Genomic DNA, 230,686 nt, shown 5'->3' with positions numbered 1-230,686 from the left:
GCCTTCATGGAATCCAAGGATTCTTCCCGTCAGTTCTTCTCGCTTCCATTGGATGGCCGCGGGCAGTTTAAAGAGGAAGGCCTGATATTTTTTGATACAGTAAAAGTGTATTACCAGTTTAACAAGGACAAGCGGATGACCGAAAGGGCCGTGGTGAACTTTAACAATGGCACCTGGCGGGGATTGAGTACCCTGCCGCTGGATTCAGCCTGGCGTATACCGGTGCCGCTGGATACACAGGCTTTGAACAGGAGCCGTTATATGGCTGCCGAAGCAGAGCGGGTGAGGCCTGAGTTGGATAAACGGATCAAAACACTGGAGGCCGTTACAGTAAAGGCCAGGCAGCGTTCTACCAAAGACCTCATGGATGAAAAATATGCCCGCGGGTTATTTGCCGGTGGCGATGCCATCTCTTTTGATATGGTCAATGATCCCTTTGCCCAGTCGGCCCAGAACATCTTCACATTCCTGCAGGGCAGGGTGGCGGGGTTACAGGTCAATATGAACGGGGCCAATGGACCTACCTTAACCTGGCGTCAATCCAATACCTCTTTGTTCCTGGATGAAATGCCGGTAGATGCCAGCATGATCCAGAACCTACCGGTATCAGATATTGCTTATGTAAAAGCATTCCGTCCGCCCTTCTTTGGTGCTTCAGGAGGCGGCTCCGGCGGCGCTATTGCCATCTATACCCGGAAAGGCAACGATGCCAAACCCAATACCAGTGTGCCGGGTGGCATGGAAAAGAACCAACTGGCAGGTTATGCTTCCCTGAAGCAGTTTTATGCACCGGATTATACTAAAGAGTCAGACCTCTTTGAGGTATCCGATGTGCGTACCACGCTTTACTGGTTGCCCTATATACTCACCGATAAATCATCCCGCAGACATACCATTACCTTCTACAACAACGATGTTACCAAGCGCATCAAGATCATCATGGAAGGCATGAATGAAGAGGGAAGGCTGGTAAGGATAGAGCGGCTGATTGAGCAGTAAGAAATATAGGTAGTATAAAATACTGATCCGCTACCGTTGTTCCGGTAGCGGATTTTTTTGTTAGTTCCTGATCACAGTAATTGTTTTAGAGGCAGGGGTGGCGGAAGGTGCTGCAGTTGCGGAGTCGGCGGTAGAGTCGGCGGTGGCGGTGGAATCAACTGCCGGGGGCAACTTATTATTATAAGTAAGCAAAAATGCCTGGTACATCTTCATCATGGGCCCGCTCAGCCGTAACTGGTCGTTTTGCAGGTCATCAATAATACCACTGGCATGCAGGGTATCATTCACCTTGCTGATCGCAAACCGGAGCGTATAGGCAAGGTCCTGTTTAGGCTTGTTCACTTCTATATCATAAAACCAGGCATGGTCATAATCCAGGTAAAAAGTGGCCGATTGATAGTGTTTATCAAACGCATTGGTGGCGCTGTCCAGGGATACCTGCTTCAAGGGTATGGAATCCCGCTCATACCAGGTGCTGTCTTTATAGGTAATTTCAGTGGGATTGTAAGCGACAAATAACCGGATCTTACTACGTATGGAGTCGGGAGTGCCCTGCAGGATGATCGTATCATGGGGGGCAATCGGCTTCTTTTTTGTGGCAAAATAGTACATGCCCCCTCCGGCCAGCATCATCACTATGAGAATCAGCCAGGTTGTGCGCATTTTGTTTATTTTCTTGGTTGTTGTACAAATCTATACAATTTATGTGCCCGACCTTTTTAAACCTCCCGGGTTTAATTTATCCATGATACGGTTAGGTTGGTCCGTTTGCTTCAGTCAACTTTATGCCATCAAAATTATTGTTCACTTTAAAGCATTATGGTTATGAAAAACACACAATTCACTCCGCTTACGGAGAAAGAAATGATGCAGGTAAACGGTGGTGGCATATTGGATAGCATTCCACTCGTAGGCCCATTGCTGTCTCCTGTCCTGGGTATTGCTCAGCAATTGCTGGCTTCCCTTGGCCTGCCCAATCTACCTGTATAAGGGTATCGGGAATATATCGTAAGGGAAAAGCCGGGCGCACAAACCGGCTTTTTTTTATTACAACCTGTGGCTATAATTTAACCATGTGGTGGTTAGGTAAATAGGTGGATAAAAAGCAATTTTATCAGGTAAAATATTCCTTCATTTTTAAAAGCGTTTTATGAAAAACTTCGATCAATTCACAGCATTATCTGCAACAGAGCTGGCAGACATTAATGGCGGCGGTCCATTCGATGGTATGTGGACCGGTGTTAATAACCTGTTTACTGGTATGGGCAATACCTTTACTGGTTTAGGCGGTGTAACTACCGGCGCTGGTAATGCGCTCACACTTACTGGTGCAGGTACAGGTAGTGCATTGAATAGCGCAGGTCTTTCCCTGCTCCAATTAAGCGCTGGCGGTAGTGGTGGCCTGAACACCCTGATCGGCAACCTGGGTGGCATCACCCTGCCTATTTAATCATTATTCCTGTCCTGACTTCACTCAATCCAGGAAACGTCCTATTTCCCTACATCGGTTTATACTCCCAGGCATATCCTGGTTAGGAACTGGTGCAGTACAACGTATTCACTTGGACGGTGGCAGGCATACAGAAATGCTTACCTTTTCTGAAGCCTTAAAGGCCGGTTTTATACCGGCCTTTTTTCATGCACCATACTACATACTAGGGCATCTCTACCATATCCAATAATTCAGCAGGTTTGATCTGCAGTATCTGGCATACTTCATAAAACCGGTCAAGTGTAAGCGGTGTTTTACCATTTTCAAGCCGGCTATAGGCATTTTGCGAAATGTGCAACATAATCGCCATATACTCCTGTGAGTACTCCCTGCTCCTTCGTAAGATCCTGATCTTTGTTGCAATCAATTCTGTAGGTGATATGGTTTGTGGTAACATAATTTCATCAGGTTTTTGGATTGCCCCCTTGCCATGCTTGCGGGCCTTGTTTTTCATGTAAAGAATATATAAGGATAACAATAACGGCAGCTACATGGACATAACTGCCCGTTTTCACCAACTATGTCTCAATAATTCGTAACCATTCCCTGGTGTTGCTCCCATAACTGGGCATACATCGCCTTATTGGCCAACAACTGTTCATGTGATCCTTCCTCATATAATTGTCCGTTCTTTAATACCACGATCTTGTCGGCCCGTATAATCGTACTAAGCCGGTGGGCGATGATAATAATGGTTTTGCCGGCTTTGCGCCATCGCTGTAAGGTGCTTTGTACCAGTTGGTCGGCGATAGGGTCCAGGGAAGAAGTGGCTTCATCCATGATCAGGATATCAGGCTGCCGGTACAGCGCGCGCGCAATGGCCAGCCGCTGCCGCTGTCCGCCGGAAAGGGTGGCGCCATGCTCGCCCAGCCAGGTATGGAAACCTGAAGGCAACTGCTCAATAAATTCGAGCATGCCCAGCTCCGTAGCAATCGTGATTACGCTTTGCATATCCGGCTCCAGGTCGCCGATAGCGATATTTTCCAATACCGTACCGGCAAACAGGTCCACGTGTTGCGGCACCACGCTTACCCGCTGCCGCAGGCTTTCTATGTCCAGGTACTTAATATCCTTGCCGCCGATGCTGATATGCCCGCTCCTGAGCGGATAGATATTTTGCAATAAAGACATCAGGGTAGACTTACCACTACCGCTTTCCCCTACAATGGCGGTGATACAACCGGCAGGTATGGTAAGGTTGAATCCACGGAATACTTCTGTACGGGAACCATAACGGAAACCTACATCCTGAAAAACAATTTCACCGGTAGTGCCGGGTGCCAGCTTCATCTTGTGCGTACTGTCTTCCTGCTCCAGGTCCATGATCTCAAAAAGACGATCAGCCGCAATCAGGGCGTCCTGCATACTCTTATTGGCGCCTATAATACTCATGGCCGGCCCGGTGAAATAACCTACCAGGGCATAAAAAGAAAGCAGCTCACCTGCGCTCAGGCTACGGTTCACCACCATGGTGGCCCCTGTCCATAACAGCACCACTACCAGCAGACTGGTGGCGAAGCCTGCCACGCCGCCGGAATAAATATTGAACAGGGCCGATTTATAAATGGTTTGCAGCAGCCGGATGAACCTGGATTCTGTTTTCATATTGGCATGTTCTTCCAGCCCAAATCTTTTAATCGTACTAATGGTGTTCAGGGACTCTACCAGTTGCCCGCCCAGCTCCGCATTGTTTTCCATCAGTGTGCGTTGCCATTTTTTATTGAACCGGTTGCTGGCCATATACAACAGGATGTATACCGGAATGATGGTAAGTACCAGCAGGGCCAGCTTCCACTGATAGAGGAACATGACCAGGAAAGAAAAAACGACTATGAAGATATTCACCACCAGGCCGGTGGCGGTTTCATTAATGAAGGAACGGATCTTAACGGCATCTGTCACCCGGGAAGTGATCTCACCCACCCGCATGGTGTCAAAGAATTGCTGGGGTAGTTTCAACAGGTGTTTGTAATAGCCGAGTATGAGACGGGCATCTATCTGCTGGCCCGTCTTCATGGCAAAGACACTCTTGAAGCTGCCAATGAATAACTGTAGTACCAGTATCAGCAGCATGATCACGCCCATCATATTCAGTAACCGGGTATTGCCGCCGATCAATACATGGTCTACTATATTCTGTACATACAGGGAGGTGGCCAGGCCAAGAATGGTATATACGGCGGCGCCAACAATCACCTGGAGGGTCACTTCTTTGTGTGGCCGCAATAACAACCAGAAACGGCGCAGGTGGGAGATCTTTTCATTGCCTTCCCGGAAGGTCGTTGCCGGCAGCAGTAATACGATCACGCCTGTCCAGATATCCTGAAAAGCGGTAGGGGGATATTGATGCAGTTCTCCGTCTGCCGGGTCCATCACCTGTATGAACGCTGTTGTAACCTTATAGATCACTACATAATGGCTCAGCCGTTTGTTGAGCACTACATGGGCGATGGCCGGTACAGGCATATTGAGCAAGGCTTCGAAAGGCCCTTTCACGCCTTTGGCCTCGAAACCTATTTTCTGGGCTGCTTCAATCAATCCCAGCACATTGGTGCCCTTTGTGTCGGTACCCGCATATTGGCGGATGTTGGCGATGGGTAGCTGAAGGTTATAATAAGCGGCTATGGATTGCAGGCAGGCTGCTCCGCAATCGGTAACATCGTGTTGTTTTACTTTGATGGTTTTTTTCATGGTATTGGTACAGATAAAACGGGTCCAGGTATAACAATTATTTTATTGGGCGGCTTTGGCTGTTGAGTGAGGGTTCAGCCAGCTATCGGCCCTTTCATATACTAATTGCAACAAACTGCGGCGGGCCAGGATAAACCGGCATTGCATCGTCATGCCTTTTTTCAGGTATCCCTTTACCCCATTGGATAATTGCAAGGCGCTTTTATCAAGGTTGCACTTTACCTTGAATACCGGTAAGTTGTTGATCATCGTAAAATCATTGTCTACCGATTGCACCTTGCCGGGCAGGATGCCCCAGGAATTATAATTAAAGGCATCTATCTGGCATTTCACCGGCATGCCGGGCCGGATATAACCAATATCCTGGGGAGATACATATACTTCGGCCATCATGCCCGAGTCGGGCGATATATAGCCCAGCAATTCGCCTGTTTGCACAGGGCCGCCTGCATAGCGGCCGCTGAATTGTTGCAGGGTTCCGCTTACCGGTGCCCTGATCTCCAGCAGGTCTTTCTCTTTTTGTACCTGCTTTTTGCTGGCCTGCCATTGCCGGCTTTCGAGGCGCAGGCGTTCCAGTTCCTGCTGCCACTGACTTTGCTGGGCGGCTATGGCTGCCTGGTATACAGCCCTGGCCTGCTCATAGGCATATTTCTTTTCGAAGTATTCTTTTTTGGCGATCACCTTTTCATCGTACAGCTTACTGTACATCTGGAAGTCTGATTTCAGCTTATCCAGTACTGATCGCTTTTCGGCCAGGTTGGCCTGGAAGCCAAGGTATTGTTGTTTATAGAGGTTGGAATAGAGGCGTGCGGTACCGGCTCCTTTAGCCAGCAGGGCCAGGTCATGTATATGGGTTTCCCGCTGGGAAAGCTCAAAGCCTGCCTGGTCCAGCTTACTATTGGTAATATCCTGTTGCAGGCGCATGAGCAACTGTCCCTGCTGTACGGGTGAACCTTCCTGCACCAGCACTTCGGCAATATTGGCGCTGGCAAGACTGCGCAATTCCGATTTTTCTGTGAAAGGCCGTATAATGCCGGGAACATTTACGGAAACATCTACTTTGATGAAGATGGAAGCCAACAGGGTAGCCACTACTGCACCCAATACAATGATATAAATGAGCTGACTTTTAGGCTGCACTTTAGGCAGCCAGGCATACGCGGAATCCTGCATCATCTCGGCCGGGAAAATCCTGGGCATGAGTTCTCGGTTTGGTTATACAAACAAATTTTTAAAGGGGCAATAAAGGCATATCACACACAGGAGTAAAAAGGAGACCGGTTTTGTACTAATAATCAGAGAGAGTATTGGGTATCCAGGGCATCATCCATTTCATCCGGACAAATCTGATCCGGATTTGATATTAGCCAAAAATAATATAACAAAATGACATGGCATAGTCTTAAACATTATACGCATATTTTAACCACGTAGGTTTTAAATTAGTCAGCGACCGTCTATTTTAAAACTGCGGTCGCTATTTTAATCCCTTCATGTGTAGCTGTTTTCGGTCGGGCAAAGGTCCTTTCTTCCTGGCTTCCTCTACCTGCCATCCTGAGGTCATCCTGGGGTCATCTTAGGGTCATCCTAGGGTTTTCTTAGGGTTTTAACCCTAAGATGATCTTAGGATGACCCTAAGAAAACCCTAAAAAAACCTGGAGATAGAGCCAGGAGCATAGGTTGATGACTAAAGGATAACAGGCAGCAAGAACTTATTTTGACGGGTAGCGACCGTATTGCTATTATCTTTGAAAGCAAATGAGTGCCATGCACATAGCTGCCATCATAGCCCATCTCGAAGCCATAGCGCCGCCTTCCTTGCAGGAAGGGTACGACAATGCGGGCCTGCTCACCGGCGATGCCGGCTGGGAGTGTACCGGGGCGCTTTGTACCCTCGATGCCACGGAAGAAGTGGTGCAGGAGGCCATCGCCCGTAAATGCAACCTTATAGTGGCCCACCATCCCATTGTTTTTGGCGGATTGAAGAAGATCAACGGGAAGAACTATGTGGAGAAAGCAGTGATAGCGGCCATTAAGAACGATATCGCCATTTATGCTATCCATACCAACCTGGACCATGTAATGGCCGGGGTGAATGGTAAAATGGCCGACAGGCTGGGGCTGGTAAAAAGAAGCATCCTTGCTCCCAAAGCATCTACCCTGAAAAAGCTGTTCACCTTTGTGCCGTTGGCCCAGGCCGAACAGGTGCGGGCAGCCATTTTTGCTGCCGGGGCCGGTCATATCGGCCAGTACAACGAATGCAGCTTTGGCGTGGAGGGTACAGGCACCTTTAAAGGGGGAGAAGGCACCAATCCCTTTGTGGGGCAGCCCGGGGAGCGACATGAGGAGAAGGAATTGAAGCTGGAGGTCATCTTCCCGGCCCACTTGCAGGCCGCCGTAGTAAGGGCCCTGATAGCCGCCCATCCTTATGAGGAAGTGGCCTATGATGTGGTAGACCTGGCCAATACCCACCCGGGCATCGGGGCCGGGCTCCTGGGCGAACTGCCCGACCTGATGGAAGAAAACGCCCTCCTGGCCCTGATTAAGAAGCAGTTCGGACTGACGGTCATACGGCATACTCCCTTGCTCGACAAGCCGGTAAGGAAGGTGGCACTCTGTGGAGGAGCTGGCAGTTTCCTGGTTCCCAGGGCTTTAGCTGCCGGGGCCGACATGTATATCACCGCCGATATGAAATACCACGAGTTTTTTGACGCCAACGGCCGGATGGTAATTGCCGATATCGGCCATTTTGAAAGCGAGCAGTTTACCGCCGACCTGCTGGTGACGGTTTTGCAGGAAAAATTCACTACCTTTGCCGTCCTTAAAAGCGAAGTGAAAACCAATCCGGTACATTACTTCGTCTGATCTGCAAATAAAAAAACCATAAAAGCATATATGGCTAACGTAAAAGAGTATTCTGTTGAGGAAAAATTATCCTCACTGGTCTCCCTCCAAAAGATCGAATCTAAAATTGATGAGATCCAGGTATTGAAGGGTGAGTTGCCAATGGAAGTGAGCGACCTGGAAGACGAGATACAGGGTTTACATGCCCGCCAAACGCGTATTGAAGAAGAGATCAACGGTATCCAGGAATTCATCAATACCAAGAAGAACCTGATCAAAGAAGCTGAAGCACTGATCAAGAAATACGAAAAACAGAGTGAGAACGTAAAGAACAGCCGTGAGTTTGAAGCGATCAACAAAGAGATCGAAATGCAGCAACTGGAAATGAAGCTGGCCGAAAAGCATATCCGCGATGCCAATGAAGAGATCGCTGAGAAAGTGGTGATCCTGGACAAGGCAAAAAAGAACATCGCTTCCAAAGAAGGCGTGCTCAATACAAAGAAAGGTGAACTGGAAAAGATCATCGCTTCTACAGAAAAAGAAGAAACACATTTCAACAAACTGTCTTCTGATGCCCGTGAAAAGGTAGAAGAGCGTTTGTTAAATTCCTATGACCGCATCCGTAAGAACTACCGCAATGGTCTTTCCGTAGTACCGGTAGAGCGTGATGCCTGCGGTGGTTGCTTCAATGCCATCCCGCCCCAACGCCAAAGCGAGATCCGTCAGCGTAAGAAGATCATTGTTTGCGAAAACTGTGGTCGTATCCTGGTTGACCGTGACCTGTTTGACAGCGTGGAAGTGAAGTAGATGTAAACACTCCCTGGAGTGGTATAAATATTGAAAAGGTATTCAGCCATGAATACCTTTTTTTATTATGCCTATATTGCAGCCGCTATGAACTACCGGCCATATTGCTATATCCTGTTGTTTTTACTGGTACCGGCCTTGTCTGTAACTGCACAGAAGACTTTCGACTTCAATGCCACCTGCCGGCAGGCATACAAAGAGATCATTCAATTAAAACTGGAAAATGGCCAGCGCTTGTTGAATGCCGAGAAGGAACAGCATCCGGATAACCTCATTCCTTATTTCCTCGAAAATTATATTGATCTCTTTACCCTCTTCTTTAATGAAGACCCGGCCGAATATAAAAAGCGTATCAACAACCTCGATGAACGCCTGAAGCTGATGAATACAGGCCCGGAAAACTCCCCCTTCTATCTCTATACAAAATCTGTTCTGCACTTTCAATGGGCGGCTATCCGTATCAAGTTTGGCGATCGCTGGGATGCGGGCTGGGACTTCCGGCGTTCCTTCCTGCAGGCAAAAGACAATGGGAAGGAATGGCCTTCGTTTTCACCCAACGGGCTGTATTATGGCGCTATGCAGATGGTAACAGCTACTATACCAGACGGCTATAAATGGCTCAGCAACCTGCTGGGCATGAAAGGCAATATGAAAGCAGGCATGCAGCGGGTAAAGCAGTTTTTGCAGGGTACGGATGAATGGGCGCAATTGTTTCATGAAGAAGCCATATTCTACTATTGCTACCTGCAGTTTTATATTAACAACGATAAAAAAGGAGTAGCGGACTTCATTGCGCAGCAACAACTGGATGTGGTGAACAATAACCTGTTTGCCTACCTCGCTGCCAACCTCAGCATCAATAACCAGCAGGCGGAAAAAGCCAAACAGGTACTGGAGGCGAGGAACCGGTCAGCCGGTTATCTCGTAACGCCTATATGGGACCTTGAAATGGGATATGCCAAACTGAATCACCTGGAGCCTGATGCGGCCATTTATTTTGAGAACTTCCTGCGCGATTTCAAAGGGAAGTTCTATGTAAAGGATGTGCTGCTCAAGTTAAGCTGGCATTATTACCTGCAGGGTGATCAGGCAAAAGCCGATTGGTACCGCAAAGAGATCGCTAAAAGAGGTAATACAGATACGGATGCAGATAAGCTGGCGCAAAAAGAAAGCAAGTCTACCCGCTGGCCCAACCGCTTATTGCTGCAGGCGCGGCTACTGAATGATGGCGGATATCATCGGGAAGCCCTGCGTTTGTTGCATGGCAAAACGACGGCCGGTTTTGCCCTGGTGGAAGACCGCCTGGAGTTTGCCTACCGTGTGGGGCGGCTGTATGACGACCTGGGCGTTGACGATGACGCCATTGTCTTTTACAAAGACGCCATCGCCATTGGCGAAAACCGGAAAGAATATTTTGCGGCCCGGGCAGCCCTGCATATTGGTTTCATTTATGAAGAGCGGAAAGATAAACAGGCGGCCATTTCCTGGTTTGAAAAATGCATCAGCATGAAAGACCATGACTTTAAAAATTCACTGGACCAACGGGCGAAATCCGGCATCGGGAGGTGTAAGGAATGAGGATAATATCTTTGCAGAAATATTCCCGGATTAGCTAATTTGCTCCATCGTTCATGTCTTATGTTAAAGAAACTCTTTATTCAGAACTACGCCATTATTGACGAGATAGAAATAGACTTCTCGCCAAAGCTGAATATTATTACCGGTGAAACAGGCGCCGGTAAATCCATTTTGATGGGCGCTTTGTCGCTGATCCTGGGCGACCGGGCCGATTCCTCCGTTTTGCTCGACCGTACCAAGAAAAGTGTGGCGGAAGGGACTTTTGAAACAAACGGGCGAAAGGAAATAAAGGCCTTCCTGAAAGAGTATGACCTGGATGCCGAGGACGAGTTGGTCATCCGTCGTGAAATCGCTGCCAATGGCAAATCAAGGGCCTTCGTGAATGATACGCCGGTAAACCTGGAACAGTTGCGCTCCCTGAGCTCCCTGCTGGTAGACCTGCACCGGCAGTTTGATACCCTCGACCTGGGCGCTTCCGATTTTCAACGGGATGTATTGGATGCGCTGGCCGGCCATGCGACAGGGTTGCAACAGTACCGCACCTTGTATGGTCAGTGGCAGCAGGTACGCAAAGAACTGGAAGAACTGCAACAACAGAAAAACCAGTTTACGAAAGAATACGACTATAATAAATTCCAATATGACGAGCTGGAAGAAGCAGCGCTGAAAGAAAATGAGCTGGAAGAAGCAGACGCTACCCTGAAGCTGCTGAGTAATTCGGAAGGGATCAAAAATGCGCTTACCAAAGTAGCCTATGAACTGAATGAAGGCGAACAGCCCATGGTGCAACAGCTTAAATCATTGTTCAACCAGTTACAGTCTTTTGCAGGATACCATACCGATCTGCCCGCCCTGGTACAGCGGTTGCAATCGGCACAGATAGAGTTGCAGGACATCGCCGATGAAGTAGAGCGTATTAATGACCATGTCCAATATGACCCCCAACGTATAGAGCAGTTGAACGAGCGCGTGGCTGTTGGCTACAAACTGCTGAAGAAGCATGGCGTAAAAACGACTGCTGAATTGCTGGCTATTAAAGCTTCACTGGAAGAGAAACTGCAGGCCGTACTGAATATTGATGAAGCGATACAGGAGAAAGAAAAAAACGTGCAGCAATTGTACCAGGAGGCGCTGGTACAGGCCAAAAATATTACTGCCAACCGGGTTAAACAAATAAAGCCCTTACAGGATAAAGTGAATAAGCTGCTGGCGCAGGTGGGTATGCCCAATGCACGCCTGCAGGTGGAAGTACAACCAGTGGATACGTTGCAGGCGCATGGCCTTGATGTGATAGAGTTCCTGTTTGATGCCAATAAAAGCAACCGCTTTGAACCGGTACGAAAGGTGGCATCCGGTGGTGAATTGAGCCGGCTCATGTTGTGCATCAAATCACTGGTAGCCCAATCCCTTGACCTGGGTACCCTGATCTTCGATGAAATTGATACCGGTATTTCCGGTGAGGCGGCCAAGCAGGTAGGGGTGATCATGAAAGACCTGGCTAAAAAAAGACAGGTCATCAGCATTACACACCAGCCGCAGATAGCCGGCAAGGCCGATTCCCATTTCTTTGTGTACAAGCAGATCAGGGGAGAAACGATCAAGACCAATATTAAGCTGCTTACACAGGAAGAACGGATCACCGCCATTGCCAAAATGCTCAGCGGAGAGAAGCCTACGGCAGCAGCATTGGAAAATGCCCGTGAAATGGTGATGAACTAATACTAATTCATGCCGCCTATCCTTACCAATATTTTTGGATTGCTCCTGTTCCTGCTATTTGCAGTACTGCCGGCTTATTATACCAATAAATACCTGCTGAAGCTCATACGGCCTCAGGAATCAGTGGCCCGGTTTTTCGCGCATATCATCATCATCCTGGCTGTAGCTGTGGTGTATACAAGCGTCGTGATCTTTGTATTGGTGAAATTTGTATTTGAGCAATAACCCTTACTATGTTACCTATCCTGAAACTGTTACTGTTCTTTGTGCTTACAGGGGCTGTGTTTATAGCAGGCTTTTTGGCCTATCGTTATTTTAAAGAAAAGATCAATGGCAGCCGTTCTTTCCTTCAATTATTGTTCTATATACTGTCGCTCATCGTTATTAATCTCGGTATCATCGTGCTGGGTTTGCTGGTGCTGGTGAAGGTCTACAAACTGGTCTCCGATGTTTAGTAATCAATTATTCCTATTTTTACGCCTTGACCGATAGCCGGCAACCATCAACAAAAAACAATAAACTATAAACCTCTTATGTCGTACAACCTGCTCAAAGGAAAAAAAGGGATCATATTTGGTGCCCTGGATGAAAAGTCTATTGCCTGGAGAACAGCCCTGCGTTGCCATGAAGAAGGCGCTCAACTGGTATTAACCAATGCGCCTGTTGCCATGCGTATGGGAGAGATCAATAAACTGGCCGAAACAACAAAGGCGCCGGTAATACCTGCCGATGTGACCAATATGGACGATCTGAAGAAGCTGTTTGAAGAAGCCATGAAGCACTTTGGCGGCGGTATTGACTTCGTGCTGCATTCTGTGGCCATGGGTATGAACGTGCGTAAAGGAAAACATTATACAGAGATTGATTACAACTGGAATCAAAAAACACTGGATATATCTTCCATGTCCTTACACCGTGTATTGCGTACTGCCTGGGACCTGGATGCGCTCAATGAAGGCGCCAGCGTGGTAGGGCTTACCTATATTGCCGCACAGCGTGTATTCCCAGATTACAATGAAATGGCCGATGCCAAAGCCTTGCTGGAAGCCGTAGCGCGCAACTTTGGTTACCATTATGGCGTACGTAAAAAAGTAAGGGTTAATACCGTATCACAGTCGCCGGTAAAAACAACGGCGGGCAGTGGTGTAAAAGGCTTTGATGGCTTTTTAACCTATGCCGAAAAAATGAGCCCGCTGGGTAATGCCAGTGCGGATGACTGCGCCAATTACTGTGTCAGCCTGTTCAGCGACCTCACGAAGATGGTGACGATGCAGAACCTTTTCCATGATGGCGGATTCTCTTTCACCGGTGTTACACAATCCGTGATTGACCAGATGGAGAAATAATGAATAATGACTGCAAAAAAACTGCAGTAGTAAAATAAAAAAAAGCGGACTGTTGAGGTCCGCTTTTTAAATAATATCCGGATAGCATTAATATTCATCTTCATTAAAGAAGAAATCGTCCTGACTTGGGTAATCGGGCCATATATCCTCGATTCCCTCATAGATCTCTCCTTCATCTTCCAGCTCCTGGAGGTTTTCTACTACTTCAATGGGTGCGCCACTACGGATAGCGTAGTCAATCAACTCGTCCTTGGTAGCAGGCCAGGGTGCGTCTTCAAGATATGATGCTAATTCAAGTGTCCAAAACATGAGATGGCCGTTTTAATTTTTTATCAGGAAATCACCTGCCAGTGGTTAAAACAGGTAAGTAAAACCTAACAATTTTTATCGGGGGAGTGTTGCACAGACCGGATTTCTTTTTCCGGCAGGCAAAACAGTACCCGGTAATTTTTCGCAAAAGTAACCTTCTTGGCGAAAAAACCAAATCAATCTTTGAAAAGCGGGAACAAGATTTTCTTAAAAAATCAGCCTTTCCTGCCTGCCCGGCCGGAAGCCGATGGTTTGTAGTATCTTGACGCTTTGTTTCACAACCTGTCATTCATGTTAACGGCCACCAACATACATAAATATTACGATCAGCTTTGGGTGTTGAAAGGGGTAGACCTGACGATCAATAAGGGGGAAATAGCCAGTATTGTGGGCCCTTCCGGCTCGGGTAAGAGCACTTTGCTGCATATTCTTGGCACGCTGGACCACCCCAGCAGGGGGGAGGTATTGGTCAATAACCAGAAGATCAATTTCCTTAATGACAAGCAGGTGGCTGCTTTCCGCAACCGTCATATTGGTTTCGTATTCCAGTTCCATCATTTGCTGCCGGAATTCACCGCACTGGAGAATGTATGTATTCCCGGCTGGATGGCAGGCCGCCGGAAAAAAGAGGTAGCAGAACGGGGGGTACACCTGCTGGAAACCCTGGGGCTGGGCAGCCGGGTGGAGAATAAACCCAGCGCCCTTTCGGGCGGTGAACAGCAGCGGGTGGCTGTAGCACGCGCCCTGATCAATAATCCTGATATTATTTTTGCTGATGAGCCTACCGGCAACCTCGATTCGGCCAATGCGCGGGAATTGCACCAGCTCTTTTTCGACCTGCGCAAGCAATTCAACCAAACATTCCTGATCGTTACCCACAATGAGGAACTGGCGCAGATGAGCGACAGGATCTTACACATGAAAGACGGGAAGATTGTAATCTAAACCCGCGGCTTCCAGGGTATTTCCGGGGCCTGTAATTGCTGGCCGGTATAGCGTGCCAGTACAAACAGGTAATCGCTCAGGCGGTTTATATATTGTAGAATAATGGCCTCAACTTCCTGCCCTTCCCCTTCCAGCCTTACACAACAGCGTTCGGCCCGGCGGCATACGCAACGGGCTATGTGTAGGTGTGATACGATGGCATGGCCGCCCGGCAGAATAAAATGCTTCATGGGGGGTAGGGCCTCTGTCATGCGGTCTATCTCCTGTTCCAGGAAATGAATATCGGTATCCCTGAGATCGGGAATGCGCATTTTGGGTTCTTTCACCGGGTCGCAGGCCAGCGCCGCCCCAATGGTAAACAGGCGGTCCTGCACTTCCTGCAAAACAGTCCTGCCTGCATCATCCGTGAGCAGGTCGCGGCACAAACCGATATAGGAATTCAATTCATCTACCGTACCATAAGCTTCTATGCGCAGGTGTGATTTGGGAACTTTCGTTCCACCGATGAGGGAAGTATTTCCCTTATCACCGGTCTTAGTATATATCTTGAAAGCCATGTTTAAGCATTTACCAGTTGGTCGGTGCGGCGCTTGTCGCTTTCAATAACGCCGTCCCGTAAACGTACGATGCGGTGGGCATGGTTGGCAATATCTTCTTCGTGGGTTACCAGTACCACGGTATTACCGCTGGCCTGGATCTGGCCAAAGATATCCATGATCTCAATGGAAGTTTTGCTATCGAGGTTACCGGTGGGCTCATCGGCCAGTATCAGGGAGGGGCTGTTTACCAGCGCCCGGGCAATCGCTACCCGCTGGTTCTGTCCCCCGGAGAGTTCATTGGGTTTGTGGTGGCTTCTGTCTCCCAGCCCTACTTTTTTGATCACGTCCATCGCCATCTCGGTACGTTGCTTTTTAGGTATGCCTGCATATACCAGTGGCAGGGCTACATTTTCCAGGGCGGTAAGGCGCGGCAGCAGGTTGAACTGCTGGAATACAAAGCCGATCTCATTATTCCGTACTTCGGCCAGGGAGTCATCGGGCATTCTGCTCACATCCTGCCCGTTCAGCACATACTTGCCGCCGGTGGGGGTATCCAGGCAGCCCAGTATGTTCATTAATGTACTCTTCCCCGAACCGGAGGGCCCCATCAGCGCCACATATTCATTTTTAAGGATATCCAGGTTGATGCCTTTCAATACGCGTATTTCCTGCCTTCCCATGAAATAGCTCTTGCGGATCGCTTCCAGGTGGATGATAGAGTTCATAATGCTGTAATTGCTTTTATTGCTAATCCAAGGTCAGACTTCCGACTTCAGACTTCTGTCTTCCGGATCACTTTGGGTACCTTAAAGAAAACACCATCCGTATCGGGGGCGTTCCTGACGGCTTCCTCCCGGGATATAGACCCCTGTACCCTATCCTCGCGTAACACATTCTCATTATCCGACATGTGCAGGAGGGGGGCTACGCCCGTAGTATCCAGCTCATTCAGTTTGTCGACAAAATGGATCATTCGTTGCAGGTCGTTCTTAATTATTTCTTTCTCCCCCTCATTGAACTGCAAACGTGCCAGATTGGCGAGGTTTTCCACTAATGCGTCATTGACTTCCATACCGGACAAAAATAGCTGTTTATGGGCTACTTTGGGAGTTCAAAGGCTAAAAGGTTCATAAAAGTGGGTAGTTAGCAACTGCAAACTATCCTTATCTTCGCGCCCTATGGAAAAGGTTGTTCAGCAACAGATTGTTATGAGTGGCATCAGGCCCACCGGCTTTTTACACCTGGGTAATTACTTTGGGGCCCTGCGCAATTTTGTGCGCATGCAGGAGGAATACCCCTGCTATTTTATGGTGGCAGACCTGCACGCCCTTACCACCCATCCGGATACAAAAGAGCTGAAGACGAATATACACCGGGTACTGGCCGAACATATTGCCTGTGGCCTGGACCCCGATAAAGCGGCTTTATATTGCCAGAGCCATGTATATGAAACATCTGAGCTGTACCTCTACCTCAATATGCTGGCCTACAAGGGGGAACTGGAAAAAACCACCACCTTTAAAGATAAAGCCCGCCTGCAGCCGGATAACATCAATGCCGGCCTGCTGACTTATCCTGTATTACAGGCGGCGGATATCCTGCTGCACCGCGCCTCCCTGGTGCCGGTAGGCAAAGACCAGGAGCAACACCTGGAAATGGCACGCACCTATGTAAACCGGTTCAACCACCGGTATGGCGATGTATTCCCCGAGCCTGTTGCCTTCAATTATGGCGCACAACTGGTAAAAGTACCCAGCCTGGACGGCGCTGGTAAGATGAGCAAGAGCGAAAACCAGAACGCTACCCTCTACCTGTCGGATACCGACCAGCAGATCCTGGATAAAGTAAAGAAGGCCAAAACAGACAGCGGCCCTACAGTGCCCAACTCTCCCAAGCCTGATTATATCGAAAACATCTTCCTGCTGATGAAGCTCGTAAGTAAAGAAGAGGTGATCCGGAAGTTTGAAGAGGATTACAACAATTGCATCATCCGCTATGGCGATATGAAAAAGCAATTGGGCGAAGATATGGTCAGCTTCATTGCTCCCATCCGGGAGAAAGCAGAAGCCATCCGTAATGATGAGCAATACCTGAAAGTCATTATGGAGAAAGGAGCTGATAAGGCCCGTACCAGCGCCCGGGCCACGATGGGGCTGGTGCGTGAAGCGATGGGGTTGAATTATTATTAAAAACGGTCATTTCTTACAGCAAAAACCAAAAAGAATTAATACCTTAAATTTTTGGTCTCATCTTTCCGGGGCGATACCCAGGAAACCGGGATCTGATTCTATGAACTAATAACGATGGCAAAAAGCAAAAAACCCAAACATATAGCAGTAGCAGGAAATATTGGCGCCGGAAAGACTACCCTTACAGAACTGCTGAGCAAGCATTACCGCTGGATACCTCAGTTTGAAGATGTAGACCACAATCCTTACCTGTTCGACTTTTATGAGGATATGCCCCGCTGGAGCTTTAACCTTCAGATATACTTTTTGAACAGCCGCCTGAACCAGTTACTGGATATTCACCGTGGCACGGAAACCGTGGTGCAGGACAGAACGATCTATGAAGATGCGCATATTTTTGCGCCCAACCTGCATGAGATGGGCCTGATGAGTAAACGGGATTTTGATAATTACTTCCTGTTCTTTGAAACGCTCAAGTCCATGGTGCAGCCTCCCGACCTGTTGATCTACCTGAAAGCATCGGTACCTACACTGGTGGCGCAGATCCAGAAAAGAGGCCGGGAATACGAAGAGAATATCCGCCTTGATTACCTCAAACGCCTCAACGACTTTTACAATAAATGGATTGATGGCTACAAAGAAGGCCCCCTGCTGGTAATAGATATTGACAAAAACAAATTCCCCGAGAACGAAGAACACCTGGGAGAGATCATCCGAAAGATTGACTCGCAATTATACGGCTTGTTTTAATGATTCCTATGTTACAGGCACGCCTGAAAAAAGGGTTGACTACCAACTGGCATTTTATAGGTGTGATCCTGTTCTTTATTATTCATGGGTATAGTGAACACCAGGGATTGATACCCCTGCGTGAGTTATTGCTGTTATTGGCTGCATTGCTGGCAGCAGGCTTTTTATTGTTTGGCATCAGCAGGAAGTTATTTAAAATGCAGGCAGAAAAGGCCGGCCTCTTTACTTCTTTCGTATTGGCGCTGGTACTTTTCTTTAGTGTGTTCCAGGATTTCTTTACTTCTATCCGCTTCCTTTCCTTTATAGGACGCCTGGTGATCTTTTTCCCGTTGTGTATAGCAGCCATGATCGCAGCACTGGTTTGGTTGAAAAAGACCGGCCGGCCCTTTAAAAAGGGGGTGTTCTTTATAAACACTGTACTGGTAGTTTACATTGTAGTAGACCTGTGTATAATAGTCACTCACTGCTTGTTTCCCGTTGCTCAGCAAAAAGATAAAAGCCTGGAAAAATGGGCCCTTAGGGTTTGTGATACCTGCGCCAGGCCACCGGTTTATTTCGTTTTATTAGATTCCTATTTCGGTTCAGCGGGGTTACGGGAGTTTTATCAGTATGATAACTCCCGGTTTGATAATTTTTTACGGCAGCAGGGTTTTCATGTTACAGACGGCACGCACAGCAACTACCTGCATACCTTATTTTCTATGGCTTCCCTGTTGAACATGAGCTACCTGGAAGAAAAAGGCCCTATCACCATAGAAAATCATTATGCCTATAAAGCAGGAGTAGCTGCTGTCCGCAATAACATCGTGTGCCGCTTCTTTAAAGAGCAGGGTTACCAGATCAGGAACTATTCCATTTTTGATATAGACAATATACCGGCAGGGCATCAGTCGGGGCTAATGCCGGATAAGATCCAACTGATCACACAGCAGACCATGTATTACCGGGTGAAAAAATATGGGCCGCCATTTTTGGCAAGGATGAAATGGGCGCCCGGATTGGAAAAAAGTATAGCCAATGATTTTGTCGGGAATAATGAGCGTATGTTAAACCTCACGTTATCAGCAAGTCGTCAAAAACAGGAGAAGCCCGTATTTACCTACCTGCATTTGATGATGCCGCATATGCCTTTTTCGTATGATAGTGTGGGAAACAGGACTGTTCCTGCCCCGGCCGGATCAGTGAGCATTGAAAAGATGGATGATCAGTTCCTGCAATACGAGGTGTACGCCAATAAGTGGATGATTACCTTTATTGAACAATTAAAGGCGGCCACACGCGGCGAGGCTGTTATCGTACTGATGAGTGACCATGGCTACCGGCCTGCAGGGCGCAGGGAACGGTCATTAGCCTGCCAAACGCTGAATGCTGTATACCTGCCCAGTCAAAATTATGCAGGCTGGTACAATGGCATGACGAATGTAAACCAGTTCCGGGGACTCTTCAATACGCTTTTTGATCAGCACCTGCCTATGTTGAAGGATTCTATCGTGTATCACTAAAGATCATAGTAGGGGATTGAATATGTTTAAGAAGTAATTGTATAATTTAATTTAAAATAGCCCTATGTTGACTGCGCCGCTGAAGAAACTGTTTACTACCAACTGGCATTTTATGGGCGTTATCTTGTTCTTTGCATTGCACGGTTATGCAGAGTACGGGCTTTTTATATCTCCCGGAGCGGTATTGTGGTTGCTGGCAAAACTTATTGGAGGGGGGCTTATACTGTTTGGATTGGGCAATTGGTTATTCAGGAGTAAACGGAAGGCAGGCTTATTCACTTCCCTGTTTTTTATCATATTGCTTTTCTTTGGCGCCTTCCAGGATACCTTTGAAGGATTGCCGCTGCTTCATAAACTATCACCCCGGAAAATCCTGGCCCCGGTTTGCCTGCTAGTGCTGATCGTTGTTTTCTTCCTGATCAGGCGCACCAAATGGCCGCTGAACAGGCCTGTGCTTTTCATCAACGTATTGCTGGTGGTGTACATGCTGATAGATGTAGGCACCCTTGTCGGGCACACAGTGGCTCCTCCAAACTGGTATCCCCAGCCTTTACCAGCTCAATTGACTGTCTGCGATACCTGTGCAAAGCCGCCTGTTTATTTTATCATACTGGATGAGTATATGGGCAGTTACGGACTGCAACAATATTACGGCTATAACAACCAACTGTTTGAAGATTCCCTGCAGCAACAGGGCTTCCGGGTACTGCAGCATACACGCAGTAATTATCCGTATACCGTGTATTCCATGTTTTCAACGCTGAACATGAAATACCTGGCTATTGGCAACGTACACAAACGGGAGCACGATACCTACCGCATGTCGGTGACAGGTATTAAATTTAATCCGGTATGTGATTATTTGAATAGCCTGGGATATACCATTTTTAACCATTCCCCTTTTGAATTAAAGCAGCAACAATCGGCCTATCGTTCCATTCTGCTGGCTGATAACATCAATCTGCTCACCAGTCAAACGATTTGGAGCCGTCTGGCCCCCGATGTCCCCAACCGCCTGGCCAAAGCCGGTATTATGCCCTCGCTGGTACACCGTATTGATGATGATTTTATGCGCAACAATGAAAGGATGCTGCAGGAGACGCTGAATAAAGCTGCTCAGCCTGGCCATGCGCCGGCATTTCATTATGTACACGTAATGATGCCGCACAATCCTTATTTAGCCGATAGTACCGGCAGGCGTACCATACCTTATGCTTTCCGTAAATCAGTTACACAACAGGAAGGAGATAATGACTACTTACAATACCTGGTGTATACCAATCGCAGGATACTGCGCTTTATCCGGGAACTGCAACAGCTTGAAAAAGGCAAAGCGGTGATCCTGCTCATGAGTGATCATGGCAGCCGTTCGACACTGCATAAAGACAAGAAGCTAATGTACTATAACCTGAATGCGGTGTACCTGCCCAATGGTAATTATACCGGCTGGTATGATGGGATGACCAATGTAAACCAGTTTCGCGTACTCTTCAATACCCTCTTTCACCAGCGCTTGCCGGTGCTGAAGGATTCGATCGTTTACTAATGTTACTACACTTGTGGAAATCACCTTCCGGCGCATCATACTCTTGTATCAATACCCCGTTGCCTATGCCTGCCCCTAAAATAGGGCTGGTGCTGCTGCTTTGTTGCACAGCACTGAATGTTGCTGCCCAGAAGAAGAAAGCTGTCTTCAGCGATACCTCCGACTATGAGTTTGTATTTACAAAAGTGGAAACAGAAGCAGGTACCAATGTAAAGGATTGGCATACCTATATGCGTAGCAGTACTGCATTGCCGCCGGCCGTGGCTAAGTCTATTCCGCCCGGCACGTACAATGTGCTGGTTAAATTTGTCATTAGTGCAGAAGGAAAGATAGGTGATATAAAAGCCGACAATGACCCGGGTTATGGCCTGGCTGCACGGGCCGTAGAAGTCTTTAAAGGCTATAAAGGGAAATGGCAACCGGCCAACCAGTGCGGGCGCTTTGTAAAGAGCTATAAAACAATGCCTGTCACCTTCGTAATCCCCCAATAAAGTCACTGTTTGCTGTAAGCGGCATACGTTTTCAGTCCCTGCAGGTCATCGGCTATTTTCTTCAGCCATAACGTCTGCTTTTCTTTGTTGCGGGAGAAATCGGTTTCCTTGTCATACTCGTTCTGGGCAGCATGGTGGAGGGTCATGACGCTGTCGTAGATCCTGTTCACATCATTGCTGACCGTCTTTGCATTGAAATGATAGGCTTTCAGCGCCTGGTTCAGCTTGCGGGCATGCAGTTCGGCAATATCAAAATGGCCTTGTTCATGCAACAGGATGGTATTGTTGCGGATACGCACCCACGACTTGTTTTTGTCAAAACTGCATTTAATATTGAACTGTAGTTCTTCCTCATCATAGCCAAATTCCACATTGATAGAACTGCTGGTCAGGGCTGCATTGGTGGAGGCAACATCAGGCGGGGCCTTAAAATCATCCCAGGTCAGTTTCCGGGAGGGGCTCCATTCTATAAAATTGGCTTGTCCGACGCCCGTAAGGGCTGTGAGCAGGAAAGCGATAAAATGTGTGATCATACTACGCTATGCGATATACAAACGGCAAAGTTTAATGAAATTGTTCAAATCATGTCACAAAAATCCGGTAAAACCCCTGTTTTTACCGGTCCCTGACCCAATTACTGTGCAAAATCCGGCATCATTCTCTTAATCAGACGAAAATAAAGCCCGGCCCGTTTTATGGGCATAAAAAAAACTCTATCCGGTTGATGGGATAGAGTTCCATATAGCAGTAATCGTTTGAGGCCAGTGCTAAACCAAACCCCCGCAGGGCGGGGTAAGTGCTGACAGGTTTGGTTCAGCAAGCATAGGTATAGTAAGACACCTGTTAAATCTTAGGTGCTGCTTCCAGGATTTCTTCGGGTACCCCGGCGGTATATTTTTCAAAGTTCTTAATGAACTGCTGCGCCAGGTTACGGGTTGCCGTATCATAAGCGGTCTTATCGGCCCAGGTATTCCGGGGATTCAGTATTTCCGCCGGTACATCCGGACAGCTTTGGGGTACGGCCATGCCAAACACAGGATGATTTTCATAGGCCACCTCGTCCAGCCTGCCTTCCAGGGCTGCTGTGATCATGGCCCGGGTATAAGCCAGCTTGATACGGTTGCCGGTTCCATAGGCGCCGCCTGTCCAGCCGGTATTGATCATCCATACTTTTACATCCTGTTTGCGCAACTTCTCGCCCAGCATGGCGGCATACCGGCCGGGATGCAGCGGGAGGAAGGGCGCGCCAAAGCAGGCGCTGAAAGTAGATTTGGGTTCTGTTACCCCTGCTTCAGTACCGGCTACCTTGGCCGTATAGCCGGAAATGAACTGGTACATGGCCTGTGCAGGAGTAAGCCTGGATACCGGCGGCAATACGCCATAGGCATCACAGGTAAGGAAGAATATATTGGCCGGAATATTTCCTACAGAAGGTTCCTGTGCATTACTGATAAAATCCAGCGGGTAGCTCACCCGGGTATTCTCCGTAATGGACTTGTCGGCAAAATTGATCGTACTGGTTCCGGCATGAAAAACAGCATTCTCTACCAGGGCGCCGGGACGGATAGCATGGAATATTTCAGGTTCTTTTTCTTCGCTCAGGTCAATACACTTGGCATAACAGCCGCCTTCAAAATTGAAAACGCCATTATGGGTCCAGCCATGTTCATCATCCCCGATCAGCCTGCGCTGCGGGTCGGCGCTCAGGGTGGTTTTACCGGTGCCGCTAAGGCCAAAGAACAGGGCGGTATCGCCTTTTTCACCAATATTGGCCGAGCAGTGCATGCTCAATACACCTTTCTCCTGGGGCAGGATATAATTCAGTACAGTGAAAATGCCTTTCTTGGTTTCACCGGTATAGCCGGTGCCGGCAATGAGGATCGTCTTATGTTTAAAACTGATCACGGCGGCATTGTGCTGGCGGATACCGCACTCTGCCGGATCGAGTCTTAGCTCAGGCGCTGACAGGATATGCCAGTCGGGCGTGAAGTTTTCCAATTGTTCCTCTGTAGGGCGCAGGAACATATTATGGGCAAAGAGATTGATGGCGGGCTTTTCATTCACCACCCGGATATTAATGCGGTACCGGGGATCGGCGCAGGCATAGGCATCGCGCACCCACAATTCATTTTTACTGTTCAGGTGCTCCACAATCCTTTTCTGGATGATGTGGAAATACTTTTCTTCCAACGGCAGGTTAAACTCGTTCCAGTGTACCGTGTTGGCAGTGATCTCATCTTTCACGGTGAACTTGTCTTTGGGGCTGCGGCCGGTGAATTCTCCGGTACGGATGACCAATGCGCCGGTATCATTCAATACGCCTTCCTGTAGCCGCAGAACGTCCTGGATCAGCTCTTCCGGGCTGAGCTGGTAATGAAGCGTGTGATCCTGTCGTAACCCGAGACGGGTTACCTGATGTAGGGGAATTGTGATGGTTGATAGTGACATAACAAGCAACTTTAAGAGATTAGTCAACAAAGGTAGAATTTAATAATTTCTAATACAAAGGGCCAAAAGCTCAAAAAATTGAATACTATCTAATCTGAAACCTGATTTATTGATAATTACACCGCTAACAATTGTTAGTTTTCGTGGGCGTTCAACAATAAGCTGCTTTCACTGAACCGTTCCTAAAAACAGGAATTTTTGGTAAAAATTGATTGCAGGCAAAAATGCAATGAGGCAACAAGGCACAGAGGCAACCAGACAACGAGGGTTTTATTGCCGGCAGCCTGCTGCTTTCTTACTCGTTGCCTTGATGCCTTGTTGCCTATATGCCTTAAAAAATAACTGAAATTCACGGTCTTATCTATTCATTGGTTATTTTTATGCGGCTTAATAGCAATATTTTATGAGACGCCAGTCCCATCCCGACAAGTCGGGACAAGTGCTGGCCAAAAAGAAATAAAAACTATCAGATGAAGTATCTGCCGCTGGACCCGGCCATTTTTGTACAGAACCGGAAGCGCTTTATAAGCCGGATGGAGAAAAACAGCATTGCCATTTTCAACAGCAATGACGAGCTGCCCTCCAATGGCGACGCTACCCATACTTTTAAACAGAACTCAGACCTCTATTGGCTCTGTGGTATTGACCAGGAAGACACGATGGTGATCCTTTTCCCGGACAACCCCGATCCCCGGTTCAGGGAAGTGCTGGTACTGGTGCGTCCCAATGAGCTGAAGGAAAAATGGGACGGCAGGCGGTTAAGGGCCGAGGAAGGCAAGCGGATCTCCGGCATGAAAACCGTGATGTGGCTGGATACCCTGGAGTCTGTATTACAAACCTGGATCCACCTGGCCGATAATATTTACCTCAACACCAATGAAAATGACCGCAAGGCCAGCCAGGTGCCGGTACGCGATTACCGGTATATAGAGACTATGCGTCAGCGGTACCCGCTCCACCCCTATAAACGCAGCGCCCGCATCATGAAAGAACTGCGGGCCGTGAAAACGTCCCAGGAAGTGGTGGTCATGCAACAGGCCATTGACATAACACATAACACTTTTCTGCGTTTATTAAAGTTTATAAAGCCGGGAGTGATGGAATATGAGATCGAGGCGGAGATTTACCATAGTTTTCTGTCGCAAAGAGCTACCCGCCCTGCCTATAATAGTATTGTAGCCAGCGGCGACCGTGCCCGTACGCTGCATTATATTGAGAATAACCAGGCGTGTAAGGACGGCGAGCTGATCCTGATGGATTTTGGCGCTGAATACGGCGGTTATTGTGCCGATCTTACCCGCACCATACCGGTGAATGGTAAGTTCACCAAACGGCAGAAGGAAGTGTATAACGGGTGCCTGCACCTGCACAATTATGCCAAAAGCATCCTGAAGCCGGGTATCACGATTGCCGCCTATACAGATAAGGTAGGGGCAGAAGCGACCAGGGTATTTGTGAAACTGGGATTGCTCACTAAGCAGGACCTGAAGAATGAGGACAAGGATAACCTGGCTTACCGTAAATATTTGTACCATGGTATCTCACATCACCTCGGTATTGATGTGCACGACCTGGGGAGCCGTACAGAGCCGGTAACAGCCGGCATGGTATTTACCATTGAGCCCGGTATTTACATTGAAGAAGAGCAGATGGGCATCCGGATAGAGAACAATGTATGGCTTACCAAAACCGGTAACAAAGACCTGATGGCCAACATTCCCATCACGGTAGAAGAGATAGAATCAATCATGAAGAAGAAATAATTAATGTGCTAATATTACTATGAAGCAGATCCCTAACTTATTTACGTTACTCAATTTACTCTTTGGCTGCTGTGCCATCGTATTCATTTTGCAGAATGGTATTGACCATGCTTTTGATGACCAGGGAGAATACTTTGTCCGGTTTCCGGAACAACTGGCCCTGGCTTCTTTGTTCATTGGGTTGAGCGCTGTGGTGGATTTCCTGGATGGCTTTGTGGCCCGCCTGTTCAAAGCCACTTCTGCAATGGGTAAACAACTGGATTCCCTGGCCGATGTGGTCAGTTTTGGCGTGGCGCCTGGTATGATATTGTACCAGTTCCTGCGGCTGGGTTACGCACAGCAGGAAGATGGCATGGATATGAATATAGGCTGGCTGCTGCCTGCTTTTATTGTTCCCTGTGCTGCTGCGTGGCGACTGGCCAGGTTCAATATTGACGACAGCCAGCAATACGGTTTTAAAGGAATGCCTACCCCTGCAGCGGGCCTGCTGATCGCTTCCCTGCCACTTATTTACTTCTATGGAAATGAGACGGCTGTTAAGAATGTACTGGCCAATCCCTGGGCGATATATGCTATTATTGCTATAGTTAGTTACCTGATGGTGAGCAATATCCCGCTGCTGGCCCTGAAATTCAAAGACTTCACGCTGAAAAATAACCTGCCGAAAATTATTTTGCTGCTGGCGGCCATACTGGGCGCGGTTTTATTGAAGTGGCTGGCCGTTCCGGTCGTGTTTATTCTCTATATCATTGTATCTTTGGCCTTCAAAAATAAAACCACATGACGTATAATGTTCAGGTTACCGTAATGCCGCTGAAAGAATTACTGGATCCACAAGGCAAAGCCGTGATGGGCGGATTACAAAACCTGGGATTGAACACTGTGCAGGATGTGCGCATCGGAAAGAACATCACTTTACAGGTAGAAGCCAACAACCCCGAAGAGGCTAAAAAGATAGCGGAAGAAGCATCTAAAAAATTACTGGCCAACCCGGTAATGGAATACTTTGAAGTAGCTGTTAATTAGGTAAGGTGCTATATATCGTTCCCACACCCATCGGTAACCTGCAGGATATTACCCTGCGTGCGCTGGAAGTGCTAAAAAAGGTTGACCTGATACTGGCCGAGGACACACGTACTACCATCAAATTACTGAATCATTACCAGGTGATACGGCCCCTGTCGCCCTATCACCAGCATAATGAGCACCTGGTATTGCAGCATCTCATCAATCAATTGATGGAAGGCAAGACCATGGCCCTGGTATCGGATGCCGGCACACCCGGTATTTCAGACCCGGCCTTCCTGCTGGTGCGGGAATGTATCAAGGTAGGCGTGAAGGTAGAATGCCTGCCCGGTTCCACCGCCTTTGTGCCTGCACTGGTGAATAGCGGGCTGCCTGCCAACCGTTTTGCATTCGAAGGCTTTTTACCCCAGAAAAAAGGGCGGCAAACGATGTTTAAAAAGCTGGCCGAAGAAGAGCGTACCATGATCTTTTATGAATCGCCTCACCGCCTGGTGAAAACGCTGGAAGAAATGGCCCAGTATTTCGGCGCCGGCCGCCTGTGCAGCGTAAGCCGCGAACTGACCAAGGTATATGAAGAGAATGCACGTGGCACTTTACAGGAAGTAAGTGAACATTTTAAGAAGAAAGAGGTTAAAGGAGAGATCGTAATTGTAGTAGCGGGAAAAGAGATTTAAGTTTTCCTTACAACAGCCAGGTTTGATATTTGCATATTCCTTCTAAAAATAGTCTTGTATGAAAAGAGTAATCCCCTTCTTGTCCTTTGTATTGTGTTTGGCATTGACCAATAACGTGTTGGCCCAGGTACGCAGCGTTCCAGCTACGGTGACCGAAGCTTTCAAGACCAAATATCCCAGCGCTTCCAATGTAGAATGGAAAGATAAATTATCCGGATTCGTAGCTGAATTTGATGACAATGGCGGCCATTATGAAGCCCGTTTCAACAATAAGGCCGTATGGCAATATACAGAGCAGGTCATTGGAGAAAGTGCCTTACCCGATGCGGTAAAGGATGGTTTCAATAAAAGTAAATGGGCCGAATGGAAGATAGATAATGTAACAAAGATCGAATTACCCGGCGATAAGGTCCAGTATCGCCTGCATGTGGTAAAGAGCGACCTGCAGAAAAAGAACCTGCTGTTTAACAGTGAGGGCCGTCTGTTGAAAGATAACATTACCTTATAGTCCGGAAGTCCGGAAATTGGAAAGTCCGTAAGAAATGCAGGTTTGAAGCTGCTTTCTTCCGGACTTTTCTTATTATAAACGGTCTTCCACACTTTCCGACTTTTCCCTACCTTCCGGCTTCAGAAACAAAAACCCTGAGAATAAATGAGAAACTACACGCTTTTAATGGCTGGCCTTTTTGCTGTAACAGCAGCCATGGCACAGCCGGACCGCTGGCAGCAGCGGGTAAAGTATGTTATGGACATCAATATGGATGTCAATACCAACCGGTTTACCGGAAAGCAAAAACTGGAATACACCAATAACTCTCCCGATACATTAACGAAGGTGTTCTATCATCTGTACTGGAATGCTTTTCAGCCCAACAGTATGATGGATGCCCGCAGTGAAGAGCTGGGGAAGATGAGAATTAATGGCCGGTCCGACTGGGATGGTCGTGTACGTGACCGTATTGCCAACCTGAAACCCGATGAGATCGGTTACCAGAAGATCATCTCCCTCAAAATGAATGGGGTGGCGCAACAGTACAAAGTGCAGGAAACGATCCTCGAAGTAATACTGAGCAAGCCCATCCTGCCTAAGTCGAAAGTAGTGTTTGACATGGATTTTGAAACCCAGGTGCCTGTGCAGATCCGGCGCAGCGGCAGGGATAATCCCACTACAGGTGTGCGCTATTCCATGAGCCAGTGGTATCCCAAATTATGCGAGTATGATTATGAAGGCTGGCATCCTACACCCTATATAGCCCGTGAGTTTTATGGCGTATGGGGCGACTTTGAGGTAAAGATCACCATCGATAAAAGCTACCTGATCGGTGGTACCGGCTACCTGCAAAACCCTAACCAGATAGGTTATGGTTATGAAGCGCCCGGTACTAAGGTGACCAGGCCCGCAGGTGATAAACTGACCTGGCATTTTGTGGCGCCCAATGTGCATGACTTCATGTGGGCGGCTGATCCCGAGTATGCACACATCACCCGCACCATTGCCAATGGCCCGGTGATCCATGTGATCTATAACAAAGATGAAAAACAGATCAGGAAACAATATGATGCGCTTACGGAAGCCAGCAAAGCCCGTTATGGCAGCGATTTTCAAAAATACCTGAGCAGTTATGATGATCAATGGACACGCATTGCCGATGCTGCTGTAACAGTATTGCCCTTTATAGAAAAGAAGTTTGGCGCCTATCCCTATAAGCAATACACCTTTATACATGGCGGTGACGGGGGCATGGAATACCCTATGGGTACGCTGATCGTGAGCGCCAGCCTGGGCACGGCCTTTCATGAATGGATGCATACCTGGTACCAGATGCTACTGGGCACCAATGAATCGGAGTATGCCTGGATGGATGAAGGCTTTACCAGCTATGCAGAATCGCTGGTGACTGAATATTACCAGGCGGTAACTAAAAACCAGGTGACGCAATCGGAGGTAGGCACCGGCCCCCGTAAAACACAGGTAGTAGACTCCCTTACTAAAAGCAGCAGCTTCCTGGGCAGGGAGAATCCGCACCACAGCGCTTACCAAGGATATTTTGCCCTGGCAAAGAGCGGACTGGAAGAACCGCTTACCACCCATGCCGATCATTTTGAGACCAACTTTGCCTACAGCATTGCTTCTTATGCAAAAGGAGAAGTGTTTATGGAGCAGTTGGGTTATATAGTAGGCGCCGCAGTACGTGATAAGATATTACTGGAATATTACAACCAATGGCGGTTTAAACACCCTAATGCAAATGACCTGATACGCATAGCAGAAAAGGTGAGTGGCCTGCAACTGGACTGGTACCGGGAATATTTTGTGAATACTACCAAGACCATTGATTATGGTATTGACTCTGTGTGGGAAGAGGGTGGTAAAACAAAGGTCCGCCTGGAGCGGGTGGGCAAAATGCCCATGCCGGTAGACCTGTATATTGCGTATAAGGATGGCAGCCGGTCCATCGCTTACATTCCCCAGTACCTTATGTTTGGTGAAAAGAAACCGGAAGTTGCTGCTATTCCCACCAAAACTTATGAAGCCTGGAAATGGACACATCCTGCCTATGTGGTAGAAGTTGATCGCAAACTGGCAGATGTGAAATCCATTGAGATTGATCCTACCCAACGTATGGCCGATACAGACCGCAGGAACAATAAAAAGGAGCTGCAGTAATAGTTTTCAACTTACTGAAATAGGATGAAAGGTTACTCGCCTAAAAGCGGGTAACCTTTCTTGTTAATGTGCAAAAAATCCTGTAGCTTTTACTTCCTATTATTACCGCATGCCGTTTAAAGTATATATTCCCCGGGGCATATTGAAAGACTTTGTGGGTTCTATCGTTTTCATGGATACCCATGGAACAGGCGTGGCTTTTCAGCGTGCCTGGCAGGTGATCATTATTAATGTAGGTTCCAACTTCAGTACGTCGGATGTATATACTTCCTCACCGCGCAAACAGGAGCTAACTGATACGGTATGGATCAACGGAAAGCAGGATAACACGTTCATGCTGGAAAACACTGGTGTGATGGCCATGTACGCGATCGGTCTGAAGCCGGGCATGTTGCCTTACCTGGCCAACCTGCCTGCCATGGAGACCAATGACCTGGCAGTAAGCGCCGAACACTGGACCTCCAGGGAAATATTTAACCTGCGGGAACAATTGCTGGCATGCAGGGATGTTCATCAGGGATTTTTACTCATTGAAAAATACCTGACAGCCCTGCTGCTTAAGCGTGATCTTCCCAACCTGCCAAAAGTGAAATGGCTGGATACAGCGATCCATACTTCTTCGGTCAATGAAATTTGCCGGGCGCTGGGCGTTACCCGCAAGAAATTACGGAGCGATACCCAACATTATTTTGGTGATTCAGTGAAGAATATACAGGGCATTCTACGGTTTAATAATACCTTATCTGCCATAGCCCATAACAGTCACCAATCGCTTTCTGCGGTGCACGATTATTATGACCAGGCGCACTTTATCAATGATTTTATAGCCCGTGCCGGTATTACACCGTTGCAATACAAAAAGCTCTGTCTCCAATACCCCGATATAAAGTACACCCCCAACTTTATCCCTGTAGCGCGGGAAACATTTTTACAATTTATTTCCGGGTAACAGGTCTATTTTAGCCGCCACAAATCAATAAATCATATAGTATGACGCAATCAACCCTGCATCCGGTAGTACACTTTGAGATCGGCTGTAAAGACCTGGCCAAAACCACTGCTTTCTATACGGAGCTATTTGGATGGACACCCACCGGCATACCCATGGCCTCCCTGTTAAATACCAATGCTACAGAAGGCATACAGGGGCATATCACTTCATTGGGGCATGAGCCGCATCATTATACCACCTTCTATATCCAGGTAGAAGATATCAACCACCATTTGCAAAAGATAGCAGCAGCCGGTGGTACAAAGCTGGTAGGCCCGGTTACCCTGCCGGATGGGAAGCAGTTTGCCTGGTTTAAAGATCCTGAAGGGAATATGGTAGGATTAGTGACAAAGTGATACATTTGAATAACAGCCTATGCCATTTCCCGCACTAAATGTATAACCCATCATGGCAAAAACGAAAACAACACAAACCGACCGCCCTGTAAAAGACTTTATCAGTGAAGTGGACAACGAAACCAAACGGGATGACAGTTATCAGTTGATTGAGATATTCAAAGAGCTCACCGGTTTTGAGCCGAAGATGTGGGGACCTTCCATTGTTGGTTTCGGAAGCTATCATTATAAATATGCAAGTGGTCATGAAGGGGATGCGCCTTTAGCAGGCTTTTCGCCCAGGAAGGATGCGTTGGCTATCTACCTGGCCACAGACTTTAATAAGAAAGAAGAACTGCTGAAGGAATTGGGAAAACACAAGATGAGTGTGGCATGCCTCTACGTCAAAAAGCTGGAAGATATAAAGCTGCCTGTATTGAAAAAGCTCATCACGAATTCAGTGGCGCATATAAAGAAGCTATATCCTGACAAATAATAAAAAGAAAAAGCCGTCTCAACAAGAGTCGGCTTTTTACTTGCAATGATAAGGTGCTTAGGTTAATGTCTGTTGATCAGCCGTAGCGGGAAAGACAGAAAAAAAATTGGATAAGGTATAATGGCTAACGTATCAGACTAGTGCGGCCCGGTTGCAAAGGTAGATGGTGTGCTAAGGGAAATCAATACCACTTTGTGGTAGTTTTCCATCCACTAATCCGGTGATTGTTGAAATGGTAAGGAGTACCTCCTATGTGACTGGTAAAGTTGAGCAAATGGAATGCCAAACGTCAGCGGGAAAAGAAAACAGCCCTGGTAATCATGGCTATATATGACTACCAAAGCCGTTTTAGGTATATATGGTTAACGTCCAAAGAATTTGTTGATCGCTTCCACCCGGTTGTTCACGTGTAACTTCTCATAGATGTGGTACACATGTTTCCGTACGGTTTCCTGGCTGATGAACAGGCTGGCTGCTATCTCTTTGTACAACATGCCCCTGGCCAGTAATTCCAGTATTTCCTTTTCACGGTTGGAAAGTACGCTGAGGGAGGAGGCTTCCGGAGCCTCTTTTTCCACCGGTTTATTATGCATGAAAGCACCGACCACTTTACGGGCGATCTGGCTGCTCATAGGAGCGCCGCCTTCCTGCAATTCCCTGATGGCTTCCAACAGTTTATGGGGAGCTGTTTTCTTTAGAATGTATCCGCTGGCGCCGGCAGTCAGGGCTTCAAATATCTTCTCATCATCTTCGTACACAGTACACATCATGAAAAGAATGTCCGGATGCTCGGCTTTCAGGTGCCGCACACAATCAATACCACTTTCTCCTTCCCCCAGGTTAATGTCCATTAAAACAATATCGGGGCTCAACAAAGGGATCTGTTGCATGGCTTCTTCCGCAGAACCAACACTTCCCAATAACTGGTACCCGTCAGACATGAGGATGATTTGTTCCAATGCTGAGCGGATATCCTTATTATCGTCAACTATGCAAATGCTAATATCCATAACACAAAGTTCAGGGTTTTGGTGAAACAGGGAATACCACTTTGTGGTAGTTTTTAATGCCCACATTAAAGAGAATACGTATACCGCTGATGTGCATAAATATACTTAAATGGGTAGTAGTTTGCACAACCATTTACTAAACACCTGGATACGTTAACTAAGTGAAGGGAACGAATAAAAGGTATTTCTCTTTGAAATATTCTTCCGGAAATATCTCATACATCTCTAAAACAGTTGGTTTGCAACCGCTTTCAGCTATTTCAGCAGCAAGATCACCACCTTTCAGGCATATCAGGCCAGGATTACGGTGTTGAGTGGTGGAAGGCTTCTTCAGCAAAGGCCTGGACCATTGCCAGAGATGCTGCAACGGGGCCACCGCCCGTGATACCACGAAATCAAATTTCCGGTTCTTAATATCTTCAATGCGGCTATGTTGGGCAGTTACATTCTTCAGTCCCAGTGCTTCACTGACAGCCTGCACTACTTTGATCTTTTTTCCAATACTATCCACCAGGTGGAAACGCACTTCCGGATAAAAGATGGCCAGGGGGATGCCCGGGAAACCACCACCGGTACCTAAGTCTACCACTTCTGTACCCGGCGCCCATTCAAAGGCGGCTGCTATACTGAGGGAGTGTAATACATGTTTTTCATACAGGCTGTCCATGTCCTTGCGGGATACGACATTGATCTTGCTGTTCCAGTCTGTATACAATGCTTCCAGTGCCCCTAACTGCTCCAGTTGGGCGGGAGTAAAATCACCAAAATACTTAGTGATCAGTGCCAGTTTTTCCTGGGTTTTTTCCATAATGCCGGCGCAAAGATGCAATAATAAATGAACATCCAGATATCCAGCAGCCACCACCAGGCAAAAAGATCCTTCTCATGGAGCTTATTCATTGCCTTATAGTAGATAATGGCCTGGCTCAAACAACGTACCAGGAAGATACCCAGGCTGATGCGCCAGTCATAAAACAGGGCGCTGACAATCAGCAGCGGGTAAAAGAGGAAATGCGTTAAAGAATACAGGCCCAGCAGGAAACGATGGGTAGGTTTATAAAACTTGCCGGTAGTAAAATGCCGGTTCTTTTGCCGCCACCAATCGCCAAAGGTTTTCTTGGGCGCGGAAAGCGTAATGGCTTCCTGGTCAATCGCAATGGCCGTATTATCCTTTTTGGCCACGCGGTTAATAAACAGGTCATCATCACCGCTTAAAACGTGGTTAATAGACGAGAAACCTTTATTGGCAAAGAACAAGCCCTTTTTATAAGAGAGGTTGCGGCCTACGCCCATATAGGGCATACCGGCCAGCGCAAAGGAAAGGTATTGCAGGGCTGAGTGGAAAGTCTCAAAGCGGATAAGCTTATTGAGTACCCCGGGCTGCTTATGATAGGCGCCATAACCCAATACGATCTCAGTTCCTTCTCCATACGCATCCTGCATCTTCTGCATCCAGCTTTCAGAGGCCGGCACACAGTCGGCATCTGTCAGCAGCAGTATTTCATGATGGGCTTCCTTAATACCGATGGAGAGGGGATATTTTTTACCCGGAATGCCCTTGGCTTCCTGTTCCAGGTTTACAATATGGAGATTCTTAAAAGTCTTTTTGAACTCTTCCAGCAGGTAACGGGTTTCATCCTGGCTATTGTGGTTTACCACGATCACCTCATGCGTGGTAGGATAGGTTTGCACCAATACCCCCGGCAGGTTCTTGGCGAGGTTGGCTGCTTCATCCCGGGCGCAGACAATAACGCTTACAGGATGCTGCTGTGATTTTATCTTTTCAGAAGGTTTGAAATAAGCCAGCCGCTGAAAGATGATCCAGTAATAAAGTAATTGAATAAAGGCTACAAGGCAAAACACATAAAAGATTACTTGCCACCAGTCAATTAATGACAAAAAGGCCATACGTACAATTTAGGGTCAATAGCGAACAAAGTACAAAAATATATGACAGAGAGGTAGAAAGCGGAAGAATCATTTCACAGGATGTGAATTTCGGGTTCCGGGTTTAAGGTTTCGGGTTCTTTATGTTCAGCAGGCCAATGAATTACGGTCTTGCCTTGGTGCATGCCAATACCGCATATATGACAGTTAAATATCGTCAGTTGCTTCAAAGCGCGGTAGCAACCCGAAACACTGAACACAAAACCCGAAACCTGCCTTATCTTGCGTCCCATTATGGCTGTTTTGCAATTTGAACTGGAGGCGACCGATCAGCGGTCCAAAGCCCGGGCAGGGAAAATAGTAACGGATCACGGAGAGATACTAACCCCCATCTTTATGCCGGTGGGTACGGCCGGCAGTGTAAAAGCGGTAAGCCAGCAGCAGTTGAAAGAAGATGTCCAGGCGCAGATCATCCTGGGCAATACCTATCACCTGTACCTGCGGCCGGGATTGGAGGTACTGGAACAGGCAGGAGGATTACACCACTTCAATGCCTGGGACAGGCCGATACTGACAGATAGCGGTGGCTACCAGGTTTTTTCACTGGCTGCCAGCCGTAAGATCACCGAAGAAGGCGTACTGTTCCAATCACACATTGATGGTTCACGGCATTTATTCACCCCTGAGAATGTGATGGACATACAACGGACCATCGGGGCCGATATCATCATGGCCTTTGACGAATGCCCGCCATACCCCAGTGAATACGCCTATGCAAAAAAGTCCATGGAACTGACGCACCGCTGGCTCGACCGGTGTTTCACCCATTTCAACAATACCCCCGATAAATATGGCTATACGCAAAACCTGTTTCCCATCATACAGGGCAGTACGTTTGCTGATCTGCGCAGGGCTTCCAGTGAATACATCGCTTCCAAAAATGCAGCGGGCAATGCCATTGGCGGACTGAGTGTGGGTGAACCGGATAATATGATGTATGAGTTCTGCGAATTGTGTTGCGACCTGTTGCCGGTGCACAAGCCCCGCTACCTCATGGGTGTGGGCACTCCCTGGAATATACTGGAGTGTATAGCGCTGGGCGTGGATATGTTTGATTGTGTAATGCCTACGCGCAATGGGCGCAATGCCATGCTGTTCACCTCTAAAGGGGTGATCAATATCGACAATAAGAAATGGGAAAAAGATTATTCACCATTGGATGATGGTATTGATTGCGCCGTAAGCCATCATTACTCCAAAGCCTACCTGCGGCATTTGATGAAAGCCAAAGAGATACTGGGACTTACCATTGCCAGTGTGCACAACCTGGCTTTTTACCTGTGGCTGGTAAAAGAAGCGCGCAAGCATATACAGGCAGGTGACTTTATAAGCTGGAAGAATGAGCAGGTACATATCCTGCAGCAACGGTTATAAGCTTACTATTTCTTCTTCTGCTTAAACAACCACTTCAACAGGTCAGGCTCTGCAAAAGCATTGTCCCAACTGTTATGTCCTACACCGGGATACTCGGAATATTTTACTTTAGCCCCTGCTGCTTTTAAGGCGCCTACCATCACGCGGGAATGGGAGGGCAGCACCACATTGTCTTTATCTCCATGGAATACCCAAATGGGAAACTTTCTGCCATACATGGACACTTTGGCTGGGTCGCCACCACCACAAATGGGAAAGGCGGCAGCAAAGAAGCCGGCTTTACGCCATAATATTTCAAAAGTACCCATGCCGCCCATCGAGAGGCCGCCTACATAGATCTTTTTAGTATTTACTTTTTGGGCGGCTACCAGGGAGTCCAGTAACTGGCTCACCAGGCCCAGGGCCGTGCCAATGGGCCGGTCGGAAGGATAGTATAAACCATTGAGGGAATCTTTCCGGTTGGGGTCACGTTCAATCCTTGCCCAGAAATCATTGCGTGGGCATTGGGGGAAAATAACGATGGCCGGATAGCGCTGCCGGTTGGCCGGATCAGCAAACAGCTTTGATCCATGCACCAACTGCGCTTCATTATCACTACCCCTTTCTCCGGCTCCGTGGAGCAATAAGATCAGCGGGTACTTCCTGGCCGCATCATAATTCAGCGGGTATAATATCCTGTATCGTAAAGTATCGTTCTGGCGTATAAATGCTGCTTTTACCCAGTCGGTATTAGATTGAGCGATAGCGTTGGTTGTTCCATATAGCAGGAGCAGCGCGAAAAATATCTTTTGCATGAAATTAAGGTACAACAAATCGCTGCAATAAAAAAGCCGGTTGCGGATAGCAACCGGCCCATATAATAAGTAAAGATCAAGCGTTACAATTTCCGCGCTACTACCATCATTTCCTTGATGCCTGCCAATACCGACAAGGTATTGGTAGCCCAGCGGTAAAGACCAAAGTTGATCTTGGCCAGCGGTAACAATCTATTGTAGCCGGCGCCGCGCAGGTAGCGGTTTTCCAGTATTTCAAAACCATTGGTGAGCAACAGGTTGTTGATCGCCTGGAAGTTCCACGCAAAGAGGTGTTGATTCAGGTCCAACTGGAACTGGCCCTTACCATGACGTTCAAACGGGATCACCAGGATCAATGTTTTTCCCTTCTTCAGCTTTGACCGCATGTCTTCGATCATCGTTTTGGGGTGGGGGTGATGCTCCAGTACGTGCGCGGTAAATACCACATCGAAAGCTTCATTGGGCACTGCATCCATATTGGTAGTGGCCTTGATGCCTTTGCGCTGGCAAAACTCAATACCAAAGTTGGAGATATCATAACCCTCGGCATTGGGCATGCGGTAAATATTTTGTCCCAATCCGCAGCCAAAGTCCAGCAGGCGGTCTTCCGGTTTAACAATGCCCGCAAAGAACTTCTTCACGGCTATGTCGGCCCGGGCATTATAATAATCATCATTAAAGTGCGTATTATGCCGCTCTTTATGATACCACTCTTCGTAGTTTACTTCACTTTTGATTGCAGTTGTTGACCCGCTCATAAACGTTACTTGAATTATTTTGCAAATATTGCTTTAAATTCTGAGACTTACAAGCCGTATAAGTCACATAAAAATGTAGAATCCTATGAAAACGAAGGTTTGGCAGGGGGGAAAAGGGGACTTTTTGATTCTTTTAAAACACCGTTAACCCCCTCTTCGTGCTTTTTAAGCTACATTTGCCGCGTTCAGGCAAAAACCTGTTCCCTTTGCCTGGGTGTGTATGGAGAAATCCCTGGCAGGTTTGCATTATGAAGATACTCGACTGGTACATATTAAGGAAATTTCTAACAACTACCCTGTTCATTGCATTGATCTTTACCCTGATCTCAGTAGTGATTGATACCAGTGAAAAGGCGGATGATTTTGTGAAGACCGGGCTTTCCACCTGGCAGATCATCATGAAATATTATATCGGGTTCGTTCCCTTTATTTTATCCATGATCTTCCCCCTCATGGTATTCATTGCGGTCATCTTCTTTACCTCCAAAATGGCCGGGCGTTCGGAAATTGTGGCCATCCTGGCCGGCGGGGTCCGCTTCAACCGTATGCTGCGCCCCTACATGATCGGCGCCTTATTGCTGGGCGGCTTTTTCTGGTATGCCTCCCAATACCTGATCCCCAAGGCCAATATCATATATGGTAACTTCCAATCCACCTATATTGACAGCAAAAGCTCTTATGAACAGGGCGAGTACGGCAAAAAGTCCCGGAACTATTATATCCGGGTAGACACCAACACCTTTGCCGGCCTGCGCAATTACGATACTACCAGTAAGACTGCTACCAATGGCTTTTTCCTGGAGCGGATGAAAGGAACCCAGGTAGTGTACAACCTGCGGGCCGAAACACTGCGGTGGGATACTGCCAAAAAAGGCTGGAAACTGGAAAACGTGGTGGAAAGGACGATTGACGGGCTGAAAGAAACCGTCACCACGAGGCCTTCTATGGATATTAAGCTGAACGTGAGGCCCAATGAGATCAAACCTGATAAGTACCTGAAAGATAAATTGACCACTCCCGAACTGGAACGGTTCATTAGGGCCGAAGAGATCCGGGGTACGGAAGGGTTGAATGATTTTAAAGTGGCCCGCTACCGGCGCGATGCCACACCGGTCTCTGTGGTGATCCTTACTTTAATAGGCGTTGCTGTGGCGTCGCGTAAAACGCGTGGTGGCAGCGGGCTTCACCTGGCTACCGGTATCATCACAGCGGCCATTTTCGTGGTCATGGATAAGTTTTCCCTTACCTTCTCTACCAAAGGCAATTTCCCCCCTTTACTGGCCGCCTGGATGCCCAATATTATTTTTGGGGCCATCGCCATATGGTTATACCGCACAGCACCTAAATAAGTATACGTCAGGTTAAGTTAAGCAATACCGGGGTGACCCCGGTTGCAATACTGTTGATGTACTTAAATAACCAAACAATAAGCACGAAATAAGAAAAAAATAAATTTCGCCGGTTTTATTAAAAGCCTATTAATTTGGTGGCATTAATAGCAGGAAGGCCAACTACGTTGAATTTATTTTGTTCTATTGAACGAGTTTGGTTTAACTTTAGCGGCCAAGAATCAATATCTGTAAATACTTCGTTTATTTATATATAATCTTGTTCCATCATGGGCATTCTCAAAGAAAGGTTTAAAGCAAAGGCAGACGTAGCGGCAGTTGAGATCAAAGAACTGCTGAAAGAGCATGGTACTAAAAAGATAGGAGAAGTGCAATTATCACAGGTTTACCAGGGTATGCGTGGTATTACCGGCCTGGTAAGTGAAACTTCTTTGCTGGATTCACAGGAAGGTATCCGGTTCCGTGGTTATTCCATTCCCGAATTACAGACAAAGTTGCCTAAAGCCAAAAGTGGTAGTGAGCCTTTACCTGAAGGGTTGTTTTACCTCATGCTCATTGGCGAATTGCCCAATGAAGAAGATGTAGCCTACATCAGCTCTATCTGGCAGCGTCGTTCCCACGTGCCCAATCACGTATTTGATGCTATTGACGCCCTGCCTGTAACAGCACACCCCATGACCATGTTTGTAACAGGTATCATGGCCCTGCAAACAGAAAGTAATTTTGCCAAACGCTATGCGGAAGGCATTAATAAAAAAGATTACTGGGAGCCGGTTTTTGATGACGCGATGGACCTTATAGCCCGCCTGCCAAGAGTAGCGGCCTATATCTATCGCAGGAAATATAAAAACAACCAGCACATCCATCCCAATGGACTGCTGGACTGGGCAGGCAACCTGGCCCATATGCTGGGTTTTGAAGACGAGAGCTTTAAAGAACTGATGCGCCTGTACATGACCATCCATGCCGACCATGAAGGTGGAAACGTATCGGCCCATACTACCCACCTGGTAGGCTCCGCCCTGAGCGACCCTTACCTCAGCCTCGCCGCAGGGATGAATGGCCTGGCCGGCCCGCTGCATGGCCTGGCTAATCAGGAAGTGATCAAGTGGATCTTTGAAATGCGCGAGCAACTGAACACAGACAATCCCTCCCGCGCGCAGATCGGTGAATATGTGAAGAAAACATTGGGTGATGGAAAGGTAGTGCCGGGTTATGGACACGCTGTATTGCGTAAAACAGACCCCCGCTTTACCGCGCAAATGGAGTTTGGTAAAAAGCATATGCCCGATGATCCGCTGGTACAAACAGTATGGAACATCTATGAAGAAGTGCCGCCCATTTTACAATCATTGGGTAAGATCAAAAATCCCTGGCCCAATGTGGATGCGCACAGCGGTGCCCTTCTGGTGCACTATGGCCTGGTGGAATATGAATTCTATACCGTGCTCTTCGGCGTAAGCCGTGCATTGGGTGTACTGGCCAGCCTCATTTGGGACCGCGCCCTCGCATTCCCGATCGAAAGGCCCAAGTCTGTTACAACAGCCCTTGTAAAGAAATGGCTGAAAGGAGAAGACGAGATCTGGGGCGATTAAGCAAAAAAGTACAATATTTTTAAAAGCTACTTCTTATGAAGTAGCTTTTTTTATATCCGTCTGAATGGCAATAAGCCCACAAATGATATATGTCAAACTGCTTTGACTAGATAAACTAAAAATGGTATCTTTCTTGTAATGAACAGTAAGAACTATATGAAACCTGGTATATTATTCCTTTTGAGTATTTGTTGGTGTGCGGGCGCATTGGCTCAGCAGAAAAAAGAGCCTGCCTTGAAGAAAATGCAACAGGAACGTTCAAAGCTGACTGTATACCTTGATTCATTAAAAGACCAGGCGGTGACCTATTCTATAGAGTTGGACAGTCTGAATGCTATTATAGAGCTGGTTTCAAAGCAGGCAGAAGCCCTGCAAAAAAATAATGGCAACGATAGTACAAAAGGCACGCTGGACAGTCTTAACCGGCAGGTTGCGCTTCTCAAGAATCAACTGGCTATTCCTGCCAAAAGGTTCGACCGGATCTTATTCCGGTTAGACAGTTGTGTGAGTGCCATGAATAACCTTGATAATAAGATTAAAGGTTTACAAAGAACAGACTAAGCTACACAGCGCTTGCTTTCCCGATAATCCTTTCCAGTGCAGTGATCTTCTCCAGCGGAGGTTTATGGGTGAAAATGCCGTATTCGCTGTTCGCTCTTACTCCTCTTACAAAAACATAGATGACGCCACCAAACTGTGTGTGGTAGTCAAAATGCGTTAAGCGGCTCTCCAGGTACTTCTTAGCTGCCAGGGTATAAATGAGGTATTGTAAATGATAATTATTATCGTTCATCGTTTGGGCAAGTGCGGCCGGTGCATAATCGCTCAATGCATTGCCGAGATAATTGGATTTCCAGTCAAGTACGTAATAACGCCCTCCGTGTTCAAAGAACAGGTCAATCTTTCCGTTCATAATGCCTTCCAGTTCATGACCCGCCAGGCCATGCAGGTGGCGGACCAGTATGCTGGCCTGGTCATCGGAAAGGGAATGGAGCTGATCGGGTGGAAATAACGGCACCGGGAAATCAAACTCAAATTCGGGCATGCGTTTATGCCAGGCAACAGTGGAGAGCGTAAAGGGCGCTCCTTCTATACCAATAATAGCATGCAATACATGCTGCAACATTTCCTGCAGCATGGGCAGGTATACCTCCTGCTGGCCTGGCGCAAAACGGCGGATAGCTTCTTCCAGCCATTTGTTCCAGCGGCTGTCTTCTGTGAAATTAATATGCTCAAAAATAAAGTGCAGGAAATTACCGGTCTTGGCCCCCCGCCTGAGCGTATAAAAAATGAAATGATCATACGCTTCGGGTAAGGGTAATGACCGGGCCGGCACCTGGTGATCGGGCCTGGCGGCCAGCATCGTATAACTCATCTTGCGCCAGTTCTCTTCGCGCAGGGAAAAGCGGACCGGTGCAGTGGTTGTTGATACTTTATTGACAGAAGCCTGCCTGTACGGCGTGGCCGGTGCTTCAGGCGCTTCATTTACAAAGGCTATCAGTGAAGGATCAACCCCTGTAAGGGCATTCACAAAAGTGGCCAGGGTAGAAGTCCTATAATACTCATTCCTGAAAAGATAGCAGGCATATACAGCGCGGGTGATGGCCACATACAGCAGGCGGCGGTTTTCCTGTTCAGCCTGTTGTTGCTGCCACTTGAGCTGCTCTGGTGATAAGCGGTCTCTTTCAGCACCTATATAATCTCCTGTTGCCGGATCACGGAAGCTGACAAAATTATACGTCTTGTTCTCCACGAAATCAAGAAAAGGCGCCAATACAATATTATACTCCAGTCCTTTACTTTTATGGATCGTTACGATCTTGACAGCTTCCTCATCACTCTCCATGCGCTGGGTAAATTCATCGCCTTCTGTATGCATGCCATCAAGGCCACGCCTGAGCCAAGAGATCAATTCCGGTATAGAAAGATTTTTACGGCTTTCGGCCTGGTGTACCAGCTCTGTCAGTTGATACAGGTTGGTAATAATGCGTTCTCCATTGGCTGTTGGCGATGCCAGCAATACCTGTTGTACCGTAAAGTCGGCTACAAAATCCATCAGGGCTGTATAAATGCCATCCTGCTGCCAGCGGTTCTTGTATTTGGTAAACAGTTCCAGTACAGCACCATCATCCAGTTGCAGTATCTGTGCAGTGCCAAATCCTGTAAAGGGAGAGAGTAGAGCCCTGTTAATAGAGGAACGATCGGGTGCAGCAATGGCTTCCATCAGGTAAAGCAGGTGCCTTGCTTCTGCTGATTGCAGTACTTTGGCATCATCTATCGTCACGGCTGGAATACCCAGCCGCGCCAGCCTGGCTTTTACTTCACTACCCTGTGTACCCGTGCGCACCAGGATGCCGATATCAGAAGGGATAACAGAGCGTCGTATCCCTTTCTTATCAATCAGGTAACCGGTGTCCTGCAGCAACAGGGCTACCTGTGCCGCCACAGCATCCAGCAGGGGTTCTTTTTTCGGAAAGGAAAAAATGGAAAAAGCAGGCGCTGCCGCGCCATCTTGCAGGAATTCACCTTTGGTATTGGGCGCCGGACTTTCCACCGGTATATAATCAATGGCATTTTCCTGCTGCTCAAAATAGAAAGTGTCAAAGCCGGGCGCAGGCAGGAAGAACGCATTCATCGCGTGTATCATCAGGGCCGATGAGCGGTAATTATGGTTCATGCTGTAGAGGTGCTTCACCGCATCCCTCGCCTTGAAATAAGTAAAAATGTCCGCCTTACGCCAGGCATAAATACTTTGTTTGGGATCGCCGATATAAAAGAGGACCGTACCCTGTCCGAAGGCTTTATCAAAGATATCAAACTGTTGCCGGTCTGTATCCTGGAACTCATCAATAAAAACAGCCTTGTATTTCTTCTGCAAGGCTTCCACCAGTTTGTTGTTATCCCGTACCGTAAGCGCATAATGCAGGTTGCCGATCAGGTCATCATAGCTCAGTACATTATTGCGTTCTTTATACAACCGTATGCCTTTCCCTGCTTCCTGTATGGCCAGGCTGGATAATTGTTGCAGGATAGATTGAACGATAGCCTTCATCTTTACCTCAACAGCTTCTAGTTCATCAATCAATGTAGTGATTGCCGGAAAGAGCTTAGTCACATAAGCAACCTTGCTTTTTTTCTCCTTAACGATGGCTATAAAATTGTTGGGTGAAGAGAGGCTGGGCAGGAAAGTTTTCCGGGCATTGGCATTCCCTTCACAAATGGCTTGCAGTTCGCCAACATTATCTGATACGTAAGCGAACAATGACTGGTCAAGCGCCTGCTGTTCTTCATGCAACCTGGCCAGTTCCTTACGCCAGGTTTCCTGTTTGGCTTTGGTGATCGTATAATTGGTATGCTCTTCAAAGCCGGGGTACCTTTTGCCACTTAAATGGTTCTGTAATATCTCCCGGATAGCGGTGCGCATACCCTCATTCCAGATAAATTGCAGCAGTTCTGCTGGCAGGGTAGTTACCTGCCTGCGCCAGAACTTATTCAGCTCATCTTCTATCACAGGGGCAAAGTCGGGCAGCATCTCGGCGCCAAACAACTGAAACGTTTCGAAGGCAAACTCATTCAGCGCCTGCTGGCAGAAACTATGAATAGTAAGCACAGCCGTTTCGTCCAGGAACAATACAGCATCCCTGAGTTGCTGTGTTACCACTTCCTGGCCACGGCTGTCAATGGCCTGCTGCACCAATGCTTTAATATTATCGTCTGCAATCTCCTTTCCGGCTGCATACTTATGGGCGCTACGGATAAACAGGCGCACCCTTTCTTCCAGCTCTGCCACGGCTGCCTTGGTAAAGGTTACCATCAGGATCTCTTTAACAGACAATTGCTGCTCCAGTACCAGCCGCAATACAAGGATAGCGATAGAATAAGTTTTACCCGTACCGGCGCTTGCTTCAATCAGGTTGCTATCCTGCAGCGGTACCGTGGAAGCATTAAAGTCTATATATTGTTTGTGCGCACTCATGTCATACTATTAATCATAATAACCGGGAAATACATCCGCCAAAGGTACCAGCACCTGTTCGGCAATGGTCTTATACTGCTCCAGCACTTCCTCCCGGTCATAAAATCCTTTATTGTATTCAGGCACGATATAAGGATCGTCAGACCTTTCCAGTTTCTTGTCTACAAGCTTATTGAATTGTTCAACATCCAGCTCCTTCACTTTATCCGGCGTAATATCAAAATCAGGGTAAAAAGGAGAGAGTGTGGCGAAGCCCGCTTTATAAATACTTACCAGTGCGGCCAGTCGTTCAATAGCATCTGCCTTTACAATATGGGCAGCCTTGAAAGCGTCTTCTTTCTTAGCGCCTGATATAAAACAGGCGCCCGTCAATTCACCGGCTGCTACACCCGCCAGGTAACGGATATAGGTCTCGATCAGGTATTTGGTTTCATTTTTAGACCACGATACCTGCACCAGTGTTTTATTAAAAACTCCCTGGATGGTTCCCCTTACCAGGCTGCCTTCCACAGGAAGAGATAGGGTGATCGTTTCCGGCTCCCTGCCACCAGTACAGGCTGTATACAGGTCACGTACCGGTATCACCGCTTCTTCTACTTCTTTCACGGCTACGGAGGCCATATTCTTCAGCGGCAATCCGCCGGTCATTACCAGTTTGTGTTGCAGCTCCTCTGCATCAGGTGTGGTAAGCAAGCGGTTTTTCAAGGCCCATTGCTGCAGCTTGTCCAGGTCAAACAACTCCGTGTCATTCAGCAATACGGGCTCATCATCATAGTAAATGCCCAATACCTTATTGTAATAAAGTTTAAAGGGATTCCGGAAAAAACGTATCAGGTCGTCCAGCATAACCTCTTCAAATAGTAGGGGATCTGCTGCCTTGTCGGGCTGTAATACAGGCTTCTCCGGTGCTGTAACAGCGTTCAGGTAACTGTACAACCGGCTATCACCAGTGGCATATTGATGACTGAAACCCTGCAGGGGGTGCCGGGTGATCAGTTGATGGCGTACTTCATCAGGAGTGTCTGCCCCGGCCTCTATATATTCGATCAGTTCATCTACCAGGGCCGAGGGGGGGAGGGGGCTATTGTCTTTGGCATGCTGCCCCAGGTAACTGATATACAGGTATTGCCTGGCCGAAAGGACCGTTTCCAGGAACAGGTGTTTATCATTCTCTTTTACATTCCGGTCACCGCGCTGCCGTTGCTTATTCATCAGGTTAAAGCTGGCAGGCTGTTCCCGGCGCGGAAACTTATCATAATCAAGTCCCATCAGGGCCACCACTTTAAAAGGAATACTGCGCATGGGGATCAGCGAACAGAAAGTAATACCACCATTGGCAAACAGGCCGGTACGCGTGGTGCCCGTCAGCAACTGCAGGAAGTTATGGCCAAACACTTCAAAGCTTACCGCTTCTGTCATGTATTCATGCAGCAGGTTATATTCGGCCAGGTGCTTCATCAGTGCATGGTAATCCTCATCTGTATCCTCTGCCGGTTCTACTACCAGGTTATGCAACAGGTATTCTACATATTCCACCCAGCCCGCAATATCACGGGGAGCCCTTCTTTGCCGGATAGTATCCATCAACACCGTGACGAAGTGACAAAAGCGGATGACCTCCAGGGCATCGCTGCCTTCCAGTATATCCAGCGGATAAAAAGTATCGCTGCCATCATCATATACCCCTTCGCCACTCATGCAAATGCCATACATAATGCGTTTAATGCCGTACTCCCAGCTTACAAAATGGGTCTCCTCTTCTTTCCGTCCTGCCAGGCCAAACCGTATATTGGCGGCATCCACCACCTCACGGATGCGCGCTACATCCGTCAGGCTAAAACGCCGGCGGATTAGGGAAGAGTCCAGCAACTGCAATACCGCTTCCGCCTTAAAATTCTCTTCATTCAAAGACAGGATAGCATGAAGGGCCGTAAAAATATTATCACTCTCATTATAACTTTCGTCGGCAATAATGTACCGGAATTGATAAGGTGCATTGTTGAATACCGCTTTGATATACGGCGCATACCGGTCAATATCACTCACCATCACCACCATATCACGGGGCGATAAAGCCTCCTGCTTTTGATCGACCAGGTAAACGAGGTAATTATACAATACCTCCACTTCCCGGGCTACTGTATAGCAGGCATTGATATGGATAGAGCCATCCTGGAGATCCGTGCGGGTAAGCTGGTTGCGGTGGGTAGTGGCGGCATTGAAAATATCATGCTGTATCTTATGCAGCAGGCTGTCCGGAACAGGCGGCACAATTCCTGTATCCTCATACGCATTCAAGAACTCATCGTGCCGGAAGAACAAAGCAAAGGAGTCCTGGATCACGCGTCCCCAGTTGGTGAGCAGGGTATTGCCGGTAATGCTGCCTTCCAGTTGCTTATAACCTTTTTGCCGCCATCCGGCCAATTGCTTCTCGCTGCGGTCTTCAAACCAATACACAAGCGGGGCCGGGTTGATAAAATAGAAATAAACATCAATAATAGCCGATAGTTCATAAAGGATCTGAACGTGATAAGCCGTGATGATGGACAGGCCAAACAATTGCACACGGGGCATACGGGCCGCCAGGTTGCCGGGGGCAGGGCGTTGCTTCAGTTGATCCAGTATCCAGGCGCCTATCACTGTTTTATCGGGTAGAGCCCCTTCCGCTTCCTTCCTCGCTTTTGCCCATAGAAATTGCTGCCAGCTATAATCCGGATCGTTGGTGGTTGTTCCTTCATTCCATTGCCTGATCATCTCCGGCCGGTATACCTGGTATTGGTCAAAAAGGTCGGCCACCTTTTCGGCCAGTGCCATGCGTCGGGTGTCTTCTTCCGGTCCGGCATTCCGGAAATAATCGGCTATATAGGGAAACCTGTTGATGAAGTCTTTTTCACCCAGCAGCTTAAACAGCAACCAGCTTAGGTTCGTGGCGCTCAGCATTTCGGTATAAGCGCCGCCCAGCAAATAATAAAGCTGGTGGATCAGTTCGTTGGGCTTCAGGAAATGGCAATTGGCCGTAATACCCAGGCGACCGGCTATCTGCAGCTTCAGCCAGTTATTCATCCCATCCGTTTGGGTAACGATATAATACGGGTCAAATACACTGTCGCCTGACTCTTTCAGGTTATCGGATAATGCCGTAGCCAGACTTTCCAGTGAATTGGACACCTTCAGGTACAATGCCATGCTTCGTTCACAGTGAATAGTTATAAAATGGTTTCGGGTTGCCCGGATTGAAAGCGGGCTGCAATGCCACTCGCTCTTTCCACCACCCGTTGTGCGGCTGCCAGCACCGTGGCTTCCGATCCCTGTACATATACTCTTTTTTTAGCCCTGGTGACTGCAGTGTACAGCAGCTCGCGGGTCAGCAAGGGGGCATCGGCCAGGGAAGGCAACACCACCAGCACCTCATCAAACTCAGAGCCCTGGCTTTTGTGTATCGTCATGGCAAATACCGTTTCTGCTTCACTCAGGTAGCCGGGCATAATGGACCTGAGTGTGCCGGTACTGTCTTCAAACCAGGCCATCAGTACTCCCTCGTCATTGGCGCGGATAATACCAGTATCGCCATTGAACAATCCATGCTCATAATAATTCCGTGTCAGGATAATAGGCCGGTTCTCGTAAAAAGGCAGGGTATATTGTATCAGTTTCCTGCTGTCCAGGTACTTTTCTATCCGGCTATTGATCGCGTACAGGCCTTGTTCTCCTTCCCTTACAGCACACAAAACCCGCAGCCTGTTCATGAGCTTCAGGGCTTTGCTGATATCCTTTTCGGCAATGAAGGCCGTATAGCCGGCGATAAATTGTTCAAACAACTCATTGGAGTAAAACGGATCTATCACTACCTGTTCATCAGCACCGGGTGTCATGAATTGTTGCAGTGCAGCGGTATCATACTTTATAATGGCTTTGCTGAATGAGCCAATACCTGTATGGCCCGTGAAGCGATGACTGCGGCGCAACTCTACCAGGTGCTGGAACAAAGGATGTGTATCGTTATGACTGATATGACTGTCCGGGATATGGAATGACGGATCATCAATAAACGTATTGATCAGGGCCAGCCGCTCTGCAGAAAACTGGTTCAGCACAGGTTGCGCCAGGCAAAGGTCGCCAAACAAACTGCCGGCTTCTACCGAAGCAAGTTGGTCTTTATCGCCCAGCATAATCAGGCGGGTAGCCGGTGCAATGGCGTCCAGCAGTTTGGCAAACAGGGCCACATCTATCATAGAACACTCATCCACGATCACTACATCGGCCTCCAGTGGCTGTAACTTATTGTGCCTGAAATAAGGAGTGCCGGCTACCGGTTTCAGTAAGCGATGAATGGTAGAGGGATTGAGTGATTGAAACTTTTCCAGTATCGTTGCTTCGAGGGGTAATGTTGTTTGGCGCAGGCTTTCTGCCATGCGGGCGGCCGCTTTTCCCGTAGGAGCAGCTAATACTACCTTCAGCGCTGGGTTAATGGTATACAATACCGAGAGTATCTTGGCTACGGTGGTCGTTTTGCCGGTACCGGGACCACCCGTGATAATGGTAAAATTGTGCAGGATGCCGGTAATGGCGGCGGCCAGTGGCCAGTCGGCATTGTCATCTGCTATAGTAGAATGGCTGCCGGTGTTGGCAAACAGTGCACTGATAAATGCCCGGTGCTGTTGAAGCAGGGCGAGCCGGTGGGGGAGTTGTGCTTTTTCTGCCGCCAGGAATTGACGGATACGGTCGAGGAAACCCGTTTCATACCGGAAATAGCGCTGCAGGTACAGCCTGTTTTGATACAATACAAAAGGATGGCTGTCATCACCGTCCTTGCCTACCAGTGGTACAGTTTTGAGCGGCGAAAGATAGCCGGGTATAAGGTCATAATAAGGGGGTAATTCATCACTGCCGGCGGGTAATTTATCCAGGTGCAGGCAAATATGTCCTTCACTCAGTTTTTTGGATAAAAGCCAGGCGTATGGCTTTAGTGCTGGTATCCCAAAATATTCGGCAAACTGCTGGTGAACATCATTGAGCGCATGCATTGACGCAAGTTAACGCATTGCGGGAATAATCAAACCTCCAATCCTCCCTGCCGCCTCATTGCCTTTATGCCTCAATGCCTTTCTTTCTTATTGCCTCGCTGCCTTTTCCCCTCGTTGCCTCGTTGCCTTTATGCCTTGCTGCCTTCTCATAATAAAGGATCACTACGCCCGAACTAAAAGTTTTTGTCTTAAGCAGTTTCAGGGGATAAGGATGCTGCAATTCCCGGAATAAAGGAATCCCTTTGCCCAATACCACCGGATGTAACCACAATACATATTCATCAATTAAATCCAACTGCATTAATTGTGAAACAATGCTGCCACTACCAAAAATGATCATATCCAACCCCGGTTGTTGCTTCAGTTCAGCCACCTCTTTGGCAATATTCTTCTTGACCAGCCGGGCATTCCGCCATTCCACAGTCCGAAGCGTTTTGGAAAACACGATCTTTTCGTAATGATTCATCATATAGGCATAATTGCATTCCTGCCGGCCGTTGGCGTTGTTATTGGCTTCATAGGGCCAGTAACTGGCCATGGCCTGGTAAGTCACCCGTCCCAGTAAAATACTGTCCATCATGCACAACTGTTCATAGGCGAAATCGGCCATTTCACTGTTCCACAGGGGGAAATGCCAGTCCAGCTCTCCATGGGGGCCTGCCATGAAGCCGTCGAGCGTAATATTAATAGATACAACTACTTTTCTCATCTGCGTAAAAAATTTGCATATACAAATCTACGGAGGGGTCACAGCGCTCATCGCGTGTAGTTGCGACTAATAACAGGCGCTTTGCGACACCCGGTTTTCTCCCCTCGTTGCCTCGCTGCCTCAGTGCCTTGCTGCCTCTATCCCTCGTTGCCTTTTAAGCCATTCTTACACCCCAAACTGCTATTCATAGGGTGATAACCCGTACTTAACTCATTATAAAACATACTGAAAAAGGGTTTGAATGTGTAACCATTTTGTTTTAAATTTGGTTGCTCAGACTGATTCATTTACTCCCCTTTTATTCCGGACTGAAACACCAATCAACCGGGGCCAACCTATTGGCCAAAAAAACATTCGGATGGACCGTAAGGAACGTCCGGCCAACCAAATAATAAAAAGAACGGATGAAACACGTATCTATCCTGGTGCCTGAAGAGGCAGTCCTGGCAAGCATTACCGACCCCCGCTACATGTTTACGGCGGTCAATGATTTCCTGATAAAAGCAGGGGATGCACCCTTATTTAAAGTGGAACTGGTAGGACTTTCCAAACAAGTACTATTGAATCAGGGCACTTTTACTGTACATACCGATGTCCTGTTGCAGGATGTAAAAAAAACAGATTTGATCTTTGTGCCTGCCATCAGTGGTGATCTGCAGGCAGCGCTGGCCAAAAACCAGGATTTTATTCCCTGGATTGTAAAACAGCATGCCCTGGGGGCAGAAGTAGCCAGTCTTTGCATTGGCGCCTTCCTCCTGGCCTCCACCGGCCTGCTCAACGGTAGAAAATGTTCCACCCATTGGATCTATGCCAACGAATTCCGTAATATGTTTCCCGAGATCACCCTGGTAGATGACAGGATCATTACGGAAGAAGAAGGGCTTTATTCCAGCGGCGGGGCCAATTCTTACTGGAACCTGCTTGTATACCTGGTGGAAAAATATGCAGGCCGTGAAATGGCGATCTTCACCTCTAAATTCTTTGCCATAGAAATAGACCGGAAAAGCCAGTCGCCCTTTATCATGTTCAACGGGCAGAAAAAACATGAGGATGAACCCATCCGGATGGCGCAGGAATTCATTGAAAAAAATGTGACCGAGAAAATATCAGTGGAAGAGCTGGCCGTAAAATTTGCTATCGGGCGACGGCACTTTGAAAGGCGCTTTAAAAAAGCGACCAACAATACGCCTGTTGAATACATTCAGCGGGTGAAAATTGAAGCGGCCAAAAAACACCTGGAAAATACTCGCAAGAATGTCAATGAGGTTATGTATGAAGTAGGGTATTCTGATACCAAAGCCTTCCGGACCGTATTCAAGAAAATAACCGGTCTGTCGCCCATTGATTACAAGAACAAATACAACAAAGGAGCGGTAGTGGCCTAAGCAATATTTATGAAGAGGCAGGGGGGAATGCTACCAGCTATACCCCTGTTTTTAATATCTTTTTTTCTGTAACTTCCCCATCTAAAACGTTTGAGCTGTTGATACCCAAATATAACGGGAAGTTGCTGCTGAACAGAATCATACTCGCCTCCCTGGCACTGTTTGCCGGCACTATCCAGGCACAGAAAAGTGATAGCCTGAAAGATAAAACTTCTTTCCAGGTAGCGGCGCCCTGGCGTCCGGAGTACGATATCCGGTCGGATATAGCCATTGTTTATGGCATAGATAAGAACTTTGAGCAAAGGGTACAATCCTACCGGGAACGGGGATACACCATTCAATTCATGACAGGCATAGCCTGGGGCGAGTACCAGGATTACTTTACCGGGAAATTTGACGGTAAAACGCATTATGAAGATGGCCAGGTGGATAAGAATGGCGACGTAATATGGCACGGAAAAGATGTTCCTTATGTAGTGCCATCTGCCGCTTACCTTACCTACATCAAATCACTCATAAAGCGGGCCATTGATGCCGGAGTAACGGCCATCTACCTCGAGGAACCTGAATACTGGGCAAGGGCAGGGTACAGTGAGTCTTTCAAAAAAGAATGGCAGCAATACTATGGTTCCCCCTGGATACCGCAGCACACTTCGCCGGAAGCCACTTATCTTTCATCAAAACTAAAATACCAGCTATACTTCAATGCCTTGAAGGATGTATTTGCTTACGCCAAGGAATACAGTGAAAGCAAAGGAACAAGGGTAAAATGCTATGTGCCTACCCATTCCCTGCTCAACTACTCATCCTGGCGCATTGTGAGCCCCGAAGCAAGTCTGGCTGTACTACCAGGCATGGATGGGTATATTGCGCAAGTGTGGACAGGCACTGCCCGTGAACCCAACTACTTTAACGGCGTTAAAAAAGAAAGGGTATTTGAAAACGCTTTCCTCGAATATGGGTCTATGTTGTCCATGACGGCGCCCACCGGCAGGAAGATCTGGTTCTTAACCGATCCTATAGAAGACTGGCCCCGTACCTGGGATGATTACAAACGGAACTACCAGGCTACCTTCACCGCGCAGCTCATGTATCCCGGCGTGAATAACTATGAAGTAATGCCCTGGCCTAATCGCATCTACCTCGGAAAATTCAAACTGGAGAACAACAGTACGCCGCAGCCCATGTCGCCGGCCTATGCCACCCAGGTACAGGTAATGATCAATTCACTCAATCAAATGCCGGCATCTTCCACGACGGTCAGTGGTTCCAAAGGCATTGGGGTATTGCTGGCCAATTCCATGATGTTCCAGCGCTTCCCTACCCACAACAACTATGAAGATCCGCAACTATCTAATTTTTATGGCATGGTATTGCCGCTGCTCAAAAGAGGCATTCCTGTTGAAACGGTGCACATAGAAAACCTCGGGTTTAAACAAAGCCTGGAAAATACCAAAGTACTCATCATGAGCTATGCCAACATGAAGCCACTGGCTCCGGAAGCGCACCAGCAACTGGCCGCGTGGGTGAAAAAAGGTGGCGTGCTTATTTATTACGGAAGGGACAATGATCCCTTTCAACAGGTAAAAGAATGGTGGAATACCAACGGCAATCAATACAGTGCACCCTCCGTGCACCTCTTTGAACAAATGAACATCCTCCCCAGCGAAGGAAAAACACAGTACCCATTTGGAAAAGGGGAGGTGTACATCATCCGCCAGGACCCCAAAGAACTGATCATGCAACCCGGACAGGATGAAGCATTACTGCAACTCGTGAGGCAGGCGTATGAACAGAAAGCGCGGGCTGGCCGGCTGGAAATGAAGAATAGCTTTTATGTGGAGCGTGGCCCCTACATCATAGCCGCTGTAATGGATGAAAGCGTAAACAACCAGCCTTTACAACTCAATGGCTCATTCATTGATCTCTTTGACCCCACTTTACCGGTGATCAATAAAAAAGAAGTACAGCCGGGACAGCAGGCTTATTTATACAACCTCCGGCATATCAAGGATAAGAATCGTCCTGTTATGTTGGCGGCCGCTTCAAGGGTGTATAATGAAACAACCCGAAAACGTACCTGGTCATTCCTTACTAAAAGTCCTTCAGGAACCAACAACGTAATGCGCGTATTATTGCCGGCTAAACCTGTACAGGTAAGTGTGCTAAAGGATAGTAAGCCCTGGGCAGTGGAGTCTTCCTGGGATCAGGCCTCCCATACCTGCCTGCTGAAATTTATTAATGATTGTGATGGACTACAGGTCAGCATAAGTTGGTAAACATGGCTATTCCAGCGCAAACGCAATCACATAATCTCCCAGCTTAGTCCCGAGTTTTCCATGACCGCCCGCAGCGATCACGATATACTGCTTACCATTTATTGCATAGGTCATGGGCGTAGCCTGTCCACCAGCCGGCAGCAGGTACTTCCAAACCTCAGCACCAGTGTGGGTATCGAAGGCGCGCAGATGACCATCCCGGGAAGCAGCCACAAATATTAAATTGCCTGCTGTTACCATAGCCCCGCCAAAATTGAGTGAGCCCCATTTTTGGGCGCCCGGGTATTTGGCAGAGTCCAGCATATAACCCAACGGCACCTCCCATTTTTTAAGACCACTCTTCAGGTCTATCGCTACCAGGGTGCCCCAGGGAGGAGTGGTTTGCATTATGAATCCGTTACTATCCACTTTGAAAAGATAATCCCGGTTCATCACATAAGGAGTGCCCCGTTGCATACCGGTTTCTCCCCGTACTACATTGTTTGCTTTATCCCTGAACTCGGCAATCTTTTCGCGTGGCACCATACGTATAATAGCAGGCAGCAGGTTAATATTGGTGACCAGTACCTGTTGCTTTGGGTCCACACACATACCACCCCAGTGAATACCGCCGGCATTGCCCGGTGTCATTACGGAACCTTTGTACGAAGGCGGCGTGAAAATGCCTTTATTGGTGTATTGGGCTATTCTCTTTTTAGCTTCTGCTCTTTCTTGCTCAGTAGGGCCCCAGGCATCCTTTTCGCTGATACTTTGTATACCCAATGGCGCCGGCAATACAGGAAATGGCTGCGTGCGCCAGGCTTCTTCACCCGGAATATCCGAAGCAGCTACCGGTCGTTCCTCCACGGGAAATAAAGGCTGACCCGTTTCCCGGTGCAGAATAAAAACATGCCCCATCTTCGTGCCCACTATGACTGCCGGAACCTGCTTACCATTTTTCGTAATATTTGTCAGTACCGGTTGCGCAGCAATATCATAATCCCAGAGATCATGGTGCACCACCTGGTAATACCAAACCAGTTTGCCGGTAGAAGCGCGCAGGGCTACAATAGAATTGCCATACAAATTTTGCCCCAGCCGTTCACCGCCATAATAATCCGGGCTTGGGCAACTGGTCGGAACAAAAACAAGATCGCGTGCAGCATCCACAGAAATAGTAGCCCAGGCATTGGCAGCGCCTGCCTGATGCGCCTTGGGACCTTTCCAGGTAGCCCATGCTTTATCCGTTGAGTCGCGGGGAATAGGGTCCCAACCCCATTTAAGCTTGCCCGTCAGTACATCGTATGCCCGCACTGTTCCGGGTGGATAATCAAACCGTTGGTTATCGCCCATCGCCGAACCTACAATCACCGTATTGCCAATAATGGCCGGCGGGGAAGTAACACCGATCCGGCCACCCATGCCTTTGTTCAGATCAACAGTACCTTGCTCGCCAAAAGAAGGAATGGGCTTGCCTGTTTTGGCATCCAGCGCAATCAGGTGGCCATCAATAGTAGCGATAAAAATTCTTGTTACATTTTTACCATCCGGCCTCCCACCTGCGGGCCAGATAGACACCCCCCTTGACGTTATTTCTGAATAACCATTCCGCAGGTCCATTTTGGGATCAAACACCCATTGTTCCTTACCGGTAGCAGCATTAATGGCGAATACCCGCGCAGTGGGTGTACTGAAATAAAGCGTGCCGCCGGTCATGATAGGCGTGGCTTCAAAAGCAGCCTGTTTCATAACATTGGTACCTTCATACATTTTCAATTCGCCCGTCTGGTATATCCAGGCTACCTTGAGTGCAGTTACATTCCGGTTGTTTACCTGGTTCAAAGATGAATAACGGGTACCGCCTGCGTCATTACCATAGGCGGGCCATTCGCCTGAAGGGCCAGAAACTGGTTTGGCGGGTGCTTGCCCACAGACTACAGGCACGCCGGCCAGCAGGAGAAAGAAGTAGATTAGTGCTATTAGCCTCATAAAAAAGATTTCTCCAAACCTACGGCCGGGGGATGCCCGGGTAAAATTTCTTTGACCAATAGACGGTTTCAGGAGGGGAATGGAACTGCTGCGGGCTTAAGATTCTGCGGCCACTGAATATCTCCTTCGAGAGGATGTCCACCAGGTAGCGGGGCGTTGTTTTGCTGCCGCCGTAAACAGCCATGCCGGGAACAGGGAAAGAAGTGGTACTGGAGGCAATGTAAATAATACGCCCGCCATCGGCAAGCTTCCAATCGATCAAAGCAGTGTTAGTAAACCCCGTGAAGAGCCTGAGATCGGAATGACAAAGGGAGAGCCTCAAGCGGCTCTCCCTGCAAGTAGCCTAAACGGGTAATAGCTACTTTATTTTTAAATTTGGTCCTCAATCAGGCATCCACCATATCTTGCTGGTAAATATATTGATGACTCCCTGCTGCTTTACATTTTCTGCATTGTTGATATACTCCAACTCCTGGTATGGCATTCTGACTGGCATGACATCAGCAACCCGTCCCGGATCAGCAGATAAGGGAATGCCAGGGTAGGCATTGTTCCTCCTGTAATCCACCCATGTTTCAAATGGCTCAATGCCATTAAATGCCAGGTATTTCTGGAACATCAGCAATTTATATTTGTTGGGCGCATCAGGCCAGCTTACATAGGGATTTCCGTTATCTACCTGATCATTATACCATTCGTTAAACACAGCATCGGAAAGTTCCGGCAAGGTGCTGTTCCCGCCTACGTTCAGCCATCTGAAAGATTCTCTTACCGCATTCTTGTAGGCGAGTTCGGCATCTCCGGGTATCCATCCTCTTTGTACAGCTTCTGCCTGTAAAAAAAGGCTTTCAATGCTTGTCATTATCCAATCATTCATATTATACCCTTTAAAAATTCCTGAAGAAGACGGAGTAACAGGTCCATGAGCAGCTATGCTTCCTGCTTGTGATACATACAATGCGCCCTGGTGCTGATATTCAGCTTCATTAACCGGAAGCCCGAATTTATTGCCCCGGTATTCCAAAGGGCCGGGCTGGGAAAAGGGTTCGGGGGCACCTGCCGGCACAGACATCTGCACAGGAGCATAGAAAAACCCTAACCTTGGATCATTATTTTCTTTCAGGAAATTCAGGCCTACAATATTTGCCGAAGCTGCATACCAAAAGAAAGCATAGATATTGTGCCTGCAATATACCTGGTACAGCAAGCTTTGTTGCTGCTCATTATACCCCGGGTTAACGGATGCATCTTCACCACTGTTAAGAAACCCGGACCCTTCTGCCAGTATTTTATCAATCTCCTTTTGAATATACGCCGTTCTTTCGGGGCGGTTAGCCTGGTGAACGAGTAAGCGAAGTTTCAGGGTGTTCGCGAACCGGACCCATTTACCCTTGTCACCGTGAAACATAATATCAGCCGTTGTTATTCTCAGGTTCTTGTCAAGTGCAGCGTTTTTTATCAGGTGGATGGAGGTGTCCAGTTGCTTCATCAATTCCTCATAAATGAATTGCCCCTTATCATATTTTGGCTGCGTGATATGTTGTTTGAAGGCTTCCCGGTATGGAATATTATTGAGAACGTCTACATTCCTGCTCCAGGTAAGCGCCTGTATGATCCTGGCTATCCCCTCATAAAAAGTTTGATTGGTGCGGCGGGCTTTGTTCTCCAGCAACAGCGGACTGATCCTTGGATTGCAGGACCAACTGGTAGTTACGATATTATACGTTTGGGCGGAATTACCCGGAGATGCCAGCGGTTCGCACCAGTATCCCATCCATTGGTTCAGCAAGCCATTAAAATTTACTTTGAAGTCCATGCCGCTTGCTGCCGTCCATTCGTCCAGTAAGGAAGGTAACACCAGGTCGGGTGTCGCAAGGCTATCGGTCAGTTCTCCCGGATTGTAATTCACATCCAGCCATCCCTTACGGCAGCCTGTATGAGTAATAGTGATCAATAGCAGTGAAAATAGGATCGCTGATATTTTGTTATGCGCTGTCATACTGTTAGTGTTGATAATAATTAGAAACCTACATTTACCACAAATCCATACATGATCGTGCCAGGTAGTCTTGTTTCGTTCGCGGCTGCACCGGCAACATTGCTCAAATTGGATTCACCACCTGGGTTGATCATTCCCCTTGACCATCCCGGCCCCCTGACCATCAAGGGGTCTCCGTAAAAATTTCCTTTTGCATAAATGGATGCTATATCACGGCCATATACGCCCAGTAAAATATTTTTAACCGGTTTTATTTTTAATGTTAAATCGTAGGTGAGGGATATTTCCCTCAGTTTAAAAAAGTCAGCTTTTACGAGATAGGGAATGCTGGCCGATGAAGCATAGTTCTGGTAAAAATCACGAATGGCTGTTATTTTTATAGCTGTATTTTCCACATATTTACCTGATCCGTCGTCATAAACAGAATTGGGAAGTACAAAGGGTTCCCTGTTATTATATACTGTGAGTGGTGACCATCCCATGCGGGTGTCCAGGCTCCCTGCCCCATTGTACTGGTGATTGCCTCCCCTGAATTCTCCTAATAGGTATAGTTTAAGTTTCTTCCACTCCAGGTTCAAGTTAGCTGCCCCAGAATAGCGAGGCAGTGTTCTTCCGGTAAATACCGGGTTGGCATAGTCAAGCTCCGGCATTCCTGTTGCGCTGTTTACAATTATCTTTCCGTCAGGTGTTCGCCTCCAGTCGGTCAGATTAAATTCAAAAGCATGATGACCGGTCCGGGCAATTACCTGGGCAGGCCCTACATACGCCATCAATTGATTATTATATACAGGCGGCAGAGAGATCACTTTATTATCATTCAGCGCCAGTCGAATATCCATGCCTGCCTGAAAATGTCCGGCCTTGAACAACCTGTTGATCTTTACATCAAACTCCCATCCCATGTTATCATATACGCCTGCATTATCAATAGTTGGCGCCCCACTATATAGGGAGTTAACGACATCGAGAATAAGCCCGTTATTTCGCTGCTTATAATACGTGATATCCAGGTTAATATGCTGGTTTAAAAAAGAAAAGCTTCCGCCATACTCCTGTGAAATCAAATTCTCCGGTTTGATAAAGGGATTGGGATTATTCCCCTTATAGATATAGGATACCAGGTCACCATAAATGCGGTATAGATCGAGTATTCTTTCTGTCTGGTATGGCCTGATATTCATATTTGCCGTGCGGGTAACAGATGCTCTCAACCTGGCCGATGATAACCATTTCATTTTTGATAATGCGGGAATCATTTCTGAAAGCACGATCGAAGTATTTGCACCGGAATAAAAATTTTTATTACGGGCGGTTACGGCAAGTTTGGAATCCCAGTCATTCCGCCCCGTAAGCTCAAGGAATACCATGTCTCTGTATCCTACTGAAAATGTACTGAACAGAGAATAAAATCTTGAAAGGACGGATTTCTCCCGGGGAAATGTTTCTCCCATTCTTCCATAGGCAAGATTATAGACAGGAATAACCAGGTAAGAGGTGCTGCCTATGACTTCTTTTGTATAGTTCTGCCTTATGGTATTGCCCAGCGTAGTGCGGAAGGAGAAAGAACCGGCATTGTGCAGACCTGTCAGCAACAGATCGTTATTAATGGCCAATGAGGTAAGTGTTTCCTCGCTGAGCCGGGCCGGAATATCCCTGTAGCTCACCCATCTTCCCATAGCACCGTATGCTTTTGCAAAATCAGAATAGATCCTGGGGGCATTGGTTGCTTTGGTGTAGGAAGCGCTATACGTGATTCCGGGGCGTTCTGTGATAGTGAGCCATTTCAATGGCTTTATTGTAAAATCAAGATTCCCTGTTAATGCATTTTCTGTGGATTTACGCCTGTTACTGGCTATTGTTTCATAAGGATTTTCTGTTTCATCTGCCCAGTAATGATTGCGGTCGGCCCAATGATCATTTATAAAATCTTTATAGCTCGTGAGCGGAACATGTGGCGGTGTCATGTCGGTTTTGATACTGCTGGGCCCTTTATCAGCGTTGGTCAATGTATAACCAAGGTTGATACGAACATTCCATTTATTGAATTGCCTTCCTGTATTCAGCAATATGCCAACCTTGTTCTGTTTGTCGCCCGGAAGCAGGCCAGTCTGATCTGTATAAGAAAGACCGAGATAGAAGTCAGACTTGTTATCCGATTGCGAAATGGAAAGATTGCTCTGCGTAATCCTTGCAACATCCCAGAATTGCTGCCGGTCATCCGAATACCTGTAGGGGACTTGCTGGGTTTCACCATTTTCATCCGGTCTTCCCAGCGGAACGAGCTCATTATTAAATGCCGGTCCCCATAATTCAGCACCAACGGGATTGTACACCGGGTTGCCCTGAGCATCTGTCAGATTTCCGGCGCCGAATTGTGTCTGCACTTTTCGCTGACTGAAATCTATATACTGAAAAGCGGTACTGCTTCTGAAACCTATCTTAAGCCCTTCCTTATCGCCCCGTTTGGTTGTAATAATAATAACACCGTTCACCCCTTCGGGGCCATATAATGCAGCACCATTTGCCCCTTTAAGTACGGTGATATCCTGAATATCATTCGGATTGAGATTATTCAGAAAATCCAGCGCCAGGGTAGCTGAGTTCTGGTCTGCTCCAAAAGAAAGTGGCGAACCATTCAATATGAACAATGGCTGATTGTTGGCCGATTGATTAATAGACCTGATACCTCTCAACATAATATTATTATCCGGAGTCATGTCAGGACTTAATGAAGAAATATTGAGACCTGAGACCTTACCTACCAACCCCGAAAGAAAGTTTCCCGGGTTAGTGCGGTTTATATCTTCCCCCTTTACTTTGGCGACAGCATATCCCAGCTCTTTTGTTCTTTTTTCAATCCCGTATGCTGTAGTCACAATTACATCACCCAGAGAGGCGGGTTTCAGTTTTAGCAATATAGTACCGGCATTGGCTGAACTGATCTTAACCTCTCTTGTATCATACCCTATAAAAGAGATAATCAATATGTCGCCCGTTGAAGCTTCGATGGTAAAATTTCCATGAGGATCGGAGGTGGTGCCACGACCAGTTCTCCTGATGAATATATTAGCACCGCTCAATGGTTTTCCCTGATCGTTCGTAACGCTGCCGGTAACGTGGATCAACGTATCCTTAAGCATACCCAATGCTACATTTGATGAGCGTTGTTGGTTAGAAGACCCGGTAACGGTTGGTTTGAGTGATACAAAAATATTTTTGCCTTTAATGTTGTATTCAAGCGGTTGCGACCTGAATACTTCAGCAAGAAATTTTTCCAGGGGAAGGTCCTGCGCCGAAACCGAAACCGGTTTAGCAGCGCGAAGAGCGGCCCTGGGATAAAGGAAAAGATACCCCGTCTGTTTTTTTACTGCTGCAAAAACTGATTCGAGGCTAACATGCTGACCTGTAAACGTGATGTTCTGCGACACAGCTTTTGCGCTGACATTCAGGAACGCGGCGGTAAGTAGAAAAGCGGTTAGTTTCATGGCTAACAGGGTTTGGGTGATGCAGCGGTTGCTCCCACGAGCCGACCAACCACAAATAGCAGTTTTTACCATACTTTTGTGTTGTTTGGGTGATGTAATAAGCAGTCCTGGAAGACTTAAGTTTGTTTTGTTGCCCAGACATCTGCCGCTTCGTATTCCACACGGAGCGGTTTTTGTTTGGATAACCTGTCTTAGATCAAATCATTAATATTTTTTGTTTGCGTTTACTATTAACAGCAATAAGTTACTTAGCTAATTGGTAACTATTAATTTCTTCCCTTCCAGCCTGAATTTTACGCCCATTTTCTGCAAGGCCTCCAACACATCAGAAAGATTGGCATTCCTGTACATTTCACCTTCGAAAATTACATTGGATACAGCACCTTGATATTGAACATTAATATTGTACCATCTCTCCAATTGTCGCATGACTGTGAACAGATCCTCTCCATTGAAATTAAATATTCCATTCTTCCATGCCATAACCTGCTCCAGGTTTATGGATGAGTTGATTATTATAGTGGCACTGCTCTTTCCAGATGGCCGGTCATTACCTGTCCCGGCCTGGAGAGCTATTTGAGCCTGTTGACCTGGTTTGAGGATGGCTTTTTTGTCTTCGCTGATCACTTTCACGCTTCCTTCCAATAGGGTTGTCTTAATACTACCTTCGTTCACATAGGAGTTGATGTTAAAGCTTGTTCCTACTACTTCCACGAGTGATTTTCCATCGACATCAATAATAAAAGGTTTCTGCTTGTTTTTTGCCACTTCAAAATAAGCTTCCCCGGAAATCCTGACAGACCTTTCTTTACCAGGAAATGCAGTTGGGTAGGTAATGGAACTGGCGGCATTAAGCCAAACCTTTGTTCCGTCGGGTAGCATTACCTGATACTGTCCGCCGGCAGGCGTGCTCATTGTATTCCACAATACTTTGTCCGGTTTGCCTTGTAAATGATAAGCAATCTGACCGTTGGATAATTTCACGATCTGAGCGTTTCCCTGCTGGGCTACATTTCCATTGGCAGCACTATCCAGCATAATCTTTGTCCCACCGGCCAGTATTAAAACTGCCTTTTCACCACCAGGAGGAATATCCGGTTGCAAGCGTTTGTTGTCATCTGTTGTGGCGAGGCTACTATCATGGCGGCTATTTATCCAGCCGTAAGCGACAGCGCCGAGTATGATAAGAATGGCGGCAGCATACTTAAACCAGGCTGTTTTCAGGAAGTGAGTACGGTGAGCAGGGGCATCCATGGCTGCCTGAGAAGCATTGATCTTTTCCATTAATAGACCATAAGCCTCCTGACGTTCATCGGCAGTTAATAAATTATCAAACTCAGCCGACAGCAGGTCTTGCTGCACAGCGGCCAACAGCATACTTTTCATGGCCGGATCGGTAGCCGTTTGCTGAAACAGGCGCCATTCCTCTTCGGAGAGCTGCTGTGAGCGCCATTTCTGGTATAAATGGGCAAATTGTTCCTGGGTAATTTGTTCAGTTGCCATTGTCTATATAATAGTAAACGGATTGGGAAAATATTAGGGGGGGATGAACTAAAAAAATAATTGGACAATGGCTGGTAATAATAACCATTCTGCCTGTTGCTCCCGTAGAAACTTTTTTATTTTAGCAATCGCTATTCCCATGTATTCCTTGACGGTATCGCGACTGATCCCCAGTTTCGTTGCAATCTCAACATAGGTCATGCCTTCATTGCGATTCAGGCGATACACTTCTTTTTGTTTAGGAGATAATAATTCCAGGCTCTTTTCCATTAGTTGTTTCTGCTGGCGGGTGATCAAAAGATCTTCGGGTGAGGAAGCTTCCTGCTCCAGTAAATGAAGGGCAAATTGAGTATACTTGTCTTGCATTAGCTGATTGCGAAATATATCCACAATCTGATGATTGGCTACACTAAACAGCCAGGCTTCAGGATTAGGGATATGTGCCAGATCGGCTCTTTTTTCCCATAACTTTAAAAAAACCTGCTGCGCGACATCCTGGGCAGTGGCATGCACTTTACACAATTGAAGCGCTTTACCATATATGCGGCTGTAATAAGTATGAAAGAGCTCATCAAAAACGGATTGATCAGTTTTGGTATTTGGGGGCAGCAGTCCGTTCCTATGTAAATCACCTCTCGACAAATTGTTGACAATCAATTAATGAACTATAGAAATAAAGAGGAAAAGGATGAATGGTTGTAAATGGTATCAAGACACCAAATTAATCAAAAACGCTGTAAGCGGAGAAACCGCATTTTTAAAACACTCATCATAACACCACCCGGCACTGCTACCGGCAGCAGTAATACAATTACTATTCTGCCATTCACTGTTAAAGAAGGGGCATCGCTGGACCTGAGTCCGTGGTACGACCGCTTACATAGTGCCAACGAAGTGGGAGCGATATTACCCCACGCCGATAAGGTTGATTTCAGGATTGTCCCCTGACTATTCCACCGCCAATATTTTAGCCGCGCCTGCATACCGGACCTGACTGATGATCCGGGCGTCTTCCTGTATGCCATACCTGATGCCGATACTTAGCAGGAGGGTAAATTGATTGTCTGGCGGGGATACCGGCAACTGCAGCTCCAATGGTATTGCGGGGCAGCCTTTCTTCACCGGATGCCATACAGTAACGGCGCAGACCGGCAGTGTATATAGCTTATACTCCGGATGCGGATAGGTGTAGGCATGCACAGATGATTTGGCCTGGGGATCGGTAAAGGAATCATAGTCGGCATCAGCCGGCTCCTGGTCTTTGGTAAAGATGATGTCGGGCACAAGGCCCAGGGAAACAACAATACTGAACCAGGGATACTTTTCCGGGGCAAAGAGGTTAATGCCGGGCTGTAGTTCCGGCACCTGGACAAACGCTGAAACCGTGTTCCGGTCCAATACATACTCGATGGGATACCTGATGGCCGTATCAAAAGTATTGTTGCGGTTCAGGGAGAAGCCTTTGAGTATTTGCGGGTTGGCTGATAAGCGCACATTTCGTTGTCCCCAGTTAGATGTCCCGTCCAATAGTTGTACAGGCGTCATCAGGGCATTGAGGGGCCCGGCAATATTATGGTCGGCCAGGGATTTGTGGTAAAAGAGGGACCGCATGATCCATTGGGCTGTTTTGGCCCTGCCGGCAAATTCTGAATTCCCCCGGCGGGTTTGCACCATGGAGGGTGCATTTTTAACCTGCTCTTTGGAGGGCCCGCCCTTGCGGCGAACAATGGTGCCTTCCACACCTCGTATTCTATAAAACGACAGGTCATCTACAGACCCCTGGAAACCGGCGCCCGGGCCGGCAATTACTCTGGCCATAATAAGATGGTTTTAAAGGTAAGCAAAAGCACTGCTGAAGGCTGGTGGTAGCATACCGCCAGCCTGCCGTCAGCCTGCCGTCAGCTAGTATATAACGTATACATCCCCTACACAACTATTACTTATCCCGTAGATATCCCCATCTATTAAAGATGGACTCATCTACGGGATATCATAGGGATATATAGGGGATATATACGGAATATCCTGGCTAGCGGATTGGAAACGGAATACTTCAACAAGGCTTCAGGAATGCTTTTGAGGGCCTGGAGGCGACGATATGGGCAAATAGGAGGGAGACTTACGTCAAAGAGTATGATAATTAATAAGTTATTGCTATTTTACAGGGGAGGATGACCGATAGTGCTATAGCAAATAGTAAAACGTAATTCAGGTTGCAAATGCTTTAACATGAGAATCATCATTGTACTTTTCATTGTCATTTTCATTAGCTGTTCAGGCAGCAAAATAAAGTCGGGCAAACAACTTCTTGACTTTGGCTCTTTTACAATTGAGGCACCGAGTAGCTGGACGAAAATTAAAGCCAAAGGCATAGACAGCTATGTTGGACAAATTGCAATTGACTCAAACGACACTTTATATTTTGACTTAGGGTGGTACTCTAATGATTTAACTGAATATGAACCCCAGATTGTAGAACGTTCGATGCTTCAACACTTTGATAATCCAAGCGACACCGTTGATCTTATCATAGTTGACAGTAGGAAAGGAATTGATCCAGACAAGTACAAAAAGAATAATGTTTTATGGGACACGGTAGATGGGCGCAGCGCTAAAATTGTTTTCCCAAGACAGCCAGGTATAGGAACGACAGGTATTTATATTGACAGCTTATGGCAGGCAGGATCAGATGTTGACAAGTTCAATTTGTATGGTAACAACCTAAAACCAGCAAATCAAAAACTGGTATTAGAGGCTATTAAAACATTGAAATTCTTAAAAAAGGAATAACACTGGGCCTCTATCTATCAGGGTATCATTCTTAGACAGCAGGTAAATTCGATTGTACCTCATGAGAGCCTGCAATACCTCCCTTTTTGGAATTACGTACTATTGCGGGTATCTTAATTGGCTGTAATACTAAAACGAGAACACCCCTATACCGATGAGATATTGTGTATTTTCAATTTTAATCTTTATCACGCTTTGGGTTCAAGGACAAGAGCGTAATTCACCTAAATTAATTAAATCAAGAGGAGATTACGTTCACAGTGCCACAGGAATTATTTTCCCCGAACAAATGGAAGACTATACGAGGAAAAATATTTACTCATTCACAAAGCAAGACGATAATATTGAAGTGACCTATGAAGTTCCGGAGAAAGCATCTATAGCAATTAAGATCTATCCGGCAGGTGACGGAACTGAAGGGAGGTTAAGGCGTGAATATTTGAAAACGCTCCAGGAAGTTTCAGATGCCGCTAATAAGACAACCGGATTTGAACAAGGTCCGGTTCGGCGAGTTGGGACAAAATACATCTGTAACGGCTTCAAAGCGGTAACGGCAATAAAGGGTAAGTATGGAACCAGTCAAATAGTTTTGTATGAGTGCGGTTCGTGGTTTTTAAGCGTACAGATTGCAGCAAAGGATTTAGATAGTAGTTTAAACGCATTAGAGGATAAGGTGTTGAACAGGTACGACCCCACCAGATTAACAGCGTTAAAGCCATTAAACCTGAAGTCTGATTTCATTGTAGCTCCTGCATTGGGCAAGGACAGAGAAAGAGCGAAGTATGTTCTTAATAGTGGTTTTAAGAAGTTAGAGTGGGCAAATAACAACGTTCCTGAAAATGAACGGGCTTCAGGCTTTCCGGATCTATATCTTAACCTGCACATAGCGGCTTTTAAGGAATTTGCAGAATGCAAAAACGAGAATTTTAGCCCTGACAATCCTATAGCTAAGTTGATTAGTGATATAAACAAAGTGATAAAAGCAGGCTATCTGTCAGAGTTTATCATGAAACAGTATAGCATGGTGATGATTGTGCCAGAGAATATGAAATTTGATTTCGAAGGATATGCTAAATGGCAAGCCGAAAATAAAATATCAATGGACATGCACAGCCTTTACTACGTGATAATATACCGACAACCTAAGTAAGAGGTATTGCACAAATGAATTAATGTTACCTGCCACTCAAACTAACATCACGCTAATGATAAAACCTGGAACATTCTTCATGCTGGCATTCTACTTTATCTCCTTAAGCGCTTGTGGGCAAACGCCTAAACCAGTTGAAAATGGCGCTTATATCATTGACAATTCAATCAAGTCGCAGGTAGACAAAAAAGTAAAGTCATTCAAGGGATTGACAATGTCGTCCATGGATTTCAGAATGTACCAGAACGGTAATCTTATTGGTGACACCTATGCAAAGGGCAAAAGCATTGACGAGTGTATGACTATGACCACACTTCAAGGCGACACCATTAACATTGTCGGCTTTATGGGAATGTTTGCAGGTTTTGGGTATCAAATTTCCCTTTTCAAAGACACCTGTATTGTAAGACACTTTGCAAAATCGGACACAGAAATTTATAAACTACATGAAAATGACAGTTTGGAATTTGGTGTTAGTGTCCCTTGCAAAACTTATAAATTGACACTAGCTGAAAAACCAACATTTAAGAAGGGACAAATTTTAGAGGGTATTATAGAGTTGACAAGTGACGAGTATTACGAAGTTGCGAACGATAAAGAAAGCAAGTTTAAAATACAACTTACCGGGTACTTTAGGACAGATCCATTGGGAAGTACAGGCGATAAGTATAACAAAACGAAAAACGAATGAGCATACAGCCTGCTACTATATGATCATTGGGCGGCGGTGATCACATATTTGAACGTGTAACCAGGAAGGGTATAAGTATTCAGTCCGGTCGGAACGCCGGCGCCCGCTATATTAGAGGTCCAAAAGTAATGAAGGCGAATTTTTCGCGCCTTATACTCGTACACAAAATTGAAATAATAATTGCGGGTAACGTCCAGGAATGTGTAAGGCAATGGCACCCACCCATCATTATTGGGTTTAAAGAAGACCTGTACAGAACCTTTGTCTGCGATTTCCTGGGTAATCAGTTCTGTGTTGATATCCGCATATCTCGTGGTATAGATGGTAGAGGACCCGGCACTGGTAGTTAATGCCCAGAAATCATTCCATTTCCAATCGGCATTGGTCAGTGAAACAGTACCCGAACGTACATTGGCATTGCCATCTGCACCCGCAGGGCCTGCGGGCCCTTCTTTTTTACAGGAAATGAAAAGGAATAGTCCGGATAAAAGCAGGAGATGCCAGGACAATTTACCGTGAATAAGGTTTCGAGTAAGCATATGGAAGGTTGTTTTGTCATCTGCAAAATTCACGATAGCTGACAAAAACGGCAATCGTCCTTTTGAGTGAGCGGTCAAGCAATTGAAATGAAAAGGCTGCACTACCGTGATAGCATCTTTCATCAAAAAGGCATTGATGCTAGGAAGTGGTATCACCTATATGAGTGGGTGTATTACAGTGGCAATTAGGTATGCAGTTGTGTATCTTCATACTGATCAATGGCTACAGCGTATAATATCTTAGCTTGGCAAGACAATAAAAGGCACTAATTTAAAACCAGTCAGTGCCTTTTGGTGGTCCTAATCGGGCAATTGTCTAACCGATTTTGGGTTAGTAACGTTAACACCGTTTAATAACAGAAAAATAATTAAATTAGCAATTAGTTTAACGGGTAAAACCCCCGTTGTCCCTAAATTTTTAACGAGTTGCTATGCCCAATAACTTTCATCTGATCCTGCAAAATCCCAGGACAGACAGCCCAAAGTTTAACAGAAAACGTTACATCGAGGCTCCTGCCGATGAAAATGAAGAAGATGCAGGCCCGAAGGTGATCCCCGATTTTCAGAAGAGAAACTTGGCCAATAACAAGGCGGCTTTTGGTACTAGCCTAAATACCCGTAATGAACGGAGAACTATAAGATTGCCTATGGTGATCGACCTTGTTAAAATAGACTTCTTCAAAGTTTTTAATAATGATCTTAAGTCATTATTTATTGATCGGTATGGGCTAACACCAGTTGATTACAGTCAGTTCAACAGGACTGTGCTTTTTGAAATTACTAACTGGCAGCGATTTGGAACCTTTCAGCAGCATGTTGATACTATTATTGACAGCGAAGAGGGAACTTCTTATGAGGGGAAGCCTTATAACCTGCTTGCCCTAATGCTATCTTTTCAATTCATTGGCAGTGGTGAGCGCCTGATTAATCCTCAGCAAGAAGGCCTACTGCTAACCTTGATCCGGACAGAAGGTGGAGAAGGTGAGAAGCAGAAAGCGGCTATGCTGGAATACCTGCGGGCACAGAATATCAGGTTCACTTACTCTGAAGGTAGCCCATATATGGTAGAGATCCATACACTCCATGAAGCCCAGTTGAATACCATCGTCGATAACTTTGACATTATCAAAACTGTGACTAGTTCACGATCAACGACTGTCAGACCAGGACAGTACGGCGAGGTGCGAAGAGAGTATGGTTTTGACGTGGAGATACCGGAGCAGCTTACAACGGTAGGTATAATAGATACCGGTTTTGATCAAAACATTGACCCGCTCAGGGGAGTGTTAACAGATATCAATTACGATCATACCGGCCAAGGTGCCTATTGGGATGAAGCTGGACATGGTTCCTTGGTAACCGGCCTAGTAGCGCTGGGGGATGAATTCGCCGCATCCGCACAACAAACCTATACAGCCAAGGCCAGAATCGCGGTGATCAAAGCTATTCACCACCCCAATGATGAGATCAATATTCCCCGGTTGATTACCGACATCAGAGATGCCAAAAGAAGGCATGGCATCCGGCTATTTAATATGTCGCTGAACCTGCCCGGAGCAAAGGTCTATAACAGCAGCTATAGTCAGTTTGCCTATGAGCTGGATAAACTAGCTCATGAGGAGGATATATTGATTTTCTTATCAGTCGGTAATTTCAGCGAAGATAGCCTGGATGATTTAGTACGGAATCCAGCCTTCGCACATCCTGCTCATGAATACCCAAAATTCTTTTATGACAGGAGTTCTACAAGCCCGTACCACGCTTGTGAGGATACCAATATTTTTGCTCCTTCCGACTCCCTGAATAATCTTTCTATAGGAGCATTGGCTGGTAACATCGAGGAGGGAGACAATTCTGATGTAACTCCACTGAATATTTATCCAGCTTATTACACCAGAAAGTTCCATTGGGATTATACCGCAACGGTGAATGGCAGCTCACTTAAAAGGGGACAGCGGAACAAATACCTGAATAAACCGGATCTCGTTTATGATGGCGGTGATCTGTTCAGTTATGACGCGGGTATTGAAGTACTTAGTGCGGGCGGACGTGCAACAGGCCGCTTTTTCTTCAGAACCTGCGGAACCAGTATTGCCACACCCCTGTTGTGTTCGTTTGGTGCGCAAATTCTGAATATGTATCCAGAGTTACGGACGCAGACTGTAAAGGCTATTCTTGTCAACGCTGCTGGTTATTATAGATTAAAGGATTTACCAGCTTTCGCCGGTACCAACGCCAGATTGCTTCAAAGCCTGATTGGATTTGGGAAACCTAAAAAAAAGGGGCTGATATCTACTGAAAATAATGCGATCACTTTTATCATCGAGGACGAAATAGAGGTGGGACAAATTATTGTAATGCCGGTAAATCTACCGCCGGGTCTTAAGCATTCAGGGCACAAGCTGCAATGTAAAATTACCTTGTGTTATAGTTTTTTGCCTGTCCGGGAGAACCACCTGAGCTATCTCCCCCTTCATATGTCATTTGGACTGGTGAGAAACTTGGATGTTGACACCATTGCTCAGGGCGGGCAGGACGGCTATGGCATTAAGAAGGGATTCAGGTGGAGTGAAGACCATCACGGTATTGAGAACCGGGTATTTTCTAATGCGCAGTCCATGGAGTATACTCTGCAGCCTGGTGATTTAAACAAAGTTGATGGTTCTGTGGCTATTGCGGTCAGGTGCCTGGTTAAAAAAGGCATTCCTGAAGACCATTTGAAAGTGCTTCAGGAAAACAGACATGCTTTTTCTTTGGTAGCCACTTTTACCGAAATGATGGAGAATAGTGCAGACAGTAACCTTTACGCACAAATGACTGCTATCAACGCGGTAAGAATAATTGCGACTGGTGATCTCACTGGGGAAGCTGATCTGGAAGCTGAGGCTAGCTAAGGGCCTGTCTACTTGACCCCCAGGGCTTTTTTTTCTGCAGTGAGCAGCTCTGTCCATATATTAGTGTCAATTAAGACTGAGCCAACCCTTTTGGAAGTGGTTGTTTGAAACAAGCTGCGTTTGATGGCTGCTATTAGGGTTTTCTGAATACTGAAATAACTAAGTCCCAATGAATGATTGATCAGCTTTGACCTAGAAGCTGTCTTTGGAAATCGGAATCGGCCATTTTTTAAGGTAAGATCGATCAGATTGGCTATTTCAGTTTTGCCCGGCAGTTCAAGAGTAATGTTCATATCAAATCGTCTCAGCAACGCTTCGTCCACCATGTCTTTTTGATTGGTGGCGGCGATAACAACTGACGATTGGGGCAAAAAGTCAAAGAGTTGCAGGATGGTGTTTACAACGCGTTTCATTTCTCCATGATCCTGGCTATAATCCCTGATTTTGCCCAGAGAGTCGAACTCGTCGATGAATATGATGCAATTGTCCGCGGCAGCTTTACGGAAAATCTTCGCGAGGTTTTTGCTGGTCTCCCCAAGCTTTGCAGATACTATGGCGCCCAAATTGACGACAGCCATAACTTTTTGAAGTTCTCCCGCAATGACATAAGAAGCCAGTGTTTTACCGCATCCTGACGGACCATAGAGCAATATCTTGTTGGCAACAGGTAGTTCGTAAGAACGCAGTAAATCTGCTGCCTTATGTTCCCTGATAAACAGAGCAAGCTCGTTTCTAACTTCCTCAGTGACAACGAGGTTTTCAAAAGTATAGTCAGAAGTTAACTTTTCCAGAATCAGATCGTTTAACTCCCGCTCATCAATTCTATTATAGTATGCTTCAGAGCCCGCTTTGGTAAGATTACTCGTTTTGCCTTGGTGAATGCTTTCTTTTAGAAGAGATTGAAGCTGAAGAGCCAGGTTGATTTTTTTATGCTGTTTGGAATACTCAATAAATTCATTAAGTACAGAGAGGAGCTTTTCCTGGTCATTTTCCAGGCCAAACTTTGCAATGTTTTTTATGTAATCAAATTGGCTCATCCGGCTAAATATAGGCAAAATTAGTGATTTTGAATGGATTATGTCATATGGCAGCACCGCCTTGGACTCCCCAAAAAAGGTCAGTCCTTCTTCTTACCATGGGCCTGCGATTTTTGTGTTCATTGATAGTAATGTCGCAGCTTTGAATAGACCCAAACTTTTCATCGGCAATAAGTTCGATGGTGAACCAGATATTCTTTTCCTGCTGAGCTGCTACATAATAATCATTCCAGTCACGATCATACACGTTAAATTCGAACTCTTCCATGCAATAATAATCAGACTTTGCAATGTATATATCGAACAGGCAAGTCACAGAAGCATTTATTTTTAAGGCAATTTTCCCCGCACCTAGGACTTCGACTGGATCGAATTCAAAGGTGAAGTCTTCATAAAACATATCGATAGTGGGATTTTCATAGATGCCTGGAAAGCCTACCTGGTCAGCGTCAAACATCTTATAAGGCAGGTATTTCATAAATTGCTTTTTGGCCATTTCCATAAAATCAGAAGCCAGAAAAGCGTTGGAATTTACATATCGCATTATATCGGACGACTGTAGTGTGATCGCCGGCGTGTAAAGCATGTCGAATACTTCGTTAATGTTTTTTATCACTTTCAAGACAGCAGGTTCGATTCCAAAATCTGCCAGATCGTTTAAAAGTTCGGGATCCAGATCAAAGTTTTCGGAGGCACAAAAATCTTTGTAATTATTGGTCACAAATAAAATCCTTGGCGCTCCAATGGATGGATTTTCTGCAAACTCCTCGGCAAGTCTAAGTATTGAAACCCAAATGAGCACGTCAGGGCAACCCTCACCACTAACCTTAAATGGCTTTTTACGGTTTACCGCCTTTTCTGCTATCAGATCTTCGTTACCCGTAGGCGTCGCCAGAGGCTTTATGCCGAGGGCTTTCATTTTTTTTTGTAACGACCGCCCGTAACTACGGACGCTCTTTTCTATGGATTCCGGGGTAATCGGGGAATTATGATTTTCGCTGGTTAGCCTATTAAAGTCGTTAATGGCTTTGCCGGATTGCTTCTGAAATTCTGTTAAAGCGTCCCTGAAATGCTTTTTCATTTCTAAGATAACAACTTCAGGTAAATAAATGATATGATCTCCCTCTTTAGCAAGTATGGATAGGCGATTTATTCGGGTGCTATCTAGGTTGAAATCATTGTTAATACTGCATGTGTCCAAAACGATGTACATAGGTTTGGCAGTTATCTTTCAGGAAAGTTACAAAAAATATGGGCCAAGGATTGGTCACCAGGGCGTCTTGGTTAAAGAATACACGTGGAATGAACTATTGTTTGTAGGTATCAAGTATTTAGCCCAACAGAAGCTTTTGTTATTGACTGGTTGGAATGTTTAACGAACGGTTTGTCAGCGATTTGGCGAACAACTGGTTGCTTTAGTATTTTTACCAGTAAGATACTAAATAATTTCCACCCCAGCGGACCGCTCTGGCCAACTGCGCTAATCCCAAACAAAAAAGGCTCACAAACTTGTGAACCTTTTTTCCGGGTGGAGGATATCGGGGTCGAACCGATGACCTCTAACATGCCATGCTAGCGCTCTAGCCAACTGAGCTAATCCCCCATTGTTTTTTCGGACGGCAAAGATAACCGCCTGCCTATTTGCTACCAAATAAAAATGGGAAAGTAACCGCTAAAAAAGCGTTTTTAGCCTTAAATTACAGACAGATAGGAGAGGGCCGCCAACAGATTTCGTGCCACCCGGAATAACCGGATCGGACAGGAATAACAGGTCAGGAAACTGCCTGTTGCCCGGGAGGAGTCACAAAAGCCGCTCATTGGCCGGATTGGAAGCATGTTTCCAGGAAAAGGAGGCAGGAAAACAAGCCTGAAACGCCATGGCTTATAATAAACGATTGATTATCAAATCTTCTGCTGCTTCAAAGAGCAGCCCCCACCCATCCCCCAGGGCAGCCTGCCCGGAATAGTCTAAAGACCCTTATCGGGACCTTAACGCGACCTTTTCGGGACCTTATCGCGACCTTATCACGACCCCGCTTCATACCAGCTCCATACACCAGCCGCCCCAGCCATATACACCACCCAGGGGTAAGCCGCCCCCCCCGCTTCATCAGGTTACACCCGCCTGGACCCGGATCTGGCATTCACCACCCTTTTTTAAAAATTTTACGTAATCGATTCACCCGGTAAAACACCCCTATCCCGTCATAAACCATTATGATAATCAGCCTGTTTCTGTTTATCTTGCTGTGATCACGCAGCCATCATGAATTAAAACTATCCATACAACAATGAAACCTATTATCCAGGTACTTTGCTTTTGCTTGCTTTTAGGAAATACAAATTTTGCCCAGACAAAGAAGGTAGATATCTGCATCTATGGCGGCACCTCCGCCGGTGTCATCGCTGCCTATACCGCCAAACAAGCCGGCAAATCAGTCCTACTCATTGAACCCGGCCAACGCCTGGGCGGACTAAGCTCCGGCGGATTGGGATATACCGATATTGGTAATAAATATGCGGTTACCGGACTGGCCCTCGACTTTTACCGCAGACTGGGAAAACATTATGGTAAACTGGAGTCCTGGATCTTTGAGCCCGGCATAGCCGAGCAAACATTTTTACAGTACATCAAGGCTGCCAAAGTAGAGGTACTCTACAATACTGCCCTCTTCTCCGTAAAAAAAGAACAGGGATATATCCGGGAAATAGAAGTGAACCACCCATTCTCTCCGGCTCCTCAAACCGCCCGGAAGATACAGGCCAAAATGTTCATTGACTGTTCCTATGAGGGCGATCTCATGGCAAAGGCAGGCGTCAGCTATACTGTGGGCCGCGAAGCAAACAGCCTGTACAATGAAACCTACAATGGGGTGCAGTTGAAAGATAAGCACCAGTTTCCCGATGGTATAGATCCTTACAAGATTCCCGGCAAGCCCGAAAGCGGCCTGGTATGGGGTATTAGCACGGCAACCCTCGATCCCCAGGGAACGGGCGATAAAAAAGCACAGGCGTACAACTTCCGCATCTGTCTTAGCAACCAGCCGGATAACCTCATTCCCATCACACAGCCGGAAGAATATGATCCCGAAAAATATACTTTACTGCTGCGCTACCTCGAAAAGAAGCCAGCCAAAGATCTCTGGGCCTTCCTCAAATTCGACCTTATGCCCAATCACAAGACCGATATCAACAACAATGGTCCCTTCTCTACCGATATGATCGGCATGAACTATGATTACCCGGAAGCAGACTACGCTACCCGTAAAAAGATCACGGATCAGCATACCAGTTACATAAAGGGATTGCTCTACTTCATTGGCCACGATCCGCGCATGCCTGAACACCTGCGTACACAGATGCTGAAATGGGGCTATCCCAAAGACGAATACGTGAATAGTGGTCACTGGTCGCCACAAATGTATGTGCGCGAAGCGCGCCGTATGGTGGGGCAATACGTCATGACGCAGGCCAACTGTGAAGGAAAAGAGATCGTGAAAGATGGCGTGGGTATGGCCGCTTATACGATGGATTCCCACAACTGTCAGCGGCTGGTGGTGAATGGCATGGTGAAAAATGAAGGTGATGTACAGATAGGCGGCTTCGGCCCTTATCCTATTGCCTATGGTTCCATCATTCCCAAAGCCAATGAATGCAAGAACCTCTTTGTGCCGGTTTGCCTCTCTGCATCCCACATCGCCTATGGTTCCATCAGGATGGAACCGGTATTCATGGTACTGGGGCAATCGGCAGCCGTAGCAGCCGCCATGGCCATTGATGCAAAGCAGCCTGTACAGGAAATTAACATCACCAAACTGCAGACCCAATTAAAAGCAAATCCATTGGTCAATGGATCAACACCGGAAATCGTAGTAGACAATGATGATAAAGAAAAAGTGAGCACTACCGGCCAGTGGGCATCCCGCAAAGGAGGGTATGGATCATCTTACCTCGTGGCTGAGCCGGCTGTTAAAGAAAAAAGAACGATCACCTATACGCCTGCCATTACCAAAGCAGGCCGTTATGAAGTATACATCTACCTGCCGAAAATGGGCAACATGGCCCGCGAGATAGCCATACAGGTAATGGATGGAAAAAAGAAAACCCCGGTTACCCTTCATCCTGCATCGATACAGGTGGCAGGTCAAACCTCCGGCGAATGGGTCAGCATCGGCGCTTATCAGTTACCTGCCGGTAAACAATCCTCCGTGGAAATTGGGGTGGAAGACGCTGGCGGCATAGTCGTTGCCGATGCGATACTTTTCATTCCCCGTTAAAAAAGAAATACAGCATATATAAAAAGGGGCTGCACGTGGCAGCCCCTTTTTTTGTTGAGTTTGACATAGGTTGTAAATCGTTCACAGTACTTATTGCATGGCAAACCACTTTACGGTAATGTCAACCGTGCCAGGCCCGCTTTCACGATGTATCGCCAACGTAAAACCGGTAGTGGTTATGTTCCTGACAGCGCAGGTGTATACAGAATTGCCATTTATGGCGCTGACGGAAGCAAATACTTTGGGTATGCCTGGATAGGCAGTTTTGAAGAGCACCTCCACTGTACAGGAAGGACAGCTTGGAAAATCACGCGAATCCGTTTGCAGGTTGGTAAAGGGAGGGTTATTCCGGCCTATCTGCAAGTGTTCCATAACGGTGATCCATAGCGATGAACTGAATGCGTTCCACCGTTGGCTGTTGCTTCTTCCATTCCCCACTATAAATTGTGGGCGCATGAAAAAAGCTAAGTCACTGCCCATGAAAGTCTGTATGGGTGAAATCGGATCATTATACATACCCACTGTAAAGTTGCTCACGGCATGCGCCAATGTCCCCTCTCCCAATGACTGGGTAAGCAACCCGGCTGCCTGCGTGCCCAGGCCAATGGCCATGCTGCTCCACCCTGAAGCCTTACTGCCCATCCCGGCTGAAAGGGAAAAGCTACCTGCGCTTTCCGGTACTACACCCGTTGAAAAAGAGGCCAGGCCGCTGGCTTCAGCGCCATCTCCGGAGGCAAAAGAATACTCCCCGGTGGCGCGACTGTTCTTCCCCGTGGCAAACGAACCTGCACCCGCAATACTTGTCCATCCGGAAGATTCCAATACCCCGGTACGAAAAGCACCTTTGTCTTTTTGAAACCAGAAAAGCCCATCCTGCACAGCAGATGGCCCCGGCAAGTGCCGGCGTCCAAAAATAAGATCATTGGCTTGCGCAGCATTCGGGCGAATTACATCCATATCCCGTACAAACACTTCTTCTGAACCCATCTGTGCCCAATCCGGATCTTCAGGAGTGCCAGTATTAAAATAAAACCCTGCCGGACTGTCTGTCTGATACACCAGCAACCCTGTTGCGGGTCGTTGCAGTTGCAGGCGTGCAGTCTGCGTAACACGCGGTATAAGAAAGCCTTTATTATTGCTTTGCAGATCGAGTGCGGCGCTGGCATTAGCGGGCGTTCCACCGGTACCAATCGCTACAGATTGACCATGCCCGGAATACCAGGCCATGAACAACAAGCCAATACTATACAAATGAGATTTCATAACCTGCGTCTGATAGTTGATATATTATAGATTAGTTCATGTAGATCCAGTTCAGCACCAGTTGCTGCCCCCATCCCTGGTTCTGGTCTGTGCGCTTTACCAGTACAGTAAAGCCGGTGGAAGTGACCGTTTTTATGGTGGTGGCAAATACATCACCATAATTGGTCCCTGGTTGGTTCAGGGGCGTTACCGTAATAATTGCCTGATCGGACTGCGTTACAGGCATGGGAAAGTTGATCGTAAATTCACAGGTATTGTTTGCACAGGGACCCACTACCGTTTGTTGATGATAAAGGTTTCTTACATAACTTCCGAAACTGCCCACCTGAAAACCTACATCAATCTTCACCAACCCGTTCCGGTATACTTCCAGGCCATTCGCCCGGGCATTGTTAGCCACTCCGGTGCCCACTATAAACAGGGGTGAATTATTGGTAGGAAAAAACTCAGGCGCTACAATAGGATCATTGTAATTGCCCACTACTGTGCAGCCATAACCGTTTGCAATGGTGTTATAGCCAAAGGCGCTGGAAAACATACCGTTCGCCTGGTTATTGCCTCCCGCTGAAAAGGAGCCGAGACCTTCCGAAATATTGCTGCTGCCGGTAGCCATGGAGGCTACGCCCCTCGCCTGTGTGTTGGAGCCTAACGCCATAGATGAAATACCGGTTGCCTGCGTCGCTTCTCCCAGCGCCGTGGAATACAAATTACTGGCCTTGGTATTCAGGCCGCTGGCAAAGGAGGCGATGCCCAAACTGTCGGGGCTCCAGTTCCTGTTATTCGATAATACACCGGTCCGGAAAGCCCCTTTCTCCTTATTGAAAAAAAAGAACTTATCAAAGACCGGTTCATCGTTTTGCGGTAAGGCCGTTCTGCCAAACAAAAAATGATCAGTAGCATGGTTGCCCGTATGCCTGATCACCCCGTTGTCATTTTCAAATACACCCTTCTGCTCCAGCCTTTGCCAGACTGGTATACCCGGTGTGCCCAGGTTGTAATAAATACCCGGTACATTGTCTGTCTGGTAAATCATCAAGCTCTTTGCAGGATTGCTGATCAGGTTTCTTTGCGCCATCGTCAGCCGGGGGATCAGTAATCCCTTGTCTGTGCTGTATACATCCAGGATAGCGCTGCTGTCGGGAGTTTCCGTACCGATACCTACCTGGGCGGTAGCCTGCCCGGCGAGGAGCAGCATAACGGTCATCAGGCTCAATAGGCGGCGTTCAATCATACGTCTTGCATTTAAAAAAACAAATATGCAACGGCCGCCTGCCTGAAAACAAATAAACCGGGCGACAATGATGTGACTGCAGGTGGGACATTTTCGGGACAAGCCGCTAAACACTTGCGGGAATGGATTATTTTCGCATTCCTACCATAAACCGTTGTTAGTGAGAGTTACGGCAATATTGCTGATCCTTTTTATAGCCAGGGCATCCACTGTCATTGCTCAAGCCGATTCTATACTGGCCCTGCCCAAAGAACAGCAGGTAAAATCATTATTGGAATGGTACAAAAAACGGGTTGCCCTGACCGATTCAGCCACCGCCATCCATACCTTAATACAGGCAGAAAAGATCTTCGCGGAAAAAGAAGCGACCCTTTTACAACAACAAGCCTGGCTTTTGCAGTACGTTTATTGCTCATCAAAATACCGTCATTATGATAAAAGCGTAGAGATCATGCTCAAGGCGGCGGAACTCGCTGACCGGAAAGGATGGTCGCTTACGAGGGCCGAATGCTGGCACTATGCCGGCACCTGGTACTTTGAATGCAGCAAATTCGGGCCGGCCTTTGAATACATGCAAAAAGCCTATAATCAGTTTGAGCAGGCCGGTTTTGACAACTATCCGCATACCAGGTTGTATGCAGATGCATTGGCCGGTAGTTATTATCGTTTGGGTGAATATGAGCAGGCCATCCGGTATCTCCGGGAATGCATGGGCATGCCCGATTACTGGCGTTCTTTCATCTACTACGTCAGCGTTGAAAATACCCTGGCGCTCTGTTACCAGCAACTGAAACAGTATGATTCGGCTGCACATTACTTTAAGCGGGCGCACCAGGCTGCTGCCGTTGTCAAAGACTCCTTTTATATGGGACTCACCGATGGTAATCTTGGGTACACTTACTTCCTGCAGGGGAATGCCCCGGCAGCCTTACCATTGCTGGAAACAGATTATAAAGCCAGTATCAAAGCACAGGAATGGGGAAGCGCTGCCAATGCTGCCATGATATTGGCTACCATTCACATCAAACGCGGGCACCCTGGTGAAGCGGAACCATACCTCCACTTTGCCCGCCAATTTGTATATACCGGAGGCGCCCGGCTGCGCAAAGACTGGTACGAGAACATGTACCATATATACAAGTTCAAAGGTGATGCTGTCAACATGAGTAAATACGCTGATTCCCTGCTCGTGTACAAGGATAGTGTGACCCGTTTCAATGACATCAAATACATGAACCAGGCAAAGCTGAAACTGGAAACAGAGAAACACCTGAATAAAGTAAGGGACCTTGAAAACCAGCGCCGGCAACAGGTATACACGCGCAATGGGATCCTTATTGTGTTATTGTTAACCTGTATCATAGGCCTGCTGTGGATCAACAGGCAGCGGTTAAAACGCAGGAAGGAGCTGGAACTGGTTGCGCTCGAAAAGGAGAAAGCCCGGCAGCAACTGGAATTTGCCCGTCAGCAGTTATCCACCTATACCGATAACCTGCGGGAAAAAAATGAACTGCTCGAAACCTTTAAGGAAGAGATCAGTAACCTCCGGCAAAATGGTATGGAACAAATGGACGGCCGTACGGAGAACCTTAACCGCCTGCTCAACTCCAACATCATTACGGAGGAAGACTGGAAAACATTCCGTGAGCTGTTTGATAAAGTGTATCCGGGTTTCTTCGTCCGCCTCCGGGAAAAACTGCCCGATCTCAGCCCGGCCGATACCCGCCTGCTCACCCTCACCAAATTGCAGCTTGCTCCCAAAGAAATGGCCGCCATGCTCGGCATCAGCTATGATGCCATCCGTAAAGCGAGACAACGCCTGCGCAAAAAAATAAACCTGCCTGAAGAAGGCACGCTCGATGAACTCGTTGAAATGATCTGAGAAACCGAAAGTTACTCCAACCAGTACCAGCAACTAGTAACCAGCCCTCCTGTCCCCAAAATGTCCCGCTGCCCGTCACAGCTTTGTCACTCCCTGAATTTGTTTTCCCCTGGCCGGTACCTGCATCTTTGTCTTTCAAAACCCGGGAAGTAATGATCAACAAGAATACTTCCGGCCGGATATATGTATGGATCATTATCGGGCTGTTCCTATTGCTGGCCTGCGTTATATGGTACCTGTTCGACAGGCAGATACAACGCATTGATAAAAAAATAGAAGAATCCAGGGCCACACAGCCATCGGCCCGCAGGTTAATACCTATCAAAAAATGCAAAGACATGCTATGAGATTTCTTTTGTGTGTGATCTTATTGGTGCTTACAAGGCAGCTATGTGCACAGGGTGTAGGTATTGGCACTCCTTCGCCCGATGCCAGCGCCATGCTCGATATTCAGTCTACCAGCAAGGGCCTGCTCATCCCCCGCATGGATAGCCTGCAAAGGGCCGGTATTACAGTGCCGGTAGCCGGACTGCTGGTCTATCAAACCAATAAGGACAGTGGTTTTTATTATTACAGTGGCAGCCGGTGGACCCGCCTGGCCATAGAAGGTAGCGGATGGGGTACGGGAGGAAATGCGGGATTGAATGAAACCCATTTCATCGGTACCACGGATAATACGCCGCTTGTATTTAGGGTCAACAATCAGCCTGCGGGAATTGTCAGCAATACCAGGGGCAATACCAGTTTTGGAAGATTGACGCTTGCTGCCCTCACAGAAGGCATCTATAACATGGCTTTAGGCGATGAGGCCCTCATGGAAAACACGATAGGGGCATACAATGTAGCCATTGGGCAAACCAGTTTAAAACGATCTGTTACAACAGCCTGGAACTGTGGTGTCGGAAACAGGACATTGGCTTATCTAAGGGCTGGAAATTACAATACGGCTGTTGGTAATGATGCTATGTTCCAGGCCGACAGCGGCAGTAATAATGTGGCAGTGGGTTTTGGTTCCCTGGTCACAAGCAAGGGTGCCTATAATGTTGCAGTAGGTATGTCCAGCATGCAACGTGTAATACGGGGAGAGCGCAATACGGCTATAGGCGCCCGGGCTATGATAGAGGCCGATAAAACAGATAATAATACCGTAGTAGGATATGAGGCCCTGCGAAGAATAAAATATGGTGGAAGCAATACAGTGCTTGGTTTTGGTTGCATGAGCCTGGCTGACAGTGGTAGCTATAATGTGGCAGTGGGTGAGCATGCACTGGCTTATATGAAAAATGCCAATTCTAATACAGCTCTGGGTACCTATTCGTTATACGCCAATGCAACCGGCAGCCTGAATACGGCTGTAGGTGCTTCGGCGCTTGTTTATAACAATGCTGTCGGGAACACTGGGGTAGGTGTAAATGCCATGTACTTTAATACCACAGGCCAATTCAATGTGGCTATAGGGTACCAGGCACTCAGCAGCAATTCCACAGGCAACTACAATACCGCGCTGGGCTATGCTGCCAATGTAGCTGCCATGGATCTGACCAATGCTACCGCTATTGGATATAATGCAGTGGCAGATGCCAGCAACAAAGTAGTGATCGGCAACAGCAGTGTTACTGCCATTGGCGGCTTTGCTCCCTGGAGTAACTATTCCGATGCCCGGTTGAAGAAAGACATCATAGACAATACGCTGGGACTTGATTTTATCCTCCGGCTGAGGCCCGTTCGTTATCGCTGGAATACCGGCACCAATGACCGTTTAACAGATGGGTTCATTGCCCAGGAAGTAGAAACAGCATTGAAAGAACTGGGACAGGAGTTCAGCGGCCTGCACGTTCCTGACAATGAGAATGGCCGCTACATGCTCAGCTATGAGCAACTGGTAGTGCCCCTGGTCAACGCCCTAAAACAACAGCAAAAAAAGATAGATAACCTCGAAGAACAACTCATAGCCCTGCAAAAAATAGTACTGGAAATAAAACAAAAGAATAACCTGCAATAAATTAGGTATGCATACACCCACCATTTCCGGCAACCTGCTGCTGTTACCGCACAATGCGGGAATAGCCATCATTGATACGGCCACCATCGTCCGCATCCAGGCCATCAGTAATTACAGCAAGCTCTTCTTTAGCGACAACAAAACACTGGTAGTGGCCAAAGTGCTCAAATGGTTTGAAGGCAAACTGGACAGTCATGATTTTTTGCGTATCCACCGCACCCACCTCGTCAATAAACACTTCATTCACCAATACACCCATGGTGGCAGCATACAACTCAGGAATGGCGAATACCTTGAAATATCCAAACGCAGGAAGGCCTTGTTCCTGCAAAGTCTTTAGGCTCTTCGTGGCTTTTAGCCGCGAAGCATGCGTCATTCTTTAGCAGACTTCGCCACTTCTTCTTTACTACCCGTTACCTTCTTGATCAACTGCTCCCCAACCTTCTTCCCCTGAACCATCCCCTGCTCAATGGCATCCATAAAATGGATGCCGCCATAAAAACGGCTGATAGCCGCTTCTTCGGCAGCCTGGCGGAAAGAAGTAAAATGGCGGGCAGGCAATCCATACGAAACCTCCACACTGTCGGTATAAGCAAACTGATCACCAAAATAGTGGGAGAGGATCGTGGCCGAAGCAGTTGATATCACAGAGTGGCCGCTCAGGTACTCCGGGAAGGGAGGTGTTTGCAATAGGGGCTGCCAGTGAGGGTCTACCAGTTCACGGATAACGGTTTCAGGCCGTACCCGGTTACTCCGGAATTTCTCATCCCAGCAACTGATAAAGCCATCCATCAAACCCATGGATACCATCGTATAGATCTGCATGCCTTCCCGGAAATTCTTTTTGGCCTGTTGGCAGGCTATACCGGTAATGCCCAGCCAGTGGGCGCCGGGAGAGATCTTCTTCAAACCCAGTATCAGGTGACCGTCATCCTGCACGGCGAAGGGATTGCAATCCCAGAAAGCAGCGATGGCGCGGTATTCCTTCGGCATATCCTGTGTAACCGTGTAATTGCGCAGCATCAGTTCATAAAAGGGAGAATCTTTTTTGGTAGCATAAGCAATTGGTGGAGGCGGTATAAACTGTGAGCAGGTATCAAGGGCAAATGGCCGCACGGTATTAAAATAAGGCTCTACGGCAGCCATATAGGCCGGTGCCGTGGGAAACCAGTAGCCGGGTTTATTTACCGGTGTATACCGCGGGTAATTGCTGATCTTATTATAGCGGTCTGCTTTTGCATAGGCCAGGACTTTTTTACTAACCCAGGAAGCATAAGACAATGATGCTTCCAATACTTCTGTGGGATAACCTGCTTTTTTGCAGGAGTCCAGGAACCGTTGTTCATACGCATCCATCATTTTGCCGGAAGGTTGCATCTTCTTGGCTGTTTCCATCATGGCCAGCAAAGCACTTACTTCCACATGATAGCCTTGCAGGGAGTCTGGTTTTTGCAAACGCGGGTAACCGTTTATGACGCCATGCATGCTTCTAAAAGAACTGTCATTTTGCACCAGTACTTCGTAGCCCGACAAGCAGGCATAAGAGAAAAAGCGTGAAGCCAGCGGCGGGTTCGTAATATCATGGATCATCACTTCCGTCATTTGGGTGATCACCCGGCTGATATCCCCTGTGGCCAGTGGCGGCAATGGCTGAGGCGCCTGCCGGCAAGCAGATAAACAGAACAGCAGGGCAACAGTTAGGTTGAAGAGCATTCGCATCGTTATCTGATTTTATAGGCTTGAACGGGTTGCTGGTTGATCCCGAATAATAATTGATTGTTAATGGACAGTACACTGCGTACATCGCCCCCTACATGGAATCCTGATTCCTGCTGGTTCACATACGTAAAATGCCCCTTGCCATCGCCGCGCAGCAATACGCCGTAATTGGCGTCGTACTTTCCAAACCGCAGCCTGGCCCGGTTAATATTACCGCATAGCAGCAGGTCATCATTACCATCTTTGTTATAATCCAGTGTAGTGATCGTGTATACCGGGGATATCTGTGCCTGCGTGGGAAGAGGCTGTATATGGAATTTGCCATCGGCGCCGCTTTCAAAATAAGCAGTGGCCAGGTAATTGGCCTGCATACTTTTAGCACCGGTTAACTCTTCCTTCGTGAAAATACTTTCCATGGTGGCGTCTGCATAACCCTTGTAATCGATAAAGCGGGTGCGCATAATGCTCAGTTGGTCCAGCAGTTCATCACGCGTTACATAAGGATAATTCTTCCCCTGTATATAAAAGCAGAAAATGGGATCTACCGATCCGTTGTCATCAAAATCTTTATAGTACAGGGTGGCCGGTTCTTTGTCGCTTGCCCGGCATTGGGTATTCAGGCCCAGGTTACCGATCAGCAGGTCGGGCTTTCCATCCTTATTGAAATCGCCTACTGTCAGGCGGTTCCACCAGCCGTGGTAATCCTTGTCAAAATATTGTTGAGTGGATAATTGCAGTTTATTGTTGTTAGCCGTATACACCTGCACCGGCATCCATTCACCGGTTACAACAAGTTCTTTCCTGGCGTCGCCATTCAGGTCTACCCAGGCAGCATCTGTTACCATACCTGCTTTTTGTAAGGCGGGTGCTATCGTGCTGATCTGGTCGGTAAAATGTCCTTTGCCATCATTCACCAGTAAATAGCTGGCAGGTATTTCCGGGTACCGGCCCGGTATTACCCGGCTCCCTACAAACAGGTCTGTAAAGCCGTCACCATTCACATCATTAGCCCGTACACAACTTTTGCTTACACGCATCACAGGTAAAGCATCGGCGCTTTTTATAAAATGCCCTTTGCCGTCATTTACATACAACCGGTCCTGCAGCAAAGCATCGTCCGGCGCATAACTATGATATCCGCCACTCACAACATAAATATCCGTCAGGCCGTCGCCATTAGCATCGAGGAAAGCGGCATCAGCATCTTCGCAGTTCTTGTCTGCTTCAAAAGCTGTCTGTTGGTTCGCCTTAAACTGTCCATTCTTTTGTTGCAGGTATAAAACAGCCGCTTGTCCGCTGCCGCCGCCGGCATATACATCTTCCAGGCCATCACCATTGACGTCACCTTTCACCAGGCAGGGGCCGCTAAAGGATAAGGGATTTAACAGCAAAGGCTGCCGTTTAAAATCATTGATCGTATTCGTGGCATAACTGCGTTGAACAGGAGAGGGCACTGTTGTAAACAGGGAAGCCGGAGCGGCTGGCTGCCGGTAAGTATCAACAGCCTGCTGCTCTGATAAAGTCAACACCTGATCTGCTTTAATATCCTTAAGTACTTGTTGTTTGCCGCTCAGCCACACAATGCGCAGGGAGTCTATCACCGTTTCCTTGCCCAGGCCTGCATGCAATACCGGCGATACGGTAGATAAATAACCGCGGGAAGGCATCTGCTCCAGGTACTGTTGTTGTCCTTTTGTATACAGTGTTACTTTGGCGCCAATGCCCTGCGTATTGCCGCGGGCGCCTTGCAGTTTTATTTGCAGGTAATGATGACCGGCACTTCCTTCATTGCGGTAAACAAAGGCCGGTTCATTAATATTATTCGTCACCAGGTCCAGGTCGCCATCATTGTCCAGGTCGGCATAAACAGCGCCATTACTGTTCGATGTTTTTTGTATGCCCCATGCCCGGCTCTTATTGGTGAAATTACCATCGCCATTATTGGCAAACAGGTAACTCATGATATTGGAAGCCGGTATCTTATGCACCAGGTCCAACACATCTTCCCGCTGCAGCCTGCCTTTGCTTTGTACATAATCATTCATGTACTTAATAAAGTCCATATTGGTAAAGTCGCGCAGGTAACCGTTGGTTACAAACAAATCCTTCCAGCCATCATTATCATAATCAGCCAACAGCGGCGCCCAGCTCCAGTCTGTATTCGATATCCCCGCCAACTGTCCTACTTCACTGAAACTAACATCTCCTCTCTGCCCACTGCCGACTGCCGATTGCCGACTGCCGTTATTCAACTGCAGCATATTCCGCATATACTGGTAATGAAACCCTGACCGGATATTCAGGTCAAACTTTTCATAATTATCCGGTGCAAACAACAACTTCTGCCGGCGGTTATCTTCCGGCAGCATATCAAGGGTAAAAATATCAGGCAGGCCATCATTATTTACATCGGCTACATCATTGCCCATGGAGAACTGGCTGTTATGCCCGATACTGCTGGCCAGCCGGTCGGTGAATGTGCCATTGCCATTATTGATATACAAATAATCCGGCACGGCATAATCATTCGATACATACACATCTTCCCATCCATCGCCATTAATATCAGCAATGCCGGCGCCCAGTCCATAAGTCAGGGCCGAGCTATGAAACCCGGCTTTGCGCGTAATATCTGTAAAGTGGTTTTGATCATTTTGAAACAGCCGTACGCCTGCAGTGGGATCTTCTGCTTGTAGTATCACAGCGGTCCTGGCTGCATCCAGCACAGGCAGGTTATTGGGATTATGGTTCAGCAGGAACATATCCAGGTCGCCATCCCGGTCAAAATCAAAAAAATAACCTTGTGTGCTGTAGGCGGTATCTGCCAGGCCATATTGCGTTGCCTGCTCACTGAAGCGAGGCTTTCCCTGCGCATCGTTGCCCTCATTAATATAAAGCTCATTCCTTCTCTTCTCGCCCCGCAGCTTGCCGGAATAACATACATAAATATCCAGCTTGCCGTCGCCATTCACATCGGCGGTCGTTACGCCGGTCTTCCAGGGGCCGGGCCTTCCTGCCACACCGGCAGCAGCAGTAACCTCTTCAAATCGTAGCTGTCCTTTATTCAGGTACAATTTATTATCCGTCATGTTGCCGGAGAAATAAAGATCGGTCAGTCCATCCCCGTTTACATCACCGGCAGCTACACCGCCACCGTTGTAAAAATATTCGTACATCAACACATTCGTGTTCAACCCTTCCGAAAGCGTATTGCTGAAGCCAATACCTGTTTGTTCCGGCGTCATTAACGTAAAAAGGGGAGGCGTAGCATCGGTCACCGCTTTGGGAGTATCATGGTTCTGGCAACTGGTTACTACGATCAGCAGGGCGGCCAGCAGACTGGCCTGGCTAGTTTTAGTTGAATACAAAGCGTAGAAATTTTAATGGCTTACAATACAATGTAATTTACGATCATAGGCTGGTTAATTAAAATAAGTCAGGCCGCCGGAGCAGCCTGACTTTGCTAAACGAAAAATAAAACACCAAACGAAAATACTGCTATAGATAAGGATTGGTCGTTTTGCTAAGAGCTAATTGCTAATCGAAACACCTAATACCCTGGGTTCTGGACCAGCTTTGTGTTGGTGTTCATTTCATCGAGCGGGATGGGGCGGAAGTACATTTTGTCGTCCCATTTCCTGGACTCTTGTGATCCTGCCGTTGGTGTGTATGTATAATTGTATTTGCTTTCGTCATAGCGATAGGGACTGGGAGCTGTAGCGCCGGCCTTGAGGTTGCCTACTACACTTATGAATGTAATTGGACGTCCCAGGGTCGTGGGTGCAATCATCCAGCGCCGCGCATCGTGGTACCGATGATCTTCGTAAGCCAGTTCCACACGTCTTTCATTTTGGTAGCGCGCTTTCAAAGCAGCTCCGCTTTCCGTGATGGCCGGCATCCCTGCCCGGAAGCGGATCTTGTTCAACCAGTTCTTTGCCTCTGTCTCTTCTCCCAGTTCAATACAGGCTTCTATGTAGTTAAATACAATTTCTGTATAGCGGAAGAAAGGCCAGGGAACGGTTTGTCTGGCATTGTTATCCACCAGGTTGGGATCCGGATCAATGAATTTGCGCATATAATAACCCGACCAGGATCCGTTCCAATTTTCAATGGAGCTGGAACGGGTGTCAAGTCCCGCCAGCATGGTACCGCCTCCCACATCATAGCGGCCGGTCTGGATCTGGCTGGCAGGGTCTACATTGCCGGATGCTTTGTCGCGTGGTTTCCAATCAGCTCCATCGTACAGGATGGTGGCATAAAAACGCGGGTCGCGGTTTTTGTAGGGCGCTGCTTTTTGAGCAGCATCGGTCCAGTCAAATTTAGATCCGTCCATCATCTCATAATCATCCACCAGTTGTTGGATGGGCGAATTACCTGCCCAGTTGTGGTATCCGTTGGGGCCGTTGTAAAGTCCAATCTGCATTCCGCCTTCTTCCCGGGCAGATGTAAAGAAGCGGCCGAAGAGGATCTCTTTCTTGGTGTCTTCCAATCCCGGTGCTTTGCTGGCGCCGCCCATCGACAAGGAAATATAATTCAGCTTTCCATCTGCTAAAGATACCGGTGCATTGAGATCGAGTTTATACCCACGGCCGGGCACTTTATCCATGATGGCTTTTGCAGCATCTTGCGCAGCTTTCCAGCGTGCATTGCGGTCGCCGCTTGGATAACCCAATAACTCAGGTTTAGAGAAACCAGCGATGGTGGCCGATTTGGCTTTGGCCGTAGGAATATCGTGCAAATCACTGGCTGCATACAGGAGCATACGTGCTTTCAGCGCCATGGCGCCGATCTCGTTAGCTTTGCCGTCGGGCATGGTCCTGTCTTTTAACTCTGTGATGGCACTGTCGCAATCTTTGAGTATGAAGGTTACACACTCATCCCAGGTATTGCGGGCGATGGAAAAATCATCATCCAATTTGTAAGACTTGTCAATGATGGGCACAGCTCCATAATAACGCACCAGTTGATGGTAGTAGAAAGCGCGGAGAAAGTGAGCTTCTCCCTGTAACCTTGTCTTAAGACCATTTACATCTTCAAAAGTAGCAGTACGCAGGTTCTCCAGGGCGAGGTTCGCCTGCCTGATCTTTGCATACATATCGTTCTTGCCGCCATCTTTACCCCAACGGTAATTTACGTTTACCCAACCAAGGTTGGAAGGGTTAAGGACGCCTTCATTGACCACATTGATGCCCCGGTTAGGGTGTGTGAAAACAGCTTCGTCGCTGAGTGATGCCAGCATTTGTTCGTCAAAGCCGCCTTGTCCGAGGCCAGAGTATATGCCAGTGACAAACGCTTCTGACAATGAAGCATCTTTCCAGGTATCGGCTGACGATGCTTTGTCGAGCGGCTTTGTATCGAGAAACTCCTGCTTACAGCCTGTTAACAGGATGCCGGAAAAAACAGGAAGCGTAATGTATTTAAGCAATTTCTTCATCTTGTTCAGTTTTAAAAGGTTACTCTTGCGCCTACATTGATGATCCTTGACTGCGGATAATATTGGCCACTACCACTGGTGGACTCCGGATCCCAGATCTTCATTTTATCGAAGGTGATCAGGTTGATGCCGTTTGCATAAACGCGCAGGTTGCTGATGCCAACCTTCTGACTGAGCTTGTTGGAGAAGTTGTAACCTACTTCTACGTTCTTAAGCCGCAGGTAATCGCTGTTGCGAAGCCAATAAGTGTTAACGCCAAACGGATTGCTTGCGTAGTACGTGTTTCCACGGTTTGCCAGGCGAGGGTCTGTCCTGCTGGGCTTATCGATCGACCAGCGGTGGTCGTAAGAGTATTGCAGGAAGTTGCCAATTGCGCCCGACTCTGTTCCCCAGAAGAGTAATCCGCCTGCGGCTCCCTGGAAGAGGATGGTGCAATCAAATCCTTTGTATTGCATGTTGAGGTTCATGCCACCTGTAAACAGGGGGTCGCGGTTCTTGTCGAGACGTACGCGGTCATCGGCATCGATCTTGCCGTTGCCATCCACATCTTTGAACTTCATGTCGCCAGGACGCAGAGTTTTAACAGCGGCACTGTAATCAATGGTGTTTTTGTCTATTTCGGCCTGATCATAGAATACGCCATCGTATTCATACACCAGGAAGGCGGCGCCATTGGTGCCGAAGGTATGTCCTTTGGAAAGCTGGTGTGGTTTCAATCCTGGTGTTTCAGGAAGTTTCACCACTTCATTTTTGGCATAGCCGCCATTGATGCTCACTGTGTACTTGAAATCTTTACCGATCTTATCGCTATAGCTGACCAGGAATTCGAAACCCTTGTTCTTAACTTTGCCGAGGTTCTGGGGAGGCAGCTCCATACCGGCGGATGCAGGCACCTGGGCTTCATTGGCCATCAGGATCTTGCTACGTACGTTGTAGAAATAATCGAATTCGAAGCTCAACCTGTTTTGCAATACCGATCCTTCCAAACCGATATTGGAGTTATTGGCCACCTCCCAGGTGTATGCCGGATTAGGTACGCTGCTTTCGCGCAGGGTTTTCAACACGCTGTTGCCTGCTACATAGGTGCCAAAATCGTATAAAGAAAGGAACCTGTATTCCTGTAAAGCGCCGTTGAAGATGATGTTGTCATTACCCATCTGTCCCCAGGATGCACGCAGTTTCAGGTTGTCGAAAAAGCCATTGGTCTTCATGAAGTTTTCTTCCGATATGCGCCATCCCACGAGCACACCCGGGAAGAAACCCCAGCGGTCTTCTTTGGGGAACATATACGATCCGTCATAACGCCAGAGGAACTCGGCGATGTATTTTTCCTGGAAGTTGTAATTGACCCGGCCGAAGTAGCTCAAACGTGCGCGCTCAAATGCGCCGCCATTGTTGTTTTTCAAGGCATCATCGCCTCCTGCAAATAACTGATCAATAGTAGGTGAGATATAGTTTCTGCGGAATGCGTTGAAATTCTGGTTGTCGATCGTTTCCCTGTTTATGGCTGCGAGCAGGTTGATGGTATGATCTCCAAAACTGCGGTCGTAGTTCACAAACGCATTAAGGGTTATGTTCAACTGGTCTTCTTCAGACTCCGTCAACCTGGGATCGGTGAAGGTGGAGCGCACGGATTTTTGGAGCTTTGGCGTTACACCATCTGCTTCAAACGATTTCTTATCCCAGTTATACAAAGACCAGGGGGTTTCCCATCGTTTGGTGCGACGCATGTATTTATCCAAAGAGGCAAAGCCTGTCACTTTTAGCCCTTGTATGCCAGGAATGATGATCTCCACCCTGCCGTTTGTTTGAAAGTAATCCCTTTTGTCTTTGTCGTACCCTGTAGCGTTGGTGGTGATCACGATGGGGTTTTCGCCGTTCTCGATATCGGGTCCGGGAAGACCATTGGGCCATACTTCCGGCTCGGTGGGTTTGCCGCGCATCAACATGCGGAAGATGGGTTGGGCGCCTTTGGTGGGGAAGAAGCGGAATTCTTCACGGGCCGTTAACCCAATGCTGGTATTGATGTACTTGTTAATCTTGGCATCGAGGTTCAAACGCATGTCGTATTGCTTGTAACCGGTGGCCGAATTCTTATAGTAGCCATCCTGGTTGCTGTAGCCAATCGATGCCAGGTATTTTACAGCATCGGTACCACCCGATACCTGCAGGTTATGCCTTGTTTGGGGCGACCAGTTCTTCAATGTGGTCTTGAACCAATCTGTATTGGGATATCTCCAGATATCAGAACCGTCGCCATGCTTTTGTATCACTTCGGGTGAATAAGTCGCGTTATATACTTTGCCAGCGGGTGTGGTATAAGTGCCGGTTGTTTTAAAGGCAGTCCAGGCATCTTTCCACTGTGATGCCGGAAGATCTTCGGGCTTTACATCAAATATGTTCAGTTCATTCACCAGGTTGGCATATTCAACGGCGTCCGTCATTTTAGGTATCCGGGTAGGTTGCGCCCAGCCTTGGTTGAAGTCGTATGAAAGCACCGGCTTGCCGGTTTTACCACGCTTGGTAGTGATGAGAATTACACCGTTGCCACCACGGGAGCCATATATCGCAGCTGCCGCATCTTTCAATACAGACATGCTTTCAATATCAGAAGGATTCAATCGCTCAAGACCACCCGCTCTGTCGGGCACGCCGTCGATCACGATCAAGGCGCCACTGTTGTTGGGGGTATTGGAACCGCGGATACGGATGGTAGAACCATCATAGCCGGGTTCGCCGGTTGCCTGGATGGCAGTAACGCCTGGCAGGCGGCCTGCCAGCGCATTCGAAAGGTTTACAGCGGGCGACTTGGCCAGGTCAGAACCTTTTACCTGGGCCACCGCTCCTGTTACAGTTACCTTCTTTTGGGTACCATAACCTACCACCACCACATCGCTCAGTTGACCCGATACCGGCGTCAGCGCAATACTGACCGTGTTTTTGCCGGTAATATCTACCTCCTGTTGCTGGTAACCAATAGAGGAGATCACCAGGGTGGTGGCATCATCCGGTACATTCAGGGTGAAAGCGCCCGAAACATCGGTATTCACCCCCTTGGTGGTACCCTTTACGACCACGCTCACCCCTGATAAAGGAACGCCTTTATCGTCGGTGATCTGGCCTTTTATCTCTTTATCAGCGGTTAAAATACTCACCAGGAATTCCTGTCCGTCGGCTGAGGACCCATTCAGGGCGCCTACCGGTTTGGTTTTGTACAATACGATGCGGTCCTTGATAATCTTGTAATTGATACCAAAGGGCGCCAGTAATTCCTGTAATACTTCACTCAGTTTTTTCTCTTTCGCTTTGATCGAAACCTTACGGCTCGCTTCAATCGTTTTGGAGCTAAATACAAATCTTGCTCCTGTTTGGTCTTTCAGGGAAGAGAAAACCTCTTTCAATTGCCCTTTATCTACCGACACTGTGACTACTTTGTCCAGTATGCCTTGTGCATCGGCATGATGGTCATAGGCCATCGAAGTCAGAAAAGAGACCAGGAAAATTTGTATAAACGCTATTCTCATTGCAAAGGCAGTTAAAGCAACAAGTCGTTGTTTTTTCATAAATTTGATTGTTATTGTTCGCTGAATTTCAAGGCACGTACAATAATCATCCGCATGCGGATGCCCGGCTGGCAATGTTGGTAGCATTGTCAGCTTTTTATTTGGGGGCTATTATAGTGGTAATGGCTTAGGTGATGTAAGTGTGGATTTTCATATACGCATAGTTTTGGTTAGAGATGATGTTTATGATTATTAGACAGTTGTATCCGTTATTCGTCTGCGCCTCCTTTCAGCAATATCTGTGTACCACGCACTTCATAAGAAGCCTGTACCGACTGGCAGATGATCTCCAGCTGATCATAGAGGTTCTGCCCTTTGATATCACCGGAAAACAGGCATTTTGACAGGTTGCTGTTCTCTACAATGATCTCAATGTGATACGCCTTTTCCAGGTGCGACAGCACTTTCGAAATAGGTGTTTCTTCAAATACAAAATTTAACTCCGTTACCATTTCTTCCTCGTGATTATCCGGAACAAGCGGCAAGGGAACATCTACCAGCGAAGTCCTGAAATGACCATCCTGCCGGTTATAGATCACCTTTTGATTAGGCTTCAGGATCACACCGGCTGATTCCTGTTTTCTTTCACTCGTATGTTTCTTTGCCTGCGCTTCATTTTCATAAACGGCCACTTTGCCGGTGCGCACTGATACCTCTACATCATTCGTGACCTTATCCGTCTTTACAAAGAAACTGGTGCCCAATACCTGGGTAACAATATTGTTGCTGTACACATAGAAAGGCGACTTCGGGTTCCTGGTCACCTTAAAGAAGGCATTGCCTTCCAGGTACACTTCTCTTTTGGCCAGGGCAAAACTGTCGGGATAATAGAGCTTTGCATGGGGCTCCAGTACCACCATCGTTTTGTCGGGCAAATAAACCGTGTCGGCTGTCTCCTGCGTATTTTCAACACGGCTCAATTGTTCATTAATAACCTCCTCTTCAAATGACTGAACATGATTCGACCCGGTGGTGAACCAGTAAACGCCCAGGGCCACAGCCGCTATTGCGGCAGCAGCGCTGATATAGCGCACGTACGCCGGTATTCTTCTTACCGGGCGTTCGGGTATTTCTACAGCAGGGGAGGGAAGGGTTTTCTCCTTAATAACTGGCCATAGTTGTTCAACGGTTGCTTTTATCTCGTGCTCACTGATGGCGGGTTCATGGTCATCATCCAATAACTCATACCACTGTTCTACCAACTTCTTTTCTTCGTCGGTGCAGGTGCCGTCTGAATAACGTTGCAATAAATGATAAAAGGCTCTTCGGTTCATGGGATAATTAAGTCCGCCTTCAGTTAGAAGGACTTAACTATCTGTCGGTTAAGCGGGGCGCTACCCTAAAAAATAGCTAAAAAGATTTTCTTATGGCTAATTGTCAGTTATCCAGGAAGAACCGGGTAAAAGCACCCACCAAAGAATTCATGAGGATAAAGTCCCGCAGGTGCAGGCGCATGAATTTAAGTGACTGGGTAACATGGTATTGAACAGCTTTCTCAGATAGGTTCATATATTGTGCGATCTCCTTTACAGACCGGTGTTCATACCGGCTTAAGCGGAAGATCTCCTGTGTTTTTTGCGGCAACTTCTTAATGGTATTGTCTATAGCGATACTCAGCTCCTGTAACAGAAGCTTAGATTCGGAGGCATTTTCATCAACCGTCAACTGATCTTTGGCAAACTGGGTATAACGCTCGCGGAGAATTTTGGACCTGATATAGTCAATTACCTGGTAGCGGATGGCTGCATGCAGGTAGGCTTCCAGTTTTTCTATACGCGCCTGTTCTTTTTTTGCCCACAGGCTGATAAACAGGTTTTGAACAAGCTCCTCTGCTACTTCTTTTGAACGTACTTTCCGGAAGGCTGTTACGAAAACGGTTTCGCTGTACCTGTTGTAAATCTCTTCCAGGGCAGCACCGTCACCTCCCTTAAGCAGTTTAAGCAGTATCTCGTCGTCAAATACTTTATAATCCATCATATGGCTGTGCAAACAATGAAGTTGGAATCCTTAATACAAGTTAAATCAAAAAAATGAAATATTCCAAAGACCTTGTTGCACAAATCGTATAGTTAAAAAAGTATTGAATAAACATACGTTTGCACACAGGCATTTGTTTTGCAATACGCTATTCATCTGTTCAGGACAAAGTGACTGAATAGGTACAATTATTGTCGTGACTGGTGAATAGTGGTTGCCGGTTATTCTATATTGATCAAGGATGAACAGATTTTAACCTATGAATGTAAGGCCGAAGAATTCGCTCACGCCGCAGGAAGTGCAAACCGGTTTAAAACTGGTCATCACAGAAGGTATGGCAACAGAGGCCATGACCACACTCACTGGTGGGGCTTTTCTCGTAGCCATGGCCTTATTGCTGGGCGCTTCCAACCTGCAGATCGGGTTGCTGGCAGCGCTGCCCACCTTCACCAACATCTTTCAGCTATTGTCTATCTGGCTTGTCAGGCGTTATAATAACCGCCGGGCTATCAGTGTTATATGTGCCTTGCTGGCGCGTTTGCCACTGGTGGTCATGGGCATCCTGTCTTTCTTTGCACAAGGTTCTATTCAACTGCTCATCCTTTTTCTTTTCTTCTACTATCTCTTTGCTTCTATTGCGGGACTGAGCTGGAACGCCTGGATGAAAGACCTCGTGCCCGGTAATCAATTAGGCACTTACTTTTCCCGGCGAAGTGGTAAAATGCAGATACTCAATGTGGCATTAAGTCTTATCCTGGCCTTTACCATTGATTATATAAAAAGTACCTGGCCCGCTTATGAGCTGAATGCCTATGCCATCATGTTTATGGTGGCAGGTACAATAGGCATTGCAGGCGCTTTTATCCTGCTCAAAGTCCCTGAGCCTCAATCCTATCTTTCCAAAGAAAACATCTTCCTGCTATTTAAACGTCCTTTGAAAGATGGCAACTTCAGAAAACTGCTCCTGTTCAATTCAGCCTGGGTATTTGCGCTCAACATAGCCATCCCTTTCTTCACGGTTTACATGCTCAAGCACCTGGACTTTTCCATGACCTGGGTCATTGGCTTAACAGTCGTGAGTCAGTTAAGCAGCATTGCCACCATTCGTATGTGGGGAAGTTTTTCCGATAAATACAGCAACAAGACCATCCTGGCCATCGCTGCTCCTTTGTATATACTGTGTATCATCGGCTGGTGTTTTGTGGGCATCTATTCCCGCTTTACAGCCAACATCGTGCTGCTGGTATTCATTCATATCTTCACGGGCATTGCCACGGCGGGCATCAACCTTTCCCTTACCAATATTGGTTTAAAGCTGGCGCCTAATGAACACGCTATCGTTTACTTATCTACCAAGAACATCATTACTGCTGTCTTTTCTGCGGTGGCGCCCCTGATAGGCGGTGTGCTGGCCGATTACTTTGGCAACCGTTCATTGATCGTCAATGCAGTATGGGCCGGCCCAAAAGTCAATAAAGCCGTGCATCTTGTATCGCTGCACGACATGAATTTTCTGTTCCTGATAGGAGCCATTCTCGCATTCATATCGCTCGAATTCCTCATCAGGGTCAAAGAAGTGGGAGAGGTGGAAAAAGATGTGGTCGTACGCATTATGCGCAGCAGCATAAAGAACAACCTCAAAGGATACTTCTTAATTGGTAACCTTATATCCTGGCAGGAACAATTGTGGGCATTATTTAAAAAGAAACCTTCCGAAAAGAAAATAGTATAAGGGTTACCTCATTCTTTATTCAGCTCGCGGAATAAAGTGATCAATGCCTCTTCATTTTTAAGATTGAGCTTATTAGCCTCCAGTATCTTATTAATGGCATCAGCATATTCGGGCAATGCTTTCAGGATATCATTCTTATTCTTCTTGATCTTCTCAATTCTGTAATTCGGCAGAAATACATACAGGGCGTCCACATCTTCAAACCTTTTCTCTTTCGGCATATTCAGTTGCGAAAACTCGCGCAGCAGTTTCTGCCGGTACTTCAGTAACTGCACCTTGCCCTTCACCATCACTTCATAAAACGTTTCTCCGTCATTTTTATCAATGGGTGTATAGCCATTGCGAAACAATACTGCTGTATTGCTGTCCATACCCAGCCAGAAAGCCCGTATCGGTTCTGTAAACTCCAGTTGGGTTTCTTCACGCTGGAAATACACCTTATTATTATGCACATTAAAACGCAGGGGTAATCCTTTGGCTACTTTGCCATCCTTCAACTGTACAAGGCCAGGTGTCCAGTCATTGCTGTAAAAAGCAGTGCCCTGTATATCAGAACCATATTCCAGTACAGGACGGCCACTGATCGTTCTTTCAAACTGGGAAAGGTTGGAGCCTTCGCGGTTGGCCAGTGTCATTTGGTTTTGGGAAGAGCCCGGCAGGCTATATAATAGTGTGGATAGCAGCAGGGGCGTGCAGCAGTAATAGAACTTTCTCATATCCTAATATACCAAAATTCCCCGGGCAGGCCAATGTATATTTAAATCCGCCATCTGTGCAGGGTTCCCGCTTTATTAAGTTTGCGTTAAGGAATTATAAACACCCGGCCGGCAACTTACTTTAGCAGCCGAATTACCCCGAGGCTTATGCATGATGACCGGTTTACAACAATACTTCCTTTGCGCACACCACTTTTTTTATTGACTGTGCTGCTGTTTTTGGTAACCGGCGTCTCCTCTGCCCAGCAGAAACAATGGCTGTTCACCCTGGAACAAACAGAAGGGCTGGCCAAACGCAGGCCCGATTCGGCCTACGTGCTCTTAAAAGAACTCCTCGTAACGGCCAAAGAAAAGAACAACCTGCTGGTAGAAGCCATTTGCCTGCAGCAGATAGGACATATATTTTACAATTACAGCAATTTCACCCAGTCCATTGATCATCTGTTACAGGCGGAAAAGATCTTCCGCAGCCTGAATGAATCGGACCGGCTGGCCGCTACCCTCAACTATCTCGGTACGGTGTACTACTCCAACAAGCAATTGGAGCTGGCCGGCCACCAGTTTGCAGAAGCCTTGCGCATCAACATAGCCCGCAACGATAAAAAAGGACAGGCCCTTTCTTATGGCAATATGGGACACTGGTACGAAAAGAAGCTCATGTACGATACGGCCTATCAATACCAGCAAATGGCATTGGCCCTCTACCATGAGCTGAATGATAGTACCGGCATAGCCAAAATATTTGAGAACATGGGCAGTATCCTGGAGGATTATGCCCGTTTTGATTCGGCCCGGCTCTGTTTTGAGAAAGCACTGGCCATTAACCGGTATTACAACGACGCCATTGCACAGATAGAAATACTCAACAACCTGGGCGATGTATACCGGAAAACAGGTCATTACCAGCAGGGATTGGTCTATACCCGGCAGGCTTTGCAACTGGCCCTGCAAACCCAATCGCAGGATGAGTTGGCCAGCGCTTACCGCGACATGGCGAGGGGATTTGAATTGTTGGGGCAGTTTGACAGCGCCTACTATTATAATGAGCATTCCCGCAGCCTTGTGGCAGAGATCTATGCTTCCACCAATAACCAGCAGATCGCTTTCCTCGAAACCGTATATGAAGTAGAAAAGAAAAACAATGAGCTCGTCAGGCTCACCTCCCAGAGAAGGATCAACATCATCATCTCTGTCGCTATTGCACTCGTCGTCCTGCTCTTGATCGTACTGGGGATCGTGATCATCAGCCGCCAGCGGCTCAGGATCAGGAATGAAAAAGCCCTGAATGAACAGAACAAGGATATCTATGAAAAAGGCAGGGACCTCATGCAGGCGGAGATCCGCAACAAACAACTGGAAGAGGAAAAGCTGAAAACAGAGCTGGAGGTCCGCAGCAAAGGACTGTCTGCCCACACCCTGCACCTCATACAGAAAAACCAGTTGCTGGAAGAGCTGCGCAGCAAGCTCCACGAAATTGCAGAGGATGACAAGCGCGATCAGAAAAAGCAGTTGCGCCAGTTGGTACAGAAGATCAGCCTCAGCTTTAACCAGGACAATTACTGGGACGATTTCAGGGCCATCTTCGACCAGGTGCACCAAACCTTCTTCACCAACCTGAAGCAGCATGCCGATAACCTCACGCCCGCCGAATTGCGCCTCGTTGCTTTATTGCGCATGAACCTGAGCTCTGCCGACATGGCCACCTTATTGGGCATCTCCCAGGATAGCCTCCGGGTTGCCCGTTACCGCCTCCGTAAAAAACTCAACCTCGCCGAAGGAGAATCCCTCACTGCCTTCATTCAAGGGTTGTAACATTCTCTTAATCTTCCCGTAACAATTACTTAATGGCTGTTTTTGCATTACTCAACTAATTGATCCCAAATTGCTTGCGGCAATTTGTAACGCGCTTGTTGCCCCTTTGTTCACGCGCCTGGCAGGCTTGTAGCCCTTTTGTTAACGCCGGTTTCTTCGGTTCCTGTAAGCCCACCGCCAAATTTGCGCATCGAACAAAAACTGTATTATGATAACAAAATGGATCACCTGTCTTTTGCTCACCACGATTGGTTTCAGTGCCTGGGCGCAGCAGGCAATAATTAAAGGAAAGATCACTGATGTGGTCAACCAGGAAGTGCTTACCGGGGCAACCGTTGCATTGGCTGGTACCAACAACATAGCTGCTACTGATGTCAATGGAGAATTTCTTATCTATGCCAAACCCGGCAACCAGCAACTCATCGTTCGCTACCTGGGTTATCGTGATACGACCATCGCTTTGGAGTTAAAGGCCAGTGAAAGCCGCGCCCTTCACATTGGGTTGTCCAGTACCTATGCCCGGTTAAGCAGTGTAGTGGTCATGGGTCTATTGCAGGGACAGGCCAAAGCGCTCAACCAGCAGAAGAATGCTGATAACATAAAGAACGTTATTGCTGCCGACCAGATCGGCCGCTTTCCCGATCCCAATGCGGCAGAAGCACTGCAACGGGTGCCAGGCGTGAATATAGAACGTGACCAGGGCGAAGGCCGTTATGTATTTGTACGTGGCCTGGCGCCGCAGTTTACCAATGTGAGCGTGAATGGAGAACAGATCCCTTCTCCTGAAGCCGATGTACGGTATGTGGCGCTCGATGCCATCCCCGCCGATCAACTGGCTTCCATAGAAGTGAGCAAATCATTGACACCCGATATGGACGGCGATGCCGTGGGCGGCTCTGTAAACCTTATTACCCGTACGGCGCAAAGTAAAACGCCCCGCATCAATGCTTCCGTTGCGGGTGGTTATAACCACCTCATGCGTCGTGCCAATATCCAGGGACAGTTGCAATATGCACAGCGGTTGGGCAAAAAAGAAAAGCTGGGCCTCATGTTCAACAGCAGCTACTACCACAATGACCTGGGATCAGATAACCTCGAAAGGTCGCCACAGGACAATGAAGTGGAGCTGCGTGATTATGAGCTTACCCGCACCCGTTTGGGGTTAAGCAGCACCCTCGATTACCGGTTCAATCCCAGGCACGAAATATACCTCCGTGGGCTGTACAGCCGCTTTACCGACCGGGAGTGGAGAAGGCGTTATGTATTCAAGCCGGAAGATGAAGAAATTGAAAAGCTGACCAAAGACCGTTTTGAAGCACAGTCTGTTACCAGCATCAACCTGGGCGCCAAGCACAACTTCCAGACCTTCTTCCTCAATTACGAAGCGCAGTACGCTATGGGAAGGCAAAACACACCCTATGACAATGAAATAGGTTTTATTGCCGGCATTCCTTCCACGCTCAACTACAACAATCCGAAGTACCCTTCCATTATAGCGGATGATTTTACCGACAACACCGCCTATGAGCTCGATGAGGCAGGCTTCGGTCACACCCTTGCCAAAGACCGTAACCTTACTGCCAAATTCGACCTGGGTATTCCTTATAAACTGAACAACAACAATGGCCTCATCAAGCTGGGTGCCAAGATCCGCAGCAAGAAAAAGAGCTATAGCATTTACCAGGATTACTATTCTCCCATTGCCGACATTCCCACCCTGGATGCTTTTGACGAAGACCCGGTTAAAAATACCTTCATGGATGGCCGCTATAACCTCGGCAGGCCTTTATCCGTAGGCTCATTCATCAAATACTTCAATGCCAATCCTTCGGAGTTTGAAGCCGCCATCGAAGACAAGGCCATTGATGAAGCGCTGGAATCATACGATGCGCAGGAGGATGTATATGCAGCTTATATCATGGCGCGCCAACAGTTTAAGCATTTCATGGTGCTGGCCGGCCTGCGCTATGAGAAAACAAAGGTGAGCTACAACTCTAAAGATGTGATCATTGATGGCGTCGGCGACCTGCAGGACATTGTACCTGTAACCGGTAGCAGCAACTATGACTTCCTGTTGCCCCAGGCCAGTATACGTTACCAGCTCAGCCGCTTTACCAACCTGCGCGCGGCAGCTACCTTTTCTTATGCAAGGCCCAACTTCAGCGAGATCATTCCTTCACAGGAGATCAACCAGGAAGATGGCATTGCCACGGCCGGCAATGCTGCCCTCAAACCCGTCAGCGCCTTTAACCTCGATCTGCTGGCAGAGCATTACTTTGGCAATGTAGGCGTATTGTCTGGCGGATTCTTTTACAAACGCCTGAACGATTTCATCTATCGCCGGGTATTATTCAACAGCCCCTATCCTTTAACGGGTACCCCTTATATCAACAGTATTGATGTGGTGCAGGCGCAGAACGGCAACAAGGCCAATGTAACCGGTGTTGAAATTGCTTTCCAGAACAACCTCAGCTTCCTGCCCGGTGCGCTCAAATACTTTAGCCTCTACCTGAATTATACTTATGCCCATTCCGCCGCTACCCTGCAAAGCCGCTCGGCTGATGCAGCAGATCCCAATGCTACAGAAAAGCTGCGCCTGCCTGGTCAGGCTACTCATGTGGGTAATATCTCACTGGCTTTTGAGCGGAAGAAATTTAATGCCCGCCTATCCCTCAACTTCAATGGTGAGTACCTCAGTGAAGTAGGTGCTACCGCAGCCGAAGACATTTTTGTGAAAGACCGTGTACAAACTGATATCAGTGCCGGTTATGCTTTCAATGCCCACTGGCGGTTATTTGCAGAAGTGCTCAATATCTCCAATCAGCCTTTTGAAAGGTACATGGGCAATAAAGAACAACTCATACAGCGGGAGTATTACCGCCAATGGGGCCGCTTCGGTGTTAAGTTCGATTGGTAAATGGCGTATGGTGAGCCACCCCTGAAGGGCGACCCACCATACGCAAAGGGTGGGTCGCCTTCCAAAGGCGGCTCACCCTGATAAACAAATCCTTTCTTCTCATCTTTCAAACTATAAGTATGAAACATTCATGGATAAAACTATCTGTCCTGGCTGCTGTGTTATGCACCACTGCCTGCGACAAGGAAAATGATGACCTGATAACCCCGCTTTCCGGCGACCAGTTCCCGCAGGTGATTGTACTGGCCGACGAAGGCGATGGCGGCCTTGAAGATGAAGACGCTTTCAGCTTCAAGCTTACCCTGCTCGACAGGGTAGATACTTCGGGCGCAGCGCTGGGCGGCAAAGTAGTGCCTCTGAAAGAAGCAGTGACGGTTAATTTCAAGATAACAGACTTTGAAGGCTTCTCAAAGATTGCCGATTATATCAAGGGCGCCGAAGCATTCTATGAAATAGATGATTGCACCACTTCTGCTGATGAGGGTATTGATATTCCCTTGCAGTTTGATGTAGCTGCCGGAACAGGTACCGTTACCTTCCCGGCCGGTGTGGAGGAACTGGAAATAGAATTTGAAGTAGACGAAGACCTTTTTGATGATGACGACTTTAATACGGAAAAGCGCGAACTTACCATACAGCTTACCGGCATTGGCGCCAACAAGAACAATGTGCAGGTAAACAAAACAGCGGAGTTCACCTACCAGGTACAGGATGATGAGGGCATTTATGGTGAGTGGGAACTGGATGCGGCTGATCCGGTAGCTTTTGCCCGTTTCAAGCAACTCTTTGGTCTCATCAATGAGGATATAAAAGACCTGCAGGCTGCGGATGTGGAAGAGATTACCATGGAGTTTGAATATGGAGAAGTGAAAGCTGTGGTGGTATTGAAGGAAACAGAAGAGGTGGATGATTGCGGTTCGCCTTCTATAGAGAATAAGGTTATAGAAATTGAGGCGGAAATAGAAGACCTGGCAGATGATGAACTGGAAGGCGAACTGGAATTTGGGGAAACGCTGGAGCTGGACAATGGTTCCTTTAAGGAATTTGTATATGCCGGTTCCTTTAAGATCTCCGGGAAAACATTAACGCTGGAGCTGGAAGGAGAACTGGACGACGACGAAACCGGCGCCATTACACTTACTTTTGAAAAATAATCTCATTGAGCAATCATTCAATATACATGCGAACTTCTGCTGCGATCATTCTGACAGGCTGTATCATTACCATCATGGCCTGTAAAGCAACAACAGGCATCAATGGAGGCAATACGGACGATATTATAAAGCCGGTGATCATCACCGACACGGTACAACATGATACCGACGACCCGGCGATATGGATCAATCCGGCCAATCCTGCCGCCAGCCTCATATTAGGCACGGATAAAGACCAGGACGGCGCTTTATACGTATTCGATCTGCAAGGCAGGATCATACAAGATAAAGTAGTGTACAACCTGCAGCGGCCCAATAATGTGGATGTGGAATACGGATTGAACCTGCAGGGGAAACCTGCCGATATTGCCGTGGTCACAGAACGGTTTACCCATAAACTGCGCATCTATTCACTGCCCGATATGAAACCGGTTGACGGTGGCGGTATAGAAGTCTTTACCGGTGAAACCGGAACCGAGTACAGGGACCTGATGGGCATTGCTTTGTATAAAGACCCTGCCGGCAAAATATATGCAGTAGTGGGCAGGAAAACAGGTCCCCGCCACGGAGAGTACCTGTGGCAATACCTGTTGGAAGATAATGGGCAGGGAACAGTAAAGGGAACGCTGGTGCGTAAATTCGGTAAGTTCAGTGGTAAAAAAGAGATAGAAGCCATTGCGGTGGATGATGTATTGGGATACATCTATTATTCGGATGAGGGGTATGGCATCCGTAAGTATTATGCCGATCCTGCAAAAGGCAATGAGGAGCTGACTGTGTTGGGAAGGAAAGGGTTTAAGCAGGACCATGAAGGCATCTCTATCTACCCGGTTACCGACAGCACCGGCTATATATTGGTATCCGACCAGCAAACCAATCACTTCCATCTCTTTTCCCGGGAAGGCAGTAACGGCAACCCGCACCAGCATACATTCATCAGATCGGTGCACCTGTCAACACTTGAAAGCGATGGTTCCGATGTGGTGGCAAAGCCATTGAATGCCACCTTCGCCAAAGGGCTCTTTGTGGCGATGAGCACCGACAAAACATTCCATTTCTATCGTTGGGAAGACCTGATGGGCAAAGATCACTAAGGGTTCACATACTTCCACTTATACCCATTCCATTGTGAGTAGAGGCCTTTCGCTACCTGTATAATTTCTTTTTCACCGATACCGGTCTGGCGGGAGGCTTCACTTACACTTTCATATTTGGCAATCAGTCTGCCGCGGTGGTATTGCTTGATGGGCTTGCGGCGGGTATAGCCACCGTAAGTTTTGGGCCACTTGGAGCGGTCGGCTATTTTAAGATAACTATCCTGCCGGTCGCGCGTGAATACCCGTTTTTGCTTCTCGCTTTTCGTTACCAGCTGCAGATTCGATACTTTGTTATTATAGCCGTTGCCGTCTTTATTAATAACATACAGGCCGTCCTTCTGGTAATTGATCTTCTTATTGACAAAGGTGATATAGATCAGGCGCCTGGTATTAAAATAATGTTGTACGCCGTCCATGCTCAGGGATACCCGCAGGTCAATCATGGGTTCACCGGTCTTGATATTGTGGTTCTCGGCAATGGACTGGCTTAAGATGCGGCCTTCTACAAATTGTCGCCCCAGGCGGGCATGTTGTATCGTGCGGTCCAGCGATTTGATGCGGCCAAAATTAGAGGCCTGGTAAATACCTTCAAATCCTGGAATATCTTTCCATACTTCGTTCCGGATGTTTTTAATAGACTTATTCTCGTAAGGATAATGTTTGTCGGTCATAGTCAGTAGCTTAGGTTTAAGTAAACAGTCAACCCAATTTACCGGCAACATGGCGCGTAACATTCCGTAGTATTACTGATTTTTGGCGGCAGGTGTTTTTTTGTCTTAAATCAAATCTGTCAGGCTTCCTGGCGTATGCGTGGAAACCTGTAGTATTTCACCGCAGTGTGTCTGACCTGACAGGTTTCTTTATTCGTTGCAAACGAAACCTGTCAGGTCTAAAGGGACTTGCCGAAGCTTCATTCACAATCGTTTACTTATCATTGTTAATCTCAATCCAGTATCCATCCGGATCCTGCAGGTAAAGCTGCTTCACGCCATCCACCCTGGTCGTGACTGCCTTATTCTCTCCCTGCCAGTTCGAGTAGGGGATATTGTTCTTTTCCAGGCGCTGGATAAAATCCTCTATGGAGGGAACGCGGAAGCACAAATGGGTGCCCTTGCCCGGTACAATGATCGGGTCAGGGTATTCTATGAGGTGCAGGTGGCTATTGCTGGCAATGCTGAACCAGGTATGCCTGCCATCATGAAAAGGTTCAGGAATGGTATCAAGCTGTATGATCTTACTGTAAAAGGCCGTGCTTTTAGCCAGGTTCTTTACGGAGAGTGCAATATGGTTCAGGGTGGGTTTTTGAGACTGTGCAAGTATCGTAACAGGAATAGCCGTCAGCACAAAGCAGGCAAGGAGGCTGTTAATAATGATCTTTTTCATGCCTCAATATACTAAAAAAACATCGGGATACTGTGTAAGTACCCCGATGAATAACACCTGAAATAAACCCTATGTAAACCCTGTAAAAACAATCAGATTAAGGCAATGCCACCTTGGTTTTGCTGCTCAGCAGGTATACCCAGGCACTGGCAGATAAATAAGCTGCTACGGTGAATATGGCAGATAAATAATAGTGCGAATTGGTAAAAAGATGAAAGCTGGCTACACCGGCAATAATGGCAATGAGCGGCATCAGGAATGTTAAGATCGTTTTCATAATTTTATTATTTAAATGATTTGGTAATTGTGAACTGCTTTAATACATAGACCGGCAAACGGGAAGAAGTTTATTAAAGAAATCATAATAGGGCGTTATTCAACCGTTAAAGCGCTTTAACTTTTATACTATGAACTATCATATATTAGGTCAGTCTACACTGGAGGTCAGTGCCATCGGGTTTGGTTGTATGTCGCTGGGAGAAGACTATGCAGCTAATGAACAACTCATTCACCAGGCAATGGGGGCAGGCATCAACCTGTTCGATACGGCTGATATCTACCAGCAGGGACGTAATGAGATCATGTTGGGCAAAGCCATTGCGGGCAAAAGGCAGGAAGTGCTGATCGCTACCAAAGCAGGGAATCAATTAAGGGCAGATGGCAATGGTTTTGACTGGAACCCGCGCAAGGAATACATCCTGTCGGCCGTGGAAGAAAGTTTAAAAAGACTGGGCACTGATTATATAGATCTTTACCAGCTTCATGGCGGCACCATGGATGATCCGATAGCAGAAACCATCGAAGCCTTTGAATTGTTACAGCAGCAGGGAAAGATCCGCTACTATGGCATCTCTTCCATCAGACCTAATGTAATACGGGAATATGTACAGCATTCCAAAATAGCCAGTGTCATGATGCAGTACAGCCTGCTCGACAGGCGGCCCGAAGAAACCTGCCTGCCTTTATTAAAGCAACACAATATTGGTGTGATCACACGGGGAAGTGTGGCAAAAGGATTACTGATCAATAAACCGGCAACGGCTTACCTGAATTATACAAAAGAAGAGGTGGCGCAGGCTGCCAAAGCTGTTCAATCGCTTACCAATGATTTGCGGGACGCTACACAGGTGGCACTACGGTTTGTATTGCAACACCGGGCTGTTACATCGGCCATTGTGGGCATACGTACGAAAGAACAACTGGACGAGGCTGTAAAAACAATTGATTCACCGATACTATCTGAGGAAGAATCAGAACTGCTGCGGCAATCCATTCCTGTCAACTATTATGATCAGCACCGGTAGCTGTTATTTTTTCTCCAGCTTCTTTAACTCCTGTTCAATATATTCCCTGGACAGCCACCTGCCTGCCAGCGATACGCCTTCAATGTTTTTGACGGCATTGATATCCTGTAGCGGATTACCATTCACTAATACAAGATCAGCCACTGCTCCCGGCTTGATCACTCCTGCATCATCCCGCTTAAAGAAAGTGGCAGGATTCACGGTACCGGTGCGCAACGCCTCGTAAGGAGTAAGGCCTGCCTTTACCATATAGGTCAGCTCATGGTGCAGGGAGAATCCCGGTACATCAAATACCTGTGGGGCATCCGAGCCCAGCAAGATCCCTACGCCTGCTTTTTGGCAGGCTTTGATCAGTTTCCTGCGTACCTCCACATACCGCTGTACGTTGGCCGGGTTATAGTTGGGATTGCTCATTAAGCTCTTTTTTGTATTCACCCATCCGTTCAGGGTATTGGGCGCCATATAGATCATTTCCGGTTCCTGGCTCAGGGCTTCCGGTGTTTTCTCCGGCGACAACCACCTTTCCGCCAGCGCCTGCGTAGGCGCTACCCAGATATGCTTATCCCGCAGGGCATTCACCAGTTTGGGTATACGGGTGGTATCTGCCTGGTGCCCGGTAAACACAGCGAAAAGACCTACCTGCTGCTCGGTCATACTTTCTATACCGGGTATCAGGCTCTCTACAAACCCATCCATATGGTCAATGGAAGCATAACCGGCGTCTATAGCCCGCCACACACCTACTGCATACGATACATGCCCGGCAAAGGGGATCTGCACTTCCTTCGCCGTTTTCACAATCACATTGAAGTTATCTACCGTAAGGCCCGGATGTAGTTTCAGGAAATCATAGCCTGCGGCTTTCTGGTCCCTTACCATCTTTTCGGCAGTGGCTGCTGTATTGGCTGTCTGGCCATTGATGGAAGGGCCGGAGGTATACAGGCGGGGGCCAATGATCTCGCCGGATTGCAGCTTGCTGCGCAGCTCAAGGTGTCTTGGATGGCCCAGCATACCCCGGATGGTGGTGACGCCTTTCAGGGCAAACAGCAATACTACTTCCTTCATGGGCTCAATATTGTCTATGGGAGGTACATGGGCATGCATCTCTGCAAGGCCCGGCATCAGGTATTTACCGGTACCATCAATCACCAGGGCGCCGGCGCCATATTTTACGGTACGGGCATCACCGATCAGTGAGATCCTGCCATCCTTTATGATCACCACCTGGTTGGGCAATACCTGCTCCCTGTCCATAGGGATCACATTCACATTGCGGATAACAATTTCCTGTTTCCTGGAATCCGGCAGGTCCTGTGCCAGCAGGGACAGCGTGGATATCACCAGCAGGATAGGCAGTAATACTTTCATGAGCAGGTTATTTATTACAAAATAACCAAAATAGTGCCTGGGTGAACTACCATTAATCAAAACGCCCGTATTCTTACCTTATTAGTGTAATATCACCTGTTTTCCGCAATGGCCTGCCGTCTGTAAACACCACATCCAGGGTATACGTATATACATCCATGGGTTGCAGCTTACCCTGGAAAGTGCCATCCCAGCCGGTATTCCGGTTGGTGGTTTCAAATACCTTTTGTCCCCAGCGGTTATAAATCCGCCAGGTCATCTTCTCAATACCAAATCCTGCTACTTTCACAATGCTGGCCCTGTTGCCTCTGCCCGGTGTAAAGGCATTGGGCACATCCAGCAGGGGATCAATCAAGGCGCTCACCGTATGATCGGCTGTATCCGTACAACCGAATTCGTTAAACGTGATCAGGTAAGCTGTATAGTCGCCGGTAGCATTGTATTGGTGCTGTACATTTTGCATGGTGTTGGTGACCGTGCTGTCCCCATCGCCAAACAACCATTTATACCGGTTACCGCCGATAGACTGGTTCAGGAAAGTAGTGGGTTTATTTACTTCCGGTACGGTGGGGGTGATGCTGAAGGCGGCTGTTGGTTTGGTATTCACCGTTAAAATGAAATCCAGGGTATCCACTTTGTTACAGGTGTTGCTATCTGTTACGATCAGCCTGATATTGTAAGTGCCGATATTGTTGTACAGGTGAGTGGGACTCATTTCTGTGGAGGTATTGCCATCACCGAAATCCCAGAAATAATCGTGCCCGCCCAACGAGGTATTGTTGAAAAATGCATTATAGGGGGCACAGCCCATTAAGGGTGTTTCCACCCGTGCTTCTACATTGGCCACCACGCCCAGCTTCAGCGGCACCCAGTCGCCGGTATTGCAATAATTGGTATCCAGTAGGATCAACCTGATATTGTAAGTGCCCGGTGCTGTAAAATTATGCTTCACTGTAGCAGTCCCGGTAGGCGTGATGGGCGTGCCATCACCAAAATCCCAGGCAAAACTGGTGGGGCCAAATGGCTTGCCCACGGGAGGAGTGGACTGATTGATAAAATTGAAGGCCAAAGATTCGCAATCGCCATCCTTTTCAGCCGTGAATTTAATATCCGCCGGATCATCCCTTACCCGGATAGTAATATAGGCGGTATCCCGCTGGTTACAGGTAGAAGGGTCAATCGCGATCAGCCGCACCCGGTAGGTGCCAATTGCATTAAAAGTAAACGTTTCTTCCACATTGGTCGTTGTGCGGTCGGTAACGCCATCCCCATCAAAATCCCATTCATAGCTTTTGGCATTGCGTACGGTATCCCTGAACTGAAGGGTGAAAGGTACACAGCCTACCGTATCGGGCAGGTTATTGAAAAAAGCTTTAGGGCCTGCCGCCACGCCTGCAAAATTGAAAGCCAGCTTCACGGCTGCGAGGTTACAATCCCTGCTGCCATTGGTAGGGGCCCATACTCCTGGAGTAGTGGGAAAACGCCGGGTAATAGGGTAGTCCCTGCTTTGGGTACAATTGGCGCAAATCGCCTGGTAAATAATACCCTGTTCATCATACCGGCTGGTGCCGCCATCCACGTGCTCGCCAAAGCCGCCATCCTGGCCAAAATAAGTACCATATAACAATGCTGAGGCATCCCTCTTGATCACAATGAAATAAAAGTCCCGGTTATCACCTATATTCTTAATGGCATCAGGCGTAATGGGCATATTATTAACGCCATCCATATTAAAGGAATTGGCAACAGGCACCAGCCAGCCACCCCAGCCGGAGATGTATACATTCTCGCAGCGGTCTACCAGGAATGCTACCGGCGACATATTGGGCCGGGCCGAACCATTGCCAAAAACAGTGGAATAGATGAAACCGGAGAGGTCTGGTTTCAGCTTGGCAATAAACTGTTTTGAATTGGGATTGCTGTAGGCGGCATTCTGCACCGGCCAGCTTCCTTCGGTAACCCCCATGATATAGGGGATATTATTCCTGTCGAACTTAAGGCCATAGATCGCATCAAAAGAAGGAGTGCCTGCATAAGTGGTATTGATCAGCGTAGTGCCATCATTGGATATGCGTGATACAAAACCATCCGTAATGCCTCCCCTATAGGTCGCCTGGTAAACACCCGGCTTGCTGGCGGGCGGGAACCGGTCGCTGGTAGTAGCGCCGCCTACATAAATATCTTTATTGGCAGGATTAATCGCTATTACAAAAGCGCCATCGGTACCAGCCCCCCCCAGGTAACTGCACCAGGTAATATCCGTACAGTTAGGATTGATCTTGATAATGGTGCCGTCCTGTCCGCCGGCGTTCGAGGGCTGAAAAACGCCTGTAGTGACCGGCATGCCATCGGTTGCTCCTGCCGATTGGGTTTGGGCCGCTACATAAATATTGTTTTCATTGTCCAGTATCACTTCACTGCGCGAATCATCGCCATAAAACCGGAAAGTAGCAGTAGGCGTCATACCGGCGCCCAACTGGTCCTTGATATTAACACCATCGTTGGAGGTACCGCCGATCCGCAGCGAACCAATAATATTGGTGCCCGATGCATTCAGCTTGGTAACTACGATATCAGAACCACCTCCCCTGCCTTTCAGCGTGCCGGGGTAATTGGTGGAGAATGTTTTGCCCATGATCACCAGGTTGCCCGATGCATCGCAGATGAGACTGTGGGGATAATCATTGCCATTGCCGCCCAGGTAAGTGGCATAAGCGCGCTGACCATTGGGCGTGAACTTAAAAATACCCATGTCAACAGGCTTCCCGCCCGAAGAGCCGGTGCCTGCCCCGAAATCCACCTGGTAAGCGCCTGCAGTAACAGGAAATCCCCTGTCAAATACGATACCACCCGAATACAGGGAGCCATCAGGGCCGGGTGTAGCCGTATAACCATACTGATCGGCGGTGCTGCCGGTAAAGGAGCACCACACCAGGGTAGGGTCAATCACCAGCGTACTGGTTTTGGAATAATTGGCCACCCTGAACTTCACAGTGTTCTTATCTACCAGTTCATAATTGCAGGTTACTTCCTTCTTACCACTGGTCATGTCGAATGTGTAAGAATAAGGATATAACTCTTTCAGGTCGCCTACCGATGTTTTAATGATCAGTTCATTGTTCTTTACGGAGAGCTTATCAGCCCCTTCATATTTCATGGCGATTTTGCTGACATCGCCGCCGGGGTGTATGATGAGGTCATACTTCAACCGGCCGTATTCGGAATAATAGCGGATATCGATATTGGGATAGATGTTCTTGTATACGATGGCCTGGTACACGGGTACATTGACAGCCCATTTGGAAGGATCATTACCGATAAAATAGCTGGTATTGGTTTCCACCGCTTTCTCCGGCACTACCATACTGTTCTCATCGGCACCGGCAAATTCCACGCGGTAGGCATGGGCACGTACGATGCCGGGTGAAGGATCGGCCTGGCCGGGCGGCTTTCCATGGGGTCCCCTGTCTGGCCGGCTTATTCTTGTTTGCCCGGTAGTGGGTTGTGTGGAATGGTGGGTATGAAAAAAGCGTTCCAGGTCATCTCCATGGTATTGGGCAACGGTAAAGCCGTTTCGTTGCAGGAAAAAAGCGCCGGTAGACAAAGTGCTTTTGAACCGGATGTTTTTCTCCCACTGGCCTTTATTTTCTGTAAAATCAAAAGTAGCGGCACCATCCTGGGCAATCGCCCGCAGCATGGCAAGAAGGATAGGAATAACTACGAGGTTTCTCCTGTTCAAGGGTTCACTTTTAAATTGACTAATAGCAATGCTAAGCGCTATGTCCCGTTTTAAGTTTCAGCCCCCGCTGTATGCTATGCTGGATTCGGAATGCTGTATGCTTTCCTAAAACGTTGGACACAGCGATTGTCTTCTGTCTCCGTTGTATTCATCATAAAAGCCCCTGTTCATCAAGGCAAACTCATAAGCACCCCGGCTATTATTGTATTGTTTGAGAGAAGAAGTTGTAGCATCATAAGTGAAGGTCAGCCGGATATTCTTGTATTCAAACCCCAGCATGGGAACAAAGGCATCGCCTGGCCGGTAATATAAACCGCCCAACAGTTGCATTTCGCCTGCATTGGCCAGGTTGTACTGTACATTGGCGCCCGCCACCAGCTCATTGGATTTGGCCTGTGTACTATAATAGGCCATTGGGTTGAGGATCACATCATCCGTTACCTTCAGGCTGGCATTCACAAAGGCATTATAGCGGGGCGATATGCGGGAGTCATATCCTGCAGGGTCGGAATTGAAGAACGATTCACGGGGCCTGTTGATATGCCAGGCCGACAAACCGCCGTTGATATAGATCTTTTCAGTAGGGAAATAGGCATAGTTCACACCAAACTGCACATCAAAATAATTGATATTGGTAGCGTCCGGGATGCCATCCGAAGGGAAATTGGAATCGAAGAATTTACCATCAAACTGATCGGGGAATTTCAGGGCTGCTGTATTAATGCGTTTGTTCGACCAGCCGATATTAAAGCCTGCCGACAACAGGTGGGCTATTCCGATCATCTGGTGGTAGGCTGCGGAAGCATATACCTTGGTAGAGGTAAGCTGACTGGAGCCGGCCACATCACGCAGTATTACACCGCCCAATCCCAGCCAGCCGCTTTCAATGCGGTCGCGGAATACCTGGGCATCGCCCCAGATGCTATAGGTTTTATAGGGTACCGACATTACGTTGGACCACTGGTTACGGTAATTGGCGCCTATGCGGTAATCCGCATCGGGAATAAAACCGGTATTGGCGGGGTTGGTCGTCAGCGGTGAATTGAACCATTGAGAGAAATGGAGGTCCTGTGCGGTGGAGGTCTTTCCCGCCAGCAACCCGCACAACAGGATCAGGAAAGAAGTCCTGGCACAAAAAGCGGCCGTTAATACAGACATTCCTTTTCCTTTGGCAAAGTAATCGCTTGCTTTTTCCTGGTGCATCCCGCTTGGCTCACACATAGTCGTTTTTTTTATTGCGATGACTGAATGGCTCACAGATTCACGCTTAAGTAATATACGTTTATAACCGGTATATCGGTTGGTTTTAATCAGCTTTTAAGTCCGGTTACCGGATCAATGTAATATCACCCGTTTTCCGCAATGGCCTGCCATCTGTAAACACCACATCCAATGTATAGGTATAAACATCCATCGGCTGTAGCTTGCCCTGGAAAGTGCCATCCCAGCCGGTATTCCGGTTCGTGGTTTCAAATACCTTCTGCCCCCAGCGGTTATAAATACGCCAGGTCATCTTCTGAATACCAAATCCTACCACTTTCACAATACTGGCCCTGTTGCCCCGGCCCGGCGTAAAGGCATTGGGTACATCCAGCAACGGATCAATCAACGCTTCCACGGTATGCCTGGCTGTATCTGTACAGCCAAACTGGTTAAAGGTGATCAGCAGGGCGGTATAAGTACCGGTTGCATTGTACTGGTATACTACATTTTCCATCGTGGTGGTCCTGGTGGAATCCCCATCTCCAAAGAACCAATGGTATTCGGTACCGCCGATAGACTGGTTCAGGAAAGTAGTAGGTTTATTCACTTCCGGTACGGTGGGGGTGATGCTGAACGCGGCTGTTGGCTTGGTATTCACCGTTAAGGTGAATGTATAGGAATCTGTTTTATTACAGGTGTTGGTATCGGTCACGGTGAGCGTGATGTTGTAAGTACCGATATTATTATACAGGTGCGTAGGGCTCATCTCTGTGGAGGTAGTACCATCACCAAAATCCCAGAGATAATCGTGCCCGCCCAGAGAGGTATTATTGAAAAATGCCTCATACGGTGCACAGCCCATGGAAGGTGTTTCCACCCTTGCCTCTACATTGGCTACCACACCTAAATTGATCTGTTTCCAGTCGCCGCCATTACAATAATTGGTGTCCAGCAGGATCAGCCGCACGGGATAAGTGCCCGGCGCTGTGTAATAATGCTTAACCGGGTCGGTATTGGTAGGCACAATGGGCGTACCATCACCAAAATCCCAGGCAAAACTGGTGGGGCCAAATGGCTTGCCCGCAGGGGGAGTGGAGGTGTTCTTGAAGTTGAAGCCCAATGATTCACAGGGGCCATCTTTTTCCACCTCAAAATTAATATCCGCCGGGTCATCTCTTACCCGGATGGTAATATAGGCGGTATCCCGTTGGTTACAGGTAGCAGGGTCAATCGCGATCAGCCGCACCCGGTAGGTGCCAATTGCATTAAAAGTAAACGTTTCTTCCACATTGGTCGTTGTGCGGTCGGTAACGCCATCCCCATCGAAATCCCATTCATAGCTTTTGGCATTGCGCACGGTATCCCTGAACTGAAGGGTGAAAGGTACACAGCCTACTGTATCGGGCAGGTTATTGAAAAAGGCTTTAGGACCTGCCGCCACCCCGGCAAAGTTGAAAGCGATCTTAACGGCTGCGAGGTTACACTGCGGGCTTCCATTCCTTTCGGCCCATACACCCGGTGTAGTAGGGAAGGATTGGGTAATAGGATATTCCTGCGAACCAAAACAGTTGGCGCAAATAGCCTGGTAAATAACACCCTGCGCATCGTACCGGCTGGTGCCGCCATCCACATGTTCTCCCTCGCCGCCACTTTGACCAAAATAAGTACCGTATAATAGTTCCGTAGCATCCCGCTTGATCACGATAAAGTAAAAATCACGGTTATCCGTAGTGCGCTTGATCGCATCTGCTGTCAGGGGCATATTGCCGATGCCACCCATATTATAGGGATCAGGCCCCGGCTCCAGCCAGCCACCCCAACCAGAGATATATACATTCTCGCAACGGTCTACCAGGAATGCGACCGGCGATATATTGGGCCTGGCCGAACCATTGCCAAAAACAGTGGAATAGATGAAACCGGAGAGGTCTGGCTTCAGCTTGGCAACAAACTGTTTTGAGTTATCTACCTTGTAAGCAGCATTCACTACCGGCCAGCTTCCCTCTGTTACCCCCATCACATAAGGGATGGCGTTCTTGTCGAAGCGGATGCCATATATGGCATCAAAAAGATTGGTGCCGAGAAAGGTGGTATTCAGGATCGTGCTGCCATTATTGGATATACGCGATACATAACCGTCTGCTACGCCTCCCTGGTAACTATCCTGGTAAACGCCCGGTTTGCTGGCCGGGGGAAAGTTGGTGCCGCTGGTAGTAGCCCCGGCTACAAACAGTTCATTATTGGAAGGGTTCAATGCCAGTACAAAAGCGCCATCATCTCCCTGTCCGCCCAGGAAACTGGCCCATAATACATCATTACAGGCGGGATTGACTTTAATAACAACGCCGTCCTGTGCGCCCCCTGCGGTGGTCTGGAAAGCGCCGGCTGTTGCCGGGAAGTTGCCTGACGATGTTTGTGCCGCTACATAAATATTGTTGGCGGCATCCAATATCACTTCACTGCGGGAATCATCGCCATAAAAGCGTACGGTAGATTTTTGCGAGCCGCCGCTTTCGATCTGGTTGCTGATGTTTACGCCATCATCTGCACTGCCGCCAATCCGCAAAGCGCCGATGAGCGCCGTACCATTGGCATTTAACTTGGCCAGGGCAATATCCGATGCGCCGCCTGATCCTTTCAGGGTGCCCGGCCAGTTGGAAGAATAGGTTTTGCCCATCACGATCAGGTTGCCCTGTCCGTCACAGATAAGGCTGTGCGGATAGTCGTTCCTGTTGCCGCCCAGGTAAGTGGCATAGGCACGCCGGCCATTGGGTGTAAATTTGAAGATGCCCATATCAATACCGCCCAGGTCATGCACATCATCACCGCCCACATAACCGGTTTGATAAGCGCCGGGTGTAGTAGGGAAGCCACTGCCAAAAACAATACCGCCCGAATACAGGGAGCCATCAGGGCCAGGTGTAGCCGTATAACCATACTGATTGGCGGGACTTCCGGTAAAGGAACACCATACCAGGGTAGGGTCAATCACCAGGGTACTGGTTTTGGAATAATTGGCCACCCTGAACTTCACGGTATTCTTATCCACCAGTTCATAATTACAGGTCACTTCCTTCTTACCGTTGGTCATGTCGAACGTGTAAGAATAAGGATACAATTCCTTCAGGTCGCCTACCGATGTTTTGATCACCAGCTCATTGTTCTTTACGGAGAGCTTATCCGCACCTTCATACTTCATGGCGATATTGCTGACATCCCCACCGGGATGTACAATGAGGTCATACTTCAACCGGCCGTATTCGGAATAATAGCGGATATCAATATTGGGATAGATATTCTTGTATACGATGGCCTGGTACACGGGTACATTAACAGCCCATTTGGAAGGATCATTACCGATAAAATAGCTGGTATTGGTTTGCACCTGTTTGTCGGGCATCACCACACTGTTCTCATCGGCGCCTACAAACTGTACCCGGTAGGCATGGGAGCGAACAACACCCGGTTGGGGAGCAGGTGGCTGTCCCGGCTGTGCATGAGGCCCTCTGTCGGGCCGGTTGATCCGGTTGTCTGCTTCATGGTGCCGGTGAAAGAAATTGTTCAGGTCATTGCCATTGTGCTGAACTACGGTAAAGCCGTTTTTTTGAAGAAAGAAAGCGCCTGCGCCGGCCTCACCCCTGAACCTGACCTGCTTGTCCCACTGGCCTCTATTTTCTGTAAATTCAAAGGAAGATGCGCCACTCTGTGCGGAAAGTTGTAGGGTGACAGCAATAAGGAGCACGGTAACTATTAAACTTTTCCTACCCAAAGATTTATTTTTTACAAATTACTAATATATAACGTCAGTCTTTCCTCGTTCTTATTGGCAACAAGGGGATTTAATTCCTTTTTTAAGCAGAATAAACAGTTGATTATGGAGCTATTAAAGAGTAGCGTTCTTTTTCATGGATACCGGATACTATAGATTGGTTGTTGGGTCTCTGTACAAGTTACGAAATCTTGCTCCATGCTGTTTTTCCCTGTAATGACTGCAGGTACTCCCTGAGCCGCAAATTTTCTGCCGAACTAAGGTCTGGATCATTTTCGGCGATCTTTTCTGCTATTTCCCGGGCTGCTTCCAGCCATTGCCTGTCCTGCAAAATATTGGCCAGCTTGAAATTCAGTACACCACTCTGCCGGGTACCTTCAATATCTCCCGGTCCACGCAATTCTAAGTCTTTTTCCGCCACTTTAAACCCATCGGTTGTTTCACACATCGTCTTTAACCGTTCACGCGCGTCATTGTTGAGTTTGGCGCTTGTTAATAATATGCAAAAACTCTTTTCAGCGCCCCTCCCTACACGTCCGCGTAACTGATGCAATTGGGATAAACCGAATTTCTCTGCATTCTCGATCACCATCACACTGGCATTGGGCACATCTACGCCTACTTCAATTACGGTGGTGGCTACCATGATCTGAGTGTCATGGTTTTTAAAACGTTGCATATTTGTTTCCCGCACCTCATTCGTTTGCCGGCCATGCACCATGCTCATCCAGTACTTTGGTTCGGGAAAATACGCCTTCACATTTTCGTAGCCCTTCATCAGGTTTTCATAATCCAGTTTCTCCGATTCCTCGATCAGGGGAAACACGATATAGGCCTGCCGGCCCTGTTGGATCTCGGCTTTTATAAAGCCCATGACCTGACTGCGCGCTGTCTCATAACGATGTACGGTTAAAATGGGTTTCCGGTTGGGCGGCAGCTCGTCCATAACGCTATAATCCAGGTCGCCATAAGCCGTCATGGCCAGCGTGCGCGGAATAGGGGTGGCAGTCATTACCAGGATATGGGGAGGTACGGGCGCCTTATTCCATAATTTAGCTCTTTGGGCTACGCCAAAGCGGTGTTGCTCATCCACGATGGCCATGCCTAGGTTCTTAAACTGTACGGTATCTTCTATTACGGCATGGGTGCCCACCAGCATTTGTATCTCGCCTGCTTCCAGCTTCTTCAGGATCTCCCGCCGTTCTGCCGCCTTGGTAGCGCCGGTGAGGATGCGGATATTCACCGGCAGGTCTTTCAGCAATTTGGTGAGGCCGGCAAAATGCTGCCGCGCCAATATTTCGGTCGGTGCCATCAGGCAGCTTTGGTAGCCATTGTCGGCTGCCAGCAGCATTATCAGCAGGGCCACGATCGTTTTGCCACTGCCTACATCCCCCTGCAGCAGCCGGTTCATTTGTTTGCCGCTGCCGGTATCCTTCCGGATCTCCTTGATCACCCGCTTTTGCGCTCCGGTGAGCTCAAAAGGCAGGTATTTTTCGTAAAAAGTGTTGAAAATATCGCCAACCTGCCCAAATACTACGCCCCGCGAATAGCGGTGCCGCTTTGCTTTCACCAGGTGCATCCGTAACTGGGCAATGAAAAACTCTTCAAATTTCAGCCTGTTTACCGCCTGTTGCCAGGCTTCCTGGGAGGGCGGGAAGTGGATATGCGAGAGGGCCCGGTAGCGGGGCACCAGTTGCAACTGTTGTAAAATATAGTCGGGCAGGTTCTCCGGCAGCTCTTTTTCGTTGAGGTGCATAAACAGGGCCTGGGTGAGCTTGGCCATTTGCCGGGCGCCCAGTCCCCTTGCTTTCAGCTTCTCGGTAGTGGAGTATACCGGTTCCAGCAAATTCCTGCCGGTAGCTTTCTCATCTGTCAGGGCTTCAATTTCCGGGTGGGTCATCTGCGGCATTCCCTGGAAAAAGCTCACCTTGCCAAATACCTGGTAAGATTGCCCTATCGTGAGCATCTTTTCCACCCAGGTGATGCCCTGGAACCAGGTCAGCTCCAGCGTGCCGGAACTGTCTTTGATCTCTGCTACCAGTCTTTTACTCCGTTTTTCCCCCATTATGCCCATGCTGGTAATGCGGCCCGCGATCTGGATAAAGTCGGTTTGCGGACCGATCTCCCGGATCAGGTTTACCTTCGTTTTATCAATATGGCGATAGGGAAAATGTTCCAGCAGGTCTTTGAATGTAAAGATCCCCAGTTCTTTCTGCAATAGCTCGGCCCGTTGAGGGCCTACCCCCTTCAGGTATTCGATCGGATTGGCCAGAATATGTGTACCCCTGCTGCTGATAGTGAATTCTTTGCCGCAAAAATAAGCGAACAAAGGTTAACGCCTGCTCTCCACAGTATATACGAAACTATCAGCCCGGTAATAGCCAATATTGTATTCGATCGGGCGGTCGCCCTGGTCAAAAACATAGCGTTTGCGCAGCAGGATAGGGCTGTTCTTGTCTACATCCAGCTTACTGGCTATAAAAGGGTCTGCCGCCGTGGCGCTGATCTCTTCCTTGCTGAGGGTGGCGATCACAGAGTGGTCTTTCTCGAAGATCTCGTACAGCGGGCGCCGGAAATCTTCTTCCCCCGTAAGCCCGATACGCGGATGGAAATAGGATACAAAAAATACGAAGGGCCATTCCTGTTTGCCCCGCAGCCTTTCCAGCTTAAGTATCTTCTTATCCGTACTGATCTCGAAAAAGTTGGCCAGCTTTTCATCCGGGAATATCCAGCTCAGGTTCAGTTCATAATTCCGGATGGCAATGCCGCGGGCTTCCATTTCCTGGGAGAAACTAAGCCAGTTCATCGACCGGGAGCTCACAGTTCCCTCTGCTACCCGGGTACCCACGCCTTTCTTGCGTGTCAGCAGGCCTTCATATACCAGTTTATTGATCGCCTGCCGGAGTGTAGTGCGGGAGATAGCCAGTTGTTTGGACAAATCCACTTCGTTGGGCAGCAATTTGCCATCCTGGTACTCTTCCTTTTGGATAAGGTTGCGTAATAGTTCTTCTGCCTGTATGTGAAGCGGAACGTGGCTTTTGTGATTGAGACTAAACTTCATAATAGTAGCGCCAGGTAATATTTAGGAGGGATTACCTTATTCTCCCGGCAAATCTATCTGAAATAACAGAAAACAATTTATTTGTTTTGCAGTATAATGTTAGTATGTTTGTACATATTGATGCTATGACTCGTAAATACTTAATACTGATTGCTTTATTGATATCTGCTGCAGCTGTTGCCCGGCAGACTTCTCCTGCTCCGGCCTTTACGGCTGTTGAACTGCAGCCCGTAGCTGCCTACCTGAAGTACCAGGGAAAGGAATGCCGCATGGCCAGGTTGCTGTTTAAAAATGGTAAATGTTTTGCCGAAACCGTCCTTACTGTTTCTTTTAACGGACTTACCGAACAAGTGATCATCCCCGCCTCCAAAGACGGGCTGGAAGTATTTGAAGTGCCCCTGCCCGGCCCTCCTGTTACCAAAGACGTACAGGCGACTGTTACGGTACAGGCCGGCAGACAAACCTACCAGGCGCGCTGTATGGTGTCCCCTTCCCGCAAATGGACTGTTTATGTACTGCCGCATTCGCACGTAGATGTAGGTTATACCAATGTACAACCTAAAGTGCTGAAGCTGCACATGGATAATATTGATGAGGCCATTGCGCTGGCTGCCAAAACGCAGGAGTATCCTGCAGAGGCCCGCTATAAATGGAATACTGAAGCCATGTGGGTAGTAGATAATTACCTCCAGCAGGCCAATGAAACAAAGAAGAAAGCATTTTGGGAAGCTGTACGCAAAGGATGGATAGGCCTGGATGGGGCTTATGGTAATATCAATACCAGTGTTACCGACTCACGCCAGTTAATGCAGATGTTTTATGATGCCACCAAAGAAGCCAGGCTGCAGGGTATTACCATTAATACTTTGTTCCAGGGCGATGTACCCGGTTCTTCCTGGGGACTGGCTACGCAGGCTGAGCAAACGGGCATCCGATATTTTCTTTCCGGTCCCAATGCTTCTGACCGCATCGGTTACCTGGCACAGTGGCAGGATAAACCGTTTTACCTGGTGGCTCCTTCGGGCAAACATAAAATGTTGTTCTGGCAATGCCAGCCCTATTCCATAGGTTATGCTTTGAAAGGAAGTAAGATCCCTAACTTTTTTACAGTAGAAGATCCAAAGCCCTATTATACCGGTAAACCCTCCGAGAACTTTCTTAATCCGTACTTATTTAATTATCTGTCGGGCCTGGAGCAAAAAGCCTTTCCATATGATATGACCATCCTTACCTGGGCTATGAGCGATAATGCGCCGATCGATCCGGAACTGCCCGATGCGGTAAAAGCATGGAATGAAAAGTATGCATCCCCGAAGCTGGTGACCACCACCACGCAACAATTCTTTACTGCTTTTGAGCAAAAGTATCAAAGCAGCATACCGGAGCTTTCCGGCGATTATACGGAGTACTGGACAGATGGCCTTGGCTCCGGCGCCCGGGAAACCGGTATCAACAGGGTCACTTCCGATAAGCTGCAACAGGTTGATGCTATCTGGGCTATTAAGAACAAACCTGCTTATCCCGGCAATGATTTCCGGACTGCCTGGAAAAACCTGCTGCTCTTCAGTGAGCATACCTGGGGCGCGCACAACAGCATTGGCGAGCCCGATGATCCCAAGGTAAAGGAGCAATGGCGGATCAAGCAGGCATTTGCGCTCGATGCACAAAAGCAAACCGATGCACTGATGCGCAAGGCATTGGAAGGAAAAGCTATTGGTCATAGCATTGACGTGTTCAATACTTTATCATGGCCACGTACTGATCTGGTAACGGTGCCTGCGGCGATGAGCAAAGCCGGAGATATTGTCGTTAATGAAAAGGGAGAACAGATACTTGCTCAAAGATTATCAACCGGTGAGCTGGTATTTGTGGCAGCAGCTATTCCGGCATTGGGGAAAAGCAGGTATACCATTCAAAAAGGCAAAGGGACACACGTCACTACCTTATCTGCGTCTCCTGCTCTTATGGAGAACAGCTTATACAAAATAGTGATGGACCCTGCCACCGGTACCATTGCCGGCATAGAGAAAAAGAATAGCAACAGGAAACTGGTAGATGGTGTGGGATTTAACAAGTACATCTATCTGCCCGGTGATTCTGTAGATAAGCAGGTCACTGCACGCAATGCAAAGATCACCGTCAAAGAGCAGGGGCCTGTGTTAATAAGCCTGCTGGTAACAGCCGATGCTCCGGGCGCCAACAAGCTGGAGTCGGAGATCAGGTTGATCAATGGCATTGACAGGGTAGAGGTGATCAATACGGTAGATAAGAAAGCGATCCGTTCCAAGGAAGCTGTTCATTTTGCTTTCCCCTTTCAGGTAGAGCGCCCGCAGGTTCGTTATAATATTCCCTGGGGCAGTGTGGAAGCGGAAGCCGATCAGCTCATTCACTCCAACCGTAACTGGTATACCATGCAACGCTGGGTGGATATTTCCAATGCCGATTATGGCGTTACCTTATCCAGCCTTGATGCGCCCTTGTTTGAAATAGGCAGCATTACTACAGGAGGCTTGCTGGGAGGACTCAGGTTTTCACCCTTGTGGATGAAATATACCAATCCCTCGTCGCATCTGTACTCCTGGGTCATGAATAACCTGTGGCATACCAACTTCCGCGCCGACCAGGAAGGCCCGGCCACCTTCCGCTATTACTTCACGGTGCATGAGCAGTTCAATACTTTCCAGGCCAACCGTACCGGTATGGAAAACCATCGCCCGTTGATAGCAGCGCCGGCACAGGGTAAGGCTTCAGCCGGCTCCTTGTTTGAAGTAGAGGGCGCCAATGTGTATGTAGAAGGGATCAAGCCCTGCTATGATGGCAAAGGCATACTGGTTCACCTCATCAACAGCGGCGATAAAGACAGTCCCGTTACCATCAAAAGAAAGCAAGAGCCGGTAGTGATCACGAAAAGCAATCTGCTGGAAGAAGACATCACCACCCTGCAAAACGGGTTTGTATTACCAGCGAAAGAGATTATCACTATAAAACTACAATAGCGAAGATTATTGCCAAAGCGCTGCAGCTCCCAATACAGGCGCCTGTTCTCCTTTTTGCGCCGGCAATACCTGCATGGTAGAACCATTGCTTTCCAATAAAGCCTGCATGGGCGGAATGAACAGGTGCCAGGCACGGGCAATATTGCCGCCAATGATCAATACATCCTGGCTGCCCGGTGGGAATTGTAGTAATAATATGTTGGCGAGGTGTTCACCAAATGTGGTAAACAGGTCGCGAACTTCGGACTCTGTGGAATACTTGCCGGCCAGTTCCCGAACGCCGCTCACCGTACCGCTGTATTGCTGCAGGAACCACCGGGTGGAAATATAGTCCTCTGCCATGCCATCGAGGTAAGGTAATTTATACAAGGCTCCCGGATAAGTCTGATCATTATGATACCAGGCTGATCCCAGTCCGGTACCCAAGGTAATACCGGCTACCCGCTGGCGGCGCAATACTTCATTATCGCATACTTCTCCCAGCAGGAAAGCCGTAGCATCATTCATCATCCTGATCTGTGCAGGGACGATGTTCAGCCGCTCTGCCAGCATCGTCTTTACATTCAATCCATACAGCGACTCATATTTTCCCAGTCCATTGATATAGCTAATGCCCTGCTCGTAATCAAAAGGCCCGGGCATAGCCATCCCCAGGTAAAGCTCAGCAGTTGTAGCATGAGCAAGGCTTTCCCGGACCGTGAGCGACAACACGTCCAGTATCTCCTCCGGAGAGGCTGCCGGGTTTATGGTATAACGGCAGGTACTGCCTGGTATAATTGTCATCGTATGCAGGTCGGCCCGGCAGGCTGTTACATGCGAGCCGCCGACATCCACCCCCACTACTGTTTTGACTGCCATGATAATGGTTAATCGTTATTTGAGTTGGCCCTGTAACTACGCTGATGATGTGTAGCTAACTATTGCTTCAGGGAGGCGCCAATCTCTTCCAGTGTTTTCCCTTTTGTTTCGGGCACCATCTTCCATACAAATACATAGCATAGTACCGACATGCTCATGTAGATCCAGAAGGTAGGGGCTTCACCGATAGCTGCCTGCAGCATAGGGAAGGTTTGGGAAACGAGGTATACGGCCGCCCACAGGAAGAATATGCATACACTCATCGCCTTGCCCCGCATCGCTGTAGGAAATATTTCTGATACTACTACAAATGTCATCGGCCCCAGTGATACCGCAAAGCAGGCGATGTAAGCAAGGATGGCTACCAATATCAGGTAACTGCCTACCGCCTTGTAATAAAACACAGTGCCTATAATGGCCAGGCACAGGGCCATGCCACCCGAGCCGATCAATAATAGTTTGCGTCGGCCCCACTGGTCGGCATAACGGATAGCGACCAGTGTGAACAATAAATTAATAATACCGATCAGGACGGTTTGCAGCATGGCAGAAGAAGCACCATCGCCGGTAGACTTGAAGATCTCCGGTGCATAATACAGGATGGCATTCATGCCGGTCACCTGCGAGAAGATAGCCAGTATAATGCCGATCAGTAAACGCTTGCGCATAGCAGGCGATAGCAGGTCGGCAAAATTGTTTTCTTTCGTGGAAAGGTCATCACGTATGGCCTGTAATTCCTCTTTTGCTTTGGCGGCGCCGTTGATCCTGTCCAATATCGTACCTGCTTCCAATAACCGTTCGCGGCCAGCCAGCCAGCGCGGGCTTTCGGGTACGATGATAAGCAGCACAAGAAATAATATAGAAGGCAGCAGGCCACTGCCAAACATCCAGCGCCAGCCTGTGTCAATATTCCATTCGGCTGTATGCAGTCCGGCAATGCCCGCATTCACAAAATACACCGTTAATATACCACATACGATACCCATCTGGTAAATAGATACCAGCCTGCCGCGTATGGCGGCCGGCGCTAATTCTGAAATGTACAACGGCGCTATCATGGAGGCAATCCCAATGCCGATACCGCCGATAAGACGGAACAATACAAAAGCGCTCAGACCCCAGGGCACCAGAATACCCAGCGAGGATACCGCAAAAGCCACGGCACTGAACACCAATACTTTTTTACGGCCAATGGCATCACTCACCGGCCCGGCCAGCATGGCGCCGATCACACACCCGATCAGGGCGCAGGAGGCTATCCATCCTGTTTGTGCAGGTGATAAAGTGTATTTGTCGGTAATAAATCCTATGGCTCCTGATATCACTGCAGTATCATACCCAAATAGTAACCCGCCAACAGCGGCTACATAAGTACAGCGATATACGTATTGCAATCCTTTTTTGTGCATCGTTAGTTATTAGTTGATCCGGTAATCAATCAGGTTTTCGGGGCGTACATAGGCTTTGACCGTGGCGCACTCAGTACCTGCTCCTTCTCCCCAGGGCCGTATGGTATAAGTATCTATGGCTGCCGGTACAATAAATGTTTCGGCATAGTGAACAACAAAAGGAGCAAAAGCGCCTGTAGGGCTTTCCACAATCGCTTCCCTCCCTTGTACCAGGTTTAATACATTCACACTGCCATTGGTATGGTGGGTGACTGTTTTGGTAAACCAATGCCTCCTTGTTTCAATGAAAGATTCTTTGTGCAGGCCGGTACGTTCTTCTTTCCATCCATCACCGGCAGCGATGGGCTCAATATGATTAATGATATTTTTCCGGGTCCAGTTGGTGGTACGGTCCCACTGGATAGAATTCTTTCCATGCTCCAGTGATATGGGCCGGGGTTTGCCATCCAGTCCCATGCGGCCCCAGTCCCACAACTTAAAGGTGAAAATATAAGGGGTGGCGCTGATCTCCAGTACCACACTATTGGCGCCGGAACAATGTACGGTACCGGCAGGGATCAATACATGGTCATGTTGTTTTACCGTCCATTTTTCTACATATTCATCGGCATCAAATTCCCCGCCTTCTTCTTGTGCAGTTTCCAGCGCCTGCAACATCTTCTCCGGTACTACCTTTTCCTTTAAGCCGAGGTATACAAAAGCGCCTTCTTTGGCTTGCAGGAAATAATAGCTTTCGTCCTGCGTATAGGCCATGCCAAATTTATCGCGTATATAGGCTTTCAGCGGGTGCACCTGTAAGCTCAGGTTGCCGCCTTCCATGGTATCCAGGAAATCAAAGCGGATGGGGAATTCAGGCCCGAATGCTTCATACACCTTATCGCCCAGCAAGGCTGCCGGCTGGAAAAATACAAGATTAAGAGAGGGTGTTTCAAATTGCAGGTTATCAAAACGGAACAGCAGGCTGTTCTCTTCGGGCACACAATCAAAGCCCCAGGCAAAATTGGGCACTGTGCGTTCCAGGTCGAAACTTTCTTTCAGCCATTGTCCGCCCCAGGGACCCGGATCAAAGAAGGGTACTACCCGGAAGGGGCCCTTGTTCGTTTGCTGCAATGCCTGCCTGAATGCAGGACCGGTGATCATTTTAGGGGTGCCGGCAATGGTAGTGTCCAGCACATAGTCCCACTGCTGCATCTGACCGGCCTTGTGCTTATCACATACCCGCCAGTCGACAAAAAAAGCCCGCTTATACTGGTAGCTGAAGGGGGCTGTGTAGTTGGAAGTGCCCAGGTTGGCTACTTCATCCCTTTTAAAGCGAAGCTGGATCTCCCAACGGGGCATATCGGCATATACCAGCAGCTCGGCGGCTGGCGTTATCACCGATGCGCCGGTACCATATACCAGCACAATGCCTTCGGGTATCGCTTTGATCTTCTCCTGCAGGGCTTTAACGGCTTGCTTATTAAACAGGTCGGCCATTTGCAGGCTGGTGATATAGCCAAAAACAGGGTCATCGGTTACATAGGGGTATACTTTTTCATCCAGCACGTTTTCCGGCAGCAGGGCATCGCAACTGCGGAAGGAGGCGGTAATGCAGGCCATGCCCGCAAAAGCCTGTTCAATTTCCCGGGTAAACACCCCGTGATAACAATCTATGCAAATGACCTTGCGGCCGGGGAGGGTACGTAGCTGTTGCAGAAGGGCTGTTGTTATATTCTCCCATCCCTGGTATCCTTGCATGTTCTGAATAACTACTTCCGGATGCTTATTGAAATTCGTTTTTTCCAAAGGGGTTCAGTTAAATGATTAGTTTTTAATTCATTATATGTAACTGGTAAGCGCTTGCCTGCCTGGTGTCCTGCAAATGTATCAATTATGTAAGTATGTATGTACATGTTGGTTAACTTATTTTGGATATACTGGGGGTATTCAGCCTAACAGCCTGTAAATGCATATAATAGCGGAATGGAAAGTATGCTACGGCTTCACATACACTTCCACCCAGGCGTCGGTGCTGGGCTTGCGGGGGGCTACAAACGCATCTACTTTTTTGTAATTGGCCTGCAGGGCTTCCCGTACTTTGAAGGGATAGAAATTATTGAGGTAGGGAATGTATTCAAACAATACCAGGTCGTAATGCTTGTTTTGAATGCGGTTGATGAACATATTGGTTTCCTTGTCAAACATGCCCACGCCTTTGTGGAACCAGAGCGGGTACTCCGGGCCGGTTTCCAGGGTATAGGGTATTTCGGCTGCCAGCGGGGTCAACTCACTCATGTTCAGCACCTTCAGGTTCTTGTTATTTTTCACCAGGTCCATATTCATCAGGCGCTCGATGCCATCGGCAGTGGGGTTGGGCACCATGATCTTTTCAAACGATTTCAGGTTGGGCACCCGCCATTGATTCAGGGAAATATCGGTCGTATCCATTCCGATCATATATGTATTCCGGTTCACCACATTGGCATAGGTATGACCTTCATGCGTCATAGTGGTATAGGATTCGCCGCCCTTCAATACAAAGCGCTGTACATAACGCCAGTAGGTGTGGCTCCACCACAGTAGTACGCCGGCGGCACAAACGATCACCGGCTTCCAGCTATCAAACGGGATGGGCAGCAGCAGGGACAACAGGGAAATGATGAACACAAAGGCAAAGCTGTGAAAGAAAATATTATTGTCTACCGGCACATAGCTCGTTACCTGGAAAATAGCCGCCTGCGCCAGGATACCCAGCGTGAGCAGGGTGAAGATCATCTGTTGCTTATTCAGCCAGAATTGCTTCCAGTTCTTAACAGCTACCAGCAACAGCAGGGCAATGATAAACAGGTAGAACTTCAGCCACTGGGAAGCGGCGAGGAAGTCGCCGATGATATCGCTGATCGACATGCGGGAGCTATGGGGCGGCTGACCATGATTGAACCAGTAACCGAAGGTGCCTGTTACCGGCAGGATCATGGCAAGGCCGGTGATCAATACAGCGCCGATGAAGATGCCCAGTGACAACCACTTCTTCTCCGTAAGGGCCGAATAACCCAGCAGGGCGAGGCAGATGAGCAGGGCCAGTCCGCCGCCATCCTGCTTGGTAAAGAAGGAACAGAATATAAAGAAGCCGGAAGCCACCAGGTAAACGTATTTCCACCTGCTTTCGGCGGCAGCAAAGAGGTACTTCATCAGGAAGGCCAGGCCAATGAGCTCATAGGCAATAACCGTATTGTTATACCAGGGCCAGTAATTACCGAATACATAGGAGAGACAGAATACCAGTACCGCGGCAAAGCGGATGCCCGGCTCTACCCCCAGGCTCCTGAAAATAGAGCGGAAGGCCAGTCCGGACAGGATATTGATAAAAGCCTGCGCCTTGACCAGTGTAATAAGCTGGGGACCGAATATTTTGAAGAAGAAGGCAGGGATCACCCAGTACATATAACCTACCGGCATGCCGAAATCCTTGTAAGGTACCTGCCCCTGGTAGAGGCGGTAAGCTCCTTCCCACGATAAAAAGATATTAATACGATAGGGGAAGCTGGCAAATACAGGGATCATTGCAATAATAACAATGACCAGTATCTCTGCGGAGGATAAAATTCGTTTCATGTAGATTGAATATGGTGTAGGGCGCCGAAAGCCGGTTTAAGGTTATGCGAAAGTAGCGAGCGGAAAAATAAATAGCAAGTAATTGTATTTTGTTGATAAAAAGCTGTTTTTCCGCTACTAATGGGGATTGGGTAAATTCCCCCTGCCCGTGAATTAATCTTTATTTCATGTGCGTCACATAGGCTTCGGGCTTGCATTAGAGCTTTTTGTGCTGTATCTTGTGCCCGGAATTGACTGTTTCATGCGGGATTATATCAAATTATTACGACCTAAAGACTGGGCAAAAAACCTTTTCCTGTTCATCCCCTCTTTCTTTGCAGGTAAACTGTTTAACCCTTCGGAGTTCAAAGAGCAATTTTTGTTGCTGATCGGCGGCTTTTTTGCTTTTAGCTTCCTTGCCAGTAGTATTTACATCATTAACGATTACAGGGATATTGAGGACGACCGCAAGCATCCTAAAAAGTGTAAGCGGCCGCTGGCATCCGGAAAGGTAAAGAAAGGAACAGGTCTGGCTATTTGTATCCTGCTGGCTGTGGCCGGCCTGGGTATTGGCGCCCTGCTCGACAATACGTACAAGTTCCTGTTTATTACCGGTATATATTACCTGCTGAACCTGGGATACTGTTTTGGATTGAAGAATATATCCATCGTGGATATCATCATCGTTTCTACCGGTTTTGTGTTGCGGGTGAAGGGCGGTGCTGCCCTGGGCGATATCCATACCACAGAATGGCTCATTATTATGACCTTCCTGCTGGCCCTGTTCATGGCCATTGCCAAACGCCGGGACGATGTGATGCTCAAGGTTTCTACCGGCACCGATATGCGGAAATCCATCAAAGGCTATAGCCTGGAATTCCTCAATACCCTGCTGGGACTTTTTTGCGCCATATTGATCGTGTCCTATATCAATTACACGGTATCGGGCGCTTTATACAAAGAATTTGGACACCGTTTATATTATACATCACTGTTCGTAATAGCCGGCATTATGCGCTATTTGCAGATCACTTTCGTGCTCAACAGAGCCGGCTCGCCTACCGAGATCCTTTACAAAGACCGTTTCATCCAGCTTACCCTCGTTCTATGGATAGCCAGTTTTTATTTTATCCTTTACCTGAAGGATATCACTGTTTTCAAATAAAAAACGACTATTCGCATGAAAAAAGAAATTGCCAACTGGGGTAATTACCCCGTGATGGAGAGTGATGAACAGCAGTTCAGCTTTGATGACCAGTTGCAGCAAATGGTGAAGGATACCCACCACTTTATTCCCCGTGGCAATGGCCGCTGTTATGGCGATGCCTCCCTGGGCGGACAAACTATTTCCACCCTCAAATACGATAAGATACTCTCCTTCGATGTGCAGAACGGCGTGTTTGAATGCCAGAGCGGACTGGTACTGGACAAGATACTGGAAGTGATCGTGCCCAAAGGCTGGTTCCTGCCGGTAACGCCCGGCACCAAATTCATCACCGTAGGGGGCGCAGTAGGCAGTGATGTACACGGAAAGAACCACCACGTGGATGGCTCTTTTTCCAATCATATTGTGGAGATGGATATTGTGCTGGCTGATGGCCGGGTACTTACCTGTTCACCCACACAATACCCCGACCTGTTTGAAGCTACTTGCGGCGGCATGGGCTTAACAGGCATGATCAGCCGGGTGAAATTCCGCCTCAAGAAGATCGAGACCTCCTGCATTAAACAAAAGCAGATCAAGGCTGATAACCTGGAACATATCATTCAGTTGTTTGAAGAATACAAGCACTACACCTATTCCGTGGCCTGGATAGATTGCCTGAAAAAGGGCAAGGGTTTTGGCCGCAGTATCCTGATATTAGGCGAACATGCTACGATCAATGACCTGAATGATAAACAGCGTAAAGACCCGCTGCAGCTGCCTAAGAAGAAGCAGATCACATTTCCTTTCAACCTGCCTTCGTGGGTGTTGAACACGTTCACCGTAAAAGCATTCAACTTCTTATACTACGGCAAGAACTTCAAAAAGGAGATCAACAATGTGGTAGGTTATGAACCTTTCTATTACCCCCTGGATGCCATCCTGCACTGGAACCGTGGTTATGGCAAGAAGGGTTTTATACAGTACCAGTTTGTAGTACCCATGAATGCCAAGCAGGGATTGATCGAGATACTGCAACGCATCAGTGATAAAGGGATCGGTTCTTTCCTGGCCGTGCTGAAAGTATTTGGTAAGCAGGAAAGTCTTATTTCTTTCCCGGAAGAAGGATATACCCTGGCGCTGGATATACCGGTGCGCAAAGGGCTTTTTGAATTCCTGGATGAGCTGGACCAGATCGTGCTGAAATACGGCGGCCGTTTGTACATGAGCAAGGATGCCCGTATGAAACCCGAAGTGCTGGAAGCCGGTTATCCCAGGCTGCAAGAGTTTAAGGACATTGTAAAAAAATACAACCCGGACGGTAAGATACGTTCTACGCAATCGGACCGCTTATTATTGACCACCAACTGATGAAGGATATCTTATGTCTACTGTTTTAATTTTAGGAGCTGCCTCAGATATGGCGGTGGCCATCGCCAAGAAATATGCGGCCGAAGGCAATGCCATACAACTGGCGGCGCGTAATATACAAAGGCTGCAACCCCTGCAATCAGATATTGCTATTCGCTACAATACCACCTGTACGGTGCATGAATTTGATGCCCTTAACTTTAATTCCCACCAGGCCTTCTTTGACCAGTTGCCGGTAAAGCCCGATATCACCATCTGTGTGTTTGGCTACCTGGGCGAAAATGAAACCGCCAGGGCGAGTTGGGTAGAAAGTGAAAAGATCATCCATACCAATTATACCGGTGCTGTTTCCATACTCAATGTGGTCAGCAATTACTATGCAGCACAGCAGAAAGGCGTTATTGCCGGTATCAGCTCTGTGGCTGGTGAACGTGGCCGGCAGAGCAATTATATCTATGGCAGCGCCAAAGCCGGCTTTACGGCCTACCTATCGGGACTGCGCAACCGGATGTTCCATGAAAAAGTACATGTGGTAAGCGTGCAGCCAGGCTTTGTGTATACGCGCATGACAGAAAATCTTACGTTGCCTCCTTTATTGACAGCAAATCCCGAAGCAGTGGCCAATACAGTATACAAAGCTGTAGCGAAAAAGAAGAATGTGGTGTATGTAAAATGGTTCTGGCGCTGGATCATGCTGATCATTAAGAGTATTCCCGAATTCATGTTCAAAAAACTGAAAATGTGAGCCGGCCTATTGCTTTCTTCGATTTTGATGGTACCATTACCACGAAAGATACCTTGCTGGAGATCTTTAAATACCGGCATGGAAAGCCGAAATTCTACCTGGGCTTTCTGTTGAACAGCCCTTTCCTGGTGGCGTATAAAGCGGGTATTATCTCCAATCAGCTTGCCAAGGAGAGAACATTGAAGCATTTCTTTGGCGGCATGAAAGCGGATGACTTTAATGCCTTCTGTGAGCAGTTCGCCCGGGAGATCATTCCCTCCCTCGTACGTAAAAAAGCATTGAAAGAAATAGACCAGCTAAAGCAGGCCGGGGCAGAGGTGGTGATCGTATCTGCCTCACCCGAAAACTGGTTGCAGCCCTGGTGTGCTACGCTCAACCTGCCATTGCTGGCTACCCAACTGGAAGTGAACAACCATAAGATCACGGGCAAGATCAAAGGCACTAACTGCCACGGCGAAGAAAAAGTACGTCGTATTAAAGAAGTCTATGATCTTTCGGCTTATAAAGAGGTTTATTGTTATGGTGACACCAGTGGCGATAAGCCCATGCTTGCTTTGGCTACCCACGCCTTTTACCAGCCATTTAGATAATTCCCGCCGGCGGCGATGCTACCGATCGCATTATTTCAACCATGCACACGCTAAGTTTTTCATTAAAATGACTGACCGTTATTGGAAATCGGGTTAAATCTCCTTACCTTGAACTTCCTCCTAACAGTGAGGATCATACCCTTCCGCACCGCCCCCTTGACGACCAATCAACTTATCCAGGTTTCTATTCCGAAGGCCATAGATATAGCATATTGACAATATATAAATATGTTTAAACCCCTTTTGGCTGTTTGGAAAGGGCGCTGGTATAAAAAATTGGTGTTAATCATTAGCCTTATCCTGGCATCCCTTTACCCGATTCACAGAAATTATGACCATGGCCTGGGCGCCTGGCAATACGACCGTCATATCCGGTTCTTAGCCTCCGAATCTGACTTCTTCAATCCATGGCAATACCGTATTCTTTGCCCTTTAATTGTTGAAGGCGTTAAATGGGGTTATGATCACAGCATTGATCGTTGGGTCCCTTTGGATTCTGTCATTCACTTCGATCCGCAACAGGCAGCCAATACCACCGATATTAACCAATCTCTCTTAAACAATAAGGACGCGTTGATCTACCTGATCATCTTTACGGCACTCAGGTTTGCCATTAACGTATTGATCTACCTGCTCACCTTTTCCATCTTTGCCTGTTTCACCCGCAACAACTGGCTCAATGCGCTGGGGGTGTTGCTTGTTTCCCTGGCCATGGGCAACGCCGTATACAACAGCGATCTCGCACTCAATACCTATCTTGATCTGTTGCTGTTCTTATGGATGGCCTGCATTGTTCTTTACAAAGGGAATGACTGGTGGATATTGTCCATTACTATTCTTGGTGCATTGAACCGGGAAACAGCGCTGCTCATTCCCGGACTGTACTTTCTGGCTTCGGTCGTTGATACCTCCCGTGGGAAACCGCTGCCAGGTATCAAGTGGCTGCGCAACCCTACGGGGCGTACCTGGACCATCACTGCGGTATCGGTCGTTGCTTTCCTGCTCATTTTTATCGCCATCCGGTTGTATTATGGATTCCGGCCTCCCGGGATGCAGGAAGACTATAATCTGTCTTTTGGATGGACCCTGATAAAGATCAATGCCTTCAGCAGGCAGGCCTTGCGGACCTACAGTGAGATCTATGGCGTGTTGGGTTTCCTGCCATTTATTTGTTTGCTCACCTTCCGCTACAATTCCATGCTGCTACGTGTGTGGGCGGTGGTGTTGGTGCCTGCCTGGATAGGTTTACACTTCGTGACCTCTGTAGCAGGCGAAAGCAGGTATTACATCGTAACATTGATCCTGGTGCTGGTGCCGATGTTGCTGGAGATGATCAGGCGGGCGGAACCGCAATCATCATCAACCTGATCTCCAATAAAAAAGCCGGGCCGCACTAAGCGGCCCGGCAGCGATCATCATTCATGGTGTGCTTTTATCCAACAGCTTCTTTATTTTTTAATAATCTTCCTGAGCTCTCTTAACTGGTCGCCTACCGTAATCTCCATCAGGTAAATGCCGGGCACCAGTTGAGCCATTTCCATCACTACGGTAATACTTTCTTCCTTCTTCATCCACTGCCGTTGCTTCACCAGTTTACCATCCATGCTCAGGAGGCGCACCTGCAGTGTTCCTTTCCGTTCATCGGCCAACTGTACTGTAACATTTTCGGCTACGGGGTTGGGAAAATATTCCAGTCTTGCGGGCGCCTGGCCGCTCTTCACCGGTAGAATAGATGAATACATAATGGTTTGGCCATTGGCATTTACCAGCTTTAACCGGTAATACCAGGTGCCACTGTGTACCTGCGGATCAGTGAAGGTATAGGACTTCTGTTGCATCGTGCTGCCTGCTCCCTGTACGGATCCGATCGTGGTAAATCCTTTTCCATCTGCACTGCTCTCTACGTCAAAATGATCATTGCCTTCTTCCATAGCGGTAGACCATGAAAGCTGGGTGATGCCTGTATTGGTATTCGCTTTAAAGTACAGGAGTTTAGTGGGCAGCATGGAAGCAGAAGAAGTCACCGACACAAGATCCTGTGTTTTGGCGCCTTGTGCATCCGTTGTTTCCAGCCTGAACTGGTAAGTGCCTACCAGCAGGTTGCTGAGGTCGGGATTGGCTACTGCATCATTGGAAAGGGCATATACAGCAGGGCCGGCAACCTTGGTCCATTTGTAGGTAAGCACGGCGCCATCCGGATCATAGGAATCACTGCCATGCAGGGTGGTGGAGGACACGGCTGTATTGATATTGATACCTGCCTCTGTAACCGGTGGCACATTGGTGACGGCTCCGTTTACAACAGTTACAGTAATTGTCGTTTTGGTAAAATCAGCCCGGTCATCGGCCACTGTTAATTCAAAAACATAAGTGCCTGCTGTCGTAAGACCGTTGATACGCGTTAAGCCATCAGTAGATACCGGTGTAACAATGCTGCTGTTAACAGGGCCGGAAGTTTGTTTCCATACATATCGCTGAATAGTGCCATCGGCATCGGTAGATTTGGCGCCGCTCAGGTATGCTATACCACTGGACGTGGAGATCGTAAAGTTGGAGCCGGCATTGGCTACGGGACGAACATTCACCGGTTTACTTTTATCCTGTCCCAGCATCCATTCATATACGTTGGGGTTTTGCCAATTATACACCGTATCAAAAGCACGGTCCCATACGCCATGGCCGCCAGTGGGCCAGAGGGTCATATACCCTTTCACCGGGGCACTGCAGTTGTTATTAATATAACTTACAATGGTGCTGGTACAGCTTGCCTGTGTGGTAGGATCATTTTGCGCATGGAAAGCCCATACCGGTAAGTTAGCTGCAGCGAGGTTACAGAAGCTAAGGCTTTGGCAGGTAGGGCAGCAAGGTGCTACAGCACTTAATTGTTTGGCCTTTGCCACCGATTCACCGGGATAGTACCATACACCGCCGCCGCCAAGACTAAGTCCTGCCAGTGCAATACGGTTGGTATCCACATTCAGGTTAGCTTTTGCATACTTGATCATTTCTTCTGTATAAAAATTCTCCCACCAGCCATAGCTCGAACTTAACTGGGGTGATAATACCAGGAATGTTTGCCATTTGCCATTCCAGAAGAAACGCATTTTGTGGCCTGCTTTAATGTATTTGGGAATGCCGTTGGCGGTGACCCTTGTTAATTCGGTGGTGCCATTGCCACGTTCGCCCATACCATGCAGGAAAATAATGAGGGGGTACTTTTCCCCGCTGGGGTTGTAATCTGTGGGCGTATACTGGTAGAACCCGATATACACACCATTGGATGCCGTCAGGCTTTTGGCTACTTGCTGGCCTGAAGCAAGTGCAGACATGAGGATGCCTGCCACGAGTAGAGTGGTTTTCATAGATGCTCGATTTAGGTAATGAACATGGGCTTTGCTCTGCCATGTAATGCAAGCATTACATGGTGCCCGATACGGATCATGGTACTGGGTGAAAAATCCGCAATTACTGTACCACTCAGCAGTTTTGGCACGCCTGAGCTGCACAAACACGCAAAATCGAGTGGTTTTGCAGGCCCATAGTAGATTTCACATTGTTTGGCTGGTAGATTTCTTGTCCGGAAAATAACATCCCGGAAAGGCCGGCCAGTTGCTTTTTGATCTACAGCAAAAATAGTCCGGCTATCTTTGCGCCAACATGACCAGTCACAAGCCCCTTATACACCGCATTGCTGCTTCCTGCTTCTTTTTTATATGCGGGTTTGTATTTGCTACCTGGGCCTCGCGTATTCCTGCCATCAAAGAACAATTTCACCTGAATGAGGCCGAGCTGGGCGCTGTATTATTCATGTTGCCCCTGGGGGCATTGGTGGCATTGCCTTTTGCCGGCTGGGTCGTGTCGGTAGCAGGCAGCAGGATCATGAACTTTACTTCTGCCATCAGCTATGCGCTCGTCCTGCTGTTCATTGGTTACAGCAATACGGTATTCCTGCTATCCACCGCTTTATTCCTGTTTGGTTTTTGTGGCAATACACTCAACATTGCCATGAATACACAGGCCTTGCTGGTGCAGGAGGAGATGTATAATAAGTCCCTGCTTTCTTCTTTTCATGGTGTGTGGAGTATCGGCGCTATGACAGCCGCGGCCTTTGGAGGGTACACAATGAAGATTGGAGCTACTACAATGCAACATTTCCTGACGGTAGCTGGTATTGTAGCGCTGCTCTCCTGCATCATGGTTTTCTACCTCATCCGGAAAGCTAAACCGGAAGGTGAACAAAAGATCTTTGCTTTGCCCGATAAGACCCTTTGGTTATTGGGCGCCATTTGTTTTTGCTGTGCTATTTGTGAAGGCGCTATGGCCGACTGGAGCTCGCTGTACTATAAGCAGGTATTGAATGATCTTCAGCGCGTGAGTACTACCGGTTATATGGTGTTTGCCTGTATGATGGCATTGGGACGGTTGATAGGTGATGCAGTGATTGGCAGGCTGAGTTATAAAGGAGCGCTTATGCTGGATGGTATATTGATCACAGCAGGATTGATAATAGCTACTTCGCTGGCGCATCCGGTAATGGTTATAATAGGTTTGGGGCTCATTGGTTTTGGGGTGGCTACCGTAATACCTATAGTATATAGCCTTAGCGCCAAAACCACTACCATGAGCACCAGCGCTGCCCTTGCGGCGGTGAGTACAGTAGGTTTCTCCGGTTTCCTGGTGGGGCCGCCTGTGATCGGTTTTATTGCCCATCAAACAGGATTACGTTTTGCCTTAATGCTTTTATCATTGCTTGGCATCATTATTTTGTGGTTATGCCGGAAAGTGAAATCGTGAGTGGTGAGTGGCGTTTGTGTTCACAACTCACTGTTCACAACTCACAATTTAATCTCCTTTTAATACTGTTATAGCCCTGTTAAGCCCGCTTCCACACTAAACCCTGGCACCTGTTTTTACGTCTAATTGGCGTAAATAATAATGCAATGAAAAACATATTCTTAACGATTAGCGCGGCAACAGTGATCGGGCTGTTTGGAAGCTGTACCAAAGAGCCGCTCAATAACCTCACAGAAGATGAAAGCCGCATTTATATTACCAACCACGATAGTGCAGCCGTTTTCAGCTCGTATAGAACATTCAGCATCGTTGACTCGGTATCTGTTATCAATAATAACAGGTTAGTGGAGAAAGCCGTCACGGACTATGACCTGGCTGTTATTGATGCCCTGAAGAGCAGGTTACAGCAACAAGGGTATACACTGGTGGCCAAAGACGCGAATCCTGACCTTGGTATTAACGTAAGCCGGATCTATAATACCTATACCGGCATTGTAAGTTATACCGATTACTGGGGTAGCTATTATGGTTACTGGGATCCTTTCTACTGGGGTTATCCCGGCTACGGTTATGGGTTTCCCACTTACTATGGGGCCTATGAGATCAGGGAAGGCGCCTTATCTATTGATGCGCTCGACCTGAAAGATGCAGGCGCCGACAAAAAGATCAATGGGGTATGGATGGGATTGGCGCGTGGTTCCGGTGTGTTCCGCACTTCCAATGTGACCAATCATATCAAGAACCTGTTTGATCAGTCTGCTTACTTTAAAGCTGCCCAATAATTTACAGGACAATTAAAGATTACAACAATGAAAACTTCCTATAAAATAATAGCAGTGCTGGTGGCCGGCCTTTTTATTGCAGGCATGGCGCAGGCACAGGAGGGACGGCTGAGCCTCAACCTCAATTACTCTATCAATACCCCCACAGGTGATTTTAAAGACTTTGTCAATAAAACCTCTTACCGTAGCTGGACTGCCAGCTTGTTATACGGCCTCAATGATAAGTTATCGGTAGGTTTTGGAACAGGCTTCCAGGATTTCTACCAGAAATATCCGCGCCAGGTATATAAGCTGGATGATGGCAGTGATATTTCTGCTGTAGTTTCCAATTCTGTACAGGCTGTTCCATTGCTGGCCCAGGTACAGTATAACTTCATACCGCACGCGGCTGTGCAGCCTTATGTAGGTGTAGGAGTGGGTGGTAACCTGATCCTGTACCGTCAATATGTGGGTGAGTTTTCCGACAGTAAGAATAAGTTTGGATTTGCAGCAAGGCCCGAAGCCGGTGTGTTCATTCCTTTCCGTAAAGAAGGACCTGCCGGTATTACCCTGCGGGCCGATTACAACTACATGCCGGTTACATACGGCGCCCTGGATGGAATGAGTAACTGGGGGGCAGGTATTGGTGTAAAGTTCCCTTTACAATAGTAATATAAATAATAAGTGCTGAAAGTTTGATGAGAAAGCCCCGCAATTCGTTTGCGGGGCTTGTTGTATATCGGAATATTTCAATTAGTAGTTTATACTTATACGTTAATCATTAAACATTTAATTATGTGTCGTGCGGTAAATATAAGTGAAAATGGTAACGGTTACTTTGTGCCACAAACGAATAATAGAAAATGGCCGAACACAGGAAAGAATTTTCTAATAACTATTTCGATTCGGGTGAGCATAAAGTGGGTGAGTACAGTTCCTATGAAGCAGAGCGATTTTACCCGGCCTTTATATCAATGGTGACTGAAATACAAAAGAGATTTCCCGGTAAGAAGATTTTGGACCTGGGTTGCGCCAAAGGTTTTTTGGTGGATGTACTCAGGCAGAACGGATATGATGCCTATGGAACCGATATCAGTGAATACGCTATTAAAAGTTGTCCGCCAGGACTGACGCCATTTTTACAGGTATGTGATTTGAATACTGATAGAATACCCTTCCCGGATTCCTTTTTCGATATTATTGTTTGTATGGGTACGCTGGAGTATGTCGAAAACCAGGAACACGCTTTACAGGAAATAAACAGGATATTAAAACCGGGTGGCGCGTTTTTAATGACAACGCTTAATTCGGTGACCAGGGAGGATGAATTACGGAAATATGCACGAAAGGAAGAAGACTGGCAAGCCACATTTGCTAAACTGGGGTATAGCAGTAAGAAGGAACTGGCGGTTAAAGTCTTCACCGGTTACGTTAAAAAGATCACCGAATACGATTTTGCCAGGTCATTAAGTGATCCGAAAAACAGTAACCTGAAAATGAAGATTGCCGGTCTGTTTTTTAAAACGATTGGGAAGGGGATGATCGTTCAGTACCTGCTCAATAAGCAACTGCAATCGGGTTACCTGATGCTTGGATATATCAGGCAATAATACCTCGTTGTATATATTCCCAGGTTTTCGGCTTAATTCAATTGCGGATCAATCGGGAAGTTGGCCATCATTTCATAATCACCACCCAGGTGTTTCAGGGCTTCCCGCCATATCTCATCTGTTTTACGGTGGAAGACCAGTTTTTTGGTGGCTTCGGCAGTAAGCCAGGATTTCTCCTTCAGTTCATCATTCAACTGGCCGCTGCCCCAGCCGGAGTAGCCTATAAAGAAACGTATCTTGTTCACATCAATGGAGCCTTCACGGATAAGGTTGATGGCCGTTTCAAAATCGCCTCCCCAGTAAATGCCGTCCAGTACTTCATAACTGCCCGGGATCAGTGTGGGGTATTGGTGCAGGAAGTGAATGGTGTCCATCTGGACCGGGCCGCCATAAAAAACAGGTAATTTCAGTTCATCCAGGTCATTCATCAGCTCATTCAGGGTATGCTCATAAGTGCGGTTCAGTACAAATCCAAAACTACCTTCTTCCTGGTGATCACAAAGAAAAACGACCGTACGCATGAAATTAGGATCTTTTAAAAAAGGTTCGGCTATCAACAGCGTTCCAGGTCCCGGTGTAATCATATTCCTAAATTAAGACTTATTTACTGCTGGCAAAATGATTGTTTAAAAAAAGGGATTCGTTAAGTAAATCTTCATAAGTTAGCGGTCAGGTACCCGGGAGGCGTGGTACCCGGTAAGCCGCCCAGGAAGGGCGATTCTTCCGGCATCCTGATAAAACTTAGTTAAATCAAACCCTCCCGAATTCATACCTGTAGCGGTTCTGTAATCAGTTTATTAAATTTGCCGATTGAAAATTACCTGCAGGGAAAAATTGACCAACCAGAGTTGATTGCGTGGCTGAGTTGTTGAGTAACAGGCAGGTAAATGGACGTGGCGTTAAAATCATATCAGTTGCAATTACGGAAAGTATTTCCTGTTATCATCGTATTGATCAGTTTGTCGCTGATAGGCACCATCTATGTGCAATACAATTGGTTGCAAACAATGCTGGTGGATAAGCAGGGGGAGGTCCAATTTAAGATAACCCGTGGAATGGGTGAGGTAGGCGCCTTGCTCATGGACCAGAAAGGCACGCTGCCATCGCTCAAAAACTTCCGTACCAAGCCCGGGTTCAACTGGCCTTCCGAACAGTTTCAGAATGAATTAATGAGGCCGCCTACCATTGCACAGAAGTTTACCGAATTTGAAGTAGAAGAAAAGCTGCGCAAGGCATTTGATAGTCAGAACCTGCAAAACCTGAAATTTGAATTTGCGATAACATCCAATGTCAACCTGCTGTCTTATGAGCTCAAGTCAAAAGGGTTTTTGAAAGCAGCGGAAGATATTGATACTACGAATGGGAATAACATCACGTTTGTGTACTATTTCCAACCGCCCAGTGGCAGTGACCTGGAGAACCTGGTACCCGATGAAAGAATGATCGTTATTGTTCCCAATGTTAAAAAAATCATTCTGCAGCAAATGAAATGGATGATCGTCGGGGCCGTTTTTTTCACCATCATGATCATAGCTGCTTTCTATGTGACCGTCAACGCCCTGTTGCGGCAGAAGAAGCTGAGTGAGATCAAGAATGATTTCATTAACAATATGACGCATGAGTTTAAAACGCCACTGGCTACCATCTCGCTGGCAGTAGACGCATTGCGGAATGACAAGGTATTACAGGACCGGACCAAGATGGACTATTTCAGCAGCATCATCAAGGAAGAGAATAAGCGGATGAACAAGCATGTGGAAACCATTCTGCAAGCAGCCGTGATGGACAGGCAGGAGCTGCAGTTGAATAAATTGCCCCTCCATGTGCACGACCTGATCCATGAGATCATGGATAATTATACTTTACAGTTGGATGAGAAGCAGGGGCAGGCCGACCTGAACCTGAGCGCCCGCAGGGATTATATACAGGCCGACCCCGTGCATTTCCGCAACCTGATCTCTAACCTGATAGACAATGCAGTTAAATACTCCAAAGAGAACCTGCTGTTAAAAATAACTACACACAGTACCAATAAGAACCTGGTGATCCGCATCGAAGACAATGGTATTGGTATGAGCAAGGAAACAGTACGCCGCATCTTTGAAAAATTCTACCGCGCACATACCGGCAACCTTCATAATGTAAAGGGATTTGGCCTTGGCCTCAGCTATGTGAAGACCATTGTAGATGCACACAATGGAAAGATCAAGGTAGAGAGCGTATTGGGCAGAGGCTCTGCCTTTACGCTGGAATTACCTTTGCTGAAAGAAAAACCGGTTACCGAAACAGCAAGCATCCATCACCATAACTGAGAAACCGGAATTCATGTTCCAGTGCATATTCGTAGATACTTTTCCATTGCTCTCCCGCAAAGGCTGCCACCAACAATAACAAAGTAGATTGTGGCTGATGAAAATTCGTTACCAATGCCTTTGGCAGGCGGATGGTATAACCAGGTGTTATTAATAACCGGGTTTTCGTGATCAGCCGTTCCCACTGTTGTTTTTCCATATAGCGCAGCAGGGAAGTAAGCGCTTCCTGCACTGTAATAGGCGAGGCCTCCAACTCATACGCATCCCATTGGTTAATGACAAGTTCTTCAGGAGGCAGGGCAGGGAATAAGATAGTTTTGACGCCCAGCCAGTAAAGACTTTCCACGGTGCGCAAAGTAGTTGTGCCAACTACTGTAATGTGCCGGTCAGCATAATCAATCAATTGTTGGATGAGTGCTGCCGGTACATCAATAAACTCCGCATGCATTTCATGGCCATCCATGTTATCGCTTTTCACCGGCTGGAAAGTGCCGGCGCCTACGTGCAGCGTTACATAATTGCGCAGGATGTTTTTGGCATCCAGTCGCTCAAAGAGTGCTGGTGTAAAGTGGAGGCCCGCTGTGGGCGCTGCCACTGAGCCCGCTGTATGGGCATAGATGGTTTGATAGCGGGTAGCATCTGAGAGCTCCGCTGATCTTTTAATATACGGGGGAAGTGGAATGATCCCTGCAATATGCAGTACCTCTGCAAAGCTCAGGGAGGTGGGCGTCCAGGATAGCTCAATGGCAAAGCTGTCCTTTATCTTTTCCAGGTACCTTGCCTGCAGTACAATAGAGCTGTCGCCCCAGGGAATTTGTTTCGCCAGTAATTGACCGCTCTTCCATTTTGACGCTCCGCCGATGAGGCACATCCAGGTTACCCGGGTTTGTTGCGACATGGCAGTGGTGATATCGCGGTACATGGGGTGTGGCTCCAGGCAAAATACTTCAATGGAGGCGCCGGTGGGTTTTTGAAACAATAACCTTGCTTCTACAACTTTGGTATCATTGAATAACAGCAGGGAGTCTGGCGGCAGGTGTTGATCAATGTTACGGTAAATATCTTCTTTGATCTTTCCTTCTTTATAGATCAGCAATTTGGAGCTGTCTCTTTCGGGTAAAGGGTATTTCGCAATCCGGTCTTCCGGGAGCAGGTACGTAAAATCTCTGATGGCTATACTTTTGGGATGCATATCGGGCACGGCTTTCTGCCGCATTTTTATCGTTTTGCCTTGGGTACTACTAATTTCAGGCCACTCCATTGTTCACTGACCGCACAAACCTTAATATCAACCAGGTCATGCTGTAAAGCATACCCGCGGATGGTATCTTCTGTAAGGTCTGTAGCTATGCCGGAACTTTTCTTGTACCAACTGACCCAGATAATAACGGATGGGTTGGCTGTATATACCGCTTTCAATAACCGCATTTCCTGTTCAAATTGTTGCTGGCTGGTTACGAACAGGTGGATGAGGTCGGGTACGTCTTTTTTGCCGGCCAGTTGGGCGCGTATGTCAGATTCCAGTAATTCCATGTAATTGCCGGGTGCATGCAGAAGTTGCACTTTCATATTTTCCTTGATGCCCAGTTTCTTTAGCAGGGGAGTTCCTGAGTAGCCTGATGTTGCCATACTATCGCCGGTTTAGTGACGGGCCGGCCTTATTCCCACAAATGTACACCTTCACCGATATATGCACCCCATCTACCTGCCAGGGAAGGGTAATCCTCCTATCTTCTACCTACCATCCTGGGGTCATCTTAGGGTCATCTTAGGGTCATCCTAGGGTTTTCTTAGGGTATTCTTAGGGTTCTAACCTCAGGATGACCTTAGGATAACCCTAAGAATACCTGAGGGTACCCTGAAGATGGAGCCACCATGTTCGAACCTTCCTATAACCCATGCAGGAGCAATGGGTTTCGATACTTTCCGGGATAAAACAGCAAGGCCCGCCGGGTGGTCTGACCAGGCAGCGGAATCACACACAATGCACATGGGGAGTAGGCTTATCCACAGGTTTTGCGCCGCAATTCACAGTAAATGCACCGGGATATGAGCTTCCGTTGATGAAGGAGTGGTTGAAATGAAGCCGTAGCCGTACTTGTATGCAAATCAAGACTTGTGGAAAAAATAAAAATTCCAAATCCACGTTTAAAAGTGGGAAAAAGTGTTATTTTGTGGTAATTAAAAGCGATAAGGGGTTAAGTGATTAGAAATGAATGGTTTCATAGGCGAATACGAAGCAACTTTGGACGCAAAAGGTCGCTTCCTCTTGCCGGCGGGCTTTAAAAAGCAGTTGCCGGAAGAGGCCGGAAGCCAGTTTGTTGTTAACAGGGGGTTTGAAAAATGCCTGACGCTGTATCCCATGAAAAGCTGGGACCCGATTTTCGCTGAGTTGGGCAAATTGAATGATTTTGACCCCAAAGTTCGGGAATTCAGAAGATACTTTCTGAATGGGGCGCAGGTGCTGGAACTGGATAGTGCAGGTCGTTTGCTGGTGCCGCCGAATTTGAAGGACCATGCCGGGCTGGAAAAGGACATTGTGTTGGTGGCGGCGATGAACAAAATTGAAATCTGGGATAAGGATAAGTACCAAAAGCTCTTTGAATCTTTTTCACCCGAAGCTTTCAGTCAGTTGGCGCAACAGGTGATGACGGCGGCCAGCCTGCCGGGAGGTCAGCACTAAGCAGATGAGTGACAATGATAACCATAGCGCTGAATTTCCCTCTGCCTCCGGTAATACGGATTATCACGTACCGGTATTGCTGCAGGAAACGGTAGATGGTCTCAACATGCAGCCAGATGGCATATATGTGGATTGCACATTTGGCGGTGGCAGTCATTCCGGCGAAATACTGAAACGGCTTGGTAAAAATGGACGATTGCTGGCTTTTGACCAGGACGCAGATGCGAAACAAAATGTGCCCGATGATCCCCGGATCACTTTCGTGCCACATAACTTTCGTCACCTGCAAAGGTTTCTGCGCCTGCATAAAATAGCACAGGTTGATGGCATTATGGCCGACCTTGGCGTAAGCAGCCACCAGTTTGATGAGGCAGACCGTGGTTTTTCTATTCGTTTTGAAGGTGATATGGATATGCGAATGGACAAGCGACAGGATCTGACCGCCTTTGAAGTGGTGGATACTTACGACGAGCAACGATTGCACAAGTTATTTGAGCAATACGGCGAAGTGACCAACTCCAAAACCCTGGCAAAAACAATTGTGCAGGTGCGGCAAACAGTGTCATTAAAAACGATCGCCAATTTCAAACAGGCTGTACAGGCGGTGGTGAAAGGGAATCCCAATAAATACTTTGCCCAGGTATTTCAGGCATTGCGCATTGAAGTGAATGATGAATTGGGGGCTTTGAAAGAGATGCTGCAACAAATTCCTTCGCTATTAAAGCCCGGTGGCCGTGTGGCCATCATCACCTTTCATTCGCTGGAAGACAGGATTGTCAAGAATTTTTTCAGGAAAGGTGATGTGGATGAAACAGTCGTTGAGGACCCGTTTGGTCGCAACGTTCCTGAACCTCCGTTAAAAGTAATTACCAAAAAGCCAATTACTGCTGCGCCAGAAGAGCTAAAGCGTAATCCGCGTTCGCGGAGCGCCAAGCTGCGTGTAGCAGAGAAAATGTAGAGTTCTTATCATCAAAATAAAGGGTATAATTTCCAATGTCTGTATGAAAACCGAGTGAACATTCAGCAATTTTCGTTAGCGGTTGGATGGTGAGTAACTGTTCAGCCGCTAATCTTAACCATTATGAGCGAAGAAAAAGAACAAGAAGAAGTTGTAGCCGGTAAAGAGAAAGAACGCAAGCGCGAGCGGAAGCGGATATTCAGCTATCGCTGGATCGTCAAAAACATTCCGTTCTTCCTGTTCCTGTCCGTGCTGGCGGTAATATATATATATAATGGACACTATGCGGATAAGACCATCCGCAACATCAATAAGGTGAGCAAGGAATTGAAAGAGCTGCAATACGAATACAAAACGCTGAAAAGTGAAGTGATGTACCGGAGCAAGCAGAGTGAGATGGCGAAGGCAGTAGAGCCGCTGGGGTTGAAGGAACTGGTAGCGCCGCCGGTAATATTGAGTGACTCCATCAGTGAGGAAAAGAGCAACAATTAAATATCAGTAACTATATAGATAGCCTGTCCCTTGGAAGTTAAACGCGATATATTATGGAGAGTGTACCTGTGTTTTATAGGCATAGTGATATTTAGCGTGGTGATATTAATGCGGGCGGTGTACATCCAGCAGGTGCAGGGAACTTACTGGATCAACCAGGCCAAAGATCAGCAACAACGTTTTGTGGAAATAGATGCTGAGCGGGGAACGATCTACAGTGAAGATGGCAGTATGCTCAGCACCTCTCTGCCTTACTTCAATATCTATATAGATTTCATGGCCGAAGGCCTGCGGGAGAAGAATGGCAAGCGCTTTAAGGATCATGTTGACTCTTTATCAGGTTGCCTGGCCAATTACTTTAAGGACCGCAGCAGTACTGAATACAAGCAGTTATTAACGCAGGGGTATCGTAAAAAGGACCGGTTTTTTCTTTTTAAAAAGAATCTTTCTTTCCAGCAATACAAGGAGCTGCGTACCATGCCGCTCATCAGGCAGGGTAGGGACAAAAGTGGATTTATTCCCGAAGTGAAGGACAAACGGCTGAATCCTTTTGGCCTGCTGGCGAACAGAACGATCGGCTTATCGAGGGAATATATTGATAGCGACGGCAAGATTAAGAATACGAATGTAGGGATTGAGAAAACGTATGATACGGTATTAAAGGGGCAGAGTGGTAAGCGGTTGATGCGGAAGATTGCGGCGGGCGTGTTTGTGCCGGTAGATGGTTCCGAGATCGAGCCGCAAAATGGAAAGGATATCATTACCACGCTGGATGTGAATATGCAGGACATTGCGGAGAATGCATTACTGAAGGTGTTGACACAGTATGAATGTGAATATGGCACCTGCCTGGTAATGGAAGTGAAGACCGGCAAGATCAAGGCGATTGCCAACCTGGGCCGGAGAAGTGATGGCAGCTACTGGGAAGATATGAATTATGCCATCCGTGCTTCAGAGCCGGGTTCCACCTTCAAGCTGGCTACCATGCTGTCGTTGCTGGAAGATAAATATACCTCCCTGAATCACCGGGTAAACCTGGAAGGCGGTGTGTGGACGGTAAATGGCAGAACGGTTTATGACAGTGAGAACCATGGTTATGATGTATCGGTGAAAGAGGCGTTTGAGATGAGCTCTAATGTGGGCATGGCCAAGCTGGTAACAGCTTATTATTCAAAAAAGCCGCTGCAGTTTGTAGAACATTTAAAGCGGATGCGCTTTGATCAATACTCCGGTATTGACCTGTTGGGTGAAACAACGCCGATCGTTAAAACACCCAAATCAAGAACATGGAGCGCTACCTCTTTACCCTGGATGAGTTTTGGCTATGAAGTGCTGGTAAGCCCCTTACAAACGCTGATGCTGTACAATGCGATAGCAAATGATGGCAAAATGATGAAGCCCTACCTGGTGAATGCCGTGAAAGAGAACGGACTGGTAGTAAAAGAAAATAAACCAGAGGTATTGGAAGAAGCTGTTTGCAATGAGCAAACGTTGAAATTATTGCAGGAGTTGTTGAAGGGTGTGTGCAGTGATCCTCACGGAACAGGGACTACTTTGTTTAAAGGGGCGCCTTACAAAGTAGCTGGTAAAACCGGCACCTCGTTGATGGCCAATGGTAACCGGGGATATGCAGATCAAATTTACCAGTCGTCCTTTGCAGGCTATTTCCCGGCCGATAATCCACAGTACAGTTGCATTGTGGTGGTGAAGAATAAACCTCGTGCCGCGGTGTACTACGGTGCAAAAATAGCCGGACCGGTATTTAAGGAGTTGGCGGATAAATTGTATGCACTGAATGCTGATAAGGATAAAAAGAATCAACCGGTTATCCCGGTAAAAAAGGATAGTTCTTATTACCTGTACGCAGGCGCTGCGGAAGATATGCAGCAGGTGATGAAAACCCTGCAGTGGAAATACAGGGATTCTGCAGGCGCCCATGAATGGACAAGGTTATATGCAGCGAATTATGAGCCGGTGATGGATGGCCAGCCGGTATCCAAAAAGAATATGCCCGATGTGCGGGGTATGGGATTGAAAGATGCTTTGTACCTGTTGGAAAACATGCAGGCAAAAGTAATTGTGAGAGGCCGCGGAAAAGTGAAAGCGCAAAGTGTGGAGCCGGGAACGGCTTTTGTAAAGAATCAGTCAGTAACGATCGAATTGAACTAATCATAAACAGTGTTGATCGCACCCTTTTGAACACAGGGTATAAAGCTATATGGCAGTTTTACAGGATATATTGTATAAGGTAAGGATACGCTCGGTACATGGAGACCTTTCTGTATCCGTGAATGCCCTGCATATAGACTCCCGTAAAGTGGGCAAGGGAGATGCGTTTATAGCGATCAAAGGGGTGGCGGCCGACGGACACCAGTTTATTGATAGTGTGGTGGAGAAAGGAGCGGTGGCTGTTGTGTGTGAAGTGATGCCCCCTTCTTTAAAGGAAGGCGTTACCTATGTGCAGGTGGAAAACAGTGGCGCTGCTGCCGGTTATATGGCGCATAATTTTTATGGCCAGCCATCTGAAAAGGTAAAACTGGTAGGAGTTACCGGCACCAATGGCAAGACCACTATCGCTACGTTGTTGTTCAAACTGTTTACCGGATTGGGGTATAAGTGTGGCTTGCTGAGCACCGTGGAAAATCATATTGGCAACGAGATTGTGCCCGCTACGCATACCACGCCCGATGCCATCAACCTGAATGCCTTGCTGAAACAGATGGTAGATGCCGGCTGCACCCATGTATTCATGGAAACCAGCTCGCATGCCTTACATCAGCAACGGGTGGCCGGATTGAAATACGTGGTGGCCCTGTTCAGCAACATTACGCACGATCACCTGGATTACCACAAGACCTTTGATGAATATATACGGGTAAAAAAGTCCTTTTTTGACTCCTTGTCTTCAGATGCCTATGCCATCTCCAACTTAGATGACAAAAGAGGACCGGTGATGCTGCAGAATACACAGGCGCACAAGTATTACTATAGCCTGCGTACGATGGCAGAGTTCAAGGGGAAGATACTGGAGAATGGATTGATGGGACTGGTAATGACGATCAATGACCAGGAAGTGCATTTCCGCCTGATCGGTGAGTTCAATGCTTACAACCTGCTGGCAGTATATGGCGCGGCCATTTGCCTGGGGGAAGACAAGTTTGAAGTGTTGCGGGTACTGAGTGAACTGACGGGCGCTGAAGGAAGGTTTGATTACATCGTTTCGGCAAAAGATAAAGTGATCGGTATTGTGGATTATGCCCATACCCCCGATGCCCTGCTGAATGTGCTGGCCACGATCAAAGGACTGCGGAAAGGACATGAGCAGATCATTACCGTAGTAGGATGTGGGGGAGACCGCGACAAGACAAAGCGGCCGGTGATGGGAGAAGCAGCCTGCGAGCATAGCGACCGGGTGATCTTTACCTCCGATAACCCCCGCAGTGAAGATCCGGAACAGATACTCCGGGATATGGAAACGGGGTTGAATACAGCGGCCAAAAGAAAATACATCGCCATTGTAGACAGGAAGGAAGCGATCAAAACGGCGGTAAGCCTGGCTAAGCCGGATGATATTGTACTCATCGCAGGCAAGGGCCATGAGAAGTACCAGGAGATCAAGGGCGTGAAATCCCCTTTTGATGACAAGCAGGTGCTGGCAGAGATGTTTAAGTTGTACGAAAAATAATTATCACGGACGGTTCCCTATAAGCTAAGAGTAAAAAAGAGCAGAAGAGAACAGGAAACAACAAAAGAAGAGATTGAAGACAAAGAAAAAGACCACGGAAACCCTGAAGAAAGTAGCTTACCTCTCTCTTTTTCTGCTCTTTAACTCTTAGTCAAACAAACCAACATGCTGTATTCTTTATTTGACTGGTTTAAAGACATGGGTGTGAAATTCCCGGGTAGTGCGCTGTTTCAGTTCATTACATCCAGGGTATTGATAGCGGTCATCTTGTCGCTGGTTATTTCGGCTGTGTTTGGTAAGAAGCTGATCAATTACCTGCGTAAAAGGCAGGTGGGTGAAACGGTGCGTGACCTGGGACTGGCAGGCGAACAGCAGAAGAAAGGAACGCCTACGATGGGTGGGTTGATCATTATCCTGGCTATACTGGTGCCTACTTTGTTACTGGCCGACCTGAGTAAAGCCTATATACGGGTCATGATCTTTACCACTGTTTGGATGGGTATTGTTGGTTTTATTGATGATTACCTCAAGCTGCGTGCAAAGAGGATTGCCCAGCAACAAGGAATACCTTATAAGAAAGGAGATAAGGACGGACTGGCGGGATGGTTTAAGGTATTAGGACAGGTGGTACTGGGTATTGTAGTAGGAACGGTATTGATGTTTAACGACAATACCAAGGCATGGAGGGAATATACCGGCGAAGTAAAGGCTGACGATAGCATTATCATCAAAAAAACATTTGACGGCAAGACAAAATATTTCGTGGAAGCGAATGAGCCGATCACTACCATTCCTTTTGTAAAAGGGCATGAGTTCAATTATGCCAAGTTATTGCCGGAAGCGGTGAGAGGGCTGACCTGGGTGTTATATATCATCGTGGTTATTTTTATCATCGTGGCAGTTTCAAATGGCGCCAATATTACAGATGGGATAGATGGGCTGGCGGGTGGTGTGAGCGCTATCATTGGAGCATGTCTGGGCATATTTGCCTATGCCAGTGGTAACCTGCGGTTTGCGGAATACCTGAATATCATGTACATCCCCAACCTCGGTGAGTTGTCCATCTTCATCGGCGCACTGATCGGGGCCTGTGTGGGATTCCTGTGGTACAATGCTTATCCGGCCCAGGTGTTTATGGGCGATACCGGTAGTCTGACGCTGGGCGGTATCATAGCAGCCCTGGCCATCATTGTGCGCAAGGAATTGCTGATACCCATTTTCTGCGGCGTATTCCTGGTGGAGGTATTGAGTGTGACATTGCAGGTAAGTTATTTTAAATACACGAAAAAGAAATATGGAGAGGGGCGAAGGATATTCCTGATGAGTCCTTTGCACCACCACTACCAGAAGCTGGGATACCATGAAGCGAAGATTGTAACCAGGTTTTGGATCGTGACCATCTTGTGTATCGTGTTTGCGATCGTAACCTTAAAGATCCGGTAAAAGCTATTGCCGGAAAGGCGGGAAGACGGAAAGAAAAGTTGTAAGTACTTCACGCCTTACCGTCATACCGGCGAAAAAAAGCATTGGAGAAGTAAGTACTAAAGTTCCTCTTACGAAAAACCAACATAGTAGAGTAGTTGGAAAAAAGTTCAAACTACCGAAGAACCCCCTTAATCCGATTCGTAGACAATTCCATGAACTGTCCGGGAACTGTATCCGGCAGCAGATCAGTTAAATGACTTTGGCTATACATGAGCAAACGTTTGGTAATACTGGGAGCAGGCGAAAGTGGAGTAGGTGCAGCCATACTGGGCAGGCAGCAGGGCTATGATGTTTTTGTATCAGACGGTAAGGCCATTAAAGACAATTACCGGGAAGAGTTGGAAGCCCATGATATTCCTTATGAAGCCGGGCAGCATACCGAGGCGCTGATACTGAATGCCGATGAAGTGATGAAGAGCCCGGGCATACCAGATAAGAATGAACTGGTTAAAAAGATACGGGCACAGGGTATCCCTGTGATCAGTGAGATAGAGCTGGCCTACCGGCACAAAGGCGATAGTAAGATCATTGGTATTACAGGCAGCAATGGTAAAACCACCACTACGGCGCTGGTATACCATATCTGTAAAACGGGTGGCCTGGATGCGGCGCTGGTAGGTAATATAGGTTATTCTTTTGCGAAACAGGTAGCGGTTGACCCTAAACCCTTGTACGTAGCAGAGATCAGCAGTTTTCAATTAGACGATATACAGACGTTCAGACCAGACATTGCTATACTGACCAATATCACCGAAGATCATTTGGATCGCTATGATTACCAGTTCCGGAATTACATCAACAGTAAGTTCCGGATCACAGAGAATCAAACAGAAAAGGACTTTTTTATTTATTGTGAGGATGACCCTGTGACCATGCAGAACCTGGGGCACTTTACTATCAAATCTAACCTACTACCATTCACTATGAGCAGAGAAATTAACCGCGGCGCTTTTATTCAAAATGGGAAAATGACGGTCGCAGCAGGTGATGAGAAGATCCAAATGAGTATTTATGATTTTGCCCTGAAAGGGAAACACAATCAATATAACACTATGGCTGCAGGTATTGCCGGCGCCATGATCGGTATCCGCAAGGAGAAGATCCGTGACGCAGTACAGACGTTTGAAAGCCTGGAGCACCGGATGGAACCGGTGTCTACAGTGCGGGGGGTGCAGTTTATTAATGATAGCAAGGCTACCAATGTGAACAGCACCTGGTATGCGCTGGAAAGCATGGAAAAACCTACCATCCTGATATTGGGTGGCGTAGATAAGGGGAATGATTATTCTTTGCTCACGGAGCTGGTAAAAGAAAAGGTAAAGGCCATTGTGTGCATGGGTATTGACAACCGCAAGATCCACGAGGCTTTCCAGAATGATGTGTCGGTAATGGTGAATACCTCCAGCGCCCGCGAAGCGGTACAGGCTGCCTTTCACCTGGCCAATAAAGGAGATATCGTATTGCTGAGCCCTGCCTGCGCCAGCTTCGACCTGTTCAAGAATTATGAAGACAGGGGCGAGCAGTTCAAGGCGGCGGTGCGGGAGTTGTAAGTGGAAAGATATAAGTAGTAATGAGTAACTCAAAAGATATACGGTTTGATGAGATGGCTTCTATTGGTAGAAGCCCCGGTAGCCTTTTGAGCAGAACGAAAGGAGATAAAGCAATATGGGCTATTGTGCTTGTATTGGCGCTGGTGTCTATGCTGGTAGTATATAGCTCTACCGGCTTGCTGGCGTATAAATACAACCGGGGTAATACCGAGATCTACCTGTTCAAACAGATCATGTTCATTATTGTGGGCATGGCGGTGATCTATTTTTCGCACCGGGTGAATTACACCTTGTATTCAAGAGTAGCGCGGATATTGTTCCTGCTGTCCATTCCGCTCCTGATATATACGTTGTTTTTCGGGGTGAGGCTGAATGAAGGCAGCCGCTGGATCAGGCTGCCGATCATTAACCTTACTTTCCAAACCTCCGACCTTGCCAAGCTGGCCCTGTTCATGTACCTGAGCCGGCTGCTGAGCAAGAAGCAGGATAAGATCAAGGATTTTAAGCAAGGGTTTCTGCCGGTAATATTGCCGGTTGTTGTTATTTGTATACTGATTGCCCCGGCCAACCTGTCAACCGCTTTGCTGGTAGGCGCTACCAGTATGTTGCTGATGTTCATAGGGCGGGCGAGTATGAAACACCTGCTGATGACGATCGGATTACTGGCCATCCCGGTAGTGCTGCTCGTTACGATCGCTGTTGCCTATTATGATAAAGAAGAAGGAAAGACAAAAGACCTGCCCGCCATCCTGGAAGCAGGACGTTTGCCTACCTGGATCAAGCGGGTACAAAATTTTGTGTACGACAGCAAACAGACGGATAAAGATGAGAATTACCAGATAAACCAGGCTAAGATCGCGATTGCCAAAGGTGGCATGCTGGGACTAGGCCCGGGTAATAGTGAAACGAGGAATTTCCTGCCACACCCGTATTCTGATTTCATCTTTGCCATTATTATTGAAGAGTATGGTATTGTAGGAGGGGCCTTTATCATATTGATCTACCTGTTGTTCCTGCTGAGGAGCATACGGGTATTCCGGAAATGTCCCTATGCGTTTGGGGCTTTCCTGGCATTGGGATTAAGCTTTACGCTGGTGATTCAGGCCTTGATCAATATGGCGGTGACGGTGAACCTGTTCCCGGTAACAGGTGTAACGCTGCCACTGGTGAGTATGGGTGGTAGCTCCTTCCTGTTTACCTGTCTTTCGATTGGGATTATTCTCAGCGTAGCCAGGAATGTGGAACAATCAGAAGGAAAGGCGGCGGCGGAAGCGGCGAAGGCATGAGTAGTGAGTAAGGCAGCCCCTTGAGCATTGAACATTGAGTATTGAACATTTAAAATAGATTGAAGAAAAAGATCATCATAGCAGGAGGAGGGACCGGCGGGCATATTTTCCCGGCCATTGCCATTGCCAATGCGCTGAAGAAAAATGATCCGTTTATTGACATCTTATTTGTGGGAGCGAAGGGAAAGATGGAGATGGAGAAGGTACCCCAGGCTGGCTATTCCATCGAAGGAATAGATATTGCCGGTTTTAACAGAAGCTCACTGCTTAAAAATATTGGTCTGCCTTTTAAACTGATCAAAAGCTTTTTCCAGGTAAGGAAGATCATTACCGATTTTATGCCGGATGCGGTAGTAGGTGTAGGTGGTTATTCCAGTTTTCCGGTGTTGCGGTATGCGCAGGCAAGGGGTATCCCTACGTTCATCCATGAATCTAATTCCTTTGCCGGCAAATCGAACATGATGCTGGGTAAGAAAGCCACCCGTGTATTTGTGGCAGGTGATGGGATGGAAAAGTTTTTCCCGGCTGATAAGCTGCAGATCACGGGTAATCCCGTCCGCAGTGTGATCGCCAACAATACCATTAACCGGGAAAAAGGGATAGAGTTCTTTGGACTGGACCCGGCTAAGAAAACCATACTGGCTACCGGTGGCAGCCTGGGCGCCAAAGGTATTAATGAAGCGCTGGACGCACAGATTGACCTGTTTGCCAAACATGATATTCAACTGATCTGGCAAACGGGTAAGCCCTATGCTGAGAAAGCCGCCGAACGCGCTGTAGAGAATAAGCATATTTGGGTGAACAGTTTTATTACGCAAATGGAGTATGCCTATGCTGCAGCCGATATTGTGATCTCCCGTTCGGGAGCAATGGCCATTGCGGAACTGTGTGTGGCGAAGAAGCCGGTAGTGCTGGTTCCATTCCCTTTTGCTGCGGAAGACCACCAGACGGTGAATGCACAACACCTGGTGAATAGGCAGGCGGGTATTATGGTGCGGGACAGCGAAGCAAAAGAAAAACTGGTAAGCACGGTGATTGAACTGGCGAAGGATGAACAGCGGCAGGCACTGCTGAAAGAGAATATAGGCAAGCTGGCAGTAACGAATGCGGATGAAGTGATTGCCAAAGAGATATTAAAGGTAGTGAGTGCGAATGTTGATAAGAAAGGTTGATTGTTATGATCGAATTAAAAGATATTCAGCGGGTTTATTTTATCGGTATAGGTGGGATTGGCATGAGTGCGCTGGCGAGGTATTTTAAGTTTCATGGCCGGGAAGTAAGCGGGTACGATAAAACAGCCACCCCGCTCACCAGGAAGCTGGAAGAAGAAGGGATACCGGTACATTATGAAGAAGACCTGTCAAAAGCGCCAAAGGATGCACAGTTGATCGTATATACGCCGGCTGTACCTAAAGCGCACAAGGAGCTGGTGTATTATCAGCAAAATAATTATACCCTGCTGAAGCGTAGTGAAGTGCTGGGGTTAATTACCAATAGTTCTTTTAATATCTGCGTGGCAGGTACGCATGGCAAAACAACAGTGAGTACCATGACGGCCCACCTGCTGCAGGACAGTGGTTATGGTTGCAATGCTTTCCTCGGAGGCATTGCCGTAAACTATAACAGCAACTACTGGAGCCATGAGCGCAACGTATGTGTGGTGGAAGCGGATGAATACGACCGGAGCTTCCTGCGCCTGAGTCCCAATATCGCTGTGATCACTTCCATGGATCCCGATCACCTCGATATTTATGGAACGCCGGAAGCGATGGAAGAAGCGTTCATTGAGTTCTCGGGTAAGGTAAAGCCGGGCGGTTTGTTGCTGAGTAAGTATGGATTACCCCGGTCGGGTGATCTGAGGACGGGTAACCATCTTACCTATAGTTTGCAAAATGAAAAGGCGGATGTATATGCTGCCAATATCCGCCGGCAACACGGGAGCTACACGTTTGATGTGATAATGAAAGACTGGCAGTTGAAGGATGTGGAACTGAACATGGGCGGACTGCATAATATCGAAAATGTGATCGTAGCCATTACAGTGGCGCACCAATTGGGCATAGAAGATAATAAGATCAAAGCAGCGGTGGCTGGTTTCAGGGGTGTGAAGCGGAGATTTGAATACATCGTTAAGTCTGCTGAAGGTGGGATTGTGTTTGTAGATGATTATGCGCATCACCCGGAAGAGTTGCGGGCGCTGATCACCGGAGCCAAAAACCTGTTTCCGGATATGCATTGTACGGTGGTCTTCCAGCCGCACCTGTTCAGCAGGACAAGGGACTTTGCAAATGAGTTTGCCGCTACGCTGGACATGGCCGATGAGGTGATCCTGCTGCCTATTTATCCGGCCAGGGAATTGCCGATGGAAGGTGTAACAAGTGAGATGGTCCTGCAACGGATGAAAAATGAGCACAAGCAATTGTTGCAAAAAGAGGAGTTATTGAAGTGGGTGGAAGGGGTGGTTCGTGGGGACACGAACCACGGCGGAAAAAGTGGCGGCTGGTTGCTGATAACGGCAGGGGCAGGAGATATTGATGCATTGGTGCAGCCGATTAAAAAGATCATTGAACAAAAATAGTAGTCATTGCCCGGGATTCCTGGGTCTGTTGTACCCATCTGACGGTCCTCTGGCCGTTGGGTGGGGCTACCGGCGAAACAAATGAAAGTGAACCGTCATATCAGGAAGTTGTTGTTTATCGGCCTCTGGTCCATAATAGGGGCCGGCGTGGTGGTATTGCTGGTAGCGGCCATCAGGAACAGGAAGGACAAAACCTGTGCAGGATATGAGATCAGTATGACCAATGCCGAGGGGCAATGGTTCATGAATAAGAAAGAAGTGGTGGATATACTTACCGGCAATGGCGCTGTAGCGCTGAAGGGCCGGTCATTGAAGCGGTTTGACCTGCGCAGCATGGAAGAACGCCTCAAAAAGAATGTGTGGATACGGGATGCTGAATTGTTCTTTGATAACAACGAGGTACTGCAGGTGAAGATCGAGGAGCGGGAGCCGATTGCCCGCCTGTTTACAGTGACAGGCAACAGCTTCTATATTGACAGCAGTTGTGAAAGATTGCCGTTGTCGGAAAAAGTGTCTGCCAGGTTACCGGTATTCACCGGTTTCCCGACAGATAAGCTGCGGGTGGGCAGCGCTGATAGCACATTGCTGCAGCATATCAAGCAGGTAAGCCTTTTTATCGGGCACAATCCGTTCTGGATGGCGCAGATAGCGCAAACGGATATAGTGACGGATAGAAAGTTTGAAATGATACCCATGGTAGGGAACCATGTGATTGAATTTGGCGATGGTACAGACTTCGATAAGAAGTTTGGGCGCCTGCTCCAGTTCTACCGCATGGTGTTAAGTAAAACAGGCATGGATGTATATGAGCGGGTAAATGTTCAGTATGACCGCCAGGTAATAGGCGTAAAGAAAGGCGGTTATGTGAGCAGGGTGGATTCTGTACAGGCTGCACGCAGCATACAAAACCTGATGACAGCGGCACAAACAGCTTTAACGGATTCTGTAAACAGGCAAAGCGCACGGGCCCAGGAGGCCCTGACCTCGGTGAATAACTCACCGGCTAAAAACCCGACGACTGAAAAACCACCCATACCTGCGACGACGACTGTTCCGAAGCGAACGAACAATGTAACCCGGAAAAATTCACCTGTGAAAGACCAGTCCTATGAAACCTCCCGGAAACCTGTGAAGAAACCTGCTCCTGTGAAGAAACCACAACCGAAAGCCGTAATGCCGAAGAAGACATAGGCATAAAGGCAACAAGGTATTGAGGCAACGGGGAAGAACAGACCGTAACTATGAAACAGTAAAAGCAACTAATCAGTCATACCAACAACTAAAAACAGGATAGCATGAACAACGAGCAACAACCCATCATCGTAGGTCTGGATATCGGGACCACGAAGATCGCAGCGATTGCCGGCCGGAAGAACGAATTCGGCAAACTGGAGATCATCGGCTTTGGCCGTGCCAACTCCAACGGCGTGAAGCATGGACAGGTATTAAATATTGATGAAACGATTAAAGCCATACAGATGGCTTTGGACAATTGCTATACTTCGAACCCCAACCTGGAGATCAGCGAGGTGTATGTAGGTATTGCAGGTCATCATATCAAGAGCTTGCAGACCCGTGGAGATATTGTACGTCACCAAACCGAAGAAGAAATTACCCAGCGGGAAATTGATCAACTGATCTCCGACCAGTATAAAACGTATATCCCGGCAGGTGACCAGATCATTGATGTAATACCCCAGGAGTTTACGGTAGATAATTTCCAGAATATTCCCAACCCCATCGGGTATGGCGGTGTTAAAGTGGGCGCTAATTTCCACATTATCACCGGTGATAAGAATGCCATCCGCAATATCAGCCGCTCTGTAGAGAAGAGCGGGTTGATCACCAAGGACCTGGTACTGCAACCCCTGGCCTCTGCCGCAGCGGTTATGGGACAGGAGGACCTGGAAGCCGGTGTAGCCATCGTGGATATTGGTGGGGGTACCACCGACCTGGCTGTGTTTTATGAAGGCATCCTGAAGCACACAGCCGTAATCCCCTTTGGTGGTGAGAATATTACTAATGATATTAAGACCGGCCTGGGCGTGTTGAAAACACAGGCTGAGCAGATGAAGGTACAGTTTGGTAGTGCACTGGCCAATGAAGCCAGGGGCAATGCCTTTATTACAATACCCGGATTGCGTGGTATGCCTGCCAAAGAGATCAGCGTGAAGAACCTGGCGAATATTATACAGGCGCGCATGAGTGAGATCATGGATTTTGTGACCTATCACCTGAAGCAGGTAGGCCTGGATAACCGTACGCTAAATGGCGGTGTAGTATTAACCGGTGGTGGTTCGCAGTTGAGGCACCTGATCCAGTTGACAGAATATGTAACTGGGTTGAATGCCCGCATTGGTTTCCCTACGGAGCACCTGGCTGCCGGACATATTGAAGAGCTGGCCAAGCCGACTTATGCTACCTGTATCGGTCTTATTTTAAAAGGTTACAGCGATTATGAACATAACCGCAAGCAGTTTGAACACCGCTTCCGGAAAGTAGAAGTGCCCGAAACATTAAGAAAGGCAGCAGAGCCGGCAGAAACATTGGTTGCAGCAGCAGAAGAAGAAGAAACACAAGCAGAAAAGGTAAAGAACAGGAAAGGCATTAAAGATTTCTGGGGCAAGTTCAAGGACGGCATTATTGATCTGTTCAAAGAAGAAGAAGATCACGCATTATAAAGGCATGAATCTTGATTAGAACATTCAGCATACAATATGCTGGTTTCCTATGAAAGGTCACTGATTGGTACTTTTCATTTACTACTAACCTGTTAATTTTTAATGGTCTCCGGACGGGCTTTCAGGAGAGTAAGGCCTGGTGAGACAAAAAAAGAAAGCTATGATTCATTTTGATCTTCCGAAGGAAAAATCATCTATCATCAAGGTCATTGGTGTAGGTGGAGGTGGCAGTAATGCAGTGAACCACATGTTCGGTCAGCAGATTGACGGGGTTAACTTCATTATCTGTAATACGGATGCGCAGGCGATTGCTACGAGCAAGGTACCTAATAAAGTACAGCTGGGGCCGCACCTTACGCAAGGGCTGGGTGCGGGCGCCAATCCCGATATTGGCCGCCAGGCTACAGAAGAGAGCCTGGAAGAGATCAGGCGCATACTGGAGGTGAATACCAAGATGGCATTCATTACAGCCGGTATGGGCGGTGGTACAGGAACGGGTGGCGCACCGATCATTTCAAAAATATGTAAGGACCTTGGTATACTTACAGTAGGTATTGTTACTACTCCTTTTTCCTATGAGGGAAAGAAGCGCCAGTTGCAGGCCGAAGAGGGTATCCGGATCCTGAAACAATATGTAGATACCCTGCTGGTGATCAGCAATGATAAACTGCGCCACCAGTTTGGTAACCTGAAGATGAAAGAGGCTTTTGCCAAAGCGGATAATGTACTGGCCACCGCGGCCAAGTGTATTACCGATGTGATCAATAGCACCGGTCAGATCAACGTAGACTTTGCGGATGTATGTACCGTCATGCGCAACGGAGGCGTAGCCATTTTGGGTAATGCGTCTGTTGGTGGTGAAGGCAGGGCGCAACGGGCTATTGAAGAAGCCATGAACTCACCATTGCTGAATGACAATGAGATCAGCGGCGCCAAGTGGATACTCATCAATATCAACTCTGCCGAAGGTGAGCACGAGTTCACGATGGATGAAGTAGATATTATTCAAAATTATTTATTGAGCTCAGCCGGTGAAGGCACTGATGTGATCCTGGGTATGGGTTATGACAATACGCTGGGCGACCAGATCGGTATTACCCTGATTGCCACCGGTTTTGAGTACAAGGACCCCTTTACCAAAAAAGAGGAGAAGAAGGCCGCTCCGAAGAAGGAGGAAAAGATCGTATTGTCACTGAGCCCGCAACCGGAGCCTAAGACAACCCTGGTAAAGGAGGCGAAAACCGCTGCGCCTGAGCCTAAGAAAGAGAAGCCGGTAGTGGCGGAACAGCCTGTGAAGGAAGAACTTGCGCCGAAGCTGGTGGAAACGGAGCCAACTCCTAAGTTTAAGCCGTTGGTGCTTTTTACGAATGAGGACGATAGTAAAAATACTGTGGACAAAAAGAGCGTGGAAGAAAATACGGAGGAAAAGATCGAATGGGTACTTTCGCAGCCATCCAAATCTGCCGAAACACCCGCTAACGTATCCAGTCAGTCATCATCAGCAACTCAACAAAGTAGAAATAATTCTTCGGCGTCTGCAGCGTCCGGAGGATACCTGGCCAGGCCTACCAATATTTATGCAGAACCAAAGACAAATGAATCCATCCCTGATCACTCACCTGTGAAGGAACCAGTCTTACATACGGGTGCAAACACAACCCAGGAAGACGACACTTCCAACGACATGCAACTCGTATTTAAAGATGACATTCCAGCAGCGGCGGATGAGCCTGGGGCCCACCAACCTCACCCTATTGTTATAGCGAATGACGCTTCTGTTGAGGAGTCCCGATCCGGGAACGAAGCAGAAGAGCAAAAACGCCGGGCAGCAGAGAGAATACAGAAATTACGTAACCTGTCATTCAACATCAATGCTGCCGACCCTAACAATGAGTTTGAAACTGTGCCGGCTTACATCCGCCGCAATTTGGAATTGTACAATACCATCACGAACGTAGAGAACTTCTACAGCAATTACGAAGTCAAGGCTGATGAAAATAATAACGGACAGATCTCTACCATCAATACATTCCTGGATGGTAAGAATCCCGATTAAAATTGTTCTGTACCTCAAGTCCCTGCAAAAAATGAAGTCTATTTAAAATGCAGCGATTGTTGTTTTTAGTTGTTTCCCTCCTGATTCTTCAGGAGGGATTTTTTTTGATGTAACTTGAACCCCGAAACATCCGGCTTATGGCAACCATTCTCATTACCGGGGGCACAGGTTTGGTAGGAAAGGCGGTAACCAGCTTATTGATCAGTAAAGGGTACGAAGTCATTATCCTTTCCCGGGGGCAGTCTGCCGCTGGTAATGCAGGTTATTCGGTAGCGCATTGGGACCCGGCCAAACAGGAGATTGATGTAACCGCTGTTCAAAAAGCCGATTATATTATTAACCTGGCAGGAGCAGGGGTGGCCGATAAGCGCTGGACCAAAAAGAGAAAACAGGAAATTGTTGATAGCCGTGTGCAGAGCGGGGAACTGCTGGTGAAAACGCTGAAAGAAAATCCCAATAAGGTAAAGGCTGTGATCAATCCCTCCGGTATCGGCTGGTATGGTGATGATGCCAAAAGAAAACCTGGCCGTAAAGCTTTTATAGAAGATGACCCGGCGGATGATGGATACCTGGGTGAAACCTGCAAATTATGGGAAGCCAGCATTGACCCGGTGCAGGAACTGGGTAAGCGGTTGGTAAAGTTCCGCATAGGCATTGTGCTAAGTAAGGAAGGTGGTGCTTTAAAGGAATACAAAATGCCGGTACGTTTTGGCGTCGCTCCCATCCTGGGCAGCGGTAAGCAGGTGATTAGCTGGATACATATTGACGACCTGGCGCGCCTGATGCTCTATGCCATTGAACATGAACAATTGCACGGTGTATATAATGGAGTTGCCTCACAACCTGTTACGAACAGGAATTTTATGATTATGCTGGCCGGGAAAATAAAAGGCCGCTTTTATATTCCCCTCTATGTTCCTTCTTTTGTATTAAAGATCTTATTGGGTGGCCTGAGCATTGAAGTGCTGAAAAGCGCCACCGTAAGTAACAGTAAAATAGGTCTTACAGGCTTTCAGTTCCTTTATCCCACTATTGAGGCTGCATTGGGAGACTTAACCAAAGAATAGCTCAGAGATCATCTGTCTCAAACTTCCGGCTGATAAAAACAAAATAAGCTGCCAGGTACACGAGGGCTGTTATAAACAGTGCGGTGATATTAGGCGGCTGAATGATCTGGCGCTGTACATTTTCAAATAAGGGAAATGGCACCAGGTTGTCTGTTGATTCCAGCGGAAGATAACGGCCGCTATAATTAAGGTAGCGGTTCATGAGACCCGCCAGTAGGTTCTCCAGCACCAGTGCATACAGGAAGAATACGCCAATGGCCAGTCCACCCCGTTTAAAAAGTATGGCAAATAATAAGGCTACGAAAGAATAACTCAGCGCCTGGATGAAGTAGTAGAAGAGGTAAATGGTTTTTTCTGTGCTGAAGGATTCAGAGCCCTCTATAAACCCAAACAGTAAAGCCGTCAGCGTTACCACAACTGTGGAGACCAGGGCGCCTATAACGGCCATGATGAGTTTTACAGCAATGAACTCCCGGCGGCTCCAGCCGTCAATGATGTTCTGGCGGTGTGTTTTGAAATTGTATTCATTGGTAACCAGCATGATGAGGAGCAGGCCAGGCAGAAACAGCAGGAAGCTGCTGATGTAACTGGTCATATGCCATACATTGGGGAAAGCGAAAGGAGGCGTGCCAATGATCATTTGCGCCATGCCTTTTGCCTGCTTTTCTTCGTATATCGCTTGCTGGATACGAAAGCCAATGTAGTTAGCGCCAAATATGCTTACGATGTACAAGATGGCCAATATCCAGAAGGTACGGTAGTTCTTCAGCTTCAGCCATTCTATGGATAGTAATTGCAGCATGATCACTTGTTGTTTTGGGTGAGTTCAAAGAATTTGGCTTCGAGGCTTTTCTTGCGCAGGCGAAGGTGGTTGAGGATGATGCCTTGCTCAAAGCAGTATTTATTAACCGCTTCCAGCCTGGCGGTGCCATTGGGAAAGAATGCTTCCACATGGTGTTCGTTCATGGCTACCTGTGCGGCGCCGGGATAGGATTGCAGCGCGGATAAGAGTTGCTGCATATTGGCGGCGCCTGCTTCCACAATATCTTCCTGCACCAGTATTTCATCTACATGACCGTGGGTAATTAAGGTACCCTTTTGCAGGATCGCTACATGGGTACATACTTTCTCCACTTCATCCAGCAGGTGGCTCGCCATGATGATGGTTTTACCTTCTTTGTTCAGTTTTTTGATCAGTTCCCTTGTCTCTGCTATGCCAACAGGATCGAGTCCATTGGTAGGCTCATCAAAGATCAGTACATCCGGATTGCCCAGCAGGCAGGAGGCGATGGCCAGTCTTTGTTTCATACCCAGTGAATAGGTACTGAATTTGGAAAGCTTACGCTGATCAAGGCTAACCAGCTTCAGCACCCGCTCTATATCTTCCTGGCCGCGTCCCTTGATGGCGGCAGCAATGTTAAGGTTCTGTACTGCATTAAGGTAGTGGTAGAAGTTGGGCGTTTCCAGAAAAGTACCGATCTGCTTGCGGTGCTTCGGGCCGGGTACTTCATCAAAGAGCTTAACCGACCCGGAAGTAGGGCGCAGTATATCCATAATGATACCCAGTAAAGTGGTTTTCCCACTTCCGTTAGGCCCCAGTATGCCGAATACAGATCCCTGGGGAACTGTAAAAGAAACATTTTTGAGCGCCTGAATGTAACCGTAGTTCTTGTGCAAACTTTCAATAGTGAGAATAGCCATGTAAGGGCGTTTATCCTATAAAGATGGTACTTTCTTTTTATTGTTGAAAGTCTGTTGCTATATGTTTTTGGTGATACATACTGGAAAAATCGCCTACGATGGCCATGCCCTGCTGGTTAAAATCCAGTTTATGCAGTTTCAGCCCTTCTACATCTGCCGGCAATACTTTCCGGAAGCGGGGATCGAGGGTACCGCCCTCCTCTCCCGGTACAGCAGCGGGATTGTATTGGAATGACGGATCGCAGAGGGTGCCGCGCGGGTACATGATGCCGGGGATACCACCGCCGCGGAGGTCCAGGTTCCCGGGGTGATCGAGCCCGAGCGTATGGCCATATTCATGGGCGGCAGTAGTGGGTGTTTGCAACAGGTTGGAGAGTTTGAAATAGCCGGTATTGCATCCTACGCCGTCCACGAAGGAGATATTGCCGCCGGCAAATTCTTCAATGCGGAAGAAATTGAGCCGGGGGCGGTCATTGTACCATACCTTTTCGGGATCGAGGTCGGGTGCATAGATGCCTTCCACGTTGAATTGTACTGTGTAAAGCTCCCGTTTGATATTGACGGGTGCTTTGGGTTCATTCCAGCAGGCGCTGATATCATCGGCAATCCGGATAGACAGTTCCAGGGAGGCTGCATCACCGTAGAAATAAAATACGGAGTGGATCGTAAGTTGTAAGGATGATTTGTCTAACTGAGCTTCTCCCATAGCATTCAAGGTAACAAAAAAGGGCGCAACCTTGATGGTTGCACCCCGGGATTTCTCATGTGACCCTTTTATAATTGAACGCGTAACAAACGATGGGTCTAATTGCGTACCGGCTTTCCGCCTTTGAGTACGCTTTGTATCCTTTCCAGTGTTTTCTTTTCACCACAAAGGCTGAGGAAGGCCTCTCTTTCCAGGTCGAGCAGGTATTGCTCTGTAACGGCGGATTGCTCACTAAGATCACCGCCGCACATTACATACGCCAGCTTTTTGGCTACTACCACATCATGGTCGGTAGCATAACCTGCGCGCCACATACCATTGATACCGGCATATAAAGCACCCAACGCTGAACGTCCCAATACTTTTATATCAGACCGTTGTACGGGGGTAATGTAACCACTATCATATATTTCCTGTACACTATTTTTGGCTTCTGCTATACGGCGACCCTGGTTTAAAATAACTTCATCATGGCCTTTACGCAGGATGCCGAGTTCAAAGGCTTCGGCAGCAGAAGTGGCTACTTTGGCTGTAGCAATCGTGAGAAAGCGGTTTTTCAGGGTAATGGTTTCGGGCTCATCTTCATGCATTTCATCGGCAGCGCGCAATACAAATTCTTTGGTGCCGCCACCGCCGGGAATGAGGCCCACGCCCAGTTCCACCAGCCCGATATAAGTTTCTGCAGCAGGGCATACTTTATCGGCATGCAGGCTCAGTTCGCAGGCGCCGCCCAAAGATAAAGCATGTGGCGCTACTACTACCGGCACCGAAGAATAACGCGCCCGCATCATGGTATTCTGAAAGAGGCGGATGGCCATATCCAGTTCGTCATATTCCTGTTCAATGGCCAGCATGAAGATCATGCCTACGTTGGCGCCGGCACTGAAGTTAGCACCTTCATTGGCAATCACCAAACCCTTGTATTTATTTTCTGCCAGGGCAATTGATTTTTGTATGCCTTCGAGTACTTCGCCACCAATGCTGCCCATTTTGGTATACCATTCCAATCCCAGCACATCATTGCCCAGGTGGTAGGTACGGCAGGAACTGTTCTTCCACACCGTTTGGTTTTCGAAGTTCTTCATGACAATGAAGGCTTCGCCGCCGGGTAAGGACTTGTACGACTTAGACGCTATATCATAGTACAACTTTTGGCCATTCTCCACTTTAAAGAATGTTTTAATGCCGGCGGCCACCATTTCCTGTACCCAGGGTGCTACGGCATAACCTGCATCCTGCATCTTTTTCACAGTGCCTTCCACGCCCAGTACATCCCAGCTTTCAAAAGCGCCTATTTCCCAGCCAAAGCCGGCCATCATGGCGTCATCTACCCGGTATATTTCATCACTGATCTCCGGAAGGCGGTGGGATATATAAGAGAATAAACCGTAATGGAAATGGCGGTAAAAATCACCTGCCTTGTCCATGCCGGTGCACAATGCTTTGAGTCTTGTTTTGAGGTCATCAATCGGCTTGGCCGCTTCCACGGTGGCAAACTTTGGCTTTTTGCGCGGCTCATACTCCATGGTCCTGAGGTTGAGTACAAGGATCTCTTTTTCTCCGCCGCCGCCTTTGGTCTTTTTAAAGAAGCCCTGTCCTGTTTTGTCGCCCAGCCACTTATTCTCTACCATTTTGTCGAGCCAGGCAGGGATGGTAAAGGTGTTTTTGGCTTCATCGTTGGGACAGTTATCATGTACGCCTTTGGCTACTTTTACGAGGGTGTCAATACCTACCACATCGGCTGTGCGGAAAGTGGCCGATTTGGGCCTGCCGATGATGGGGCCTGTCAGAGCATCTATCTCATCAATGGTAAGTCCCATTTTCTCTACCAGGCCAAAGATGGCCATGATGCCATATACCCCGATGCGGTTGGCAATAAAGGCCGGTGTGTCCTTACACAGTACGGTGGTTTTGCCCAGGTACAGATCGCCATAATGCAGGAGGAAATCTGTTATGGCCGGATCGGTATGCGGGGTAGGGATGATCTCCAGCAGGCGCAGGTAGCGCGGCGGGTTGAAGAAGTGGGTACCGCAGAAATGCTTTTTAAAATCCTCGCTCCTTCCTTCGGCCATCAGGTGGATGGGAATACCGGAGGTATTGGAGGTGATGAGGGTGCCGGGTTTACGGTATTTTTCTACTTCGGTAAAGATCTGTTGTTTGATATCGAGCCGTTCTACTACAACTTCAATGATCCAATCACAACCGGCAATATCTTTCATATCATCCGTGAAGTTGCCGGTCTTTATTCTTTTTACTACGTCTTTGGTATAAGTGGGGGAAGGGTTGGATTTGATGGCGGCCGCCAATGCTTCATTAACGATGCGGTTCTTTACGGCCGGATGATCGGGAGATAATCCTTTGGCCTTTTCCGCATCGGTTAGTTCTTTAGGGGCTATGTCCAATAATAAGACCTGTAAACCTACTCCTGCAAAATGACAAGCTATGCGCGATCCCATGACTCCACTGCCCAGTACTGCGACCTTCCTGATAAGGCGTTTTGACATAGAATAAATTAGTTAGTTAAACAACTATTTAACCCGAAGGTAGTAAAAAAGCTGGAATAAAAAAGTTTCAGGCCATGTTAAGCTTTGCCGGCACTGGTGGGGGGTAATGCTGTATACCGCCGGATTGGGCAGGGGGGTTACTAACCCTATGAATGCCTATACAACGCCACTGGTTCAACAAGGGTCTGAAGCTTCTATAAGACCTCTATAGGTGCTCTATAAAAGCTCTGTAAGAGCTCTATAGCTTTTTATTGTATTTTATTGATTTTAATATGAAGATGGCTTAAAGGTTATTTTGAGGCACCAAGAGAAACAGCGCTCCAGTCTATGGATTCTTTTCCGTTGTTGACCAGTTGGGCCAGGTGGCCTTTGAGCAATTCTGCCAGGGGTAAGGGCTGTTGGGCCAGCGCACCCTGTTGCAATACCAGGTTGAGGTCTTTCAGGCCCAGTTTGGCGGTGAAAGCGGCGGGCTCAAATTGCTGGTTGAGGATGATCTTGCTGTAGTTCTGGTAAATGGGGGCATTGAAGATGGTTTGGCCAAACATATCCCACATTTTATGGGCGTCTACGCCGCTTTGCTGCGCCAGCAGGGCGCTTTCGCCAATGGCTTCGAGGGCAGTAGCGATTAAGAAGTTGCCACATAGCTTAACGGTATTGGCAGTGAGCACGTCATCGCCAAAATCCCATACGCCAGTGCCACCGGCCTCTTTAAGCAGGGGTGTTGCCTGTTCGCGGATGGTCTTTTCGCCGGAGATCACAAAGTTGAGCTTGCGGGCTACGGCTGCTTCGGGCCGTCCAAATACCGGGGCAGACAGGTAGTGCTGACCTTTTTCCTGGTGCAGGGCGGCCAGTTCACCCGCTGTTTGCGCCAGGATGGTGCTCATGGAAATATGAATGCTGCCGGGTTTCCCGTGTTGTAATAATCCGTTCTCACTGGTAGTAATGCTTTTCAGGGCGGCATCATCAGCTACCATGGTGACAACAATATCGCATTGCTGCGCCAGTGCTGCTACTGTATCACATACGATAGCGCCTTTGGCTTCGAGTGGTTTTGCTTTTGCGATGGTGCGGTTGTATACATAGAGGGGATGACCGCTTTCCAGTAAGTTAATGGCAATCGGTGTGCCGAGGCTTCCCAGCCCGATAAATCCGTATTTCATATAGAATGATTTAAATGAATGGTCACATTGATTTGTACAGATAACAAGAAGCCCCGCTGATTGTTGAGCGGGGCTTTATCAATTAAAGAATTGCTGATATTAACTTACGCCTGACCCCTCATCTATTTTGGTGCCGGGGCTGACGAAATGCAGTTTGCCTGCTTTGTCTTCCGCCATCAGGATCATGCCATTGCTTTCTATGCCTTTCATTTTGCGGGGCGCCAGGTTGGTTACCACCACTACCTGCTTACCTACAATGTCTTCGGGTTTGAAATGCAGGGCAATGCCCGATACGATGGTGCGCTTTTCAAATCCGAGGTCTACTTCCAGCTTCAGCAGTTTGTCGGCCTTGGCCACTTTCTCTGCAGAAAGGATCGTTCCTACCTTCAGGTCTATTTTACCAAAATCATCATAGACGATTTCTGGTTTCTGGTTGCTGGTTACTGGTTGTTCTTTTGCTTCGCTGCCCTTTGCGTCAGGCTTTGCATTTTTAACTGCTTCGGATTGTGTGGAAGCTGGTTTTATACGATTGGCTTCAAGCTTGCTTATTTGCGCCTGTACTTCTGTATCTTCTATTTTTCTAAACAGTAATTGCGGTTCTCTTAAGCTATAGCCTACGCTCAGCAGCTTCGCTTTACCGGCATTTTCCCAATCCAGCATTTTTTCCACCACCTTCATCATGTGCAGCATTTTCTTAGCGGTGAAAGGCAGGAAAGGATTGATGAGCACAGCCAGGTTGGCCGTTAACTGCAGGCAAATGTGCAGGCAGTTATCAATGAGTTTTTGCTTTTCAGGATTGTCTGCCAGTGATTTTGCCACGATCCAGGGTTCCTTCTCCTGCATGTATTTATTGCCTTTGCGGGAAAGGTCAATCACTTCAAACAGGGCATCGCGGAACTTGTATTGCTCCAGCAGGTTCTCCACCCTTGTTTTGGTGGCTTCGAACTCTGCGATCATATTTTCATCGGTCTTATCGGCCACATCGGCATGCAGGTTGGGCACTTTGCCGCCGCAGAGTTTGTGCATCAACACAAAAGTGCGGTTGACGAAGTTGCCGAAGATGGATACCAGTTCGCTGTTATTCCTGTCCTGGAAATCTTTCCAGGTAAAATCATTGTCTTTTGTTTCCGGCGCATTGGAGCAAAGCACATAGCGCAATACATCCTGCTGGTCCGGGAAGTCGTTCAGGTATTCATGTACCCATACTGCCCAGTTGCGGCTGGTAGAGATTTTTTCACCTTCCAGGTTAAGAAATTCGTTGGCAGGCACATTATCGGGCAATACATAGTTTCCGTGCGCCTTTAACATGGCAGGAAAGATGATACAATGGAATACGATATTGTCCTTGCCGATGAAGTGCACCAGCTTGGTATCGCTTTGTTGCCAGTAATCGGCCCACTTGTCGGTGAGCTCCTTGGTGGCACTGATATAGCCAATAGGCGCATCAAACCATACATACAGTACCTTGCCTTCTGCACCGGGCAGGGGCACTTTTACGCCCCAGTTGCTGTCGCGGGTCATAGCACGGCTTTGCAGGCCACTGTCGAGCCAGCTTTTGCATTGGCCATACACGTTGTTCTTCCACTCCTTATGACCTTCCAGTATCCATTCTTTCAACCAGGGCTCATAATTCTGCAACGGGAAATACCAGTGTTTGGTTTTCCTTTTCACCGGTACGGCATCACTTAAAGCGCTGCGTGGATTGATCAATTGTTCGGGACTAAGGGTAGAGCCACATCTTTCACACTGGTCGCCATAGGCATTCTCATTGCCGCATACAGGACAGGTGCCGATAATGTAACGATCGGCCAGGAATGTATTGGCCTTCTCATCAAAGTATTGTTCTGTTTCCTTTTCTTCAAATAAACCCTCATCGTACAGCTTTTTGAAGAAACCGGCGGCTGTTTCGTGGTGTATTTTATTGGAAGTACGGGAGTAGATGTCAAAGGAAATGCCCATTTCTTCAAAGCTCTTTCCCATGAAGGCATGGTATTTATCTACGATCTCTTGTGGAGTGACGCCTTCTTTCATGGCGCGGATGGTGATGGGTACACCATGTTCATCACTGCCACAGATAAATTGAATGTCTTGCTTGCGCGCGCGCTGGTAGCGTACATAGATGTCGGCCGGTATATAACAGCCCGACAGGTGACCAATGTGCACGGGGCCATTGGCATAAGGCAATGCGGCTGTTACGAGGTATCTTTTAAAGTCTGTCATTCGTCTTATAGCTTGCTTTTACGGATTGCAAAAGTAACCATTTAAGGGGAATTAAAAGGGTGAGCCACCTTTGGAAGGTGACCCACCCTTTTAATCTTTCAGGTATGTATCAATGTTTTATGGCTGGATGAGGTTGAGCGCCTGTAGTTTTTGTTTGAATTCTTCGGGCGTAGTCTCTGTAAAGGCCAGGTCGCTGATCTCGTCTTTGTCAGTATTAAGTTCCTGGATGCAGGCCATTACTTTCCCGTTTTTGACGCCGATGCTGACAATTTTGACCACTTCGTCCTTAGGTACCTTGCCAAAGTATATTTTATGGTCCTTGTAGCCACCGGGCAATACGGAGCGGTAGCGGGTAAATACGAGGTGGGAGACCATACTGGAGGGCTCAAACCCTTCACCTGGTTTGAAAGCAAACAGCACTTTCGGACCACGGTCCCTGTTAAAGCGGTCGCAATTGAACCAGCCCAGGTTGGTGATGGTAAAGCTGTATTTGTTCATAAGCTGGTGGCGCTTTTCGCGGTCGATACTGTCCACGATGAACTTTTCCAATACACGTATACTGTCTTCCGGTGACAATAATTTCTTACGCAGGGCCTGGCGAAAGGTCATGATTACAGAATCGCCTGCTATGGAAATCCTGTCCTTCCTGTACTGGTATTGCGCTACCGGGACTACCTGTACCCGTTTTATCTTTATTTTATCGAAATAGTAATTGGAATGTTCCTTTAGTTTTTGCTTCATTTCTGCATCGGAGTAAGGGCATGCTTTGGATACATAGAACCATGCTTTTATTTTCCCGCTCTCACTATGCGCAACACGGTAGGGGTCGCCATAGGGGTCCAGCACCTTTATTTCACGGTTAAGGGGATCTCTGAAACTTTGTACCTGTCCCAGGGGGGCCCAGTCAATGTCACCATTTTCATCGGCCTCCCTTTTCATAAAGCGTACCGTGTCAATCATCCGGTTTTCCATGAATTTGGCTACAAAAGCATTCTTTAAGCTGCTCCTTGTGCCCTGGAAAAGCTGCATTTGTTCATCGTATTGTTTGGTGGGCATTTCGAGTTGTATGTTTTTCCGCGGCGCTATTTTTACTTCCTGTTCATTGAGCTTTGCCGCAATGTGCACCATGCCACCGGAGATCAGTTGTTCGCCACCCGAAGTAGTGGAGAGCTTCGCGGCCAGGATATCTTCGTAACTATAGTACTCCCGCAATACGATCGTTATATTTCCTGCTTGTATGGGGCTCCCGTTTTTAAAGCTGAAAGCCTGTGCCGGAACGGACAGGCGCGTACCCTCTTTACCGGTGAGGATGGTGTCTTTATTTATATCTATTACAAATTGCTGTCCTTCTTTTTCCAGTTGCTTATAGAAGGAATTGAGCTGCTGCATGGCCGTTGTGGCATTGGTGGCTGTATTGGTTACAGCAGTAGCGGCGGCGGCTGAATCCCTGGCCAATTCTTCTGCCAGTGTGCTTACTATGGCGGGTGTTGATGGCCGGTCCGTTACCAGTTGCGTGCTGGTTGTATGCTGGATTGGTTGGGATCCGGGTTGGAAACCTATTTTACGTTGTGCCGGTTGCGTGGTGGCAGGCCGGGGGCGTGTGTTAACAGGCGTAATGGGCGCTTTTTTCTTAACAGCAGTCCGGACAGTGGCTGTTGTTTTTGCGACCTGTTGTTTTTGGCGCGCTGCTATTGTTGTTTGGGCAAGGGGGGCTCTAACGGGCGCTTTCTTTTTTGATTTGATGGTAGTGATCACTACCAGTGTGATCACGGTTACCACCGTAAATCCGCCCAGGTATTTTATAATGCGCCGGGTAGTATGCATGCGGTATCCCTTGGGGGTAGGGGTGGCACCTTGCTTCAGCAACCCTCTCATTTGCTCCCAGTGGCTATCGGCACTGCCGGTACCCTGCTGGTATTCTTCCTCTTTTTTACGGAAGAAGTCATCAATATGTTGTTCTTCAGATCGCATTAGAGTAAATTTCTTTTTTCAATAAAGTGTCCAGTTTATGTTTTAGTAGGCGCCTTGCTTCATTGAGGTGCCATTTGGAAGTGCCGGTGGCGATACCCAGCATTTGTCCTATTTCTTCGTGTTTGAAGCCATCCAGTACGAACAGGTTAAAGACCAGGGCTGTATTGCGGGGTAGTTCCTGTAAGAGGCGCATCACATCGCCGGCCGAAAGCCTGTCGTAAATATCCGGGTCTATTGAATTGGTGTTGTCCGTTACTATTTCGAGTGACTGGTGTTTAAATTTGGCCTGCCGGCGGCAATGGTCTATACAGGTATTGACGATGATACGTCTTATCCAGCCCATCAAGTCGCCTCTTCCTTCATATTGGTGGATGGTATTAAATACTTTCAGCATGCCTTCATTGTACAAGGCGGCTGCTTCATCGGCGTCGCGGGCGTAGCGGGAACAAAGTTTGATCATGCCGGTATAACAGGCACGGTAAAGGGCTTCCTGGCTTTGCGGGTTTTGTTGTTTACAACCTTCTATGATGTCATCCCTGTTTGTTAGCACGACTTTTTTTAAATAGATGGTGACAGGATCAGATTTACACAGGCCGCACGGTTTCGGGGAATCACTATTGTATTGACGAAGGGATGCAAGGGAAAGGTTGGGGAAGGGGAAGAAAAAGGCGTTTAAGGCAACGAGGCAACAAGGCGTTGAGGCAACGAGGGGAATAGCAAAGGGACCACTCTTCACAGGTGATCCCTTTATAAATATATTGAATGTGTTAGTTGCTGTTAGAGGGGCTTACTGCCTTAATGCTCTTAGCAAATTCCTTATTGTTCTTGCCGGTAGGTAAGGTAAAGCCAAGGCTCAGGATGAGCTCATAGGTGCCGAAAGCCTGCTTAGCCCTGCCTTCATATACCTTGAGGTGGCTATAGCGCGCATAGTCGACCTTTTGTGCAAACTCCACGTAGGCATATTTAAAGGCGGTGAGCCGGAAAGCCGTTTCTATCCCGGTATTCCAACCCCCGATCTGGAAACCGGGTTTATTGGCCTGGCCAAAAAAGCTGTTCTCTACGTGTGGAATTACAGGGCCTATACCGGCTTTGGCCAGCAGGTCGAGCTTCAGGTTATTCTTTTCCTTAGGCTGAACGAGCCTGAAACGCTTCACCAGGTTAAATAAAAGGAAGTTGGCTCCATTGTTCAGGTAATAATAAGAACCTTCTTTTTCTGAGAAACGCTTGGTGGTATTGACTTCCTGTCCATCAAATTTTCCTTTTACGTGTACATCCTGGCCATCGGTAATGATGTATTTGGTATGATCAAAGTTGATCTCAATAGCCAGGTCCTGCTTTTCATTGAAGAAATACCCGAGGCGGTAATTGTACTGGGGGATGGTCATGGCTTTGGAGAAGAGACCATCATCCCAGCCGGGATTGTCATGGGCGCGTACCCTTACCAATTTATAGTCATTGCCCAGGGATGGCTGACTTACATGCACGGTAGAACGGGTGTACCATTCGGTATTATAGCCCCAGCTAAAGTAGAAGCTGCCATTTTTAACAAAAGACCAGTTACTTTTCTTTTGGGCGAGTACAGACTGGTTAAAAAGGGTTAAGGTGCTAATGAAAGCGATACAAAATTTCCTTGCCATACATTAATTCCTTTCAAAAAGGGGGTTTAAGGCCGCAAAAGTATGCGGAATATGTTATTGATAGTATGTATTAACACGCCAATAGCAAAAAAATAATGGATACATTGCTCTTGACGGTGGAATTATATGACAAGCAATCGTGATAACAACAATCCGGCTGAATTGTTAAAAAAATCTTTTATCTGTCTGTAAATTGTGTTTTTCACACTTGTAACGTGCACTGTAACGAAGAGCAATGGATATTATTGCTATTTTGGGAAAACAGGTATAAAATTATTTACATGGATCGTAAGCATTTTCTTTCCTCCCTGCTGGCTGCCGGAACGGTGCTGCCCTCCCTGCCGGGCATGACCGCTGATACGAACGATGAAGATATTAGTAAAAAAGTGATTATACCACCTTACCTGAAGCAGGGAGATACCATTGGCATTACCTGTCCGGCAGGTTATATTTTACAAAAGGATATTGAGCCGGCCATGGAGCAAATGAAAAGCTGGGGTTTTACCATTAAGGTGGGTGATACCGTAGGCAAGCGGGATTTTACATTTGGCGGCAGTGATGCCGACCGGGCAGCAGACTTCCAGCAGATGATGGATGATCCCGCCGTGAAAGCCATTATGTGCGCACGGGGCGGTTATGGCTTTGTGCGTATTGTAGACCGGCTCGATTTTACGAAGCTGGCGGCAAAGCCCAAATGGATTATCGGATTTAGCGATATTACCGTATTGCACGGCCATCTGAGCCGTAATTATGGTATCGCTTCCATCCATTCCAAGATGTGCAATAGTTTCCCGGACGACTGGAGTAAAGCCGATCCCCTACAGATGGATACGATCCTTTCCATTAAGCGGGCGCTGACCGGAGAAACGATACAATATACTACCCTGCCTTCTGCCTTCAACCGGACAGGCACAGCCACCGGCGTACTGGTAGGTGGTAACCTGAAGACGATTGAAACGCTGGCCGGCAGTAAATCGGACCTGCAAACGGCCGGAAAGATCTTGTTTGTAGAGGATACCGGTGAGTACCTGTACAGCATTGACCGCATGTTCTGGAACCTCCTGCGTACCGGCAAATTGCAGGGGCTGAAAGGATTGATCATTGGCGGCTTTAAGGTGAAGCCCGATGATCCCGGTGAGGAATTTGGCCGGGCATTACAGGATATTGTACTGGAGAAGGTGAAGGATTTCTCTTATCCCGTTTGCTTTGATTTCCCGGTAGGGCATCAGAAGAATAATTTTGCCCTGAAATGCGGCGTTGTGCATAAACTGACTGTTTCCCCCGAAGCAGTTACGCTGAATGAAATGTAAAAACATGAAATACACCTTTATCCTCTTCCTGCTGCTGGTTGCCTGTACCGGCTACGGTAATGACGGCAGCTTTTATGCAGCCGGCAATACACTTATCCCCTTGAAAGAAAATGTTGTTCAGTTGAAGAAGGAAATCCTGAACCTGACCCGGCGGAGTGATGATATGCAGGTGGATATTTACTTCGAGTTCTTTAATCCGGGTGAGGAAAAAGAGTTGCTGGTAGGATTTGTAACACCGCCCGCAGCCGGAGATGTATCGGGGGACGCAGAGGCGCATCCACAGATAGCCGGTTTTGCCGTAATGGTGAATAATAGCCTGCTGGCCTATAAGATAACCCGTATGGAAAAATCGGGATTTAAGTTAGGAAAGGATATAGCGCAGGGCGACGATTTTGTGTATCATTTCACCGTGAAGTTTAAGAAGGGAATTACTGTTATACGGCATAGCTACCAATACCGGGGAGGAAGTTCAGTGGAGGCGCATCACGAGTTTCTTTACCGGTTAACAACAGGCGCCACCTGGGCCAATAAGGAGATAGAAGATTTTGAATTGAATATTAATATGGGTGATGATGTGGTATTCATGGCCCCTTATGGTTTCAACACAAAAAAAGCCGACTGGAATATTGTAGGCATTGGTAAGGTAAATACGGCTGGTAAAGCTACCATGCGTTTTGGCGGGGAGGATACCCGGGAAAGTGCTGTGTACATACGCAAGGGATCCTTACAGTTAAAGGAAAAGCATTTTGTACCCACCAGTGATCTGTCATTGATCATGCCGCGGCTGTATATTGAATACCTTTCCTGGTGTCCGGCCAATGAGAAGAATGATTTTGATGAACTGAAGGAGTTCTTTGACAAGGATACTGCGCAGGCCCGGATACGTAATTTTTCCAATGCTCAGTTAAGGCTGTACAGGAACCTGCATTATGCCCGTAAAGGCTATGATTTTAAAGATCCGGTGCTTAGGCAAACATTTAACAAATACATATGGTATATTCCGGACCCCAATCTGAAGCCGGAAGGGTTTACGGAGTATTATTTTAATAAGGAAGTACAGCAGTTACTGGAGGAAGAAGAACATAAGCGGAATGCAAAGAAGTGATAGTATATTAATTCTATATAGCTATACTGGAAATCGGACTTGCCATTTTAACTTCGTGGCGAAATTTTATAATTAATGGTAAAAGCACCTTCCTATCTGGCGCCTGGCGACACTATTGGAATAGTATGTCCTGCAGGCTACATGGTGGCAGCAAAAGCGCAGACCTGTATTGATACCTTACAGCAATGGGGTTACCAGGTTAAAGTAGGAAAGACCCTGGGCAGTGATTCCACTACTTATTTTTCCGGAACGGATGAAGAGCGCCTGCGCGATTTCCAGGAAATGCTGGATGATGATATGGTGAAAGCCATCTTGTGCGGACGCGGCGGGTATGGTATGGGGCGGATCATTGACAGCGTGGATTTCAGCAAGTTTAAAAAGAACCCCAAGTGGATCATCGGCTTTAGTGATATTACCGTACTGCACGCACACCTGTACTCCAATTATAAGATCGCCTCCCTGCATGCCCCGATGGCGGCAGCCTTCAATGAGGATGGGTTTAATAATGAATATGTACAATCGCTTAGGCAGGCGCTGGAAGGAAGAACGGCCCGGTATCATTGCGGGGTGCATGAGTTTAACCACAAAGGAGAAGCCATCGGGGAACTGGTAGGCGGTAACTTATCCCTGTTGGCCCACCTGGTCGGAACACCTTCTGATATGAAGACCAAGGGCAGGATATTGTTCCTGGAGGATATAGGCGAATACCTGTACAATATCGACCGTATGTTGTACCAGTTGAAGCGGGCCGGAAAACTGGACAAACTGGCTGGTCTTATTATCGGTGGATTCACCGATAATAAGGATACCGAACGGCCTTTTGGTAACACAGCTTATGAGATCATCCATAATTGCGTAAAAGAATACGATTATCCCGTCTGTTTTAATTTCCCCGTAAGTCATGAAAAAGAAAATTACGCTTTGAAAGTGGGGGTAGGGTATAAGCTGAAAGTGGGTAAAAGCAAAGTCATATTGGAAGAGTAGTACCCCCCATAAAAAGGTGAAACCGGCATGGGAGCCGGTATCACCTTTTGGTTAACCTATCGAACCGACGTTTAGACTGTTACAGATTGATGTCACATTTGTATGCAAAACTTCATTTATTTTGCCGATAAATCTAATCGATTAATAATATTCACCCATAGATAGCATCTATATGACTTTTGTCCAACTGGAATACGTGGTGGCGGTGGATACCTGCCGGCACTTTGCACTGGCGGCCAGCCGGTGTTTTGTTACGCAACCTACGCTGAGTATGCAGATACAGAAGCTGGAAGAGGAATTGGGGGTCAAGATCTTTGACCGCAGCAAGCAGCCGGTAGTGCCTACAGAAGCGGGGACGGAGATTATAGAGCAGGCGCGTAAAATACTGGCCGAAAAGAATGTAATACAGGAGATTGTACAAAATAAGAAGGGAGTGCTGACAGGAGAGCTGCGGATAGGTATTATCCCTACCCTGGCGCCCTACCTGCTACCTTTGTTTGTACAAGGCTTCAGCAAGAAATACCCGCAGGTAAAGCTGATCGTACAGGAGATGCTTACGGAGTATGTTATTACCCGCCTGCGGGAAGGACGTATAGATGTGGGCATTGTGGTAACGCCATTGCAGGAAAAAGGGATTAAGGAGCATGTGCTTTTTTATGAAGAGCTGCTGGCCTATGTGGCACGCAAGAATGTAGCCTATAAGAAGACCTATGTACTGGCGCAGGATATTGATCCCGAAAAGTTGTGGCTGATGGAAGAAGGGCATTGCTTCCGCTCGCAGATCGTGAACCTGTGTGAGCTGCGCAAGGCCAGTGAGCTAAGCAGCCATTTTGAATATGAGGCCGGTAGTATTGAGGCTTTACGCCGCATGGTAGAACTGAATGACGGGATTACCATCCTGCCCGAACTAACGACCCTGGATATGGACAATAAGCGCCTGCAACTGATCCGCCATTTTCAAAAGCCGGCTCCCATGCGCGAGGTGAGCCTGGTGGTGCACCGGGATTTTGTGAAGAAACGCTTGATCGAAGTGCTGAAGGAAGAGATCATTGGGGCTATTCCGGAGAAAGTGAGGAAGAATAAGAGTGCGAATGTAGTACCGATATAGAGAATCCAGCATCCAGTATTCAGTATCCAGAAGCCATTGCTACCCTGTATTATTCTGGATTCTGGCTTCTGAATTCTTCTATCTCAATAAGGAGTCTAATTTCTGTTGGTAGACCGGGTATTCAGAAAGATTGTTATGACTTCCCCCTTCAATGGTTATGAACTGATCGCCGGGTTTCAGGTAAGGCAGTAACCGCTGTGCATTGCTGTAACGGATAACGCCATCATCCGTTCCGTGAAAGATGGTCACCGGCGCCGTTACCTGTTGCATGTACTGCCAGGTGGGTATTTTGAAACGGATTATCCTTTCAACCGGGTAGATGGGAAAATACATGCCGGTAATGGAAGGAAAGCTATAGTAGGGTGTTTCCAGTACCAGGTGCTTACAGTCGCGGATGGCTGCCAGTTGCGTGGCAATGCCGGTACCCATGGATTTACCGTATAATACAATGCTGTCGGGCTTAAAGCGGGCCCTGGCCAGCTTGTAAAAAGTAAGGGCCCAGTCGTACAGGCGTTGTTCTGTAAAAGGACCAGTACTTTTACCATAACCGGGATAATCAATCATCCATACTTCATATCCCTGTTTGGTAAAGGCCGGGGCAAAGGGCGCGTAACGGCCTATGTTCTGCCGGTTGCCATGAAAATACAATACCACTCCTTTGGGCATGGAATCGCTGGTAGTGAACTGCACCACGCTCATGTTTACCCCGGTGGCATAGGGAATGTTTACTTCTTTGTAAGGTGTGTGAAAATTATAGTTGTAATTCCTGTCCAGCGGTTCGGGATGGAAGAGGATCTTATCCTGCCCGTAAAAGATACCGATGCCGATGATACAATAGATCATGACGATGATACTTACCCAGCGAATGATTTTCTTCTTCATGAGCACTAATACTTCAGGATATCCCGGATGAAATTATGGTATTCGGGGAACGAAGGTAAGTTATTATGCATTCCGCCATGAATGCGGATGAGGGTGATTTTGGAAGGATTGATGGCCTGCAGGTTTTCGCTGTGGCGGATGGGTATCAGCCAGTCCCTGGTGCCATGGATGATGTAGGTATGGCAGTTCACATAACGTATCCATTTATCGGTACGCAGGTGATAGCGCAATACATACCGTACCGGCAGGATGGGGAGGAAACGGGTAACTACTTTACGGAAATTATAGTATGGCGAATCGAGGATGAGGTAACGGGGTTTGTTGTCGGAAGCGATCTTGCAGGCAAACCCGCTGCCGATGCTTCTGCCATATACGATGATATGGTGCTCAGGACAGGTTTGCAATAAAGTATTGTACACAAACTGCATATCTGCCAGCATTTCCTTCTCACTCCGCTTGCCGGTGCTTTTACCAAAGCCGCGGTAGTCTACGATGACCACATCATAATCATAACGGTAGAAATCACGGGTATATTTAGCCCAGCCTTTGATGCTGCGGGTATTGCCATGAAAGTAAAGGATGAGGCCCTGCGGATTGTTGCGGAAGAAATGCAGGCCATTGATGCGTACGCCGGGCGCTACATCGAAAAAGAGCTCACGGAAAGGGACATCGTACTGGAATTTGAAATCCGCCGGCAGGCGTTCGGGCTTAAAGATGAACCGGTCCTGCAATAGCCAGGCTACAGCAGTGAGTATAACTATCCCTAAGAGTATATACCAAATGAAAACCGGCAATATAGTTTATGGTTTGATTGCTATAGTTGTTCTTCCGGCGAGTATATTCTTCTGAGGCCGGGGTTTTCAACGGGCGCCACGATGAGCGGGAATTTCTCAACAGTCACATTCGATACATCCAATCCAAAGCCACGTTCTTCCGACAGACTCCATTCCTTGATCCAGAAATGCAGTTTCATGATAAAGCGCTCAAAGATGGGCAGTTCATTATCCTGGCTCAGGAATTTTTCCATGACCACAAATTGGAAGTCACCTACTACATTGTTCCTTTCCAGGCTTTCATAGCGGCTGGTAATATTTACTTCCTTATTGGCCACCAGGTCGGCTACTACTTTGCGGAACATGAGGTTGATGCGGGGCTCCATCCGGAAGCCCAGCCTGAACTCCACGCGGATGATATCATTGGGAATAATATGGTCTACCTTGTATTCGCAGGTATAGGGATCATCGAGGGTATCTACGTGTACAAACCAGTAGATGTCGGCCCGTTTGGGCTTTTTATTCAGGATGGAATAGATGATCTTATGTTCAATTTCCTTGGGGTTGTTGGCGCTGGTAAGGTATACCAGGTGCGTGGCATATTTGGGAACGGTTTTGTCGTTGCTCAGTTCCTGGATCTGGGGAATATAGTGTTCCAGGCGTACAAACTCCACATAACGGTTCTTGATCTTGCGGCTACGGAACCAGATGTACATGACAGCAAACAAGGCCCCGCCCACAATAAGGGTCACAAAACCTCCGTGTGGAAATTTCTCCAGGTTGGCAAAGAGGAAGGATAGTTCTATGCTCAGGTAAACGATCAGGAACAGGTAGATGAGAGCAGGCTGTGCCCGCCGGGAGACCAGAAAGTTGGCAAACAGAATGGTAGTGGCGATCATACAAATGGTGATGGCCAGGCCATAGGCGGCTTCCATGCTGGTTGACTTTTGAAAGTATAATACGATGCCGCAACAGCCCAGGAACAGGATGGTATTGATGCCCGGAACGTATAATTGCCCTTTTTCCTCTGTAGGATAGTTAATACGCATTTTGGGCCAGAGGTTGAGGCGCATGGCTTCACTGATGAGGGTGAAGGAGCCGCTGATGAGGGCCTGACTGGCAATGATGGCAGCGGCCGTGGCGATGATGATACCGGGTATCAGGAACCATTGAGGCATGATGGCATAGAAAGGATTGAAGCCGGTATTGATCATTTCCTCAGTGATCGTCTTACCTCTGTAGGAGGATAATAAATAAGCGCCCTGCCCAATATAATTCAGGATCAGGCAGGTTTTAACGAAGATCCAGGAGTAGCGGATGTTGGCCCGGCCGCAGTGCCCCAGGTCGGAGTACAACGCCTCTGCCCCGGTAGTACACAGGAATACCGCTCCCAGTATCCAGAACCCTCTTCCATCATCATAGGTAGTGAGCAGTTCAATGGCATAATGCGGACTAAAAGCCCGGAAGATATGCATGTCGTCAAACAGGTGGGTAGCTCCTAAAGCAGCCAGCATGAGGAACCAGCAAAACATGATCGGGCCGAACAGTTTGCCGATAGAGGCGGTGCCAAATTGCTGGAGGAAGAAAAGGGCTGTGATGATACCCAATACAATATAAACGATGGTATTATCCGGTATTACGCCCAGCGTTTCAATGTTCCGCAAACCTTCAATGGAAGAGGTGACGGAAATGGGCGGTGTGATCATCCCGTCGGCCAGGAGTGCTGCGCCCCCGATCATGGCAGGAATAACAAGCCATTTTTTCTGCCGGCGTACCAGGGCATACAGGGAAAAGATACCTCCTTCCCCCCGGTTATCTGCTTTTAAGGTCAGGATTACATACTTAATGGTCGTTTGCAGCGTAAGTGTCCAGATAATACAGGAAAGGGACCCAAGTATTAATGTATCATCAATCACCCGGTCGCGGATGATGGCATTCAATACATAAAGAGGGGAGGTGCCAATATCTCCGTAGATGATCCCTAACGCAATGAGTAAGGTGGCAGCGGTTACTTTATCTAATTTGCCCACGTCTGAGTAGCTTATCCCGTTTCAAAGGGTTTAACAATATATCATCCAATGTTAATGCCGGGTTAAAGGCACCCGGCGGGAACAAAGGTATACGTAAAAAAACTAATTGAGGTAATGTTTTATTGTGTGGGATTGTGCAATATGCCGGACATGCACATCTTTTGCTTTAAATCAGCCCGCGGGGCCGGGGGGACTGGCAGCCTTTCGGGCCGGATGGCCGTCTATAGTATACGGAATGGTGTGCATGGGCCGGAACCGGCAGCCTGTACACTGGGCGAAAAAAGACGGGAAAACCTGGTATTAGTACCACGAAAATCAAATACTTAAAATTGTATGGAAAGTTTGGGTGAGCGTATTACAATGCTTAATTTGGCATGTAAGAATGTATTAATGCATTGCAGCACCATGATGAAGTATCCAATAATGGGAAGGTTGCTGGCCGTTGTCCTGGCTTTGGCATCACTTCCGCTGGTATCCTCAGCGCAAAAGATTTCCTATTCTGAATCAGAACGGGATGATAGCCGCCGCACCAATTTTGAGATCATTGGAAAGGTCGGCGCCAACATACTGGTATTTAAAAATAACCGGTCGGATAATGTTATTAGTGTATATGACAACGAGATGAAGCTGGTAGAGCGGGTGAAGCTGGATTATATGGATGACCGGTGGATCAATGTGGATTTTGTACCTTATACGGATCATGTATGGATGATCTACCAGTTCCAGCGCAGGGGCATTGTTTACTGCATGGGCGTAAAGCTGAATTCAGAAGCCAAGAGACTGACAGACCCCGTTGAACTGGACACTACCCGCATTGGCTGGGCGGCCAGCAATAAGATCTATACCACTGTTTTCAGCGACGATAAGCAGAAGATCATGGTATTCAAGATCAACAGCCGCAATCCCAAGAATTTCCTGTTTACGACCCTGCTGTTCAACAGCGATCTGAAGCTGTTGCAAAAGCATAATATGCAGCTTTCTATGGAAGAGCGGAACGATTATTTTACCGACTTCCTGGTGGATAATGACGGAGATATGGTGTTTGGGAAGTTCATCCGGCGGAATGGCAGCGATAATATTTCAGATGTACGCCTGATCCGGAAGAAGGCGGATGAGGAAAAATTCAGTATCACCGACCTGAAAACGGGTGAAAAGATGCTGGATGAGGTGAAGATCAAAATAGATAACACAAACCGGCGTTATTTATTTACGGCATTGTATTATAAGCAGCGGCGGGGTAATGTGGAAGGATTGTACACTGTTATCTGGGACAAAGCGTCGGATACCATGCTGCGGGAGTCTATGATGCCTTTTTCTGATGACCTGCGGCGGCTGGCCAAAGGCCCTGATGCCAACCTGCGGCTGGCTTTTAATGATTATTTTATTAAAAATATGATCGTTAAGCGCGACGGGGGGTACATTATGGTGGCCGAATCGATGTACACTACTTCCCGGGGCGGTACTTTTAACCGTTGGGATTATTTCTCCTGGAATAACCCTTGGGCTTCCCCGATAGATTATTATTACTATTCGCCTTATTATAATTCCTGGGGTTCACCCTGGAACCGGTGGGGCGGTTCATCGGCCACCCGGTTCCATGCCGAGAATATAATGATCCTTTCGTTTGATAAGGACGGTAATATGGAATGGAATAATGTGATCCCAAAGAGCCAGTTTGATGATGAGAGTGATGGCCTGGTCTCGCACCAGGTGATGAATACAGGGGGCGAGCTGCATTTCCTGTTCAATTTGTATGAGCGCCGTACGTTGCTGCTGAACGACCAGAGCATTGCTCCTGATGGAACGATCACGCGGCGGCCAACATTGAAGGGATTGGACAGGGCAGTGGAGTTTATGCCCCGTTACGGCAAACAGATCAGCGTCACTTCTATTATTGTTCCATGCCAGTACCGTAATTACCTGACGTTTGCCAAAATTGAATTCTAAACCCTTCTTATCCATATCCAGTGACAGGCCTTTTTAAACAGAAGAACTCCGGCAACATTCTGGTGTTGCTGATTTACGGGCTGATACTTAAATTCGGGATGCTGCTGCACCCCATGGCGCCGCTGAGGCAGCCCGATGATCATTTTCTTTATATATGGCTGCTTGATTTTCTGGCGCCATTGCATTTTCCCCCCATCATTTATACCCTGATCGCTTTCTTCCTGCTGTACAGCCAGGCTATTATGTTCAACCGCATCTGTAATGACCATAAGATGATGGCCAGAACCAATTACCTGGCGGGGATGTCCTATATGCTCATCACTTCCCTGTTTATAGAGTGGAACCACTTCTCGGCTCCTTTGCTGATCAATTCACTGCTCATTTGGATCTTCCATCGTGTGAGCATCCTGTATAACTCCAATAAGCCGGGCGCTGCCATTTTTAATGTGGGGCTTATTATGGGGATCGTTACCCTGATGTACCAGCCGGCCATCGTTTTTTCCCTGTTCTTGTTGATGTCGCTCTTTATTATGCGCCCGTTGCGGGTGCGGGAGTGGCTCATTGGCCTGCTGGGTATTACGACGCCTTATTATTTCCTGGCCATCGTGCTGTACCTGTCCAATCAGTGGGACTGGAAAAAGCTGCAGCCGAATATTTCCTTCAACCTGCCGGCGATGCCCTCTTCCATTATTGTGCTGGTGAGTATCACTTTGCTGATCCTGCCCTTTATTATTGGCGGGTTCTTTGTGCAAAATAACCTTACCAAGATGCTGATCCAGGTGCGTAAGAGCTGGAGCCTCCTGCTGGTATTCCTGATCGTGTCTATGCTTATTATAGTGGCCAATGGTGGTAATAATTACGTGAACTGGCTCCTGTGTGCTGTACCGCTTACTGCCTTTCATGCGGCGGCTTATTTTTATCCCTCCGGACGTATTTTCCCCCTGGTGATGCACTGGATCATTTTTGGATGGGCCATGTATATCGGGTATTGGACGCAATAGCGTTTCGTGTGTCGGGTTTTGCGTTCCAGGTTCTTTTGAGGCAGTAACCGGGGAGTTCGTAAGGCGGCAGCAACGCGAAACCTTCAACCCGAAACCCGAAACTTTTGTATCTTTGCTGTTCCTCAAATTTATACTTATAATGAAGTTTGGAGTAGTTGTTTTCCCCGGCTCAAATTGTGACCGTGATATGCAGGATGCCCTGCAAAATGATCTGAATCAGGAAGTTATAATGTTGTGGCATAAAGATAAGGACCTCAGCATGTTCTCTACTGAAGATTGTATCGTGTTGCCCGGCGGCTTCTCCTATGGGGATTATCTGCGTTGCGGCGCTATTGCCCGCTTCAGCCCGATGATGCAGAGTGTGATTGATTTCGCCAATAAAGGCGGTAAGGTATTGGGGGTTTGCAACGGCTTCCAGGTACTGTGCGAAGCGCATTTATTGCCAGGCGTGTTGTTAAGGAATGCCAACCAGCAGTTTATTAGTAAGAATATCTATATCAAAGGCGCAGGATCGCCCGATAAGGCGCTGAAGATCCCTATTGCACACGGCGAAGGCCGCTATTATGCCGAGGCTGCTGTGCTGGATGCCCTGGAAGCCAATGACCAGGTGATCTACAAGTATTGCGATGAAACCGGTGCTGTTATTCCTTCTGCTAATCCCAATGGTGCCATTCGTAATATAGCCGGAATTTGCAATGCAAACAGGAATGTTTTTGGCATGATGCCTCACCCGGAAAGAGCTTGCAGCGATGCGCTGGGCAATATTGATGGCCGAATTATAATGAATTCATTATTAATACATTCCAAATCGGGTGCTACCCGTCCCGCAGCAGCCGTGGCTAATTTTTAAATAATAATTAGCAGATCGCTTTAGTACTTTCTTCCTTATTTTGTGTTCTAATAAGAAACACGCATTATGAAGAAATACTTTCTACTCACTTTGGCTGTTATCGGTTTTGCGGGTGCATCCCTGGCCCAGGAAAAACCGGTTAGCTGGAATTTCAGTGCTAAGAAGATCGCAGACAAAACCTATGAAGTATATATCACCGCTAATATTACTGGTGATTGGCATTTGTATTCACAAAACGTGGGCGTAGATGGCCCGGTACCCACCTCTTTTTCTTTTACCAAGAATCCCCTGCTTACCCTCGATGGTAAGCCCAAAGAAGTAGGTAAGCTGATCAAGAAAAAAGAAGACGTATGGGATGGTGTGGTGAACTATTATGAAAAGAGTGTAAGCTTTGTACAGGTGGTGAAAGTGAAAGGTACTGCCAAGACCAACCTGGCCGGTAAAGTGGAGTTCATGGTATGTAATGACGAGAAATGTTTACCTCCTGCAGAGGTTGACTTTAATGTGAACATCGGCGGATAGTAGTTTAATATGACAATCTAACATAATTGATCAAAACAAACGGGTTCCTGCCAAAGGAGCTCGTTTGTTTTTTTACCCATCAGAAATCCTGATTGCAATGAAGCAATTTATTACCTGTGTATTTGCGCTGTTTCTTTCTATTACATCCCTGAATCTTGTAGCCCAGGACTCAACAACTTCCCCTGTTCAATGGCAGTTCAATGCTTCCAAGAAGTCGGCGAATGAATATATATTGTCTTTTAAGGCAGTTATAAGTCCTGGGTGGAGGCTCTTTTCTACTACAGCCAAAGACGATGAACTGAATACACGTATTGTTTTTGACAGTGCTACGGCGGCTAATGTAACTGTCAATTCCATTACAGAAAATGGAAAACTGCAGCAACTGAAGGAACCTGTGCTGGATAATATGGAGATTAAGTTCTTTGAGCAGGAGGTAGCATTACAGGCTACTGTTACTGCAAAAGAAGGTTTTAAAAAGATAAGGGGAACTGTTACCTATATGACTATGAAAGGCGACAACATCCCCGGTCCCGTAGAAGCACCATTCCTGTATGTAATAGATGCTGGCGGTAATATCAGTACGCAGACCGGTGGCTTACTGGAATCTGCCGAAGCTGCACAGGCTTTAAAGCGAACAGCTATTGATTTGAATAGTCCTGTGAATGACTGTGGAGGTACAGGCATTGAAGACGATCGTTCAAAAAGTCTCATGGGTATCTTTATACTTGGTTTCCTGGGTGGTTTGATTGGGTTGCTGACGCCTTGCGTGTTTCCCATGATACCGCTTACGGTTTCATTTTTTACCAAACAATCTCCTACCCGTCAGAAAGGTATTTTTAATGCCGTCATGTATGGCGTTTTTATATTGTTGATCTATATAGTCTTGAGTATTCCTTTTCATTTCCTCGATTCCAGCAATCCGGAAATATTGAATACTATTTCAACCAACGTATGGCTCAACATTTTCTTCTTTGTCATATTTGTGGTATTTGCACTGTCCTTCTTTGGCTTGTTTGAGATCACCATGCCTGGTGCATTGGCCAATAAAGCAGGTTCAAAATCTGGTACAGGCGGCCTGGGCGGCATATTCTTTATGGCCCTCACGCTGGCTTTGGTATCGTTCTCCTGTACTGGTCCTATACTTGGGTCACTCCTGGCCGGTTCCCTGTCCACTAATGGAGGTGCCATGCAATTAAGCATGGGCATGGCCGGCTTTGGACTGGCGCTGGCTTTACCTTTTACTGTATTTGCTTTGTTCCCCAGTTTATTACATTCCTTGCCACGTTCCGGTGGATGGCTTACATCCGTAAAGATCGTATTAGGATTCCTGGAGCTGGCTTTGGCGGTAAAGTTCCTGTCTAATGCCGACCTGGTAGAACATTGGGGCATCCTGAAAAGGGAAGTATTCTTTGGTATATGGATTCTAATAGGCATCCTGCTGGTATTGTACCTGTTTGGTATCCTGCGGTTCAAACATGAGGGGCCTGTAAAACTTACCAAAGTGCGGGTTGCACTGGCAGTGGTATTCCTGGCCTTTACGATTTACCTGGTACCCGGATTAACGAAAACAAAACATGCCAACCGGGCGCTGATCAGTGGCTTCCCTCCGCCACTCACTTATAGTATTTATGGAAAGGATGCTTTTAAAGGAGTGGAAGCGCAGGTGATCAATGATTATGAAAAAGGATTGCAACTGGCAAAAGCACAAGGTAAACCGTTGCTGATTGACTTTACAGGGTGGGCCTGTGTTAACTGCCGTAAGATGGAGGAAAATGTATGGCCTGTACCGGAGATAAAAGAGATTATTGAGAAGGATTATGTGTTGGTTTCCTTGTATGTGGATGACCGTGCCAAACTGCCGGCTGATCAACAGTTCGTTTATTCGCTTCCGGATGGATCTAAGAAAAATATCAGGACAGTAGGGGATGTATATGCAACATTGCAGAGTCAGAATTTCACCAGCGTATCCCAGCCATTGTATGTGCTGGTCACCCCTGAGGAGAAATTACTGACAAGGCCGGTAGGATATACACCCAATGAAAAAGAATATAAAGCGTGGCTGGAATGCGGATTGGAAGCATTTAAGAAGGGAGGCAAGGACGCTGCTGTTATCATCAAATAGCAGGATGGGTGATCACAGAACGTAAATACGGATTTAAGAAGAATCACCTCTGAATAGATAAAGGCATATTCATAAAACAGTAAAGGGCTCAGCAGAGCCCTTTACTGTTTTATGGATGAATCAAACCTGTATCCTCGTAAATATCTGTAAGTGGTATGGAAAGGCCCAGGGATTGTATTTGTAGTGTTTCGTCCCTGCTTTTGTATTCCTGCAGTTCCCAATGTTGCTGCTGGTTGATGTAGTAAACTTCTATTTTAATAGACTCAGTATCTACCAGGATATATTCTTTTAAAGTAGGGATATCCCGGTAGAGGCTGAATTTTGTCCCCCGGTCATAGCTTTTCTAATATCTCTCCCTGGTAAAATTCATGCCGGATATCGCTATCAATCTCCATTGCCAGGTATTCTGCGGCAGTGTATTTTCTCTTGTTGTCTTTGGTAAGTAGGGCCTTTGTTTCCATGGTTGTACTTACGAAAAGAAAATGAGGTTGGTTTTGTAAAGGGTGGACAAATTTGACCTTTTTTGTTTGTGTGTGCTGCAAGCCGGAGGCTTGCTAATAAGCGTCACCAGCCAGAGGCTGGCGACTGAGTACTGGTTCGTGGAGACACGAGGCAGGGCGTGTACAAAACAAAATCCCCGCTCTTTTACAAGCGGGGATTTCAATTAGGCGTCATTCTGTTCCAGCCTTCCGGCTAGCAAGCAATGTTATCATTCTAAAGGTCGGAGGGAGGGCCAGAATGACAATATCTTTCCAGTCTCTGATTTGGTTAACAAAGCTAAGTAGTTGTCCGTTCCCATTTTTACGGTCACCGTTAAACTTTTGTAAAGAGACAAGGATTAATATTATAAGGCGATCTTTTTCTGCATCATCATTTTGCGCAGATTGATAAGCCCATAACGCATTCTTCCCAAAGCAGTGTTAATGCTGCAGTTGGTGAGGGATGCGATTTCCTTAAAGCTCAGGTCTGCATAATGACGGAGAATAATTACTTCGCGTTGGTCTTCGGGTAAAAGATCCAGCATTTGGCGAACACGGTCATGACTTTGTTTCTTCATCATTTTCATGTCGGCGCCTTCTTCAGTGAAGTTGATCACTTCAAAAATGTCGCGGTCATCGCTCGTACGGATCGATGGGGTACGCTTCACCTTACGGAAATGATCTACGCACAGGTTGTGAGCAATACGCATTGCCCAGGGTAAAAATTTACCTTCTTCTGTGTAACGGCCTCCACGAATAGTGTCGATAATCTTGATGAGAACATCCTGGAAAATATCTTCAGCCAGATATTTGTCTTTTACCAGGAAAAGAATCGAAGTGTACATCTTGTCCTTATGACGCAGAACAAGGGTCTCGAGGGCATACAGGTCTCCATCCTGGAAATCCTGGATGAGTTCATGGTCGGTCTTTTTGCGTAGTAAATTCATAAACTTCTACGGTTTTGAAGGTGATAGGATATTTAAATGAATGGATTTTATTTTTGAACGGCTTTTCTGTGTAGAAGTGACAATGTCAATAGGCAGTAAAATTTTAGTTTTCTGATTTATTGTACAAATTACCAACTAAAGATAGAGACTTTTTTCAAAAAACAAAACTTTAAGAGAACTTTTAAACTTTTTACTCACTCAATGGTAAATAGTTATACCTATTGACAAAACTCAAGCCAGTCTATTAGAAATACTATATATTATTTTTAATAGATATAATTGTAAAAAGTTATCTGAAATAGTTACCGCGCATTGCAATATTTTTGTGATCCTTTCTTATGCCTGATACAGCTAAAAAAAACAGTACCGTAAAATCTATCCGGCCGGTAAAAGCCTTCGACAATATTTTTATCAAGGGCGCCCGGGTGCACAACTTAAAGAATGTTTCTGTTGAGATCCCACGTAATAAATTAGTGGTGGTAACAGGGGTTTCCGGCTCCGGAAAATCTTCCCTTACCATCGATACGCTGTTTGCCGAAGGCCAGCGCCGTTACGCGGAAAGCCTCAGTGCCTATGCCCGCCAGTTTATGGCGCGTATGGTAAAACCGGATGTAGACTATATTAAAGGCCTTTGCCCGGCCATTGCCATTGAGCAAAAAGTAATTACCCGTACGCCCCGCTCTACGGTGGGCAGTATGACGGAAGTATATGATTACCTGCGTTTATTATATGCCCGGGCAGGCAAAACCATTTCCCCCGTATCCGGGCGGGAAGTGAAGAAAGACGATGTAAAGGACGTAATAGACGCTATGTCGAAGCTGAATGCGGGCGACAAAGTACTTATCCTGATCCCCTTTAAGCAACATACCCACCGCAATGCCCAGGAAGAGCTGAATATCCTGATGCAAAAAGGTTTCTCCCGCCTGTACGACGGTACCATCCTGCGTATTGAAGAGCTGCTGGAAGATGCCAAATGGAAGCCCTCCAAAGAGATGTATGTGCTGATAGACAGGCTGGTGGTAAAGGAGTTTGATGAAGATGACCTGCACCGGATCGCGGATTCAGTAGGCACTGCCTTTTATGAAGGCGAGGGCGCGCTGCTGCTGGAAGTGAATGGCTCCAAAAAGTTATCCTTCTCTAATAAGTTTGAACTGGATGGTATCCAGTTTGAAGAACCGGTACCCAACCTGTTTTCTTTTAATAACCCATTTGGCGCCTGTCCTACCTGCGAAGGGTTTAGCCAGGTGTTGGGTATCGACAGTGATCTGGTGATTCCTGATAAGCGGCTGAGTGTATATGAAGGCGCAGTAGCTCCCTGGAAGGGGGAAAAGCTGGGCTTGTGGAAAGAGCAGTTTATCAAGGGCGCTAAAAAGATTGATTTCCCTATTCATAAGCCCATTATTGACCTTACCAAAGCACAGTACAAGATGTTGTGGGAGGGCAATGGGGACGTACAAGGCATCAATGATTTCTTCAAAGAGGTAGAACAGAACCTGTATAAGGTACAGTACCGTGTGCTCCTGTCGCGCTACCGGGGCCGCACCCAATGTCCCGACTGCAAGGGGTACCGCCTTCGGAAAGAAGCCCTGTATGTACAGGTGGGCGGCAAGCATATTGGCGAATTGTGTGAAATGCCGGTAAAAGACCTGGTGCAGTGGTTTGATCAGTTGAAGTTGAGTGAGTATGACGGGCAGGTGGCAAAAAGGGTGCTGATTGAGATCCATCACCGGTTAAAGACACTGATGGATGTGGGGCTGGGTTATTTAACCATGAACCGCCTGGCCAATTCCCTCAGCGGGGGAGAAAGCCAGCGCATCCAGCTTACCCGCTCCCTGGGGAGTAACCTCACCGATTCCTTATATATCCTGGATGAGCCTTCCATCGGATTGCACTCCCGGGATACAGAACGGCTGATACGGGTATTAAAAGAGCTTCGCGACCTGGGCAATACGGTAGTGGTGGTAGAACATGATGAGATGATGATGCGGGAAGCCGATCATATTATCGATATGGGGCCCCTTGCTTCGCACCTGGGCGGTGAAGTAGTGGCCAGCGGAGATTATGATGAATTGATCGCCAACGAAAATAGCCTTACCGGTAAATACCTGAAAGGAACTTACCAGATCGAAGTGCCTAAAACGCTGCGCAAGTGGAACCGTTCTTTAAAAGTGGAAGGAGCGCGGCAGAACAACCTGCAGGACCTTACCGTAGAGTTTCCCCTGAATACCCTTTGTGTGGTAAGTGGGGTAAGCGGAAGTGGTAAGACCACCCTGGTCAAACAGATCTTATACCCCGGACTGCAAAAGATCAAAGGAGAGTTTGCGGATAAGGTGGGTTTGCACAAAGCCATTACCGGTGATATAGATTACCTGTCGCAGATAGAGATGGTAGACCAGAACCCCATTGGCAAATCATCGCGCAGTAACCCGGTAACCTATATAAAGGCCTACGATGAGATCAGGGACCTGTATGCCAGGCAACCGCTGAGCAAGATGCGCGGATTTCAACCCAAGCACTTCTCCTTCAACGTGGATGGCGGCCGTTGTGATACCTGTAAGGGTGAAGGCGAACAGGTGGTGGAGATGCAGTTCCTGGCCGATGTGCACCTTACCTGTGAGGTGTGCGGCGGTAAGAAGTTCAAGGAAGAGGTGCTGGAAGTACAGTACAATGGCAAAAGCATTTATGATGTACTGGAAATGAGCGTGGATGAAGCGCTGGAGTTCTTTAAGGCGGAAAAAGATATTATCCAGAAAATTAAGCCCCTGAGCGATGTGGGGTTGGGATATGTGAAGCTGGGGCAATCGTCCGATACCTTGTCAGGCGGCGAGGCCCAGCGGGTAAAACTGGCCTCTTTCCTGGGCAAGGGCAAAGCACAGGGACATATCCTGTTTATTTTTGATGAACCTACTACAGGGTTGCATTTCCATGATATTAAAAAGCTGCTCAATTCCTTCAATGCCCTCATAGAGCAGGGCCATTCTATTATTGTGATAGAACACAATATGGATGTGATCAAAAGTGCTGACTGGATCATTGACCTGGGACCCGAAGCCGGCGACGGCGGCGGCTCCGTTGTGTACACAGGGGTACCAGCGGGGTTGAAGAAAGTGAAAGAGAGTTATACGGGCAGGTTTTTGTAGAACAACAATGTCTGGCTGAGCTTGTCGAAGCCCTTTAGGCAACCTGCTACAAGCCCTTCGACAGGCTCAGGGTGACAGGTTACACTTTCGGACTGTATTAACATTTCTTCCGTTTTCTTTGCAGGAAAGTTAACCGGCTATGCGTCATTTACTGTTATTGGTTATTGTATTGGCGTTGGGTACGCAATTGCATGCCCAGGCGAGGATTCCCCTATCCCGGCCAAGAGCTACTACGGTAACCAAAACTACCCCAAAGGAAACAGGGCCTATGGTAACGGTACCGGTGCTGCTTGATATGCTGGACTGGACGGAGCGGCGCATTGATACCACCCTGAAAAAGAAAGGTTACCTGCTGATGCAGAAAGACGTGGACTCTACCAGTTCCCTGTTCCAGTACTCACACCTCGACCGGCGCGAAGAAGCGCCCACCACCGTACGCTCCCTTACCTTTATGGATGCTGTTGTAGGCGATGCCAAAGGCAGGATGGTTTCTTACCGCACCTATGACAAAGAGGAATTCCGCGATATCTCTTCTTACCTGCTGGCCAACAATTACCTGAAGAAAAATGAGTTTGACTTTGATGAGACCAAACATATCCTCTATAGTAATGGCAAGCAGGAGATACGCCTGAAAATAATAACTACTAAAAAAGAGAAACGGACTTTTATAGCCTACGAACTGGAACTGGGGAAATAATTACCGCAGGCGGTCAAGGCTTTTAACCAGCTTCTGATCGCGGTAAATGCCACGGATAGCCAGGACAATGAACAGGGGAACCACAATGCCAATAGCGGCCGTAAGATCATAATTGCCTTCCAGCGGCACAAACTTCTTTATCTCTATATAAAAAAGCACCAGGTTGAGGCCGGAAAGCAGCAGGGCCAGCAGGCTGAGCCTTGTTTGCAACTTCCTGTCTTTATAAAGAAAAATGGTTACCAGTGCCAGTAATCCAGTGGCTACAGTGGTAATAGTAAGCACTATACTATCGGTAGCTACCAGTTGGGAAAAAGCCTTGGGCTGACCGTCCTTTATGATATTACCGCTATAGAAGGAAAATTTAAGCGTGAGAAAAGAGGCGGCTGCGGCCAATAATAACCAAACAGATTGTATACGTTGGAGCATTTGGATAAATTATGTATCTCAAAATTAAGCAATCTGACTGGTATAAATAACCTGTTTAAAGTGGCCCATTTGGTTTAGACCTGACAGGTTTCGCTTGTGTCGCGGACGAAACCTGTCGGGTCTAAAGAAGCCTTAGCCATAAAAGGCAAGTGGCAGGTAACTACTCCTGCCACTTTTTTCGCGCCATTTATACTCCTAACTGAAAGAGTACCAACTTTACCTGAGCTTGCCCGGCGGCAGGATCTCGCTCATTTCACCGTCGCATACCCGTATCATTTTCCAGTCGGCCCCTTCATGGATATGCACGACATAAATAAGCTGTTTGTTGACTTCTATTTCTTCTACGCTGGATATCGCGTAGTCGTACCAGGTGCTTTTAACCTGGTGCCTCACTTCGCGGGGCAGCTTTTTTTCTGCGTAATAACGGATGGAATATAACCACCTGCCATACTGGTCATAATCAATGCGGAGGTTAATATCCCCGGCTTTATACTTGGCCATAAATCCGTTGCGGATCACATACCAGTGTTCATCCTCTACACCAGGATAAGTTTTTTTGAAATGCCGCACTGCTCTGATATGGATGTCATTGCGGTAAACAGCATTACCAGATTCTGCTGCTGTTGGTAAAATCTCTGGCATACCAGCCGGAGAACCGGTTGGGTTGGGCTGGCTGTTGATCCTGCTGCTGGCACAAGCTTGTAGCAAGATAAGAATACACGGCAGTAAGATGCCGGATAGGGTGATCTGTTTCATGGCTATACTTTTAATTGTAGATACGACGCTGATTCTTTCCTTATGTTGCATGAACACACTATAAAGTAATATTAATATTCCGGTGCTTCGTTCAGGTATTAGATATATAACGTGGATTACCCATAAATAAACCTCTTCCCGACAGGTATTTTCGATGTACGCCGTTTGTCGAATAAAATAAGGGCTGCCTTGACAATTTGGTAACTTTAGATGAGTAAAAAAGTATATGTTGAAAAGTAAGATACTTCGCACCAATCTCATTTTCTGGACCTGCTATTTCCTGTATGAATGGCTGGCCAATGCAGCCTATGATGGGGAGTATAAGCAACACCTGATAGCAGCGGCATTGTATACGCCACTTCTTTTTGCGGCCACTATTTTTACCATCCATGTGCTGATCAAGCAGTACTATTTCAAAGGACAGAAAGCCCAATTCTGGATAGGGCTGATAATAAGCATGCTCGCATTCGGTATTGCCAGAAGGGCGTTGAACTATTATTTCATTTACCCGCCCAACTGGAGAAGTATGCAGCAATTCCTGTTTGTCCCGAAAATCATTTTCGAGATCGTAGGCACCTACCTGATCGTTGCCCTGAATGCCATGTTCTATTTCCTGCAAGCCTGGTATGAACAACAACGGATCACGCAAACTTTACAAAAAGACAAGGTGGAGGCGCAACTGGAATTGCTCAAATCGCAGGTACAGCCCCATTTTATTTTTAATACGTTGAACAATATCTATTCACTGTCTACCCACAACAGTCCCAAGACCTCCGATCTTATTTACCGGCTCTCTTCCCTGCTGAGCTATACTTTGTATGATAGCCGCAAAACCATCATTCCCCTCGAACAGGAAATAGAGTACATCAGTAATTATATTGAACTGGAGAAGATACGGTATGGTGAACGATTGGATATTGCTGTGAATGTCCTGAACAATACAAAGCATATCGGTATATCTCCCTTCCTGCTGTTGCCGTTGGTGGAGAATTGTTTTAAACATGGCGTAAGCAATGAAATTGATACCTGCTGGATAAGGCTGGATATACTGAGTAATGATGGCTGGCTCATCATTAAGGTAGAGAATAGTAAATCGCCCAACGGAAAGTGCAATGGCACACGTAATGGCATAGGGCTGGAGAATGTAAAGAGAAGACTGGAAATATTGTATCCCGACCGTCATGAGTTTAAATGTATTGATGAGGACCAGACCTTCCTGGCAGTTCTCAAAATAAAAACGATGGGCTATGAAAATAAAGTGCCTGTTGGTGGATGATGAACCACCGGCTGTAGACCTGATTACCAGTTATATTGAACGGGTGGCCGACCTGGAAATAGTAGGCAGGTGCAGTAATGCCATTGAAGCATTTGGCGTGTTGCAGAAAACAAAGGTTGACCTGCTGTTACTGGATATCCAGATGCCGAAGATGACAGGGCTCGACCTGATCCGTTCCCTGCACGACCGGCCCAGAATTATTGTTATTACCGCTTACCGGGAGTTTGCTGCTGATGGGTTTGATCTTGATGTGCTGGACTATATTGTAAAGCCTGTTTCCTTCGACCGGTTTTTGAAGGCCATTGCCAAATACAATCAGTATACCTTATTGCGGCAAACAGAGGCGGCAGAACAACCTTCCGATGCTTTTGAGAAAGCTTATATGTATTTCAAGGTCAACAAGCAGGTAAAGAAAGTTTTCCTGAAGGATATCGTGTACATTGAAAGCATCAAGGATTACGTGAAGATCGTAACAACTGATAAGCCGCTCATCACTTACCAGCGGCTAAGCTATATGGAAGAAAAACTGCCGGAGAATAAATTCCTGCGCATTCATAAGTCCTACATCATTGCCATAGACCGCATATCTGGCTACAATAATGACCTCATCAATATAGAAGGCTATGAGCTGCCCCTGGGCAGAAGCTATAAGCAGGGTTTTCTAAAAGTAGTGGATGTGTAAGTTGAACACATCAGTCTTTACATCTTTTGCTCTCTCCCGATGGCCAGGTACAGTATGGTACCCAGGAAAGGAAGGAAAACAACCAGCAGGCACCAGATTATTTTGGTAGACTCTTCACGGAAACGGCTCCTGACAATATCCACCAGCGCCCATATCCATAAGGCAACGCATAACAGCCCGATTAATACAAGGAACATAGTAGTAAGATTTAAAGATTAGTCGGGTACCTGGGATTTTTATTACAATATAAGCCAGCCGTGCCTAAAACGCAAATGGTGAGCTGCTGTTGAAAGCGGCTCACCATTTGTGGTATTAAATCTATTAAGATATTATCCCAATTCAGGATACAGCGGGAATTTCTTCATGAATGCCTGTACATCGCCCTTTACAGATTTGATGGTGTTTTCATCATCTGCATTCGTCAGCACCTTGTCAATCAGTTCTACCACTGTTTCCATGTCAGCTTCTTTCATACCGCGGGTAGTGATGGCGGGTACGCCTACACGGATACCGCTGGTTACGAAAGGACTCTTGTCATCAAATGGAACTGCGTTCTTATTAAGGGTGATATGTGCTTTGTCCAGTGTTTCCTGTGCTTTCTTACCAGTGAGGTTTTTATTGCGCAGGTCAATCAGCATCAGGTGGTTGTCGGTACCCTGGCTGATGAGGTCATAACCACGGTTCACCAAGGCTTTGGCCATGGCCTGTGCATTGCCCAGGATCTGTTTGCCATAAGCCAGGAACTCATCGGTCAGGATCTCACCGAAAGCTACTGCCTTGGCGGCAATAACGTGTTCCAGCGGGCCGCCCTGTATACCGGGGAATACCGCTAAGTCGAGCAGGGAAGTGATAGAGCGGGTATTGCCTTTGGGATCTTTAATGCCAAAGGGGTTATCGAAATCGTGGCGCACCATGATGATACCACCACGGGGGCCGCGTAATGTTTTGTGCGTAGTAGAAGTTACGATATGGCAATGATCAAAGGGGTCATTGAGCAGCCCTTTGGCAATCAGGCCGGCAGGGTGTGCAATATCGGCCAGTACCAGGGCGCCGATCTCATCGGCCACCGCGCGGATGCGGGCATAATCCCAGTCGCGGCTATAGGCAGAAGCGCCGCAAATGATCATTTTGGGTTTCTCCTTGCGGGCAATAGATTCCAGTTGGTCATAATCTACCAGACCGGTTTCTTTTTTCACGCCGTAATGGAGCGCCACATAGTTTTTACCGCTGAAGTTGGCGGGACTGCCATGGGTGAGGTGACCACCCATGCTGAGGTCGAGGCCTAATATTTTGTCGCCGGGCTTCAGGCAGGCTACAAATACGGCGGTGTTGGCCTGTGCGCCGCTATGGGGCTGCACGTTGGCCCAACTGGCATTAAAGATCTTTTTAAGCCGGTCAATGGCCAGTGTTTCAAGCTGGTCAACGATCTCGCAACCACCATAATAACGTTTGCCGGGGTATCCTTCTGCGTATTTATTGGTGGGTACGGTACCCATGGCCTGCATTACCTGCAGGGAAGTAAAGTTTTCCGAGGCGATGAGTTCAATGCCATTGCGCTGGCGTTCAAGTTCCTGGTTGATGAGGTCAAAAACTAACGTATCTTTTTGCATGGCGCAAAAGTAGTTCAAACTGAAATAATATGTAAACAGAATCTATGGTCCCGGCAACAGGGCGGGGGTATTTTGTGCATATTGCCAACAGGCAGAAATACAATGCCAATCGTTGTGTGGATTTTACACAAAAAAATATGTACGGATTATTTTCCCTATTTTCACGGCTCGTAAAAACAAATTACTTGTTTTTCAATGAAAGCGATCATCCCCGTAGCCGGTGCAGGTACCAAGCTACGTCCCCATACATACACACAACCCAAGGCACTGATACCGCTTGCAGGAAAAACGATCCTGAGCATTATTGTTGATCAGTTGACAGAAGCCGGCATCAATGAATTCATTTTTATTGTAGGTTACCTGGGCGAGAAGATACAGGATTACGTGAAAGAGAAATATCCCGGTCTGCAGACGCATTTTGTATACCAGAGCGAGCGGCACGGTATCGGTCATGCCATCCAGCTTACCCGGAATATCGTAGCCGACGATGAAATGTTCATCGTATTGGGCGATACCATTTGCGAATACGATGTAAAGCAGGTGCTGGATATGCCGGGTTCGGTGCTGGGGGTGAAAAGGGTGGATGATCCCCGCAATTTCGGCGTGGTGGAAATGGGTGAGGATGGCTTTATCAACCGGGTGGTGGAAAAGCCCCAGATCCCCAAATCCAATATGGCGCTGGTGGGCGTTTACCGGATCAAAGAAACCGCCCTGCTCTTTAACTGCCTGGAAAATAATATCCGCAACCAGGTGATGAGCCGCGGGGAGTTTAGTATAACGGATGCGCTGGAATGCATGATCCAGCAGGGCGCCCGGTTCCAGGCGTTTAAGGTGCAGAACTGGTTCGACTGTGGCCGGAAAGAAACCCTGCTGGAATCGAATGCCACCCTCCTGAAGAAGTTTGGTGGCGTGATCGCCCCGGAGCATAACCTGGAAAATACCATCATAATACCCCCTGTAAGCATCGCTAAAGGCTGCAGCATCAATAATTCCATCATAGGCCCCAATGTGACCATCGGGGAAAAAACGACCATCAACTATTCTATCATCAAGGATTCCATCATCGGCTCCTTTGCCGACCTGTATGATATTGTGCTCACCACTTCCCTGATTGGCAGTGATACCGAAGTAAAGGGGGAAAGCCGTAGCCTGAATATTGGCGACAATACGGAAATTGATCTCGGGGAATCTTGATAAGTTCGGTAAATAATTTACATGACCGGCATTAGTAAGTGAAGAAGAATAGGTAACTTTCTTGCTGAAATGTGCAACATTCTTTATGAGGTATGTGTCCTTATAAAGGATGAGCACCAGATGCAGGTGATGAGTGGTCACAACATTACTTCGCCAACCTTTTAAACGCTATTTTATGAGAGGAAAGAAAAAACTCCTGTTGCTTACAGCAATGCTTCCTCTTGCCTTGTTAACCAAAGCTAATAACGGGCACGACGACCGTGGAAAACCTGAACCAGCCATTTCGGGCATTGTGTCCGAATCCGGCACCAAAAAACCGGTTCAGGGTGTTACTGTTTCCATATCCGGCAAAGGCCAGGATAAAAAGGAATTTGTAACCACCGATGCTTCCGGCAACTTTAAAGTGCCCCAGATGCCTGCCGGCGAGTTGATCATCATACTGGAAAAAAAAGGATATAAAACCTATAGAAAAGAAGGAGTTACGCTGAAAGAGGGCGTTCCTCTGAAATTGAACTTTGATATCAGCAATGAGGGGGCTGATGATGAAAGCGATGTATTCCACCCCCTACGCATGATGGATAGTAAATAAGCCCGGTCGTACATAAAAATATTCAGCGGTCCCGCCATTGGCGGGACCGCTTTTTTATGCTAATACCTTTTGAACCAGGAGTTTATATTGTTTGTATGGTTTGCCAGATAGCTTACTACTTGCACTGGGTTGTATGGGTACGGTGGTTGGCAGGTAGTCTAATAGTACTGATACTGCGTAAGTTGCGCACAGGGTATAGCATTCGCATTATATACGGATAGGCACTGGGAGTGCTATTCCAGTGCAAGTTTACTACCATTCCAGTGCAAGTATTTACGGGTAAGCCCGCCTACTGACTGCCATCCAGCTACGTTTGCATAGCGCTTTTACATCAACCAGTACACCCTGCAAAAACAAAAACGGGGCTGTTCTCAGCCCCGTTTTTGTCACATGAGAAAATAACACTATTAATCGAAATCAATGTCCATATCGCCATCTTCTTTCCGGATGGTGACGTTGTCCTTTTTAAAATACTTTTTATACTTGTCCAGTACGGGCTGGGATTGTTTCTTGCCGTTAATGAGCAGGTCGCCTTCCTTATATTTGATCGTATAGTCGCTTTTGGTGCTTAATAAACCATCTTTTTCCATGCTGTAGATCATTTCCTGGTAGCCTTTGAATTCCTCTTTAGCCTTACCGATCTCTACCCAGGCATCTTCCATCTTTTCTTTCAGACCCAGCTTTTCCATGTCCAGCTCTTTTCTGGCCTTCTCCATTTCTTCCTTTGCCTGGTCCATTTGCTTCCTGAACTCTTCTGAATTTAGCTTTTTGACGGCTTCCAGTTCCTTTTCCCAGTCCTTGTTCTTTAACTCCCTTTCTACTTCCAGCCTAGCTTGTGCCAGCTCCTTTTTGATCTTTTCTGCATCTACATAAGTATGGGCATTCTTCAGTGATTCATTGACCTCCTTTTGGATCTTTTCGAAATCAATCTTTTTTAGTGATTCCTGTACTTCCCGGCTGATCTTCTCCATGTCTATCTGCTTGGCAGCCAGCTCTGTCTGCAATCTTATCTTCTCAAAATCAATATTCTTTTGGGCTTCTTCTATGCTCTTTTTAACCCGGTCCCAGTCTACTTCTTTCAGTCTTTCTTTGGCTTCGTCCATTTGCCGGATCTCCTTGTCCAGGTCTCTTTCACCGGCTTCACGGGTTACTTTATTTCTTTTGGCGGGAACGGTATCCTGGGTCACTGATTGCCCGGGCGCGGGTTGTTGCGGACGGTCTTTCCAGGCTACGAGGGCAACAACGGTGAATAATCCAAGGGTGGGAATGACCCAGTGCAAATGCTTACGAATGCTTCTCATATTACAAAAGGTTTTGTCAGGTTATGAAATACGATATCCTTCGTATAAATGTACGATAGATTTCGTAAAATGTTGCATGGGAAGCTTCCGGGGGGAGAACTTTTAACAATTAGAGACAGTTGAAGCGTGGGAGGTTGGACGTAGATTAGAAAGAAAGGCGAGTAGTAAGTGGCTAGTGGCGAGTGGGAAAACAGCAGGTAATAAATAGCAAATGGCTAGTGGAGGGTTGATTTCCCCACTAGCCATTTACCACTAACCACTAGCTTTTCCTAAAAGCCCACTTCCACATTTCTTTCCAGGTAGGTTTTTTACCATACATGAGGATGCCGGTGCGGTAAATTTTGCCGGCCAGCCAGGTGGTGAGTATAAAACCCGCGATGAGGAACACCATACTTAATATCAGCTCCCAGGCAGTTACTCCATTCGGTACGCCATGCGCTATACGGGCCATCATCACGATGGGAGAGGTAAGGGGGAACAGGCTGCCGAAAACAGACAGGTTACCGGTAGGGTCATTCACTGCTTTGGTCATGATCACAATGCCAAAGATGATGGGCATGGTTACCGGTAGCAGCAGGCTTTGCGCATCCTGCGGATCTTCATTCACTGCACTGCCTACGGCTGCAAAGAGAGAGGAATACAGCAGGTACCCGCCCAGGAAGTAAAAAAGGAAGCAAGGTAAGATCAGGGCAAAATTGATATCGCTAATTACTGCAGATACAGGATTGCTTTGTGATGCCTGTACCATGGCGCCTGCGCCCGGCACATTTTGTACAGCACTGGCATCACCACCTTGCAGTAATAATGGGATCAACGCCGTGGCAGCCACTCCCAGCACTATCCAGATAATGAATTGGAGCAAACCTACCGCACCAATCCCAACGATCTTTCCCATCATCAGTTGGAAAGGTTTTACGCTGCTCACAATTACTTCGGCTATACGGTTGGTTTTCTCTTCCATGACGCCCCGCATAACCATGGTGCCATAAATGAAAAGAATAATATAGATCAGGAATCCGGAAGCATAACCCACCGCATAGCTAAGTCCTGCCTTTGCTTTGCCGCTTTCTTTGGCTCCTGAAACAGGCTTGAATTCTATGGCCGACCTTTTACGGGCGCTATCCAGTTGCTCCTGGGTAATATTAAGGGCCAGCAATCTTTTTTGTTCCAGCAGCTTATTGATACGCCGTTCTATCCGCTCCTGGCTGATCATGCCAATGGTTTTGTTATAATATACGTTCAGGCTGCCAGAAGAAATATTGAAGTCAGCAGGAATATATATATAACCTCCATATTGCTTTTTCTCTACTTTCTGCTCAAGCGATGCTGCGGAAGCATCATTTACAAAAGCAAACTTTACATCGCTGTCACTGTCCAGTTTTCCATTAAACACATTGGCCTTATCGGCTATGGCTATCACCAGGTCGTCATTCCCTTTCACGGAAAAGTAAATGATGAAGGCATAGAAACCGAAAATGAGCAATGGAAATAATATCGTACTTAGCAGGAAGGTCTTTTTCTTTACCCTGCTATTGAATTCCCGTTGAGCAACAATCCAGGTCTTATTCATATAATAAGTTTAGGCAGTTATTTTTTCAAATTGTCTGGTCGTGGGGGTACTTTCCACCAGCCTGATGAAGATATCGTTCAGTGAAGGCAATAATTCTGAGAAGCCGGTAATATTAACGCCTTCTGCCAGGAAGTGCTGCAATACCTCATTGGGTTTATGCCCTTCACTTATTTTTACGATGAGGTTGTCTTCTTCGCGGTCCTGTACGTCAAATGCCGGCGAGCTGATGTTGTGGGGTATAGTGTCAATGCTGATGGTGAACAGGTTTTCCTTGAATTGTTGTTTTACCTGCTTGACAGTTCCGTCCAGGATCTTATGCCCTTTATTAACGAGGATAATATGATCGCAGATCTCTTCTACCTGCTCCATACGGTGTGTACTGAAGATAATGCTGGCGCCTTGCTGGGCGAGCCGGAAGATCTCATCTTTAATAAGATTGGCATTAACAGGATCAAGGCCGCTGAAGGGCTCGTCCAGTATGATCAGTTTGGGTTCATGTAATACGGTGGTTACAAACTGGAGTTTCTGGCTCATCCCTTTACTAAGGTCTTCCACTTTCTTATTCCACCAGCTCTGCATATCAAAACGGTGGAACCATTCCCTTACCCTTTCCATCGCTTCCAGCTTGCCGAGGCCTTTGAGGCGGGCCAGGTACAATGCCTGTTCCCCGATCTTCATCTTCTTATACAGCCCCCTTTCTTCGGGCATATAACCAATTTTCAGAATATCATTGACCGGATCGAAGGGACGGCCATTAAAAATGATCTCTCCTTCATCGGGATAGGTGATACCTGTAAGCATGCGGATAAGGGTAGTTTTGCCGGCGCCATTGGGACCCAGCAAACCAAAGATGCTGCCGGGCGCCAGTGAAAAGCTGATATCATCTACAGCTTTTTGCGTAGCATAATACTTCTTAAGGTGTTTTACCTCCAGTATATTCATGTATTACGGTTTTTAGTTGGAACAGGCCCAGGGCCGAAAAAGTACCAGGACCGCTTATTAGTACTCAAAACGGACGATTTATTACAGGGATGCTGTTTTTTGTTATAACACCTTAACAATTTCATCCACTACCCGCTCCCCATCCATAGCGGCGCTTACAATACCACCGGCATAACCGGCGCCTTCGGCACAGGGGTATAACCGGCTTACCTGGGGGTGCTGCAGGGTTTGCGGGTCGCGCGGAATACGCACGGGCGAGGAGGTCCTTGATTCAGTAGCCACCACTACCGCTTCATTGGTGAAATAGCCCTTCATTTTTTTACCGAACTCCCGGAAGGCGTTTTTAAGTGAGTCATGAATAAAGTCCGGGAGCACTTCATTGAGGGGAGCCGCCTGCAGGCCCGGGAGATAGGAACAACCGGGCAAACTGGCAGATACCTTTTGCTGCACAAAATCGGCCATGCGTTGGGCAGGCGCTACAAATTTACCACCGCCATAGTCAAAAGCCTTCTTTTCCACGGCCTGCTGAAAGTACATAGCCGATAAGGGGTTTTGCGGACCCTCCTTTATTAAGGCAGCTTTCTTCTTGCTGGCGGCTGCAATATCCTGCATCTCCACCGATACTACCATACCCGAATTGGCAAAAGGATTATTACGTTTGGAAGGCGACCAGCCATTGACCACCAGTTCGCCGGCATCTGTAGCCGCCGGAGCGATAATACCACCAGGGCACATGCAAAAGGAAAATACGCCACGTTCATTGACCTGCTGAACGAGACTATAAGAAGCGGGTGGCAGAAACGCATCCCGGGTGATGCAGTGGTATTGGATACTGTCAATTAAGGATTGAGGATGTTCAATGCGTACTCCCAACGCGAACGGTTTCGCTTCTACCAGGATATTCTTCTGATGAAGCAATACAAAGATATCCCTGGCTGAGTGGCCGGTAGCGAGGATCACCGCATCGCCTTCAAAACGATCACCGTCGGCTGTTTTCACTCCCTTCACCTGGTTATTGGCAAGGATAAAGTCGGTTACCTTTTTCTCAAAGAGGAACCCGCCGCCGCAGTCCACTATTTTCTCCCGGATAGCAGTAATGATCTGGGGTAGTTTATTGGTACCTACATGCGGATGTGCTTCATACAGTATCTTTTCTTCTGCGCCAAACTGTACCAGGATATTCAGGATGCGGTTTACATCGCCCCGCTTTGTACTACGGGTATATAACTTCCCATCACTGTACGTGCCGGCGCCGCCTTCCCCAAAGCAATAATTACTTTCGGGGTTAATGGTCCCTTCCTTATTTAATAAGGCAAGGTCCCTGCGGCGGGATCGTACATCTTTACCCCGTTCGAGTAATAGGGGCCGGATACCTTGCTCAATGAGCTTGAGGGCGGCAAACAAACCTGCCGGCCCTGCGCCTACAATGATCACCGTATGGGGAGCTTTGGATACATCCTGCAAAGCCAGTTGCTGTGCGGTACGTTCCTGGAAAGGTTCATTGACAAAAACACGGATGGTCAATAATATCCACGGTTGCTTACTTCTGGCATCAATAGATTGCTTGAGCACATGATAACCTGTGATGGAGGTTGGTGGTATTCCAAGATGGGAGGCTGCGTATTGCTGCACGATGGAGGCAGTAGCTGCTTCGGCCGGAAGCAGCTTAATGGTACATTGTTGTTGCATGATGTTAGGCAGTTAACCTAAAAATCGGGTGATTAAGATCTTGACAAAATAAAATGCTGGTAGCGCAAAAATAGATATATATAAGAAGTTCATCCCTAAAAAAATTATAGAAATATTACTACAGGCCAGCCCCGATTGAACCCCTGTTATTCATCTGGTCCAGCCGGGGGACAGACATTTGTCAACAGGCAATAAGTCTTTGGCAACAAATGATAGGTTATTAAGCAAAACAGCTAAGAAGAGAGGTAAAGTACAGTGTGGCTGCGGAGTATAATAAGTTAATCTTTTTTTCCTGTTCAGGGACATTAACCGGCAAAAAAATATTTTAACCAGGGGGGGCAAAAAAGTTGGCCCAATATGCGCTCCGTATTAAATAATTTGTATCTTCAATAGCATCACAGCTTATATATGAAGAAAGTACTTTTACCGCATATTATGTTCTTTTCTTTCTTCATGCGGAATTCCTGCAGTACCACCCGGAAGTTATTAATAGTTAAGTGTAGAGAGTTTATTCTATGGACGGCTCAACCTGTTACCGGTGATAGTAGCCGGTTATTAAAACCTTGTATTGTCAGTAGCAAAAGTCTGATTGTAGTAGAAGCATAAATAAGTTGGCACCACTAACTTATTTAGTTGTACGTTGTTGTTTTTGTTGCAATCTACTTGCAGTAAAAAACGATTAAAGGCGTAAGAAGTGATTGTGGTACAGGTAGGTTGTATGTTATAGCGAACCGTTGGAAATAAACATATTCTTTTAAAAAAAATGGGGCAGCAAATTTGCAGAGGTTGTATCTGTATGTGAGATCGAAAAAACAAGGGAATAAAAAATTTTTTATTCAGTAAAAAATTTTGATATTCGCCCCCCTGCATAACTTTTTTTGGAAGTATAGCGATATCCAACATCCATAGAAAAACACCGGTTCAAGGCGGCATGATTAGTTAACAGTTCGAGAATAATCTTAACTCAACATAATAAACTGCTGATAGCATAATGACAAAGTCTTTTGATAAAGTTTGGGTAAATTGTTTGGAGATAATTAAGGATATCGTTGAGTGGCAGCATTTCAAAACATGGTTCGAGCCGATTAAGCCAGTAGAAATAAAAGGTAATGTATTGGTGATTCAGGTGCCCAGCCAGTTCTTTTATGAATACCTGGAAGAACATTATGTGAACTTGTTGGCAAAGACTTTGCGTAGGGTATTGGGCAAAGAGGCGCAGTTGGAATATCGTATCATGGTGGACAGTGGTAATCATAATAACAAGCCATTGACAATGGATATTCCTACTCATGGGTATAAAACTTACTCCAGCAATGAAATGGATTTCCCGCTGATCATACACAACCCGGTCAAGAACCCGTTCGTTATTCCGGGTTTGAAAAAAATGCAGATTGATCCGCAGTTAAATCCCATCTATACATTTGAGAACTTTGTAGAAGGCGACAGTAACCGGGTGGCCCGCCGCGCCGGTAAAACGGTAGGGGAGAAGCCGGGCGCCAGCTCTTTCAACCCACTGGTTATATATGGTGGCGTAGGTTTGGGTAAAACCCACCTGGCCCAGGCCATTGGTAACGACGTGAAACGCCTGCATTCTAATAAAGTGGTATTATATGTAAGCTCCGAAAAGTTTATCAACCAGTTCCAGGACCATAGCCGCAACAATGCCATCAATGACTTCATCCATTTTTACCAACTGGTAGATGTACTGATCATTGATGACGTGCAGTTCTTTAACCGCGCCGAAAAGTCGCAGGATGCGTTCTTTGCCATCTTCAACCACCTGCACCAGAGCGGAAAGCAGCTCATTCTTACCTCCGATAAGCCGCCCAAAGACCTTGAAGGGGTACAGGAGCGCTTGCTGAGCCGTTTCCGCTGGGGACTGAGTGCCGATCTGCAGGTGCCTGATTATGAAACACGTATAGAGATCCTGGACAGGAAGATGAAGAACGACGGGTTGGAAATGCCCCGTGAAGTAGTAAAATACCTGGCTTATAATATCAACAGTAACGTGCGGGAACTGGAAGGGGCGCTTATCTCATTATTGGCACAATCTTCGCTAAATAAGCGGGAAATTGACCTCGATTTAGCTAAACGAGTACTCCGAAATTTTGTGAAAACCAGTAGTAAAGAAATTACCATCGAAACCATACAGAAAATGGTCTGTGAATACTTCGATGTATCCTACGACAAATTATTGCAGAAAACCCGCAAGCGGGAAATAGTGCAGGCCAGGCAGATCACTATGTACCTTGCCAAAGCATTTACCAAAAATTCACTGAAAACGATTGGAGAACATTTTGGCGGACGTGATCATACGACCGTTATTCACTCCTGCCAAACCGTAAAGGACTTGATGGATACCGATAGTACTTTCCGGGAAAGTGTCATGGAACTGCAGCAAAAGGTTCAGCTTGCCGCCATGTGATAACAACATTAATTGCTTATTACAACAGATCCCGCTCCGAAAAGGAGCGGGATTTTTTATTATGGTACGGCGCTGCATCTCCCTGAAGTGGCGTCTATCTGTGCATGGTCTTTCAATGCTGTACCAATATCTTCCGGATATCGGTATATCCATTGCCTTCTATTCGCAGGAAATAAATACCATTGGAGAGGTGGTATAACGGCAACTGGTATTGAGGGGCCGGTTGTTGCGGCACCTGTATCTTATTGACCAGCTTCCCATCTTCTCCGGTGATGGTAATGAGGTGGGGCTGCTCCAGTAACAGGCTACTCCTCAGCGTGACGGTTGACCCGGTAGCAGGATTGGGTGAAACAGTGAAGGATGGTGGGCCTTGTCCTTTTGTGGTGGCAATTACTATTTTGCTATAGTCGTACCGCCCGTCTTTATCTACCTGCTTCAGGCGATAGTAATTGGTAGTATGGGTGGGTGACTGATGGATATAGGAATAGGTATTAGTACCTGCTGCTATTGTGTTGGCCGGTATTGTCCCCAGTGCGGTGAAACTAATCCCATTGGTGGAATGCTGTAGCTCATAATGGCTGTTATCTCTTTCGTTGGTTACCTGCCATTGGAGTTTTACCGTATTATCGGGCAACCAGGCGCTGATAAAGCTTACCCAGGTAACGGGTAATGTGGTGCTCACCAGCTTGAACAGTTCCCGGCCTGAAGTTCCTGTAGAAGCTACAAAGTAAATATCGCCGTTAAGCCCGGTAATGTTCGTGGGGATACTGGAGCTTACACCCGGCTCCAGGTCGAGCACCAGTACGGTGCCTGCTGCCGTGCCATCTGTTTTCCAAAGCTCCACTCCTGCAGTATTATCATTGGCCTGGAAGTAACAGGCGCCATTGATGAATTTGAATTCCTGTGGTGTTGAACCTGCGGAGCCCGGGTAGATCTCTTTCACCATTACGGTGCCGGCTGCGGTGCCATCACTTTTCCACAACTCATCGCCGGAACTGCCATTAGTGGCTGCAAAGTAAAGCGTGTTATTGATGTTGGTGGTGAACTTGGGTCCGCCACTGGTACCTGGTGTAACATCAATAACGATCACGGTGCCTGTCTCGGTACCATCGCTTTGCCAAAATACAGGTCCATCGGCTCCACCATTACCGGTGAAGTATAAGGTAGAACCCAGCGCAGCCATATCATGCGGGTTTAACGCAAATGGAACATCTTTTATCTGTACTGTTCCAGCTTCGGTACCGTTGCTCTTCCACAATGCGTAACCATTGAAGCTATTATAGCCTGCAAAGAATAAAGTACCATTTACATGGGTGAGCCAGGAAGGGTTACCGGAGAAACTGCCGGCCACCACATCTTTTACCAACACTGTACCGGCTTCGGTGCCATCGCTTTTCCAAAGCTCCTGTCCGGTGGCATTGGTGGCCGCTGAGAAAAAGAGTGTACCATTTACATCTGTAAACAGGTCGGCATTGGACGACGTAAAGCCGGCATAAATATCCTTCACCATTACGGTGCCGGCTTCGGTACCATCACTTTTCCAGAGCTCCCATCCATTGATACCGTTATTGGCGCCAAAGAACAGGATGCCATTTGATACGGTGAGGTTGGTAGGATCGGAATCACCGCTGCCGGGTCGTATATCTTTCAGGAGGTAGGTGCCTGCATCGGTGCCATCACTTCTCCACAACTCCCTGCCATTGGCGCTGGTGCTGGCCGAAAAATATAGGATGTTGTTAAGTACGGCCACAAACCGGGGTTCTCCACCGTTAGCTCCCGCCCTTATTTCTTTTACAGGTATGGCTGTAGTTTGGGCCAGCACCGGATGAACAAGCACTACCGAAAGAACAAGATATCCTGTAAGCAGCCGGGTCTTTTTCATGTGCTAAGCATTTATAGCACAAAATATCGTTGTCTATGTGGTGACATGTCTTTTTTCCAGCAGCCGGTCATTGCCAGTTAGCCAACGGTAGACAGGCCATATCAGGATACCAGGGCTTCTATAGACGGTGACGCCGGTTGCTCATAGTTCCTGATCCTGTTGTAATAGAGGTAGGACACTATCAGGGTCACAAAAAACAACAAGGGATCAATAATGTACAGTATTCCATCTCCAACGGAGGAATGCGCAATAATGGCAGATACCAGCGTGAGGCCAAATCCCCAATAAGCAAACTCCTTTAGTTTATGCGGCACGCCCGGCAGCAGCAAAGCGAGTAAGCCCAGCACTTTGGCAATGGTAAGCTCAGCTTTGAACCAGGGTGGCAAATGCAAATGACTGAAGGCCCCTTCCGGGTAAACATAGTCGTCAAAGAATGTAAAACTGATAATGCTGAAGGTCATTACAATAGTGATAATGCCGGTAGAGATCCGGTAGATCATCCTGCTTCTTTTCATTTTCCTGTTATCCATTGTATGGTATTTTATACATAAGACAAAGCAGTATTCTTTCCTGTGACAGCGGGTGCAATCCGGTTTGCAGGCGGGATGTCTGGAAAAAGAAAAAGCCCTTCGGATCATTCCGAAGGGCCCTGTTGGACGGTGTATCTGTATTAAAACTTGTAAGCTATACTCACCAGGAAGTTGGCTGATTTCTGCGGCCGTGCATAAAAGCCATCACTTACCCAGTACTTTTCATCAGTCAGGTTATTGGCCTTAATACTGAGGCGGTATTTGGGTTTATTGTAGAAAATAGTGGCATCTATTACGGTGTAAGACGGCAATATAAAAGTGTTGGCCGTGCTGTAGTAAGCGTCTGACACATACATGGCGCCGGCGCCGAAACCCAATCCTTTCACATTGCCTTTAAGGATGCTGTAGCTGACCCAGATATTCCCTACATGCCTGGGCGTTCCGGCAGCACTCTTCCCTACAATGCTGGCGGCCGCTTTTTTGAACTTGTTTTCATTGTATCCATAATTAGATACAAAGTTGAAACCGGGGAAAGGATTACCAAGCACTTCCACTTCCACACCTTTGCTTTCCTGGGTGCCATCCTGTACAGAATAGGCCGGATTGGTAAGGTCGGGGCGTATACTGTTGGTCACCTGGATATCATAATAGCTGATCGTGGCATTCAATTTACCACGCAGCAGGTCCAGTTTTACACCACCTTCCAGTTGATTGGCCTCCTGTGGCTTGAACTCAGATACTTCACCGGTAGGCGGTTGAGGGCCATTGGCCACATTCTTAAACCCATTCATATAGTTGGCAAATATGGCCACCTGGTTTTTGACAGGCTGGTACACGATACCAAACTTGGGCGAGAAAGCGGTTTGCTCATAAGCGCCGCTCACCACCTGTGTAAGGTTGTTTGTATTTCCCTTGTTCACGAAACGGTCTACCCGCAGGCTGGCCATTACCAGCAGGTAATCGGTAATATTCAGCACATCGGAAAAATAAGCGCCGTATACATACTGCTTGTTCAGGCTCAGGGGCGCATTGGTGGCTGCCAGCCGGTCATCTACCTGTTGTACCCGTATGTCTTTAACCGGGGGCGTTACGGTATTCACCGTATCCAGGTTTAAGAAATAATACTTGAGGTTGCGGTACTGGCCCAGGTAATCAAGTCCCACTACCAGGCGGTTACGCATATTTCCGATCTTGAAATCGCCGGTAAAATTTTGCTGTACCTGCTTACGCCCCAGCTTATCCGGAGAGTGAACGCCTATGCCTCTTGCCACCGTCGTATCGGTGAGCCAGGTAAGGTTGAAATAATAAAGGTCATTGTATTCACCGGTGCCCCACGCATAATTCGTGGTTGAGGTCCAGCTATCGGATATCTTGTATTCTGCCTGGGCAAAAATATTGTTGGATGCCTGACGGCCGGTAAATGAATTGTCTATCAGGGAACGTTTATAACCTAATTTCAACTGATCGTAGGATTTCACGTTTACATTATTACCAACGATCCAGGCAGAGCTGGAAGTACCCCGGAAATTCTGCATATCTGCATCGAGGCGCAGGGTCAGCCGGTCATCTACCTTATAGGAAAAGCTGGGAGCGATCATGAAAGTAGTGCCATGTCCCTGGTCCTGGAAACTGTTTTCCTTCTGGTAAGCCATATTCACACGGAAAAGCAGGCTTTTGTCTTCATTAACAGGCGTATTGAAATCAGCCGTGAGGCGGCTCAGGTCATAACTGCCCTGCATATAGGATACTTCACCACCCAGTCGGTCATACGGCTTTTTGGTAATATAATTCACCAGGCCACCAAAGGAGATCATGGAGGCGCCGAAGAGTGTGCCGGAAGGACCTTTAATAGCCTCTACACGTTCTACGGTAGCAAGGTCAATAGTAGTGCGGATAAAAGTGGCCATGCCATTGCGCAGGTTATCACTGGTGGTGAAGCCGCGTGAGAAAAAGGCGGGAATGCCGGCGCCGGTTTTGGCAGGTGCAGCACCCGGTACGTTCCGGAAGGCTTCATCAAGGGTGAGGGCTACCTGCTCGCGGATCAGTTCCTTGTCCACCACGCTGTACACCTGCGGGTTTTCCAGGTTGCCAAGCGGAAGGCGGGCGATACTGTTACTTTTCTTCCGGGAAGAGATCGAATACTTATCACCTACGATCAATACTTCATTGAGGGCCTTTGCACTTTTGGCCAGGGTAAAATCAACAATGGCTGTTTCACCGGGCTGAAGGGTCACCGTTTTTTCCTGTGGCTCCTGGCCTACAAATGTTACGGTGAGCTTATAAGTGCCGGCTTCGAGGTTCTCGAATGTATAAAGGCCATTCTTGTCTACGCGGATGCTGGCGCCGCCTGCTAGCTGCACGGTGGAATACTCTGCCGGCAGGCCATCACTGGTAGAAACCTTTCCTTTAATAACGCCTTTCGTCTGAAAGTCGGTGAGGGTTCCAATGGCGATAGGGCTTGGATTGGCCATTACTGTATTGGTGCTGAACAGGCAGATGGCCAGTGCAGTAGCAATAGGGGTTGTACGGAAGCTGGTGAGCTTTGGAGAGCGTCGTATCATATCAGTGTTTTGATGTGCTTTTTGAAAACAGGCGCGAAGGTAGCGGGCAGGGGGGCGAGCTCATTTACGCAAAGCGGAAATCAGTTTGTTACTGCAGGAATTTCTGCTATAGAGGCCGCAGTGGTATTACATTTAATCGTATTGTTTAGGGATGGTTGGTCGCTGTTTCCCCCGGCGGCATGCAACCGATTGTGCAAAATTGTGGCGCTTGCACGCAGGCTGTGGAGGTTATGAGTAACTTTAACCGGTTATGAAACAATTAACTGTTACGCGCATTGCCATCAAGGATACCCAGAGTACTTATGAACAGGAGCAGGTACTGAATGCTTTACCAAAGCAGTCCATAGAAGAAGTTCCCTGGAAGACCTATCCCTATAAACCTACTGTGCAGTTTGCTGCAGGGTACAATGACACGCACCTCTTCCTGAAATATTTTGTAACAGAAAAAGTCATCCGGGCTGTGAACAGTGTTGTCAATTCGCCCGTATGGCAAGATAGCTGTGTGGAGTTCTTTATCGGCTTTGACGAAGCCGGTTATTACAACTTTGAATTTAATTGTGTGGGTACGGCCCTGGCAGGTTATGGCCCTTCAAAAACAAAGCGCAACTTATTGCCGGAGCCCATCGTGCGGCAAATTGTTACCCGGGCCTTCATCGCCCGGCAGCCCAACAGCAAGGGCATACAATGGGAACTGACCATCTGTATTCCGCTTACCACCTTCATTCATCATCCCTCACTAACCCTGCTGGGTCTTCAATGCCGGGGTAATTTTTATAAGTGCGGCGATCTGTTGCCGGAACCTCACTTTGTAACCTGGTCGGCCATTGAGGCGGCAACGCCCAACTTTCACCTGCCGGCCTACTTCGGACACCTGCATTTTAAATAGGTGCAGGGGATACTATTCTTTATTTTAGATGCTTTTGCACCAATTGCCGCAAGGCAATGGCATGATTATACTCCTCATTCTTTGAGGCAGTCAGGAAGGTCACGGTTTTGTGTTTCCGGATATCCGACAACAGCTCTTGCAATGCATCCGATCCTTCGATCTCCGCATAATATTTTTTACAAAACGCCTCCCACTTTGCGGGTTCATGATTATACCATTTGCGCAGTTCGGTGGAAGGGGCGATATCCTTCATCCATGTATCCATCGGCGCTCCTTCTTTGGTAAACCCGCGTGGCCATAACCGGTCAATCAAAATGCGGTAGCCATCTGCCTTGGCAGCAGGCTCATAAATTCTTTTGGTTTGAATTTTCATAATGGCATGCCCTCCTTTAGCTTTCAAATAAAAATATAATATTATCTGTTCTTTTCAAACAGTGCTTGTACCTGAATTGGCATTATCTGGCTTTTGTGTACTAAATTTACCCGCCTGTTCAAACTACCATTCTGTTAAATCTTTCCTGACGATTTATTGTTTTATGCTGCGGCTGCTTGTCTGTCCCGGGCTCCCTGTATGTATGAGGAACTAAGTGATATGGAACTGGTGCAATTGCTGAAAAGCAATGATGAAGCGGCTTTTAATGAAATTTATAAGCGCTTCCAGGGATTGCTGTATGTATACGCCTGCCGGATCACCCGGGAGGAAAATGAAGCAGAGGATATTGTACAGGAAGTGTTTATCTATTTATGGGATAAACGAACTACCCTGATGCTCACAGATTCCCTCGCCGGCTGGTTGTACCAGGCTGTCCGCTATCGCTTCTTTGATCGCCTCGACCGCCGGAAAGTACGCACCGATCACCAGGCATCCTTGCAGGATTTTCTTGATCAGGGCGCTTACTGCCCCGATGAATATCTACGTGAAAGAGAACTGGCGCAGCTTATTGAAAAAGGCATTGCTGCCCTGCCTGCCAAAATGCAGGAGATCTTTGCCCTGAGCCGCAAAGAACAACTTTCCCATAAAGAGATCGCCTCCCGCCTACACCTATCTGAAAAAACAGTTAAGAACCAGGTACATAACGCCTTGCGTATTTTGAAAACACGCATCAGCATGCTTTTCTCGCTCATCTTACTTATCAAATTATAGCTGTTATCTTTTTTTTAATACTGGCTGGGCCCTCCGGTCTTTTCAACCTACACTATACAAACCTTGTGGTTTTCATACGGCGGACATGAAAAAATACAACCCGGAAGAACTTATCCAGAAATACCTTTCAGGCAATTGCACGGCGGAAGAAAAAGCCCTCGTGGAAAGCTGGCATCTGAAGGAGCTATCAGAGAGCACCCATTTCCCGGCTGAAGAACAGATCAATGCTGTTCATCAGCGCATGCAGTCGGCGCTGGCGCAGCATATCCAGGCTTCCCGGCGCAAGCCTGTTACCCGGCGGTTATGGTTTCGCGTAGCGGCTGCTGCGCTCCTGATAGGGATCTTTTTTATTGGTGTGGTGCTATATCGTGTCCCATCCCCGACTGATACCTCAACGCTTACGGTGCAGCCTGTCATTCTGCCTGGCCATGATGGCGCTACGCTCACACTGGCCGATGGCAGCAAGGTAGTGTTGGACAGCCTCGGCAATGGCCTGCTTACTACACAGAACGGAACTAAAGTAGTATTGAATAATGGACAACTCACTTACCAGGCAGACGGTGCAACTGCCACGGCTGTTGTGTACAATACCATTAGTACGGCACGCGGACGGCAGTTCAAAGTGACCCTGCCCGATGGAAGCCAGGTATGGTTGAATGCTGCTTCCTCCCTGCGTTATCCGACTGCCTTTGTTGGCAATGAAAGGAACGTGGAGATCACGGGCGAAGCTTACTTCGAAGTGGCGAAAAACGAGCAGATACCGTTTAAGGTGAAGGCCAATGGCCGGATGGAAATACAGGTATTAGGCACTCATTTCAACGTGAATGCCTACGAAGATGAAGAAGCTGTAAGGACCACCCTGCTCGAAGGCAGTGTGAATGTAACGGCGATTGAGCCCACTCGCTACTCGCCACTCACCACTCGCCGGCTTTCACCCGGACAACAGGCGCAATTAAGTAATAATCAATTATCAATAATCAATAATACCGATATCGAAGCAGTAGTCGCCTGGAAGAATGGCGTATTCAATTTCCAGGATGCTACCCTGGAGAAAGTAATGCGGCAACTGGCGAGGTGGTATGACATTGAGATCGTTTATGAAAAAGACATCCCCGACATCGCTTTTGAAGGAGAGATCAACAGGCAGAATGAGCTGGCGGATGTGCTGCATAGCCTGGAACGCCTGGGCGTGCATTTCAAACTGGAAGGACGTCGCTTAACAGTATTACCCTAACCACTAAATACCCAATCCTATAATCGTAGACATTTAATTTCTTATTAAAACGAACAAAGATGAGCAGCTAATTTTTCAAGAAGAGCCCATAAAAAAAGTCGCCTGAGCCAAAGCTTCGGCGACCGGTGCCTGCCATGGTGCGAACATGGAAGGCAGCGTGTCTGGGCTTTTTACAACAAATTTTCCTGGTTAGAAATCATTATTGCAACCCAAAACACTACTAAAGTTATGAAATTAACTTTTATTCCTGTTTTGCGCAGCCTTGCCGTGTGCCTTCACCGGTATGGCTGTACAGAACAACTGCTTATGATCGTGCGATTCAGGGGCAACGTCTCCCGCACGGATAGCAAAAATATATTGTTAGCTATGAAAATAACGGCTGTTATTTTACTGGTAGCCTGCCTGCACGCTTCGGCCGGAAGCTACTCGCAGAGTGTGACACTGAAGGCAGACAATATGCCCCTGAAAGAAGTACTTTCCGAGGTGAAAAAACAGACAGGGTATTCCTTCTTTTTTAAAAAAGGTTCCCTCGACCAAACAAGGCCGGTGACCCTGCAGGTACAGCATATGCCCCTGGCAACCTTCCTCGATTCGGTACTGAAAGACCAGCCGCTGAAATACGAGATATCTGTAAAGACCATTACACTCTTACCCAATCCTCCGGCCGCAATCAGTTATGATAGGCAACAACAAAGATGGGCAGCATTCCGGGAGATCAAAGGGGCTGTTACCGGTGATGGCAATGCGCCACTGGTAGGCGCTTCTGTAAAGATCAAAGGCATGGATGCAGGTACCTATACCGATGCCAATGGCCGCTTTACCATCAATGCAGAACCCGGACAGGTGCTGGTGATCTCTTATATAGGTTATAAGGACAAGCAAATAAAAATTACGCAGGAAACTACGCTCAGCATCCGCCTGGAACTGGCAGCCTCCTCTATGGATGCAGTGGTAGTGAATAAAGGTTATTATACCGAAAAACAACGGCTCTCTGCCGGCAATGTGGCTACAGTGAAAGCGGTAGATATAGAAAGGCAACCGGTGAGCAACCCGCTGGCAGCTTTACAGGGAAGGATACCTGGTATGGTCATCACCCAAAATACGGGTATGCCGGGCAGCGCTTTTACGGTGCAGCTCCGGGGACGTAACAGTATCAAATCAGGCACCGATCCCCTTTACATCGTAGACGACGTTCCTTACCCTTCCACCATGCTGAATAGTATGCAGGGCGCCAGGAATGATGTCACCCTCGGCGGAAGCCCCCTGGGCTTTCTGAATCCACAGGACATTGAATCCATCAACGTATTGAAAGATGCAGATGCAACAGCCATCTATGGTTCCCGTGGCGCCAATGGCGTAGTGCTCATCACCACCAAAAAAGGGAAGGCCGGTAAAGCCCAGGTCAATGCCAATTTCACCCAGGGTGCAGGCTCCATTGGTCACTTTATGAAACTGCTGAACACCCGCCAGTACCTCGATATGCGCTATGAAGCATTCAGGAACGACAAAGTGGATTGGAGAAGCCCCACTGTGTACACGGCTGTAGACCTGAAATCTTATGATACAACCCGCTATACCGACTGGCAAAAAGAACTGCTGGGCGGCAAAGCTGAATATACCGACGCACAGCTAAGTATATCAGGGGGGAGTGCCAATACACAATACCTCATTGGAGGCAGCTATCACCGGGAGACAACCGTATTCTCCGGTAATAATGCTGCCGATCAACGGGGCTCACTTCATTTCAACGTCAATGGTATTTCCAATAACCAAAAATTGCGGGTATTCCTCACAGGTGGATATTCCGTTGACAACAACGTCCTGCCCAGGAACGACCTGACCGACTATGCGCTCAACCTTCCTCCCATTGGCCCCGCCATCTACAACCCGGATGGTACGCTCAACTGGGCTGGCAACAACTGGCAAAACCCGATGGCCAGGTTCAGGGCAAAATTCAAACGCAAAACGAACAACTTCATCAGTAACCTGGTGGCCAGCTACCAGATCATGAAAGGACTGGAATTCAGGTCTACTTTCGGTTTTACCCAGATGCTGGTCAATGAAACCTCTACCACGCCCATTTCTTCCTACAGCCCTACTTCGGGTGTTCAGTCAGGTTCGGCCGACTTCACTACGTTTACCAATACCACCTGGCTCATAGAACCTCAGTTGAATTACACCAGGGATATTTGGAAAGGAACGCTCAATGTGCTCGTAGGTTCTACCATCCAGCAAAACACTACCAGCGGCTTAATGGTCTATGCCACCGGCTTTGTAAGTGATGCCCTGTTGGGCACCATTGGCTCTGCTGCCACTGTAACTCCCATGGGCAATCAATCCAGGAGTTATAAATACAACTCATTATTCGGTAGGTTGAACTATACCATTGCAGAAAAATATGTGGTCAACCTTACCATGCGCCGCGATGGGTCCGACAGGTTTGGCCCCAATAACCGTTTCGGTAATTTCGGCGCCGTAGGAGCAGCGTGGATATTCTCCCGGGAAAACCTCGTGGCCAATCACCTGCCCTTCCTCAGCTTCGGTAAGCTGCGGGCCAGCTATGGTACCACGGGCAATGACAAGATTGAGGACTTCCAGTTCATGCGCACCTATTCTGCCACTACCAGCACTCTTGTATTCCAGAACGTGAGAGGCCTGGCGCCCAACAACCTCTTCAACCCCGATTATCATTGGGAAGAGAACAGGAAGTTGGAAGCCGGCATAGAACTGGGTTTTCTGAACGACAAAATAATGACCACCGCAAGTTATTACCAAAACCGGTCCGATAACCAGCTCGTAGGTTACAGGATGCCCGCACACACCGGTTTCTCCACCATCACGGCCAACTGGCCCGCCCTCATAGAGAACAGGGGTTGGGAAATTACCCTCAACACCAATGACATCAGGCTCGGCCAGGTAAAATGGAGCAGCTACTTCAACATCAGTTGGTCACGCAATGAACTCGTGGCCTTCCCCGGCATCGAAAAAACACCTTATGCCCAAACGCTCGTCATTGGTAAGTCGCTGAACATTACCAAAGTCTACGACTTTGTGGGAATGGACACCGCCACCGGCCTTTATCAGTACAGGAACAAAGCCGGGAAAATAGTGGACGGCCTGGGCAGTAATTACCTTACTTACGGCACCGATATGACGGTATTGGTAGATAAAACGCCCGCTTACTATGGAGGTTTCCAGAACAACTTCAGCTATAAAGGATTTGAACTGGATTTCCTCTTCCAGTTTGCCAAACAGATCGGGCAGGGATACTATGCGCAGTACAATCCGGGATCAGGTTCACCCACGATGGGCAATATGCCGGTAGAAGTATTGGACCGTTGGCAGAAGCCGGGCAACAATGCTGCCTTCCCACGTTTCAATGCTACCAGGGCTACAGCCGTCAATTATACCTCTTTCAGAGATAGTGATGGGGGCTACATGGACGCCTCTTTCATCCGTCTCAAAAACGTGCAGCTCGCTTATGATTTTGCCAGGCTCATCGGCAAAAAGATCGGGGTGCAAACGCTCAGGGCCTACATACAGGCGCAAAACCTGTTCACCATCACCAACTACTTCGGTCTCGACCCTGAAAACCAGCAGCCCGTCAGCCTGCCGCCCCTGCGGGTGATCACCGCCGGTATTAAAATAACCATTTAAGCAAACAAGTATGAAAAGACTATATAAAACCATTACCGTAAGCGCGCTGCTGGCCATCCTGCTCAGCACGCACAGCAGTTGCAAAAAACTGGTAGAGCCTTCGGCGCCTACGGAAAAGATCGGTATTGAAGACGTGTATACCAATGATAAAACGGCTGCCTCTGTGCTCACCAGGCTGCTGGCAGAAATGTCCTGGGTATCAGAAGGGACCAACGGCTTTCCTATAATCCTGGCCCTTTCGGCCGATGACCTGAAAGTAGGAGCCTGGATAGACGCTACTACCGAGCGTATCTATTTCAATACCCTCAGAAGTGATCCTACTATCTGGTGGGGCAAATTGTACAACTACATCTATACTGCGAATGATGCCATGGAACAACTCAGTGTTTCCACAGGCGTTTCCGCACCCGTAAAACAATTCCTGTTGGGTGAAGCAAGGTTTGTAAGGGCTTATTGTTACTTCTACCTCGTAAACACTTATGGTCGGGTACCATTGGTGTTGACCACCGATTACCAGCAAACGATGAACCTGGGACGTGCCGACACTGTCGCCATTTACAACCAGATCGTCACCGATCTCCTCGAAGCGAAAACATTGCTGAGCAAAGACTACCTCGGCTCCAACATGCAGCCCACTACCGTCGACCGCCTGCGTCCTGTCAAGGCCACTGCTGCTGCCCTGCTGGCGCGTGCGTACCTCTATAAGGGTGAGTACGCGAAAGCAGAAGCCGAAGCATCTGAAGTCATCTCCAATGCCACTTATGGCCTGATAGACCTCAACCTGGTATTCAGGAAGAACAGCAAGGAAACCATCTGGCAGTTGCCGGTGATGCAACCCGGTGTGCACACACTCGATGGCATGACCTATATCCTGCGCAAAGTATCGCCTTCTGATCCCAATGGACCTACCTGGCAGCAGCCTTTCCTGGCCAGCGATTACCTGCTCAATGCGTTTGAAACAGGCGACCTGCGCAAAACAAAATGGATCGGCGACAGCTCCGGCTACAGATTCATCAACAAATACAAAGAATGGGATGCTACCAGGCCCATTGTAGAGGCCACCATGATGATGCGCCTCAGTGAGCAATACCTGATCCGCGCGGAAGCCAGGATACAGCAGGATAAAATGGCAGACGGCATAGCCGACCTGAATACAGTACGCCTGCGCGCCCGTGGCGCCAACCCCGGCGACCTGCCTGATCTGTCGACCGCACTGTCCAAAACAGATGCCTTGGCAGCGGTTGAGCACGAGCGTCAGGTAGAACTATTCACCGAATGGGGCCATCGCTGGTTCGACCTGAAACGTACCAAACGCCTTGATGCGGTAATGTCCGTAGCAATGCCAGCGAAAAATAACAACACCGCCCAATGGGAATCATTCCGTACCCTTTTTGCCATCCCTGCCGGTGAGATACTCAACTCGCCCGGCCTTGTGGGGCAGCAGAATCAGGGGTATTGATCTTTCTTGTATTACCCAACCAAACAAAAGCAACGGTCCGTGTGAACGGCACGGACCGTGCTTTACTGCTTTGATCATTTCAAAACCCCGACTACAAACAACAACTAATGACGAACGAGCCTATTGTGCGTGTTGAACACTTGTCGCATCGCTACAGTGCTGCCTGGGCTATCAGGGACATCAGTTTCGAGATCAATAAGACCGGCGTATTGGGATTACTGGGATCGAATGGCGCCGGCAAGTCCACCACCATGAACATCATGTGTGGTGTGTTGAACCAAACCGAAGGGAACGTGTATGTGGATGGCATTGATATGCGCAAAGAGCCTGAAGCCGCCAAAAAGAAGATCGGTTTCCTGCCACAGGCTGCACCCCTGCACCTGGACCTTACGGTAGATGAATACCTCCGGCATTGCGCCTTCATGCGCCTTGTAGATAAAAAAGCAGTTCCGGCCGCTATGAAAGAAGCCAAGGAACGTTGTGGTATTGCGCATTTCAGCAAAAGGCTGATCAAAAATCTTTCCGGTGGCTACCGGCAACGGGTAGGCATTGCACAGGCCATCATTCACAAGCCCAAACTGGTGGTGCTGGATGAGCCTACCAACGGCCTGGACCCTAACCAAATCCTTGAAGTACGGTCGCTCATCAAAGAGATCGCTGTAGACAGATCGGTAATTTTCTCTTCGCATATCCTTTCTGAAGTGCAGGCCACCTGCAAAGACATTAAAATGATCGAGAATGGCAGGATGGTCTTTGCCGATACAGTAGAAGCATTTAATAATTACATAGTGCCCAATAGCCTGGTGCTGGGGCTCGATAATCCGCCTGCCTTACAGGAGCTGGAAGCAATAGAGGGTATTACACAAGCCAGTTACCTGCATGGCAACTATTACCGCCTGCATTTTACAGGTCCTTCCGGTATCACTAAAAAAATTGTTGAACTGAGTGTGGCCAGGGGCTGGCAGTTGGCAGAGATCAGCCTGGAAAAAAGCTCACTGGATGAAGTATTCGCTCAATTATCAGGAAAAAGTACCAAACAAAAATGAAAACTACCATAAGACTTGCACGACTGGAACTAAGTACCTTGTTTTATTCACCTATTGCCTGGCTGGTACTGATCGTGTTTGCCTTTCAATCGGGACTTGCTTTCACCGACAAGATGAAACTATATGTAGGTTGGCAGGAAGCCGGCAGCCGCCTGTCTTTCATTACCTCCGCTATCTTTAGTGGGCCGACTGGCTTCTTTGCCGAAATACAGAAAAATGTATACCTGTACATTCCACTGCTCACCATGGGATTGATCAGCCGGGAAACAAGCAGCGGGTCTATCAAATTATTATTGTCTTCACCGGTTAAGATCCGGGAGATCGTGCTGGGTAAATACCTGGCCATGATGATGTATTGCCTCATGCTCATTGGCCTGCTGGCATTATTTGCGGCGGCAGGTGCCTGGTCTATTGGTTCTTTTGACTATAAACATATTATGTCAGCATTAATTGGCATCTACCTGCTGATCTGCGCTTATTCGGCCATTGGCTTGTTTATGTCGAGCCTTACTTCCTACCAGGTGGTAGCAGCCGTGAGCACATTGGTGGTGTTGGCGGCACTGAACTATGTAGGGCTCTTATGGCAGGGAGTAGACTTTGTGCGTGATATCACCTACTTTCTTTCCATCTCAGGCAGGGCCGATCAGTTGCGGGATGGATTGATCACCAGTAAAGATGTTGCTTACTTTATCCTGGTCATCGCACTTTTCCTGGGCCTTACCATCCTGCTCCTGCAGGGCGCCCGTACTGCCCGGCCCTTTCCTATAAAGATGGGCCGTTATACTTTATTTGTAGCCTGCATATTGCTCGCCGGCTATCTCACCTCCCGGCCCAAAGCAGCCCTCTATGCCGACATGACCGCCACCCAAACAAGGACCCTTACGCCCAATACCCAACACATCATCAGGTCATTGAAGGAACCTCTCAAAGTAACGACCTATGTGAACCTGCTCGATGATTTCTGGTACATGGGCATTCCCTCCGCCAGGAATAAAGACATTAACTTTTGGGCGCCCTACCAGCGTTTCATGCCCGACATGCAATTGAGTTATGTGTATTACTATGATTCATCCAGTGCAGACTGGCTATATAAATACAACAAAGGCCTGGACAACCTGGCGTTGGCACAAAAAATGGCGAAGGCCAGAGAGCTCGACCTCAAACTGTTCATGCCGCCTGCGGAGATCAGGAAGATCATTGACCTCCGCCCGGAAGAAAACCGTTTTGTGCGCTGTCTCGAATACAATGGGAAACGATCTTTCCTGCGTGAGTACGCAGGTGAAATGGATCCCAATCCCGGTGAAGCAGAATTTGCAGCAGCCATTAAACGGTTATTGGTTACATCTCCGAAAATAGCTTTCCTCAGTGGCGACAATGAGCGTTTCATTGACAGGGCAGGTGATAAAGATTACCAGGGCAGCACCGTTGCCCTTACTGTCAGAAAAAGCCTTATCAACCAGGGCTTTGATATCGTACAGCTTACGTTGGAACAGGAGGATGTGCCGGCAGACATTGCTGCATTAATAATAGCCGATCCGAAGAAAGCCATCAGTCCGGAAAAGATGCAGCGGCTGCAACGCTATATTGGCCGCGGTGGCAACCTGTTAATTGCCGGTGAACCTGGTCGCCAGTCCTTGCTCAATCCTTTACTGGAGAAACTGGGCATTCAGTTCATGGATGGTATATTGATGCAGCAGAGCAGGGATTTCTCGCCCGATCTTGTACTGGGCTACTTTACCAATGCCGCAGCCGCTTCCGGAAAAGGCTATCAGCTTTTGTGGAAAGATAGCGCACGCGTGTCTGTACCTACTGCTGTTGGCATTCAATACAACAATAACAGCCTTTATAAAGCCACTCCCCTGTTGGTTACTGATGAGCAGAAAAGCTGGAATAAGCGGGGCCCATTAAACCAGGATACAGGATATGTCCAGTTTGATCCTGCAGCAGGGGATGTAAAAAACTCGGCGCCCATTGCCGTAGCATTAACCAAAAACGTGCAGGGACGTGAACAACGTATCCTGGTCATGGGAGATGCTGATTGGATGAGTGCCGCAGAACTGGGGAGATACAATATCCGGGTGGCTAATTTCTTCTATATGGTAGAGGTGTTTAAATGGCTGACCTATGATCAGTTCCCGGTAGATGTGTCGCGTCCCCCATCTCCCGACAAAAAAATGATCATTGGCAAAGAAGGGATTACTGTCCTGAAATTTATATTCCTCGGTATAATCCCTGTGCTGTTGTTGTTGAGTGGAATGACCATACTCATTGTAAGGAAAAGAAGATAGCATACTTTCCTTTCCACCCGTTGGAAACTTGTGACTGTTCCCGTTTCAGTCCATCTACAAAGCCCGGCGATCACATCAATGGGCTTTTGTTATTGGTAGTTTTCAGAAATGGGCAGAAAAGGAACCCGGAAAAAAAGGCCGTCCCCTGTTTTGCAAACATAGGAGACGGCCTCTTTCATATTATCAATCAACTAATAAAGCTTGGATACCCTGATGGTTTCGTTATTTTTCCCTTGACGGATCTTCAGAATATAGGTCCCCGATGCTAAATTAGTTCCTACCCTGATGGATGCTCCAATACCACCCCTTGCTATTTCAACCTGCTTGCCAATGATATCATATACTTTGATCTCTACCACATCTGCAGTGTTGCTTTGGACATTTACGGTGAAATAGTTTTTGCTTACGGTTGGGTAAACCTTTACTGAAAATTTATCACTCAAAGAAGAAGTGGGAGTTTGGTCCGTCGTAACAGTCGCCGTTCTGACAGAGGTAGCGGTAGAGATTCCTACATTGTTGTTGCTGTGAACAATCAGATTTCCTCCGCCTAGTGTCTGCTGAACAGTTTTTGTGCCGTCCCAGTTACTGGAGAACCACACTCCGCCTGTATTATTGTACACAACAATACCAATCTTATCGTTTGTTCCGGGTTCACCGGCGTCAGTCATGCTTACCTGTAATGTTGAATTGCCACTAACTGGAGCGGGGCTCGATGGATTGGTGATATCTGTTATGTTTGCTTTTCCATTGAAGACTGCTGTGCGGGGAGTTGCAGTTGCATTTACAGTTAGCGATGTCATGGAATTACCTTTAATCTGGTAAACACGCATTATTCCGGCTTCCATCCGTCTGACGATAGTATTGATATGACCCTGCAAATTGGTTCCGCTCTTATTATATTTTATATTAAATCCAAAATTATTCTTTGTTCCTGCATCGCCTGCTTTCAGTCCGCTTGAATTGGTCAGCTTCAGGTATCCACCGCCAGTAATAAAGTCACCGGTTGCCTGGTATACTTCAACGACAAGCTGATTATCACCAGAAGTAGTACTTGTATAATAGCCGTTTAATTTCAGAATGATCGTGTGGTCACCCAAACCCGCTCCTGTGAAGTTATAAACAACCGTTCCGGTCTTTGTGTCAGCGCTATTAATAAGACCTATTGGTACTGTAGCCCTGTCAATTCCGTCAATATTAAATGTGATGGTAGCCTTCCTGATATCTCCCGGATAAGTATCGTAAGCAGGATCGGCCAGTGCTGCAGTAATATCCTGAATAGTGGCGCTTAATGTTAACGTTGCCGTTGTAGCGGTACCTGTTGTTGCTACCAATGTTGAGCCGGTATAAGTAATCTTTGCATCTTCTTTTCTTATAGTTAACACGCCAGTCTTAAATGTAATTATATAATTGGATGAAGTAAGGCCGCCCGGAGTTATTGTATAAGCACCAGGTGCACCAGTGGCAATAACAGGATTTGTACCAGTAGTTGCGGCAGGCGTAGTAGCAAATGTTAAACTTCCAGCAAGATTACCAGGGCCTTCACCAGGAACAAATCCTGCATAATTTACAGTAAACGAAACCGGATCGCTATACTGTGGCGAAAGGTTATCGGCTGTGATACACAGCCCTTTTTGTGTAATATTGGCAGTTGTTGTAGCTGAACTGTTCACGGTATAATTGCCGGCATCTGCTCCTGTAAGGTATAAGCCGGTTGCGGTCACGGGCTTGTTGTTGCCTACGTTCTTGCCTGTGCCTGCAGGAACGTCGTCAAACGTTGCGGTGCCACCGGAATAACTCACAATATCAGTGCCTATTGCTCCAATGAGCGTACGGGTTGCAATTGTTGCGCTGGTGGTGCCATCATATGCTTTATTGGCAACAGTTACATTTCCCGTAATAGCTTTTGCAGAAATTATACCCGTAAGGTCAGTTAAATAATGAATAGAGTAATTAAGCCCACTATTGCCATCGTTAACCACCAGGCCATACGGAGTTAATGTTTTATTTACTCCCACATTCTTGGTGTCATATTTTTGAATAGGAGGGGTGCCAATCAAATCTCCGGTTTGCAATGCTTCAACCACTGGTGCAACTCCAGAGCTGGTAGTGCCATTGTATATTCGATCATCATGCTGAGCCGTTACATGAATATCTTTTGCAGTAATTATGCCTGTTGTATTGGTTAAATAATGAATGCTGTAGTTATTGCCTCCATTGCCGTCATTGATCACGAGGCCACTTGCTATCAATGTCTTGTTTATGCCTGCATGTTTTGTATTGAAGGTTTGAGTCGGGGCTGTACCAATGGCGTCTCCGGTTTGCAGAGCATCTACTACCGGTGCAACAGCTGAACTCGTTGTACCATTATAAACACGACTATCTGTTTGGGCTGTTACATGGATATCCCTGGCAGAGATCACCCCGGTATTGTCCGGACTATAAAGAATATTGTAGTTATTGCCTCCATTGCCATCATTGATCACGAGGCCACTCGCCGTCAAGGTCTTGTTTGTTCCCACATTCCTTGTGTCATACTCCTGTGTAGGTGCAGTGCCAATGGCATCTCCGGTTTGCAGCGGATCTACTGCTGGTGCAACGCCTGAACTTGTTGTACCATTATAAACACGGTTGTCGGGCTGGGCCGCTACATGGATGTCCCTGGCGCTGATCACCCCGGTATTGTCCGGATTGTAAAGAACATTGTAGTTATTGCCGCTATTGCCATCATTGATTACAAGGCCGGAAGCTGTTAGTGTTTTGCCTGTTCCCACATTCCTTGTGTCATACACCTGAGTCGGGGCAGTGCCAATGGCGTCTCCGGCTTGCAGTGGATCTACTGCCGGTGCAATGGCTGAGCTTGTTGTACCATTATAAATACGACTATCTGTTTGGGCTGTTACATGGATGTCCCTGACGCTGATCACCCCGGCATTGTCCGGAGCATAAAGGATATTGTAGTTATTGCCTCCATTGCCATCATTGATTACAAGACCACTCACCGTCAAAGTCTTATTTGTGCCTACATTCCTTGTGTCATACTCCTGAGTAGGCGCAGTACCAATGGCATCCCCGGTTTGCAGTGGGTCTACTACTGGTGCCACGGCCGAACTTGTTGTACCATTATAGATGCGGTTGTCAGGCTGGGCCGTTACATGGATGTCCCTGACGCTGATCACCCCGGTATTGTCCGGATTGTAAAGAACATTGTAGTTATTGCCGCTATTGCCATCGTTGATCACCAGGCCGCTTGCTGTTAATATTTTACCTGTTCCCACATTCCTTGTATCGTACACTTGTGTCGGGACAGTACCAATGGCATCTCCGGTTTGCACTGGATCTACTACCGGCGCAACGGCTGAACTCGTTGTACCATTATAAATACGGTTGTCGGATTGGGCTGTTACATGGATGTCCCTGGCACTAATTACTCCGGTATTGTCCGGACTGTAAAGAATGTTGTAGTTGTTGCCGCTATTGCCATCACTAATCATAAGGCCACTTGCGATCAAGGACTTGTTTGTTCCTACATTCCTTGTATCAAACACTTGTGTCGGGGCAGTACCAATGGCATCTCCGGTTTGCAGCGACTCTACTACCGGTGCAATGGCTGAGCTTGTTGTACCGTTATAAACACGACTATCTGTTTGCGCCGTTACATGGATGTCCCTGGCGCTGATCACCCCGGTATTGTCCGGAGCATAAAGAATGTTGTAATTATTGCCGCTATTGCCATCATTGATCACAAGACCGGAAGCTGTTAATGTTTTGCCGGTTCCCACATTCCTGGTATCATATACCTGTGTCGGGGCAGTACCAATTACATCCCCGGTTTGCAGTGGGTCTACTACTGGTGCCACGGCCGAACTTGTTGTACCATTATAAATACGGTTGTCGGACTGGGCTGTTACATGGATGTCCCTGGCACTGATCACCCCGGCAGTGTTGGTTGCATAGGTAACTGTGTAATTATTACCCCCATTGCCATCGTTGATTACAAGACCGGAAGCTGTTAATGTTTTGTTTGTGCCTACATTCCTGGTGTCATACACCTG

At 47.5% G+C, this 230,686-nt stretch carries 177 protein-coding genes, 1 tRNA gene and 2 pseudogenes (1 of these 180 cut by a window edge); 95 read left to right on the top strand and 85 right to left on the bottom strand.

Annotated features, from left to right (window positions below; all coding sequences use genetic code 11):
* Positions 1 to 999, top strand: partial view of a hypothetical protein gene (locus tag HB364_RS00890; RefSeq protein WP_167286014.1) — the 3' portion only. The gene continues 1,428 nt to the left of window position 1, outside the view; the window shows 999 of its 2,427 coding nt (coding positions 1,429-2,427); its start codon lies beyond the left edge, outside the window; the stop codon is at positions 997 to 999.
* A gap of 60 nt (positions 1,000 to 1,059) precedes the next feature.
* Here the strand turns inward: HB364_RS00890 and HB364_RS00885 are convergent, their stop codons facing one another.
* Entirely contained in the window at positions 1,060 to 1,662 is a 603-nt protein-coding gene (locus tag HB364_RS00885; RefSeq protein WP_167286013.1) for a hypothetical protein, read from the bottom strand.
* A gap of 162 nt (positions 1,663 to 1,824) precedes the next feature.
* On the opposite strand from HB364_RS00885, the gene HB364_RS00880 reads away from it, so the two are divergent.
* Entirely contained in the window at positions 1,825 to 1,989 is a 165-nt protein-coding gene (locus HB364_RS00880; protein ID WP_167286012.1) for a bacteriocin, read from the top strand.
* Positions 1,990 to 2,149: 160 nt separating this feature from the next.
* Complete coding sequence (locus tag HB364_RS00875) at positions 2,150 to 2,449, top strand: hypothetical protein (protein WP_167286011.1); 300 nt, start codon at positions 2,150 to 2,152, stop codon at positions 2,447 to 2,449.
* A 205-nt stretch (positions 2,450 to 2,654) separates the two neighbouring features.
* On the opposite strand, the gene HB364_RS00870 is transcribed toward HB364_RS00875, so the two are convergent.
* The 3 genes from HB364_RS00870 to HB364_RS00860 all read right to left on the bottom strand — a co-directional run bounded on the left by HB364_RS00870 (position 2,655) and on the right by HB364_RS00860 (position 6,382).
* On the bottom strand, positions 2,655 to 2,888 hold the full coding sequence (locus tag HB364_RS00870; protein WP_167286010.1) for a helix-turn-helix domain-containing protein: 234 nt from the start codon (positions 2,886 to 2,888) through the stop codon (positions 2,655 to 2,657).
* 128 nt (positions 2,889 to 3,016) lie between these two features.
* Positions 3,017 to 5,182 (bottom strand): peptidase domain-containing ABC transporter, encoded by a 2,166-nt coding sequence (locus tag HB364_RS00865; protein WP_167286009.1) that lies wholly within the window; start codon positions 5,180 to 5,182, stop codon positions 3,017 to 3,019.
* Positions 5,183 to 5,224: 42 nt separating this feature from the next.
* Complete coding sequence (locus HB364_RS00860; RefSeq protein WP_167286008.1) at positions 5,225 to 6,382, bottom strand: HlyD family secretion protein; 1,158 nt, start codon at positions 6,380 to 6,382, stop codon at positions 5,225 to 5,227.
* 567 nt (positions 6,383 to 6,949) lie between these two features.
* Between HB364_RS00860 and HB364_RS00855 the strand changes: the two genes are divergently transcribed.
* The 7 genes from HB364_RS00855 to HB364_RS00825 all read left to right on the top strand — a co-directional run bounded on the left by HB364_RS00855 (position 6,950) and on the right by HB364_RS00825 (position 13,476).
* Positions 6,950 to 8,047, top strand: coding sequence for a Nif3-like dinuclear metal center hexameric protein (locus tag HB364_RS00855; RefSeq protein ID WP_167286007.1), 1,098 nt, complete (start codon positions 6,950 to 6,952; stop codon positions 8,045 to 8,047).
* Positions 8,048 to 8,077: 30 nt separating this feature from the next.
* Positions 8,078 to 8,833, top strand: a complete 756-nt coding sequence (locus HB364_RS00850) for a zinc ribbon domain-containing protein (protein ID WP_167286006.1) — start codon at positions 8,078 to 8,080, stop codon at positions 8,831 to 8,833.
* Positions 8,834 to 8,881: 48 nt separating this feature from the next.
* On the top strand, positions 8,882 to 10,411 hold the full coding sequence (locus tag HB364_RS00845; protein ID WP_246228274.1) for a tetratricopeptide repeat protein: 1,530 nt from the start codon (positions 8,882 to 8,884) through the stop codon (positions 10,409 to 10,411).
* A gap of 60 nt (positions 10,412 to 10,471) precedes the next feature.
* Entirely contained in the window at positions 10,472 to 12,130 is a 1,659-nt protein-coding gene (gene recN, locus HB364_RS00840; RefSeq protein WP_167286005.1) for a DNA repair protein RecN, read from the top strand.
* Between the two features lie 9 nt (positions 12,131 to 12,139).
* Positions 12,140 to 12,355 (top strand): hypothetical protein, encoded by a 216-nt coding sequence (locus HB364_RS00835; protein WP_167286004.1) that lies wholly within the window; start codon positions 12,140 to 12,142, stop codon positions 12,353 to 12,355.
* 8 nt (positions 12,356 to 12,363) lie between these two features.
* The gene (locus HB364_RS00830; protein WP_167286003.1) at positions 12,364 to 12,585 is read left to right on the top strand and encodes a hypothetical protein; all 222 of its coding nucleotides are present in this window, start codon (positions 12,364 to 12,366) and stop codon (positions 12,583 to 12,585) included.
* Between the two features lie 78 nt (positions 12,586 to 12,663).
* Positions 12,664 to 13,476, top strand: coding sequence for an enoyl-ACP reductase FabI (locus HB364_RS00825; RefSeq protein ID WP_167286002.1), 813 nt, complete (start codon positions 12,664 to 12,666; stop codon positions 13,474 to 13,476).
* A gap of 87 nt (positions 13,477 to 13,563) precedes the next feature.
* On the opposite strand, the gene HB364_RS00820 is transcribed toward HB364_RS00825, so the two are convergent.
* The gene (locus HB364_RS00820; protein ID WP_014221625.1) at positions 13,564 to 13,785 is read right to left on the bottom strand and encodes a DUF2795 domain-containing protein; all 222 of its coding nucleotides are present in this window, start codon (positions 13,783 to 13,785) and stop codon (positions 13,564 to 13,566) included.
* Between the two features lie 291 nt (positions 13,786 to 14,076).
* On the opposite strand from HB364_RS00820, the gene HB364_RS00815 reads away from it, so the two are divergent.
* Entirely contained in the window at positions 14,077 to 14,730 is a 654-nt protein-coding gene (locus HB364_RS00815) for an ABC transporter ATP-binding protein (protein ID WP_167286001.1), read from the top strand.
* Here the strand turns inward: HB364_RS00815 and HB364_RS00810 are convergent.
* From HB364_RS00810 to gatC, 3 genes are read right to left on the bottom strand one after another with little or no spacing between them, the layout of a single operon-like run.
* On the bottom strand, positions 14,727 to 15,287 hold the full coding sequence (locus HB364_RS00810) for a cob(I)yrinic acid a,c-diamide adenosyltransferase (protein WP_167286000.1): 561 nt from the start codon (positions 15,285 to 15,287) through the stop codon (positions 14,727 to 14,729). The two genes, HB364_RS00815 and HB364_RS00810, sit on opposite strands and share 4 nt — an antisense overlap.
* A 2-nt stretch (positions 15,288 to 15,289) precedes the next feature.
* Positions 15,290 to 15,994, bottom strand: a complete 705-nt coding sequence (locus HB364_RS00805) for an ABC transporter ATP-binding protein (RefSeq protein WP_208419827.1) — start codon at positions 15,992 to 15,994, stop codon at positions 15,290 to 15,292.
* A 47-nt stretch (positions 15,995 to 16,041) separates the two neighbouring features.
* Positions 16,042 to 16,341 (bottom strand): Asp-tRNA(Asn)/Glu-tRNA(Gln) amidotransferase subunit GatC, encoded by a 300-nt coding sequence (gene gatC / locus HB364_RS00800; protein WP_167285999.1) that lies wholly within the window; start codon positions 16,339 to 16,341, stop codon positions 16,042 to 16,044.
* A 106-nt stretch (positions 16,342 to 16,447) separates the two neighbouring features.
* On the opposite strand from gatC, the gene trpS reads away from it, so the two are divergent.
* The 5 genes from trpS (at position 16,448) to HB364_RS00775 (ending at position 21,747) form a co-directional block, all read left to right on the top strand.
* Positions 16,448 to 17,458, top strand: coding sequence for a tryptophan--tRNA ligase (gene trpS / locus HB364_RS00795; protein ID WP_246228273.1), 1,011 nt, complete (start codon positions 16,448 to 16,450; stop codon positions 17,456 to 17,458).
* A 114-nt stretch (positions 17,459 to 17,572) separates the two neighbouring features.
* On the top strand, positions 17,573 to 18,208 hold the full coding sequence (locus HB364_RS00790) for a deoxynucleoside kinase (RefSeq protein ID WP_167285998.1): 636 nt from the start codon (positions 17,573 to 17,575) through the stop codon (positions 18,206 to 18,208).
* 8 nt (positions 18,209 to 18,216) lie between these two features.
* Complete coding sequence (locus tag HB364_RS00785; protein WP_167285997.1) at positions 18,217 to 19,710, top strand: sulfatase-like hydrolase/transferase; 1,494 nt, start codon at positions 18,217 to 18,219, stop codon at positions 19,708 to 19,710.
* Positions 19,711 to 19,774: 64 nt separating this feature from the next.
* Positions 19,775 to 21,256, top strand: a complete 1,482-nt coding sequence (locus tag HB364_RS00780) for a sulfatase-like hydrolase/transferase (protein ID WP_167285996.1) — start codon at positions 19,775 to 19,777, stop codon at positions 21,254 to 21,256.
* Positions 21,257 to 21,321: 65 nt separating this feature from the next.
* Entirely contained in the window at positions 21,322 to 21,747 is a 426-nt protein-coding gene (locus HB364_RS00775) for an energy transducer TonB (protein ID WP_167285995.1), read from the top strand.
* 2 nt (positions 21,748 to 21,749) lie between these two features.
* On the opposite strand, the gene HB364_RS00770 is transcribed toward HB364_RS00775, so the two are convergent.
* Together HB364_RS00770 and pckA are read right to left on the bottom strand one after the other, a co-directional pair.
* The gene (locus HB364_RS00770; RefSeq protein WP_167285994.1) at positions 21,750 to 22,280 is read right to left on the bottom strand and encodes a DUF922 domain-containing protein; all 531 of its coding nucleotides are present in this window, start codon (positions 22,278 to 22,280) and stop codon (positions 21,750 to 21,752) included.
* Positions 22,281 to 22,590: 310 nt separating this feature from the next.
* Positions 22,591 to 24,195, bottom strand: a complete 1,605-nt coding sequence (pckA, locus tag HB364_RS00765; protein WP_167285993.1) for a phosphoenolpyruvate carboxykinase (ATP) — start codon at positions 24,193 to 24,195, stop codon at positions 22,591 to 22,593.
* A 470-nt stretch (positions 24,196 to 24,665) separates the two neighbouring features.
* Here pckA and HB364_RS00760 point away from each other — a divergent pair, with 470 nt between their 5' ends.
* The 9 genes from HB364_RS00760 to HB364_RS00720 all read left to right on the top strand — a co-directional run bounded on the left by HB364_RS00760 (position 24,666) and on the right by HB364_RS00720 (position 32,148).
* Positions 24,666 to 25,958 carry an aminopeptidase P family protein gene (locus tag HB364_RS00760; RefSeq protein WP_167285992.1) on the top strand — a complete coding sequence of 431 codons (1,293 nt, stop codon included), beginning with the start codon at positions 24,666 to 24,668 and terminating at the stop codon, positions 25,956 to 25,958.
* A gap of 19 nt (positions 25,959 to 25,977) precedes the next feature.
* On the top strand, positions 25,978 to 26,742 hold the full coding sequence (gene pssA / locus HB364_RS00755) for a CDP-diacylglycerol--serine O-phosphatidyltransferase (RefSeq protein ID WP_167285991.1): 765 nt from the start codon (positions 25,978 to 25,980) through the stop codon (positions 26,740 to 26,742).
* On the top strand, positions 26,739 to 26,984 hold the full coding sequence (gene purS / locus HB364_RS00750) for a phosphoribosylformylglycinamidine synthase subunit PurS (RefSeq protein ID WP_119053454.1): 246 nt from the start codon (positions 26,739 to 26,741) through the stop codon (positions 26,982 to 26,984). The genes pssA and purS overlap by 4 nt, the downstream gene beginning before the upstream one ends.
* Before the next feature lie 5 nt (positions 26,985 to 26,989).
* Positions 26,990 to 27,658, top strand: coding sequence for a 16S rRNA (cytidine(1402)-2'-O)-methyltransferase (gene rsmI, locus HB364_RS00745; RefSeq protein WP_167285990.1), 669 nt, complete (start codon positions 26,990 to 26,992; stop codon positions 27,656 to 27,658).
* A 58-nt stretch (positions 27,659 to 27,716) separates the two neighbouring features.
* Complete coding sequence (locus HB364_RS00740; protein WP_167285989.1) at positions 27,717 to 28,166, top strand: PepSY-like domain-containing protein; 450 nt, start codon at positions 27,717 to 27,719, stop codon at positions 28,164 to 28,166.
* 144 nt (positions 28,167 to 28,310) lie between these two features.
* Positions 28,311 to 30,326: a M1 family metallopeptidase gene (locus HB364_RS00735; RefSeq protein ID WP_167285988.1), complete on the top strand. Its 2,016-nt coding sequence runs from the start codon at positions 28,311 to 28,313 to the stop codon at positions 30,324 to 30,326.
* A 109-nt stretch (positions 30,327 to 30,435) separates the two neighbouring features.
* Positions 30,436 to 31,275: a helix-turn-helix domain-containing protein gene (locus tag HB364_RS00730; RefSeq protein WP_167285987.1), complete on the top strand. Its 840-nt coding sequence runs from the start codon at positions 30,436 to 30,438 to the stop codon at positions 31,273 to 31,275.
* Between the two features lie 41 nt (positions 31,276 to 31,316).
* Positions 31,317 to 31,673, top strand: a complete 357-nt coding sequence (locus HB364_RS00725) for a VOC family protein (RefSeq protein WP_167285986.1) — start codon at positions 31,317 to 31,319, stop codon at positions 31,671 to 31,673.
* A gap of 52 nt (positions 31,674 to 31,725) precedes the next feature.
* Positions 31,726 to 32,148 (top strand): DUF1801 domain-containing protein, encoded by a 423-nt coding sequence (locus tag HB364_RS00720; RefSeq protein WP_167285985.1) that lies wholly within the window; start codon positions 31,726 to 31,728, stop codon positions 32,146 to 32,148.
* 362 nt (positions 32,149 to 32,510) lie between these two features.
* Here HB364_RS00720 and HB364_RS00715 read toward each other — a convergent pair whose 3' ends face one another.
* The 3 genes from HB364_RS00715 to HB364_RS00705 all read right to left on the bottom strand — a co-directional run bounded on the left by HB364_RS00715 (position 32,511) and on the right by HB364_RS00705 (position 35,066).
* Entirely contained in the window at positions 32,511 to 33,158 is a 648-nt protein-coding gene (locus HB364_RS00715) for a response regulator (protein ID WP_167285984.1), read from the bottom strand.
* A gap of 157 nt (positions 33,159 to 33,315) precedes the next feature.
* Entirely contained in the window at positions 33,316 to 33,966 is a 651-nt protein-coding gene (gene rsmG, locus HB364_RS00710; RefSeq protein ID WP_167285983.1) for a 16S rRNA (guanine(527)-N(7))-methyltransferase RsmG, read from the bottom strand.
* Entirely contained in the window at positions 33,936 to 35,066 is a 1,131-nt protein-coding gene (locus HB364_RS00705) for a glycosyltransferase (protein ID WP_167285982.1), read from the bottom strand. The genes rsmG and HB364_RS00705 overlap by 31 nt, the downstream gene beginning before the upstream one ends.
* A 261-nt stretch (positions 35,067 to 35,327) precedes the next feature.
* Here HB364_RS00705 and tgt point away from each other — a divergent pair, with 261 nt between their 5' ends.
* Positions 35,328 to 36,479, top strand: coding sequence for a tRNA guanosine(34) transglycosylase Tgt (tgt, locus tag HB364_RS00700; RefSeq protein WP_246228271.1), 1,152 nt, complete (start codon positions 35,328 to 35,330; stop codon positions 36,477 to 36,479).
* Positions 36,480 to 36,484: 5 nt separating this feature from the next.
* On the opposite strand, the gene HB364_RS00695 is transcribed toward tgt, so the two are convergent.
* Both HB364_RS00695 and HB364_RS00690 read right to left on the bottom strand, forming a co-directional pair.
* Positions 36,485 to 37,273 carry a carboxylesterase family protein gene (locus tag HB364_RS00695; RefSeq protein WP_167285981.1) on the bottom strand — a complete coding sequence of 263 codons (789 nt, stop codon included), beginning with the start codon at positions 37,271 to 37,273 and terminating at the stop codon, positions 36,485 to 36,487.
* 83 nt (positions 37,274 to 37,356) lie between these two features.
* Complete coding sequence (locus HB364_RS00690) at positions 37,357 to 38,031, bottom strand: class I SAM-dependent methyltransferase (protein ID WP_167285980.1); 675 nt, start codon at positions 38,029 to 38,031, stop codon at positions 37,357 to 37,359.
* A gap of 248 nt (positions 38,032 to 38,279) precedes the next feature.
* Between HB364_RS00690 and HB364_RS00685 the strand changes: the two genes are divergently transcribed.
* The 3 genes from HB364_RS00685 (at position 38,280) to HB364_RS00675 (ending at position 41,536) form a co-directional block, all read left to right on the top strand.
* Positions 38,280 to 39,380 carry an LptF/LptG family permease gene (locus tag HB364_RS00685; protein ID WP_167285979.1) on the top strand — a complete coding sequence of 367 codons (1,101 nt, stop codon included), beginning with the start codon at positions 38,280 to 38,282 and terminating at the stop codon, positions 39,378 to 39,380.
* A 269-nt stretch (positions 39,381 to 39,649) separates the two neighbouring features.
* A complete protein-coding gene (locus HB364_RS00680; RefSeq protein ID WP_167285978.1) occupies positions 39,650 to 40,975 on the top strand; it encodes a citrate (Si)-synthase, eukaryotic in 1,326 nt (441 codons plus the stop codon).
* 234 nt (positions 40,976 to 41,209) lie between these two features.
* On the top strand, positions 41,210 to 41,536 hold the full coding sequence (locus HB364_RS00675) for a hypothetical protein (RefSeq protein ID WP_167285977.1): 327 nt from the start codon (positions 41,210 to 41,212) through the stop codon (positions 41,534 to 41,536).
* A 1-nt stretch (position 41,537) separates the two neighbouring features.
* On the opposite strand, the gene HB364_RS00670 is transcribed toward HB364_RS00675, so the two are convergent.
* The 4 genes from HB364_RS00670 to HB364_RS00655 form a co-directional block, all read right to left on the bottom strand.
* A complete protein-coding gene (locus tag HB364_RS00670; RefSeq protein WP_167285976.1) occupies positions 41,538 to 44,951 on the bottom strand; it encodes a UvrD-helicase domain-containing protein in 3,414 nt (1,137 codons plus the stop codon).
* A gap of 9 nt (positions 44,952 to 44,960) precedes the next feature.
* On the bottom strand, positions 44,961 to 48,137 hold the full coding sequence (gene recC / locus HB364_RS00665; protein ID WP_167285975.1) for an exodeoxyribonuclease V subunit gamma: 3,177 nt from the start codon (positions 48,135 to 48,137) through the stop codon (positions 44,961 to 44,963).
* A 20-nt stretch (positions 48,138 to 48,157) separates the two neighbouring features.
* Entirely contained in the window at positions 48,158 to 49,975 is a 1,818-nt protein-coding gene (gene recD, locus HB364_RS00660; RefSeq protein WP_167285974.1) for an exodeoxyribonuclease V subunit alpha, read from the bottom strand.
* Between the two features lie 64 nt (positions 49,976 to 50,039).
* Positions 50,040 to 50,684 carry a dihydrofolate reductase family protein gene (locus HB364_RS00655; protein ID WP_167285973.1) on the bottom strand — a complete coding sequence of 215 codons (645 nt, stop codon included), beginning with the start codon at positions 50,682 to 50,684 and terminating at the stop codon, positions 50,040 to 50,042.
* Between the two features lie 404 nt (positions 50,685 to 51,088).
* Between HB364_RS00655 and HB364_RS00650 the strand changes: the two genes are divergently transcribed.
* Both HB364_RS00650 and HB364_RS00645 read left to right on the top strand, forming a co-directional pair.
* On the top strand, positions 51,089 to 52,069 hold the full coding sequence (locus HB364_RS00650) for a GlxA family transcriptional regulator (RefSeq protein ID WP_167285972.1): 981 nt from the start codon (positions 51,089 to 51,091) through the stop codon (positions 52,067 to 52,069).
* Between the two features lie 98 nt (positions 52,070 to 52,167).
* Positions 52,168 to 54,348 carry a hypothetical protein gene (locus HB364_RS00645; protein ID WP_246228270.1) on the top strand — a complete coding sequence of 727 codons (2,181 nt, stop codon included), beginning with the start codon at positions 52,168 to 52,170 and terminating at the stop codon, positions 54,346 to 54,348.
* A 6-nt stretch (positions 54,349 to 54,354) separates the two neighbouring features.
* Here HB364_RS00645 and HB364_RS00640 read toward each other — a convergent pair whose 3' ends face one another.
* The 6 genes from HB364_RS00640 to HB364_RS00615 form a co-directional block, all read right to left on the bottom strand.
* Complete coding sequence (locus tag HB364_RS00640) at positions 54,355 to 56,316, bottom strand: pyrroloquinoline quinone-dependent dehydrogenase (RefSeq protein WP_167285971.1); 1,962 nt, start codon at positions 56,314 to 56,316, stop codon at positions 54,355 to 54,357.
* Between the two features lie 19 nt (positions 56,317 to 56,335).
* Positions 56,336 to 56,578, bottom strand: a complete 243-nt coding sequence (locus HB364_RS33010) for a hypothetical protein (protein WP_246228268.1) — start codon at positions 56,576 to 56,578, stop codon at positions 56,336 to 56,338.
* 120 nt (positions 56,579 to 56,698) lie between these two features.
* Positions 56,699 to 58,315 carry a SusD/RagB family nutrient-binding outer membrane lipoprotein gene (locus HB364_RS00630; RefSeq protein ID WP_167285970.1) on the bottom strand — a complete coding sequence of 539 codons (1,617 nt, stop codon included), beginning with the start codon at positions 58,313 to 58,315 and terminating at the stop codon, positions 56,699 to 56,701.
* Between the two features lie 20 nt (positions 58,316 to 58,335).
* Positions 58,336 to 61,800, bottom strand: coding sequence for a SusC/RagA family TonB-linked outer membrane protein (locus HB364_RS00625; protein WP_167285969.1), 3,465 nt, complete (start codon positions 61,798 to 61,800; stop codon positions 58,336 to 58,338).
* A 252-nt stretch (positions 61,801 to 62,052) separates the two neighbouring features.
* Positions 62,053 to 63,303 (bottom strand): FecR family protein, encoded by a 1,251-nt coding sequence (locus HB364_RS00620; protein ID WP_167285968.1) that lies wholly within the window; start codon positions 63,301 to 63,303, stop codon positions 62,053 to 62,055.
* Positions 63,304 to 63,351: 48 nt separating this feature from the next.
* Complete coding sequence (locus HB364_RS00615; protein WP_167285967.1) at positions 63,352 to 63,960, bottom strand: RNA polymerase sigma factor; 609 nt, start codon at positions 63,958 to 63,960, stop codon at positions 63,352 to 63,354.
* Between the two features lie 45 nt (positions 63,961 to 64,005).
* On the opposite strand from HB364_RS00615, the gene HB364_RS00610 reads away from it, so the two are divergent.
* Positions 64,006 to 64,251 (top strand): hypothetical protein, encoded by a 246-nt coding sequence (locus HB364_RS00610; RefSeq protein ID WP_167285966.1) that lies wholly within the window; start codon positions 64,006 to 64,008, stop codon positions 64,249 to 64,251.
* On the opposite strand, the gene HB364_RS00605 is transcribed toward HB364_RS00610, so the two are convergent.
* Complete coding sequence (locus tag HB364_RS00605) at positions 64,252 to 65,121, bottom strand: hypothetical protein (RefSeq protein WP_167285965.1); 870 nt, start codon at positions 65,119 to 65,121, stop codon at positions 64,252 to 64,254.
* A 411-nt stretch (positions 65,122 to 65,532) separates the two neighbouring features.
* Here HB364_RS00605 and HB364_RS00600 point away from each other — a divergent pair, with 411 nt between their 5' ends.
* The 3 genes from HB364_RS00600 to HB364_RS00590 all read left to right on the top strand — a co-directional run bounded on the left by HB364_RS00600 (position 65,533) and on the right by HB364_RS00590 (position 67,934).
* Positions 65,533 to 66,093 (top strand): hypothetical protein, encoded by a 561-nt coding sequence (locus tag HB364_RS00600; RefSeq protein ID WP_167285964.1) that lies wholly within the window; start codon positions 65,533 to 65,535, stop codon positions 66,091 to 66,093.
* Between the two features lie 154 nt (positions 66,094 to 66,247).
* Positions 66,248 to 67,243 carry a hypothetical protein gene (locus tag HB364_RS00595; RefSeq protein ID WP_167285963.1) on the top strand — a complete coding sequence of 332 codons (996 nt, stop codon included), beginning with the start codon at positions 66,248 to 66,250 and terminating at the stop codon, positions 67,241 to 67,243.
* Between the two features lie 55 nt (positions 67,244 to 67,298).
* Positions 67,299 to 67,934 (top strand): hypothetical protein, encoded by a 636-nt coding sequence (locus HB364_RS00590; protein WP_167285962.1) that lies wholly within the window; start codon positions 67,299 to 67,301, stop codon positions 67,932 to 67,934.
* Positions 67,935 to 67,957: 23 nt separating this feature from the next.
* Here HB364_RS00590 and HB364_RS00585 read toward each other — a convergent pair whose 3' ends face one another.
* The gene (locus HB364_RS00585; protein ID WP_167285961.1) at positions 67,958 to 68,473 is read right to left on the bottom strand and encodes a hypothetical protein; all 516 of its coding nucleotides are present in this window, start codon (positions 68,471 to 68,473) and stop codon (positions 67,958 to 67,960) included.
* Between the two features lie 431 nt (positions 68,474 to 68,904).
* Here HB364_RS00585 and HB364_RS00580 point away from each other — a divergent pair, with 431 nt between their 5' ends.
* The gene (locus tag HB364_RS00580; RefSeq protein ID WP_167285960.1) at positions 68,905 to 71,367 is read left to right on the top strand and encodes a S8 family peptidase; all 2,463 of its coding nucleotides are present in this window, start codon (positions 68,905 to 68,907) and stop codon (positions 71,365 to 71,367) included.
* An 8-nt stretch (positions 71,368 to 71,375) separates the two neighbouring features.
* Here the strand turns inward: HB364_RS00580 and HB364_RS00575 are convergent, their stop codons facing one another.
* The 3 genes from HB364_RS00575 to HB364_RS00565 form a co-directional block, all read right to left on the bottom strand.
* Positions 71,376 to 72,404: an ATP-binding protein gene (locus HB364_RS00575; protein WP_167285959.1), complete on the bottom strand. Its 1,029-nt coding sequence runs from the start codon at positions 72,402 to 72,404 to the stop codon at positions 71,376 to 71,378.
* A gap of 43 nt (positions 72,405 to 72,447) precedes the next feature.
* Positions 72,448 to 73,617, bottom strand: coding sequence for a PIN domain-containing protein (locus HB364_RS00570; protein WP_167285958.1), 1,170 nt, complete (start codon positions 73,615 to 73,617; stop codon positions 72,448 to 72,450).
* Positions 73,618 to 73,933: 316 nt separating this feature from the next.
* Positions 73,934 to 74,007: transfer RNA gene (locus HB364_RS00565), tRNA-Ala, on the bottom strand.
* A 688-nt stretch (positions 74,008 to 74,695) separates the two neighbouring features.
* On the opposite strand from HB364_RS00565, the gene HB364_RS00560 reads away from it, so the two are divergent.
* Complete coding sequence (locus HB364_RS00560; protein WP_167285957.1) at positions 74,696 to 76,681, top strand: FAD-dependent oxidoreductase; 1,986 nt, start codon at positions 74,696 to 74,698, stop codon at positions 76,679 to 76,681.
* A 90-nt stretch (positions 76,682 to 76,771) separates the two neighbouring features.
* Here the strand turns inward: HB364_RS00560 and HB364_RS00555 are convergent, their stop codons facing one another.
* Together HB364_RS00555 and HB364_RS00550 are read right to left on the bottom strand one after the other, a co-directional pair.
* The gene (locus HB364_RS00555) at positions 76,772 to 77,944 is read right to left on the bottom strand and encodes an H-type lectin domain-containing protein (RefSeq protein ID WP_167285956.1); all 1,173 of its coding nucleotides are present in this window, start codon (positions 77,942 to 77,944) and stop codon (positions 76,772 to 76,774) included.
* 31 nt (positions 77,945 to 77,975) lie between these two features.
* Entirely contained in the window at positions 77,976 to 79,175 is a 1,200-nt protein-coding gene (locus HB364_RS00550; protein WP_167285955.1) for a hypothetical protein, read from the bottom strand.
* 160 nt (positions 79,176 to 79,335) lie between these two features.
* Here HB364_RS00550 and HB364_RS00545 point away from each other — a divergent pair, with 160 nt between their 5' ends.
* From HB364_RS00545 to HB364_RS00530, 4 genes are all read left to right on the top strand, one after another.
* A complete protein-coding gene (locus HB364_RS00545; RefSeq protein WP_167285954.1) occupies positions 79,336 to 81,057 on the top strand; it encodes a tetratricopeptide repeat protein in 1,722 nt (573 codons plus the stop codon).
* A gap of 152 nt (positions 81,058 to 81,209) precedes the next feature.
* Positions 81,210 to 81,404, top strand: coding sequence for a hypothetical protein (locus tag HB364_RS00540; RefSeq protein ID WP_167285953.1), 195 nt, complete (start codon positions 81,210 to 81,212; stop codon positions 81,402 to 81,404).
* A complete protein-coding gene (locus HB364_RS00535) occupies positions 81,401 to 83,059 on the top strand; it encodes a tail fiber domain-containing protein (protein WP_167285952.1) in 1,659 nt (552 codons plus the stop codon). Before HB364_RS00540 ends, HB364_RS00535 begins: the two co-directional genes overlap by 4 nt.
* A gap of 7 nt (positions 83,060 to 83,066) precedes the next feature.
* Positions 83,067 to 83,399 carry a LytR/AlgR family response regulator transcription factor gene (locus tag HB364_RS00530; protein ID WP_167285951.1) on the top strand — a complete coding sequence of 111 codons (333 nt, stop codon included), beginning with the start codon at positions 83,067 to 83,069 and terminating at the stop codon, positions 83,397 to 83,399.
* 32 nt (positions 83,400 to 83,431) lie between these two features.
* On the opposite strand, the gene HB364_RS00525 is transcribed toward HB364_RS00530, so the two are convergent.
* The 6 genes from HB364_RS00525 to HB364_RS00500 form a co-directional block, all read right to left on the bottom strand.
* Entirely contained in the window at positions 83,432 to 84,772 is a 1,341-nt protein-coding gene (locus HB364_RS00525; protein WP_246228266.1) for a vanadium-dependent haloperoxidase, read from the bottom strand.
* An 8-nt stretch (positions 84,773 to 84,780) separates the two neighbouring features.
* Positions 84,781 to 88,146, bottom strand: coding sequence for a VCBS repeat-containing protein (locus HB364_RS00520; RefSeq protein ID WP_246228264.1), 3,366 nt, complete (start codon positions 88,144 to 88,146; stop codon positions 84,781 to 84,783).
* A 182-nt stretch (positions 88,147 to 88,328) separates the two neighbouring features.
* Positions 88,329 to 90,212: a RagB/SusD family nutrient uptake outer membrane protein gene (locus tag HB364_RS00515; RefSeq protein WP_167285949.1), complete on the bottom strand. Its 1,884-nt coding sequence runs from the start codon at positions 90,210 to 90,212 to the stop codon at positions 88,329 to 88,331.
* Positions 90,213 to 90,223: 11 nt separating this feature from the next.
* A complete protein-coding gene (locus HB364_RS00510; protein ID WP_167285948.1) occupies positions 90,224 to 93,775 on the bottom strand; it encodes a TonB-dependent receptor in 3,552 nt (1,183 codons plus the stop codon).
* A gap of 209 nt (positions 93,776 to 93,984) precedes the next feature.
* Entirely contained in the window at positions 93,985 to 95,049 is a 1,065-nt protein-coding gene (locus tag HB364_RS00505; RefSeq protein ID WP_167285947.1) for a FecR family protein, read from the bottom strand.
* A 103-nt stretch (positions 95,050 to 95,152) separates the two neighbouring features.
* Complete coding sequence (locus tag HB364_RS00500; RefSeq protein WP_167285946.1) at positions 95,153 to 95,764, bottom strand: RNA polymerase sigma factor; 612 nt, start codon at positions 95,762 to 95,764, stop codon at positions 95,153 to 95,155.
* 247 nt (positions 95,765 to 96,011) lie between these two features.
* On the opposite strand from HB364_RS00500, the gene HB364_RS00495 reads away from it, so the two are divergent.
* Positions 96,012 to 97,484: an MFS transporter gene (locus HB364_RS00495; RefSeq protein WP_167285945.1), complete on the top strand. Its 1,473-nt coding sequence runs from the start codon at positions 96,012 to 96,014 to the stop codon at positions 97,482 to 97,484.
* 8 nt (positions 97,485 to 97,492) lie between these two features.
* Here HB364_RS00495 and HB364_RS00490 read toward each other — a convergent pair whose 3' ends face one another.
* The gene (locus tag HB364_RS00490) at positions 97,493 to 98,200 is read right to left on the bottom strand and encodes a hypothetical protein (protein WP_167285944.1); all 708 of its coding nucleotides are present in this window, start codon (positions 98,198 to 98,200) and stop codon (positions 97,493 to 97,495) included.
* A 180-nt stretch (positions 98,201 to 98,380) separates the two neighbouring features.
* On the opposite strand from HB364_RS00490, the gene HB364_RS00485 reads away from it, so the two are divergent.
* From HB364_RS00485 to HB364_RS00470, 4 genes are all read left to right on the top strand, one after another.
* Complete coding sequence (locus HB364_RS00485) at positions 98,381 to 100,012, top strand: tetratricopeptide repeat protein (protein WP_208419826.1); 1,632 nt, start codon at positions 98,381 to 98,383, stop codon at positions 100,010 to 100,012.
* Positions 100,013 to 100,220: 208 nt separating this feature from the next.
* Complete coding sequence (locus HB364_RS00480) at positions 100,221 to 102,929, top strand: TonB-dependent receptor (protein WP_167285942.1); 2,709 nt, start codon at positions 100,221 to 100,223, stop codon at positions 102,927 to 102,929.
* A gap of 119 nt (positions 102,930 to 103,048) precedes the next feature.
* On the top strand, positions 103,049 to 104,083 hold the full coding sequence (locus HB364_RS00475) for a hypothetical protein (protein ID WP_167285941.1): 1,035 nt from the start codon (positions 103,049 to 103,051) through the stop codon (positions 104,081 to 104,083).
* Positions 104,084 to 104,109: 26 nt separating this feature from the next.
* Positions 104,110 to 105,177: a phytase gene (locus tag HB364_RS00470; protein ID WP_167285940.1), complete on the top strand. Its 1,068-nt coding sequence runs from the start codon at positions 104,110 to 104,112 to the stop codon at positions 105,175 to 105,177.
* Here the strand turns inward: HB364_RS00470 and HB364_RS00465 are convergent.
* The 3 genes from HB364_RS00465 to HB364_RS00455 form a co-directional block, all read right to left on the bottom strand.
* A complete protein-coding gene (locus HB364_RS00465) occupies positions 105,174 to 105,851 on the bottom strand; it encodes an NUMOD4 domain-containing protein (RefSeq protein WP_167285939.1) in 678 nt (225 codons plus the stop codon). The two genes, HB364_RS00470 and HB364_RS00465, sit on opposite strands and share 4 nt — an antisense overlap.
* A 253-nt stretch (positions 105,852 to 106,104) precedes the next feature.
* Complete coding sequence (locus HB364_RS00460) at positions 106,105 to 106,563, bottom strand: VOC family protein (RefSeq protein ID WP_167285938.1); 459 nt, start codon at positions 106,561 to 106,563, stop codon at positions 106,105 to 106,107.
* A gap of 97 nt (positions 106,564 to 106,660) precedes the next feature.
* Positions 106,661 to 106,840 carry a hypothetical protein gene (locus HB364_RS00455; protein ID WP_167285937.1) on the bottom strand — a complete coding sequence of 60 codons (180 nt, stop codon included), beginning with the start codon at positions 106,838 to 106,840 and terminating at the stop codon, positions 106,661 to 106,663.
* Positions 106,841 to 106,970: 130 nt separating this feature from the next.
* Here HB364_RS00455 and HB364_RS00450 point away from each other — a divergent pair, with 130 nt between their 5' ends.
* The gene (locus HB364_RS00450; RefSeq protein WP_167285936.1) at positions 106,971 to 107,867 is read left to right on the top strand and encodes an aldo/keto reductase; all 897 of its coding nucleotides are present in this window, start codon (positions 106,971 to 106,973) and stop codon (positions 107,865 to 107,867) included.
* 3 nt (positions 107,868 to 107,870) lie between these two features.
* Here the strand turns inward: HB364_RS00450 and HB364_RS00445 are convergent, their stop codons facing one another.
* From HB364_RS00445 to HB364_RS00420, 6 genes are all read right to left on the bottom strand, one after another.
* A complete protein-coding gene (locus tag HB364_RS00445) occupies positions 107,871 to 109,235 on the bottom strand; it encodes an amidohydrolase family protein (RefSeq protein ID WP_167285935.1) in 1,365 nt (454 codons plus the stop codon).
* A gap of 73 nt (positions 109,236 to 109,308) precedes the next feature.
* Positions 109,309 to 112,974, bottom strand: a complete 3,666-nt coding sequence (locus HB364_RS00440) for a DUF7948 domain-containing protein (protein WP_246228262.1) — start codon at positions 112,972 to 112,974, stop codon at positions 109,309 to 109,311.
* Between the two features lie 105 nt (positions 112,975 to 113,079).
* Positions 113,080 to 114,195 (bottom strand): PorP/SprF family type IX secretion system membrane protein, encoded by a 1,116-nt coding sequence (locus tag HB364_RS00435; protein ID WP_246228260.1) that lies wholly within the window; start codon positions 114,193 to 114,195, stop codon positions 113,080 to 113,082.
* Between the two features lie 106 nt (positions 114,196 to 114,301).
* The gene (locus tag HB364_RS00430) at positions 114,302 to 117,946 is read right to left on the bottom strand and encodes a DUF7948 domain-containing protein (protein WP_246228259.1); all 3,645 of its coding nucleotides are present in this window, start codon (positions 117,944 to 117,946) and stop codon (positions 114,302 to 114,304) included.
* 181 nt (positions 117,947 to 118,127) lie between these two features.
* Positions 118,128 to 120,275, bottom strand: coding sequence for an ATP-dependent DNA helicase RecG (gene recG, locus HB364_RS00425; protein ID WP_262889741.1), 2,148 nt, complete (start codon positions 120,273 to 120,275; stop codon positions 118,128 to 118,130).
* Between the two features lie 3 nt (positions 120,276 to 120,278).
* Positions 120,279 to 121,007, bottom strand: a complete 729-nt coding sequence (locus tag HB364_RS00420) for a GntR family transcriptional regulator (protein WP_167285934.1) — start codon at positions 121,005 to 121,007, stop codon at positions 120,279 to 120,281.
* A gap of 125 nt (positions 121,008 to 121,132) precedes the next feature.
* Here HB364_RS00420 and HB364_RS00415 point away from each other — a divergent pair, with 125 nt between their 5' ends.
* Positions 121,133 to 124,003: a glycoside hydrolase family 38 C-terminal domain-containing protein gene (locus HB364_RS00415; RefSeq protein ID WP_246228257.1), complete on the top strand. Its 2,871-nt coding sequence runs from the start codon at positions 121,133 to 121,135 to the stop codon at positions 124,001 to 124,003.
* A 6-nt stretch (positions 124,004 to 124,009) separates the two neighbouring features.
* Here the strand turns inward: HB364_RS00415 and HB364_RS00410 are convergent, their stop codons facing one another.
* From HB364_RS00410 to HB364_RS00395, 4 genes are all read right to left on the bottom strand, one after another.
* Positions 124,010 to 124,861: an ROK family protein gene (locus HB364_RS00410; protein ID WP_167285932.1), complete on the bottom strand. Its 852-nt coding sequence runs from the start codon at positions 124,859 to 124,861 to the stop codon at positions 124,010 to 124,012.
* Between the two features lie 59 nt (positions 124,862 to 124,920).
* Positions 124,921 to 126,270 (bottom strand): sugar porter family MFS transporter, encoded by a 1,350-nt coding sequence (locus HB364_RS00405; protein ID WP_167285931.1) that lies wholly within the window; start codon positions 126,268 to 126,270, stop codon positions 124,921 to 124,923.
* Positions 126,271 to 126,279: 9 nt separating this feature from the next.
* Positions 126,280 to 128,055: a class I mannose-6-phosphate isomerase gene (locus tag HB364_RS00400; protein WP_167285930.1), complete on the bottom strand. Its 1,776-nt coding sequence runs from the start codon at positions 128,053 to 128,055 to the stop codon at positions 126,280 to 126,282.
* A gap of 189 nt (positions 128,056 to 128,244) precedes the next feature.
* A complete protein-coding gene (locus tag HB364_RS00395; RefSeq protein WP_167285929.1) occupies positions 128,245 to 129,864 on the bottom strand; it encodes a hypothetical protein in 1,620 nt (539 codons plus the stop codon).
* Between the two features lie 241 nt (positions 129,865 to 130,105).
* On the opposite strand from HB364_RS00395, the gene HB364_RS00390 reads away from it, so the two are divergent.
* The 5 genes from HB364_RS00390 (at position 130,106) to HB364_RS00370 (ending at position 135,061) form a co-directional block, all read left to right on the top strand.
* The gene (locus HB364_RS00390) at positions 130,106 to 131,008 is read left to right on the top strand and encodes a decaprenyl-phosphate phosphoribosyltransferase (RefSeq protein WP_167285928.1); all 903 of its coding nucleotides are present in this window, start codon (positions 130,106 to 130,108) and stop codon (positions 131,006 to 131,008) included.
* A gap of 15 nt (positions 131,009 to 131,023) precedes the next feature.
* Entirely contained in the window at positions 131,024 to 132,358 is a 1,335-nt protein-coding gene (locus HB364_RS00385) for an FAD-binding oxidoreductase (protein WP_167285927.1), read from the top strand.
* Between the two features lie 13 nt (positions 132,359 to 132,371).
* A complete protein-coding gene (locus HB364_RS00380) occupies positions 132,372 to 133,103 on the top strand; it encodes an SDR family oxidoreductase (protein ID WP_167285926.1) in 732 nt (243 codons plus the stop codon).
* Positions 133,100 to 133,693: an HAD family hydrolase gene (locus HB364_RS00375; RefSeq protein ID WP_167285925.1), complete on the top strand. Its 594-nt coding sequence runs from the start codon at positions 133,100 to 133,102 to the stop codon at positions 133,691 to 133,693. The genes HB364_RS00380 and HB364_RS00375 overlap by 4 nt, the downstream gene beginning before the upstream one ends.
* Positions 133,694 to 133,921: 228 nt before the next feature.
* Positions 133,922 to 135,061 (top strand): hypothetical protein, encoded by a 1,140-nt coding sequence (locus HB364_RS00370; protein WP_167285924.1) that lies wholly within the window; start codon positions 133,922 to 133,924, stop codon positions 135,059 to 135,061.
* Between the two features lie 80 nt (positions 135,062 to 135,141).
* On the opposite strand, the gene HB364_RS00365 is transcribed toward HB364_RS00370, so the two are convergent.
* Entirely contained in the window at positions 135,142 to 137,055 is a 1,914-nt protein-coding gene (locus HB364_RS00365) for a PKD domain-containing protein (RefSeq protein WP_167285923.1), read from the bottom strand.
* A 295-nt stretch (positions 137,056 to 137,350) separates the two neighbouring features.
* Between HB364_RS00365 and HB364_RS00360 the strand changes: the two genes are divergently transcribed.
* The 4 genes from HB364_RS00360 to HB364_RS00345 all read left to right on the top strand — a co-directional run bounded on the left by HB364_RS00360 (position 137,351) and on the right by HB364_RS00345 (position 140,858).
* Complete coding sequence (locus HB364_RS00360; protein WP_167285922.1) at positions 137,351 to 138,487, top strand: MFS transporter; 1,137 nt, start codon at positions 137,351 to 137,353, stop codon at positions 138,485 to 138,487.
* 146 nt (positions 138,488 to 138,633) lie between these two features.
* Positions 138,634 to 139,269: a DUF4136 domain-containing protein gene (locus HB364_RS00355; RefSeq protein WP_167285921.1), complete on the top strand. Its 636-nt coding sequence runs from the start codon at positions 138,634 to 138,636 to the stop codon at positions 139,267 to 139,269.
* Positions 139,270 to 139,296: 27 nt separating this feature from the next.
* Positions 139,297 to 139,917, top strand: coding sequence for an outer membrane beta-barrel protein (locus HB364_RS00350; RefSeq protein WP_167285920.1), 621 nt, complete (start codon positions 139,297 to 139,299; stop codon positions 139,915 to 139,917).
* A 194-nt stretch (positions 139,918 to 140,111) separates the two neighbouring features.
* Entirely contained in the window at positions 140,112 to 140,858 is a 747-nt protein-coding gene (locus HB364_RS00345; RefSeq protein ID WP_167285919.1) for a class I SAM-dependent methyltransferase, read from the top strand.
* Positions 140,859 to 140,890: 32 nt separating this feature from the next.
* Here HB364_RS00345 and HB364_RS00340 read toward each other — a convergent pair whose 3' ends face one another.
* On the bottom strand, positions 140,891 to 141,442 hold the full coding sequence (locus HB364_RS00340) for a YqgE/AlgH family protein (protein WP_167285918.1): 552 nt from the start codon (positions 141,440 to 141,442) through the stop codon (positions 140,891 to 140,893).
* Positions 141,443 to 141,772: 330 nt separating this feature from the next.
* On the opposite strand from HB364_RS00340, the gene HB364_RS00335 reads away from it, so the two are divergent.
* Positions 141,773 to 143,170, top strand: a complete 1,398-nt coding sequence (locus tag HB364_RS00335; RefSeq protein WP_246228255.1) for a sensor histidine kinase — start codon at positions 141,773 to 141,775, stop codon at positions 143,168 to 143,170.
* Here the strand turns inward: HB364_RS00335 and HB364_RS00330 are convergent.
* Both HB364_RS00330 and HB364_RS00325 read right to left on the bottom strand, forming a co-directional pair.
* Entirely contained in the window at positions 143,136 to 144,386 is a 1,251-nt protein-coding gene (locus HB364_RS00330) for an S-adenosylmethionine:tRNA ribosyltransferase-isomerase (protein WP_246228254.1), read from the bottom strand. The genes HB364_RS00335 and HB364_RS00330 overlap by 35 nt on opposite strands.
* A 2-nt stretch (positions 144,387 to 144,388) precedes the next feature.
* Positions 144,389 to 144,799, bottom strand: a complete 411-nt coding sequence (locus tag HB364_RS00325) for a DUF3052 domain-containing protein (protein WP_167285916.1) — start codon at positions 144,797 to 144,799, stop codon at positions 144,389 to 144,391.
* Positions 144,800 to 145,382: 583 nt separating this feature from the next.
* Between HB364_RS00325 and mraZ the strand changes: the two genes are divergently transcribed.
* From mraZ to HB364_RS00255, 14 genes are all read left to right on the top strand, one after another.
* On the top strand, positions 145,383 to 145,853 hold the full coding sequence (mraZ, locus tag HB364_RS00320; RefSeq protein ID WP_167285915.1) for a division/cell wall cluster transcriptional repressor MraZ: 471 nt from the start codon (positions 145,383 to 145,385) through the stop codon (positions 145,851 to 145,853).
* A 4-nt stretch (positions 145,854 to 145,857) separates the two neighbouring features.
* Positions 145,858 to 146,811, top strand: a complete 954-nt coding sequence (gene rsmH / locus HB364_RS00315; protein WP_167285914.1) for a 16S rRNA (cytosine(1402)-N(4))-methyltransferase RsmH — start codon at positions 145,858 to 145,860, stop codon at positions 146,809 to 146,811.
* Positions 146,812 to 146,934: 123 nt separating this feature from the next.
* Positions 146,935 to 147,303, top strand: a complete 369-nt coding sequence (locus HB364_RS00310) for an FtsL-like putative cell division protein (RefSeq protein WP_167285913.1) — start codon at positions 146,935 to 146,937, stop codon at positions 147,301 to 147,303.
* 30 nt (positions 147,304 to 147,333) lie between these two features.
* Complete coding sequence (locus tag HB364_RS00305; protein ID WP_167285912.1) at positions 147,334 to 149,472, top strand: penicillin-binding protein; 2,139 nt, start codon at positions 147,334 to 147,336, stop codon at positions 149,470 to 149,472.
* Positions 149,473 to 149,521: 49 nt separating this feature from the next.
* Positions 149,522 to 150,988, top strand: coding sequence for a UDP-N-acetylmuramoyl-L-alanyl-D-glutamate--2,6-diaminopimelate ligase (locus HB364_RS00300; protein WP_167285911.1), 1,467 nt, complete (start codon positions 149,522 to 149,524; stop codon positions 150,986 to 150,988).
* 165 nt (positions 150,989 to 151,153) lie between these two features.
* Complete coding sequence (mraY, locus tag HB364_RS00295; RefSeq protein ID WP_167285910.1) at positions 151,154 to 152,431, top strand: phospho-N-acetylmuramoyl-pentapeptide-transferase; 1,278 nt, start codon at positions 151,154 to 151,156, stop codon at positions 152,429 to 152,431.
* Between the two features lie 251 nt (positions 152,432 to 152,682).
* The gene (gene murD / locus HB364_RS00290) at positions 152,683 to 154,023 is read left to right on the top strand and encodes a UDP-N-acetylmuramoyl-L-alanine--D-glutamate ligase (RefSeq protein WP_167285909.1); all 1,341 of its coding nucleotides are present in this window, start codon (positions 152,683 to 152,685) and stop codon (positions 154,021 to 154,023) included.
* Between the two features lie 20 nt (positions 154,024 to 154,043).
* Entirely contained in the window at positions 154,044 to 155,309 is a 1,266-nt protein-coding gene (locus HB364_RS00285; RefSeq protein ID WP_167285908.1) for an FtsW/RodA/SpoVE family cell cycle protein, read from the top strand.
* A 59-nt stretch (positions 155,310 to 155,368) separates the two neighbouring features.
* Entirely contained in the window at positions 155,369 to 156,481 is a 1,113-nt protein-coding gene (gene murG, locus HB364_RS00280; RefSeq protein ID WP_167285907.1) for an undecaprenyldiphospho-muramoylpentapeptide beta-N-acetylglucosaminyltransferase, read from the top strand.
* Between the two features lie 5 nt (positions 156,482 to 156,486).
* The gene (gene murC, locus HB364_RS00275; protein WP_208419825.1) at positions 156,487 to 157,887 is read left to right on the top strand and encodes a UDP-N-acetylmuramate--L-alanine ligase; all 1,401 of its coding nucleotides are present in this window, start codon (positions 156,487 to 156,489) and stop codon (positions 157,885 to 157,887) included.
* Between the two features lie 81 nt (positions 157,888 to 157,968).
* Positions 157,969 to 159,078, top strand: a complete 1,110-nt coding sequence (locus tag HB364_RS00270) for a hypothetical protein (RefSeq protein ID WP_167285906.1) — start codon at positions 157,969 to 157,971, stop codon at positions 159,076 to 159,078.
* 104 nt (positions 159,079 to 159,182) lie between these two features.
* Positions 159,183 to 160,568 carry a cell division protein FtsA gene (gene ftsA / locus HB364_RS00265; RefSeq protein WP_167285905.1) on the top strand — a complete coding sequence of 462 codons (1,386 nt, stop codon included), beginning with the start codon at positions 159,183 to 159,185 and terminating at the stop codon, positions 160,566 to 160,568.
* Between the two features lie 160 nt (positions 160,569 to 160,728).
* Positions 160,729 to 162,624: a cell division protein FtsZ gene (gene ftsZ, locus HB364_RS00260; RefSeq protein ID WP_167285904.1), complete on the top strand. Its 1,896-nt coding sequence runs from the start codon at positions 160,729 to 160,731 to the stop codon at positions 162,622 to 162,624.
* A 137-nt stretch (positions 162,625 to 162,761) separates the two neighbouring features.
* Complete coding sequence (locus HB364_RS00255) at positions 162,762 to 163,691, top strand: TIGR01777 family oxidoreductase (RefSeq protein WP_167285903.1); 930 nt, start codon at positions 162,762 to 162,764, stop codon at positions 163,689 to 163,691.
* 1 nt (position 163,692) lies between these two features.
* Here the strand turns inward: HB364_RS00255 and HB364_RS00250 are convergent, their stop codons facing one another.
* The 9 genes from HB364_RS00250 to HB364_RS00210 all read right to left on the bottom strand — a co-directional run bounded on the left by HB364_RS00250 (position 163,693) and on the right by HB364_RS00210 (position 175,590).
* Entirely contained in the window at positions 163,693 to 164,493 is an 801-nt protein-coding gene (locus HB364_RS00250; RefSeq protein WP_167285902.1) for an ABC transporter permease, read from the bottom strand.
* Between the two features lie 2 nt (positions 164,494 to 164,495).
* Positions 164,496 to 165,392, bottom strand: a complete 897-nt coding sequence (locus HB364_RS00245; RefSeq protein ID WP_167285901.1) for an ABC transporter ATP-binding protein — start codon at positions 165,390 to 165,392, stop codon at positions 164,496 to 164,498.
* 37 nt (positions 165,393 to 165,429) lie between these two features.
* Positions 165,430 to 166,098, bottom strand: coding sequence for a M10 family metallopeptidase domain-containing protein (locus tag HB364_RS00240; protein WP_167285900.1), 669 nt, complete (start codon positions 166,096 to 166,098; stop codon positions 165,430 to 165,432).
* 98 nt (positions 166,099 to 166,196) lie between these two features.
* Positions 166,197 to 168,602 carry a 3-hydroxyacyl-CoA dehydrogenase/enoyl-CoA hydratase family protein gene (locus HB364_RS00235; RefSeq protein WP_167285899.1) on the bottom strand — a complete coding sequence of 802 codons (2,406 nt, stop codon included), beginning with the start codon at positions 168,600 to 168,602 and terminating at the stop codon, positions 166,197 to 166,199.
* Positions 168,603 to 168,892: 290 nt separating this feature from the next.
* A complete protein-coding gene (locus HB364_RS00230; protein WP_167285898.1) occupies positions 168,893 to 169,762 on the bottom strand; it encodes an NAD(P)-dependent oxidoreductase in 870 nt (289 codons plus the stop codon).
* Between the two features lie 99 nt (positions 169,763 to 169,861).
* Positions 169,862 to 171,982: a methionine--tRNA ligase gene (gene metG, locus HB364_RS00225; protein ID WP_167285897.1), complete on the bottom strand. Its 2,121-nt coding sequence runs from the start codon at positions 171,980 to 171,982 to the stop codon at positions 169,862 to 169,864.
* A gap of 117 nt (positions 171,983 to 172,099) precedes the next feature.
* Positions 172,100 to 173,953 carry a hypothetical protein gene (locus HB364_RS00220; protein ID WP_167285896.1) on the bottom strand — a complete coding sequence of 618 codons (1,854 nt, stop codon included), beginning with the start codon at positions 173,951 to 173,953 and terminating at the stop codon, positions 172,100 to 172,102.
* Positions 173,943 to 174,503: an RNA polymerase sigma factor gene (locus tag HB364_RS00215; protein WP_167285895.1), complete on the bottom strand. Its 561-nt coding sequence runs from the start codon at positions 174,501 to 174,503 to the stop codon at positions 173,943 to 173,945. The genes HB364_RS00220 and HB364_RS00215 overlap by 11 nt, the downstream gene beginning before the upstream one ends.
* Before the next feature lie 217 nt (positions 174,504 to 174,720).
* Entirely contained in the window at positions 174,721 to 175,590 is an 870-nt protein-coding gene (locus HB364_RS00210; RefSeq protein ID WP_167285894.1) for a hypothetical protein, read from the bottom strand.
* Positions 175,591 to 176,066: 476 nt separating this feature from the next.
* Between HB364_RS00210 and HB364_RS00205 the strand changes: the two genes are divergently transcribed.
* The 4 genes from HB364_RS00205 (at position 176,067) to HB364_RS00190 (ending at position 180,097) form a co-directional block, all read left to right on the top strand.
* Positions 176,067 to 176,900 (top strand): S66 peptidase family protein, encoded by an 834-nt coding sequence (locus HB364_RS00205; protein WP_394353214.1) that lies wholly within the window; start codon positions 176,067 to 176,069, stop codon positions 176,898 to 176,900.
* 4 nt (positions 176,901 to 176,904) lie between these two features.
* Positions 176,905 to 178,005, top strand: coding sequence for a YARHG domain-containing protein (locus HB364_RS00200; RefSeq protein WP_167285892.1), 1,101 nt, complete (start codon positions 176,905 to 176,907; stop codon positions 178,003 to 178,005).
* A gap of 75 nt (positions 178,006 to 178,080) precedes the next feature.
* Positions 178,081 to 178,989: a S66 peptidase family protein gene (locus tag HB364_RS00195; RefSeq protein ID WP_167285891.1), complete on the top strand. Its 909-nt coding sequence runs from the start codon at positions 178,081 to 178,083 to the stop codon at positions 178,987 to 178,989.
* A 172-nt stretch (positions 178,990 to 179,161) separates the two neighbouring features.
* Positions 179,162 to 180,097: a hydrogen peroxide-inducible genes activator gene (locus tag HB364_RS00190; protein ID WP_167285890.1), complete on the top strand. Its 936-nt coding sequence runs from the start codon at positions 179,162 to 179,164 to the stop codon at positions 180,095 to 180,097.
* A gap of 78 nt (positions 180,098 to 180,175) precedes the next feature.
* Here the strand turns inward: HB364_RS00190 and HB364_RS00185 are convergent, their stop codons facing one another.
* Genes HB364_RS00185 through HB364_RS00175 form a run of 3 tightly spaced genes read right to left on the bottom strand, consistent with a single transcriptional unit; the run spans position 180,176 to position 183,782 of the window.
* A complete protein-coding gene (locus HB364_RS00185; protein WP_167285889.1) occupies positions 180,176 to 180,979 on the bottom strand; it encodes an alpha/beta hydrolase in 804 nt (267 codons plus the stop codon).
* Between the two features lie 5 nt (positions 180,980 to 180,984).
* Complete coding sequence (locus HB364_RS00180) at positions 180,985 to 181,773, bottom strand: alpha/beta hydrolase (RefSeq protein WP_167285888.1); 789 nt, start codon at positions 181,771 to 181,773, stop codon at positions 180,985 to 180,987.
* 20 nt (positions 181,774 to 181,793) lie between these two features.
* On the bottom strand, positions 181,794 to 183,782 hold the full coding sequence (locus HB364_RS00175; RefSeq protein WP_167285887.1) for a KUP/HAK/KT family potassium transporter: 1,989 nt from the start codon (positions 183,780 to 183,782) through the stop codon (positions 181,794 to 181,796).
* Between the two features lie 408 nt (positions 183,783 to 184,190).
* Between HB364_RS00175 and HB364_RS00170 the strand changes: the two genes are divergently transcribed.
* The 5 genes from HB364_RS00170 to HB364_RS00150 all read left to right on the top strand — a co-directional run bounded on the left by HB364_RS00170 (position 184,191) and on the right by HB364_RS00150 (position 190,224).
* Positions 184,191 to 185,729 (top strand): hypothetical protein, encoded by a 1,539-nt coding sequence (locus HB364_RS00170; RefSeq protein ID WP_167285886.1) that lies wholly within the window; start codon positions 184,191 to 184,193, stop codon positions 185,727 to 185,729.
* A 20-nt stretch (positions 185,730 to 185,749) separates the two neighbouring features.
* On the top strand, positions 185,750 to 186,730 hold the full coding sequence (locus HB364_RS00165; RefSeq protein WP_167285885.1) for a DUF6427 family protein: 981 nt from the start codon (positions 185,750 to 185,752) through the stop codon (positions 186,728 to 186,730).
* Positions 186,731 to 186,869: 139 nt separating this feature from the next.
* The gene (purQ, locus tag HB364_RS00160) at positions 186,870 to 187,580 is read left to right on the top strand and encodes a phosphoribosylformylglycinamidine synthase subunit PurQ (protein ID WP_167285884.1); all 711 of its coding nucleotides are present in this window, start codon (positions 186,870 to 186,872) and stop codon (positions 187,578 to 187,580) included.
* A gap of 66 nt (positions 187,581 to 187,646) precedes the next feature.
* Positions 187,647 to 188,102, top strand: coding sequence for a protein-disulfide reductase DsbD domain-containing protein (locus HB364_RS00155; protein ID WP_167285883.1), 456 nt, complete (start codon positions 187,647 to 187,649; stop codon positions 188,100 to 188,102).
* A 97-nt stretch (positions 188,103 to 188,199) separates the two neighbouring features.
* Positions 188,200 to 190,224 carry a protein-disulfide reductase DsbD family protein gene (locus tag HB364_RS00150; protein ID WP_167285882.1) on the top strand — a complete coding sequence of 675 codons (2,025 nt, stop codon included), beginning with the start codon at positions 188,200 to 188,202 and terminating at the stop codon, positions 190,222 to 190,224.
* 109 nt (positions 190,225 to 190,333) lie between these two features.
* Here the strand turns inward: HB364_RS00150 and HB364_RS33610 are convergent, their stop codons facing one another.
* From HB364_RS33610 to HB364_RS00140, 3 genes are all read right to left on the bottom strand, one after another.
* Positions 190,334 to 190,504: a hypothetical protein gene (locus HB364_RS33610; RefSeq protein ID WP_394353213.1), complete on the bottom strand. Its 171-nt coding sequence runs from the start codon at positions 190,502 to 190,504 to the stop codon at positions 190,334 to 190,336.
* Between the two features lie 52 nt (positions 190,505 to 190,556).
* On the bottom strand, positions 190,557 to 190,685 hold the full coding sequence (locus HB364_RS33005) for a Uma2 family endonuclease (protein WP_215727960.1): 129 nt from the start codon (positions 190,683 to 190,685) through the stop codon (positions 190,557 to 190,559).
* A gap of 383 nt (positions 190,686 to 191,068) precedes the next feature.
* A complete protein-coding gene (locus tag HB364_RS00140) occupies positions 191,069 to 191,650 on the bottom strand; it encodes an RNA polymerase sigma factor (RefSeq protein ID WP_119053595.1) in 582 nt (193 codons plus the stop codon).
* Between the two features lie 338 nt (positions 191,651 to 191,988).
* Between HB364_RS00140 and uvrA the strand changes: the two genes are divergently transcribed.
* Positions 191,989 to 194,790: an excinuclease ABC subunit UvrA gene (gene uvrA / locus HB364_RS00135; protein ID WP_167285881.1), complete on the top strand. Its 2,802-nt coding sequence runs from the start codon at positions 191,989 to 191,991 to the stop codon at positions 194,788 to 194,790.
* Positions 194,791 to 194,929: 139 nt separating this feature from the next.
* Complete coding sequence (locus HB364_RS00130; protein WP_167285880.1) at positions 194,930 to 195,487, top strand: hypothetical protein; 558 nt, start codon at positions 194,930 to 194,932, stop codon at positions 195,485 to 195,487.
* On the opposite strand, the gene HB364_RS00125 is transcribed toward HB364_RS00130, so the two are convergent.
* Entirely contained in the window at positions 195,488 to 195,913 is a 426-nt protein-coding gene (locus HB364_RS00125; RefSeq protein WP_167285879.1) for a DUF4293 family protein, read from the bottom strand.
* A gap of 216 nt (positions 195,914 to 196,129) precedes the next feature.
* Complete coding sequence (locus HB364_RS00120; RefSeq protein WP_167285878.1) at positions 196,130 to 196,669, bottom strand: hypothetical protein; 540 nt, start codon at positions 196,667 to 196,669, stop codon at positions 196,130 to 196,132.
* 226 nt (positions 196,670 to 196,895) lie between these two features.
* On the opposite strand from HB364_RS00120, the gene HB364_RS00115 reads away from it, so the two are divergent.
* Complete coding sequence (locus HB364_RS00115) at positions 196,896 to 197,945, top strand: sensor histidine kinase (RefSeq protein ID WP_167285877.1); 1,050 nt, start codon at positions 196,896 to 196,898, stop codon at positions 197,943 to 197,945.
* Entirely contained in the window at positions 197,917 to 198,627 is a 711-nt protein-coding gene (locus tag HB364_RS00110) for a LytR/AlgR family response regulator transcription factor (protein WP_167285876.1), read from the top strand. The genes HB364_RS00115 and HB364_RS00110 overlap by 29 nt, the downstream gene beginning before the upstream one ends.
* A 17-nt stretch (positions 198,628 to 198,644) precedes the next feature.
* Here HB364_RS00110 and HB364_RS00105 read toward each other — a convergent pair whose 3' ends face one another.
* Both HB364_RS00105 and HB364_RS00100 read right to left on the bottom strand, forming a co-directional pair.
* Complete coding sequence (locus HB364_RS00105; protein WP_167285875.1) at positions 198,645 to 198,824, bottom strand: PLDc N-terminal domain-containing protein; 180 nt, start codon at positions 198,822 to 198,824, stop codon at positions 198,645 to 198,647.
* 132 nt (positions 198,825 to 198,956) lie between these two features.
* On the bottom strand, positions 198,957 to 200,237 hold the full coding sequence (locus tag HB364_RS00100) for a serine hydroxymethyltransferase (RefSeq protein WP_167285874.1): 1,281 nt from the start codon (positions 200,235 to 200,237) through the stop codon (positions 198,957 to 198,959).
* Between the two features lie 195 nt (positions 200,238 to 200,432).
* Between HB364_RS00100 and HB364_RS00095 the strand changes: the two genes are divergently transcribed.
* Positions 200,433 to 201,431, top strand: a complete 999-nt coding sequence (locus HB364_RS00095) for a sugar phosphate nucleotidyltransferase (protein ID WP_167285873.1) — start codon at positions 200,433 to 200,435, stop codon at positions 201,429 to 201,431.
* A gap of 175 nt (positions 201,432 to 201,606) precedes the next feature.
* Complete coding sequence (locus tag HB364_RS00090; RefSeq protein WP_167285872.1) at positions 201,607 to 202,020, top strand: carboxypeptidase-like regulatory domain-containing protein; 414 nt, start codon at positions 201,607 to 201,609, stop codon at positions 202,018 to 202,020.
* 407 nt (positions 202,021 to 202,427) lie between these two features.
* Here the strand turns inward: HB364_RS00090 and HB364_RS00085 are convergent, their stop codons facing one another.
* The 5 genes and pseudogenes from HB364_RS00085 to HB364_RS33600 all read right to left on the bottom strand — a co-directional run.
* Positions 202,428 to 203,321 carry a hypothetical protein gene (locus HB364_RS00085; protein ID WP_167285871.1) on the bottom strand — a complete coding sequence of 298 codons (894 nt, stop codon included), beginning with the start codon at positions 203,319 to 203,321 and terminating at the stop codon, positions 202,428 to 202,430.
* Positions 203,322 to 203,580: 259 nt separating this feature from the next.
* Positions 203,581 to 204,891 carry an ABC transporter permease gene (locus HB364_RS00080; RefSeq protein WP_167285870.1) on the bottom strand — a complete coding sequence of 437 codons (1,311 nt, stop codon included), beginning with the start codon at positions 204,889 to 204,891 and terminating at the stop codon, positions 203,581 to 203,583.
* Between the two features lie 9 nt (positions 204,892 to 204,900).
* On the bottom strand, positions 204,901 to 205,833 hold the full coding sequence (locus tag HB364_RS00075; RefSeq protein WP_167285869.1) for an ABC transporter ATP-binding protein: 933 nt from the start codon (positions 205,831 to 205,833) through the stop codon (positions 204,901 to 204,903).
* A 102-nt stretch (positions 205,834 to 205,935) separates the two neighbouring features.
* Positions 205,936 to 206,655, bottom strand: a pseudogene (locus HB364_RS33605) (NAD(P)/FAD-dependent oxidoreductase); the annotation flags it as partial.
* Positions 206,656 to 206,820: 165 nt separating this feature from the next.
* Positions 206,821 to 207,522 (bottom strand): annotated as a pseudogene (locus tag HB364_RS33600) (NAD(P)/FAD-dependent oxidoreductase); the annotation flags it as partial.
* A 991-nt stretch (positions 207,523 to 208,513) separates the two neighbouring features.
* Between HB364_RS33600 and dnaA the strand changes: the two are divergent.
* On the top strand, positions 208,514 to 209,947 hold the full coding sequence (gene dnaA / locus HB364_RS00065; protein WP_167285867.1) for a chromosomal replication initiator protein DnaA: 1,434 nt from the start codon (positions 208,514 to 208,516) through the stop codon (positions 209,945 to 209,947).
* A 112-nt stretch (positions 209,948 to 210,059) separates the two neighbouring features.
* On the opposite strand, the gene HB364_RS00060 is transcribed toward dnaA, so the two are convergent.
* The 3 genes from HB364_RS00060 to HB364_RS00050 all read right to left on the bottom strand — a co-directional run bounded on the left by HB364_RS00060 (position 210,060) and on the right by HB364_RS00050 (position 214,920).
* A complete protein-coding gene (locus tag HB364_RS00060; protein WP_167285866.1) occupies positions 210,060 to 211,829 on the bottom strand; it encodes an ELWxxDGT repeat protein in 1,770 nt (589 codons plus the stop codon).
* 101 nt (positions 211,830 to 211,930) lie between these two features.
* Positions 211,931 to 212,359, bottom strand: coding sequence for a DoxX family protein (locus HB364_RS00055; protein WP_167285865.1), 429 nt, complete (start codon positions 212,357 to 212,359; stop codon positions 211,931 to 211,933).
* A 140-nt stretch (positions 212,360 to 212,499) separates the two neighbouring features.
* Positions 212,500 to 214,920: a TonB-dependent receptor gene (locus tag HB364_RS00050; protein ID WP_167285864.1), complete on the bottom strand. Its 2,421-nt coding sequence runs from the start codon at positions 214,918 to 214,920 to the stop codon at positions 212,500 to 212,502.
* 250 nt (positions 214,921 to 215,170) lie between these two features.
* Here HB364_RS00050 and HB364_RS00045 point away from each other — a divergent pair, with 250 nt between their 5' ends.
* Positions 215,171 to 215,806, top strand: coding sequence for a carbohydrate-binding family 9-like protein (locus HB364_RS00045; RefSeq protein ID WP_167285863.1), 636 nt, complete (start codon positions 215,171 to 215,173; stop codon positions 215,804 to 215,806).
* A gap of 19 nt (positions 215,807 to 215,825) precedes the next feature.
* Here HB364_RS00045 and HB364_RS00040 read toward each other — a convergent pair whose 3' ends face one another.
* A complete protein-coding gene (locus tag HB364_RS00040) occupies positions 215,826 to 216,179 on the bottom strand; it encodes a DUF488 domain-containing protein (protein WP_167285862.1) in 354 nt (117 codons plus the stop codon).
* A 219-nt stretch (positions 216,180 to 216,398) separates the two neighbouring features.
* Between HB364_RS00040 and HB364_RS00035 the strand changes: the two genes are divergently transcribed.
* The 6 genes from HB364_RS00035 to HB364_RS00010 all read left to right on the top strand — a co-directional run bounded on the left by HB364_RS00035 (position 216,399) and on the right by HB364_RS00010 (position 226,634).
* Positions 216,399 to 216,950 (top strand): RNA polymerase sigma-70 factor, encoded by a 552-nt coding sequence (locus HB364_RS00035; RefSeq protein ID WP_208419824.1) that lies wholly within the window; start codon positions 216,399 to 216,401, stop codon positions 216,948 to 216,950.
* Positions 216,951 to 217,035: 85 nt separating this feature from the next.
* On the top strand, positions 217,036 to 218,184 hold the full coding sequence (locus HB364_RS00030) for a FecR family protein (protein WP_167285860.1): 1,149 nt from the start codon (positions 217,036 to 217,038) through the stop codon (positions 218,182 to 218,184).
* A gap of 228 nt (positions 218,185 to 218,412) precedes the next feature.
* On the top strand, positions 218,413 to 221,841 hold the full coding sequence (locus HB364_RS00025; RefSeq protein ID WP_167285859.1) for a SusC/RagA family TonB-linked outer membrane protein: 3,429 nt from the start codon (positions 218,413 to 218,415) through the stop codon (positions 221,839 to 221,841).
* 10 nt (positions 221,842 to 221,851) lie between these two features.
* Positions 221,852 to 223,300 (top strand): RagB/SusD family nutrient uptake outer membrane protein, encoded by a 1,449-nt coding sequence (locus tag HB364_RS00020; RefSeq protein WP_167285858.1) that lies wholly within the window; start codon positions 221,852 to 221,854, stop codon positions 223,298 to 223,300.
* Positions 223,301 to 223,407: 107 nt separating this feature from the next.
* Positions 223,408 to 224,346, top strand: a complete 939-nt coding sequence (locus HB364_RS00015) for an ABC transporter ATP-binding protein (RefSeq protein WP_167285857.1) — start codon at positions 223,408 to 223,410, stop codon at positions 224,344 to 224,346.
* Positions 224,343 to 226,634 (top strand): Gldg family protein, encoded by a 2,292-nt coding sequence (locus HB364_RS00010; protein ID WP_167285856.1) that lies wholly within the window; start codon positions 224,343 to 224,345, stop codon positions 226,632 to 226,634. The genes HB364_RS00015 and HB364_RS00010 overlap by 4 nt, the downstream gene beginning before the upstream one ends.
* A 191-nt stretch (positions 226,635 to 226,825) precedes the next feature.
* Here the strand turns inward: HB364_RS00010 and HB364_RS00005 are convergent.
* Positions 226,826 to 230,686: YDG domain-containing protein (locus HB364_RS00005; protein ID WP_167285855.1), on the bottom strand; the 3,861-nt coding region annotated here is incomplete at its 5' end.

The sequence above is a fragment of the Paraflavitalea devenefica genome (assembly GCF_011759375.1).
Lineage (GTDB): Bacteria > Bacteroidota > Bacteroidia > Chitinophagales > Chitinophagaceae > Paraflavitalea > Paraflavitalea devenefica.
This window is presented reverse-complemented; position numbering and strand designations above follow the sequence as displayed.

Coding starts and splice junctions, on each gene's coding strand:
- HB364_RS00405 (WP_167285931.1), bottom strand. CDS start 126,270: ATGCACAAAAAAGGATTGCAATACGTATATCGCTGTACTTATGTAGCC.
- HB364_RS00190 (WP_167285890.1), top strand. CDS start 179,162: ATGACTTTTGTCCAACTGGAATACGTGGTGGCGGTGGATACCTGCCGG.
- HB364_RS00580 (WP_167285960.1), top strand. CDS start 68,905: ATGCCCAATAACTTTCATCTGATCCTGCAAAATCCCAGGACAGACAGC.
- HB364_RS00365 (WP_167285923.1), bottom strand. CDS start 137,055: ATGAAAACCACTCTACTCGTGGCAGGCATCCTCATGTCTGCACTTGCT.
- HB364_RS00450 (WP_167285936.1), top strand. CDS start 106,971: ATGAACTATCATATATTAGGTCAGTCTACACTGGAGGTCAGTGCCATC.
- HB364_RS00080 (WP_167285870.1), bottom strand. CDS start 204,891: ATGAATAAGACCTGGATTGTTGCTCAACGGGAATTCAATAGCAGGGTA.
- HB364_RS00490 (WP_167285944.1), bottom strand. CDS start 98,200: ATGAGAAAGTTCTATTACTGCTGCACGCCCCTGCTGCTATCCACACTA.
- purS (WP_119053454.1), top strand. CDS start 26,739: ATGACGTATAATGTTCAGGTTACCGTAATGCCGCTGAAAGAATTACTG.
- HB364_RS00370 (WP_167285924.1), top strand. CDS start 133,922: ATGTTTAAACCCCTTTTGGCTGTTTGGAAAGGGCGCTGGTATAAAAAA.
- HB364_RS00210 (WP_167285894.1), bottom strand. CDS start 175,590: ATGGCAAGGAAATTTTGTATCGCTTTCATTAGCACCTTAACCCTTTTT.
- HB364_RS00085 (WP_167285871.1), bottom strand. CDS start 203,321: ATGAGAAGCATTCGTAAGCATTTGCACTGGGTCATTCCCACCCTTGGA.
- HB364_RS00715 (WP_167285984.1), bottom strand. CDS start 33,158: ATGGATATTAGCATTTGCATAGTTGACGATAATAAGGATATCCGCTCA.
- HB364_RS00195 (WP_167285891.1), top strand. CDS start 178,081: ATGGTAAAAGCACCTTCCTATCTGGCGCCTGGCGACACTATTGGAATA.
- HB364_RS00465 (WP_167285939.1), bottom strand. CDS start 105,851: ATGACCGACAAACATTATCCTTACGAGAATAAGTCTATTAAAAACATC.
- HB364_RS00870 (WP_167286010.1), bottom strand. CDS start 2,888: ATGTTACCACAAACCATATCACCTACAGAATTGATTGCAACAAAGATC.
- HB364_RS00575 (WP_167285959.1), bottom strand. CDS start 72,404: ATGAGCCAATTTGATTACATAAAAAACATTGCAAAGTTTGGCCTGGAA.
- HB364_RS00850 (WP_167286006.1), top strand. CDS start 8,078: ATGGCTAACGTAAAAGAGTATTCTGTTGAGGAAAAATTATCCTCACTG.
- rsmG (WP_167285983.1), bottom strand. CDS start 33,966: ATGGAAAAAACCCAGGAAAAACTGGCACTGATCACTAAGTATTTTGGT.
- HB364_RS00345 (WP_167285919.1), top strand. CDS start 140,112: ATGGCCGAACACAGGAAAGAATTTTCTAATAACTATTTCGATTCGGGT.
- HB364_RS00880 (WP_167286012.1), top strand. CDS start 1,825: ATGAAAAACACACAATTCACTCCGCTTACGGAGAAAGAAATGATGCAG.
- HB364_RS00810 (WP_167286000.1), bottom strand. CDS start 15,287: ATGGCTTTCAAGATATATACTAAGACCGGTGATAAGGGAAATACTTCC.
- HB364_RS00350 (WP_167285920.1), top strand. CDS start 139,297: ATGAAAACTTCCTATAAAATAATAGCAGTGCTGGTGGCCGGCCTTTTT.
- HB364_RS00435 (WP_246228260.1), bottom strand. CDS start 114,195: ATGTGTGAGCCAAGCGGGATGCACCAGGAAAAAGCAAGCGATTACTTT.
- HB364_RS00025 (WP_167285859.1), top strand. CDS start 218,413: ATGAAATTAACTTTTATTCCTGTTTTGCGCAGCCTTGCCGTGTGCCTT.
- HB364_RS00670 (WP_167285976.1), bottom strand. CDS start 44,951: ATGAGTGCGCACAAACAATATATAGACTTTAATGCTTCCACGGTACCG.
- HB364_RS00200 (WP_167285892.1), top strand. CDS start 176,905: ATGAAATACACCTTTATCCTCTTCCTGCTGCTGGTTGCCTGTACCGGC.
- trpS (WP_246228273.1), top strand. CDS start 16,448: ATGGAAAAGGTTGTTCAGCAACAGATTGTTATGAGTGGCATCAGGCCC.
- pssA (WP_167285991.1), top strand. CDS start 25,978: ATGAAGCAGATCCCTAACTTATTTACGTTACTCAATTTACTCTTTGGC.
- HB364_RS00415 (WP_246228257.1), top strand. CDS start 121,133: ATGACTCGTAAATACTTAATACTGATTGCTTTATTGATATCTGCTGCA.
- HB364_RS00680 (WP_167285978.1), top strand. CDS start 39,650: ATGGGCATTCTCAAAGAAAGGTTTAAAGCAAAGGCAGACGTAGCGGCA.
- HB364_RS00820 (WP_014221625.1), bottom strand. CDS start 13,785: ATGTTTTGGACACTTGAATTAGCATCATATCTTGAAGACGCACCCTGG.
- HB364_RS00760 (WP_167285992.1), top strand. CDS start 24,666: ATGAAGTATCTGCCGCTGGACCCGGCCATTTTTGTACAGAACCGGAAG.
- HB364_RS00605 (WP_167285965.1), bottom strand. CDS start 65,121: ATGGCCAGAGTAATTGCCGGCCCGGGCGCCGGTTTCCAGGGGTCTGTA.
- HB364_RS00725 (WP_167285986.1), top strand. CDS start 31,317: ATGACGCAATCAACCCTGCATCCGGTAGTACACTTTGAGATCGGCTGT.
- ftsA (WP_167285905.1), top strand. CDS start 159,183: ATGAACAACGAGCAACAACCCATCATCGTAGGTCTGGATATCGGGACC.
- HB364_RS00740 (WP_167285989.1), top strand. CDS start 27,717: ATGAAAAGAGTAATCCCCTTCTTGTCCTTTGTATTGTGTTTGGCATTG.
- HB364_RS00360 (WP_167285922.1), top strand. CDS start 137,351: ATGACCAGTCACAAGCCCCTTATACACCGCATTGCTGCTTCCTGCTTC.
- HB364_RS00835 (WP_167286004.1), top strand. CDS start 12,140: ATGCCGCCTATCCTTACCAATATTTTTGGATTGCTCCTGTTCCTGCTA.
- HB364_RS00570 (WP_167285958.1), bottom strand. CDS start 73,617: ATGTACATCGTTTTGGACACATGCAGTATTAACAATGATTTCAACCTA.
- HB364_RS00030 (WP_167285860.1), top strand. CDS start 217,036: ATGAAAAAATACAACCCGGAAGAACTTATCCAGAAATACCTTTCAGGC.
- HB364_RS00330 (WP_246228254.1), bottom strand. CDS start 144,386: ATGCGGCAGAAAGCCGTGCCCGATATGCATCCCAAAAGTATAGCCATC.
- HB364_RS00270 (WP_167285906.1), top strand. CDS start 157,969: ATGAAAGTGAACCGTCATATCAGGAAGTTGTTGTTTATCGGCCTCTGG.
- HB364_RS00230 (WP_167285898.1), bottom strand. CDS start 169,762: ATGAAATACGGATTTATCGGGCTGGGAAGCCTCGGCACACCGATTGCC.
- HB364_RS00355 (WP_167285921.1), top strand. CDS start 138,634: ATGAAAAACATATTCTTAACGATTAGCGCGGCAACAGTGATCGGGCTG.
- HB364_RS00825 (WP_167286002.1), top strand. CDS start 12,664: ATGTCGTACAACCTGCTCAAAGGAAAAAAAGGGATCATATTTGGTGCC.
- HB364_RS00060 (WP_167285866.1), bottom strand. CDS start 211,829: ATGAAAAAGACCCGGCTGCTTACAGGATATCTTGTTCTTTCGGTAGTG.
- HB364_RS00095 (WP_167285873.1), top strand. CDS start 200,433: ATGAAAGCGATCATCCCCGTAGCCGGTGCAGGTACCAAGCTACGTCCC.
- HB364_RS00685 (WP_167285979.1), top strand. CDS start 38,280: ATGAAGATACTCGACTGGTACATATTAAGGAAATTTCTAACAACTACC.
- metG (WP_167285897.1), bottom strand. CDS start 171,982: ATGACAGACTTTAAAAGATACCTCGTAACAGCCGCATTGCCTTATGCC.
- HB364_RS00110 (WP_167285876.1), top strand. CDS start 197,917: ATGAAAATAAAGTGCCTGTTGGTGGATGATGAACCACCGGCTGTAGAC.
- HB364_RS00590 (WP_167285962.1), top strand. CDS start 67,299: ATGATAAAACCTGGAACATTCTTCATGCTGGCATTCTACTTTATCTCC.
- HB364_RS00385 (WP_167285927.1), top strand. CDS start 131,024: ATGAAAAAAGAAATTGCCAACTGGGGTAATTACCCCGTGATGGAGAGT.
- recD (WP_167285974.1), bottom strand. CDS start 49,975: ATGCATGCGCTCAATGATGTTCACCAGCAGTTTGCCGAATATTTTGGG.
- HB364_RS00475 (WP_167285941.1), top strand. CDS start 103,049: ATGAAACATTCATGGATAAAACTATCTGTCCTGGCTGCTGTGTTATGC.
- HB364_RS00515 (WP_167285949.1), bottom strand. CDS start 90,212: ATGAAGAAATTGCTTAAATACATTACGCTTCCTGTTTTTTCCGGCATC.
- HB364_RS00780 (WP_167285996.1), top strand. CDS start 19,775: ATGTTGACTGCGCCGCTGAAGAAACTGTTTACTACCAACTGGCATTTT.
- HB364_RS00625 (WP_167285969.1), bottom strand. CDS start 61,800: ATGAAACTAACCGCTTTTCTACTTACCGCCGCGTTCCTGAATGTCAGC.
- HB364_RS00875 (WP_167286011.1), top strand. CDS start 2,150: ATGAAAAACTTCGATCAATTCACAGCATTATCTGCAACAGAGCTGGCA.
- purQ (WP_167285884.1), top strand. CDS start 186,870: ATGAAGTTTGGAGTAGTTGTTTTCCCCGGCTCAAATTGTGACCGTGAT.
- HB364_RS00860 (WP_167286008.1), bottom strand. CDS start 6,382: ATGCCCAGGATTTTCCCGGCCGAGATGATGCAGGATTCCGCGTATGCC.
- HB364_RS00205 (WP_394353214.1), top strand. CDS start 176,067: ATGGAGCAAATGAAAAGCTGGGGTTTTACCATTAAGGTGGGTGATACC.
- HB364_RS00790 (WP_167285998.1), top strand. CDS start 17,573: ATGGCAAAAAGCAAAAAACCCAAACATATAGCAGTAGCAGGAAATATT.
- recN (WP_167286005.1), top strand. CDS start 10,472: ATGTTAAAGAAACTCTTTATTCAGAACTACGCCATTATTGACGAGATA.
- HB364_RS00455 (WP_167285937.1), bottom strand. CDS start 106,840: ATGAAAACGATCTTAACATTCCTGATGCCGCTCATTGCCATTATTGCC.
- HB364_RS00325 (WP_167285916.1), bottom strand. CDS start 144,799: ATGGCAACATCAGGCTACTCAGGAACTCCCCTGCTAAAGAAACTGGGC.
- HB364_RS00735 (WP_167285988.1), top strand. CDS start 28,311: ATGAGAAACTACACGCTTTTAATGGCTGGCCTTTTTGCTGTAACAGCA.
- HB364_RS00510 (WP_167285948.1), bottom strand. CDS start 93,775: ATGAAAAAACAACGACTTGTTGCTTTAACTGCCTTTGCAATGAGAATA.
- mraZ (WP_167285915.1), top strand. CDS start 145,383: ATGAATGGTTTCATAGGCGAATACGAAGCAACTTTGGACGCAAAAGGT.
- HB364_RS00470 (WP_167285940.1), top strand. CDS start 104,110: ATGCGAACTTCTGCTGCGATCATTCTGACAGGCTGTATCATTACCATC.
- HB364_RS00865 (WP_167286009.1), bottom strand. CDS start 5,182: ATGAAAAAAACCATCAAAGTAAAACAACACGATGTTACCGATTGCGGA.
- ftsZ (WP_167285904.1), top strand. CDS start 160,729: ATGATTCATTTTGATCTTCCGAAGGAAAAATCATCTATCATCAAGGTC.
- HB364_RS00830 (WP_167286003.1), top strand. CDS start 12,364: ATGTTACCTATCCTGAAACTGTTACTGTTCTTTGTGCTTACAGGGGCT.
- HB364_RS00130 (WP_167285880.1), top strand. CDS start 194,930: ATGCGTCATTTACTGTTATTGGTTATTGTATTGGCGTTGGGTACGCAA.
- HB364_RS00550 (WP_167285955.1), bottom strand. CDS start 79,175: ATGATTGAACGCCGCCTATTGAGCCTGATGACCGTTATGCTGCTCCTC.
- HB364_RS33005 (WP_215727960.1), bottom strand. CDS start 190,685: ATGGAAACAAAGGCCCTACTTACCAAAGACAACAAGAGAAAATACACT.
- recC (WP_167285975.1), bottom strand. CDS start 48,137: ATGGCATTGTACCTGAAGGTGTCCAATTCACTGGAAAGTCTGGCTACG.
- HB364_RS00185 (WP_167285889.1), bottom strand. CDS start 180,979: ATGAAGAAGAAAATCATTCGCTGGGTAAGTATCATCGTCATGATCTAT.
- uvrA (WP_167285881.1), top strand. CDS start 191,989: ATGCCTGATACAGCTAAAAAAAACAGTACCGTAAAATCTATCCGGCCG.
- HB364_RS00445 (WP_167285935.1), bottom strand. CDS start 109,235: ATGAAAGTATTACTGCCTATCCTGCTGGTGATATCCACGCTGTCCCTG.
- HB364_RS00015 (WP_167285857.1), top strand. CDS start 223,408: ATGACGAACGAGCCTATTGTGCGTGTTGAACACTTGTCGCATCGCTAC.
- HB364_RS00310 (WP_167285913.1), top strand. CDS start 146,935: ATGAGCGAAGAAAAAGAACAAGAAGAAGTTGTAGCCGGTAAAGAGAAA.
- HB364_RS00410 (WP_167285932.1), bottom strand. CDS start 124,861: ATGGCAGTCAAAACAGTAGTGGGGGTGGATGTCGGCGGCTCGCATGTA.
- HB364_RS00600 (WP_167285964.1), top strand. CDS start 65,533: ATGAGAATCATCATTGTACTTTTCATTGTCATTTTCATTAGCTGTTCA.
- HB364_RS00530 (WP_167285951.1), top strand. CDS start 83,067: ATGCATACACCCACCATTTCCGGCAACCTGCTGCTGTTACCGCACAAT.
- HB364_RS00055 (WP_167285865.1), bottom strand. CDS start 212,359: ATGGATAACAGGAAAATGAAAAGAAGCAGGATGATCTACCGGATCTCT.
- HB364_RS00730 (WP_167285987.1), top strand. CDS start 30,436: ATGCCGTTTAAAGTATATATTCCCCGGGGCATATTGAAAGACTTTGTG.
- HB364_RS00705 (WP_167285982.1), bottom strand. CDS start 35,066: ATGGCCTTTTTGTCATTAATTGACTGGTGGCAAGTAATCTTTTATGTG.
- HB364_RS00380 (WP_167285926.1), top strand. CDS start 132,372: ATGTCTACTGTTTTAATTTTAGGAGCTGCCTCAGATATGGCGGTGGCC.
- HB364_RS00390 (WP_167285928.1), top strand. CDS start 130,106: ATGCGGGATTATATCAAATTATTACGACCTAAAGACTGGGCAAAAAAC.
- HB364_RS00595 (WP_167285963.1), top strand. CDS start 66,248: ATGAGATATTGTGTATTTTCAATTTTAATCTTTATCACGCTTTGGGTT.
- HB364_RS00090 (WP_167285872.1), top strand. CDS start 201,607: ATGAGAGGAAAGAAAAAACTCCTGTTGCTTACAGCAATGCTTCCTCTT.
- HB364_RS00845 (WP_246228274.1), top strand. CDS start 8,882: ATGAATACCTTTTTTTATTATGCCTATATTGCAGCCGCTATGAACTAC.
- HB364_RS00690 (WP_167285980.1), bottom strand. CDS start 38,031: ATGAGCGGGTCAACAACTGCAATCAAAAGTGAAGTAAACTACGAAGAG.
- HB364_RS00480 (WP_167285942.1), top strand. CDS start 100,221: ATGATAACAAAATGGATCACCTGTCTTTTGCTCACCACGATTGGTTTC.
- HB364_RS00105 (WP_167285875.1), bottom strand. CDS start 198,824: ATGTTCCTTGTATTAATCGGGCTGTTATGCGTTGCCTTATGGATATGG.
- HB364_RS00630 (WP_167285970.1), bottom strand. CDS start 58,315: ATGACAGCGCATAACAAAATATCAGCGATCCTATTTTCACTGCTATTG.
- HB364_RS00585 (WP_167285961.1), bottom strand. CDS start 68,473: ATGCTTACTCGAAACCTTATTCACGGTAAATTGTCCTGGCATCTCCTG.
- rsmH (WP_167285914.1), top strand. CDS start 145,858: ATGAGTGACAATGATAACCATAGCGCTGAATTTCCCTCTGCCTCCGGT.
- HB364_RS00785 (WP_167285997.1), top strand. CDS start 18,217: ATGTTACAGGCACGCCTGAAAAAAGGGTTGACTACCAACTGGCATTTT.
- HB364_RS00285 (WP_167285908.1), top strand. CDS start 154,044: ATGAGTAACTCAAAAGATATACGGTTTGATGAGATGGCTTCTATTGGT.
- HB364_RS00075 (WP_167285869.1), bottom strand. CDS start 205,833: ATGAATATACTGGAGGTAAAACACCTTAAGAAGTATTATGCTACGCAA.
- HB364_RS00855 (WP_167286007.1), top strand. CDS start 6,950: ATGCACATAGCTGCCATCATAGCCCATCTCGAAGCCATAGCGCCGCCT.
- murC (WP_208419825.1), top strand. CDS start 156,487: ATGATCGAATTAAAAGATATTCAGCGGGTTTATTTTATCGGTATAGGT.
- HB364_RS00115 (WP_167285877.1), top strand. CDS start 196,896: ATGTTGAAAAGTAAGATACTTCGCACCAATCTCATTTTCTGGACCTGC.
- HB364_RS00035 (WP_208419824.1), top strand. CDS start 216,399: ATGGAACTGGTGCAATTGCTGAAAAGCAATGATGAAGCGGCTTTTAAT.
- HB364_RS00140 (WP_119053595.1), bottom strand. CDS start 191,650: ATGAATTTACTACGCAAAAAGACCGACCATGAACTCATCCAGGATTTC.
- HB364_RS00120 (WP_167285878.1), bottom strand. CDS start 196,669: ATGAAACAGATCACCCTATCCGGCATCTTACTGCCGTGTATTCTTATC.
- HB364_RS00805 (WP_208419827.1), bottom strand. CDS start 15,994: ATGAACTCTATCATCCACCTGGAAGCGATCCGCAAGAGCTATTTCATG.
- HB364_RS00505 (WP_167285947.1), bottom strand. CDS start 95,049: ATGAACCGAAGAGCCTTTTATCATTTATTGCAACGTTATTCAGACGGC.
- HB364_RS00620 (WP_167285968.1), bottom strand. CDS start 63,303: ATGGCAACTGAACAAATTACCCAGGAACAATTTGCCCATTTATACCAG.
- pckA (WP_167285993.1), bottom strand. CDS start 24,195: ATGTCACTATCAACCATCACAATTCCCCTACATCAGGTAACCCGTCTC.
- HB364_RS00695 (WP_167285981.1), bottom strand. CDS start 37,273: ATGCAAAAGATATTTTTCGCGCTGCTCCTGCTATATGGAACAACCAAC.
- gatC (WP_167285999.1), bottom strand. CDS start 16,341: ATGGAAGTCAATGACGCATTAGTGGAAAACCTCGCCAATCTGGCACGT.
- HB364_RS00420 (WP_167285934.1), bottom strand. CDS start 121,007: ATGAAGTTTAGTCTCAATCACAAAAGCCACGTTCCGCTTCACATACAG.
- HB364_RS00235 (WP_167285899.1), bottom strand. CDS start 168,602: ATGTCAAAACGCCTTATCAGGAAGGTCGCAGTACTGGGCAGTGGAGTC.
- HB364_RS00010 (WP_167285856.1), top strand. CDS start 224,343: ATGAAAACTACCATAAGACTTGCACGACTGGAACTAAGTACCTTGTTT.
- HB364_RS00535 (WP_167285952.1), top strand. CDS start 81,401: ATGAGATTTCTTTTGTGTGTGATCTTATTGGTGCTTACAAGGCAGCTA.
- HB364_RS00495 (WP_167285945.1), top strand. CDS start 96,012: ATGAATGTAAGGCCGAAGAATTCGCTCACGCCGCAGGAAGTGCAAACC.
- HB364_RS00150 (WP_167285882.1), top strand. CDS start 188,200: ATGAAGCAATTTATTACCTGTGTATTTGCGCTGTTTCTTTCTATTACA.
- HB364_RS00125 (WP_167285879.1), bottom strand. CDS start 195,913: ATGCTCCAACGTATACAATCTGTTTGGTTATTATTGGCCGCAGCCGCC.
- HB364_RS00720 (WP_167285985.1), top strand. CDS start 31,726: ATGGCAAAAACGAAAACAACACAAACCGACCGCCCTGTAAAAGACTTT.
- HB364_RS00525 (WP_246228266.1), bottom strand. CDS start 84,772: ATGCTCTTCAACCTAACTGTTGCCCTGCTGTTCTGTTTATCTGCTTGC.
- HB364_RS00815 (WP_167286001.1), top strand. CDS start 14,077: ATGTTAACGGCCACCAACATACATAAATATTACGATCAGCTTTGGGTG.
- HB364_RS00250 (WP_167285902.1), bottom strand. CDS start 164,493: ATGCTGCAATTACTATCCATAGAATGGCTGAAGCTGAAGAACTACCGT.
- HB364_RS00245 (WP_167285901.1), bottom strand. CDS start 165,392: ATGGCTATTCTCACTATTGAAAGTTTGCACAAGAACTACGGTTACATT.
- HB364_RS00770 (WP_167285994.1), bottom strand. CDS start 22,280: ATGATCACACATTTTATCGCTTTCCTGCTCACAGCCCTTACGGGCGTC.
- HB364_RS00555 (WP_167285956.1), bottom strand. CDS start 77,944: ATGAAATCTCATTTGTATAGTATTGGCTTGTTGTTCATGGCCTGGTAT.
- HB364_RS00220 (WP_167285896.1), bottom strand. CDS start 173,953: ATGCGATCTGAAGAACAACATATTGATGACTTCTTCCGTAAAAAAGAG.
- HB364_RS00340 (WP_167285918.1), bottom strand. CDS start 141,442: ATGATTACACCGGGACCTGGAACGCTGTTGATAGCCGAACCTTTTTTA.
- HB364_RS00610 (WP_167285966.1), top strand. CDS start 64,006: ATGGTATCAAGACACCAAATTAATCAAAAACGCTGTAAGCGGAGAAAC.
- HB364_RS00170 (WP_167285886.1), top strand. CDS start 184,191: ATGAAGTATCCAATAATGGGAAGGTTGCTGGCCGTTGTCCTGGCTTTG.
- HB364_RS00885 (WP_167286013.1), bottom strand. CDS start 1,662: ATGCGCACAACCTGGCTGATTCTCATAGTGATGATGCTGGCCGGAGGG.
- HB364_RS00240 (WP_167285900.1), bottom strand. CDS start 166,098: ATGGGAGAAGCTCAGTTAGACAAATCATCCTTACAACTTACGATCCAC.
- HB364_RS00100 (WP_167285874.1), bottom strand. CDS start 200,237: ATGCAAAAAGATACGTTAGTTTTTGACCTCATCAACCAGGAACTTGAA.
- murD (WP_167285909.1), top strand. CDS start 152,683: ATGAGCAAACGTTTGGTAATACTGGGAGCAGGCGAAAGTGGAGTAGGT.
- HB364_RS00460 (WP_167285938.1), bottom strand. CDS start 106,563: ATGAAAAAGATCATTATTAACAGCCTCCTTGCCTGCTTTGTGCTGACG.
- HB364_RS00655 (WP_167285973.1), bottom strand. CDS start 50,684: ATGAGAAAAGTAGTTGTATCTATTAATATTACGCTCGACGGCTTCATG.
- HB364_RS00045 (WP_167285863.1), top strand. CDS start 215,171: ATGAAACAATTAACTGTTACGCGCATTGCCATCAAGGATACCCAGAGT.
- HB364_RS00050 (WP_167285864.1), bottom strand. CDS start 214,920: ATGATACGACGCTCTCCAAAGCTCACCAGCTTCCGTACAACCCCTATT.
- HB364_RS00255 (WP_167285903.1), top strand. CDS start 162,762: ATGGCAACCATTCTCATTACCGGGGGCACAGGTTTGGTAGGAAAGGCG.
- mraY (WP_167285910.1), top strand. CDS start 151,154: ATGCTGTATTCTTTATTTGACTGGTTTAAAGACATGGGTGTGAAATTC.
- HB364_RS00560 (WP_167285957.1), top strand. CDS start 74,696: ATGAAACCTATTATCCAGGTACTTTGCTTTTGCTTGCTTTTAGGAAAT.
- HB364_RS00640 (WP_167285971.1), bottom strand. CDS start 56,316: ATGAGGCTAATAGCACTAATCTACTTCTTTCTCCTGCTGGCCGGCGTG.
- HB364_RS00650 (WP_167285972.1), top strand. CDS start 51,089: ATGAAACACGTATCTATCCTGGTGCCTGAAGAGGCAGTCCTGGCAAGC.
- HB364_RS00040 (WP_167285862.1), bottom strand. CDS start 216,179: ATGAAAATTCAAACCAAAAGAATTTATGAGCCTGCTGCCAAGGCAGAT.
- HB364_RS00395 (WP_167285929.1), bottom strand. CDS start 129,864: ATGAAACGAATTTTATCCTCCGCAGAGATACTGGTCATTGTTATTATT.
- dnaA (WP_167285867.1), top strand. CDS start 208,514: ATGACAAAGTCTTTTGATAAAGTTTGGGTAAATTGTTTGGAGATAATT.
- HB364_RS00300 (WP_167285911.1), top strand. CDS start 149,522: ATGGCAGTTTTACAGGATATATTGTATAAGGTAAGGATACGCTCGGTA.
- HB364_RS00155 (WP_167285883.1), top strand. CDS start 187,647: ATGAAGAAATACTTTCTACTCACTTTGGCTGTTATCGGTTTTGCGGGT.
- HB364_RS00775 (WP_167285995.1), top strand. CDS start 21,322: ATGCCTGCCCCTAAAATAGGGCTGGTGCTGCTGCTTTGTTGCACAGCA.
- HB364_RS00540 (WP_167285953.1), top strand. CDS start 81,210: ATGATCAACAAGAATACTTCCGGCCGGATATATGTATGGATCATTATC.
- HB364_RS00020 (WP_167285858.1), top strand. CDS start 221,852: ATGAAAAGACTATATAAAACCATTACCGTAAGCGCGCTGCTGGCCATC.